Below are 197,955 nucleotides of genomic sequence, written 5' to 3' on the forward strand. Positions count from 1 at the left end.
TATTAAATGTTAAAGATTAGTGTATATAATTATAACTTCCTGGATTTGTGATTGTTCTATATGATTTAACATTAAATCCACCGTTCCAGTTCATTTCAGAAACTGTAAGTGTACCATTACTATTTACCTTTTCAACAACACCTACATGCCCATATCCTCCAGCACCATTAGTACCTGGATTAGATTGGAATACTGCTCCTGCAACTGGAGTATTGTTTACTGTGAAACCTGCATTTCTAGCGCTGGTAGCCCAGTCAGCAGCATTACCCCAAAGGCTACCAATTGGTTTGCCTAATTCAGCACGTCTATTAAATGCATAATAAGTACAATTACCAAATGCATATAAGTTCCCAGAATTACTTATTGAATGTAAACCATTTGAACCTTCATACGATGGTTCTGCTGTATATTGTACTTGAGGTGCTGATACTTGTGGCACATTATTATATTGTGTACTTGCTGATGGAATTGGTTCTTCAGCTTCGAATTGATTAGAGCTATATGATGTATTTTGAACTTGGTTTGCTAATCCTGTTGGCGATACTACAATAATATCTCCAGGGAAAATTAATGGTGTTACTCCAGGATTAAGTTTATACAATTCGTCTAAAGTAATATCATGATCTAAAGCGATTTGATACAACGTATCACCTGATTTGACGATATATTGGCTCGTGCTGTCAGCTTCAACTGCTGCTACATTCTGAGATGCATTAACATTAGATATAGATGTTTGTTCTTGAGCGTCTGCAACATTACTTAATGCAATAAATGCAGCTGCTGATGATAATGATACTAAAAACGTCTTCTTCATTAATATGTCATTCCTTTGTTGTAAATTCTAATTTGATGAATTTAATATACCACAATATTATTTTAAAATGAGTAATGTTAAATTGATGTAATATAATATTTATACACAATAATATAAACTTGCCATATATATTTCATTACAAATTCATTAGTATCAGTCATCCCATTAATTTTTTAGGCTATTTTTACACCTAGTCAAAATATTACTGAGTAATATTACAAACTACTAATTGCATAGAGTTATTTAGTTATAGTCTTTTTCAAATATACGTATTTGCGTTATTAAAATGGATTTCAAAACATTTAACTACTACATACTTAAAAAATTATAAATTAAAAAGGCGCTTATCACGTAAGCACCTTTCAAAATATTATTCCAATTGTTGCCTATTTAACTTATAACTTATTTATCCATTTGCCATCTTAAATACGATTCAATAAATGGACCAATATCTCCATCCATTACAGCATCTACTTTACCAGTTTCTTCATTGGTACGATGATCTTTTACCATTGAATAAGGATGGAATACATATGAACGAATTTGACTTCCCCATCCTATTTCTTTTTGTTCTCCACGAATTTCTGCCATTTCTTGTGCTTGTTCCTCTAATTTAAGTTGATATAATTTTGATTTCAACATTTTCATAGCTGCTTCACGGTTTTTAATTTGTGAACGTTCATTTTGGTTATTAACAACAATACCAGTAGGATGGTGGGTAATTCTAATTGCTGATTCTGTTTTATTAATATGTTGTCCACCTGCACCAGATGCTCTAAATGTATCAACTGTAATGTCATCAGAATTAATTTCGATTTCAATTTCATCGTTATCAAAGTCTGGAATAACGTCACAAGATGCGAATGATGTATGACGTCGACCTGACGAATCAAAAGGTGAAATTCTAACTAACCTATGCACACCTTTTTCAGCTTTTAAATAACCATAAGCGTTATGACCTTTAATTAATAATGTCACACTTTTCACTCCTGCTTCATCACCAGGTAAATAGTCAACTGTTTCTACTTTGAAACCACTCTGTTCACAATAGCGTTGGTACATTCTTAATAACATACTCACCCAATCTTGTGATTCAGTGCCACCTGCGCCAGGATGTAGCTCTAAAATAGCATTATTCGCATCATATGGACCGTCTAACAGTAATTGTAATTCGAAACGATCAATATCTTCTTTAAATGCAACGACGTCATTTTCTAATTCTTGTTTCAAGTCTTCGTCATAATCTTCTTGTAAAAGTTCAACAGTTGCTGACATATCTTCAACAGCTTCGTCTAATTTATAATAACCATTAACGATAGATTTCAAAGCGTTATTTTTATCTATAATATCTTGTGCTTTATTTTGATTGTCCCAAAAATTAGGTTCAGTCATCATTTCTTCATATTCCTGTATATTAGTCTCTTTATTTTCTAAGTCAAAGAGACCCCCTAATTTGACTTAAATTGTCTTGATACGAATCTATATTTCGTTTGATTTCTGATAATTCCATAATGTCTCTCCTATTTCACTTGTAGTTTGATTTATTGTTTTAACATAAATATTATTTTTAATTAATCTTAAATAAACAGATACATCATTTTTATACATTTATATTCTATCATATTCAAGATTAAGTGCAGTGTATGATAAATAAACGTGTCATCAAAGAGATGAATGCTTGCTAACAGCATTTAACTCTTCTTTAAACTCCGTTTTTTTAAATTCTACAAAAAGTGAAAGCCTGAGACAATTATGCCCCAGGCTATCAAATATTATTGTCATTGTTTTACACAAAATTATGCTTGACCATGGCAATTTTTATATTTCTTGCCACTTCCACAAGGACAAGGGTCATTACGACCTATTTCTTCACCTTTAACTATAGGTTTTTGTTTAACTTTTTCTTTACCATCTTCAGCTGATGCATGTTTTGCTTCACCAAAATCAGTTGTTTTATCACGTTCAATGTCATCTTCAACTTGTACTACTGATTTCAAAATAAATTTACATGTATCTTCTTCGATATTTTGCATCATTATATCGAATAATTCATGTCCTTCATTTTGATAATCACGTAATGGATTTTGTTGTGCATATGAACGTAAATGAATACCTTGACGTAATTGATCCATTGTATCAATGTGATCTGTCCAATGACTGTCAATTGAACGTAATAAAATCATTCGTTCGAATTCGTTCATTTGATCGCCAAGTGTTTCTTTTTGTTCAGCATAAGCTTTTTCAATTTTAGCCCATACCACTTCGAAAATATCTTCAGAATCTTTACCTTTAATTTCTGATTCTTTTAATTCGCCTTCTTGTAAGAAAACATCATTTATATAGTTAATAAATGGTTGATAATCTAAGTTTTCTTCTTCTTCGTTAATATGATAGTTAATGCCTCGTTGTAATGTTGAACGTAACATTGCATCTACAACTTGTGAGCTATCTTCGTTATCAATGATATCGTTTCTTTCTTTATAAATAATCTCACGTTGTTTACGTAACACTTCATCATATTCTAGGATACGTTTACGTGCATCAAAGTTATTACCTTCAACACGTTTTTGTGCGGATTCTACAGCTCTTGAAACCATTTTAGATTCAATAGGTGTAGAATCATCCATACCTAGTCGGTTCATCATTTTTTGTAAACGTTCTGAACCAAAACGTACCATTAGTTCATCTTGTAGTGAAAGATAGAATCGGCTATCACCATTATCACCTTGACGACCAGAACGACCACGTAATTGGTCATCAATACGTCGTGATTCATGACGTTCTGTACCTATAACCGCTAAACCACCGATTTCTTCAACGCCGTCACCTAGTTTAATATCCGTACCACGACCTGCCATGTTTGTGGCAATCGTTACAGCGCCTTTTTGACCTGCTCCTGCTACGATTTCTGCTTCACGTTCATGGTTTTTAGCGTTTAAAACGTCGTGTCGAACGCCTCGTTTTTTCAATAAGTTTGAAATATATTCTGACGTTTCAACAGCTACAGTACCTAATAGAACTGGTTGACCTTTTTTGTGTTTTTCAACTACATCTTCTACAACTGCATCAAATTTACCTTTTTGACTAATATAAATTAAGTCTGATTTATCGACACGTTGAACTGGTTTATTAGTAGGAATTTGAGTTACTGTCATATTATATATATTTCTGAACTCTTCTTCTTCTGTTTTAGCTGTACCAGTCATACCAGCTAATTTATTGTACATTCTGAAATAGTTTTGGAATGTGATAGATGCCATTGTCTTAGATTCATTTTGAATTTGAACGCCTTCTTTAGCTTCTATCGCTTGGTGTAAACCTTCAGAGAAACGTCTACCAGGCATTGTACGACCTGTGAATTGGTCTACGATAAGTACTTCTCCATCAACAACCATATAGTCAACGTCACGTTGTAACGTAACATGAGCTCTTAATGCTGTTGTAATGTGACTAATAATATCTACGTTTTGTACATCATATAGATTATCAATTTTGAACATACGTTCAGCTTTGTCGGCACCCTGTTCTGTTAAGTTTACAGATTTAGTTTTTTCATCATATTTATAATCTTCATCCGCTTTAAGCATTTTAGCGAATACATTTGCTTGAGTATATAAAGATGTTGATTTTTCAGCTTCTCCAGAAATAATTAATGGTGTTCTTGCTTCATCAATTAAAATAGAATCGACCTCATCGATGATAGCAAAATGAAGTGGTCGCATTACACGTTCTTCAGCATAATTTACCATGTTATCTCTTAAATAATCAAAGCCTAATTCATTATTAGTACTATATGTGATGTCTTGAGCGTATGCTTCACGTTTTTCTGTCGTTGTTTTACTGTTTAAGTTTAAACCAACTGTTAAACCTAGGAACTCATACAATTCAGCCATTTCTTGACTTTGGAAACTAGATAAGTATTCATTGACAGTGATAACATGCACACCACGACCTGCTAATGCATTTAAATATGTAGGCATTGTTGCAGTTAATGTTTTACCTTCCCCAGTTCTCATTTCGGCAATATCACCATTATGAATCGCAATACCACCCATTACCTGAACCTTGTAAGGAATCATATTAAATACACGTTTTGAACCTTCTCTTACAAGCGCATATGCTTCAGGTAATATTTTATCTAAATAATCATTTTGTTTTTTTACATCTTCAATTTTAGAAAGTTCTTCTTGAAATTCTTTCGTTTTATTACGTATCTCTTCATCAGTTAAAATAGCTGTATCTTCTTCTAATGCGAGTACTTTGTCAGCTAATTTCCCTAGTTTTTTCGTTTCTTTTTTATTGCCGTCAACAATTTTTGATAAAAATCCCATTCTGTTCGCTCCTTTAGCTAAAAAACTGTTTGGCTTTCAACAATTTATCTTACCATTTATACATTTAGAATTATACTTAAATACTCATTCGGATATCTAATTATCCTTTATCAATGACGTAAATATTTTTTGTCTTTAAGGCTTACATACTTTACGCTATTTTCTTCATAAATTCAAACATCTAAATTTTAGTTAGCATGATGCTATGTTTATGTTGAATCTAATGAATTGTCAACAAGTTAATTCTAACATGTTACTATGTATTATTTCTCGTCTCAAATAAATAAACTTCGCATAAATTACGAAATTTATTATACGGTATATGAAATTCGTTATTTTCAATAATGGTTAACGTTGTATGATATGTGAGACTATATATAAATAAGCATTATTTACCCTCTATTAAACCATAAATTTTCATTCATTAATCTATCAAGTAGCTTTAAATATAAAAAGGAAGTGAGAAGGAATTCCTATATGAATCCCTAATCTCACTCCCCCATATCTATCTGTCCATTTAATTATAAAAACAAATTTGCTTATTTCAATTAAGATAAGCTTTATCTAAGTTTTATTGTTCAGATGTTTCGATTAAACCGTATTTTCCATCTTTTCTACGATATACAATACTAGTGCCATCTGTTTCACGATCAGTAAAGATATAGAAATCATGACCTAGTAAGTTCATTTGTAAAACTGCTTCTTCAGAATCCATTGGTTTTAAACTAAATTGTTTAGAACGGATGATTTCAATATCATTGTCTGTACTTTCTTCTGCGCCACTAATTTCTTCAGGTGGTGCTTCTTGAACTTCAGCAACAAATACTTCTTGATCACCACGATCACGGTGCTTACGATTTACACGAGTTTTATATTTTCTAACTTGACGTTCAAGTTTATTCGTAATTAAATCAACACCTGCATATAAATCATCGTGTCTTTCTTCAGCTCTTAAAGTAACATCTTTAAGAGGGATTGTTACTTCAACTTTAGTAGTTGAATTTGAATAAGTTTTAACTTTAACGTGTGCAACTGCATTTGGCACATTATTAAAGTAACGCTCTAACTTACCAATTTTTTCCTCAATATAGTTGCGAATTGCATCTGTGATAGTGAGGTTATCTCCATGAATTTCAAATCTAATCATAGTCAATCTCTCCTTTAACCTCTTATATTGGTAATGCTTAATTATATTTTACCACGTCGCACTTATCTTGCAAACGCAAACACATTGAATTTTCTGACATTTAATTCAGATAATTTACACATTGCATGGTTAATAGTTAATCCTGTTGTATAAATATCATCTATGAGTAATATTGCTTTATTAGTTAAATCAACTTCTTCATTAATATAAAATGGATTACTTTCCTTTATGCGTAATCTTTTATTTAAGTTTGCTTGTTTAGGTCTTAATTTCATTGACAATATATTATCGTAAGTCACATTTTTAGCTTTTAATACTTCTACAACTGGATTAAAAGTTCTCATTATATTACGTTCATGGGGAGATGGTATAGGAATGATATAATCATAATCCACTTTTGGTACGTTAATCATTTCAGCAATGACCTTACTTAAATATTGATCTTTCAAGAATTTATATTGATGTATCATATCTTTCATAATTCCTTCGTATTTATAATCACATATTAATTGGTAATCAATATTAAAATGTTGTTTTAAAAATAAGCAATCCTCACAATTTTGTTCATCTTTATCTAAAGCTTTTAAACAGCGGGTACACCTTTTAAATTCGTCTTTTAAACTTATTCTCTGCCACAATTCAGAACACTTTTCACATATAACACTTGGAGGTTTATAAAAATTAATAATCGTTATAGCTTCGTTGATTGGATTTAAACATTGTAAACATCGTTGCATTTATATATCTAGCCAGCCTTTCCTAATAGCTAATTTATTCATGTCTTTAATATCCTTCTTTGCTAAAATCATTGCCATTGATACACCATTATGCAAATAAATTACTTTTCCTGTTGGCGCTTGTTTCTTTCTTCCTACACGACCTGCTATCTGAATCAATGCCTCCTTTGAAAATTGATCCGCTTCTGTAACGACTACATCTAATTTTTCCATGGTGAACCCTCTTTCGAGAATGGTTGTTGTGAAAACTATTGGATGCTTACCTTCTCTTAGGGAATTAACCTTTTCAAACCGCTCATCATCTTCGCTATGAATATAGATTAAATTTGGAATATGTGATTGATAGTGCTCATAGGCTTCAATCATGCTATTAATATGATTGAAAAATACTAATGTATAACGTTGGCATTGTATTTGTTCTATCAGAATATTTAATAACTTAAATTGAATTTTTCGAGAGTTGAATTTTAAATATTGGAAAATTGGAACTGGTAAAGGTTGTCTATGAAATCTTGCAGGCAGTTTAATTACATTGTCTTTTTCTATGGAAGATAATAGTTTTCTCGGTGGTGTTGCTGTCATGAAAATTTGACATGCTGAATGTTTAGAGGCTGAATGAATCACACTAATTAGATCATCGTCCATAGAAAGCGGAAAAGCATCTACTTCATCAATAATAATGATGTCAAAATGATTTTTAAATCTATATAATTGATGCACGGTTGAAATGATAAAATGTCCATCAAATTGTTGTGGTGAATTTTGGTGTAACACATCTATGTTTTCTTGAGAAAAAGCATCTTTAATACGTTGACTTATTTCTACAACTACATCAACTCGTGGTGATATAATGGCTATGTTATCACCTTTATTTCTAGCTACTTTTATACCTTCGAAAATCATTTCTGTCTTTCCTGCTCCGGTTACTGCATAAAGCAGTATCTTTCTTTTCTCTTTTATAGCATCTACAATTTGTTTTGAAGCATAGTTTTGTTGTTCAGAAAGATTGAAGTCTAATTGATAATTACATTCTGAAACCTTTTGTTTACTCTGCAATATTCTATAATCAGTCTGACTATCCATACGACCTAATTGAATACATTTTCTACAATAAACAATTTCCTTCTCATTATAATCAGAATAGTAACTATGAAAATATATTTGTTTATTCGTTTCACATTGAACACAATGCCATCGATTATTTTTCAATATGACGCCTTTACTTATATTTGCGATCTGTTCATTAGTTATTGTCACATCTGGTTGAATGATTTTTCCATATTGTAATATTTTATTTTCCTCCAAAATAAAAAGACATACTAGATTGTTGATGTACAATCCAATATGTCCTCTATAAATATTAATCAAGTCTTACTTTACGGGCAGTGTAACCTAAACCTAATCCACCTGAACCTAAATGGGCAGCGATTACCGGTCCGAATTCTGAATAAGCAACTTGACTATGTGATGGTGCATTTTCTTTAACAGAGTCTAGTAATGCTTTACCATCTTCAGTCTTATCACCATTAATCACAAATATCGTTACTTCATCAAAGTCCTTAACTTGGTTTAACACTTTTTCTTCTAATGCTTTAAGTGCTCTTTTTTTCGTACGTACCTTCTCTTCAGGAACTATCTTACCGTCATCAAATTTAAGTACTGGTTTCATTTTTAACAATGTCCCAACCCAAGCTTGTGCACCTGTGATTCGTCCGCTTTTTTGTAGATTTTTTAAATCATCTACTATTAAATAAGCGCCTGTATGTTCTCTCATATCTGTTAATTCTGCTATGATATCATTTGGCTTATAACCTTGTTCCACCATTTCAATTGCACGTAATACGTAACAACCTTCCATCATAGCCGCAAGCTTACTATCAAATGCATATACATTAATGCCTTCTACTATTTCACCAGCTTGCTTACCAGATTGATAGCTCCCACTAATTCCACTAGATAAGAATACAACTATTACATCTGTATAGCCTTTATCTCTTAAGTTTTCATATCGTTGAATCCATTCACCTACAGCAGGTTGACTTGTAGTAGGTATTGTCGCAGACGTTGCCATTTTTTCATAAAAACGATCAATATCTACATCTGTACTTTCTGTATAGCTTACACCATCATCAAACGTCACACTTAATGGTGCAACTGGAATATCATATTTATCGATTAAATTTTGAGATAGATAGCTAGTAGAATCAGTCATTACAGCAATCTTCATAGTAGTCCTCCTCAATTATACTCATAGTAATAATACAATATTTTATCAAAAAAAGAAATTGCCATTTAAACATTTTATTTTAAGTATTTACAGAGTGTATAATACTAATATGAAAATTATAGATTTGGAAGTGAAACGATGTCAAAACCAATCATCACTGTAAAAAAAGAACATACATTTGAAAATGTTATTAATAAATCACGTTTTATTGCTCATATTAAACCGGTGACTTCTGAAGAAGAAGCTAAATCATTTATCAATGAAGTTAAAACTCAACATAAAGATGCAACGCATAATTGTTCAGCCTATACAGTAGGTCCTGAAATGAATATTCAAAAAGCAAACGACGACGGTGAACCAAGTGGCACAGCAGGTGTACCGATGTTAGAAATATTAAAAAAACTAGATATTCATGATGCTTGTGTTGTTGTCACTCGTTACTTTGGTGGAATTAAACTCGGTGGTGGCGGACTTATTAGAGCATATAGTGGTGCTGTCCGAGATGTGATTTACGACATTGGCCGTGTAGAATTGAGATCAGCTATATCAGTGACAGTCACTTTAAGTTACGATCAAACTGGCAAATTTGAATACGAATTAGAATCAACTACTTTTATGCTTAGAAATCAAAGCTATACTGACAAAGTAAGTTATGAAATAGATGTAGTTCAAACAGAGTACGATAAGTTTATCGAGTTCTTAAATAAAACAACCGCTGGGAATTATGAAATCCAAACTGAAGATAGCAAAATGCTACCTTTCGATATCTCTACAGACTAAAAAAAGCTATCAAAAAAACGACATGCATTTATTAATAGTAAATGCTCATATGTCATTTTTTGATAGCTTTATCTCGTTTAGTGATCATGTTTTTCTTCGTATTGATGTTGCGGACGATTATCTCTTTTAGTAATGAGTTTTAATATTGGTTTATAATTATCATCAATTAAACCAGTAAATTCAACAATAAGTTCAATAGTTAATAGAATTAAAATAAACATCATTAAAGCACCGAGTGGTTGTGATAGATAAAGTATAATACTTGATAAACTAAATAATATCGCAATTGAATAAATTAATAGTACAGTTTGGCGATGAGTATAACCAAGTTCTAATAATTTATGATGCAAATGGGATTTATCTGCTTGCATAATATGTTGACCTTTTTTCATTCGGCGTATCATAGCAAAAATTGTGTCTATAAACGGTACCGCTAAAATAACGATTGGGAAAAATAAAGCTATAAATGTAATATTTTTAAAACCTAACAATGATACAAATCCAATTATAAATCCTATCATCAGTGCCCCACTGTCACCTAAAAATATTTTAGCTGGGTGAGAATTATAGAATAAGAAACCTAATAATGATCCGATTAATACACAACAAATCATTATAATAAAAACATTCGCCTGTAAAATTGCAATAAATGCTATTGTCATCAAAGCAATCGCTGACACGCCAGATGCTAATCCGTCTAAACCATCGATTAAATTAATCGCATTAGTTATAGCTACAATCCAAATCACTGTTATAGGAATACTTAAAATACCGAAATGAATCGTTGGTCCCATTGGTAGTGAAATAAAATCGACTGTGACTCCATAAAACGCAACAACTAAAGCTGCTATGATTTGGCCAGCTAATTTTAAGTATGGTTTTAAATCATAAATATCATCAATTAATCCAACAACGTACATTAAAATAGCGCCAATGACTAATGGTTTTACTTCTCTTTCAATTGGATGTCCGAGCCACATTCCAACTAAAAATGAAAATAAAATAACCGTACCACCCATTACTGAAATTGGCTTTGTATGTACTTTACGAAAGTTGGGTTTATCTACTAAATTTAATTTTTTAGATATCGCAATAATAATGGGGGTTATTATTAAACTGACTATCATAGTAAATGCAATAAGTAATAATGTATACATCAGTTCACCTTCATCAAATTTAAGTTAGTTTCTATCATTAAAGAAAAATATTAAGAAATCCAACCATTTTACTTCCTTTATTTATTATAAATTAAAATATCCTTCGTATTTCTACATTTTCATTAAACGTTACCTTTTATACTTAAAAGCGCTTATTTCTAATTATATATTATACACGTATTGTTGGAATCAGTATTCCATATAAACAATTCCCTTGTAAAAATAGTTATTAGTCTTACAAAACATCCCATATAATAACAATATTAATACTATGTATTATCTACAATGAAACAAAAAATCTCTTACGACGAAACTCATTTTTTTCATCATATCACTTAAATTTATATTTTAACATTAATCTCTATTATGTATAGGAAAATTTTAGTCTGACTAATGACAAATTGTAAGTTTTCACTTACAATAACTATTGGTCAATAAAGGAGTCGGTAAAACTATGTTTGAAGCAATTATATATAATATTTCAGTCATGGTTGCAGGTATTTATTTATTTCATAGACTGCAATACTCTGAAAATAAAAGAATGGTCTTTTCAAAAGAATATGTCACTGTTTTAATGACGCTTGTAGCACTATTATTAGCTGCTTATCCTATACCATTCCGTTTAGAATACTTAGTACATTTAACATTTGTTCCTTTATTATTTTTAGGGCGTTATACCAATATGATTTATACACTTACTTCTGCTATTATTGTAGCACTAGTAGATGTGCTTATTTTCGATAATTCAATTATCTATGGTATTACTCTAATTGTTATTGCTGGTGTCGTTAGTGCTGTAGGTCCATTTTTGAAACAAAACGACATCGTATCTTTACTTATTTTAAATACGATTAGTATTATCATCTTATTTATTTTAGCTTTATTTAGTCCGATATATGATTTGATTGAGATTGCTATCTTAATTCCTATTTCATTTATCATTACAATTGCCTCTGCAATTACTTTCGTAGACATATGGCATTTCTTCTCATTAGTTAATCGTTATGAAAACGAAGATAAATATGATTATTTAACTGGACTTGGAAATGTTAAAGAATTTGATAGACATTTAAATCAATTATCAAAATATACTGAAGAACATAAAGAAAGTTTAGGTTTATTACTTATTGATATTGATGGTTTTAAAGATGTTAATGATACATATACTCACCAAGCAGGTGACGCTGTATTAAAACAAATGTCTCAATTACTAAAAAATTATGTTCCCAAACAATTTTCAATTTTTAGAAATGGTGGAGAAGAATTTTCAGTTGTCATTAATGATTACACATTAGATCAAAGTGTAAAACTCGCTGAAAACATTAGACAAGGTGTAGAAAAATCGTCATTCCATTTACCTAATAAGGAAGTCATCAAACTTTCAGTCTCTATCGGTGTAGGATATTTAACGAGAGATGATCGTAAATCTCAAAGACGCGTATTTAAAGATGCAGATGACATGGTCCATGTCGCGAAAAGCGAAGGTAGAAATAAGGTAATGTTTAATCCAATTATCAAATTATAATGACCTATTTTTAAACGGTAGTCATAACCTAGGAAATAAATTCCAACATTAGAAGCAAAAAGAAGACAACTAAATTAAGTCTTCTTTTTGCTTTTATTTTTATTCTCCCCTTCTACTTTCTTCATTACATAATCTTTTCAATCTGCCTTCCTCTATTGAAAGTTGTTAGCGCAAGTTGTACACTTCAATTATTCATATCAATAAATTAACTAGGAGGTGGTTGTTCATGTCTGACTCAATCACTATCATTGATGAAAATAAAGTGATTGATGTTGTATTGATTGCTGGAAGAATATTACTTGAAGCGGGTGCTGAAACATACCGAGTTGAAGATACAATGAATAGAATTGCACATAGCTATGGCTTATATGATACATATAGTTTTGTAACTTCTACCGCTATCATTTTTTCATTAAATGATCGAACAAGTACAAGACTGATACGAATCAGAGAGAGAACGACAGATTTGGAAAAAATAGCTTTAACAAATAGCTTATCTCGTAAAATTTCTAACAATCAACTTACAATAGATGAAGCTAAGTCTGAATTAATCCACCTTAGAAGTGCTTCGTTGCAATATTCTTTTTTAATTAATTTATTTGCAGCAGCCATTGCATGCGGATTTTTCTTATTTATGTTTGGTGGTGTCGCATCAGATTGTTGGATAGCTGCGATAGCTGGAGGCGCTGCATTTTTAACCTTTAGTCTAGTTCAACGTTATATCCAAATTAAATTTTTCTCAGAATTTGTTGCTGCTTCAGTCGTTATATCAATAGCAGTTGCAAGTTCTAAAATTGGCTTAGCGACCAATCAAAATATTATTACTATTGCTAGTGTAATGCCTCTTGTGCCTGGTATTCTAATTACCAACGCAATTCGAGATTTGCTTGCAGGAGAACTATTAGCAGGTATGTCTAGAGGTGTTGAAGCAGCGTTAACTGCATTTGCTATTGGTGCCGGTGTTGCAATTGTATTACTAATTTTTTAAGAGAGGCTGTTCATATTGTTATTTTATTTATTTCACTTTACAATCAGTTTCATTTCCACAGTCCTATTCTCCATCATTTTTAATGCGCCTCGTCGACTATTGTTAGCTTGTGGGTTTGTCGGTGCGGTAGCGTGGACTATTTATCAATTCACTGTAGACATGCAATTTGGTAAAGTAGGTGCTTCCTTTTTAGGTAGCTTAATATTAGGATTATTAAGTCATACGATGAGTAGACGTTACAAAAGACCTGTTATCATTTTCATTGTTCCTGGAATTATCCCACTTGTACCTGGTGGCGCAGCTTATGAAGCTACACGTTATTTAGTTTCAAATAATTATACAAATGCAGTAAATACCTTTTTAGAAGTTACACTAATATCTGGTGCGATTTCATTTGGTATTCTTGTTGCAGAAATTATCTATTATATCTACACACGTATCAAACAGTATTATGGTAAGATTAAAGGTAAATCTTATAAGAAATCTTATAATATGAATAACAGAGTTTAAGGGGATGTCTAACATGAAAGAACAAATAATTGATAGATTAACAAGATATGTAAAAATTGATACACAATCAGATCCAAATTCTAATGTTACGCCTTCTACAACTAAACAATGGGATTTACTAAATCTATTGGAGAAAGAATTAAAAGATTTGGGCCTTGAAACAGATATGGATGATCATGGTTATCTGTTTGCTACATTAGAAAGCAACATAGATGCGGACGTACCAACTGTTGGATTTTTAGCACATGTTGATACATCACCCGACTTTAATGCGACTGGTGTTAATCCGCAAATCATTGAAAATTATGATGGAAAACCAATTCAACTAGGACAAACAAACCGAATTTTAGATACTAAAGTCTTCCCTGAACTTAAACATGTCATCGGTGATACGCTAATGATTACTGATGGTACATCATTATTAGGTGCTGACGATAAAGCCGGTGTAGTTGAAATTATGGAAGGTCTAATATACCTTATTGAACATCCCGAAATTAAACATGGTAAAATCCGTGTTGGCTTTACTCCAGATGAAGAAATTGGTCGCGGTCCTCATCAATTTGATGTTGAACGTTTTAATGCTGATTTCGCATATACAATGGATGGTAGTCAACTTGGTGAGCTACAATACGAGAGCTTTAATGCTGCAGCAGCTACTATTACTTGTCATGGTGTGAACGTACATCCTGGTTCTGCCAAAAATGCTATGATTAATGCCATTTCACTTGGACAACAATTTAATAGTTTGTTACCTCCAAACGAAGTTCCTGAACGAACTGAAGGATATCAAGGTTTCTATCATTTAATGAACTTTGAAGGTAACGTTGAAAAAGCAACTTTACAATATATTATTCGAGATCATGATAAAAAGAAATTCGATTTACGTAAAAAACGACTTATGGAAATTCGTGATGATATTAACTCACATTTCGAAAATTATCCTGTTAAAGTTGATGTTGAAGATCAATACTATAATATGGCTGAAAAAATAAAACCACATCAACATATTATTGATATTCCAACTAAAGTATTCAATCAATTAGATATTAAACCAAATACCGATCCAATTCGCGGTGGTACAGATGGTTCACAACTTTCATTTATGGGCTTACCAACACCAAATATTTTTACAGGTTGTGGCAATTTCCATGGTCCTTATGAATATGCTTCTATTAATGTAATGGAAAAAGCTATCCACGTTATGGTAGGTATAGCTGAAGAAGTAGCCAATTCAAATAAATAAATACAATAATAAACACGCCTTGATTGTCTTATACAAAATGACAACCAAGGCGTGTTATTTAGTTTATTTTATTGATTAACATCAAATTGTGTTTTTAATAGTTTTAATGCTTGAACAGTATAATGTCTAATTTGAATACCCATTTTAAAATCAGTGTAAGTTTCAGGCATGTCGATAAATGTATTAAACATTGCCGTCACACCTTTACCTTCGAATAAATCAAATTTATCGTCAGTAGCACAAATAGCAATTGATGTTTTATTATGCTTTTCGGTTAAATCTGCAATACGTAATGTCGTAGTTTCCAACAATTGGTCTCGTTCATTTAACCCTTCACCGAAAATAATTAAATCTGCTTGTTGTACCAAATCTTCTAAATGTGTAATTTGATCTACAAGCTCATGACTAGTTAAAATTTCTGCTTGATATAATCCTTTTAATACCGCAGCAATACCGCCACCAGCACCACCACGCTCGATAGGTCCAATCGTCACTTTTAACTCACTTTTAAATAATTCACTAAAATACCATACTAAATTATCTATTTCTGCTGCTTCATTTTGAGTCATTCCTAGCGTAGAATACATTTGCATAATTTCACTTTGCTTACCATATAATCTACTAGAAAAATCTGACATCACTTGAATATTAGCTTCAGCTAATTTCGGATGAATTTCTGAAAAATCTAAACGTCTAATATATTTAATGACATGGGCACCTTTTGTCACATCAACAATATTTGCTTCATCATCATAGAATTTGGCACCTAAGGCTTGTAACATCCCTGCTCCACCATCGAAACTGCCAATTCCACCTAATGAAATAATAATATGTTTAGCATCGTTGTCTAGTGCTGCGTTTAATATTTCTCCTAAACCATAACTAGTTCTTTGTTGAATTGGTTTTTGACCGTTTAAAAATAAATTACCTTCTATAATTGTCATTCCACTATCAGTTTGACCATATATTGCCTCTACTTCATTCATATCTGCATCGTGAGCGGCAACTCGATATTTACTACCAGACTGCCATAAAAAGACAGAATCCATTAATTCATGGCGGCCATTAAATAATGGCACTTGCACTATATCTGCCTTTTCAATTTGACTAGCAACCGCTTCTTCTACATATCTATTTGCTTGATAACTAGAAATAATACCATTAAATTCATCCATGGCTACTAAAACTTTCATCGCCTTAACCACCTTGTTTTATATATAGTGTTACTTATTAAAATCATTTATATGATGTTTTAAATATAATTTATAGATTCATCGTATAATTAATATTTTACACTAACATATTATACATATGAATGCTGCGTATTTCACAATAAAAGCTATTACAAATTATATTAAAACAATTACATTTTGAATATTGATTTATTATATCTTATTCATCAGCAAACCATAAATGATAAACCATATTTCGTTTTAATAACTAAAAAAGCCATTTCACTACTACATCATAGTAATAAAATGACTTTTATCTTTTAAATGAACATAGAATTAATTTAAATTTACGTTCATTACTCAATTATTTGTTCACTTATCTGAAAAAATTATTCTTCTGCTTGAGCTAATGATGAAACATTGATATCACTATGTGAAGCATTCCATTTCATTTCACCATTGACGAAGTAAAATGCTTGTGGTGATTCATGTTTTACATTTGTTTTTTCAGCAATATAGTCCGATAACTTACGCTCCTGCTGTACTATTAAATAGTAACCATCCATATCGCGTTCATATAAAAATTTATTAAACTGATCATACGCATTTGCAGAAATTGGACAAGTTTCGCTATGTTTTAAAACAAATAAATATTTATTTTCATTTAGCACTTGTTCAAACTGGTCAATTGAACTCAGCTTTATAGCCATTCTATTCACCTCTAAAAGTATTTATCACATTTTCTGAGCATATGCGTGATATTCATATCCCGAAAATAATATCAGTGGGTACAATTATACACATTTTACTTAGCAATGTTAACCTTGGTTATTTAATTTATTTAATTCTAATCAAAATTAATTGTTTTTTTGTTTTACCTTTTTTAATTTCGAATTAAATTCCTTATCTTTCTTATCTATATCTTTACCCTCTTTTGGCAACTTATCGACATCTATTTTAGATATTTTTTCACCAACTTCTATAGTATCAATACGAGTATCATAATAATTCTCTAAACTATAGTACATTTCAATCGCGTTCTTACGGGCATTATCGACATTTGTATCAGAAATATTAGTTTGATTTATATCTTTAATTTGTTTCTCAATTAAAGGAGAAATATGATTTTCAATTGCTTTTTTGGCTGTTTTTGCATCACTTGTAGACGTATCTAAATATTTTTTGGCAGTTTGTTTTAAATCTTTATTATTACTTTCTAATTTTGATGTTAATTGATTTGCATCTTCTTTATTAGAAGCATTATTTATTTTCTTTTCAACTTGAGAGCGGTTCTTCTCAAATAATTTAGTATAATCTAAAATATCTTCATTATCTTTGATTGAATCGTTACACAAGTCTACAAAATCTTTCAAATCATATATTGAACTTTTTTTATCTTTAACAGTTTTAAGATACTCAGATTTTAACTCTTTAACCTCTTTTGTTTCAGCAGGCAATTGTTTTGCAGATTTTTCGTATTCTTTAAATGCAGGTATTAATTGTTGATCAATATCATCTTGAAGTTTAATAAACTCTTTTCTGTTTTTATCAGTAGTGTCTGTTTTACTTAAATGATCTAATTCTTTAAGATTTATTTTTTTCATAACTTTTTTTAATTTATCTTGTTTATGATTCACTTCATCTAATTTGCTTTCAAAATGATTTAAATCTGAATTAGTTTTATTACTACATGCTGTTAACGAGATAATAATGAGGAAAATCACTGGGATAAGTATTATTTTTTTCATATTTGCACCCCTTACCATAGAACATTATACAGAAACGTATTTATTAAGAAAATAAATTATGTTATAGTATCTCAGACTTTATAGCTTACCAATTTATAACAAAGGAGTAAAACCATGTACGGGCATGTTCAACCTCTCATTAAATATCAAACAGATGACCATTACAACCATTTATATCAAGAAACAAGCGCTCTATTGTATAATTTACTAGATTCACCAATTAAATATACACAGCATATTGGTGGAACGAAGCATTTTAATTATGAGACTGAACCCATACTTGATTTGCTTATCGGTGTAGATAATTTACATGATATTACATCATTAGATGAAAAGCGTCTCAATTATGCTGGATTTTATCGATTACATCACGCTTATAAAAAGAAAGTAATGATGGCAAAGTTTAATAATCTTAGAGAATTAAAGCAAGAAATTCGTTTACACATCGTTCAATTAAACACTCAATTATTTGAACAATATCAAACTGTCGATCACATATTAAATAATAATATAGATATCGCAAATGAATTCGCTCAAAAAAAGAAACAATTATTAAACAATGTTGAATCAATAAGAACGTATGAAAACCAAAAGCAATCTATATTTGAAAATATATACAAACAATATGGTCCCTTAAAATAAAGAGAAACATATAATCTACAATCATTATATAAATTTATATTTACGATATTAAAAATCTCATTATAAATGTTCAACATATCATAATTATATAGCATATAAATCAAAATAAAATAATAATGTATTATGCACATCTTAGTCGATTTACTTTGCGTATAATATCTTCTTATTTCGCAAATAGCAAATAAAATTGATATAATAATAATATTAGTATTGAATAAAGAAAGGACGTACGGATAGTGAATAAAAACGATATATTAAAAGGTTTGCAAGAAATTATTCCAAACGACATTATTGAAGTAGATGAACCTTTAAAAAAATACACTTACACTGAAACTGGCGGTAAAGCTGATTTTTATCTTTCACCTACTAAAAATGAGGAAGTACAAGCGATTGTTAAATATGCAAACCAAAATAATATTCCAGTCACTTATTTAGGAAATGGTTCGAATATTATTATCCGAGAAGGCGGCATTAGAGGTATTGTATTGAGCCTATTATCATTAAAGCATATTGATGTATCAGATGATGCAATTATCGCAGGTAGCGGTGCAGCCATTATTGATGTTTCACGTGTAGCAAGAGACTACGCACTAACTGGTTTAGAATTTGCATGCGGCATACCAGGATCAATTGGCGGTGCAGTATTTATGAATGCTGGCGCTTATGGTGGCGAAGTGAAAGATTGTATTGACTATGCACTATGTGTTAATGAAAATGGTGATTTACTTAAATTAACAACTCAAGAATTAGAACTAGACTACAGAAATAGTATCGTACAGAAAAAACATCTCGTAGTTTTAGAAGCTGCATTTACATTAGAACCTGGTAACTTAAAAGAAATTCAAGCCAAAATGGACGACTTAACTGAACGCCGTGAAACTAAACAACCACTCGAATATCCATCATGTGGAAGTGTCTTCCAAAGACCACCAGGCCATTTTGCTGGTAAATTAATTCAAGATTCTAATCTACAAGGTCATCGTATTGGTGGTGTTGAAGTTTCAACTAAACATGCTGGTTTTATGGTTAATGTAGATAAAGGTACGGCGACAGATTATGAAGATTTAATCCATCATGTTCAAAAAACAGTTAAAGATAAATTTGATGTTGAATTAAATACAGAGGTACGTATTATAGGAGAACATCCGGACGCAGATTAATTGGTTATAGGAGGTTTGTTTCTTTGCCGAAAGTTTACGGTTCAATTGTTGATAATGAAACAAGATGCATACATTATCAGTCATTTTTGGATATTATAGCAATTAAATTCAAATGCTGTAATAAATATTATCCTTGTTATCAATGTCACAACGACCATGAGACACATCCTATCAAACGCTGGAGTGAAGATGAATTTAACGAGTATGCCATTATGTGTGGTGTCTGTAAAAATGAAATGACAATCAACGAATACATGATGGTTGAATCTTGTCCGAAATGTCAATCTCACTTTAATCATAGATGTAAATTCCATTACCATCTTTATTTCGAAGTTTAATAATTTAAAATGATAAAAGCGCTAATGGCTCTCACAATGAGGCTATTAGCGCTTATTATTTATTATTTTACAACTTCTTCTAATTCATCAATTTGTTTCATAGTAGTAGTTGTTGAACCAGAAGCAAAATACCATAATTTAGGATCAAGTTCATAAATTTTATGATCTTTAACGGCTTTTACGTTTTTCAATACATCATTATTTAATGTTTTCTTAGCAGACGCATTATTAGAAACAACTTGTCCTCTATCCATTGCTAAAATCACATCTGGATTTTCTTTATTAATATATTCGTTATTAACATTTTGACCATGTGGTCCTTTAGTTACATGTTTATCGACTGGTTTAAATCCAAGTGTATCAAATACTAAACCACCAAAACGAGATCCTGGACCAAATGTAGATAATTCACCTTCATTGACTAATAAATACATTACTTTTTTATCAAATTTAGATGTTTTATCTTTCATTGCATCAACTTTTTTATCTAGTTTCTTAGTTAATGATTTCGCTTTATCTTCTTTATCGTAAATTTTACCTAATTTTTCTGTATTTTCTTTCATAGATTTTAGATAATGTTTATCATCTGTACCCATGTAAACAATTTTAGCTTTAGGTGCTGCTTTTTTAAATTCATCTAAATTTTTCTGATTAGCTGTTCTACCTGAAATAAAAATCACTTCTGGTTTTGCTTCAGCAACTTTATCGAAATTAACTTGTTTTAGGTTACCAGTATTTAAATATTTATCAGATTTAAAATCATCTAAGAAATCTGGTAATGATTTACCGCCTTCACCTTTAGGTAAAGCTTTTACTTTGCTTGAAAGACCCATTTCTTTTAAATCGTTTAAAGCACCGTAATCTAATACGACAGCATTTTTAGGATTTTTAGGTACTTCCACTGTTTCTTTTACCTTTTTAGCATCGCTACCGTCTTTTTCTTTTCCTTGTGCTTCATAATTATTTTCGATTTTAACAGTGTCTTTTGAACCACTTTTTTCAGATTTAGAATCTGAATCATCGTTGTTAGAGTTGTTACCACACGCTGCTAAAACTAATACTAAAGATAATAATAAGACTAAAATAGATTTTTTCATTATGTAATAACTCCTTTTTAATTTTATCGATTGGCTGAGAGGAACGTGTTTGAATAGATTGATTTATCCATATACTATAAGCATCACTCCTTTAAAGGTCTAATAAAACTAGTGTTAATTCAATATCAATTCATCATAATATAGACAAATACGTTGACCATTTACATTTTCAACTTTGACATCCATTTCATATAATTCTCTTAATACATTGCTTTGAATAACAGTTTGATTACTACCAGAACGAACAAGTTCACCATTTTTTAAAGCAATAATATTATCTGAATAACAGGATGCAAAATTAATATCATGTAATACAATAACGATTGTTTTATTTAATGTTTTTGCTAATGTACGCAAAGTTTGCATAATTTGTACTGAATGTTTCATATCTAGATTATTTAGTGGTTCATCTAATAAAATGTATTCAGTATTTTGTGCGATCGTCATCGCTATATAAGCGCGTTGACGTTGTCCTCCTGACAATGTTTTGATATTTCTATCCTTTATTTCATTTAACTGTAATAAATCTAAGGCATATTGTACTTGTTCTTTATCTTCTTGTTTTAAGTGTCCTTTGCAATAAGGAAATCTTCCAAAATTAACTAATTGTTCAACAGTAATATTCATTTCAGTATGATTAGTTTGTTTTAATATTGAAATTTTTTTAGCTAATTCATCTGTTTTGTAATCATCCATATACTTATCTTCAATTTTGACAGTGCCACTATCAATCTGAATCAACTTTGTGATTGTTGATAATAAAGTACTTTTTCCTGCACCGTTTGGACCAATAAGTGATGTGATTTTTCCTTTTTCAATATCAACATTAATATCTTTTAAAATTTTCTTCTTCTGAATGGATTTATTTAAACTTTGAATTTGGATCAATTGGCATTTCTCCCTCTAACTAATAAGTATATAAAGTAACTTCCACCTATAAGGTCAATAATTATACTTACTTCAGTAGTCGCTTCAAAAAGATGTTCAACAACCCATTGCGCTATAAATAAACTTATCCAACTAAAACATAATGTAGCAGGTAGTATATATTTATGCTCATAAGTCTTGATAAATTCATGTGCTAAATTGACAGTTAATAGTCCTAAAAATGTAATTGGACCTACTAAAGCTGTTGAAACAGATACTAAAATAGCAACAACAATGAGAAATAATCTTGTTACTTTTTCATAATTGACGCCTAAATTAATTGCTTGTTCTCTACCGAGCAATAAGACATCTAAATATGGAAGTGAGATAATAGTAATGACGATTAACACGGCTAATACGATAGCTGAAAATCCAACAAGTTTTGAATTAGAAGCGTCAAAGTTAGCAAACATTGTACTTTGAACAGCTAAAAATGATTCTGGATCCATAACTAATTGGATAAAACCTGTAATACTTCTAAAAAATGTTCCAAGTACGACACCAACTAAAAGTATGAAATAAACAGAAAAATGGCCTATTTTAAATAAAACTTGGAATAAGAAAAGCGCAAATAATACCATTGCTAATAATGTAATGACAAAATTAATATAAACATTAGTAACTAATGTGGATTGAGTTCCTAATATAAAAACAGGTAAAATTTTCACAAATAAGTATACGGAATCAAGACCAATGATTGATGGTGTCAGTAACCGATTTGTCGTAATAGCTTGGAAAATAACAACGGAAGTACCTATAGCACCGCCAACTAAAATAATTAATATGAATTTTCTTAAACGACTTTGGATTTGATAATCAAATATTTCAAAATCAATACCTAACAATAAATATAAAACACCTATAATTAGTGTGATTAAGGTTAGTAACAATACTTTCTTATTGTGTTTAGTTAGCATAATTACCCCTACCTTTCATCAATAAGATAAGGAATATAATAGTTCCAAACACACCTATAGTTAAACCGATGTTAATTTCGTATGGGTACACGATTAGTCGACCTATAATGTCTGAAAACAGCACAAAGACAGCACCTAACATCATTGTATGAGGTAAAGCATGTTTTAAATGGTCTCCTCTATAAATTGAAATGATATTAGGAACAATTAACCCTAGAAATGGTAATGTACCAACAGTGACAACAACAAGCGCAGTAATTGTTGCAGTTATAAATAAAGCGATGTTAATTATTTTTTCATAGTTAACTCCTAAGTTATGGCTGAAGTCTTTGCCCATACCCGCAATCGTAAAATGGTTCGCAAATATATATGTAATTATTAAAAACGGAATACTTAAATATAATACTTCGTAACGACCACTAGTAATAATGGCAAAATTACCATTCAACCAATTACCTATGCTTTGAACTGCATTTGTACGTAACGCAATAAATGTCGTAAAACTAGAAACTATGCCACCAAGCATAATACCTAACAACGGAATAAAGATGACATCTTTCACCTTAATAAGTTGAACTAATTTAACAAAGAAATAAGTTCCAACTACACTGCATATAACAGCAAAAATTAATTTGATAAGTATATGTCCTTTAGGAAAGAAAATTAAAGATAATAAAATACCTAATTTTGCCCATTCCATCGTACCTGCTGTCGTTGGACTTACAAATTTATTTTGCATCATTTGTTGCATAATTAAACCAGCGATACCCAATGTACTACCTGATATGAGAATACTAACTGTTCGAGGAATACGACTCGATAAAATAATATTTAATTGGTCGCTATTAAGATGGAAAATATCAGTAATCGATATTTGGCTAACACCAACAAATAAAGAAAGAACCGTAAACGCAACGAGAAAGATGAGTAAAACATATCCCTTAAGTAAAAACTTCATAACACTTTCTCCTTGAATAGAAATTCTTATTATTTCTGACGATAATGATAATCGTTATCATTTAAAATGTTACAGAATTTATTGGTAATATTCAATAGGTTTTCGAAAAATATTGCTGTAAATTTGATTAATTTTAATATTTAAGTTAAAAACATAAAAAAAGTCTTAATTTTAATCTCATAGCGATTAAAATTAAGACTGTTTATTATTTATTTCTCGTCATCGAATATAAAATCTTCATCTCTTAAAGCTTCAACATTTAGAGCCAGTGTATAACCGTCACCTTTTACAGAGAAGAAATCATGATTTTTAGTTGTAGTGTCTAAGGCATTTTCAATAATAGGGTTGAATTCACGTTCTTCAAAATATGGTTCAAAACCAAGATTTGATAATGCTTTATTACCATTATATTTAACGTAATTCAGTACATCTTCTGCTAATCCAATGTCATCATATAATAGATGTGTATATGATACTTCATTATCATATAACTCTTTTAATAATTTATACATTTCTTGATCAGCTCGTTGCTTTTCACTTTCAGAAAGTTCATTTCTTAAGCTTTGTGCATCTAGTCCAGTAAAGACACCATGAATAGATTCATCCAATAATATTTTACGAATAATTTCTCCAGATGTTGTCATCTTTCCTTGACCAGCTAGATATAGTGGATAGTAAAAACCTGAATAGAATAAAAATGTTTCTAAGAAAACACTTGATACTCTAGCAATGTACTGGTCGAAAATGGAAGCTTCTTTACCCCATAATTTATGATAGTTTTCGATGATTTTATCTGATTTATATTTTAAATGAGGTTCTTCAATAACCCACGTATCTAATAAATAGTTTGTTTCACTAGAAGGTAATAATGTAGTGAAAATATGAGAATAACTTTTAGCATGAATTTGTTCCATCATTGCCATAAATGAATATACTGCTTTTTTTCTTAAATCAGTAGTATGAAGCATTATTAATGGCATACCATCGTCTGCTTGGTGTGTGTCTAAACCTGTTAAACCTGCTAACGCTTTTTTAAATGTATTCTTTTCAGCTTCAGATAACGTTTTCCAACTTGCGATATCCTTTGATACTTTAAATTCTGTTTCTACCCACATTTGAGATATATTTTGACGCCAAAACATATTAGTCATATCTTCTTGGGTATTCCAATTGACGGCCTTCATGAATAATAATCCTCCTATCCTTTAATTAAGGTGACAGATAACCACTAACTTTCAATTAAACTACCTAATCCCTTATTAAGGTTATGTATTAACAGAGGTCGGGACAAAAGCGCTTAGGATTTGAGCAGAACCAGACGATGAGCAAAATTGTTTCTCAAATTTTGTCGAATCGTGTGAGTTTGCCCAACTTGCATTACTTGTAGAATTTCTTTGTGAAATTCTCTGTGTTGGGTCCCTTCTGCCGAAAATCCTGCTTTTGGGACGCCGTTAATCAGTTTCCCAGAGCACAAAGACTTTATGTCTCAACCACTTTTCTTTATTCTTTTAGATACTCTAAATCATAAATTCAATTAGATTAAGCTTAATGTTCTATTATATTTGTTTATGATTTTAGATAGCACAACTTGTACATTCTTCTACACTTAATAATTTATTACGAGTATAGTATAGAGATTTCAAACCTTTATGATGCGCATATACATATAATCTAGAAAGTTCTCGAGTAGAAATTTCTGAATTAACATATAGAATTGTTGAAATACCTTGGTCAACATGAGTTTGAATAGTTGATACCAAATCAATTAATTTCATTTGATCAGTGTTAAATGCTGATTTGTAATACCACATTGTTTCTGGTGATAAAAATGGCATTGGATAAAACGTTTCTGCATTACCATAAGTACGTCTTTCAATTTGGTCAACAATAGGCATCACTGAACTTGTAGCATTTTGCACATATGAAATACTTTGAGTTGGTGCAATAGCTAATCGATATGCGTGATATAAACCATATTGTTCAACGTCTTTTTGTAGTGCTTTCCAATCTTCAGCAGTTGGGATATCTAATCCTTCGAATAATTCACGTACCTTTTCAAATTGTGGTTCAAATTCTTGAGATGTGTAGAATTCGAAATATTTTCCATTTGCATAGTCAGATTTCTCAAAATCAAGATATTTTTCTCCACGTTCTTTAGCAATTTGCATAGAACGTTCAATAGAATAATAATTCATCATCATAAAGAAGATATTAGCAAAATCTTTAGCTTCTTCTGATTCATAACCTATTTTATTTTTAGCTAAGTAACCGTGTAAATTCATAACTCCTAGACCAACAGAATGTAACTCACTGTTTGCTTTTTTAACACCAGGTGCGTTTTGAATATTAGCTTCATCACTAACCACAGTCAATGCATCCATACCAGTATGAACTGAGTCTCTGAATTTTCCAGATTCCATTACATTAACAATATTTAATGATCCTAGGTTACATGAAATATCTCTTTTAATGTCATCTTCAGTGCCGTAATCATTTATTACAGATGTTTCTTGTAATTGGAAAATTTCAGTACATAAGTTACTCATTTTAATTTGACCAATATTAGAATTAGCATGTACTTTATTCGCATTATCTTTAAACATTAAATAAGGATAACCTGATTGTAATTGTGTTTGTGCAATCGTATTTAACATTTCACGAGCATCTTTTTTCTTTTTCTCAACGTTTGGATTTGCAACCATGTCGTCATAATATTTATCTAAATCGATGTCATCTAAAGTCACACCATATTCCTGTTTTACAGTATGTGGCGCAAACATATAGAAGTCTTTACCTTCTTTAGCTAAATCAAAGAATTTAGAAGGGACAATTAAACCAGTTGAAATAGTAGATAAGCGTAAATCTTCATCAGCATTTACCTTTTTAGTATCTAAAAATTCTTCAACATCATAATGGAAGATGTTTAAATAAACTGCGCCTGCACCAGGTCTTTGTCCTAATTGGTCAGCATAACTAAATCCACCTTCTAAAGATTTAGCAACAGGTAATACACCTTTAGCTACACCTTTAATACCTTTGATTGCTTCACCACGTGCACGTAATTTTGATAAATTGATAGCAACGCCGCCACCAATTTTACTTAGTTGTTTCGCAGTTGAATCAATAAAGTTAATAGAATTTAAACTATCATCTACTTCTAATAAGAAACATGACACTAATTCTCCACGTCGTGCTCTACCAGCATTTAAAAACGTTGGTGTTGCTGGTTGGTAACGTTGTTCAACCATGGATGAAATAAATTGTTTCGCTTGGTTTTTATCACCATTAGCTAAGTACATTGATACGATAGCAACGTGTTGATTATAATCTTCTAAAAATTGTTGTTTATCATTGGTTTTAAGTGCATAGTCTTTATAAAATTTACTTGCTGACATATAACTTGCGAATTGGAAATTAATTGATTTCGCATATTCTGTAATTTCAATTAAATCTGCCTCATTATATTTTTCAAAGATATTGAAATAAAAGTTATTGTCTACAAGATAATGTAATCTTTCGATTTCGCTATCGAAATAAATTGTTTTATCGTGGATTTCTTCCAAGTATACTTTAAGTGACTCTTGGTCTTTTTCTAAATTAAAAAAACCATTATCTTTTCTTTTTGTAACTTCGTTATTTAATTCAATATGATTGTACTTCTTCTCGTCCATAGTTTTCATTAAAATTACCCACCTTGTTTTTAAATTCGATAACGTCTTTGTTTGTTCCCTGCACTTCAAACTTCATTAACAACGGAATATCATATTTTTCAGATATAGTACGCCCTGCTTTAGCAAAGTTCTGACCCCAGTTTCTATTTCCACTTGCAGCCACGGCCTTAATATTTGAATGATTAACATCTAAAAAAGCCTGAACCTGTTGAGGAACCTCACCAAACCCTATGGTTCCTGTAACTAAAATGTAGGGTTCATTAATAGTTTCTGTACAGTTGTCAGATGTAATTTCCATCGCATTTTCGATTTCAGCACGTTTAATGAATCGACGTACATTGCCTGAAAATGAAAAATATACTACTTTCATTGGATCGCCTTCTTTCACCAATTTAAAAAAATTAAAAAAGAAGTTCTCCTTTATTGTTAAGGAAAGCTTCCTACAAAACATTGTGTTGTAGAATGAAATGAGTCACTAAACGAAACGTTTATAAAAACTATATGACCTTATATTAATATGTGATTTTATTTTTCAAACCACAAGATATAGTGGTTAGTTTCGAATTTAGATCTATATAGTATAATTAAACATTTTGTGCCTAAACACTGTTAATAAGAGTTTTTTCTTAAATTATCAGTGTCATTTTGCATTTATAATAAGATTATTCATTTTATTAGTACCGTTTCAAAACACAATATATTGTGTCTGTTTATTAATATCGGTACTATATTCTGTGTTTCATTATACATAATAGCTATACTTATTTAAAGTTAAAGTTTTATGTCTAATGTTCGTCTTTTCTTTTGAACATGCACCACTACACCATTAGTCTTACCTCAATAAAAATAAAAAAATTTTTCAGTTAAAATCACTTGCTTTTTTAAAGAAAATATACATAACCATCATTCCAATACATTAACGAAAATCCTATCATTACAACGTATACAACCTATAAAGCAATAGAATTGAATTGCAATCGTTTTCAGTTATATACAATTTTTTAGGGATATTAAAAATGTTTAATGCCATCAATCAAAGCAAACTTTACAGAACGTATGTTCGTATTGATATTGTATAATCTTTGTTCCAAAATATCAAGTCTTTTATGCATAACCCTATCATTTATGCTACTATAGTAACGTTAAATTTTTATAAATGAGGCGATAGTATTGAATCCTAAAATTAAAGGTATTATTGCAATCCTAATTTCTGCAGTAGGCTTTAGCTTTATGTCTGTATTTTTCAGATTAGCAGGTGATTTACCTGTTTTTCAAAAGTCTTTAGCCAGAAATTTAGTTGCTATGTTTATACCATTATTCTTCATATATAAATATAAGCAGCCTATGTTCGGAAAGTTAAGTAGTCAACCATTACTTATTTCAAGATCCGCACTTGGATTGATTGGCGTATTGTTCAATATATACGCAATTGACCATATGGTGCTCAGTGATGCTGATACTTTAATGAAGCTCAATCCTTTTTGGACAATCTTATTCAGTTTGATTTTCTTAAATGAAAAAATTCGTAAATATCAAATTACAGCGATGGTTGTAGCAATATTAGGGATGCTATTAATAGTAAAACCTGAATTTTCTTCTTCAATCATACCATCACTTATTGGACTATTCTCAGGTATCTTTGCCGCTTCAGCCTACACTTGTGTACGTGCTTTAAGTACTAGAGAAGCACCTTATACTATTGTTTTTTATTTCTCTTTATTTTCTGTAGTAGTACTTATACCATTTACAATATTTACTTATGAGCCAATGAGTAATTTACAGTTACTATATTTATTTGGAGCTGGATTATCAGCTGCAGTAGGTCAAATTGGTATCACATTAGCTTATAGTTTCGCAGCAGCTAAAGATATTTCTATATTTACTTATGCTTCTATTATATTTACGGCATTGTTCGGATTCATTTTATTCGGAGAATCACCTGATGTATTAGCTACACTTGGATATGTCGTAATTATTGGCGCAAGTTATTATATGTTTGAAAAAGCTAGACGAGAATCAAACGCAACTCAACAACAATCTAAATCTTAATTAAAGGAGTGATTCTTTTGGCACAAGGACGTCAAAAAGATGAATTACAAGATATTACATTACTAGGCAATCAAAATAATACTTACGATTTTGATTATAGACCTGATGTTTTAGAAACTTTTGAGAATAAACACCAAGGCAGAGATTACTTTGTTAAATTTAATTGTCCAGAATTCACATCTCTTTGCCCTATTACTGGTCAACCTGACTTTGCTACAATTTATATTTCATATATTCCTAACATCAAAATGGTAGAATCTAAATCATTAAAATTATATTTATTTAGTTTTAGAAACCACGGAGACTTTCATGAGGATTGTATGAATATTATTATGAATGATTTAATTGATTTGATGGATCCCCATTACATTGAAGTATGGGGTAAATTCACACCTCGTGGCGGTATTTCAATTGATCCATATACAAATTATGGTCGTCCAAATTCAAAATATGAACAAATGGCTGAACATAGAATGATGAACCATGATATGTATCCAGAAAATGTAGACAATCGTTAATACCTTAATTATTTTATTGTTAAAACTTTAGTACTTTGAAATGTCCTCGCAAGATGTTTCATTTAGTGCTAAAGTTTTTTATTTAATTTTCAAAAAACTCTTGCACTTTATTGAGTTAAAGCGTATTTTATATAGTACTAGTACTAAATCTTAAGAAGTTAATGATTAATTACTTTGTATGAATTATACATAAAATAATCACAAGTAAATTGACTGAATTTTCTTTTTTATAATTTTTTGAATATTATTGCAACTTCTTAATTTCAATAGTACAATTTTTAAAAACGACTTAACGTTAGCGTTACGGGAAAAGAAAGGATGGGATAAATATATGAAAGCCAATAATTCCCATGAACAAGCAATACAAGAAATACCACAAACAGGATTCTTCGGGCATCCAAGAGGATTGGGTGTATTATTTTTCGTAGAATTTTGGGAGAGATTTAGTTATTACGGCATGCGTGCAATGCTCTTATTCTATATGTACTACTCAGTTGCTAATCATGGATTAGGAATTGATAGAACGACTGCGATGTCTATTATGTCTGTTTACGGTGCTTTAATTTACATGTCTTGTATTCCAGGTGGTTGGATTGCTGACAGAATTACAGGTACTAGAGGTGCGACACTAATTGGTGCTGTGCTCATTATTATCGGACATATTTGCTTAAGCTTACCATTCTCAATGGTTGGTTTATTCGCATCAATGTTTTTCATCATTATAGGTTCAGGTATGATGAAACCAAATATCTCTAATATAGTTGGTAGATTATATACTAAAGATGACACTCGTATGGATGCTGGATTTGTAATTTTCTATATGTCAGTTAACTTCGGTGCTTTAATTTCACCAATTATCTTGCAACAATTTTTAGATGTTAAAAACTTCCACGGTGGTTTCTTAATTGCAGCTATCGGTATGGCACTTGGGTTAGTATGGTATATATTATTTAATCGTAAAAATTTAGGTCGTGTTGGTATGTCTCCAACAAACCCACTTTCACCTTCAGAAAAGAAAAAATATTCTGCTATTGTAGGTGCTATCGTAGCAATTATCATCATTGTATTAATCGTTACATATATGACTAATACATTATCATTCGATTTAGTAAGTAATACTGTTTTAGTATTAGGTATTGTATTACCAATTTCTTATTTCACAGTTATGATTCGTAGTAAAGATGTCACTGAGGTCGAACGTTCAAGAACTAAAGCATTTATACCATTATTTATTTTAGGTATGGTATTCTGGGCTATCCAAGAGCAAGGATCAAACGTATTAAACATTTATGGTATTGAACATTCAGATATGAAATTGAATCTTTTAGGATGGAAAACAAACTTCGGAGAAACTATTTTCCAATCTATTAATCCATTATTCATCTTATTATTTGCACCAGTCATTTCAATGATTTGGCAAAAATTAGGTAAACGTCAACCAAGTCTACCTATTAAATTTGTCATTGGTGCTGGATTAGCTGGTTTTTCATATATCTTAATGGGATTAATCGGTAACTTATATGGAAGTGCGCATTTCTCAGTAAACTGGGTTATTCTGTCTTACATCATTTGTGTAATCGGTGAATTATGTTTATCACCAACTGGTAACAGTGCGGCAGTTAAGTTAGCACCAAAAGCATTCAATGCTCAAATGATGAGTTTATGGTTATTAACTAATGCTTCTGCTCAAGCATTTAATGGTACTTTGGTAAAACTCATTGATCCATTAGGTCAAACGAACTACTTCATTTTCCTAGGTACTTCAGCTATAGTCATTACTTTAATTATTTTAGCCTTCTCACCAAAAATTGTTAAAGCAATGAGAGGTATTAGATAATTTAAACAATATTTGCTATAAGTCGAAATAATTCGGCTTATAGCTTTTTTAGTTTATAATGAAAAATGCTATAAATTTACCATTATTGCCCATCAATTTAGGGTATTGAAATATATTAATAAGAACTTAAGGAAAGTAGGTATGTATAATGACAAATAAATATAATCATGGTGTGTTATTTTATCATGAACATAGCGGCTTAAAAGATATCTACCAAGGTTTAGGTGAAGTAACAAAGTCTTTAAGTTCTATGTGTAAACATTTTTCAATTCAATTAAGCGAAAATGAAGGTGACATTAAACGTTACTGCCAATCAATTAAAGATGGTCATTATGGAAACCAAATAGATGTACTGTTTATTTTAGGTGGCGATGGTACTGTAAATGAATTAATCAATGGTGTTATGGAAAATGATTTAGATTTACCTATTGGTATCATCCCTGGAGGAACATTCAATGATTTCACTAAAACACTAAATCTTAACCCAAATCATACGCTAGCTAGCCAACAGTTGTTATCTTCACATATTCAAACTTACGATGTTATTAAAGTAAATGATATGTATGCTCTAAATTTTGTTGGTTTAGGCTTAATTGTTCAAAATGCTGAAAATGTTCAAGATGGTTCTAAAGATATCTTCGGAAAACTAAGTTATATTGGTTCAACAGTAAAAACTTTAATGGATCCTAGCAAATTTGATTTTAATTTAAATATAGATGGCAAAGAAAAAACTGGAAATACATCAATGATTTTAGTAGCAAATGGTCCAAATATTGGTGGTAGTAGAATTCCTTTAACTGATCTATCTCCTCAAGATGGCAAACTCAATACATTTATCTTTGATGATCAAAGTTTTAGCATACTTAATGATATTTTCAAAAAACGTGACAGTATGAACTGGAATGAAATTACACAAGGGATCGATCATATTTCAGGTCAGAAAATCAAACTATCAACTGAACCTACTATGAAAATTGATATCGATGGTGAAATTGCCTTAGAAACACCTATTGAACTTGAAGTATTACCTGATGCAATCAAATTACTCACATTCCCTAACCAAAATAATAATCAATAATATGCTTTCTAATATAAAATAAAACAGGAAATGGCTCCCATTCATAAAAAAATGAATATATGCCACTTCCTGTTTTTTATTTTTCATTTAAGAATAAATCTTCTACTTCTTTCCAACCATTTACACGACGGTAATCATCATTATTAACATTGTGAACTGCAGTATACATAATTGATTCACCCTCAAATATAGCAAGTTGTCTAGGATTGTCATCGATTAAATAATCTGCATTTATAATATTTTTACGTCCACAAAATACAAAATGTTGAGGGTCTAAGAATGGAAAATGTTCTAATAACCATTCATATTTATCATGAAATGATGTCGGTACATCCATAGCTGCAGTTGCTATATAAACATCATATTGTTGGTTTAATTTTTCAACTACTTCTTGTGCATTTGGCATCACTTTTAAATGTCGGAAGAATCCTGGTTCTCTAAGTATTTCAGTCACTAAACCATCATGCTCTGGAATAACATGTTTTAATTTTTGACCATTTAAAGATTCTACAGTAATACCTAGATTAGCTCTTTCATTAACTGCATCAATAATCGCACCTAACGTATCAGCCAACACTTCATCCATATCTATTGCAATTTTCTTACGAGACATTAAATCTACTCCTCAAATGTAATGTATTTCTAAAGTATAGCAAATGCATGTTCCAGACAAAAGGTTTTACTGTTATGACATTTCATCTTTTTAGTAATCAAATTGCTGTAAAACTTCAATCATTTTATCATTTTGTTCTGGGAATCCTATCGTAATTCTAACACCGTTAGGAAACAGTCTGGTGATACAACCTACATTTAATAAAGCTTCATATAGTTCTTTACTTTTAGATGTTTTAACAAACACAAAGTTAGTTTGACTCGGTAAAAAATGTTCACTTTGAGGTATTTGATAGAACTTTTGACGTTCAAAGGCATTTTTTTGAGTTATATCTTTTAAATAAGCTTGATCATTTAAAGCCGCTACAGCTGCATATTCAGATAAACGTGTCACATTAAATGGTGGTCTAATTATATTCCATTTTTCAATAGCTTCATTAGTGGCTACTACGTAACCTACGCGTAATCCTGCTAAACCATATGCTTTTGAAAATGTTCTTAATAAAAATGCATTATCAAACGTTTCCTGTAATTTTAGCGTATCAGGAAAATCATCCGTAGTGACAAATTCAAAATAAGCTTCATCAATAAGTACTGGTATATGGCTAGGTACTCTTGTTAAAAAGCTATAAAGTTCATCGTGAGTGAAATATGTACCTGTCGGGTTATTAGGATTACATAGCCATACAAGTGATGTATCATTGTCTACTTCATCTAAAATACCTTCTAAATCAAAGGCGCCATTTTTTAAAGGTACTTGTACTACTGATGCAGCTTCTACAATTGCATTGTGATAGTATTGACCAAATGTTGCTTCACTAGTAACAATTTTATCTCCTGGTGTTAGGATTGCTCTTGAAATCATTAATATCACTTCGTCTAAACCAGCACCAAATAATACTCGTGATTCATCTACACCAAGATGCTTACTAATTGCTTCCCTAAGTAAGGGTGAACCTGTTTCAGGATAATAATGCAATTCATTTAAATGTTTGGTTATAGCATCTTTAACACTCGGAGAAGGACCATATAAACTTTCATTTGAGGCTAATTTAAATAGATCTCCTTTAATTCCATAGGTTTCTTTAAGTGCCCTAGGAGATAAACCTGGTTGGTATGCAGATAGTTGATCAAGTTGTTTTTTCATAATCTCGTTGCCTCCTTAAATTGACTGAAATTTCAAAATCTTATTGTTAATTATATACAAATAGAATGTCATAAATCAAACTATGTACGATTGTTTGCCCTTTTCAATTCAAAAAACGTATCTTGATCATTAATTAAAAAACCTTAACGTCAACATGTATTACATGTTAGCGTTAAGGTTTTACTTAAGTTATGCTTATTTTTTCAAAAGTCCTTCTTTTTCTAAATAATCTTTAGCTACTTGATAAGGATCTTTTTTCTTCACTGTTACTTTATAGTTCATTTCTTGCATATCTTCATCAGAAATTTTTCCAGCTAGTTTGTTAAGTGGTTTTTTCACTTCTGGATGATCTTTTAAGAATTTTTCTTTAAACATTGGTGCACCTTGGTATGGTGGGAATACATGTTTATCATCTTTTAACACGACCATATCATATTGTTTTAATTCGGCATCTGTAGAATATGCATCAATTAAATTGATGTCTCCTTTATTCACTGCTGTATAACGTAGTTTAGGTTCCATTGTTTTCACATTAGATATGTTTAGTCCATAAGATTTTTTAACAGCTTTAAAACCATCTGGTCTATCATTAAATTCTAAAGTAAATCCTGGCTTCAATTGATCTTCTACTTTAGATAAGTCACCAATTGTTTTAATGTTATGTTTCTTAGCAAAATCACGTTTGACTGCTAAGGCATAAGTATTATTATATTTCATTGGTTTCAGCATAGTCATATCAAATTTTTTCTCAAGACTTTGTTTAGCTTGTTGATATACTTGTGGTTCTTTTTTAGATTTTAAATCCTCTTTCGTCAATTCACCTAAAACAGTACCTGTAAATTCTAAATAACCATCGATATCATCTGATTTTAAAGCATTAAATAAGAAGGCTGTCTTGCCCATGCCATCTTTTACTTCAACTGTATCATCCGTATCTTGTTCAATTAAAATTTTATACATGTTTGTAATAACAGAAGGTTCTGAACCTAATTTTCCTGCAAGCGTAATTTTATCGCCTTTTTGAGCAAATAGCGGTGCTATAATTGCAATCATAATAATAACAACCATTGTACCTAAAACAATCATTAGCTTTTTGTACGATAACTTTTCCATAAATCTTAATACAACATCAAATAAAATGGCTAATAATGCTGCCGGAATCGCACCTATTAAAATTAATGACGCATCATTACGGTCTATCCCTAGTAAAATTAAGTCACCTAGGCCACCAGCACCAATTAATGCTGCTAACGTTGCTGTACCGATAATTAATACCATAGCAGTTCTAATCCCTGCCATAATCACTGGCATTGCAATGGGAAGTTCCACCTTCGTTAAGCGTCTTATAGGTTTCATACCAATACCTTTAGCCGCTTCAACTAATGATGGGTCTACTTCATTTATACCAGTATATGTATTACGTAAAATTGGTAGAAGCGCATATACAACAAGTGCGATAATAGCTGGTACTCTTCCTATTCCGAATAATGGAATCATTAAACCTAATAATGCGAGTGAAGGAATAGTTTGCAATACAGCAGCAATATTCATTACTATCTCTGATGTCTTTTTAGTTTTAGTTAATAAAATACCTAATGGTACTGCTATAATAGTAGCAATTAATAATGCAATAAACGAAATTTGAATATGTTCAATAATCGTTGAGAGTAACTGTCCTTTACGTTCACCTAAAGTTTGCCAAAATTCATGCATTATCGTTACCCTCCTTTGTTACAGACAAATACTCAAACACGTCTTCTCTCTTTAACAAGTTTTTTTGTTGTGATTGTTCATCAACAACTATAACAGCTTCATTAGCTATCAATGTTTGATAAATATCCTCTAAATATTGCTGATTACTTATTTCAGGATAATTATTCATTACTGAAACTTCATCTATTGGACGATCAATACTCAATTCTTTTAATTGCACTTTGGATTTATGTCTATTTAAATGGTTACCCATAAATTGTTTTACAAATTCACTTTGTGGTTGTTGCTGAAAACCTAAAGGTGTATCAATTTGTTCAACATGACCATCATTTAGTAAGCAAATACGATCTCCCAATTTCATTGCTTCTTGAATGTCATGTGTTACAAATACAATCGTCTTTTTGATTTTTGTTTGTAGCTCAATTAAGTCATCTTGGAGCTTTTCTCTACTAATTGGATCTAACGCACTAAATGGTTCATCCATAATAATAACCGGTGGATCTGCTGCTAATGCACGTACTACACCAACACGTTGTCGTTGTCCACCTGACAGTTCATCTGGCATTCTATTTTTATAAGTTTCCGGTTCTAATCCAATCATTTTTAATAATTCATCAACTCTTGCATCGATATCTTTATCTTTCCATTTCTTCATTTGAGGTACTTGAGCTATATTCTCTTTAATAGTCATATGTGGAAATAATGCAATCTGTTGTAACACATACCCAATATCCCATCTCATTTCATATACAGGATAATCACTGATGGGTTTATTATTAAAATAAATATATCCTTCACTTAACGGTATTAATCGGTTAATCATTTTTAAAGTCGTCGTTTTCCCACAACCTGAAGGTCCAATTAATACGAAAAATTCTCCTTCTTTTATATTAAAACTCACATCATCTACAGCTACATGATTGCCGTATCGTTTCGTTACGTTCTTAAATTCAATCACAACTTCACCTTCTTTAATCTAACCTAATAGACATTTTCGTTTACTATACCCTTTTTCTATACTTAAACACAATTAAAAATAATTAACTTTTTTGTATTTTGTAAATCAAATAAATCTATAACATAAATTCTTATTTCGTTAGTTTTTTAAATAAATATAAAAACTCGATAAATTTTATGTATATTCCTTAAAATTTATCGAGTGGATTGATTATATTCAATTTTATTCAGTATAGATTCTGTTAAATACTTGTTTTATAAGACTGTATTCTTTCCAAAAATTGAGGACAATAATGTTTTAGTTTATAACTTCCTACTCCATCAATATTAATCATATCTTGTTTTGATTCTGGCTTTCGTTTAGCAAATTCTTCTAATGTATAGTCTGAGAAAATACTTACCGGCGCTATACCTAGTTTATCACTTAATTGCTTTCTAACTTTAACTAATTCACTAAATAATGCTCTATCTACACCCTCTACTGTATTGATATAAACTTTTTCTTTAGATTTTTGTTTAAACGGTGTAGTAAAGACTTTTGTATCATTATTTAATAACTTTTTAACTGATTTATCGCAAATAAGTATTTCATCATTTTCATTTAAAAATCCTTTAAATCTTAATTCATCAATTAAATGACTTAATTCAGATGTTGTGTACGATTTCATGATACCGTGAGTTGTTAATTGATTATAATCATTATATTTAATGTAATCTGTTATTTCCCCACGTAGGACTTGGATAATAACACTATAACTTTCTTGTTGTCGCATACGTGCCACACAACTAATAATCATCTTTGCTTCTCTTGTCATATCATATGTTTTATTTTCTTGAATACAATTACTACATTGTTTGCATTCTTCTAACTTTTCATTAGGTTCAAAATAATGCACAATTGTTGCTTCTAAACATTTTTTCGTTTTGGTATATTGGATCATTTTAGTTAATTTTTCGCCCATTTTTTCTTTATAATCATCATCTGCTTGAGATACTGTTATAAAGTATTCATGTAGCCCTCTATCGCGTTCACTGAATAATAAAATACATTCACTTTTCAATCCATCACGTCCAGCACGACCTGCTTCTTGATAATATGATTCCAAATCTCCTGGCATATTATAGTGAATGACGAACCTAACGTTAGATTTATCAATACCCATACCAAATGCATTTGTAGCAATAACAACATTTACACGATCGTATAGAAAGTCATTTTGTGCCGCTTCTCTCTCCTTATTCGTTAAACCAGCATGATAAATAGTACATTTTACTTTATGACTATCAAGCACCTCTTGTAATTCTTCTACTTGTTTTCGTGTTGAACAATAAATAATACCCGCTTCTTCATCGTGATCTGTTACATAATCTACGACAAATTTTTGGCGTTGATAAGTTGGATTAACTTTGAAAATTAAATTACGACGTTTCGTACTTGTTTTGACTTCATCTTGACTGTTAATGTTTAACTTTTCCATGATGTCTTGTTGTACTTCTGCTGTTGCTGTAGCTGTTAATGCAACAATTGCAAAATCTTGAGGGAGAGTGAACACTTTCTGAATAACGCTTTGGTAACTAGGTCTAAAATCATGTCCCCACTTAGAGATACAGTGTGCTTCATCAAAAGCTACTAAATGAATATTTACTTTTCGTAATTGACTCAAGAAATATTGATTTTCAAAACGTTCTGGTGCTACATATAAAAATTGAATTTGCCCATTGATTAACTTTTGTTCAATTTCTTTTTGCTGCTTTTGAGTCAAACTACTGTTAATAAATGCTGCATTAATCCCCATTGCTTTTAATTGGTCTACTTGGTCTTTCATTAAAGATATTAATGGACTAATAACAATTGTAGTCCCACCTAACATCAATCCAGGCACTTGATAACATATAGATTTACCACCACCTGTTGGTAATACACCTAATACATTTCTATGATCCATAATTTTCGATATAATTTCTTCTTGTCCGGGTCGAAATGTATCGTAGCCAAAATAATGCGATAAAGTTTCTTGCATGATTAAATTCCCCTTATTGTTCTTTTAATTCTTCGAGTTCACTCCATCTATTGATGTCAACATCATACGTTGTTTCTAATTGTTCTTTTTCTTCGTTTAATTCTTTAATTTTTGCATAATCAGCACTAGCTTCTACCATTTCTTCATCAATTTCAACTAATCTAGTTTCAGTTTGATCAATTCGTTTCAACAGTGCTTCATATTCACGTTGTTCTTTATATGATAGACCTGATTTTTTACGTGTTTGTGGCTTAGTCTTTGATTGATTTGTAGCTTGTTTCTCGATTGCTACTTGTTTATCTTGAGATTTTTTATAGGCTTCGTAATCTTCAAATGAGCCAATAATTTTTTCCATTATTCCATCATGGATATACCAATATTCCTGCGCGACTTTATTAAGGAAATATCTATCATGGCTAACAGTTATAACTGATCCACCAAATTCATCTATATAATCTTCTAATATTGTTAATGTCTCAGTATCTAAATCATTAGTAGGTTCGTCTAATAATAAAACATTAGGCTTATGTACTAGTAATCGTAATAGATAAAGACGCTTTTGTTCTCCACCTGATAATTTATATACTTTTTTACCATGTGTTGAACTAGGGAAAAGAAATCGTTCGAGTAATTGTGTTACCGAAACGGAAGTGCCATCTTTTTCCATTGCAACTTCACTTTCTTCTCGAAGATAATCAATCATTCTAATATCTCTGTCTAAAGTTTCTTCAGTTTGTTTAAAATAGGCAACTTTAACTGTTTGCCCTACCTTTAAAGTACCTTCGAACGATTGTTCTTCAGAAGCTAGAATATTTAATAGTGTCGTTTTACCTGCACCATTAGGTCCTACAATTCCAATTTTCTGCCCATTTTGTATTATTTCAGTAATATCTTTGAATAGCATCTTGCCATTGATAGATTTAGACACATGCTCTAATTCATAAACTTGTTTACCAAGTCTAGAGTAAGCCAAATTTAACTGTGCTTTATCTTGTTTAGTTTGTTGTTTTACTTCAGATTCTAAATCGCTAAATCGATTAATACGAGCTTGTTGTTTCGTTGTTCTTGCTTTAGCCCCTGCTCTCATCCATGCTAACTCTTGTTTATATAGTGCCTTTTGCTTTGCTTGTTGTTTTTGTTCAATTTCTTCATTTTCAGCTCGCATTGCGATGTAATCTTCATAATTACCTGGATAAGTTTTTAATTTACCTCTGTCTAATTCAATAATTCTAGATGATACTTCATTTAAAAAGTATCTATCATGAGTTACGAATAATACTGTATAGGGATATTGTTTCACGTAATTGATAAGCCAATTAATTGATTCAAAATCCAAATGGTTTGTAGGTTCATCTAACAATAATAAATCAGGTTGTTCAATTAAAGTCTTAGCTAATACAACACGTTTTTGTTGACCACCTGATAATTCTTTAACGAGTTTATTCGTCTCATTGATTCCTAGTTTAGATAGGATGGTTTTAATTTCTGCATTATAATCCCATGCATCTTTGTGATCCATCATTTCTTGTGCATTCATCATGACTTGAAATTGTTTGTCAGTTTGATCTTTTGAATATTGATTTACAGCTTGTTCATACTCTTTAATAATTTTTAAAGTTGGTGTATCAGAACTTAGTACTGCTTCAAAAACAGTCATTTCACCATCTAAATCTTGTTTTTGAGATGAATAGCGAATTCGATAATTATTAGGATGAGTGATATCGGCTGTAAAATCTTCGTCTAGATTACCTATAACTTTTAGCAAAGTACTTTTACCTGTACCATTAATCCCAACGAGACCAATCTTTTCATGCTCAGATATTGATAAATTTAAATCATCGAATATCACTTTATCTGCATAGGATTTATTTAAATGTTCAATTTTATATGCTTCCATGCTTATCTTCCTTTTACTATCGAATTTTCAATATAAATTTGTTAAGATTAAATCAGTTCTATATATTATACACCTTTTTAAGCTTAAATGATATAAGGAGACCTAGTTATGGCAGAATTCTTCGAAAATTTGCCTCCTCATTTTCAAGCTTTAATTGCAGGAATCATTACATGGTTATTAACAGCACTTGGTGCAGCTTCTGTTTTTATTTTTAAATCTGTAAATGACAAAGTGTTGAACTCTATGCAAGGGTTCGCCGCAGGTATTATGATTGCTGCGAGTTTTTGGTCTCTACTACAACCCTCAATTGAATTTAGTAAAGATTCAGCCGTACCTTGGCTACCAGCCGCAATTGGTTTCTTATTCGGTGGTTTCTTTATTCGTGGTTTAGATTTTGTCATACCACATATTCACAGAAATGCTAAAGATAAAAATCAACAACAAGAAGGTATTCAAACATCATTGAGTAAAAATGCGCTTCTCGTTTTAGCCATTACATTACACAATATTCCTGAAGGTTTATCAATCGGGGTAGCATTTGGTGGTGTCGTATCAGGTAATGGTACTGCTACATTTTTAGGAGCAATTGGCTTAGCTATTGGAATTGGTATCCAAAACATTCCTGAAGGTGCAGCGCTATCAATGCCAATTAAAGCAGCGGGTTCTTCAAGTTGGCGAGCTTTCAACTATGGACAAGCTTCAGCAATTGTAGAACCAATATTTGCTATGATTGGTGCAGGTGCGGTACTAATTATCACACCAATGCTTCCTTATGCGCTTGCTTTTGCTGCAGGTGCAATGATATTTGTTGTCGTTGAAGAGCTTATTCCTGACTCTCAATCAGGTAATAACACAGATTTAGCTACATTAAGTTTAATGCTTGGATTTGCCATTATGATGATATTAGACGTTGCATTAGGCTAATCATCATTGGTTCTTTTCTAATCATTAAATATGCAATTTCCATATAAAAATTCCTATAAATAGAGTTTTAAAACGAAGGCAAATAGAACAAAAAATCCGAATTGAGCAAATACGCTCAATTCGGATTTTAATTTATATCAATTACTTTTTCTCATTACCTTTAGGTCCTGTTTTATATTCATACTTCGATGGATTTACTTTTTTGAAATCTGGATTTTTATAGAATCTGAATAAATCTCCATTAAGTAAACTATCATTCATTTCTAAGTCTTTTTCAACTTGTTTTTTATTCTTCTCGAAGTCTTTTGGTTTTTTAGTTAATAATTCATTATCCTTATTAGAATATAACTTACCATTTACATATTTGTAGTCTTTAGTAATGAAATCACCATTTCTGAATGGTACTACATCGTTATGTTGTTTAGAGAATAAATCAGTACCAAACATAATATAGTTCTTAGTATCGATACCAGCAAGATGTAAAATTGTTGGCATTACATCTGTTTGACCTGCATATTCTTTATTAATGCCGCCAGATTTACCTGGAATTTTCAACCAGAAACCAGTACGGTTTAAATCAGTAAATTTAGCTGGTGTAATCTTCTCACCTAATAATTTTTCCATAGCATTATTATGATTTTCAGAAATACCATAGTGGTCACCATAAATCATAATTACTGAATCATCATATAGACCTTTTTTCTTCAGATCAGTTACATATTCTTCTAATGCTTGGTCTAAATAGTGTGCTGTTTGAATATAACCATCTACAGTTGAATCACCTGTATTAGGTTTATCAATTGAGGCGTCTTTCTCATCTAATGTAAATGGATAATGGTTAGTCAATGTAATTAGATGTGAATAGAATGGTTTTTTCATTTTAGCTTGATAATTCGCTGAATCATGGAAGAATACTTTATCTTTTAAACCTAAGTTAACAACATTGTCATCTGACATATCATAATATGTTGCATCATAGAACTTATCTATACCAAAATGTTTATAAATTTGATCACGGTTCCAGAATGTTTTGTAGTCACCATGCATAACATTTGAAGTATAACCTTGCTTTTGATCTAAAATAGCAGGTAATGATTGATAAGTATTGTCACCTTTTAATGAATATGCTGAACCTTGTGGTAACCCATATATACTATTATCCATTGTCAACTCTGCGTCAGATGTTTTACCTTGACCAGTTTGATGGAAGAAGTTAGGGAAGTATGTGAAATCTTGTTTACCACTTGATAACTTATTCAAGAATGGTGTTACTTCTTTACCATTTACTTTCTTATTAATTAAGAAAGTTTGGAAACTTTCCAAATGAATTTTGATGATATTTTTCTTTTTAGCTGCACCATAATATTCTTGGTTTGGCTCTGTTCGTTTTTGTTTCGTGTAATTCAACACTTTAGTTAAGTCATCTTCTGATGCTAATGCCTTTTGCTGATTGTTTTCAATCGTTTTGACACCATCGTATACAGTGAAGTTAAATGGTCCTAAATACTTAACTAAGTATTTATGGTCGAATGTACGAGTTAATAGTTCTGGACGATCTGTTTCCGCAAAAGCTAAGTTTAAAAAGAATAGTGCGACTGATACAGCCATAACAACTGGCACAAACTTTTTGCTAAACGCTTTTGTACTTAACCATTGACGTTTAAAAATCAGAATAAATAGGTAAATAATTGTATCAATGAAGTATACAAAGTCATACCATTTAAATGAAGCACCTAATGCACCGCCCATTGATTCAACGTTACCTGCTTGATTCAATGTACTAAATGTTAAAAAGTCAGAGAAAAATCTGAAATATACAACGTTAGCATATAGTAAAAACGTTAATAAGAATCCTCCAACAAAAATGAACCAGAAAGCCTTTTTACCTTTAAAGAATAGGAACACACTTAGTATGAGTGCAACTAAACTGTATGGATTCATCAGTAATATTAAGTTTTGTACTAACCCTTTAACACCTAAAGAAAAATCAACATAATAGGAAAAATACGTCTTCAAGGTGATAGTAAATACCATCATCAGGAAAAACGCAAAAAGACTTATCTTCTTTTTGTGAGAACTCATGTTTGTTTCCTCCGTTAATTGTTAATAAATCATCAATATCAGAAACTCTAAACAATGCCATTTCCAACTTATTTACAAGTTATCTTCAATGATTTAAAACAATCTATAATTTTAAAAATTCACTAAACATTTTATTTTGACGTTAAAAATAGCTAGTAGATTAATTTATTAACTAGCTACTATATAATTGATGTTAATTTTTTATTAAGATTAATATGACGAATGTAATCATATTGTAACAAAATACATAGCTCAATATATTAATATAAAGGAAGTCAACCCAAATATCAAGTAAAAACACACTTTTAGAAATGTTTACTCTCATTATCATACTCATCAATTCGTTTATTCATATATTTTAATTATTGATTATATTTATAGACATCAGTCTTAAGCATGAACTTTTTTACTATATAATTTATTTTAGCATTTCCAATTGCATTCGATATTCTATACCATGGAACAGTTGATTTAACCAATTACTGTATTTTATTAAATTTTTCTCTGCTGTTTCAATATCAATAAATTGAAATTTCAGTTTAGAACCTGTTGGTTTCTGTGCTAGTTTTGTTAAATGGTAGCTCGCAATTGTCCCAATTTGAGGATAGCTACCTAATGTATAGTGATCATTTAATAAAATGATTGGTGTTCCATCCCTTTTAACTTGGATTGTTCCTCGTTTAACAGATTGATGCGCTGGCATATCTTCATAATAAGCTTTCACTTTTTGTCCTTCTAATATCATTCCCATTCTATTAGCTTTGCTTGATACTTTGTAATTATTCAAAGTAAAGCGTTGCAATACATTCTCTTTAAAATCTTCTGAACCTTTGTTTCTAATAACATGAAATACATCTGACATATAATTAAAAGATAGCGCGTAACCGTCAACGCCCCAATCTGTTTGTCGTTTGTCTGAGAGATTCTCAAATAGTTTTTGATGACGATCGCTATATTGTCGTTTCATTTCGATTTGATCACCATCTTTTAATTGTCTACCTTCATATCCTCCCATTTTCACATTAAAATCTGTAGAAGTTGAACCTAACCATTCTTCTAAATCAAAACCTCCACCAACAGCTAAATATACACGTGATGTTCGACTCGTTTCTTCAAATCTCAAAACATCATCTTTTTTCATTAAATAAAGCTTATATGGGTAAATTTTCATATTTTTCGTTTCAGCTTTAAAATTTCCACCTGCCAAAGCAATTAAAGTAGGTTCAGTAAATCTTATCTTCGGCATTTTTTGAGTCATTTCTAATGTTGCTTCATTTTTATCATTAGCAACTAAGCGATTAGCGATTTCATGCGATAAACTATCTAGTGCACCACCAGGAATTACTCCATTATGTTCATAGCCGTATCTCCCAAAATCATGAAAACTACTAAAAAGACCACTATTTTCTATTATGATTGACATGTCTTCAAGTCTCCTATATTCAAATCGTTTTTCTCTTTTGCAATAAATTGAACATTGTCGCCTAATTTTAAAAGGGCAAAATCCGTTTTATTAGGGAAGAAAAGTTGTAATGGTGTGTAGCCTATAACTAACCAATCATTGTAGGTATCAGTTGTGACGATGCCACATTTCTTTCCTTCTATAACAACAGAACCTGCTGGGATAAATTTCTTTTTAGTACTAGTATGATTTACATATAATTTTTTATTCATACCCGTTAAATATGGAAATCCTGGTGAGTAGCCCATCATTGATACAAAATATTCACTTCCTGAATGAAGTTGTATAAATTGAGATTTATCGATTTTAAAATGTTTTAATAAAGCGTCTAAATCTGGTCCGTACTCATCTCCGTATACTATAGGGATTTGAATAGGCTCTTTATTTTGATCATTATGTGATATTTCTAATTGAATCGATTCTATTAGTGCTTTCATATATAAGAAAGGTGATTGTATATGGTGATGTTTAATCATATCTCGTGCATCATATATAATCATCATATCCGATTCTGTTGGAATTATTTCTGTGATGAACGGATAGTTTCTTTCATTTAAATATGTTCTCAAGGCTAATAAATCTTCTGTAAGATCCTTAGACACCTTTTTCTCTATAGATACTACGATGGCTTGATCGCCTTGACTATAAATTTTCATACCTTCACCTCAAAAAGTCTTTATTGATGATAAAATACGTTCATACGTTCAATAACAATAGGCATAAGTGATTTAATCAAAAAATAAACTAATATAATGACACATACAGTAGTAATCGTTGCAACAATACGTGCTAATATATATGAATTTTTGTGTATTAATCGATCAATAATCACTTTATTAACAACCGTTACAACTACTAATATTACTATCCATACTAATGCCATTATTTTCTCCGTTTATTATGATTTACTATTCTTAAAATTAATTTTAAAGATAAATTGTTACATCGGCAACCTCTCGAAGGCTATTCAACAAAAATACTTCTATTTCGTTACCTTTTACTTTATTTATAAAATCATCAATATAATAATTTTTCTCTTTCAATTTACCATGGTCAATTAAATACTGACGCATACATCCTAATAAAAAATCTTCATTATATTGCGGTGTATAATAGTTACCATTTTCCTTAATCATTATATTGCCGATATCAAATTCTAAAATCTTTCCATTTTTATCATATATAAGAGCTAAGTCTGTATCTAAACGATACGTTACATGATTACGATTAGATGTCTTATTGATTTTAGTTAAATGAGAACTACCATTATGTTCAGGTACTATTGTTGCAGTAAATTGAGACTTAGAAGATAAAGGGGCTACTACATATTCTAATTCTCCATTTTCTTCTAACATTACTTTTAAGCGATAAATACCTTGATTATATTGATGTTGAATGGTTTGAATCAAGTCATCCCATTTAGATTGATCAAATGGGATATTAAGCATTTTACTAGATCGTTGTATTCTATCTTCATGATATATTAAACGTGAGATTTGGCCTTTTTCCAATTTCATCGTTTCAAACAAATACATTATAATCTCTCCAATATTTTAGTTTTATATTGGAATTCTTGAACTTCTGAATCAGGATTGGAGTTAATTGTAATTCCAGCACCAACACCATAAATAGCTTGTTGATGTCGGTATTCAATTGTACGAATTGGTATATTAAAAATCATTTTGTCATTTGGCATTAACAATCCTATTGTTCCACAGTATATATACCTTGGTCTTTGTTCTAATTCTTTAATAAATCGCATTGTATTAATTTTGGGTGCACCAGTAATAGAGCCACAAGGGAAAATAGCTCCTAATATTGATTTAAGTGTCACATTAGTAGATAACTTTCCAGCTACCATACTCGTCATTTGATATACAGTGTGATAAGTTTCTATAAAAAATAATTTATAAACTATAATAGAACCTGTTTCTGCAATTCGAGATATATCATTCCTTAGTAAATCGACAATCATCACATTTTCCGCTTTATCCTTATCTGATTGTTGTAATTGAAGATAGTTATTATAATCCTCTTTATCATTATCTCCTCTTGGTATAGTCCCTTTCATGGGCTTACTAACAATGATATTATCTTCATTTTTAAAATGACCTTTTTGAAAGAATAATTCCGGAGAAATGGATGCGACACTGACTTCATCCGTATCTAGTAGCACCGTATAATTACCATTTCCTGTTGCTGTTAATTGTTCGTATAACTTTTCAATAGAATAATAAATATTGTCAGTTAAACGTGACGTATAATTAACTTGATATGTATCGCCTTCAACAATAGCTTGTTGGATATGTCGAATTTTCTCTTTCATTTGATGTTTAGATTCTACAAATTGAAAATCATGTTGATTATCGTATGGTGTACTATTGGGTGATTTATATTGTAATTCTTTTGCTGAATTGAAACTATAGGCAACCGCTAATATATCTTTATCTTCTATTTCACATACAGCCATTTGAGGATTAAAATAACGTGCCGCTTCATATGTTAAATATAAAGCCACAAAATAACCTTGTTGCTGTTGTGTTTCAGCAAATTGTACAACTTTGCCAACTTCACTTAACTGAGTAGCAATACATTTCTTGTGATAATCATTTAATTGAATGTGATAGGTTTCATATTTGTCTTCATCTATATAATAGCGATAATTAAATTCTATATTCACTGTTCTCACCTACGATTTCAAGGAAATTTTGAATTTGATTATAACCATGCTCACTTAAAATTGATTCAGGATGATACTGTACTGCAAAGATTGAATACTGTTGATGTTGCAAGCCCATAATAACACCATCTTCGCCTATTGCTGTGACTTTTAATTCATTTGGTAACGTTTCTTTATCTGCCATAAGAGAATGGTACAGCATAACATTGAACGAATGAGGTATACCCTTGAAAATACCTAATTGTTGATGACTGAGTTTTGTAGTATGACCATGTATCGGATTATTGCGATGTACAATCTTACCACCAAAATATTCATAAACAACTTGAAAACCTAGACACACTCCTAATATAGGAACTTGTTGATAAAATGTTTCAATCACCTTATACAATTTGGGGTAATCACTTGGTCTTCCAGGCCCTGGTGAAATAACAATGGCATTGGGGTTAAATGCAACTAACTCTTCTAATATTAAATCATCTATGTCAATGACTTTAATTGGTTCCTTAGTAGCTATTTTAAAATAGTTTATTAAATTATATGTAAATGAATCTTTATTATCTATCACTACTATCATAATTTCGCTCCATTTAATTAATATTATTCAATCATTTCATTAAATCACAGTTAGGTGCATGACTTATTGTAAAAACGTGTCATGCTTGCTATTAAACTACTTATTGTAACTGACTTATATATATCTTTAACACTATTATCACAAAAATTCTCTTGATTTTACATATGAATTAGTTTATTCTATGGTGCGTACAAAATATATTTATCAGAGGTTCCTAGCCGAAACCCTCTATAAAAAACTAGACACTGAATTTAATTTCAAATTATAAATAGACATATCTTTTTAACTTTTTATATTAAAATTATATGTGTATTCATAATCTTTCGTCTATCTTTTTTATAGAGATAGGCTTTTTTTATGCTTAAAATTTCGGATCTAATAACCAAAGATAAACTGGGGGAAATATGAATGGTTCAAGACAAATTAGATAATAACAAAGCTATCGTCGTTTTCAGTGGTGGTCAAGACAGTACGACGTGTTTATTCTACGCAAAAAAACATTTCAAGAAAGTTGTACTTGTTACATTCAATTATGGTCAAAGACATGATACTGAAATTGAAGTGGCTAAAAAAATTGCACAAGAGCAAAATGTAGAACATCACATTTTAGATATGTCACTTTTATCTCAGCTAACACCTAATGCCTTAACACAACATGATTTAAAAATCGAAGAGACAGAAGATGGTATTCCAAACACCTTTGTACCAGCACGTAATTTACTATTCTTATCATTTGCTGGCGCATTAGCTTATCAAATTAAAGCTAAGCATATTATTACCGGAGTTTGTGAAACTGACTTCTCTGGTTATCCTGATTGTCGTGATAGTTTTATTAAATCAATGAATGTGACTTTAAGTTTATCAATGGATCGTGATTTCGTTATTCACACGCCTTTAATGTGGTTAGATAAAGCACAAACATGGGAACTTGCTGATAACCTTGGTGTGTTAGATTACATTCGTGAAAATACATTAACATGTTATAACGGTATTATTGGAGATGGCTGTGGCGAATGTCCTGCCTGTCAACTTAGATCACGAGGGCTTGAACAATATCTTGAACAAAAAGGAGTAAAATAAGTATGCTACAACAAATTTATCCTAGTGTTAGTCACCCATATCAATTCGAACTTAATAAAGATTTTAACTTTTCAGCAGCTCATTATATTCCAAGCGAAGATGCTGGAAAATGTATGCGTACCCATGGTCATACGTATTTTGTAAATATTACTATCGTTGGAGATGAATTAGATCACAATGGCTTTTTAGTGAATTTCAGCGATTTAAAACAATTGATTCATGGACAGTTCGACCATTATTTACTTAATGATTTAGTAGAGTTCAAAGGCAAAAGTCCTTCTACTGAAATTGTCGCTCAAACAATTTATCAAATGGTTCAATCATACCTTAATGAACAAGATAATAATCCTAAGTGCGTTCAAGTATACTTGCGCGAGACGCCTACAAGTTATGTCGTATTTCGTCCTAAGGATGAGCAATAATGGCTAAAATACCTGTATTAGAAGTCTTTGGTCCAACCATTCAAGGAGAGGGTCGTGTTATAGGTAGAAAAACAATGTTTGTACGCACTGCAGGTTGTGATTATCGTTGTAGTTGGTGTGATTCAGCCTTTACTTGGGATGGAAGCGCAAAAGAAGATATTCAATTAATGACTGCTGAAGAAATATATGCCAAATTACGTGAAGTTGGTGGAGATAACTTTAACCATGTAACGATTTCTGGTGGTAATCCCGCTCTTATAAAAGGAATTCAAGAATTGGTTGATCTATTCGAAACACATCATATTCAAACTGCTCTAGAAACTCAAGGTAGTAAATTCCAACCTTGGATGACTCAAATCAATGATTTAACTATCAGCCCTAAACCACCAAGTTCAAAAATGAAACCTAATTTAGATATTTTAGATAGCGTTATTGAGCAATGCGTACCTGAATCATTAAATTTAAAAGTGGTCATCTTTGAGGAAGATGATTTTGATTTTGCTAAAATGATTCATCATCGTTACCCTACTATTCCTTTCTATTTACAAGTAGGCAACCCGTATTTAGATGATAATGTTGATAACCATACTGCCAAATTACTACAACGCTATGAAAGTTTAGTAGACCGTGTAATGACAAGTAGTGATATGAACAATGTTTACGTATTACCTCAATTGCATACTTTATTATGGAGTAATATGAAGGGAGTTTAAAATTTAGTTAATATAACTTTAACATTTTCGAGTGTTATATAATGATTAACTTTATATTAATTGATATAATAATTGAATGAAATATTGCGGATAGGAGCACATCATGATTTTATATTTATTAATTAATATTGCCGTAGTATTGCTCATAGTCGGACTTGATTTATATTTTCACCAATTTAAACAACTTAGATTTAGCTCCATATTAATAGCTATTTCTCTTAATGCCATTATTGATTTGTTTATCGTGTCAAAATATAATTTCATATCAATCTATACGATGATTTTGTTAATTGCATGGGCATTATTACAACTCTATTTAAACAAAAAAATTCATCCTTTTATCATAAAAGATCAAAAATTTATCGCAATGATATTTGCAATTGTAGTGAGTTTATCTCAGTTTATTACAAATATATCAAGTGAACAGTCACTCTACATGTCATTACCATATTTAGCACCTGCAATTTTTCTTATTGGTGCCATTTTATTATTTGTAGGTACGTTCGAATCATCAGAACTTGAATATTTACCATTTTTAAAATCTATTAAATACCCACTTACAATTGGTACAATTATAATTATGATTGCGTTTATTGCTATGATGATACTTACACCATTTTGGTATGTATTTACTATTATATATGTACTATTCATGTTGTTTATCATCTGGCAACATATATTTAAGTAACATTTATCAACTTATAAATGTTACTTTTTTTATTTATTCAATTATAAAATCATTAAAGTCTCAACCACAATATTAAAAACTCACAAGTATAAGTGATATCCCTATACTTGTGAGTTTATTTAATGTACATGCTCTTTATATTTTTCGTTATTTTGTGAAGATTGGTATGACGTTTGTTGTCTATTTAAATCTAATCTTTTAATTTGATTATAGTGATGTGTTTGTTCTTTTTTAGCTTCAGTAGTTTTTAAATTATCATTTGTGTTATGTGCTTCTGATTCTTGATCAGGTTCTATATTCGTAGCTTGAACTATATATTTAGGTCGGCGTTTCACTTCATAGTAGATACGTCCTATATATTCACCAATGACACCAATCGACATCAACTGAATACCACCTAATAGTAAAATCGCTGCAATAGTAGTGAAGTAACCAGGTATATTAACACCAGAAATTATTATATTGATTAGTAAATATACGATATAAAGAACACTTAAAGAAAATGTGAACATTCCAAGATAAATCATCATTCTCAATGGTTTATTATTAAATGAAATTAAACCATCAATTCCGTAGTTAAGTAATTTAGCAAATGACCATTTTGATTCACCTGCTTCACGTTCTACATTTTGATATGTGAACACTTTCGTATTATAACCAATCCATTCAAATAACCCTTTTGAAAAACGATTATATTCATCCATAGATGTAAGTGACTGTACTGCACGTTTACTTAATAGCCTAAAGTCTCCTACACCGTCTTCAAATTGGATATCTTCTACAAAGGCGTTAATTAACTTATAGTACATGCGAGTCATTGATTTTCTCGCAAAATTTTCACCTTTACGATCACGCTTAGCAATTACTTGATCATAACCTTCGTTATATCCTTCAATCATTTGTGGAATAAATTGAGGTGGATGTTGAAGGTCTGCATCTATCATTATAACTGCGTCACAACTATGACTGTGTTGATAACCAGCAATCATAGCAGCTTCCTTACCAAAATTTCTACTAAACGAAATATATTTTACTTGATGATCTTCAAGTGCCAGACTTTGTAGATGATCAATAGTTGAATCTTTACTGCCATCATCTATGAATAGCAAATCGTATTCGTATTGCTTATCCACGCTGTCTTGTTTCATTATTTCAGTCAATTTTTCATATGTCTTTAATACGACTTCTCCTTCGTTAAAACAAGGAATGATGACCCTTATCTTCATTCAACGACATCCTTTTCTACAAAATGGTTTAGTATAAGTTTATCAAGTAGTAAATAAGATAATCTAGTTAAAGCCCTTGTATTTACAAAATCTTAATATCGCCTTAATGTTACTCATACTCTCTTTCTATCATTAAATTTTTACTTAAAACTCAATACATTTATTTTAAATCTCCTATAGCTACTTCATCTGGATCTTTACCTTGTCTAGCATTTTGGTTTAAGCTATCGATTTGAGCTACATCTGTAAGTTCAAGATTAAAATCTAAGATATCATAGTTTTCTTTAATACGACTTGGCGTCTTAGACTTAGGAATAATCATTCGATTATGTGCTAAATGCCAACGAAGCACAATTTGTGCAGGTGTTTTCTTATATCTTTTAGCCATATCTAAAATTACTGGATCATCTAATAAACCTCTATTTCTCATTAATGGCATCCACGCAGTGACTTTAATATCGTGATCATCACAATATTGTTGTAATTCATGTTGGTTAAAATACGGATGTAATTCGATTTGATTAATTTGAGGTGTAATATCAGTTTCCTGCATTAATTTTTCTAAATGATGTTGTTTAAAATTACAAACACCAATTGCTTTGACTTTTCCTTCATGGTATAACGTTTCTAATGCTTTATAAGATTCAATGAACAAGCCATTGTCTTCGCAAGGCCAATGAATTAAAAACAAATCTAAATAATCTAATCCTAGATTTTCTAACGATTTGTTAAAATATTGAATCGTACTGTCATAACCTTGGTAATCATTCCATAATTTAGAGGTAATAAATAAATCTTCTCTGTCAACATCAGTTTGACTAAGTGCATGGCCGAGCGCTTGCTCGTTACCATAGAAATATGCCGTATCAAAAGCACGATAGCCCGCTTCAATTGCTGAATTGACCACTTCATTCATTTCGTCATCAGTTATTTTATACACACCTAATCCAATTGAAGGCATAGGATAACCATTATTTAAGTATTGCGTATCATTAATTGTCATTAATATCCCACTCTTTCTCTTAATCTAGTTGTTCACGTTAGTAAGAATTTGTATACCATAATATATTACACGTAAGTAAAGACGCTTAAACATTGAAGTTTAAGCGTCTTTTGATTATTTATATTATTATTCAGATTGTTCATCTTCTGAATTGATATCGTAAGTTGGACGTTCTTGGTTATATTCATACTTTAAAGTTACCCAAATAATTTGGTGATTTTCAATTTCAGAAATAATCCAACGATCATACTCTGTATCAACAAAGTCATCTTTTTGTAAGTTTGTATTTTCAGATTGTAACCATCCGCCTATAGTATCAATATCTTCAGAGTCTTCGAATTCTATACCAAATTTTTCATTTAGGTCATCTAGTAGTACACGACCATTAATTTGATATTTATTATCCTCTAATTTAACAATATCATTTACTTCATCATCGTCAAATTCATCTCTGATTTCACCGACGATTTCTTCTAAAATATCTTCCATAGTTAAAATACCTGCCGTACCACCATATTCATCAATAATTAAACTAATATGAACATGTTCACGTTGCATTCTTACTAGTGCATCACTGATGCGCGTCGTCTCTGAGATCATAGGTAATTCATGGATATAGTTAGCAATCTTAATCGTTTTACCTGAAGCATATTCAGTTAAAAATTCTTTAACGTTTATAAACCCTTTGACATGGTCTTTATCGCCATCTTCAGTGATAGGGTAACGTGTAAATTGATATTCTTTAATCGTTTCTAAAAGCTCATCTACATTAAATGGTTCGTTCAATGTAATCATTTGAGTTCGGGGTACCATAATATCTTTAGCTTGTCTTTCATCAAAAGAAAAGATATTTTGCATATATGCAAGCTCTGTTTGGTTGATTTCTCCACCATTATAACTGTTATTAATTATAATCTTAATTTCTTCTTCTGACATTGCATCAGTTTGAGCATCAGGATCTACGCCAAACATTCTAATGATAACTCTCGCTGAACCATTCATTAACCAAATTAATGGTTTCATAACATTACCGAAATAATATAATGGTCTAGCATAAAGTAAAGCCATTTTCTCAGTATGCTGAATGGCAAATGACTTAGGCGCAAGTTCACCCAGTACAACGTGTAAATATGTTACTACTATAAACGCAATAACAAATGAAACTGTTGTTGTTAAAGCACTAGGTAAGTGCATTAATTCAAATAATGGATGTAATAATTTATCAAATGTTGGTTCACCTAACCAACCTAATCCTAATGAAGTTACTGTTATACCTAATTGACAAGCAGATAAATAATAATCTAAGTTGCTAATCATCTTTTTAACGACTTTAGCACCACTATTACCTTCCTCTGCCAATTGTTCAATACGCGTCGATCTTACTTTAACTAATGCAAATTCAGATCCGACAAATACTGTAGTTAATGCAATTAAAAGAAAAAATACTATTAAACTAATTATGGTCGTAGTTTCCAATTATTTCCCTATTTCTAGGGATTCACCTCCGTATTATATGTGTCACACATGGTTAACACGTAATTAAAATTTTCGAATTGACTTGAATTATATTTACATGCTAAGGCCTTCCCATTGCGACACCCCCTAAAAAAATGTAATTGATTTAATTCTATCATAGAATTTTTATATATTGTTGATTTATGTTTATAGATTTACAACATAACATTTAAAACTAATATCCCCTTTTAGTCAAGTTATTCATTATGACTAAAATGTATGTGGCTGTCCATTTTTAATTGTTGTCTTTACATTGATATTATCGTCAACGATAACTATATCTGCATCTTTTCCTTCTTTAATACTACCTTTTGTTCGATCTATTCCTAATGCTTTTGCTTGGTTCCAACTTGTTACTCGCCATAAATCTTTGATTGAAGCGCTAGTGTATGACATTATGTTACGTAAACCATCATTCATTTTTAAAATACTACCTGCAAGTGCACCTGTATCTAGTCGTGCTTCACTATTACGTACAATGACGTTTTGACCACCTAAATCGTATTCACCTTCTGGCATACCTTTTGCTCTCATAGCATCTGTAATGAGATATAAATGTTCATTACCTTTATTTTTATATGCCAATGCTACTGCAGCAGGATGAGAATGAATACCATCTACAATAATTTCAGTATTTAAATTTTGATTTAACCAAGCTGCACCAAAAACACCTGGATCTCTATGACCAAAACCAGTTGCAGCATTATATAAATGTGTAATGTGTTTAGCACCATAATCTACAGCATTGTTTGCTTCTTCAAAGGTCGCCACAGTATGTCCCATTGAAAATATAATGTCATTATTGAGCGATTTTAAAGTGTCTATTGCACCTTCAACTTCTGGTGCAAAGGTTATAATTTTAATTAATTGATTTGCAGTTTGTTGAAACTGGTTTATTTTATCAGCCGTTGGTCTTTGAACATATTTGGGATGCTGAGCGCCAACTTTATGTTCAGATATAAATGGTCCTTCAAGATGTATGCCTACGATTTCAGCGGCTTGTTGTACGTCTTGAATTTGATGATAATTAGATATATTTTGTAGTGCTTGTTTAATACTTTCATCTGATTGTGTCATCGTTGTCGCTAAAAATGACGTCGTTCCTTCAGATAATAACTGTTCGGCTAGATGTTTCAAGCCCTCTTGTGACGCATCCATAGCATCTTCACCATATCCACCATGAATGTGTATATCGATAAATCCTGGAATAACATGATGTCCTTTAGCGTCTATTGTTAGGTATTTTCCTTTAAGTTCATTTAATCTCTCTATATTAAAATTCGAACCAATTTCTAATATTTTTCCATCTTTAATATGTATATAACCTTGTTCAATTTTTTGGCTTTCAGTATATATTTGCCCATTCACAATGATATATTCTTCCACTACTAATACCTTCTTTTCTAATTCATTTAATACGATTGTTATTTTACTATAACCTTTAAATTTATTCATATCATACAGTTCAATAAAGTTATTAAAAATAAAATACCCTTGTCGAATTAACGACAAGGGCTTGAATCTATTATTCATCCATAGCTTTTGAAGCTTCAATTTCATTTTCAGTTAATTTTGGTTTTAAGAAACCGTAGATTAGAGCAGAAATGATTGTACCAATCACAATAGCTAATAATGTTTGTAAAATATGACTGAAATCAGTTGTTGCAATAACAAAGATACCACCATGTGGGGCATTAATTCTTGAACCTAAAGCTAATGCTATAGCACCACTTATGCCTGAACCAATCATCATAGATGGAATAACTCGAATTGGGTCAGCTGCTGCAAATGGTATAGCGCCTTCAGTAATGAATGATGCGCCCATTACATAGTTAGGAACAATTGAACCTCTTTGTTCTTTAGTAAATTTCTTTCTAAATAATAGCATAGCAGTTGCAATTGCTAATGGTGGAATCATACCACCTATCATAGCTGCTGTAATCGGTGCTGCATTTCCTTCAGTAAGTGCAGCAGTTGCGAATACATATGCTGCTTTATTGAAAGGTCCACCCATATCGATGGCCATCATTGCACCAATAACTAAACCAAGTAACATAATGTTTGAACCTGAAAGACCATTTAGTCCGTTTAATAATAAATTGTTCAACCATGAAGCTGGTGGATTAAATACATAAATCATTAGCAATCCAGTTACAAGTACAGATAGTAATGGATAAATTAACGTTGGTTTTAAACCTTCTAATGCTTGAGGTAAATTACGTGTAATATATTTAATACCTTGTGTTAAGTAACCTGCTAAGAAACCTGCAATAATACCGCCAATAAAGCCTGAATCACCTGAAATAGCTAACATACCACCGACTAAACCAGCTGCAAATCCTGGCTTATCTGCAATACTACGAGCAATAAAACCTGCTAATACTGGAATAATTAAGGCAAAAGCACTGTTTTTACCAATATTCCATAGTTGTTCTGCAAAAGCATTGTGTTCAGCGCTCTTTGGATCAAATGAGTTAGGTCCAATAATAAACACGATAGCCATGATGATACCACCAGCAATAACTAATGGTAGCATGTTAGAAACACCATTCATTAAGTGTTTATAAAACGCTTTTCCTGGACTTAATTTTTCTTCATTATCATCTTTGTTACTTGATGATCTATCTCCGCGGGCAACAAATGGTTTACGACTAGTATCTAATGCTGTGTTAATTAATTCTTCTGGACGTTTAATACCATCTGCTACTGGTACTTCTACTACATTTTTACCATCGAAACGGTCAGTTTCAACATGTACGTCTGCTGCTACAATAACACCAGAAGCTTTTTCAATATCTTTTTCAGTTAAATGGTTTTTAATACCACTAGAACCATTCGTTTCAACTTTAATTTTTATGCCCATTTTCTCAGCTTGTTTTTTCAATGCGTCACGAGCCATATAAGTATGAGCGATACCTGTTGGACAAGCTGTTACTGCAAGTACATATGGTTCATTATCTTCTGTTGAACCATCAGCTGCTGCAGCCGCTTCAGCTTCATTTTGTTGTGCTTCTGCTTCTTCTTCTTTTGTAGCTTCATCATCAGCATTATCGATAATTTGTAATACTTCTTCTGGTGAAGAGGCATTGATTAATTTTTCACGTACGTTTTCATCCATTAAAATACCAGACAATTTAGCCAAAGCATCTAAATGCGTTTGTGCCCCACCTTCAGGAGCGGCAATCATAAAGAATAGGTGTGCAGGTTGCATATCTAAACTTTGATAATCCACGCCTTCCTTAGATTTACCAAATGCGATTGCTGGCGATTTAACCGCTGCAACTTTCGCATGTGGAATGGCAATCCCTTCACCAATTCCTGTTGTACTTTGAGATTCACGATTATGAATGGCTTCTTTAAATGATGGTACATCACTTAATTTGCCAGCTTTATCTAGTTGATTCACTAACTCATCAATAACAGCATTTTTATCTGATGAAGATAAATCCATTGCTATCGTTTCTTTTGTCAATAATTCTGTTATTCTCATATTATTCACTCCCCATCAAGTACAGAAATCGTAACTTGTGATTTTATATTTTCTATTGCATCTTTTGTAGCTAAATCTGCGTCAAATGCTGTAGCTGTTCCTGAAGCAACGGCTTGTTTAAATGCATCTTCTATTGATAATCCCGTAGCCAAACCTGCTACCATCCCAGCAACAGTACTATCACCTGAACCAACAGTATTAACTACTTTCCCTTGAGGGTTAACTGCTTTAATACTACGTTCGCTATCTACATAAATTGCACCGTCCCCGCCTAGTGAAACAATCACTGACTGTGCACCTTTATCTAAAATTTGTTTACCGTATTTAATGACGTCCTCGTCATTTTTAATTGAAGTATTAAACATAACTTCAAGTTCGTCTTTATTCGGTTTTATAAATAATGGATTATATTCTAAAACCGTTTCAACTAATTCTTTTTCTGCATCTACTACTAATTGAGCACCAGTTTGTTGAGTGATTTTCGCAATTTGTGCGTAGGCGTCACTTGGAATACTTTTCGGTACACTTCCTGCTACGATAACAATATCTTCTTTGTTTGTTTTCTTAATTTGATCTAATAGTGATTGAAATTGAGCATCTGTTACGTTAGGTCCTTGTGCATTTATTTCTGTTTCTTTGCCAGTTTTTAACTTAACGTTAATGCGTGTATCTTCATCTACTTGAACGAAATCAGTTTGGATATCACTATCTTTTAGTATCTGAGCGATAAAGTCACCTGGAAATCCACCTGCAAAACCTAATGCAGTAGAATCAACATCTAAAGTCTTTAATACTCTAGATACATTAATACCTTTGCCACCTGCAAATTTATTTGTATCTTTAGCTCTATTTAATCCATCTATTTGGAAGTCATCTACAAACATGACATAGTCTATCGATGGATTGAATGTAACTGTATATATCATAAAATTCCTCCTAAAAATCGATATTGCTCTCTAAAATCATCATTGACATGGTTTTCAATGCCACGTTTAGACGTAATGATTTGAGTATTGTCACGTGCTGGAACCCTAGCAAAATAAACTTGATTGAACTTAGTTTCATCTACAACAACAAAGCTTTCATTAGAAAGTCGCATCGCAGTTTCTTTTATTAATGCTTCTTGTTCATCAGGTGTCGTTAATCCATATTTCTCATCTATACCATTCATTCCGATGAAAGACTTATCAAAGCAATAACGTCTCAATGTTTCTAAAGCGCTAGATCCAACAGTAGCAAAAGTATTCGCCTTAACTTGACCACCCAACATTAAGGTTTTAAAGCCTTTTTTAAGTAACTGTTCAACGTGTGTTAAACCATTTGTTACAACGATGATTTCTTTTGCATCTATGTAAGGTATCATTTCTAACGTTGTTGAACCTGCATCTAAAAATATACAGTCATTATCACTAATTTGTTGCGCAGCTTGTCTAGCAATTTCTTTTTTCTCTTGTGAGTTTTGCGTTAATTTTTCTTTTAATCTTGGTTCTACTATTCGATTATGACCAATCGTCGCACCACCGTGGATACGTTGTAATTTCCCTTCTTGTTGTAACTTTGATAAATCTCTTCTAATAGTAGAAGAACTACAACCTGTTCTATCCATTAATTCTTGGAGTGTAAGAAAATCTTTATTCTTTAATTCTTGTAAAATTAAGTTGTGTCGTTTCTCAGATATCAAAGTAACCACCCCATTTCACTTATCATTATAATGAGTACGCTTACAAATTTCAATCATAAATTGTCAAAATCAATCAAAAACAATCATATTGTGACAAAAATAACACAGAAATCTATGTAATCGTCAAAATTCAACTTATTACAACATATTTCTGTGTCATTATTATCATTTTATATTTGTTTTTATTAATTTTGGATGATTGGCTCTACTTTTGCATTTGTCATAGAAATTAAGTCTTCCACCCCTATAATCATTTGCATACCTCTTTGTCCACCACTTACGTATACTTTATCGAGTTGTCGTATAGATTGATCTATAACAGTAGGAAATAAATGTTTCATTCCTATAGGTGAACAACCACCTCGAATATATCCAGTAACTTGCTTCAATTGATCTAAAGGCATCAAATTTAACTTTTTCTCGTTTACAACGTGGGCAGCTTGTTTCATGTCTAACGTTTCATTTACTGGTATGACAAATACAAAATGATTATGGTTGGCATTTTCTAATACAAGTGTTTTATATACTTCTTCTACTTTAGCATTAACAAGTTTGGCTATTTGTTCACCTGTTTGGTGTTCTGCAGTCACTTCAAATATATTAGTTTTATAGTTAACTTTCGCTCTATCTAACATTCGCATTGCATTCGTTTTTTTCGTTTTACTCATTATGTCACCTCTAATATTACTTTACTAATCGCATTTCATTTTACCACTAATAAGTTATATTTTGTAAACGCAAAAAATAACACATACTCTTTTTAAAAAAGTACGTGCTATTGTATGTCTGAATGATTTGCCCCTACTTGACCATTACCATTCACTGAGATATTTGTTTGTTGATTTTTCTGTTGATTCACATATAAATACTTTGAATCTTGTTGTTGTTGATTAACTTGTTTTAAATCGTATTGTTCATCTAAATGTTTATTTGCATAATTAATTGCAATAACTTTGCGTTCTCTTGGCGTAAAGTCAGTTTCTGATAATCTATGATTGTCTTTTTTTACATATGTAGTCTTTTGATGTTTTACATCGTTATTATTATTGTCATTTTTTTCAGAAGCTTTGGCTGTTTTAAAGTCAGTTATTTGAGTTGTTTTCTCTATAACAGAAAGTTTATTTGCTTTTGAAAATGTACAAATGGTTTGATGTACTTTAGCTAATGCGTTTTGATTCGTTGCTAAAAATATTAAACCAATTAAACAAATAGTCAAAATAACTGCAAATATACTCAATAATAAGTTTTTCAAATTCATCCCCTTACCCACATTTCTTAATTGATTTTTGTCTATCTTAACATAGTCATATTCAATTTCAGTTATGTAGGTCACAATTTAAATAGATTGTAATATTTGTAACAGTATTATTACTAAAGTTGTTATTTTTGTTACATAAAATCATTAAAAAACGAAATAACTCGATTTGATTCTTTATTTTAATCTATTTTTTACATCAAAATTTATTTCTTTAGTTTCTAATTGTTCGAATACTATATCAAAAATTTAAAAAGTTTTACTATTTTAAAAAGGTGCTATGTTTTCAAAAATACCAATTTATCAAAAAAGCTGTTCACGTACATTAAAAAGTACAATGAACAGCTATCATTTTAAAATTTACTTTTGAGTGATATTTTTTCTAACTACTTTTTCAATAAATATAATGACAATACCACTTAATGATACAGCTATTGCCATATATAAAGGAAATTCTATGTTCACATCAAATAAGGCACCAGCTACTAATGGTCCCATAAAATTCCCCATACTTGTAAATGTTGAATTGAGTCCGCCTGCAAATCCTTGACGATTACCTGCTATATTTGAAAAATAATTTGTAATAGCCGGTCTAATCATGTCAAATCCTATAAAAACAATGAAACTAATTAGCATTATAGTCCAATAACCTTGTGCAACAATAAGCATCACTAGAACGATTGCTGAATATAATAATGACCAAGCTATAAAGTTTAACTCACTAGTATACTTCATGAATTTATCAAAGAAGAAAACTTGGAATAGTGCGCCAAAGATACCGCCACCTGTGATTGCAATTGAAATATCTTTTGGTGTGTAACCTATTTTGTCTGATGTATAAAGTGAAAATAGTGTTTCAAATGCTGATAATCCGAATGCAAGCACTAACGTTAGAATTACTGGTGTTAAGAAAACTTTCCAATTAATTTTAGTTAATAATTCTGGATCATATTGTGGGAAACCAGCAGTTGTAACTTTTTTCGGATTGTGAATAACAATCAATGACATAATAAATGCGATAATACCTAGACCACCTGCAAAGTAGAAAGGTAATCTATGTGAAATCTCTGCTAAAAAGCCCCCAAAACCAGGTCCTAAGATAAAACCGGAATTAATAATCGCAGACATATAACCAAAGTTTTTTGCTTTATCTTGCGATGGTGAAATATCGGCAATAAGACCAGTAACACCCGGCATAACCATACCAGCACTTAGTCCACCTAAAACACGTGAAATAATTAGGATTGAAAATGAATGACCCATCGCAAACATAAATTCAGAAATTGAAAATAAGACTAGACCTATACATATAATTAATTTTTTTCCTAATTTATCTGCTAATCCACCACCAAAAGGTGAAATAATCATTTGCGCTAATGCAAACACAGCAACTAGTATACCTAAATCGCTACCTTTTAGCCCTAAATCTTTAAGATAAACAGGTAGTACTGGAATAACCAGTCCAATTCCTAAGAATATTAGAAATATATTAAAGTAGAGTGTAAATAATTGTTTTCTCATAATGGTGTCCTCCTCTCTAACAATGCATAAATTACTTAATATGACATGATTCGTTTAAATAAATTCTTATTATACATGAAAGATATGTTTTAAAAGTCCGTTCATTGTAATACATTTTCAAAAAAATTAACAGTAAGGCGTTTTAATAATGTAATCATTTAATTCCAATCTTATTTTACTATAATAAATATTTAACTTTCATCCTCTTTTAGTTGATTACTGTTGCTCATAGCGATATTATTAAAACTCAAATATTTTTTACGCTTTAAAAGAAAAAAATATTAAATCAAATTTCAAAAACGATGTTATGAAAGTAGTGTTTATCATGCAACCTCGATATATAGCAAGAATCTATTTTATCATTCTATTTACTATATCCTTGTTCGAAACAAAAATATTCAACTTTATGACTTTAAATTTATTTTTAGCATATATTCCATTTGAATTGTGTTTATTATTAAAGCTATTTAAACCTATGAAAAAATTTGAATGGCCATTATTTGTCATATTTGGAATGATCTTTTTATTACTTGTTCCAAATACCTTTTACATGATTACTGATTTAATTCATTTAAACCAATTTCAATTCAACTTCTTAATTGGATTAAACTTAAAAGAATGGATTTTCTTTACTTATTTAATGCTAGGTGTCTTTTTAGCAATGTATGTTATGATATTGATTTTCATGGAAATCTTACATTTTACAACACATATTTGGTTGAACCGAGCATTAGTTATTATTCTTATGTTTTTAAATGGTTTAGGCATTTACATGGGTCGTTTTTTAAGAATTCATACTGTTTATTTAATCAATGAACCCCTTAAAATATTTTACGAAGTTATAAGTGTGTTTAATCTTAAAACATTTATATTTGTATTATTAATGGTCATCATGCAATCAGCAATCATTTTATTTGTAAAAGGAGTTCGACTACAAAAATGATTTTTAACTTACTTATCTTATTAGCAATTATTGTAATTATACAGCTCATTATCGGACATTTTATTCACGATATTGGGTTTAGCTATGCTAAAAGTATTATTTTAATGTTTTTACCTCTCGGAATAGGATTGTTTATTTTACAAGTTTTTTATTATGAACGACGTTTCCCTAATTGGAATGTTCCATTAGGCGTTAAATTACGGTTAAAATATATGTATATTTTAACGTTTTTCGAATATGTAGCAGTGTACGTTTGCTTATTTTGGCTTAAATAAAATCTTATGGTTGTTAATAGTAATGACGTTTTGAATATTACACTTCAAAATATTACTATTAACAACTTTTTTTATGACAATGACTTGAATAATGACATTACTCGCTCGCGGCTATCGTTATGATTCACCATTTGTTTAGGGTAATTTTGACCTAATTCAATCCCTTGCTGCTTCAATTTCTTTTGATTTTTCTTGGTATCATGCAATAACTTTGCATCGACATCATTAAAAACGGGTAACCATCTTTTTATATATAATGCTTTAGAATCAAAACGTTCACTCTGTCTCATCGGATTAAACATTCTGAAATATGGCACGGCATCTGTACCAGTTGATGCAGACCATTGCCATCCATGAACATTAGACGCACTATCATAATCAATCAGTTTATCTTTAAAATATGCTTCTCCCCATGTCCAATCTATTAATAAATCTTTAGTTAAAAATTGAGAGGTTACCATTCTCATTCTATTATGCATATAACCAGTTTGATTGAGTTCTTCCATTGCAGCATCAATAATTGGAAAACCTGTTTCTCCATTTTTCCATTTTGTAAATTGATGTTCATTATTTACCCAATCAATGTGTTGGTATTTTTCTTTAAATGCTACATTTGCAGTTTCTGGATATTGCGTCATTAATACATAATAAAACTCTCTAAAAATTAACTCTCTTATAAAAGCTTCATAATTTGATTCATCTATGTCATAACCTTGTAGTAAATCATTAAATACTTTAATAATATCAATAAGACCATATGCCAAAGCAATGCTAAGTTGACTGGTCAATACTTCAGGAAGATATTCTCTATTTGAGTCATAATTTTGAATATCATGTTCTAAAAAACTTTGCCATTGTTGCTGAACGTCTTTTTCTGATAATCCTCTATCTTCAACATCCAATTTCAATTTCTTTTCAGACGTTGATGTTTTATTGGCTATATCTTTTAATTTGTATTGATCTATTTTTCTTTGCATGACGTATGGGCGCCATCTTTTATAAAAACTTGTAAACACTTTATATGGTTCGCCTTGATTATTAAATGTTTTCTTCGGATTAAAATAATGTTGTACTCTTATGGGTTGGACTTCAATTGAAGCTTTATTGAAATGTTGTTTTTGATGAGGATAGTCATATTCTTCTTTATGATAACTCATAATATCACTAGCCATAACAACCTTATCCAACTCTTGTGACTCACAAAATTCAATTAATTGATCGTAATCAATCATATTTACTGAAATATGATTGTTATGTAATTCATTTAAAAATTTCTTTAACGTACCTTTATAAAATGTCTCTTTTAATTGTGAATGATCTCCAAATTGCTCTACAGGAATGATAAACACACATGATTCAATATCATCTAAGCGCTGATAAACATACGCTAATAATGGATTATGATTTATTCTAAAAACTCGATTTAATACAACACCTATTTTCATTCTATTGTTACCACCTATTATTTTTTATAGTTTGTTTAATACCCTACTATGAGTTTAATTAATACATTTAAAAATAATAAATATATGCTGCAATCAATAATAATGAAGTAAATAAAAATCCAAATATTAAAATAAGCTTGAGAACAATAGTTGCTCTCAAGCTCTTATAAATCATAGCTCTGATATTTTCCAAGAAATAAAACAAAACCTATAGCTATATTTTTATACTAAACCTAACCATTTCCAGTAAGTTAAACTGAAAATAATAACAAGAATGTATCCAACAATAGTTAATGGAATACCTGATTTCAAGAAATCTTTAACAGTAAATGTGTCAGTTCCGTATGCAAGCATGTTTTGAGGTGCACTTACTGGTAATAAGAATCCAAAACTAATAACAAATTGTTGTATTAATACAAATCCAATAGATTGATCTCCTAAATGTAAAGTAGATGTTAGTGAAATAAAGACAGGAATCAATGCAGAAGATAAACTAGTAGCACTCGCAAATCCTAAGTGTATTAAAATATTAAATAATGTAATGAGTGCTATTGTCGCAATAATTGGTAATCCTTTAAGTCCCATCAACCCGAATGTTTGGTCACTTAACCATTGTGCGGCACCTGTTTTTAACAATACATTACCTAATGAAATACCAACACCAAATACAATAATTGTGCCCCAAGGTATTTTCTTTTCTACGCCTTTCCAAGTAATTACACCAACTTTAGGCATCAACATAATACCTAATGCTATTAATGTAATTGAAGCAGAATCAATAGGATGTAATACCTTTTCAGTTGACCAAAATAGTAATAGTAAAACTGAAATAATAATTAAACGCCATTCACGAGGTTTAACAGGACCTAATTGATTTAATTCTTCTTTAATTAGCGCTTTCCCACCCTCAATAGATTCTCGTTCTGGCGGCATGACTTTTATCATAATAAAATAAAGGGCAATAGACATTAGTATTGACCATGGTGCAGCATATAAGAACCATTCGCCCCATGAAACGTCATGGCCTAAATTTTGGTTAATAAAATTAATTGCAACAATATTTTGTGCTGCAGCTGTTTTAATACCTATATTCCAAATCGAAACAGCTTGAACAGATGTAATAATTAAAAGTGAAGCAAGTTTACTTTCTTTTGATACTTTAAATGCTGCGATCATACCTAATAATATAGGTACTACAGCTCCTGCTCTTGCAGTTGCAGAAGGAACAAAAAATGCTAGTACTATGGAAACAAGAATAGCACCAATAACAATGTTCTTTGTTTTATTTCCAACAATAGATAATACTAATAATGCTAAACGTTTGTGTAAGTTCGTTTCTTGCATAGCAGCTGCTAAAAATAATGCTGCTGCAACTAAGGCTACTGCAGATGTAGAGAAACCACTAAACGCTTGTGTTAAAGCATTATTAGTCCCTAACATCTCACTACCTTTTATAATAGCATCACCATTTTTGGGATTACCTAATTGTTCTGATAAGTTTTGAACTGGACTAAACCCTAGTAACAGTATGATTAAGCCTAAAATCAAGGTCGCTGAAACAGGGTAAGACACCGCTTCTGTCACCCACATAATTACTGCAAATGCTAAAATGGCTAAAGCCATTTTAGCCATAATAGGCAACCCAGCTGGTGTAGGTAAAAGTATAATGGCAATTAATATAACAAAGCTTACAATTATCCATATAGGCTTATAGCCTTTTTTCTCTTTCTTACCTGGTTGGTTATGAACATTCTGGGAGGATTGTTTTGCTTTAGACATGTGCACCTACTCCTTATTATCATTATCTTGTTACTATAAATTATATCAAGAAAACGCTTTATCCAATATAACCAATTACAAAAGACACACAATACTCAATTTTCAAAATAAATATTATACAACTAACTAAACTACACTCAATTAAATGTTTTAATCTATGTTAAATTTAATTGGAAATGAATTATTTTACTTTGTATTTAAGTGTTTCTTTAACTTTTTCCACTGATAATGCTGATTTATCCAATTGTTCACGTTCAGAATCACTTAAATTCAACTCAACGATATTTTCCACACCATTTCTTCCTAATTTCACAGGTAATCCTAAACAAATATCGTCATATCCATATTTACCTTGAGCATACGTAATTGCTGCTAATATACGATGCTTATCTTTCAATATTGTTTCAACCATTTCATAAACCGCTGCAGCAGGAGCATAATAAGCTGAACCATTTCCTAACAATTGAACTATTTCAGCACCGCCTTTGCGTGTTCTATCAACAATCTGTTCTATTATATTTTGTTCTAATAATTCAGCTATTGGAATGCCATTGACTTGAGTAGAATTGATTAATGGCACCATTGTATCGCCATGTCCACCTAATACTAAGCCTTGTACGTCTTCAACAGAAACATCAAGTTCTTTGGCAATGAATGTTTGATAACGCGCACTATCTAATACACCGGATTGTCCTAATACTTTATTTTTAGAAAATCCAGAAGCAACTAATGCAGAGTATGTCATAGCATCTACAGGATTAGTTAATACTATGATAATGGCATTCGGTGAATATTTAGCTATTTGTTGTGCACTAAGGTGAACAATATCTTCATTAGTTTGTATTAAATCATCTCTACTCATTCCTGGTTTTCTAGCAATTCCTGCAGTTATGACTACAACATCTGAATCTTGTATTTCAGAATAATCAGCAGTTCCTTTAATATCTACATTAAAATTAAATATTGGAGCACTTTCTAGTATATCTAACGCTTTACCTTTAACCACATTTTCAGACTGTGGTCTATCAACAACAACTATGTCAGCGCTTTCATTTTGAGCCAAAATAAAAGCCAATGTAGAGCCAGTTTGCCCTGCACCAATAATCGAAACCTTATTTCGTTTATTCATCCTGCACACTCCCCAATCATTAAATATTAAAAAATAAAACTCTGATATTTCAATATTATTATAACATTGAAATATCAGAGTTTTTTAGTTGTATGTGTAATTTATTTTTTAATTTGACCAAAAATTTCATGATTTATACCAAAAACATATAACAGCGTAAAGAATGCTGCTCCGCTTAATATAGTTAACACAAGCGTTAATATGAGTGTACGTTTAAAGTGACGTATAAATGCAATAAAAAGTAGTCCTAAATTATACGCAAATAACAATCCGAATAAGGTCATTGTCACTAATATCTCGGGATAAAAAATATTGCATAATAGTACAATGACTGCAAATATTAAATAAGGAATCATAATTAAATTACGTTCAAATTTAAGTTGTTTCTGTCGTTTATCTTCATTATTCATTCTTTATAAATCCTTCCTAACATTTAATTATAAAATATCTCGACCTAATGCCGCAGTGTATATATCAAACCACTCTTGATCAGTTAATTCAACATTTAATCCAGCAGTAGCTGCATCAATTTTTTCAATAGATCGTGTTCCTAATATTGGCATCACCTCATTAGGATGTCTAATTAACCAAGCTATCATAATAGCAGAAACGTTCACTTGATATTTATTTGCTAAAGGTTCAATGACTGACATGAGGCGTCTACTTTTATCGTCAGAAGTATCAAACAGCTTACCTCCCGCAAAAGGACTCCAAGCCATCACTTTAACTTGATTTTGATACATTTTATCCATTACACCATTATGTAGTATATCTGTTTGATATGGTGATAATTCAAGTTGATTGATACTAATGTGCAACTTATCATGATTAAGACTTTGTTTTAATAAATCATATTGCGTTTCATTAAAGTTAGAAACTCCAAATGATTTAATTTTACCTTCATTAACCAATTCTTTTAGAGCATCTGTAATTTCATCGGGATTCATTAATGGTGACGGTCTATGAATCAATAAACTATCTAAATAATCTACATTTAATCGTTCTAATGAATGATTTACTGACTTAATAATGTGTTGGTGGCTATGATCATATCGGTGTCCATCTGTAAATGTTTGAGTTTCAGATGGTAAAACAATACCGCATTTTGAAACAATTTGTATTTGTTCACGCAATTGTGGTGATAATTTTAATGCTTTACCAAAAAGCGTTTCATTTTGATAATCGCCATAAATATCTGCATGATCCATAGTTGTAATACCACGTTCTACAAGTTGATTAATAAAACGATTTAATGCTTGATCTGATAGTTGCCATTCATTAGCCCGCCAAAATCCTTGCACAATTTTTGAAAAATGAACATATTGGTTAATTTGTGTTCTTTCCATTATAATCACGACCCTTATTTTTTATAATGTATTCACTTCAGTTAGGAACAGTTGAAATTTAAATTAAGTAAATTGTAACATATCCAATTTATTTCTGAGTCGATTTACATCTATATGTTCCCCTATAATCACTATCGTTAATGGCATTTCTTTAGCTATAGCCCCAAAGTCTGGCAAACCATATGAATATTGAAACTCAATTGTTTCATTAGGATTGTCTCTAAATTTTATATAACCTTTTAATCTCAATACATTTTTCGGTAATTGCATAATAAATTGGTAAAATAATTGACGGTCAATAGGACTAGTAAACGTATATTTCATACTAATAATACCGTGATGATGGTGATGTTGATGATGTTTTGTTGTTTTATCTTTTTGGTTTCGAAGTTGACTGATGTCAAACTTTCCATAAGTAGTCAAAATATGCGGTGCACTCGGATTAATTTTATTTATTTCGTTCTCTATTTTATTTATTTCTTCAGAATCAACGCAATCCATTTTGTTAATGACTAATAAATCACTCATTTCAAGTTGCTCTTCCATTAACGCTTGTGTGGAACTAGTGTAATCATTCCTATTTAAAAATCTTTCAACATCCACTACACTTATAATTTGTGGCATGTCTATATTATCAACTATGGTTGGATCTTGACATGCAGCAAAGATTTCGATAGGGTTAGCGACTCCTGTTGCTTCTATAATAATATGATTACAATCATCTTTTTGAATTAAAGATTGAATTTGGTTAATTAAATCAGTTTTTAAGTCACAACACACACAACCATTAATGATTGATCGTACTTCTATATTTGAATCTAAATTTTGACTATCTACATCAAATGAGCCAAATTCATTCATAATCACTTTAATTTTCTCATCAATTTTTAATAATTCACTAATATAATGTGTCAGTAACGTAGTTTTACCACTACCTAAAAAACCGCTTATGATAGAAATTGATATTTTTCTAGATTTATTATTTTTCATTGTAAAATTCCTTTTCTATTACAAGTATTTTTAAAAATGATAACATAAATATTTAATTATCTTTTTGCTTGATTTAACGATAGATATCTTCTAAACTTTAAACATACTTTAATTTTAGCATGACATTGAATCACAGTGTGTTGTGAATTATATTCCGCACAACATAGACGGATTCCAATCCGAATAGAGAGAAAAACGGATAGAATGTCTGGAGGAGAACTTTAATGTCTGATCAACATAATTTAAAAGAGCAACTATGCTTTAGTTTGTACAATGCACAAAGACAAGTAAATCGCTACTATTCAAACAAAGTCTTTAAAAAGTACAATTTAACTTACCCACAATTCCTTGTATTAACAATTTTATGGGATGAATCTCCCGTAAATGTTAAAAAGGTTGTGACTGAACTAGCACTTGATACTGGTACAGTATCCCCACTATTAAAACGAATGGAACAAGTTGATTTAATCAAACGTGAACGTTCCGAAGTCGATCAACGTGAAGTATTTATTCACTTGACTGATAAAAGCGAAAAAATTAGACCCGAACTTAGCAATGCTTCTGAAAAAGTTGCAACTGCTTCATCATTATCACTTGAAGAAGTGGATGAACTTAACCGTCTTTTAGGTAAAGTCATTGATGCATTTAATGAAGCTAAAGATAATTAATTAAGCTTTTGTCATGGTAATTTAAAGTTAAAGGTTAGAATCAAACACTTTCAAAGTATAAAAATGCTCTAAAGTACATCTCAGTGCTTTAGAGCATTTTTATTTTTCTAGAAACTATCAATCACATTTTTACTCATTGGTTCAATTGAGTTATTTTATATAAATATCCTTTATTTTGGATAAGTGAATGATAACTACCTGCTTCTTTGATTTCACCGTCTATCATAATTAAAATTTTATCAAAATATGGTAATAAACGTAAATCATGCGTAGCAACAATTAATGTTTTAGCTTGTTTATCAATTAATGTCATCAATTGATCCGTATGATCAGTATCTAGACCAGTAGTTGGCTCATCTAAAATCCAAATATTAGTTTGATTTCTTAATAATAAACGTGCCATGCTTAATCGTTGAATTTCTCCGCCTGATAAAGTATCTCCATCCATTGTTATTTCCTGATTTAAAGCTAAATGGCTCAAATTTAACGCTTTTAACGTATGCCGCATATCATCTTCATCACAATCTGTCAGTAAATTATCTTTGATGGTTCCGTCGAATAATTGTTGTGATTGTAGTAATGCATTGATTTGATGATATTTTTCTTCCTCTTTAATTTGAAATACCTCTGTTTGATTTAACATTACCTGTCCGCTGCTTACTTGATATAATCCTAACAAAACATGTAATAGCGTACTCTTACCGCTACCAGATGGACCGATAATAGCGACACGTTCACCTTCTTTAATATGAAATGAAACATGATTCAATACTGATAGTTCTTGATTGTCATATTTAAACGTTACATCTTTTACTTCATATAAATCATGTTCATTAGTTTTGTCTGAATCTGTATATAGATGTTCTTTGGATATATCATCGTTTTGAATAACTTCATTAATTTCTGATAACGATTGATCTGTATCTGCTTTATAAAAAGCTACATTACTCATTGGTACAGCTTGTTCAAACAAAGTTAATATCATTAATACAATACTGGTTAAATATACAACATCTAAAGAGTGTGTATGGACTTGAATAGCGCCCAAAACTAATGTAGCAAAAATTGATATCATAGCAATGATATTTAGTAAATAATCATAAACAGTTAAAAATCCCTGTTCTTTACTTTGCAATGCATCATATTGTTGTAAATGTTGTAATACATCATTCTTATAATCTTCGTCCTTATTAAAGCGTTGTAATTCTTGAAATCCTTCACGATAATCAAAAAATCTTGTTAAAAATTGTCTTTGTTGGTGTGATACTACTGTCTTCAATTTACGTGCCCTTTTAGCACTTAAAAATGGAACAAGCCATAATGTCAATATCATACTCGCTGCAATTAATATTGCATGTGCTGGTGAGATGAATAAATATACTGCTATCGTTATTAATGCAGTTATTCCTATGACAATAGGCGGATAATAAACTCTTAAGTATATGTTTTGTAATGCTTCTACTCTACTTACCATACGTGAAATTAAATCGCTAGAATTATATTTTCGATAAACATCTGGTACTACTCTAACTAGTCCTTTAAAGAATTGTGTTCTTACATTTCTTAACATAGTAAAGGTCGTACGGTGAGAATATAATCTTTCATAGTATCGAGATATCGCTCTTAAAAAACCAAATAGTTTAACCGAAACAACTAACACCATTAAAGCATATAATGGAGCTCCTAACGCACTTTCAGTAACCATATATCCACTTAGAAAGAACATCGCTAAAGCAACTAAACTCCCCACGACACCTATAGCTATTGCTATTACTAAATCTTTATCGATTTTAAATTGAATTCGTGACTTCATGATTCATCACCATTTTCTTTAACATTAACTGAAATATTTTTATCATCTTTAATAATCTCACCATCATGTATATATAAACGTCGTGTTGCTTGTCTAATTGTGGAGTCTCTATGAGCAATTATAAGTTGCGTCGTTGCTTTAAATTGATGATGCATCACGCTTTGAATCACTTGTTCCGTTTCTATATCTAAACCAGTTGCTGGTTCATCAAGTATGACTAAGTCTGGTTTCATTACAAGTAAACGACACAATTCAATTCTTCTCATCTGCCCACCAGATAACATTTCTCCACCATCACCAATTAGTGTATGGATTCCATTTTTTAATGATTGTACCTTTTCTTTTAATTGCACTTGCTCTAATGCTTCTAAAATAATGTCATCACTAACGTCATTAAACATTGAAATATTATCTTTAATTGTGGCAGTAAAAATGTATGGACGTTGACTTAAAATACCTATTTGCATTTGATCATATTTATATGAGACATGACCTTCTGTAGGTTTAAGAGATTGACTTATTAATTTAGCAAAGGTAGTTTTACCTGCCCCACTTGGTCCAACTAATGCGATGTGTTCATGTTCATTAATATCGAGAGTGACATGTTTAATTGAGAAGTCATTCCCCTTTTCATTACTATATTTAAACATGACATTGCTTAAGCTTATAAGTGGGGATTGGTTTGTATGATAATAATTTATAGGTACACTATTTTCTGATGTACTTTCTAAATATTCAAATACAACATCACTTGCACCTTCACTTTGTTTGCCCGTATGAAACGCTTGTCCTAAATCCTTAATGGCATTATAAAATTCTGGAGCTAAAATAATAGCGATTGCTGCTGTTTTAAAATCAATCGTATGAAAAACAACGAGACTCAGTGCTGCTTCTAATGCTACAAGTCCAATTCCTAATAAGCTGATAAACTCTAACATTAAACTTGATAAAAATGCACTTCTCAAAATTTTCATTGTTAAATCTCTAAAATGTGTACTATCTTCATAGATTTTATTTTCCGTTTGTTTTGTTCGGTTAAATAATTTCAAAGTGATTAACCCTTGTGTCATATTGAGAAATCGTTGTCCAAATTGATTTAAATAAGTCATTTGATCCTTAGATTCATCACGAGTTTTCAATCCAAATATAATATAAAATAATGGAATGAACGGTGCAGTTATGATCATTATCAATGCTGTGTTTAAATGAACAAAGCACATCGCAATCATAATAGCTAAAGGAATCATCATTGACTTAAATACTTGCGGCAAGTAACTTTGATAAAATGGCGCAATACCATTTATTGTCTCTGTTAAAAGTGTCATTTCCTCACCAACTGATTGTGTTGATTGGTGGTGAATCACTCGTTGACGCAAGTCATGTTTAACTTTAATAGATAAACGGTTACCTAATAATTGATTACAAAAATTCAAAGTTGCACGTATCATCAATACTACAAAAATAAAACTGAGTATAATCATTGGCGATTGTTTTACTTTAAATAACATTATATTTAAAAAGTCTGCTATTGCTATATTCTGTAAAACTACAAATAATGCTAACAATATACATACTATTAGCATTAATGCAGGATAAATTTTATACTTAAATACTAATTGCATTAATTTTTTCACTAGATATTCACCTGATTTTTATTATAATCTCTATATTAAAGATTGAAAGATTAATGTACAACGATAGTGCTTTTGACAATTATATGACGACAAATCTTTCTCATACTTTGGTCTAGTGTTATTACTATTTGTAGCGTGCTTTGAAATGAGTATGCTATTATTATATGGTGAATTTGAAATAGTCAAAAAAACATTTAATATATGAAAGTAGGTACATTATGTTATTACTTGAATTAATCAAGGGGCTTATTTTAGGTATCGTAGAAGGTCTAACTGAATTTGCTCCTGTTTCCTCTACAGGACATATGATTCTTGTTGATGATATGTGGTTAAAGTCCACTAAATTTTTAGGTGAGCAATCAGCTTTCACTTTTAAAGTTGTTATTCAATTAGGTTCTGTATTTGCGGCAGCATGGGTGTTCAGAGAACGTTTCTTTGAAATATTACATATTGGGAAACATCAACCTGAGCAACAAGCGACTACTGGACGTCGTTCAAAACCAAAAAGATTGAATTTGATGCATGTTTTAGTAGGTATGATTCCAGCTGGTATTTTAGGTTTCTTATTTGATGATGTCATTGAAAAATATTTATTTAGTGTATCAACAGTTATGATTGGTCTTTTCCTAGGCGCAATCTACATGATTATCGCTGATAAGTATTCTGAAAAAGTAACTCATCCACAAACTGTAGATCAAATTAATTATTTCCAAGCATTCGTTATTGGTATTTCTCAAGCCATTGCTATGTGGCCAGGGTTCAGTCGTTCTGGTTCAACGATTTCAACTGGTGTCTTAATGAAAATGAACCATAAAGCGGCATCTGACTTCACATTTATCATGTCAGTACCAATCATGCTTGCAGCAAGCGGATTATCTTTATTAAAACATTATGAATATATTCATTTAGCGCATATTCCATTTTATTTATTAGGTTTCTTAGCTGCATTTATTGTAGGTTTAATAGCAATTAAAACATTCTTACATCTTATTAATAAAATCAAATTAGTACCGTTTGCAATTTATCGAATTATATTAGTAGTTGTCATAGCTATCCTATATTTCGGTTTTGGTATAGGTAAAGGTATCTAATTAAACATTTTTAAGACTAATTACCGTTGAGAACAAGTTACTTTTCTCAACGGTTTTTTCTTACTTAACATTAATAAATAATACAATGTTAATTTTAAATCACGCCCTTTAACAAAATTATCTTTCAAACCAAATTTCGTACATTATTGTTACCAACAGTAGTTTATTTTCATGTATCATAGGGTATGGATAAAAATAGTAAAAATTAATGGAGGCAACGAGTATGGACAAAAAGAAACTCATAAAAACAGCAATTAATGTTTTACCTATCATCATCGTTCCGTTAGTCGTAGAACGTAAAAAAATAAAAGATCATCCTGATGTTAAAAAAGCGACTGATGCTACATCTAGAGCAGCATCTAAAACAACATCTGCTATTTCTAACAAGACTTCTGACGTTAAGACATACGTTGGTGACAAGAAACAAGAATTTGATAATAAACGTGAATTGAAAAAAATCGCTAAAGAAAATGACCCAGCTTATATTGAGAAAAAAGGCGAAAAATTAGCGAAGCAAAATCGCAAAGAAGCAGACAAAATGGATAAAAAGCTTCAAAAAAATATTGAAAAACGTCACAAAGAAGAAGATAAACAACGTGAAGAAAACGAAAAACAACGTATTAAAGATATGAAGAAAACTCAAAAATACGAAGAAAAAGTAGGATTAACACCAGGTAAGCTTGATGAAAAAACTGAGAAAAAAGGCGAAAAGTTAGAAAAAGAAAATCGTAAAGAAGCTAAAAAGATGGAGAAAAAGCTTCAAAAACAAATCGAAAAACGCCATAAAGAAGAAGATAAACTACGTGAAGAAGCCGACAAATCTAGAAAAAAAGAATTTAAAAAATATAAAGATTACACAGCTAAAAGTGTAGTTAAACAAAATAAAGAAAATAATAATGAGGCTTAATCTTTCATGACACGCATTATTATTGACGGAGATGCTTGTCCAGTTGTTAATTCAGTGATTGATTTAACACAAGGGACAGGCATTTTTGTTACAATTATACGTAGTTTTAGTCACTTCTCAAATCAAATTGAACCTAAACATGTAAATACTGTCTATGTGGATGATGGTCCTGAATCGGTAGACTATAAAATTGTCCAATTATCATCTTCAGAAGATATCGTTATTACACAAGATTATGGTCTAGCTAGTCTATTACTCAACAAAGTAAAGTATGTCATGCACCATAAAGGATTTATATTTAATAATGATAATATTCAACAATTGCTAGACCAACGTTATATTAATGCTCAAATTCGTAAGCAAGGAGGCAGACATAAAGGACCTCCCCCATTTACGAAACAGGATAAACAACACTTTGAACAACAATTTAATAAGCTTTTACATCAACTTTAATGGAGGTACATAATGAAGAAAATTGCAGTTTATTGTGGCGCAAGCAAAGGAAAAGATGACACATACGTTAAAGAAGCATATGAACTAGGTAAATATATGGCTGAAAAAGGTTACGAATTAGTTTTCGGAGCTGGATCTGTGGGTATTATGGGCGCTATTCAAGATGGCGTTTTAGACCATGGTGGTAAAGCGATTGGTGTAATGCCAAAAATGCTTGATGAAAAAGAAATTACAAGCCAAAAAGTAAGTGAACTTATTTTAGTAGATTCAATGCATGAAAGAAAAAATAAAATGACTGAACTTGCTGATGCTTTTGTTATGGCTCCGGGTGGTGCCGGCTCACTAGAAGAATTCTTTGAAATGTATAGTTGGGCTCAAATTGGTATTCATCAAAAACCAATTGGTGTATACAATATCAATGGTTTCTTTGAACCATTACAAGGGTTAATCGATCATATGATTAAAGAAGGATTTATTGATGAAAAATATCGTCAACTCGCTCCACTCTTCGATACTAAAGAAGCGTTACTTGAAGGTTTACTCAATTATAAACCTTTAGGCGTTCGTACTTATGATTAAGTAAATTCTGTTAAAACCAAAATACCCCACTCGAATTTATTCAAAAAATAATTTCGAGTGGGGTTATTTCAATTATTTATCTAAATCAATCACATATCTAACATGTCTTTTCAAAGGATGATACTTACTCAAGTTAGGGAATTCAAAATGATCATAAAATGACATTCCTATTTTTTCCATGACTTTTCTTGAAGGTAGGTTTGTTTCAGCAGTAAAACTATAGACTTTAGAAATGTCTTTTTCTTTAGCAAATTTAAGTACCGCTTCTGCACCCTCAGTGGCAATACCGTTTCCCCAAACTTCAGGAATCAAACGCCACCCTATTTCATAAAGTGGTAATTCTTTAAATGGATACTCACTATCTTTAGGAATATAATTTAATCCTATAAAGCCAAGCCATTCATTCGTTTCTTTCAGCTCTACTGAGAATAGACCAATACCATAATCTTTAATAATTTGGTCCATTTTTTTCATATCTAATTCAGAACGACGATAACTCAATAAACTTGGGAAATATCTTCTGACTTGTGGGTTAGCATTCATTTTTTGAAAAGGTAATAAGTCTTTTTCTTCCCAATCTCGTAATTTCAAGCGCTCAGTTTCAATATAAACAACCATTTTTTACACTCCATTACTACGTAAATACATCATTATATACATTTTATAATAAAATTAACGCGCTATGAAACAGTAAGATTCACATCGCGCTATAATTCGTTTATTAAAATTTTGATTTAGCTTTTAGTTATATAACTAATAAGTTCAATATTAACTGGAATTTCTTTTAAATGATCACGTTGATTTTTTGGTGCTGTAAATGTAGCATCAATAAAATCATTCTGATGATCTAAGTGATATGTTGCAACAAATGTATCTGTATCTGATTCAAAATTAGGCAAGTGCGCAATCACACGTTTAATTTCACCTGTAGAATCAACAACATGTCTACCTGTAATATTTTCTAATTCTCTACCTAATTCTGGTAGCGTTAGCGCTTTTCCCTCTAAAATACTAAAATCTTGTTCATGCATGGCTCTTCTCTCCTCTTCACATTTTTGAAAATGATGACAATAATCATATTAATCTTTATAGTTTATTTTTATTATATATATTTATCCATTACGATACCCATTTTTTTCGTATATCAAACTTTACGTTCAAGACGATATTAAGTTGATATTTTAATCATATCATATTCTATTCTGTTGAAGATGATGCTTTTGATTAGATTTATTGCTGGTTCTGTTCTGATTTAAAATTTGTTGCTTCTTTAATTTTGTTCTTAATTAGAAGATGTTTTATTCTTCTCGCTTTTATTAGTATCCTTATCATCACTATTATCAGAACTAGTTGATTGACTTGAAGCAGAGTTATCAACTTCTTTTTGTAATTTATCTTGTTTATCTTTTAAATCGTCTTTTTGTTTATTTAACTTTTTCTTTTGTGATTTTAATGATTTGTTTTCTTTTTCTAATTTATCTACACTCTTTTCTAATGTCGCTTTCTCCTGACTTTTGCCACATGCGGATAACATTAGCGTTGCAGATAAAAATAATACAATCCACTTTTTCATGTTAAACTCCTTTAAAAACAGTTATAAATATAATTCATTTTATCATGAAATAATAATTTAATCATTTTTCTACTTTAAATCTTTCTTCAATTTAATATGTGTATCTTCATAGCCTATTTGGTGATTCAAGTTTAACATAGCTTGATTTTTCGTATTTATTGTACTTTGTATTGTTTGGGCTCCTTCTTTCATGGCCCAATCTTCTAGTGCTAACTTTAATTGTCGTGCAAAACCTTGACGCCGATATTTAGGATATACAAACAATAATTCAATTGTCACAACCTTAGTTTGTTTTTCAAAATGCCCCCATATTAATGCTTGTAGTTCTTGATTATCTTCAATGATTAATATCATATCTTGGCAATGCCGTAATCTAGCATTAATCATTTCAATTCTTAATGCAATCGATGTACTTGTTGCTTTATAATTTGCTTCTTGAGATTCTAATAATTTTTCGTGTATCGTTGCTACCTCGTTAATTAACTTTTGATTACTCAAATTCAACTGTCTCATCATTTACTCCTGTATTTCATATTATAATCATTGTATTTCTATGGTATGATTAAGCATAATAAAATTATCAATTTAATGTATTGGTAAGTCTTACTTAAAATTATTTTTAAAGGAGCGCTTATGCACTCATGAAGTCTACAGCTCAATTAGCTAAAGAGAATAATGTGAAGTCTTTACGTTTAAATAATACGGATAGAGAAATTTTTGAAAACTACATGATATATATTCGTTCTGATTTAAGTGTAAACCCACATGATTCAGAAGTGATGTTGAATCGCATATTAAAACACTTAATCAGTGCAGAAGGTAAAGGTATGTTAGCTATGGAATTCTTTAACCATAATCCTAAAATGCATGCCAAAAAGCAATTAAAAGAACTTCCAAATGAAACAGTAAAGAATATCTTTAAATATATTTATCAACATTTCGTATTACTAATTGGTATTTTCTGTTTCTTAAAAGGGTTTATAGGTTTCTTTATTGGTGGAGATAGTAACTATCTTTATCTATATACATTTCCTATTACAGTGATAGTTGGCTTATTTATCATTTTCTTATTTATATGGATGATATTTAAAACGATTCAGTTACAATGCTTTAATAATTCAAATTGGGTATGGTTATTAACTTATGCCGTAATTGCGCTATTAATTGTCGCATTGTTTTATGTATTTTTTATACCTCAATCCTTTTTAGCATTTGGTCCTTATATCAATGTTAGTAATTGGTCATTTATTATTATTTCCGCCATTATCACACCTATTTCATTTTATATTGATCATCACTATTTTAATAAAAATTCAAATACGATTATGTAATGTTCACGAATTGATGGCCACATTTTCTAATTGAATTTAACATCTTTGAAATAAATAAGAAGGCAATTTCTACTAATAATTATAGAAATTGCCTTCTTATTTATTCTCACTAATTTAATATAAAAACATCTACAATAAACCATATCACCATAATAAACATCACAATAGCTTGAGCAATTGTACTGGCTAAAAACGCAATAATCGATCCAAAACTTACTTTAATCGCTTTTTTCAAATCATACCCTTGTATTAACTCGATAATAAGTACTAATACAAACGGTACAATGATAATACCAAATGGCGGAACTACAAAGCATCCAATGATCACGCCAATAATAGCACCATATTTTCCAACAAAGTATTTATTCATTAGAAAATCAGCTAAGAATATCATAATGGTAAAAATAACCATTGCGATATAGAACATCCAAGATAACCTTCCGTTGTGAAATCCAAATTGATAAATAAGAAAACCTACCCATAAGACTAAAACTGAAGGAATGACCGGTTTAACTAAACCGACAAAAGCTAATATAAATGCAATTGTAATTAAACTCCATAATAATACCGTCATTAATAACTACTCCACATCTGTTATAGTAATTTTTTGATCTTTCGTTAAAAAGATTAATATAATACCTAAGAACAATGATCCTGCTGACACATAGAAAACATTTTCCAAGCCAACCCATCCACTCATCATACCACCTAATAAGTTACCACATAACTGCCCAATAACCATTGCGTTGGCAAATAATGTTGAAGCATAACCTGGGAAATCCGGTAAAATATCTTGGAAGTAGCTTATGCCAATTCCTAATAATATAGCTAAGAAAAAAGCTAAAAATAATTGACCAATCAACATCATATAGAAATTTTTAAATAAACTAATACTAAAATAGAAAGCCCCGCCGAATATACCACCATAAATAAGTAACGTACGTGTCGGGAGCTTTGTAGATAATACGCCTAAAACGACCATAAAAGGTACTTCTAAACCAGCACATAAACTTGCTAAATAACCAACGTAGCCTTCCTTTTCGTGAAGATAATCAGTTACGAATAAAGGCATGTTCATTGTATACATCCATTGTCCAATATGTAATAAAATAAAAGCTAAAAACGGGATCAATAGTGTCTTATCTTTGAACATATTAGGCGCTACCTTCTCAACGTGTTGTTGTTGAGTAATAGGTTGTTTGATGTTTAAATTTTTATAGAAGAACACTTGTAAAATTAATGTAAATAAAATAATAGAAACTGTTCCGCCAAATAAACCTGAGTAACCATTCAATTCAATTAGTTGCGCGCCAATAAATGGACCAAATAAGAAGCCTAGTGAGAAAATTGAACGTAATACTGTATTAGCAAATTTAGCATTTTTACGCGAACTTGAAACGTTAATAGATTCTCTCGCAGATGCATAAAGTTGTGGCATTGCCGGAGCGAATAAACCTTGGAATAAAGCATAAAGGATTATAAATAATAAGATATCTTTTACAAAGAAATAAATGGAAAAGCTAATTGCTCCCATCATTAATGCTGTAATTATAAGATATTTTCTATTTATGTTATGAGTATCTGAAAATCTTGCAATAATCGAATTAACTGTAAATTGGCTTATAGCTGCTAATGCTAGTAACACACCATACTGTTTGGTGGTCATACCTAAATCCTTTGTCGCAAACAAAACAAGGTAGGGTACTGTTACAGCGATACCCATACCTAATAACAACATGTTCAAAACAAACAACTTATAATTCTTTATATATAGTAATTCTTTAAACATATGACTAACCTCTATTCATTATATGAATCAACTCATCTTATTTAACGTATAAAGTTCAACATTAAATTAACAAATGAATCTACTTGTGGTAACTGTAACATGCTTTGATCATAACTCATATAAGTCGAACGAATAAGTGGATCATTATCAATCGTCACTTTTTCAAATCCAAACATATTTTTATCAATATTTTTCATCATTATTTCAGGTAATATAGTTACACCCACACCACTAATTAGCATTTCTTTACAAGTGGCAACTTGGTCAACGGTAATGGTCGCATGATAGTCTTGTTCTAAATTATCGTTATACCATTGTTTAATTTGATTTATATAAATTGGGTCAGCTTGAAATTCTATAAAAGGCAACTTTCCAACCTCTTCACGTCTATCTTTAGGATAGATAAAATAATGATCGTCATTAAATAAGTGTGTGTTGGATAAATTCATGACTTTGTTTCCTCTAGTAATCATGACGTGATAGTCTCTATGATTTGCCTTAATTTGTTCAGTAGACCCAACTTGTACCTGAATTTCAACATTAGGAAATTGAGTATTATATAAGCTTAATACTTCTGGTAATAGTGTTTGACCTATTAAAGAAGAACAACCAATAGAGATCGTTCCGTTAACTTCCCCAATATGCGCCTGCATTTTATCAAAGAATAAACGCTCTCTCTTTAACATATCGCGTGCATGTTCAATAATCATTGCACCTTCAGTTGTTGTTATGAGTTGCTTTTTCGTTCTAATAAAAACGTCTACACCAAATGAACTTTCAATTGCTTTTAACCGTTGTGTGACAGCTGGCTGTGAAATATATAATATTTCTGCTGCTTTACGTAATGTTTTTGTTTCGTCTAATGTTATTAATAAACGATAATCATCAATTTTCATAGTGTCCCCCTAAAATATACCGTTTCCGTAAAATCCTATAATCAATGATGTTTGTTATATTTATTTTGTTTGAGAAAATCATTCTTATTTTTTATCGTGTTGTTTAACTCGCTGTGGCTTTTTATTTTTAAATGGATGATTGTGTTTATTTTTCTTATATTTTTGATTTATTTTGTGATAACATTTCATAACTTTACTTTGAACATCATCAAAGTTTTCAACTATTTCAATCATTAATTGATGTGCAATAATATATGCTTCATGATATTGTTTTTGGCTAATTTGCCCATTTTGTAATGCAAATAATAAATCATCTTCATCAACTAACTCGTATGAACCATCAGGTAATACCAATACATCTAAGCATAAATCTAGAGTACGTGCATTTCCTTTTTGAGTAATATTTTTAATATTGATATCAAAATAGTATTCTAATGGATTCCCCTTATCATCAAACATAACGGTTAAACTATATCTCTTTTTTTCCGGTAATATTTGTAACCATTTATAATTATCATCTGCGACTATTATATTTTGACCAACTACCGTCACCTCTAAAGGTTCACGTACTTTCTTCATCGTGACCAAGCCTATAATACCTTTAAATCTATTATTATTAACTTTAACCTCTGTATATTCTCTCTCGATCAGGCGACGCCAGTGACGTTTGTCTATATATTTTACTTTCACAGTCACCAACTCCTTGTTTTCATTATATAAAAATGGTTCTATTATGTCATCATATGCTAAATTAGGTCATATTTTCGTGAATTCATTTAACTATATTCTACTACATATCGAGAAAATTTACTTTAAAACGACTAAATTACTATGATTTAATTTAATATGAATCCTAATATATATAATGATTACACATAAATATCAATTTTACATTATTCATATTTACAATATTTTGTTAATTAAAAGCATAAAAAAAGATACCTATGTGAACTAATCTATTTCACATAGGTATGCTGAATGCAATTATTTAATTATTTATGTTTTAATGCATATTTATCTATTACAGTTTGATGTTCAGGATACATTTGATTTAATTCATTTCTTTCAAACAACTCAAATTGTTCATATTCAAATGCCGGCTGACACATACAACCTACTAAACAAAATCCTTCATCATGTTCAAGTGAAGATGCGAATATTGTTCTTTTTGGAACTGTATATTGCATTACCTCACCATCTTCTATATTAGGTCCTAACTGCACAGATTCATATTTACCATCAGGTGTAATCATATGAATCGTTAATGATTGACCATCATGATAATACCAAACCTCATCTGCATCTATACGATGGAAATGTGAAATATCACTGGGTGTTAACAAAAAGTATATACTGCTAAATGCAGCTCTATTTGTCTCTGTTGATGGTTGACGTATACTTTCTTTGAAATAACCACCTTCTGGATGAGGGGTTAAATTCAACGAATCAATCCAATACTGTGCGTTTTTCATTATTTTAAATCCACATTATGGAATACATTTTGAACATCTTCCAAGTCTTCCAATGCATCTACAAGTTTTTCAAAAGTTTCTTGGTCTTCTGGTGATAATTCAATATCTGTTTGAGGTAACATTTCAAACTCAGCAACTTTGAAATCTTCAACACCAGATTGACGTAATGCATCTTGAACTTGAGCAAATTGATCTGGTTCCGCATAAACAATTGTTAAACCATCATCATCAATGACATCTCTAACATCAACATCTTGTTCCATTAATTCTTCTAATACTTCGTCTGCTGATTTACCTTCAATACCGAAAGTAGCAGTATGGTCAAACATATATGCTACTGATCCAGATACACCCATATTACCGCCATTTTTACCAAAAGCAGCTCGTACGTCTGAAGCAGTTCTATTCACATTATTTGTAAGCGCATCAACAATAATCATTGAACCACTAGGACCAAAACCTTCATATCTTAACTGATCATAGTTTTCTTCTCCAGCACCTTTAGCTTTATCTATTGCTTTATCAATGATGTGATTAGGTACTGAATATGTTTTAGCACGTTCTAATACTAAACGTAAGGCTTGGTTAGATTCAGGATTGGGTTCACCTGATTTAGCTGCCACATATATTTCTTTACCGAATTTGGCATATATTCTACTTGTATTTTTATCTTTTTGAGCCTTTTTTTCTTTAATATTATTCCACTTACGTCCCATTATGGTCATCTCGCTTTCATTCTCTATAATTAACATTCTATATTATACATGATTTTTAGTCGTTAATATACCTCTTACATTGTATCAATATATCATTAAGAATAAACCTCACCGTTCATAAAGTACAAAGTAAAATAAAGCATAAAAAAATTAGCTCCTATCAATTAGGAACTAACTTATATGTAGAATTCTAAATATTTAAATATTCTTCAACATCATCGAATAAAGCATTAAATTCTTTCATGTTGTCTTGGTTCATATATAAATATATTTTTCTTTCATCTTCTGTCGATCTGACTTTATTTAACTTACCTTTTTCAATCAGTTTACGAATTGATACTAATAATTTAGTTCTACTCAATTCTAATTCTGAAATAGCAATTTTTAAAAATGTTTGCATTAACATTTGATCTTTTTGACAATTTTTTTCTGCCAAGTCTAGTACTGCTAAATCATTAAGAGTCAATTTATATTTTTGATCTATATATTCAGACAATGCTTTATATTGTTTATAAAATTCAAATAACTTTTCTAACTTTTCTTTATTCAAAAGACTTGCACCCCCAAATATAAACAGACAACATATAACAACATTATCCTAAATATCTAAAAATCTGTCTTTCCTATTTGTTTTTAATCTGTTGTCAAAATTACCGATAAATTTAAATTGAGTTGTGCAATGTCTTTTTCACTATATATTCTTCCTTGAAAATTGTAATCATATAAAATGAATTATAGCCTAAGTTAATTTCTAGTGAACATTGGGTAAAATCATGTTCAATAATTTCAATTTTAGGTTTAAAGTAGTAATCAACTGTATCTAAAAATTGACTCGTCCATTCATACTTATTTCTTAAATCTTTTGAAATTAAATGATTAAGATTGCCGCTATAACTATTTATCTTTCCTATGAAAATTAAATGGTTTTTATATGTTGGCATTTCATTGAAACTGATATATACATTGCTATCTCCGTACTCTTCGTCAGCAGATTCATTTTCGATGACTCTCCAATCATATAAATACAATACATATCGATCTTCTAACTCTACTTTCTTATAGTAGCTAGCATCCACAAAATCTCGATTAAACAAAATAGATATTTCATTAAATATTAATCCAAATGTCGTCTTAAAACCTTTTGCATCAAATAAATGCAATGCATTAAAATGATTGGGATTATGAAATAGATTGAAACCTAAACCTGTAAAAGATTCTGTTAAGGAAGATATTGTTTCAATGATTAAAGGAGCACTATTACTTAAATCATTATGCTTATCATTAATTAACTGATGATTTTCTACATTTAATAAAAATATCTTCTCTTTCACAAAATCAACTTCATTTATTATTGCCTTTAGATTTTTTATTTGAATTTCATTTTTTAATAATAATCTTTCATTTCCCTCTGTTAAGTAAGAGGTAGTTAGTTTCGCATTATCAATAAATAGATATTCAAATTTTAGTCTTTTAATTTGAGATTCTATTGCTTTAAGCATCACTGGATCATCTATTAAACATGATATATCTAAACCGATGACATGATTAATATTTAAATCCTGAAACTTAATAATATCTTTATAGATTTCACGAATTTCTTTATCATCCAAATTAAAGACTGAAATAACTTCGTATAGATAAGGTATGTCCTGCTTACTATTCTTAAGTTTGAGTAGCGCATCGCTAAAACAAACACCTATACTATCGATAACTTTATAACTATCAATATTAAAAGCGACTCTCAACCCTTTTTTGATAATAATTTCTACAATATTTCGTTTATCTTCATACGTCATTTCATTACAGATTTCTGAAAGTGTAGGAACGATATAAAAAATAACTTCTGTTCTTGAAAATTCAAATTTATCTAACTTGTTATAAAGGAAGGTATATTTTAATTCTTCTATCGTTTGAATTTGAATCACGCTTTGAAACGATGTAGCTTTCTTTATCTTTCCTTCATCTAATTGTATATCTTCATATTTTTCGATCTTATGTTGTTCTACTAATTTTTCAATATAAGGTTTTAAAGATTCCGAATCTTCATCAGTATCTATATTTATCTTAAACATAATATTCTTATCATATTTTGAAAGTTTTCGATAATCGTTAGGTGTCAAACCTAAGTACCCTTTGAACATTTTTGAAAATGTTGACATACTACTAAATCCTAAAATGTCACTAATATGACTAATCGTTTTATTAGTTGTTAGTAATAACTCAATTGATTTGTTAATTTTCAGAGTATCAACATATCTTTTGAAGCCCATACCTATTAATTGATGAAACTGGGAAGAAATATTTGATTTTGATGTGAAAAGTTCAGTAGAAATATCTTTTAATGTCAGTCTTTGTTCAATATGGTTATCTATATATTCTAATTCTTCTTTCAAATCATTATAATACGTATAATTATATTGATCGATTGCTATACTCTTATCAACTTTTGCTTCTGTACCTATAATCTGAACTATTTTAGTCGTTAATTCGTCAAGTACCTCTCGATAGTCTTCATTAATATTTCTAAGTACTAACTGTAAAACTAAGTCTTTAAGTTTATTAGAAGATTTAATCAAATTGGCTGTATATTGAAAATCAAAAAATGAAAAATTTTGTTCAGCGAACCAATCACTGGTTAAATAAAGCATAATCACTTTGCCATTAGTATTTAAACTAAATACATCAGCATTGTTAATAATATAGATCTCGTTATTAATCGTCTTTTGTTTACGAAATTTTTGAATATGCATATCACCTTCTATTGGCCAAAATAAAATAATACCATCCTGGCACCTTGTCGTTGGATATTCGACATTAGAAAGTATACGCAAGTAAGAATTTGGCATAACTCTCCCTCTCTTTTCTAGTAAAACCAATACATCTTCTAAACTTAATTATTATTCTAAATTCTTAATCTAAACAATTTAACGCAATTATAACATGCAGACAAAAAATATACTTGTTTATATATCTATAAATAATTAAGTAATAAAGCAATATAAATATATTTAATAAAAAAAGATGTGACGTTTATTTCCTTATAACTCATATTAAAGAATAAAAAGGAATAATTTTGAATCAAAACAATGAGTATCACGTCAACATCTTTGTCTTAAATGGTATTTTTTTATCGAAATCGATTTGCCAATCTTAATATATCTTTAATGATATTTAATAAGTTAATAAACAAATTGAAACCCATTTCCCTTGGAGAAAATTGTCCTCGTTTCATTCTATTAAAATCATAAAGTGTATATAGTAGAAATAATAATAAGCTTACTACTGTAATAACTGTGTGAAAAATTGGATTATGAATGAATATTCCGATAATACTTGCAATAATAAGCGCTAATAATGTGACAAATAAATAACGTCCCATACTAGAAGCATCATTAATTAGAAAGAAACCAACAATACCAAAGGCAATAAATGCACCAATTGCTAATATAATATTCTTATAAAATACGTCTGGACCAAGGTTTTGTAAATAACTTGTGAACATGGCATATGATAAAAGACCTAATATAACAGCATATATATGAGAAATGACAATGCCATACTTACGTGCACGTTGGAATACTAAAGTGATTAACACTAAGACCATTAAGGCTAAAGATAAAGGTCTTCTCCATTCCATTGGTAAGTATTGTCCGAAATAACATCCTATTCCGAAGATAATCCAATAATACATAAAGAATAGCCATACTTTTGCATATGCATGTGACCGTTGTTTATCTTTTGTTTTACTTGTGTGCTGTGTAGTTTGTGACATATGGTTTTGCTCCTTCATGTAATGTTTAAATTAATGCGTTGATTTTACATTTATAAATTATCTTTAAAACGCGACAATAACTAAATCGATAGAATTAGTCACATTCTATACTAATTATACACTTTGTTACAATTTATCAAACTTCTATATTAAAATTTTCATTTAAAAATCGTCTTCAAAACTGTCGTATCAGCATTTATTGTTTAAAAATAATTCAATTTCTAATTGTTAATAATATTACAAGATAATAACAAACCACACAAAGCCCTATATTTTTGTTAGTATGGGTAGCGTAGTAAAAAACGAAAAAGCAATTATACATAGTAATCATTCATTTCTATGCTAATAATTAAAGCAAATTTAAGGAGGAGTCACTTTGAAAAAGTTAGCCTTTGCAGTAACAGCCGCTTCAGGCGCAGCAGCAGCACTTTCTCATCACGATGCCGAAGCTTCTACTCAACATAAAGTTCAGTCAGGAGAATCATTATGGACTATTGCTCAGAAATATAATACTTCTGTTGATAGCATAAAACAAAATAACAATTTAGATAATAATATGGTATTCCCTGGACAAGTCATATCAGTAGGTGGAAGTGCTTCTCAAAGCTCTAATTCAAACACTTCTTCACAATCTGGTTCACCTTCAACACATACAGTAAAATCTGGCGAATCATTAAACATTATTGCTAATAAATATGGCGTATCAGTAAATGAATTAATGTCAGCGAATAACTTAAATGGTTATTTAATTACACCAAACCAAACGTTAAAAATTCCTAATGGTGGTTCAGGTGCAGGTGGCGCTGGTGCTCGATCTGGTGGTGCTACTGCTACTACAGGCAATACAAGCACACAATCACCTTCTTTCAATCACCAAAACTTATATACTGAAGGACAATGTACTTGGTACGTCTTCGATCGTCGTTCTCAAGCCGGTAAACCTATCAGCACATACTGGTCAGATGCTAAAAACTGGGCTACTAATGCAGCTAATGATGGTTATCAAGTAGACCATTCACCTGAAGTAGGCGCTATTATGCAAAGTGTTCCTGGCGTTTATGGTCATGTTGCGTATGTTGAACGTGTTAATGGTGACGGTAGTATCTTAATTTCAGAAATGAATTATACTAATGGACCATACAATACAGATTACCGTACAATTCCAGCTTCAGAAGTATCAAGCTATTCATTTATTCATTAATTAAATACTTAAATATTGATATATGTTTATAAAACTACCAACAAAGTTTAATTTTTGTTGGTAGTTTTTTTGTCTTATCTTAATAGATATACAATTATTATGAAGTTGATACATAAAGTTCTAATGCTTTGGAAATCAAATTAACGTTTTCCAAAAGCAGTAGTTTCCTTAGAAGAGACCTAACATAGAGTATTCTAAAGAGAAATGCTGCAAGCAACGCAAGTTGAGCATACTTCTCAATTCGACAATATTTAAGAAACATCACAAATATCCACGTTGAATAAATCATTTTGTAAGAACTACTACCCCATAGTATAAATATTAGTTCTTAATCATCATTCATTTCTTCTCTAAATCTAATACCATTTGTCCTAACCTCTTAAAAATTATAAGTATCTATTCAACTATTTTAATTCAATAGGTAGTTTTCAAGTATACAAAAAAGAAGGTTGGAAATATTTTAATGATTATCCCAACCTTCTGATTAATATCGCTATGTTATATATTATTTTAAGAAGAAATGCATAATAAAGTATACAATCGCAGCTAATATAGCTGAAATTGGTAATGTTATTACCCAAGTAATTATCATACGTTGCGCTGTGCTCCATCTAACACCTTTTGCACGGTTTGAAGCACCAACACCTAAGATTGATGAAGAAACAACGTGTGTTGTTGAAAGTGGGAAATGTAATGATGATGCTACGAAAATAGTTAAGGCAGATGATAAGTCAGCTGCTGCACCATTAGCTGGTCTAATTTTCATAATGTTACCACCAACAGTTTTGATGATTTTCCAACCACCTATTGCAGTACCAAGACCCATTGCTGTAGCACATGCCATTTTAACCCATAATGCTGGTTCAACATTAGAACCATTTTGGATATTAGCAACGATTAAAGCTAACGTAATAATACCCATTGATTTCTGAGCGTCATTTGTACCATGTGAAAATGATTGTAACGCTGCTGTAAATATTTGAAGAAATCTAAAGTTACGATTAGTACGTGTTAAGTTAGCGTTTTTAAATACTACTTTAACAATTGAGTACATAATAAAACCAACACAAAATGCAATAACTGGAGACACAATTAATACAATAATAATTTTAGTAAATCCTTGATAATGTAATACTCCAAATGATCCTTCAGATGCAATCGCTGCACCTGCAATTGAACCGATTAATGCGTGTGATGATGAACTTGGAATACCATATAACCAAGTAATTAAGTTCCATGCAATTGCTGCGATAATAGCTGCTAAAACAACGACTAACCCATGTTGTAATTTAAATGGGTCAACGATATCTTTAGTGATTGTACCAGCAACCCCAGTAAATGTTAACGCACCAATAAAGTTCATGACTGCCGCTAATAAAATGGCTGTTCTTGGAGTTAATGCTCTGGTAGATACGGCAGTAGCTACAGCATTGGCTGTATCATGGAAACCATTGATAAAGTCAAATATTAATGAAAATATAACTATAGCTATCGTGACGATTAAAATATATTCCATAAGTGAGGACTCCCTTAGCTATTTTTCATGATTATAGTTTCAAAATTATTCGCGACTGTTTGGCATTTATCTGCAATTTCTTCCATGCTTTGATAAATATCTTTTATTTTAATTAATGTGATTGGATCTGTCTCACTATTGAAGATATGTTTTATAGACTGTCTTAAGATACCGTCACAGTTCGTTTCAAACTCTTTAATATTAATTGAGTGAATACGCATGTGAGATAATTTTTTATCTACTAATAAACCTACAGCAAGTTTCATTTCTGCTACTGCTTTTTGAATATTATCAACAAATTCAGCCATGAATTCATCTGTATATTCAATTGAATACATTTCAAACATTCCTGAAGTTTCTTCCATAGCATCTAATACATCATCAATTGCGTTACATAAAGATAAAATATCTTCACGTTCAATTGGCGTGATAAAAGTCTGGTTTAAATCAGTAATCACTTGATGCATTAATTCGTCACCATGAGATTCGTAAGTTTTGATATTGTCAGAATATGCTTTTAAATCTAAGTGTGTGTTGAAATCCATTTTTCCAAACTCGATTGCAGCACGGTCAAGATTGAAAACCATTTCTTCTAACTGAACCATGAACTTATCTTTTTTCTTACTAAACATTCAAAATCCTCCATTTGAGCGATTGTTACCAATCACATTCATAAATTTTTACTCCATAAGATATGTGGAACACATTTACAATTTTCAGAAAAAAGGAGATTCACTTTTTCATTATGTAAATATTTTGTAAATCATAGTTATAAGCAATGATGTTTGCGTTCAAATAAATTGCGTTTTGTTCCTACTTGAAAATATCACAAAATTTACATAACTACAATTCAATTTACAAATTCTTAACAAATACGCAATTAAAATTTTACATACCTTCTTCATTATGCCCAAAACGGGTATAATGACAATTCCACTTTATAATTTAACGTTTTATATAATGACTTTCAATTATTTTCCATGAACTAATTATGGATCATAAATTTTGCTATTATATCCCTACCATTTTATAATAACAATACTTAACCAAAGGAGACTATAATGGAATTTACATTAAAAGCGATTCAAGATGCACATAGTAAATATACTGGACCAGATTTTCCAAAGCTATTTAAAGCTTTTAAAGATATGGGGATGACAACAAATATCGTTAACATTCAACAAGGTACATCAACATATATTAATACCGAGAAACAAACGATTACTACAAATGGTGTTAAAGCGACACATGATGTGGCAACGTCTTCTCATTCTAGTAGCGTCAAAGATATACTTAAACGTCACCAAAATGGGGATATAGACTTCCCTACTTTTTGTGAAGAAATGGCACAAGCTGGTATATATAAATGGGATATTGATATTAATGCAGGTACTTGTTCATACATTGATTTAAATGAACAAACGATTGTAAGTGAACAAATACCTCAATAGCAATATTAATTATTATATAAAAAGGATTTCATACAGCGTCTTATAAACGGTGTTAATGAAATCCTTTTTTATATTCTATATTGAATGCCTGATTGTTCTTTTTGAATGGTTATATGCTGCCAATGCAAATATAGCATAAATAGCTGTATATACTGCCATGACAATAAAAATTGGTGTTTGGTTTGTAGAACCTAATAATGTCATAAATGCTAGAGAAGCAAAGTAAGCATGTAATAATGCAATCACTAAAGGTAAAGCAAAGTTGAAGAATACTTTAAGTTTTAAACCTTTTGCCATATCTTGATAAGTAAAACCTAATTTCCGTAATATCGAATAATTTTCTATTTCATCTTCAGTTTCATCTATTTGTTTAATATAGATAATACATCCGGCAGCAATTAAAAAAGTAACCCCTAAAAATGATGTAACAAATAATAATACTCCTGTTAAGCTTGAAATTTCACTTGCAGCTTCACTTCTAGTTTCAATATTCTTATCCACATTTTTAACAGCATTTTGTAATTCCGGCATATCTTTTTTATGCTTAATATCAAAACCGTATTGGGATACAATATCTTTTGCTTCAGTATGATTTCTTAAATACTGGTAGTCTTTATCATTCAAAACTAAAGTTGGTCCACCTAAGTCTACATCACTCATGAAATATATTTGATTAATTTCTTTGTATAATTTAACTTTTATCGAGTGTTGTTTTGTACCTAACTTGGTTACACCATGTTTTTTGTATTTCATCATATCGCTGACTTTACCTTCAGGTGCAATAATATCAGTATATCCTTTAGATACTTCAACATTAGGTATATATTTATCACTCGTTACTGCTACTTCATAAGGTTTAGCAATCCCTTTTTCGAACAATTTGTCTTTAAATAATTTGCTGTATACAACTTCCTTATAGTTGTAAAAATGTTTAATATTTTTATTATTTAACTCATAAGCTAACTCATTAGCCTTATCTTTATCTTTTAACGTAACATCATGTGGAGAATTTAGTAATACTTCATTCGTTAACGTACCTCTACTGATAGCTGCAAAACACAATACAGATACTGTTATTGCAGAAATAATAGTCATAACTGTAAGAGAAAATGCATTTTTCTTAATACGATACATAATTGGAGCAGTAAACATAACATCATGAATACTTACAGTATCTTGTCTTATCTTTTTAATTGCTTTAAAAATTAACGAAACTGTACTTCTATAGAAGAAATATGCACCAATGACGGTACAAATTAGAATAACAAATGGTTGAATTAAGCCATTAAAATGTTCTACAACTCTGGTAGATAGATAATAACCAAACAAAATCATAATGATACCTAGTATCCCTAAAATTAAATCACCAATAGTAAACTGATTGTGATTAATTTCTCGCTTTGTCATATTTGAAGCTAATTCTGTAATGGAATGTCTTCTTATATAAAGATAACTTTGACTAACAGTCAATATGTACGCAACTAAAATTAATAGAAGTGCTTGTATTATAGCCGATACACTAAAGATAATTGAAACGGTGATATTAATTCCAAGTAATCTTAATACAATCATTAACAATATTTTTGATCCAAAGATTCCTATAATAATACCTAAAATAGAAGTAGTTATAAATATAAGCAACTGTTCTATCATAATCATTTGCATAATATTAAATCTAGAAAGACCAATCGTTTGAAACAATGCAAATTCACGTCCACGTCGCTTTAAAAACAATAGATTCGCATATAAAATAAATACGATAATCAGTACAAAAAGAAAATAACTACCTATTTGCGATCCTTCTTTAATAATTGGATAATTTTGTTTTCCATATAAATGATGTGCATATTTTAAAGTGATAAAACTAAAATAAAGGACTACGCTAATTACTAATGAAAATAAATAAATCGCATAATGTGAAAATTTTTGTTGGAAATTTTTAAAAACAATTTCTTTAAAGGTCATAATTCACTCCACCAAGCACACTTTGTGTTCTAATAATCTCATTATAAAATGTCTGTTTATTATCTTCACCTTGGAATATTTCTGTGAATATCCTTCCATCTTTTAACATCACTACACGATTCGAATAACTTGCGGCTACAGGATCATGTGTAACCATAATAATTGTTGTATTAAATAATTCATTCATCTTAGTTAATCTTTTTAATAAGTCTTGCGTACTTTTTGAATCTAACGCTCCTGTTGGCTCATCAGCAAATATAATGGAGGGATTTGTAATAAACGCTCTTGCTGCAGAAGTTCTTTGAATTTGACCGCCTGAAAGTTCAGAAGGATATTTATCACTAATATCCTTAATATTTAAAGCTTCTACAACTTTTTCATACCGTTCCTTCATTTCTTGTTTGGGTATTTTCTTAACAGATAGCGGTAGCATAATATTCTCTTTTACTGTTAATGTATGTAAGATATTATAATCTTGGAAAATAAAACCTATTTCCTTTTTACGTATATTAGATAAATCTTTATTAGATAATTTATCCAACGCTTGACCATTTAATTTTATTGATCCTTGTGTAGCATAATCTATAGAGCTAAGTACATTCAATAGCGTTGTCTTGCCAGAGCCTGAAGGACCCATAATCGATATAAATTCGCCCTTATCAACTGACAAATTAATATCATGTAGTATTTCTTGAGAAGAATGTTGATTTCCATATATTTTAGTTAATTGATTTACTTCTAATATTGTCACGTTAACACTCCTAATAATCACTGCTCAATCACATTGCAATGAGGTTGAAACATAAAGTTCTTGTGCTCTGGGAAACTTGATTAACGACGACCCAAAAGCAGGATTTTGCCCCGACCTCTTTTATATTTTCACTTTTATATTATAACGATTCCTTATTACAAATGTACTAATAATGAATAACAAAACGCATGCTTAAAATGACAATGTTGTCACTTCAGACATGCGTTCAATGACTTCATTTTGTTGTGGGAATATGAGACTAAATGTAGTTCCTTTACCTACAACAGAATCTACTTTAATTTCAATACCTAATTGTGATTTAACACTATCCACTAAATATAGCCCCATGCCTGATGACGTCGTCTCATTTCTATTAGCCGTGGACGTATAACCTCTATCAAAGATACGAGGCAAATCTTTTTGGCTAATGCCACGTCCATGATCTTTAATTTCTAGTGTAATATGGTTATCAGTTAATTTACCGCTTATTTCAATCATATTATTTTCACTATATTTCAGTGAATTAGATAAGATTTGTCTTATCATCATTCGACACCATTTCAAATCTGTATAAACGTTAAAATCATCAGTAAAATTCAATTCAAAACCTATACCTTTTATCTGGCTAATATGTCGTGTTAGTTGAATTTCGTCAATAACCATTCTTTTTAAAGAAACGTAGTCAAAATACATATCTTTATTTTGTGTTTCTAAACGTGTTAAATATAATTGTTTATCTAACATTTCATTGATACGCGACCATTCATATAATAATGCTTGTTTACGTTGAGCATCTTGTTCTTGGTCGATGATTAATTTCAATGCTGTAACAGGTGTTTTAATATCATGAACAAATTCAGTTATACTTTGTTCGTGATTATTGATTTGTACTTGTTGTTCTAAAACCTTATCCTTTTGAGTAGTAATATTACGATATAAATAATCTACTATTTGTTGTTGGAATGGTGTTTCAGCCAAGTCTTTATGTTTAATTTCTTCAATTTCTTTGTTCTTTTCAAAATGCTTCGTCAATCTCGATTCTTTAAAGAAAGTAATGATAATAAATATGATACTCATACCTAAATTAAGCACCACAATATACCATACACTATCAGCAGAAATATCATAATCGATATATGAAATGCCTAGCATAACAAGATTGATAAATACAATCCATATAATCCAATTTATACGTGATTTAAAAAACAACCAAAACCATTTAAAGTTATTCATGAGCCATATACCCTTTACCTACTTTGGTTTCAATAGCACTATCCATCCCTATTTCTGATAGCTTCTTTCTTAATCTATTTACATTAACAGTTAATGTGTTATCACTAACAAAGGCTTCATCGTCCCATAAAGCAGTAATCAATGTATCTCGTGAGACAATTTGATTTCTTTTGTTAACTAACATTTCTAAGATAATCATTTCAGTTTTAGATAAGAAAATGACTTTATCCCCTTTTTGAATACTATCCTTCGATAAATCAACGGTAGCATCTTGCCAGTTTAAAGTACGTTTTTCTTCAACCCCAAATTCATACACTCTGCGATAAACAGCTTGTAATTTAGCAATCAGCACATTAGTATAAAATGGTTTTTGGATATAATCATCTGCACCTAATTCCATACTCATGACTTGATCCATTGGATTATCACGAGATGATAAAAATAAAATGGGTACATTAGATACTTGTCTCATTTTTCTACACCAATAAAAACCATCATATTTCGGTAATTGTACGTCTAATATTACTATCTCAGGATTAAATGCTTCAAAAGTATCCATAACATTGCTGAAATCATCTATCCCTACAACATTAAAATCCCATTGTTCTAATTCTTTTTTCAATTCTTGAAACAGTGTGTTATCATCTTCAACTAATAAAATTTGCATACGAATCACCTAATTATTTTGTATATTTGATTTTTTCTCCTGATTGAATACGTCCTTGGAAATGTTTGATACGACAATCTACTTCAAATCCACGCATCATCATTCCTTGTAATGGTGCTTGTACAAAATAATACACAGGCCAAAACATTTTCGGAATGTAATCAAATAGATGTACTAAAACAATTGCATTACCTTTTAATAGACGGAACTCTAATTTCCCTTGTTTCTTCGCATTCGATTTAACTAATCTTCCACCAACTAATTGCAATGTAATTAAATCTTTTTCAGTAATCATTCTTTTTAATATAGCTAAAGGCTTATTTTTATTTTTAACATAAATATAATAATAATCATTACTTTTATAAGTCTTTACAATTGTACCTCTCGTTTTATCAAGCCAATTAAAAAAGTATTCTACAACTTGATTGAGCGTCCATTTTTTAGGAAGCACTATTTTCGTCGCAGTTCTGACATCATCATACTTTGAAACTTGTAACTCAACATTAATATGTGGACGTTTTATTTCTAATTGTGTACGTTCAACAGGCACACCATATGCACCCAAACGTTCAATCGTTTGATTATCATTACGACTTCCTGGTATATATACTAGCTTTTTAACTTGATTTACTGCAGCTGCCCTTCCAAAATTGTCAGCAGCAATTAAATTCAAATCTCGCGCCGTCGCTTGTGTCAATTTTGCAGAGTTTTTAGTTGGATCTAAATAAAAAATAGCTATATCAATATTTTTCATAGATTCAACCACATCTTGATAATTAAAAATATCACTTTGTAGCCAAGTCATATTTGTCGTAGCTTCATGTTCTGGTTTAGGATACTTGGACAATACATATAATTCAGCATCTTCTTCAATAACTGAACTTAAATGTTTCCCAATATATCCTGTTCCGCCTGCTAAAAGTACTTTTGGTTTCATATTTTAACTCCCTTGTGTATAATCTACACTCCAACTGTATTATTGCACGATTTAAAGCAATCTTAACTTATTTATATTATAATATAGAAGTAATCGAAACTTAAATGAATATAGGAGTGTTTTCATGCCTCACGCTATTCGTGAAATTAGTATAAAAGACGTAGACAATTTTATTGAATTACTTACCAAAATTTATGATGAATCTGAATTTACTTTCTACAACCCTGGTGAATACGCACCTACTACTTCTGAAGTTATTAAAAGATTAGAAGATTATATTACTTCTTCATCTAAAGCCATTTATGTTGCTGAAAGTGATGAACAACTTGTTGGCTATGCATTTGTAGGAACAGAAACATATGAACGAACACGCCATGAAGCTATCATCTATTTAGGTGTTAAAAAACTTTATCAACAACATGGTGTTGGACAAGCTTTAATTAATGCAATTGAAGCTTGGTCACTCAACCACAATATCCGCCGTATCGAAGCTACTGTTGTGACAGAAAACGATAGTGCAGTCAATTTGTTTAAAAGTACTGGGTTCCAAATTGAAGGCGAATTAAAGGATAAGTTATTTATTAATAATAAATATTACAATGAATATGTGATGGCCAAAATTTTAAATTAATTCTAATCTTCGTATATTAAATATTATCATAAAACATATTTAAACAACGTAAAGTAAAATTCCATCATGTATAGAAAATACCGTTAAAACACATATTTTAAGTGTTTTAACGGTATTTTCATTATAATAACTATTCACTAAATGGATCTAATTGAACATCTTGGTTTATATTATTGTTTCCATTTGTGTTTGATTCATTGTTACGTTCAACACCTGAAGAAGAAGTATTTCTACTTAAAAATAATAAGACGCGCTTAATATTTTCTTTTGACTCAGGTTTTTCTAAATGAAATTGGTATTGATGATGTAAATGGTGAGACCCATTATAAAATAATGTATCTACTGGTACATCTTTTTCTTTAAGTTTTTTATAAAAATCAATATTTTGACTATAAAAAGGATCTGCATCTCCTACAGATAAGAAAGTTGGTGGATATTTATTAGTCACTTGATTTATTGTGGACATTTGAGATAAATTTTTAAAATTACTTTCCCAATTTGTCATACCAGTATAACTTCTCATAAATAATTGTATTCTCGGAAATTCTGTCGCTTTTACAGTTTTCATATCATAGAAACCACCAAAGAATATCGCTGCTTTAATTTGTGAAGGTTTGAATTCTGGTTCAAATTTCATTTCATCTCTTAATGATTTGTTTGTTTGCATTGCAACATATTGACTAGTTAATTGTGCACCAGCTGAATCACCGCCAATAATCACTTGATCAAAATCAATTGGTAAATCATGTTCATTAGTTTTGATAAATTTAACAGCCTTATTCATTTGTTCAATTGGTGTTGGATATTTATATTGTGGTGCTAAAGCGTAATTGACGTTGACAACAATATAACCTTGTTCAGCAATTTTAGATAATAAAGGATTTTTATATTGTTTATCTCCTGCAATAAAGCCACCACCGTGCATCCAAAAAATAACAGGTAATTTACTATCTTTACTCATGTCTGATGGCATAATAATATCCAATTTACTATTTGGAACACCTTGGCCGTATGAAATATTTTGCAATAATTTAACATTTTTATTATTTATTTGGACTTTTTCTTTATTTTGGTGATTATGTTCTTGATCATAATGTTTTTTTAATAGTAGTCCTATACAAACACTAACGATTAAAATAACACATATCGTAATAAACAACCATTTATGTTTTGCCTTCATGATTGATTGTCCCCTCATAAAACTTTACTTATATTATAAATTAAAATCTTAACTTTATTTAAAAAAAGCAATTCATCTTTAATTGAATAAGATGAATTGCTTTTAAGGTTAAATCAATCATATTCAATTGTAAAGTGCATTTACTTTTTTATAATTAAGCAATATGATCTTTATCATCACTTTTACGTTTATAATATTTTACAAGCACTGCAACAACTATAAATAAACCAACAATTCCCATGATGTTGTATAAATAATTAATTAAGTCTGCAAATCCTACGAAACTTAAAATATAAGCAGCAATCATCATGATAATAATAAATAGATGATATTTCTTACTATATGGTTCTGTGAATCGTGCAGCAAATGAATAACATAAACCTAAGATTGTATTGTACATTACAGCTAGCATAATAATAGTTAATACTAAACCAATCCAAGGATTAATTGCATTCGCTAAGTTTAATGTAGGTATCGCAGCATCTTTAATTTTTGGATATTCTGCTTGTAATGCAAAATTAATCAATGCAAGTAAGATTGTGTATACAATACCACCGAATAATGCTCCAGCACCTGATACTTTTCGTTTAGATGCATCACCGCCAATAGCAACAACTGTACTAAATCCTACCGCGAAGGCGAGTCCTCCATATTGGATACCTTTTAAAATACCAAATATAACACTTGGTTTATCTACTGTTTGATTAACATCACTTAATGGCACTGAACCATTAAATAAATAATACACTGCTACTAATACTACTATTATAATTAAAAATGGAGTAACAATTCCTAGAGCTCTTACAATTTTATCGAAATCAAGTAATAGTGTGCCGTAAATGACAACTGTCATTATCAAAGCACCTAGCCAAACAGGAATATGAAAGCTTTCCTGGAATGTTGAACCTGAACCAGCAATCATTGTAACGGCAATTCCAAATAAAAAGAACACAAGAATGTAATCAAATATTTTACTGAATTTTTCACCGAATACATATTGTAGCGTTGATTCATGGTTTGTAGCTTCAAAAGCCGTACCTATTTTAGCTACTTGTCTACCTATAAAACCTAAAATTAAACCTGATAATAATACACCAATATATGACCATAAGCCATACGGTGTGAAGAATTGCATTACTTCTTGACCGGTTGAAAATCCTGCGCCGACTACTATGCCGACATAGGCGAAACCAATTTTGACAGCTTCTTTATTCAGCCCCATGAAAAAATAACCTCCTTCATTTTACACACGTTGAATTATAACGTACTGCTTTTTAATTGCAACCCAATCCATGTAGCTAAAAATAGCTTAAATTCCCAATTTAGACTTTGATATCAAGCATTTTCGGATATTCCCTAAATTCAAATTTTAAATTTTCTAAACATTCAAACAATTTATTTACTATTAAAAAAACCACTGAATTGATTTTACACAATTCAATGGTATTTACAAAAATAAGTCTAAATATTAGATTTTTAACGAGCATCGCGGTGTTGATTTAACTCATTAATATCAACTACTACGTTGTCCATGCGTTTCGCTGTATCTTTTAATACATTACGAGCCACATTATTGTTTGGATCTAATTTAAGAATTCGTTTAGCTATATCAAAAGCCTTTTTATCAGAAATAACAGGCTCTGGAATTGCATGTAGTAACAGCATTTGTAATAAGCTTTTAACTTCATTTCCGTCAGTAAGTTTTATGGATGAATCTGCATGATAATAAGCAGAGTGTAAAGCACCTTCATAGTCACTAAGTGGATAAACAAGAAGTAAAAATGCTAAATCGTGCATTTCAGGTGTTTCTTCCACTTTCATCATATCTAAAATACAAGTATAGAACATCATACTTTCTACTTCATGTGCACTTGAAATATATGCTTCTTCAAATTCCATAAAATCTGTTTCGGACATTAATTGTCTTACTAAATCAAACTCGCCATTCAATACATGTTTTTTTATAAGATGTTGCATGGCAATGTCCTCCTATTAGCCAGATTTTATCGTACATTTAATATTAATCATATCACATATAATCTTAACTTTCATTTCAAAAAATAAAATTCAACTTAATAAATGATAATTTCATTTAAAATGATGTTTGTTTTACTTCATCAAGAGCATCAGACATACTTCCACCTATTGATAATTTAACTGCTGCTGTAAAACTTCCTTCTACTATTGGCGCGTCTACTTTAACAATTTTATATGGCCCATCATACATATCTATAGCCATATCAATATTCATTTCTGATGATCCAATATCATAAAAGCATAATGCATCTTCTTCTAGTCCATTAATTAATTGCTGTACTGTATCAAAAGATGTACCAATATCTCCATTTACACCACCATTAGCTACTACATTAACATCTGATGCCATTTGTTGTAATAATGCTTTAGTGCCATTAGCTATAGCTTCACTATGACTAATGATTACAATTGTCGTCATTATCTTTCATCTCCTATTAATGCATTTAAAACATAAACCATACTTTGTGCGCCCGGATCCATATATCCTTTAGAAGCCTCTTTATAATATGAAGCACGTCCCTTTGTTGCAACCATATCAATAGTCTCGTCTGCAAAACTTTGTAGTCGCTCTAAATTAACTTTTTCGTCTGCTTTAACCGCTTCGAATGTTCGTGCTACAACATCATACATTGTCTTTTCGTTTAGTTCAACCTTGCCACGTTTAGCGATAGCTTCGGTAAATGTTTCAAGTAAAGTTACTAAGTTATCGTGGTCAATATCATCACTAACGACTTCTGCCATTTTAACAAAACTAAACCCGTATAAGGGCCCTGAGGCACCGCCAATATTGGACATTAGTGTCATGCCAGTAGATTTAAATAAATTTTTCATTGAACTGTCGTCTACTTTATCTTTTAAATTTTCGAATCCTCTTAACATATTTACACCATGGTCTCCATCACCAATAGCTCTATCAAGTTCTGTTAATGTATCTTCTTGTTCTTTAAACGTATTTTCTAATTCTAATAAGTGTTGTTTCGTTGTATTAATATTCATTATTAGCCCTCCTTGTTATTTTTTATTGATTAAGCGTTAAAATATCGACTAGTCGTTGGTGCAAGTAATGCTTCTAGGAGTTTTTCAGAATAAGGTACGATTGTGATTGAAAATCCTTGCATATCTAATGATGTCATATAATCTCCCACATACCAATGTTTCACATTTACATTTTGAGCCTCAAAGTATTTTTTTATATATGACGTTGTAATGTTCAGTTCAGACAATGGTGTGCCACCCATACCATTGACCATTACGATAACATTCTCAGTCTCAACTTCTTTTAACAATGCATCACCTAAATGCTTCACAATGTCATCAATAGACTCCATTTTTTGACGATGTAGTCCTTTTTCACCATGAATACCAATACCAATTTCAATATCATTTTCATTTATATCAAATCCATATTTACCAGTTGTTGGTACCATTGGTGGTGTTAATGCCATTCCAATACTTTTAATAGTAGGTAATATATTTTCAACTTTAGATTTAATATCCGCTAACGACTCGCCATTCTCTGATAAATAACCCGCATATTTATGAATGAAGACTGTACCAGCAACTCCACGACGCTGTTCTACATCAGATACAGCAATATCATCCTTAACAACAACCATATCTACATTAATATCTTCCATTTCGGCCATTTCTTGAGCCATTTCAAAATTCATTACATCTCCAGCATAATTTTTAACAATTAATAATACGCCATCACCAGTATCAACATATTTAATAGCTTCTAAAATTTTATCTGGCGTTGGAGAAGTAAATACCTCACCACATACCGCAGCATCAAGCATACCTTGTGCAACATATCCAGCATGTGCAGGTTCATGACCGCTCCCTCCACCTGAAACGAGTGCTACACCTGATGTCTTTTTATCTTTTTTAACAATGATTGTATCTTCAATAATATCTAGCTCAGGATGTGCAATTAAAAATCCATCAAGCATATCACTTAAAAAGTCTTGTTTATCTTTAATTAGTTTCTTCATTGTTAGCCCTCCTTTGTCATTCATGTCTATTATAAATCAACCCTTTTAGAAAACGTTAACAATATACATAACAAAAGAGCGAAGCCTCCTAAAGACTTCACTCTTTTTCACACAATTTATACACTTTTAGTTTTATACATAAGATATAAGAAATAAGGTGCTCCAATAATAGCGACTATAATACCCGCTGGTACGCCAGTTGGTTCTAAAATAACTTTACCAAAAGTATCTGAGAATACTAATAGGAATGCGCCAACTAGTACTGCTATTGGTAAAAATAATTGATGACGTGGACCAACGATTCGTTTAGCTATGTGTGGTCCCATTAATCCAATAAATGATATAGAACCAGCCACTGCAACAGCTACTGAGGAAAGTACGACTGCAACAAAGAATAACACCATACGTTCTTTGCCCACTTTAACGCCTAATCCTTTAGCTACATGTTCGTGTGTATTAATAATATTAAGTTCATTAGATTTATAAAATAAATAAGGTAATATCACAATAATCCATGGTAAAAAGGCAGCGACGAATATCCATTCATCTCCCCATATATTACCTGCAAACCATGTAGCAATAAATTCAGATTGATCTTCATCAAATTTTGACATTAAAGTGATTGAACCACCATATAATGCGGTTTGCATACCTACACCAATTAATACCATACTTGAAGGTGTGACACCATTTCGCTGATTAATACTAAACATAAATATAACTAACGCAGTTGCTACACCACCTATGACACTAATAAGGGGTAATACATAGACAAAATTGTCAGGTTTTATTTGTCCTATCGTAATAAATAAGGCAATAGCAAAACCACCACCAGCATTAATACCTAAGATACCTGGTTCAGCTATTGGATTTTTCGTGACACTTTGAACAATTGCGCCACTCATACTTAAAGCAGCTCCTGCTAAAATAGTAATCAACATTCGGGGCAGTCTAAAATCCACCAAAATGAGTGTATCTGTATAGTCGCCCTGACCAGTCAATATTTTAAAGAATTTACTTACTGGTATATTATATTCACCGGAGGCTACGCTCCACGTACAAGCTAAAAAGACTAATATTACAAACGTAATAAACGTGATGATTTGTTTGCGTCTTAACTTACTGTCTATCATATAGAACGTCCCCCTCTTTTAACTAAATATAAGAAGTAAGGAACGCCAATAAATGAAATAATTGCACCTACAGGCGCGCCACCTAAATATCTTGCTAACATATCAGCTACTAACATTAAAATACCACCTAATAAAGCAGTCAAAGGTAACACTTTAGCATAATCTGTTCCAATTAAAAATCTAACAATATGTGGCACCATTAAACCTACAAATGCAATTTGTCCTACCATTGAAACAGCAACACCAGCAAGTATCATTGATAAAACTAATATCACAACACGAATTACTGTTACATTTTGTCCTAAACCTTTAGCTAAAGATTCTCCCAAGTTTAATATCGTTAATTGTTTACTCATCGTAAGAATAATAAGTAACGCAATTATAATGATAGGCGCAGTCCATATAATTTGAGACCATGTTGTACCTGATACACCACCGGCACTCCAAAATGTAAGAGATTGGTTTAATCTAAATATGAGTGCTACACCTTGACTTAACGCAGTTAACATAGCACTTACAGCTGCACCAGCTAAAATAATACGCATAGGATTAAATCCGTCTTTTCTTGAACGGCCAATCATTAATACAATTGTTCCACCTAATAATGCACCAAGAAATCCTGCAATCATTAGTAATGTAAAAGGTGCTTCTGGATAAAAGGCATATGTAAGTGCTAATCCGAATGAAGCGCCAGAGTTTAATCCAATTAAACTTGGATCTGCCAAACTATTTTTCGTTACGCCTTGAATAACTGCACCTGCAACGGACAAAGACATACCTACTAATATAGCACCTAAATCTCTAGGTATTCTAATTTCACTTATTACATTGTGTTGTTGGTTTTTTGGATTATAGTTGAAAATTGCATCTATTATAGTTGGAATATTAATTTTGGCATCACCATATAAAATAGATAAAAATAGCGCTATTGCTAGCACTATTATTCCACCTATTAAATAAGAGATAAATTTAACATTGCCCTTTTTGCTTGGATTTGACATTATATTCATACCTTTTCTATATGATTTATATTTATCTATTACTTTTTATGATGAGTATGATTTATTACATAAGTCATAAGTAACTAATAGTGGTTTACCTGTTCTAGGATCTTCACTTAATACAACATCAATGTTAAACACTTGCTCTAAAATGTCTTTAGTTAGTATTTCATTAGTTTCCCCATTAGCTATAATTTCTCCTTTTTTCATAGCAATAAGATGGTCTGAGAAACGGATAGCTTGGTTAATATCATGTAACACCATAATAATGGTACAACCTTGTTCTTCATTTAATTTTTGAACCAATTCTAATATTTCTAATTGATGAGAGATATCTAAATAAGTTGTTGGCTCATCTAAGAAGATAATATCAGTACGTTGTGCTAAAGCCATTGCAATCCACACACGCTGTCTTTGACCACCACTTAAGTCATTGATTGAACGATGTCTAAATTCTGATGTTCCAGTAACATCCAATGCCCAATTAATTTCTTTTTTATCTTCTTCAGATAAACGACCAAAGCCTTTTTGATGTGGAAATCGGCCATATGAAACCAATTCGCCTACTGTTAAACCATCAGCAACTTCTGGTGATTGTGGTAAAATCGCTATTTTTTTAGCGATTTCTTTCGTAGATTGGGAATGAATACTTTCTCCATCTAAATTAATTGATCCATCTTTTACGGATAGTAAACGAGAGAGTGCTTTTAATAAAGTAGACTTTCCACAACCATTTGGTCCTATAATTGATGTCACTTTACCATCAGGAATCTCAACATCTAGATTATTTATAATAGTCGTATCGCCATAACCAATTGTTACTTGTTCACCATTTAAACGACTCATAATTCCCCTACTTTCTAAAAAATTACTTTATATTCAGAAAAGATAACTGTACTTTTATATTTTTAATATCAATGTAATTGATAATCATTATCATAATGGTTATTATAACATTTCCACTATTTTTTGACTAATAAATTCATGATTTATTATAAATTGTCAATTAAAAAAACCACTTTAAGTTAACTAGAATGACTTAAAGCGGTCTTATAAATACTTTTTTATTCGTCTATCAAGAATCCATTTCCATACACATCTCTCACATCATGAATAACAAGGAATGCTTGCTGATCAATATTTCTAATGATTTTTTTAGCACGTGATACTTGTGTCTTAGTAATAACTACATAAAGTACATCTTTCTCTTCTCGAGTATAATATCCATGTCCATTTAAAATAGTTAATCCACGACCAACTTGTTCGTCAATCGCTTTAGCCACTTCTTCTGGCTTACTTGAAATAATCGTCATCGCTTTCTTAGTATTTAAACCTTCTATTACATATTCCATGACCTTAGTACCTATATAAAGTGAAATAACTGTAACTAGTGCACGATCTATTGAAATAACAGTTAAAGAAATCACTACTACAATTAAATCGAAAAATAATAAAGCATAAGGTGTACTCACATCTAAATATTTATGTGCAATTCTAGCTAAAATTGTTGTTCCAGCCGTAGTTCCTCCAGCTAAAACAATTACTCCAATACCTAAACCAACACATGAGCCACCAAAAACTGCATTGACAATGACATTGCCTGTTTCAATATGCCAAGAATCAGTTAAACTTAGGAATACAGAAATTAGGACAGTTGCTACAATGGTCAAATACATACTACGTTTACTTAAAAACTTATATCCTACAACAATTAAAACTGCATTAACTACAAAGTTAACTATGGCTGGAGATAAATGGAAAGCATAATATAAAACAATAGCTAAACCAGTAACGCCACCTTCACCTAAATTACCAGAAATGATAAATGCATTGACGCCTGCTGAAAAAATAAATGATCCAATTATAACTAAGATTAAATCTCTTACTAATCTCTTCAAGCAACCACATCCCTATTATTATTTTTTTATATGATTAACAAAATGTTAGCACACGCACATATCCTCCTACAACACCGCTTCTTTAAATAATTCGTATTTTGAGTATTTTATGTTTAAAACCATAATTTTTAAAAGTAAGAAACTTCATTTTAATTACTGAGATGAGTGTGTTAACTAAATTTTAAATTTTCAGAATTTTTAATTTACTTTTCACTATTTCTTTGTTATACTTACATTAACTTCTTTAGTAAAGAAGTTATCTCCTTTGTGTTGTTTATAGTAACAAAACAAATTTTGCTCGAAGTACTGTAACAGTACCTAGTCCTTACCGTTACAAGTACATTAATATTCATTTCCCATAAAAGCCAAGTATAAGAAGTGTGTCCTCACTTACTATACTTGGCTTTTATCATGATTCCTTATTTTATTTGATATAAAATACACCTCCCATTTTGGAAAGTCATCCCAAAATAGGAGGTGTTATCAATTTATCTTACCAAGCAAATAAACCTACGAATGCAGCTGTTAATAATGAAACTAAAATACCTGCTAATAACATCATAGGAACATATTTTGATACAAAATCTGACGTTTTCTTGTCTACGATACCTTTTAACGTACCGATAATCATACCAATTGTGGAGAAGTTAGCAAATGAAACTAAAAATGTTGAAATGACTGCTTTATGATGTGGTGAAAGTGTGTTAATCGTTTTAGACACTTCACCCATAACTACAAATTCGTTTGTAACGATTTTTTTCGCCATTTGTTGTGCAACTAACCAAGCTTCATCAAAAGGAAGTCCAAGTAATAATGCAAATGGATACATAAATACACCTAGAATTTGGTTTAAACCAAAGCTACCTTTTAATCCCATTAAATGACCAATACCACCAGTAATTAAATTAATAAGACGATCGGCTAAATCAGCTAATGCTACGAAACTAATGACAAAAGCAATGATAATTAATACTAACTTTCCTGCTGCTAATACAGAATCACCTAGGAAAGAAAAGAAAGGTTGTTTTTCAATTTCATCATTTTTAATACTGTAAATAATATCTTCTTTTTCATCCACAGTAACTGGATTAAGAATTGATGCAACGATAATTGCATTCACAATGTTTAAAGGAATAGCAGTCAATACTAATTCACCAGGAATCATTTGAACATATGCACCAACAATCGCACCTGAGACTGAACTCATTGACATCATAGCTACAGTTAAGACACGCACTTCATTCATACGTTTCAATTGTTCATTAGACACAGCTAATGCTTCAGTATTACCTAAAAACATCATCTCAATTCCAAAGAATGATTCGAATTTAGGTTGACGTGTAATTTTAGCGAGTAACCAACCAATTGCACCGATTAATTTTGGAAGGATATTAAAATACATTAATATATCGAACAGCGGTACAATTAAAAGAATCGGGAATAAAGCACTTACTGCCATATCCATTTGTTTATTAGAAACAAAACTATTAAATGCAAATCCTGTGCCTTCATTTGCTGATTGTATAACCCAGGAAATTCCATTTGCTGCTGCTTTAATTCCAGTTTTCCCCCATGGGAAGTATATAAAGAACCAAGCTAGGAATAAGTTCAATACGACTAAAATAATAATTGATTTCCATTGTATATTTTTTCGTGATCTTGAAAATAATACTGCTATACCAAGGAAAACAATTAACCCAATGATATTAATCAATAAAAACATCTGACACCCACCTATTTATTTAATTTTCCAAAAACGTTTTTTGCTAAAGTAACAACTTATTAAATATGTATAACTCTATGACAAAGTGAATTGTCACTCCCAAAACAGAGTATAGATTATTGAATTTATTATACCATTTGTAAAATTGACTTAAAATAAGTATTTTCATTATCAACTTGAATTTTATTAACACATCGTGACATATTATTTGTAGGAATAAGAACTGAAGTTTCCAATAGTAGTGTAAGTTGAGTCATATAAAAATTTTTATACATACGGAATTTCTTTAATTTAGTTTAATGATGTTTATTAAATTACACGAAAGGTCCTTATTTTTTCAAGGTGTTTTCCAATGTATAAATACGTAGTATATATGGCGAGACTCTTGAGGGAACAGGACAAGCTGAAGACTACAGGCTGAAGCTGTCCCCTATGAAAGCGAGCCGATAATACGAAGTATTATAAATAAAGAAGCCAGTAAATGAGTTTTTTGGATAAACTCATTTACTGGCTATTTTTCTAGGATTTATGTCCCAGCCTCATTAATCTTAATCAGCAAGCTTCTGAGATGTGACAAAGTGTTTATATTTTTCATGTGATGTCATTAATTCACTATGTGTACCTTTACCTGTCACTTGACCTTTATCAATAAAGATAATTTGGCCCGCTTTTTTAATTGTAGAAAGTCTATGTGCAATAACAATTGTTGTACGACCTTCCATCAATGTTTCTAAAGCTTCTTGAATTTTCAACTCGCTCTCACTATCTAAATTAGCTGTAGCCTCATCAAGCAAGAGAATATCTGGATTTTTAACAAAACTACGTGCAATATCAATACGTTGTCTTTGACCACCAGATAGCTTAAGTCCTCGTTCACCAACCAACGTATCATATCCTTCATCAAACTGCATAATAAATTCATGACAGTTCGCTAATTTGGCGTATTTTGTAAGTTCCTCATCAGTTACAGTGCGATTCACACCATATAAAATATTGTCTCTTATAGTACCACTCATCATAGAATTAGATTGCATAACATAACCAATTTTTGTACGCCATTTAGATAATGGAATATCAAAAATACTAGTTCCATTATAAGTAATATCACCACTTTCTATGTCATACATGCGTTCAATTAAATTAAAAATGGTACTCTTACCAGAACCTGAAGGCCCTACAAATGCACTTACCTGCCCTTGAGGAATATTAAATGAAACGTTGTCTAAGATAGGTTTTACATCATATTTGAAATTGACATTATCAAACGAAATTTCGCCATCATGGATTTCAATATCTTTTGATTCTTCTAGAGCTTCAGTTGGTTCGATAGGTTCTTGCATAATTTCATAAATACGATGACTTGCTCCGACAGCTTTTTTATAATCTGTAATTAATGTTGATAGATTGATTAGAGGCATAGATAATTGTATTACGTAAAAAATCATCGCAATTAAAGTTCCGGCAGTAATAGCGCCTGTCGCGATTTCTAATGCACCAAAGCCAAGAATAATAGCGATTGTTAACAACATCACTACACCAGAAATAGGTTGTACAACAGCAGAAATTTTAGCTTGTTTTAAACCTAATCGATAAATTTCATTTAAATTAGTATGAGCGTTGTCTAATTCGAGCCTTTCCGTATTAGACACTTTAACTAATCTCATTTCAGTTAATACACGACCAAGTAAACCACTAAAGTTAGCAATTTCAGTTTGTGTATTAGTTGAAATTCTCTGCATTACTTTACCTAAAGGAATCATAATAAGTACAAAAATCGGAATTGTAATAAATGTTAATAACGTCATTTTCCAATCCATGATAAATAACATAACTAATGATCCTAATAAAGTTAATACAGAAGGTAATAAATTAGGTAGCTTTTGAGATATAAATTCATTTATCACCTTTGTGTCGTCTGTTAAACGACTCATCAGTTGACCACTTTCGTTCTTATCAAAAAATGGCATTTTTAATTGAATGATATGTTCCCATAATAATGAACGGATATCATAAATCATCTTTTCACCAATTTTACTTAGTAAATATAATCCTACACCACTTAAAATAGCGTTAAGTAAGAAAATACCACCAAAAATGGCTACGAGATTCCAGTTCATAGTGCTTACTGAGAATTTATCTACTAATCTCCCAGTAAATAGAGGAACTAATAATCCGCTCAAACTTCCTAATGAAGTAATAATAACTGCCGCTATGATTAACCCAATTGGCCAAGTGAGCCGTTTAAATAAAAAGAATAAAGGGTTAGTTTGTTTCATAATAATACCTCTTCTATTAAAATTCATATTTCAAATTTTGCTCAATCTTACTAAAACATTCTGACATCCCAAATAATCAGTCTTTATCAATTATAATCAAATATCAAAAATTTTAAATCATACATATACCTCTTAAATAATGTGTATGATAAAATATGTTAGTCGAAAATAACAGATAAAGGAAAGAAATCATGAAAAAAATCTTTATACTCATTATAACTATGTTCTTCGCAATACACATTATAACACCTTTTGCTAATGCAGAGAATAATGATATTACTCCAGTTCAAGCTGCAAACGAAGGTGGATACAATGTAACCGAAGTATATCAACCTGAAAGTGCTATTAATGTTAGTCAAAATGGACAAATTTTATATGAATATAATAAAGACAAAAAATGGTATCCCGCTTCTATGACTAAATTGATGACGATGTATCTCACTTTAGAAGCGGTAAAAGATAAAAAACTATCACTAAATGATGAAGTAAAAATGACTAATCGCGAATATCAAATGTCTACACTTCCAGAATTAAGTAATACCAAACTTTATCCAGGTCAGAAATGGACTATTGCAGATTTACTTCAAATTACTGTATCCAATTCAAGTAATGCGGCTGCTTTAATTTTAGGTGAACAAGTATCAGGAAATGTAAATGATTTTACTGATTTAATGAATAAAAAAGCCAAAGAACTTGGAATGAATGACACCCATTATGTTAATCCAACAGGAGCTGAGAATTCACGTTTAAAAAGTTTTGCACCTTCCAAATATAAAGATACTGAGAATAATACAACAACTGCTCGTGATTATGCTATTTTAGATCAACATGTTATTAAAGATACACCTAAAATATTACATTTCACAAAACAACTATCACCAACGACACACGGTGTGACGTACTATACATTTAATCATTCATTAGATGGTGCTGATATGAGCTTACCAGGAACAGATGGTTTAAAAACGGGTTCAAGTGATACAGCAGATTACAACCATACAATTACTACCAATCGCCATGGTTTTAGAATTAATCAAGTCATTTTAGGTGCTGGGGACTATAAACATGTAGGCGGAGAAAAACAACGAAATATGATGGGTAACGCACTTATGGAGCGTTCATATAATCAATACAAATATGAAAAAATATTATCAAAAGGAAAACAAAAAATTAACGGTAAAACATATTATGTAGAAAAAGATCTTTATGATGTATTACCAAAAGACTTTTCTAAAAAAGATTATAAATTAGTAATCAAAAATGGAAAAGTACATGCTGACTATGACCGTCAATTCATAACAAAACAAGATGGTCCACCTTCAGTATCAGTGCATAAACCGATTGTACATGAAGCGACAACAGTTGCTAAAAGTACATGGAAGACACACCCTATCATTGCAATACTTTTTGGTTTAGGTATAGTTATTGTCCTAGCCATCGTAATTCACCTTATTCTTCAAGCTATTCGTAAAAAATAAAAAGAAGGACGACGTCTTGGCTAAATGCCATGACAATCGTCCTTTTTATTATATAGGAAATTATTTAGCGTCTTTTCCATATAATTCTTGTTTGATTTTTGTTGTAGAAATACCTTCTGTACGGTTAAGATAAATCACTTCACATTTATCTTTTAAGAAATCAAATTCACCTTCCCAGTCGTGTCCCATAACGAAAACATCGACATCGAAACGTTCAACATCAATTTCTTTTTGACCCCAACCATCTTCTGGTATAACTAGGTCTACATAACGGATTGATTCTAACATCATTTTACGTTGGTTATAGTCATAATATGATTTTTTATTTTTCACTTGGTTGAATTCATCAGTAGATAAAGCCACGATAAGATAATCTCCCATTTCACGTGCTCTTCTTAATAATTCAATGTGTCCATAATGTAATAAATCATATGTACCATAAGTAATTACTCGTTTCATGATACGTGATTCTCCTTAACTAAATATTTAATGAAAATTTATATTCTTAATGTAGCATAAATTATTAACGCTTACCATTAATTAAACAAAAAGTAATTCTTTATTTAAAAATTAAATAATCTTTTCTTATGATTTATTTAGTATTTGTTTTAATTTTTGTTTACTTGAAAATGCTGATTTTTTTGGAAATATTTGAGCCAAAAATCGAATATATCCGGGTCTACCAATTCCCACCTCTAATAGAGCACGTCTCCATTGATGATATAGAGGCTTAGTCCAATGTGTCGCACCTTGTTCTACCGCTTCTACTATTCTAAACATGGCATCTCCAGAATAATGTGTCTCTTGCATCAATTTAATATACTGCGTCACACTTTCGATAAATGATGATGTAATAGCGCTATTTTTTAATAAATGCGCTTGAATTAAATAACTTACGATTAAATTATCCATTCGATAACTATAGTATGTTTTCTCATTCATTAGTAATAACAATTCCATTACACGTTGACGTACTTTCATTGCATCTTCCATATAAGGTAAAAATGTATCTGCACGACGATCTGTAACTGAACCTTCTCGCTCATTATAACCATATGCAATAATAGACATGAGATTAATATCACGTGCTTTTGAATATGCTCTCACCATAAAAGTATGTTCTTCGCAAAATACAACATCTTCATCAAATCTTAGTGAAGCAAAGCGAGCACTGAATAGTTTCCCGCCTGGTCCAATCGATTGTAGAATTTCAGGATTACGTTCTAATGTAACCACTTCATCTCTTTTAATTTCCTCATGTGTTGGAAATACTTTCCATTCACCATGAACATCTCGTCCAATTTGACCAATTACTATATCCGTTTCACTGTGATTCTCAAATGTTTTTATCATGACATCAATACGACTCGGTAAATACTCATCATCCGCATCTAAAAACATAAATGCATCTGTATCATTATCCATTGCTTCTAAGCCTATGTTACGACTTCTAGCAGCACCTTGATTATCTTGATGTATTACCTTAATATTTGGATATTCCTTTTGCAATTCAGTTAATACTTGTTTTGTGTTATCTGTAGAGCCATCATTGACACAAATAATTTCAAATTCAGCTTCTGTATCAATAGAGGTAATAGCCCTTCTAATTGTATCCTGTCCATTATATACAGGTATAATAATAGCTAATTTCATTCTTTCACCAACTTATCTATATAATTTATAACTTGATTCAATGTTTCTTTAGTATTATATTTATGCCAATTTTTAAATAACGGCTTTAATTGATTATCTTGTTGTTGAATTTTAGTAATTAATTCTTCCTCTGTTGCCACTTTATATTCATTAGGAATATCATAATAAAATTGATTAAGCCCTCTAACACGTTCATATTCTGTTTCGTCATAGACGTAAAATAGTGTTGGTTTATTAAGTAAACTTGCTTCTATCGGAATAGAGCTATAATCACTAATAATGATATCAGCCATAATAAGCAATGATGTAGTATCAATGTCTTGTGTTGTTCCATGGTTAGAAATTGATGGATGTAAATGACTTATTAATGTATATTCAGGCAATTGACTATTGAAATGTTCCTTATTAATTTGGCGATTTTCTTGATGATTTTCTCTATAAGTCGGCAAGTATACTGCTAATTTACCTTGAATACCATACTGATCTTTCAATCTTTTTTGAGCTTTGTTTATATCTGTTTTTAAATATTTATATAATCTTGGAAGACCAAAACGTAACATCTGAGAAGGTTGCGCATCAAATGATTCATTAAAACAATGCCCCATTTCATCGGCACCAATCAAATAATAATCTGTTGCATTATACACACGTTTATATTGGTTTACTACACTAGGATTATTTAAATCAACTTGATGATCGGTTAATCCAAAATCTTTTAATGCTCCAGAAGCATGCCAAGTCTGAATCACTGTTTGATTTTGCTTTTTATGGTAGGCGCCCATCATTAAATAATACGTATCAATTAGAATCACTTTTGCTGTACTTAAAGCCTTAATGTGTGCAATAACATTCTTATTACCTGCCTTGATATATGTGACATTAGGTAAATTTTGAATATGGTGACGGTGCTTATCAGTAGTAATCACTGTTAAACGATAACCTTTAGCACATAATCTCTCTATAATCGGCAACATATCATTAGGAAAAGTCATCATTACAACTATGCTTTTCTGTTTAACCTTGAATCCTCTAAACAGCAAATTAAATATAGCAATAACGCACATATATATTTTTTTAATTAAAACTCTCATCTTTTCACCGTCTTTATACTGATTTATTGTTATTTATAAATTATAAACGATTCCTACTTTGATAGAAAATAATTATCCTTTCTTTACATTTAACATAAAAAAACAGACCAACCTTTAAAGTCAGTCTGCTTTACTCTTCAAATTACGATATTCCCTTATAAGAAATCTGCAAAGTGATCTCTATATTTCTTATGAAGGATAGAACCTAAAACAAAGAATACCAAAATAACCACGACGTTATATAGTGCCATTTTCCAATGATCAATGAAGTACCATTGATGGAATAAAATAGCTGCACGATATGATTCAGCGATAAAATACACTGGATTGAACATCATAATTTTATGAACAATACCACTCACACCGTGATCTTTAGGTATCCATAAAATTGGAGACATATAAAATAGTATTCTCATTAATGCTTGCATAGCCATTTGAGTATCTCTAACTAAAATACCTAACGTTGATGTAAATAATGCAACAGAAGCAGTTAATAAAAACGCAAATGGTACATAAAGGAATAACTGAATAATATGAATAGATGGGTAAATACCTCTAAACATACACGCTATAATAATGATTAAAAGCAAGCCAATATGTCCATAGAATCTACTCGTTACTATATAAGTAGGAATGATAGACATAGGAAAATTCATCTTAGCGACTTGATTAAATTTTTGTGATATAGATTTGGTACCCTCGAGTACACCTTGGTTAATAAAGAACCACATACTAATACCTACAAGTAACCAAAATACAAATGGTATACCATGTACAGGTGAATTACTTCTAATTCCCAATCCGAAAACTAACCAATACACCATTATTTGTAAGGCTGGGTTTAAAAGTTCCCAAGCAATCCCTAAATAGTTACTATGGTTAGATATTTTAATTTGGAATTGAGCAAGTCTTTGGATTAAATAAAAGTTTTTGATGTGTTCTTTAAATACAGTTACAACTGCTGACATTGAATTAAACCACACTTTCAAACATTTAATATATTTATATACAATTGATAAATGAGATAAAATGAATCAGACAATTCTTAAAGTAATCTCAAATTAAAAGAATGCTTATACTAATTAACATAAAATATGTAAAGTACGCGCTTAAGAATTAATGATGTTATATCTCAAACTCATTGTTTTTAATATGGAATTTTGTTTTATTCGAATGAAGCATTATAAACAAATTTATTTCAGTGTAAGAAATTAGTTTATTATATCTTCATCTTATTATACAATCATTTAAGTTATAAAACACAATTAAGCATTTTACAAGATTATTGTTTGATGTTTATTAAGCCATTTTATTATAAGACATAACTCCTATAGACATTTACAAAATATTAAACAAAATCTTCTGTTCACTTTACACTAGGTTAATAAATTTAACAACTGATGTGTTGTATATTATAATCTATATAAATGCAATTAAGGAAGGACTAATTATGAGCGTATCGGTAAATATAGAACATGTAACTAAAGAATATCGTATATATAGAAATAATAAAGACCGTATTAAAGATTCCCTAATTCCGAAAAATAAAAATAAAACATTTTTCGCACTAGATGATGTTTCTCTTCAAGCACATGAAGGTGATGTTATCGGCCTTGTTGGTATAAACGGTTCAGGAAAATCCACATTAAGTAACATGATTGGTGGTTCGTTATCTCCTACTTCTGGTAATATTGATCGTAAAGGTGATGTTAGCGTTATAGCTATCAACGCTGGTTTAAATGGTCAATTAACTGGTGTAGAAAATATTGAATTCAAAATGTTATGTATGGGGTTCAGACGTAAAGAAATTAAAGAATTAATGCCACAAGTTATTGATTTTAGTGAATTAGGTGAGTTTATTTATCAACCTGTTAAAAAATATTCTAGTGGTATGCGCGCTAAACTCGGGTTTTCAATCAACATCACTGTAAATCCTGATATTTTAGTAATCGACGAAGCATTATCTGTAGGTGATCAGACTTTCACACAGAAATGTTTAGATAAAATTTATGAATTTAAAGAAGCTAATAAAACTATATTCTTTGTTAGTCACAACATACGCCAAGTTAAAGAATTTTGTACAAAAATCGCGTGGATTGAAGGCGGCAAACTTAAAGAATTTGGTGAATTAGATGATGTTTTACCACAATATGAAAAATTCCTAAAAGAATTCAAGAAAAAATCAAAAGATGATCAAAAAGCATTTAGAAGAGACCTAGACGCTTCTCGCTTTGTCGTAAAATAATTTACCCATTAGATTTATATCGCTATTTTTAAAGGCAACCAATGAGTGTTCGAACTAACACATTGGTTGCCTTTATTGTATTTCATATATAACAAATAATTATTAATGTTTTCTCTTTTGTTTAGCAATTTTTATCATGAATTTGGGAATACTTTTTAATCTGCCAAGACGTTTCCAATCAATTAATAAACGATATATCCATTCAATATTGAATTTTCTAAAGAATTTAGGCGCACGCTTTTTAGCTCCACTAAATACTTCAAAAGAACCGCCTACTCCCATCATAACAGTGTGTTGGAATTGTTTGCTATGTCGAGCAATCCATTTTTCTTGTTTTGGATACCCCATACCCACAAAAATATAATCAGGATCAAAAGTATCTATCCTTTTAATAACTGTTTCATCTTTTAAATTAATATAACCATGATGATGCGCAAAAGTTACTCTTGGATATTTAGCCTTTAATTGTTGTTCTGCTTTTTCAATAATTTCATTTTTCGAACCTAAGATAAATACTTTTTGTTGATTTGCATTGGCTATTTTTAAACATTCTTCTAATAACTCTATTCCTGGAATTCTGTGCGGTAATGGTTGCTTTAATCGATGAGATGCTTTTACTATACCTGTACCATCAGCTATAACATAGTCCGCACTATTAATAAGCTGTTGATAATCTTGGTGTTCTGATGCATAGTCTACAATTTCAGGATTTGCAGTAACTATAAACAAATTATGAGATGTTGGTGTTGTGAAAAATGTTTTAATATTTTCAACCATTTCTGACATTGTTACATGGTCAAAATATACACCTAAGATATTAACCTTTTTACTATTCTGCTGACCCTTAAATGTCATAAAAGAAATCTCCTATCCTACTTGGTCAATAACCCTATATAATGTTGCCAAGTATTATCCTATATATCAAAATTGTTTTAATTCTAACTAAAATGTACGATTATTTTAACACATCCCTCAACATTCTAGAAAATTTTATTTAAACACCTATATATTCTTCTAATTTAAGTCTTAAGTCTAAAAGCCAATTTCTAAACAATAGATTATAATGAATATTAAAGTATCAAATACTTATAGATTTACTCAAACAAGTTATTATCTATAAATGGAGCGTTAATATGTCAAAAATCGAATCATTTTTAACTACACACATTCAATTAAATATATTTATCATTTTTATTATTAGTATTATCTATATCATCGTCCACCAAAATCGTTACAAACACTACTATCGTTATTTTGCTATTGTACTTAATTACATTCCTGTACTCACACACGAGTTTGGTCATGTACTCTTCAATAAACTCTCTGGTGGTCGCGCTAAAGATTTAGTTATCGTTACGCTTCCTTCTGAAAGAGAAACGACATTACAACAAGGATACGCTATTACGCAATCGAAAGGTTATTTAGGACAATGGATTACCACATTAGGCGGTTATATTATGCCCCCGTTAATGTTATGGTTAGGTGTTTTAACTGCATATTATAATCATCCTAGCTTTTTTATTATGTTTTATTTAGCTATATTTATTTATTTCCTAATTCTAACTTCTCGTAAGCTGTCACCTATTCTTATTATTATAGTCATGTCACTATTATTATATATACTTTTCCAATACGATGATTTAATGATTACTCACCAAATAGTGGTTTATAGTTATCACTTTATTTTAGGAGTACTGTTAGGTGAAGTACTACAATCATCGTGGACTATTTTTAAATTAACATTCCAAAAACCTAAACCTAGTTGGGATGGTAGTACACTAACACAAATCAGTAAAATCCCAACAGTATTTTATAGTCTAATTTGGATTTTCATTAATTTATATGCTGTTTATTTATTAATCAAATTATCATTTTTCTAAAAACATAATACAAATTTTAGTTACATCAATATATAAAAAAACTTGAGTCTTACTTTTACATCTAATTTTCAGTGTATAACACCAAAATAATGTACTAGACTCAAGTTTTTTATATTATTTTTCAGCAAAAATATTCATTGCATTTTCGTAACTTAAAATAGTTATAACTTCATTTCGTTTAATAATAATCACTTTATTCGTATCATCTTTCGAAACGACTTCAACTTCATTTCCAATAGAAATATCTTTACTTGAAAGGTATACCAACAATTCAGTTTTATCTCTGACACGCTTAATAGTTAACATATCACCTGGCTGAAATTCGAGTATTGTCTTCGTGTATTTCTCTTTATAATGGTGATCTCTAGGTATAACACCACCATGCGGGCAAGTCTCAGGGTAGTCTAAAATTTTGTCTAAACGTTCTACGAATAAATCTGAGATTCTATGTTCAAGAATTTCTGCTTCTTGATGCACTTCTTCCCAATTGTATTTTAAAATCTCTATCAAAAATAACTCGAGTAATCGATGTCTTTTAATAATATCTAAAGTGAGATTTAACCCTTCTTCTGTTAATTTAACACCCTTATATGGTTTCGTTTCTATATAACCAGATTTTTCTAGTCTACTTACCATTTCACTTACTGAAGGTGGCTTTATATTTAAAAATTGAGATAATTTTTTATTTGATACGAAAGATACATCGCCGTCATTCGTCAATATAGCTTTGAGATAATCCTCTTTTTCTTCAGTTAACATCATTTCACCTCACATATATTCACTTTATTGTATCACGAATCTACTTGACATGTTAAAACTTCTCAGTTTATTATAAAATAAATTAGGTTAACCTAAACTTTTAATTAGGAGGTGTTAATATTTGCTAGAAGTTAAGAATTTAAATCTATTTCTAGGTAATAAACATGTTTTAAAAGACATCAATTTTAAAATTCCTATCATCGGAGAAATTATAGGAATTATGGGACCTAATGGCGCAGGTAAATCTTCTATGCTCAAATCATTAACAGGAGATTTTCATGCATCTGGTACCCAGTTATTATATGAGCGTCCAATACATAACCAATTGAAACGTATGACTTACATACCTCAAAAATCAAATATCGACTTAGATTTCCCCATTAATGTTGAAAAAGTTATCTTATCCGGATGCTATGGAGAGATAGGTTGGTTTAATCGACCGGGACATGATACTAAAGTTCAACTCAAACATTTATTAGAGGATTTAGACTTAACGTCATTAAGACATAAACAAATTTCAGCATTAAGTGGTGGACAACTTCAGCGAGTACTAGTCGCAAGAGCACTTATGTCTAAAAGTATGCTTTATTTATTCGATGAGCCTTTTATTGGAATAGATTTTAAAAGTGAACGCTTAATTATAAATAAAATTAGACAACTTAAAGCTCAAGGTAAATTAATTCTTATCGTACACCATGATTTATCTAAAGCATCACATTATTTTGATCGAATCATGTTACTTAACCAAACTTTAAAATACTTTGGTAGTACTGAGGATGTACTCAATAACGACACCCTTTTAAATGATACATTTTTGTCACAATCACCTCGTCAAAGTTTAGAACGAAAGGAAGTGACCCAGTCGTGAATGACTTTTTAGCTCATATATTAAATTATCAATTTTTAAATAGGGCTTTAATTACATCGATGATTGTTGGCGTAGTATGTGGAACTGTCGGGAGCCTTATTGTTTTAAGAGGTTTGTCATTAATGGGTGATGCAATGAGCCATGCAGTATTACCTGGGGTGGCATTATCTTTCCTTTTTGGAATACCTATGTTTATTGGCGCATTAGTGACAGGAATGGTTGCCAGTATTTTAATTGGTTTTATTACTTCTAAAAGTAAGACCAAACCTGATGCAGCAATTGGTATAAGTTTCACCGCATTTCTCGCATTAGGTGTTATATTAATTAGTTTAATTAACAGTACAACAGATTTGTATCATATTTTATTTGGTAATTTACTAGCAATAACACATACAACATTCTGGACAACGATTATGATTGGTCTATTTGTTTTATGTCTTATTGTAATATTTTATCGACCTTTAATGATTTCTACTTTCGATAATACCTTTAGTAGAATGAATGGCTTAAACACGACAGCTATACATTATTTTGTCATGTTGTTACTTGCTCTAGTAACTGTAGCGAGTATACAAACAGTAGGCATTATTTTAGTAGTTGCGTTATTAGTAACACCCGCTTCTACTGCATTCTTAATATGTAAACATTTATATAGCATGATGGCAGTAGCAAGTTTTATAGGTGTTATTAGTTCAATTATTGGACTTTATTTCAGTTACATATACAACGTACCTAGTGGTGCCGCTATCGTTCTTTGTACTTTTGCTATTTATGTCATCACCTTAGGTATTACAACACTTAAAAATAAACAGAAAAGAGGCGTTGTTTAAATGAAAAAATTAATACCTTTATTACTAGCATTCTTTATTATCTTAGCTGGATGTGGCCAGTCGCAAGATGACAAACAGGATGCCGATAATCATAAATTAAAAGTAGTTACAACAAATTCAATTTTATATGACATGGTTAAAAATGTTGGCGGAAAACATGTTGACGTCCATAGTATCGTACCTGTAGGACAAGATCCTCATGAATATGAAGTCAAACCTAAAGATATTAAAAAGCTAACCGATGCAGACGTTATATTTTATAATGGATTAAATTTAGAATCTGGAAATGGTTGGTTTAAAAAAGCATTAAATCAAGCTGGAAAATCTATCGACGACAAAAAAGTCATTGCTGTATCTAAAGATGTTAAACCGATTTACCTCAACGGTGAAGAAGGCAATAAAGATAAATTAGATCCACACGCTTGGTTAAGTATTGAAAATGGTATTAAATATGTTAAAACAATTCAAAATAGTTTAATCAAGCATGATAACACTAATCAACAATATTACAAAGATCAAGGCCATCAATATCTTTCTAAACTAGAAAAATTAAACAAAGACAGCAAAGATAAGTTTAATGACATCCCTAAAGAGCGACGTGCCATGATTACTAGTGAAGGTGCTTTCAAATATTTCGCAAAACAATATGATATTAAACCAGGATATATTTGGGAAATTAATACTGAAAAACAAGGTACTCCATCACAAATGAAACAAGCTATTCAATTTGTTAAAGATAACCATATTAAACACCTTTTAATAGAAACTAGTGTAGATAAAAAAGCAATGCAAAGCTTGTCTGAAGAAACACATAAAGATATTTATGGCGACGTATTTACTGATTCTATCGGTAAAAAAGGTTCAAAGGGTGATTCATATTACAAAATGATGAAATCAAATATAGATACGATTCATGGTAGTATGAAATAATATTTTAAATTCACTTGTTCAATATATACAACGACTTAATATAGTAGATGGCTGGGATAGAATGATTATGTTATTTAAATACCCAGCCACCCTATTAAGTCATATCTTGATAACTAATAGTCTCATATCGTGCGTGAATTTTATATTATCCTCCTAAAATATAAAATAGTTCTCTCACGCACGATATGGTGGTGTTAGTCTATCTCATCTCATTTATGTAGTGGGCTTAAACATTATTTAATCTCCCATGCGGTAAAGGTAATATTTCATCCCCCTTTACCAGTAGTTTTAATAAGACAGTTTATGTAAAATAGGTTCGTTTTTTCCCGAAAATTTTCAATCCTAGTATACTGACTGTCAATGTTATAAAGTCATCCCTAGTACACATAGGAAAAAAGCTCGTGAGGTTCATCCTCACGAGCTTCCCTATTTTTATAATGATTCTATGACATACTATCAACGATGACCATTTCATCGTAATTAATAGATTCTCTAAGTTTTAATGCAGTGCCTTCAGTAACTTCTTCGTCTTCTATTAATTCTCTAAGTATACGTCTTTGTTCACGCAATGCATTGAGTTTTATACGTGTTAACGTATTTTCGCTTGCAGAATTAAAGAAATTGTTTGGTGTTAAGTTATCTATACGCATTAAATAACCATCACAAATCATACCTACTTCTAATTTGTTATCATTAGTAGCTTCTTGTCCTAATCGTTTAACCACATTATAGTGAACCATCTTGTTAATTTTAACAAGTTCTAATAAGTTATCTGTAACGCTTAATGAAGATGCTGAATTGATTGTTGTTTTCACACGACGTTTCAAAAGCATACCTCTAAATAATACAATGAGTCGACGTATTAATGAAGCTTGTCGATATACTTGTGTACGTTCAGCATAACGCATATAGTTTTCCAAAATACTATTAGTGATATCTCCGTCATCAACTAATTGTTCCAATGTTTTCGTTTCTACATTAAATGCAATTTTTTGAAGTCTTTCAAGTTCTTTAGAGTTTTCATCATCTTTCTCTACTGATTTTAAGAATGTTAATTTATCATGATATTCCTTAATCACGTTACCATATCGATAACTTGTTTCAAAAGTTGATCTTTGATTTAGGTAGTCTATAACGTGTTCTAAAATGTAAATTCTTGCCTCTTTGAAATTCATACTACCTACTTTTACTTCAGGCGCATTAGCTGTTACAAATGGTAATAATAGTTGAGCAGCAACTAAACTTATAATAACCATTCCTGAAGCAATAAATAACAAATCGTTGCGATAAGAAAAATCTTGATGATTAGCTAAATAATACGGTAGTGTCAACGCAATGGCCAGTGAAATTGTTCCGTGAACACCACATAAAGTCATAATCAAAGCATATAAACTTCGCTTAGGTGGCTTTTCTGTTGTGTTATTGCCATCATCGTCTTGACTAATCATTTTTTGGAATGGACTGACTGATAAATAAAAATAAGGATATAATACATAAACCCATAAAAATCTAAACAGATAAACAGCCAATGCTACGAGAACAGTTATGACAATTAAAAAGATCAAATTGTGTGGTTCTGTTTTAATAATATTAATCACAACTTCAGGAACTAAAAATCCTAATATTGAAAATACAAAACCGTTTAAGACATATCCCAAAATATTCCATGTATGGTTATAACTCATTTGTAATCTTGTACGCGTTTGTGCAATTCTATCACGTTCAAAGCCGTGAACTAAGCCTGCTAACACTGCGGCGATAATACCAGAAGCATGGAATAATTCTGCCACTAAATATGTAACGAATGGTGTTAATAATTGAATAAACGTAAACATATTAATGTTTTCTATTCCACGGCGCATTAACGTCAATCTAAAACGAACTAATGCCATTCCAATAAGCAATCCTACAATTGCACCGCCTATAGAAGCAACTAGAAATTGCTCAATAGATTCCATTATTGAGAACGTTCCAGTTACAAGTACTCCAACTGCAATTTTAAATGAAATGATACCGGCAGCATCATTTAATAATGATTCACCTTCTAATATCGTCATTGCACCTTTAGGTAACACTTTCCCATTTGTAATTGCTTGCACGGCAACTGCATCAGTAGGACATAAAATTGCTGCTATGGCAAAAGCTGCACCCGTTGGTAATTCTGGCCATATCCAATGAATGAAAAATCCTACGCCCACTACAGTAGTAATAACAAGACCTAACGCCATCATCATAACTGGTTTTATATATTTTCTTAAATGGACCCTTGAGACATTAACGCCTTCTACAAATAGTAGCGGTGCGATAAGTGCGACCATAAATAATTCCGAATCAAAATTAAACTCAACAGGAATTGGAGTGATAAATAATAGCATACCTAAAGCAATTTGAATGAATGCTAATGGTACTTTCGGCATAAATGTATGAACAAATGAACTAATAATAACAACGCCGACAAATATAAGTAATGTTTCAAATATTTCCAAACTTTCACCTCTTTAATAAATTATTTTTGGGATGAAAATTAAGTAAAAAATAATGGAATTGATGTACTTCAGGGGTTAAATAAAGTAGAAGCGATTATTAAATAAAAAGCAAAACGTATATAACGGCATAATTGAATCCATTTGATAATTAAGCAGTAAGAATTCAATTAAGTTATCACAAATTGGTTTTATCAATACATCAATAATATAAATATTAATTGAAAAGTAAACACATAGAGTCTAAACGAATTTTATGATTTTGGAATGTTAAAGTACTGCACTGGTTAACAATAACGTCCAATATCAAAAGCCCAAACGTCACACTTTAAAGTTCCAAACTCATAAAACATTTTTATCACTTTCCAATAAATAACTACTTAAATTCACAATTTTCCTTGTTCAATATTTTATCATTATTTTACATAATACTTAAATAAATCGCACCTTTATTTCTCATATTTTTCTGACAAATATAAAAGCAATTAAACACTTATTTTTTAAAGTGTCCAATTGCTTTATTTCTTTTCCACAAATTATTTATAGAGCTTCTTCTTATCTTTATAATATAATTTTTCTCTTCTTTCTTCTCTCAATTTTGCTCGTGTTTTTAATTCTTCAGGCGAATTGAATTCATTTTGGCTGAGTAAAATCGAAGACTGTCTTGGCACATCATCTTTTCTATACATATAGGCGCCATTTCGATAAGCAGCACGCGCTACCAAATGCATTCCAACTGGAGATGTTAAATTAATAAAAACAAGTGATAATAATAATCTAACACTGAAAAATCCAGCGTTCATAGTAAAGTAGATTAATACACCAATGATAGTCAATAATACAGATAAAGTAGAACTTTTCGTTGATGCATGACTACGTAAGAAGACATCTTGGAATTTCACAATACCTATCGCACTAATCAATGCGATAATACTACCTAGAAAAATTAAAATAGCAGAGATGAGGCTAACGATTTCTTTTATTGTTTCCATTGAAAACGCTACCTCCTCCAATAAATCTAGAAATGGATACTGAACTAACAAATGAAATAATCGCTATTAACATAATTGAATCTAGAAACGATACAGTATCCATAATGACACTCATGACACCAACGATCGACATCACAACTGCACTTGTCGCATCGAATGAAACAACTCTATCAGCAGTGGTTGGTCCTTTAATTAACCTAAGCAGACATATTAATAATGCAATACCAAATATAACCAGAGCTGAAATAATAAAAAATTGAGTCAAAGCCTGTATCATCGTGTCACCTCCAAGATTAAATCTTCATATTGTTTAATATTACGTAATAAATTCTTCTTATCTTTATCTGTCACATCAATACTATGAATTAAAAACTTATTTGTGCCTTTCGATATACGTATCACTGTCGAACCTGGCGTGATAATAATCAATATAGTTAAAAATGTAATTGCCCAGTCGTTTTTCAAATTCGTTTCGTACGTTAATAAACCTGGGTTCATATCTTTAGTTTTAAATAAAATATAATTAATTGTACTAATACTAGCTGTAATCAATTGATATAAATAAACCATTAAAAATTTAAAAGCAACCCATATTTTTCTTAAATAAAATTCTTGTCCGAAAAAACGATGTAAAATATAAATCACGATAATACCAATGAGATAGCCTGAGAAGAAGGTTGTAAACTTGAATTCATCCTCGTCTTGGAATAATACCCACAAAAATGCAATAACAATATTTAGTACGACTTGATTCATCTAGTTACTTCCCTCCTTCAAATGTGTATTAACGTTTTGATGGAATTTATGTTCATCCATATTTAGTGATGTAGCATTTTCAGTCACTTGTAATACAAGCGGTGCCGCAATACCCATTAATAAAACGACTGCAACGAGTATACCTAGAATACCTGTACGATGTTTAGGTATCTTCTTGAAGTCTACTTCTTCACCATCTTGATCGCCAAAATACATCACAAATAATATTCTAAACAAGCTATACATAGCGATTAAACTTGTCACGATCATTAAACCTAGTCCAATGTAGTTACCATTTTCAATTGCACCTTTAAAAATAAGTACTTTCCCTGGGAATCCACTAAATGGAGGTACACCGCCAATAGCTAAAATCATAACGACAAATGCTATTCCAAAAAATGGCTCACGTTTGGCAAGTCCACTCAAGTAGTGATATTGACGATAGCCTGAAATGTAAACTAGGCTACCTACAATGAAAAATAATAACGTTTTAACGATAATATCATTTGCTAGATAGAAAATAGCGCCATTCACACCTGAAAAAGTGTTTGAACCTAAACCAAGAATGACAAATCCAATTGATAAAATAACTTGGTAGGCAGCGATTTTCTTAATATCTTTATAAGCTAATACACCAAAAGCGCCTATAATCATCGTTAAACATGACATAAAAATAAGTAATGGATGCGTCACATTTTCATGATGATGGAAGATTAATGTAAAGAAACGTATTAATGCATAGGCACCTACTTTAGTCATTAATGCTGCAAATAGTGCTGCTAGTTCTGTATTTAATACTGCATATGCTTTAGGTAACCACATGAATATGACAAGTGCTGCTTTAGAACTGAATGCAACAAGAAATATGAGTGAAATCATTGTCACAGTTTGATTATCTTGCATATGACTCAATCTTAATGCAACATGTGAAAAATTAAGTGTCCCTACTGTCTTATATAATAAGCCAATTGCGAAAAGTAAGAACCATGATCCAATAATATTTAATACGACATAAATAATGGCAGCACGTAATTGTTCTACAGATTGACCTAGCGTAACAAGTACAAAAGATGCAAGTAACATAATTTCAAACATCACATATAAATTAAATAAATCAGAAGTTAAGAATGCACCTATGACACCTACAGTTAAAAACAGAATAAATGATGGTAAATGAAATCGATTGACACGTTGTTCACCACGACCAAATCCATATGCCATGATTAAAGTAACGACAAAAGATGTTATGGTTACCATTAATAAACTTAATGAATCACCTAAAAACTGTATTCCAAATGGCGCTTTCCAACCCCCAAAGTCTAATGTGATGGGATGATGATTCATTACATAAATTAGTAATAATAATGAGATAATCGTATTCACTATCATTGTATTGATACAAAGAAATTTCGATACTTTATTTTTATCTTTGATAAATACTAGTATTAAAGCGCAAAGAAATGGGAGTAACATTGGCAATATTAATAAATTACTCATTATCTTCTTCACCCCTTAATACATTGATTTCATCTTCTTTTGTTACACGATATGTTCTATAAATTAATACAAGTAAAAATGCCGTCATACCAAATCCAATAACAATCGCTGTTAATACAATTGCTTGTAGTAGTGGATCCACAAAATGTTGATGACCGCCCTTAATAAGTGCTTCAGACATTCCAGGACCATATTGACCCATACTCATAATAATCAGATTACCGGCATGCGTATATATGGAAATACCAATAACAATTCTAATTAAATTAACCGATAGAATCATATACGTACCAATAAATACTAAAAATCCTATTACTAATAATAAAATGAGATTCATGATTTACCCCCACTTATTGATAGCATCACCGTTACAATAACACCAACAACGGTTAGTAATATGCCTAGTTCAAATAAAGTCACAGTAGTCGCATGAACGTGACCTATTAGAGGTAAAGCAATATCCGCTTCAGTTTGGTATAAAAATGGCTTCCCGAAAAATGTTGGTACAATAGCAGTCATTACTGATACTAAAGAACCTATAATCATTAACTTTTTAAAATCAATTGGCAAACTAATCAGTACCTGTTTAACATCAAACGCAAGGAACATAAGAATAAATGCCGAACTGAAAATCAAGCCACCAATAAATCCACCACCTGGATTATTGTGTCCCGCAAAGAACACATAGAATCCAAATGTTAATAAGATAAACACAACAATCTTAGTTACCGTTCGTAGCACTACATCATTCTCTTTCATCTTGTCCCCTCCGATCTTTATAAGTTAATAATGTATAAATCCCAAGTCCTGCGATAATCAATACTAGACCTTCAAATAAAGTATCTAGTGCTCTGAAATCTCCTAGGATAGCGTTAACTATATTTTTACCACCAGTTAATTTATCTGCATTTTCATAGAATTTAGATATTGTTGGCATACCGTCAGTTTGCTGAGTAATGAATATGAGTGAAACAACAGTAACCGCAGTAATCAATGACACAATGATTTTGATTGTTTCTTTTTTAATATTCGCTTTTGCTCTCGGAACGTTAGGTAATCTAGAAAAACTAACGATAAATAGTATAGTCGTTATTGTTTCAACTACTAGTTGTGTCAATGCTAAATCAGGTGCTTTCATCGCAATGAAGAATAATGTCACAGCGAATCCTATAACACCATTCAACACAACCATTGTCAGACGTTGTCTAATAAATATAAGTACAATTCCAATAATCAATGTAACAATTGATAAAATCACTTCTAATGGTCCAAAAGTAGATACATGCAACTCATGTACATGTGGAAAGCCTACACGAATATAGCCATACATAATTATGGCAACAAAGATAAGCAATGTAATGATAATGTAGTGGTTAAGTTTGTTTTTCATCAACATTCTTATACTATACCCAGAATAAGCTTCAAACTTTCTATAAATAGCCATGTAAGTATCTGTTATAGAAGCATGTTTGATTAATTTATGTGTTAAAGATTTCCAATCTACCATTAAAGCTAAAGCTATACCTACAACGATGACAATAATACTTAAAATAAGTGGTAAATTAATGCCGTGCCATTGTGAAATATGTGGTGCGATGTTATCCACTTGTGTACCTTTAGCTGTAACTGATCTTAAGGCTGGTAAAATGATGTGCTGACCAAAAAGATTTGGAATAACGAATATAATTGGTATTAATATCATTAATACTAATGCGGGCAAACTAAACGCTACAGGCTCATGAATATTTTTCTTAGTAAAATAATCTTTATTAAATTTGCCCCAAAATGTTTCTTTAATCATGTAAAGTGCATAGGTAAAGGTAAAGATACTAGCTATTACACCTATAGCAACAACAATAATCGTTAATGTAATATCAAATTGGTCTAAATGTATAGCCTTTACTAATGAATCAAAAAACATTTCTTTACTTAAAAATCCGTTTAAAAATGGCACTCCTGCCATAGATAATGCTGCTAGTAACATTGTGATATGCATTTTAGGGAACAGTTTACGCATTCCATTTAAATAACGTATGTCTCTCGTTCCAGCTTCATGATCGATTATACCTACACCCATGAATAACGCACATTTAAAAATAGCGTGATTCATTAAATGAAATAATCCGGCAAATAACACTAAAACATAATACTCTGATAATGAATCTGAAGGATGTTGTGCATAACCGCCGCCAATACCTACCATCGACATCATCATGCCTAATTGACTAATAGTTGAATACGCTAAAATCCCTTTTAAATCGTATTGTCTTAAAGCTGTAATAGAACCAAATAACATAGTTATTAAACCTACAAATGTCACAATATAAATATAGACATCACTTAATCCTAATACTGGAGTAAAACGGAATAATAAGAAAATACCCGCTTTTACCATAGTAGCTGAATGAAGATAGGCACTAACTGGGGTTGGTGCAGCCATTGCTTTAGGTAGCCATACATGAAATGGAAATTGTGCAGATTTGGTAAAGGCACCTAATAATATCATTAACATCATTGGCATAAATAAAGGATGATTAATAATATGATGACGTTGTGCAATAATCTCTGTAATCGTATTTGTTCCAGTCATCAAATACAACATAATAAATCCTGTCAATAATGCTAATCCACCAAATACAGTTATCATGAAGGACTGTATAGCTCCCAACTGACTATTACCATTATCATACCAATAGGATATAAGTAAAAATGATGAAACACTTGTTAACTCCCAAAAGATATACATCAAAATGGTATTATTTGAAAGCACAATTCCTAACATACTAAACATAAATAATAATAAATAAAAGAAGAATCTAGGTAGGTTATCCGTATGAGGCGATAAATATTGAGTAGCATAGAAAAATACCGCTACACCTATAAGTGAAATAATTAAAGCAAACATTAAACTGAGTCCATCTAGCCTCAAGTCAAAGTTAATATCTAGCGAAGTCATCCATGGAATATGCAACGTAATCATATGTTGCTGAACAATCTGTGGTATCTTCGCAATAAAATAGATTGATGAAATAATAGGGGCACATAGTGCTATATAACCTGCCAACGCATTCATTTTACGATGTAACATGGACAATAGCACTAGACCCATAATGGCTACTAATATCACCATTAGGTTTAACAAGCCCATCAAAAGCCTCCTTTTTAATTTATAAATTCAACGCAATAACAGTATTATTATGAGTTTTATCTTTAATACCAATAAACTTCATCGTTTCATGCGTTGTTTGGTGTCCTAAATATTTTTGAATAATAGAAATGGAAATACCTGATTGATAAGCGTGATAGGCAAATGTCTTTCTAAGTGTAGTTAACCCAACATGCGGTATATTAGATTCTTCAGCTGCCTTATGAATAATGCGATATGCTTGTTGCCTAGATAATCCCTTACCGGTTCTTAATGATTGGAATATAAGTTTATCTTCCTGAATTTGATAATGATTAATATAATCTTGTAACTCATTTCTTAAATCTGGGGGCAATAAAATTTGTATAGAGGGGTCAACATTGTCAATCCAAGTTGATTTGATATTTCCACTTTCAACTGACTTTAGTCTATGGACTTTCATATTTAATAATTCACATAACTTAACACCTGTATGTATCGCAAATTTAAATAATAAATAATCTCTTTGTGAACGAGATCGCAATATAGTGTACATTTTTTGTATGTCTTCTGTATTTCTAATAGGTTCTACTTGATTCATACGTCCTCCTGAAAAAAGTTTCTTATTCAATGATAAATCATATTTATGTAACATTAAAGCAGTTTGCTTAAAAATAAATTAATAAATAGTGTCCCTTTTAAAATTTACTTTCGATATATAAAGTGAAAGGAGGTCATTACAATGAATGAAGTTAACCAACTTGTAGTTGTTTTAACACGTGTCACTTATGATTCAGAAGGTAAAGCAACTCAACACAAACGTCGTTTTTCAAATTTAAAGCCCACTGCTACAGATGAACAAATCAAAACGTTTTCTTCTATTATTGAACGATTAACTGGAGAATCATTCGATAAAGTTGAAGCAATTAGAACTCAAGCATTAGTATAGGAGGACTAACATGAAGACTACATTAGATCTTATATTCAAAAATCAATTAGACAAACCTGTTAAGTTACAAATACCCGAAAATGACAGCTCTATAACTGAACAAATTGCAAAAGAATGTATGAAACAGTTATTAAAGTTAGATATTTTAAAATCAACTGAAGGCCCAATTAATAAAATCTATGCAGCGTATATCGTAACTAAAAATACTCAAATTCTTTTTGAAAACAAATAGATAGTGCCAATTTGATATTTAAACCGCTTCTCACTGAACAATGATTCAGTAAGAAGCGTTTTTTTATTATCATAGAATATGAATATTATGACCTCATATTTCTCTATATGATTTAACGCCATCTATTTTATATAACCCTTATTTCCGTTATAATTAATTCACTATATAAGAAATGAGTGACACACAATATGGCTTTTCTATACTTTTTAGGTATTTTTGTAGGTATGTTAATCCCAATACAGACTTCAGTGAATTCAAGACTTAGTCAATATACGAAGTCTTCTTTTTATGCTTCAACAATTTCTTTCGGTGTTGGCACAGTATGTTTAATTATTCTTAATTTAATCATTAATCCTCAAATGTTGGCGCCAAGCTTCCTTACTCATCAAGACATCAATTATCATTGGTTTATCGGTGGTTTATTAGGTGTATGTTTCTTAACAGGAAATTTATTATTATTACCTAGACTTGGTGCTGCGCTTACAGTAGTCATTACTGTGGCTGGTCAGATTATCATGGGTGTCACAATTGATACGTTAGGTTTGTTTGGTGCAAATGAACAATCATTCACCCTTTTTAAATCCGTTGGAATTATATTATTACTCATCGGTATATTATTAATGAATCAAATACCTAAAGACAAATTAATGGGGAAATCTAATTCTCGTTTATATATATGGTTAATTGTAGGATTTATTTTTGGTTGCGCACCTCCTATACAAACTACAATTAATAGTGCGTTAGCTAAAGAAGTTGATTCTTCTTTCTTTGCTTCCCTCGTCTCGTTCACTATAGGTACTATCGCCTTATTGATTTTGACTCTTATATTCCATAAAAGTTTAAAAGTACATCGTTCACATGAAAAATTAGGTCAAATTAAACCTGTTTATTTTGTCGGTGGTGTATTAGGTATGGCATTTGTCACTTCAAACATCGTATTAATGCCTTTTCTAGGTGCCGCTCTGACAACTATTGTAGGTATGCTAGGTCAAATGTTAATGGGTGTCATTATCGACCACTTTGGTTTACTAGGTACGCCTAAAAATAAGATCACTCTTCGTAAATGCATAGGATTAGTCTGTATCGCAATTGGCATTATACTATTACGTTTATTCTAATCGAGTTCTATTTATGAACTCGATTTTTATTTATTTTATTCATATTAACAATAAATTTATACAAAATTAAAATCTAATTTAATTTCAATATACCTCAATATAATATTGTATTGTATAATATATCCATCTATTTCCACGAGGTGAACTTATTGAATTTAAAAAAACTAACTATTTTTATTTTATCCATTCTATTGTTAATTATTTCTCTCTACTTTGGATTTTACTTCTATCATTCTTCTCAACAACAATCTCAATCCAATCAATTCAAAACTATAAAGGTTAAGCATAAGCTTTTATTATCTACAATAGGCACTCAAGAAGCAGTCAAAAGTTTTAACATTTACTATAATGATCAACTTGGTTACATCAACCAATTCTTAGTTAAAAATCAATCAAGTATCAAAAAAGATACACCCCTATTCGAATATTTTAACCCCTCTAAACAAAAACAACTTGAGCAACAACAACATTTAACCCTTTCCCAAATTCAAAAAGCATTTCCCAAGTTATCGATTCAACAACAACAACAATTACTTGAAAGAACTTTAATGACATCACAATTTGTTAAAGATAAATCTGAAACCCGTACAACCATTTATTCTCCAACTTCTGGAAAGGTACACTTATTTACTCAATCACCTTCAAAAAGTAACAACAAAATAATGCAAATTAATAGCCATGAACGCATCATCCGTGCTAATATATCAGAATCCGAAAAAGATAAATTAAGAATTAATCAAGATATTTCAATCTATTCTAATGATAAAAAAAGTTTTATAGGAAAAATAAAATATATCTCAGATATTCCACAACAAATTAAAAGTAACCAATCCACGTACCAAATTGAAATATCAACTCAACAACATTTCGCTATTGGTACACACTTTAAAATCAAACTTTTCTCAAATGATATTCTCGTCCCTAAAACAGCATTAATTGATAATAAATATGTACTTGTACAATTAGGTCATCGTTTAGTTAAACGACAAGTTACATATCAATTAACAGACCAAAAAAATATGATTAATGTTACACAAGGGTTAATGTTAAATGAAAAGGTCGTTGAAGCACCTTCAAAGTCACTACAAAGTTCTTATAAATAATTTATTTGTAATAATTATTGCAAAAACTTTACTTTTCAGTTGTTTTTTTATTAAATTACAGAAAATTTGAATTTGTTATGATAAATTTGTAATTGAAAAATGCTATATATATGAAAAAATGTTATACCATAATCAATAATTAGTTTTATAAACACTTATTTGTTTACTTCTTAAATTTATTTAGTTATAATTAACTAAATAATATAGCATTAAATATATTTCTTTAAATAAATTTAATACTAAATTATGGCAGACACTTCATATTTTTCAAAAAAGAGATATAAATATATAAAATCGGGTAAAGACACTTATAAAGGTATATGTAAGTGTATATAAATAGGGAGGTTTCAGTAATGGCTATTTCAAAAATAAATGATTGCTTCGAGTTACTAGCAATGGTCACTTATGCTGACAAATTAAAAAGTATTATCAAAAAAGAATTTTCAATTAGCTTTGAAGAATTCGCAGTTTTAACTTATATTAGTGAACACAAAGAAGAGGAATATTACCTTAAAGATATTATTAACCATTTAAACTATAAACAACCACAAGTTGTTAAAGCGGTTAAAAACTTATCACAAGAAGATTATTTCGATAAAAAACGTAACGAACATGATGAAAGAACTGTATTAATCTTAGTTAATACTAAACAACGTAAAAAAATTGATGAATTATTAAAACGTGTTAATAATCGTATTACAGAAGCAAACGACGAAAACGAAGTATAAGTCTCGTATTGAAGTATAGCTTTGTTAAAAGATACGCATATTTTAGCTACCAACTTAATATACTTTAATGTACGTATCTATTTTGCTTACCTATCTTGATAAAGATAGGTATTTTTTAATGATGAATTGTTTGGAAGATGATTAAAATGTGTCTGACATTAAAAAGGTTACTTATCATGATTTAGCATGATAAGTAACCTTTTTTGCTTATCTAAATAAACTATTTAGATATCCAATGTTCAATTGAACTTATAAAATCTAAGTATACATTTATAAATTTTTCTGGCTCTTCAATATGTGGTGCATGTCCTGACTCATTGAATATCATTTTAGTAATATTTTCAAAATGATCATCAACACAATAATTGATTTTATCTTTAATTAACGGATCATAGAAACCATTTATAATTAATGTTGGTACGTTAACCAACTGTGTAGCTTCTTGTTCTTCTGCATTAGAAGATATTAGAGCTCTAATCGCTATAGCACTTTCTTCTGCTGAAGGTCTGCTATACATTCTTTGATCTTGAAACCATTTCATTGTATTATCTTGTTCTTTAAATAGAAATGGAAATAATAATAACAACGCTTCGGATTTATTAAAACCAGCAACTAAATCTTGATGATCCACCATCAATTGTGTGAAACCATGAGCAATATCCTCCCTTTTAGAAGAAATCGCAGTTAACGAAATGGATTTAAAAGGATATTTTTCGGTGAAACGTTTTCCAATTAATCCGCCCATATCATGTCCTAAAATATGTGCCGAGCTTATGTCTAATTGATCCATTAACATATATAAGTCTTCAATGTGATCTTCTAAATCATACACTTCACATCGTGACGATTTCCCATGACCACGTACATCATAAGTTATGACTCTATAGCGGTCACTTAATTGTTCAGATAATTGTTTAAATGCTGCTAAGTTGCCATCTAATCCATGAATTAATACGATGGGAATGCCTTGCCCTACATCACGATAAGCAATTTCAATTTCATTGCTTAATTGAACTTTATCCATAGTGGCACCTCCCTTTAGTAATTACTATACCCATTTGAAAATATCTTTACGCCAATATTTAGAAGTTCTTAACAATTTATTGTTTAGAACTTCTTATGCATGAGCTTTAGCTCAGGCGTTCCTCTGCAACTTAGTAATTTTATTACTTAGAACTTCTTAGGGCGCTACTCTGAAATCTCTGATTTCTTAGTGTTGCCCCCGCAATGATGATTAGATAGTATTCAACTTACTTTAACCTTATAAATTTCTTGTTACATTTTTTCATTTAAATGTACGAACCTGGGACATAAAACAATGTCTCAGGCTACATTTAGTGTTCAAATAAAATAAAGAAAAGCCTTCATAAGACTTTTTCTTAATGAAGGCTTTAATATAGATTTATTAACTTTTTGTACGTTCTGATAATTTAATAGTGCAGTAAATAATTAATATCACTAATAAAATCCAAATGACTAATGAAAATATTTGTGCAACATCTGGATTTGAAACCATAGCATCAATCGTTTTTTGACAAACTAGCAATCCCAAACCAGTAAATTCTAATTTTCTAAAATAAATTCCGATTATAGCTAAAACAATTCCGACAAAGAAAACAAATTGATGACCATATATTGATATTGGAATAATCGACCAATTAAAATGGAAACCTTGCATCGTAATGAGTATAATCGCAATTGCTGCTATAATAAATCCAAATATCATTTCAAACCGGTTACTGTAGAGATAGTTCTTTTTATTAATTCTGACATAAATCCAAATTGATATTGGAAAAATAACTAAACAATAAAATAGACTGATACCAGTAATCGCCTGAAATTGAACATACTGTTTATCATATAAATAAGAAATCAGAATAAAATTAATGATAAAAAAGATAATAGGATTAAGTTCAAGAGCAAATAAATTACGTTGAATAATCAATATAATTTGTGCTGGAGATTTACCTCTATATTCTATATAATCTTGGTCTTTGGCTTCTGACTTTTGGATATCTACACGAAACTTTTCTTTTATATCATCAATTAGATTAGGCGACATACCTTTATGACTGAAATAGTCATTGATATTTTCAAGTAAAACTTTATCATTTACCCTCATATTAAGCTCCTTTAATAACACTTTCTTGATGTTCATTTTATTCGATAAACTACTTAAGAAGAAAACTTAAGCATACTATTTTCACTCTATACATAAATTTTAAAATATTAAACACGCTTTAATTACTATCAATATAGCATTGTAACATAATATTTTCGTGATTTCTTTACACTTAAATTTAATTTTATACTAATGGTTAAGTTTATCCTAGATAAAATAAACTAATTTTATTTATTCAAAACACAAAATAACCGACAAACATATATTCAAAATATTGATGTACACCTTTAAAGTTGAACTAAGTTCCTAACTTTATGACATGTATATCATTTATGAATATGTTTATCGGTTATTAGCTATTTTAAACGCTATTTTATTTACCTAAATCCACTCTATAAAGTTTTACATTTTTATCTTTAGGTGAATTTGAGCTAAATTGATAGCTTGCATTTTTATCTTGGATATAACCAAAGTTACCAGTTACTTTATTATAATGTACACGGCTTACAGCACTAGGGCTTACATTTTGTTTAACTGATTTATATGTTGGTCCGTCAGCTTTATTATAAGTCATAGATACACGTGTCACGTGACCTTTATCTTTTTTGCCATCTGCTGTAACTAATAGAACGCCTTTATGTGTTCTAAATTCATAATAGTGTTCTGACCCATTTTCATTATAAGAATAAATTGGATGACTATATTTATTTAAAACACTTTGAATAGACTCGCCTATTTTAACATTTTCTAATGATTGATCGCCTTGAGTGATTTGTTGAACGGTTTGAAGTGAATTTCCAGTTGCTGCTTCAACGTGATTAACGTTTACTCCTGTGACAACTAGACCTGAAACAAGTAATGATGCCATTAGCTTTTTCATAAGCACACGCTCCTTTTTATCAATATCTCTTTCTTGTGCTTACTGTTAGTATACTATAAATATTACTAAAATGACAATAATATTACAAAAATATTACAAATTTCATTCTAAAGTCTTACATAAACCCTTCATTAAACCAATGTTTACATTGTTTATCAACGTATGTGTTGCTTGATAAATGTGGATACATCATCAATAAACTTATGTTCTTCTTCTACAAATGGATATAAACTAGAAGCACTATACACTAAAAATTCTCCGTGTACTATTAAATCTAATACTTCTTTCGCTTCTAATGTTGTTGTTCTTTCTCCATATTCTCCAGCAATAATTAGCGTCGGTGCCTCTACTTCTGAAAATACTTCAGCAATACCCTTAGATTTAAATACCTCTTCGATAGCTTGTATTTCCTCTTTTGTTGAAATAGCATTCGTATCTTCTACATGTTTTAAAAATTTATTCATTTTACGTGGTTTGTAATATTTTTTATTATTTAAAAATTTAGACTGTTCCTCATCATTCCAATTACGTATTTTATGAGCATATTTTCTAAATAATCGTTCTTCAGGTAATTCTCCCTCAACAGATGTAGGATTAACTAAAGTTAATGAAGAAACATAGTCAGGATATCTTACAGCCAAATCAGATATAATCATAGTAGCTAGTTCATGGCCAATAAATGCAGCTTGGTCTATGTATATGTAATCTAATAATGCGATAATGTCATCTGAAAACTCTTTAAATATTATGTTTCTAGGCTTATCAGAGTATCCATGCCCTCTTAAATCGATCAACACCACTTGAAATGATTTAGCAAGCTTTTTAGCCAAATTATTAAAAACAGAATAATTATCGTATGCTGTATGAACAAGCACTACAGGATAACCCTCGCCTAACGTATTGTAGTGTAATGTTGTTCCATCATTTCTAGTAAATAAATCCATTAGATTGTTCTCCTTCTAAGTTAAAGTTTTTCGGTAATATATCTAATAATTCTTCGATTGTTGTAATTGTAAAATCTACTTCTTCTTTAAGAGGCTCTATTTCAGCATATTCTTGTTTATACCATACACTTACCATTCCCATGGCACGTGCAGGTGCGACATCATTTAAAGCATCGTCTCCGACATACATAATCTCCTCTGCTTTAACATCAAGTTGATCAATCATATCTTCAAATATTTTTGGATGGGGTTTTCGATAACCTACTGTTTCAGAAGTAGATAAGTAATTAATCACATGCATAATACCTAAAGAATGTAATCTGAATTGCTTTATTTTTGATTTTCCATTAGCTATAACACCAATAAGATAGTCAGCATTAGACAATCTCTCCAAAGTGTATAACGTGTCATAATAAGGAAAGACATAACGATAGAAATGCATCTCAAAATCATTAAATAAATCTTTCCAAGTTAATCTATCAATATGAAATTGTTTTATAATTTCTTTATACAAATCAGGTTTATCATTGTCTTCATCATCATCTAACTCGATAAATTTATTTTTAAAATCAGCAAGCTGTACATGGACAAAATAATCATGAAATCTTTCATATTGTTCTTCTATAAATTTCTCACGTGATTTTACTCGATCTAGCAATGTTCCTTCTAAATCAAAGACAATTGCTTTTATATGACTCAAATCCATCTTAGTAACCTCTTCATAGTTTATTAATTCCTATTTTAGCAAATGAATAGGATTAGCGTAATACTTTATATTGAGATAATAATATATAACATAATACTGGTATACCTAGTAATGCCATGACTATACTGGCTGGTATTTGTATTGGATGAATAACCGTACTTCCTATGAAATCTGCCATTATCATAACAGTAGCCCCAATGATTGTATTCAAAATCATCTGTGTTCCTAACTCAAAACGCCAATAATAACGACGGACTAATTGTGGCACAATCATACCTATAAAGCCGATAATGCCCACATAGGCTACGACAACTGCCGTTATAATTGAAGCTATAGTAAGTACTATAAATGCAATACGTTGAACATTTAAACCTAAAGACTGTCCCTTCAATTCACCCAGTTGCAATAATTTAATAGAATGGATTAATAAGGATAAACATACAATAGCTACAACTAATACGGTAGCTATCACTATATTATTTTCAATTTCAGCAGAGGCAAATCCTCCAAATAAATAGTTGGCTACTGAATTTAGTTTTTGTGGCTTAATTAAAATCAAAATATATAATAAAGCATTAAATAAGGCACCTATCATCAAACCAATGAGTACTAAAACTCGCACAGGATACCCCTGAGATAATGCCATAGTTAGTCCTAACACTATTACAAGTGTAATAAGACTAAAGCCAATAGAGAAAAAAGGAATCCATAAGAAACTTAAACCAAGAAAAAGTGCTAAACCTGAACCAAATGTTGCTCCACTTGCTAACCCCAACGTAAAACTATCAGCTAATGGATTATTAAGTACAGTCTGAAACATTTGACCTGCTAAAGTTAAAGTTGCTCCCGTAAGTACAGCTTCCATCACTCTTGGTAATCTAACTTTCAATAAAATAGTTTGATTAAATGGATCTGATAAATCACCAATTTGCCATACCAAACTTATTAAAGTAATCACTATTAATAATAATGTCCATATTAAAATTGTTTTCAACTTTTTCATTTTATTCTCTTTCCTATTTACAATATAGATATCGTGCTCATCATAACAAATTTTAAATAAAAAAAGTACTAGCCATTCAAGTTACCTACCTATCTAAAAACTTTACTTATAGGCCTGACATGTTTCTGCTAGTACTTTTAAATTTATATTATTTTTTATAAATAGCGTCTCTTAATTCTTTTAATCCATCATCAATTCTAGGTCCTGGTCGTGATATTTCGTCACCATTTACCGTTTCAATGCGATTGTGTTTTACCCCATTCGTTTTATCGAATCCACCACGTTTTTCGATAATTTTTTTATAATCAGATTGAGACATTCCTTCAGTTGAAATAAATATATCTGGATTGTGCTTTATAATGCTTTCTTTGCTTACAGATTTCCAACCTTCAATATCATTAAAGCTGTTTTTAGCTTGAAGTTTGTTTAACATATCATTAAAGAAAGTATGCTGACCTGCTGTGTAAATATCTGGTTTTGATGATACTTCAATAAATACATTTTGTTTTTTATGATGCTTTGGAATAGATTGCACTACTTTATTTACATTGTCTTTCGTTTCTTTGACTAATTGATTCGCTTGTTTTTCTTTATGCGTTAACTTTCCTATAGATTTAAATGTATCGTATGTTTCATCAATTGATTGAGCATCTTTCACATAGACGACCTTAATCCCGTCTTTTTTTAGTGAATCTAATACTTTTCCAGATGATGATTTTTGTGATTCGTGCGCAAGTATTAAATCAGGTTTTGCTTTTAATAACGCTTCTTTATTTAAGTTCATTGAATCAAATTGCTTTTTCCCTTTTTTAACATTTTTAGGGTAATCATCTACTGTAGATACACCTACTACATTGTCTCCTAAACCAAGTTCATATAGAATTTCTGTGTTGCTTGGCATTAGCGAAACGATTCGATGATATGGTGATTTTCCATCAGAAGCTTGTTTATCTTTATTATTAGATGATTTAGAATCATTACCTTGACTGCAACCTGCTAGAATTAAAATTGTAGCTATCATGACTATCCACAAATGACGTTTCATATATTCTCATTCCATTCAGTTTAATTTTTATATGTATAATCTTTCTTTTAATCATATCAAATTCTATACAAATTTCATTAGGTTTTTCATTTTTTCAAAATATAATTTATTTTTACATTGATTTTAAACAAAAATGAGGTTGAGACATAAAGTTTTTGTGCTCTGGGAAACCGATTAACGGCGTCCCAAAAGCAGGATTTTCGGCAGAAGCTCTCACGATTCGACAAAATTTGAGAAACAATTTTGCTCATCGTTCGGTTCTGCTCAAATCCTAAGCGCTTTTGTCCCGACCTCTTTGTTTTAATCTATTACTTATTATCTTCAGTGATGACTTTTTGATCCCATTTTCCAAATTGATAATATGAGACTGCAAAGATACTACTTATAATAAAACCAATTCCCATACCTATAGCAATACCATTTTGACCAAACATTTTTGAAAAAAGCTCAGTTAATGGAAATCTTAGTATCCAGAATGAGATGATATTTAAAATTAACACTTGATACATGGCTCCTGATGCTCTCACAATACCATTAAACACAAAATTTAAGCCTAAGAATGGATAACAAAGCGCTACAATTCTCAAGTAATGACTACCAAAATTAACGGCTTCAGGATCTTGAATAAAGAATCTAATTGCAACATCTGCAACTAAAATAACAATTAATGCAATCGTAGTCATAATCATGAAATTATATAATGCAGATACTTTGGCAATTTGTCTAACTCTTTTCCAATCACCAACACCAATATTTTGACCTGCCATACTATTTACCGCCGTTCCAAGTGCCATTGCCGGTAACATGATTAAACTATCTAATCTTTGAGATGCACTAAAACCAGCTACAGTATCTCCACCAAATTGAGTCACTACACTTAAAATAGCTGCATTACCGCCTTGAATAACAGCCATTTGTAGACCGGCTGGTATCCCTAATTTTAATATTAATAACACTTGCTCTATAGATGGTACTTTAGGAATGGTGAAAGGAACTAATTCGTGTTTCATTGAATGATATAAACTATAAATAAACGCTAGACCTTGAGATACAACTGTTGAAAGTGCCGCACCCGCTATGCCTAACTGAAATCCACCTATAAATAATGGCGCTAAAAAAGCATTGAGTACAACAGCTAGAAAAACGATACGCATCGGTGTTTTACTATCTCCAAGCGCACGTGACACTGTATTTACAAAATTATATCCGAATAAGAATAAAATACCTAAAAAGCTTATTTGTAAATAGGTATTAGCTTGTCCTAATAAAGACTCCGGTGTTCCCATCAATAATAATAATTGCTTTGAAAAGATAAATCCAAGGGCACCAAAAATAATTGCCATCGTTGTCATAACAACAACAAAGGCATTCAAATATTGTTTTAAACCTTGATAATCTTTTTTACCGAAAAATTGAGACAATATCGTTAATACTGCGTTATTGAGACCAATAATAAAAGAAAGCATTGTAAGTAAAATCGTCGTTGAAATTGCAACTGCACCTAAAGCATGTGCACCTAATAAATTACCTACCCATAAACTCGCAATAATCTGAAACGAAGATTGAAGAAGGTTTGTAAGCATGATTGGTCCTGAGAAAAAGAATAAAGATTTAAATATATTACCATGTGTAAAATCTCTTTGATTACTTGGCATGAAACCACCCTCATTCATAGTAATTAAACAAGCGACTCATATTATCATTTGATTATAACTTTTTTATCTTACTTATTCACTAGGATAATGTCAATTTGTTAAATATAAGTCCCCTTTTTTAAGAACTAATTTATAGTTGCTGATGAGTTTATACAAAATAAAACTGTATTATAAGCTACAAAGCTCGTAACACAGTTTTAAAAAATTAGTATTTGATTTAAGATTGAGTTGTCTCACCTTTAGGATTAGGTCCATATTGGTTTGTTCCTTTTTCACTGTCTTGTATGCAATAGATTAAAGACATAATTGAAATGACAATAGCTAGTATTACAAACGCAAAAGAAATCACACCTAAAATACCAATTAAAATATGGTTATCTTGGTTTATTTGGTAATTAAAATTAAATAAGTTGATAATATTATTACACAATGAAAGAATTGTTAAAATTAGAAAGATAACTGGAATAGTCTTTCCTTTACCTATATCATGAAATCTTCTTACTGATAGTGTAAAAATAACAAAATAAATTAATAAAGCAATCACATTAAATAAAATACCGATTACTATTGTCAAACTACCTGTAATATTAGTTAAGGAACTAAGAATTGCTTCTAGTATAATTAATAAAATAAAATTACCCAACAAGGCCCACCAGAAATCTTTTCTTCGAGTTCGTCCTTCTAATATCAAGGCGTTTTGCCAAGATTTTTTGAATGCATTAATCATAATTAATCTCCTTTATTTTTAACTTTTTTAGGGTTGGGACCATACTGATTCGTTCCTTCTTCACTATCCTTAACACAGTAAACTAGAGCCATAATTGAAATGACAATAGATGCTATTGCAAGAATTATTGAGACAATAGCTATAATTATTAATAATGCTACATTTGAATCAGAAATTTGAGAAATCCATTTATAATCCTCACTAATCTGATATATAGGGGATAGTAATGTTAAAACCAAATAGATGATTGGTATTGTTTTTCCTTTACCTATATCATGAAATCGTCTCACTGATATCGAAAACATAGGTATTGCCAGCACAACATAAAATATATAAAACACAATATCGTATAAAACTTTACCATTTTCCATATGTGCAAAAACTAATGCAGCAATAATCGCCATGATTATTAAACAAATAATATTTAATAAAGCACCTAACCAAAAATCTTTGCGTCGTGTCCGTCCTTCACACGTAAAAGCATATTGCCAAAACTTTTTATATGCATTAATCATAATCATTTCTCCTATTTTTTCTTATCTCCTATTATATAATTTATATATTGTTTTTCAAACGTTTTCAAAATAATAGTAATTTATAGTTATGATTAATTTTAAAATGATTATTATATGATTAAAGTTCACAAAATCAAAGAATACCAATACTTATCATAATTCTTTATATACAATATTTTATTCAAAATACGGATCTAAAAAGGTATAATGTGTGCCATTTTTAATATTGAAGTAGTTCTTTCCAAAGTTATCTAACAAAGCATGAAATTCATTAGCATCTTGATTCGTAAAAGTACTTGGTAATTGAATTTCTTTTTTAAACTTATCATAACTATCAGTATTAGAATATCCTAATTTGGCATACAAACGTCTCGTATAACTATCTGGAATAAATTCTATTCCACCAAAAATGTAAACTATTAATACGTCAGCCGTTTCACTGCCGACGCCTCTAATTTTTAATAATTCCTTTCTCAAATCGTCTCCAAATTTTGAAACAATAGCCTCATAATTAAATTGATAATCATTTAACCATGATAATAAAGCATGTATAGCCTTCCCTTTATTTTTATAGAATCCACTCGATTTAATGATTTGTTGTAAGTCTTCTAGTGGTATATCTAAAATATGTTGTGGGTTAAAATTTGTCTCATGTTTTAAAGATGTTAAGGCTAAGTCCGCATTTTTCCAATTTGTATTTTGGACGAGTATTGCTCCTAACATCATTTCTATTTCACTGGCGGCAGGCCACCAATGTTGAGGCCCCATATTTTGATATAGAATGTCATATAACTCTTGTGTGTGTAACAATTTTTCACCACTTTCTAGTTCTTTATATTAAAAATACCCCTATAACCGCAGCTATAAGGGTATTTGAGACAATTTGTTTTATACTATTTACTACATTGTTTCTGGAGCTGACACACCAACTAATGCTAAAGCATTATTTAATGTTATTCTTACCGCTTCTATTAATGCAACATGTGCTTTTGTTTTTTCAATGTCATCTGTAAGTACTTTTTCAGCATTATAGAATTTATGGAAATGAGAAGCTAAATCTTGAATGTAATTAGTCATACGATGTGGTGCTCTTGATTCTGCAGCACTTTCAATCGTAGTTTCAAATTCAGCTACTTTTTTCAATAATTCAATTGCTTTGTCATTAGTAATTTTTGAAAAATCAACATCAGTACTAACCTCAATACTTTGATCTTTAGCTTGTTTCAAGATAGAACAAATACGAGCATGCGCATATTGTGCATAATACACTGGATTGTCTTGAGATTGTTCTTTTGCTAATTCCATATCAAAATCAAAGTGTGTATCTGGGCTACGCATAGTTAAGAAGTAACGCGCAGCATCCACACCAACTTCATCCATAATTTCGCGTAAAGTAATCGCGTTGCCTGTACGTTTACTCATTTTAACTTCTTCACCATTTTGCATTAAACGTACCATTTGCATGATTTGAATTTCTAATCGGTCACTGTCTACACCAAAAGTTTCAAGTGATGCTTTCAAACGATTAATATAACCGTGATGATCAGCACCCATTAAATCGATTAAAATATCATTTCCACGTTGAACTTTATCAAAATGATAGGCAATGTCAGGTAAGAAATAAGTGTAATTGCCATCTTTTTTAATTAAAACTCTATCTTTGTCATCTTTAAAGTCAGATGTACGTAACCAAGTCGCACCATCTGCTTCATAGGTATAGCCTAATTCATTCATTTTAGCTAATACTTCTTTAATTTCTCCTTTTTCATAAAGAGATGTTTCGCTAAACCAACTATCAAAATGAGTATGGAAATCTGATAAATCTTTTTTCAATTTAGACATTTCATAATCGACACCTAGCTGTCTAAATGTCTTCAAACGTTCTTCATCGCTATAATCTTTAATTTCTGGTTGTTTATCAGCTAAATCTTTACCAATTTCAATAATATCTTTGCCGTTATATCCATCTTCAGGCATTTCATGACTGTTATCACCTAACGCCTCAAAGAAACGTGTTTCGATAGAGCGCGCAAGATTAGAAATTTGATTACCAGCATCATTAATATAATATTCACGAGTTACATTATATCCAGCAGCAATTAAAATATTAGCTAGCGTGTCACCAACAGCCGCATTTCGTGCATGACCGATATGTAAATCACCAGTTGGGTTGGCTGATACATATTCAAGTAAAATATTTTTGTTTTTAGATGTTTCTGCATTCCCAAATTGATGTCCTTTTTGGATTGCTTCTGGAATGATGTCAGTTAAGTATTGATTGTCTAGATAGAAATTAATAAATCCGGGTCCTGCAATATCAATTTGTTTAACATGTGCTTTACTAGCATCTAAGTTGTCGACAATCGCTTGAGCAATGTCTCTTGGATTACGTTTAGCAATTTTAGTTAATACCATTGCGATATTTGTTGAATAATCTCCATTCTTTACATCTTTAGGTATTTCAATTTTAATTTCTGGAATATCTTCTGCTAATTCAGCTTTTTTAATACTTGCTTCTATTTCTTGAATAAGCGTCTGCTTTACTTGATCGATAATATTCATTAGCCTAACTCCTTATAATTTATTTCATATTGGTATGAACCCATTTTTTCTTCATTTTGATATAGTTCGTAATGTACTTTCAGTTTACCACCATCTGGTGTTACAAAATGTAGAATACTTAACGTTTTAACATTTAATGGAATACGTCCAGCTGGTATATCGTAAAGGGTCGTTGTTTCCGCACCTTCTACAAAATGAAAGTTCATATTAATGTCGCCTTTACGGATCAATTTTACGCCGTCGTCCTCTATCTTAATCGTTACATTCACTTTGGCATCATCTATATTTTCGTTATATCTAATGATGTGAGACTGACGCTTGTGCCATGATCCCTCAGTAGTAAAATCAAACTTCTCTTTATCGCCGTTCTGTTTAATAATTTGTTTCGTTTGAATTTTTACATTATTTTCCAATTTACTACTCCCTTATTCTACACAATAATACATGATATTATAGCATAATTGCCCTATTGCTTGTAGTATTGGCCTATTTAAAATATTTAAAAAACAAAAAAATGAGCAAACTATAATTAGTTCACCCACTTAAAGTAAAACAAGTATACTTAAATCAAATCTTCTACTGATTCAATATCAACAATATCACTTTGATACTTATATTTTTCCATTTGATATTTATAGAAATATACGATGCCGAAACTCAATGTTGTAATGAATATTAATTTATTCATGTCTATACCTCATATTCTATAATATTAATTATTTAATTTTTATATTATCATTTTTATATGTATGTGTAAATATACCCTATACTGAAATGATAACTATTGGAACGCTCCTTCTTTATAAATCACTTTTTCTTTATTTCCATCTATAAACTTGTCATAGTTTTCTTTTTGAAAGTCACTTAGCAACACTTTAGATGTGCCATATTTTAATACACCCGCTTCAGTTACAATTCGCATTTTTCTAAATAACATACCATCTTTAAGTCTTATCTCTATAACAGGTGCATAATCTAAAATATCAGCATCTTTAATTTCAAAAGTTTTAAATGCAATAGTGACACACGCAAACGTATCTTCTCCTAAATAATACACATGTAAGTCTTCTTGCTTATGTTGTCCTACTAAAAATCTACCTTTAACAAAATTTAACTCAGGATATTTTAGTTCTAAATAATCTATTAGTTCATCTTCTTTTAATTTAAATTGCATGGTCTCATCCCCTATATCAATTTTAATTCATTAAAAATCATTAAACTTTCCTATAATAATAGCCATTCATTCTTTTTCAAAATGAATGGCTGAATTTATAGCTGTATTTTATTTTCTTACTAAATTTAATAATTCTACTTACATATGATTTTTCTTAAAAGCAATTGGTAAAATTATGCACCTGCATTTGATGCAATAATATATCCTAAAGTGAACCCTAAAATAGCAAATACTATTGCAGCGACGATAATGATAATACCGTGTGTCTTTTTACCTTTACTAATTGTTAAAGCACCAAACACAATTCCTGCTGGGCCAAAAATAATTGGTAATACTATTAGTGATAGCGCAGAAAATACCCATCCAAGGATTATAAAAACTAATGCATTATTATCTTTTTGTTGTTCAGGCATATTTTACCCTCCTTATGTTTATCTAAATTAAATATACATTTTTTTGATGAATTTGTTAATACTATTTAATCTTTTTTTACAATATAAATATAGAAAACAAAATATTAATTCATAAATTTACATTTACATATAAAAGAACAATTCAATGGTGGTAATAATTATATACTTTCATAAATTAAAATATTGCAATACCTATGATATAATTTAACTATAATAATCAAACAATTCAGAACAAAAACAAGAAGAGATTTCAATGCTTCTACAACGGAGGGGAATATTTTGTTAACAAAAGTATTATATGGGAAATCCGAAATAGATGTTGAAGTTCCTGACGATAGCACAGTCATAGAACCCTTAAATATTGATCCAGTGGAAAACGTAGAGGGAACGATTAAAGATGTATTACAACATCCTACCAACTCGAAACCTTTAAAAGACATGGTTAAAAGTAGTGATACAGTTTCTATTGTCATTAGTGATATTACACGACCTACACCTAACCATATATTGGTACCGTTATTAATGGAAGAGTTAAGTCATGTACCTCGAGAAAACTTTGTGATTATCAATGGCACTGGCACACATAGAGATCAAACACGAGAAGAATTAATAAGTATGTTAGGCGAAGACATTGTTGACACTGTTAAAATTGTTCACAATCATTGTAATGAAGAAGAAAGCTTAACAAAAGTTGGCCATAGTCAATATGGTTGTGATGTTTATTTAAATAAAGACTATGTAGAATCTGATTTTAAAATTGTGACTGGTTTTATTGAGCCTCACTTTTTTGCAGGTTTTTCTGGTGGTCCTAAAGGTATTATGCCAGGTATTGCTGGAATTGAAACCATTCAAACTTTCCATAATGCCCAAATGATTGGCGACCCTCGTTCAACTTGGGGAAATTTAGATGATAATCCTGTCCAAAATATGGCTCGTGAAGTAAATAAAATGTGTAAGCCACACTTTATGTTAAACGTTGCATTAAACAAAGATAAAGAGATTACTGCAGCTTTCGGCGGAGAAGTTTTTGAAGCACACAAACAAGGTTGTGCCTATGTTAAAGAACATGCCATGTTTAAATGTGATCAACGATTCGATGTCGTTATTGCCTCTAACTCAGGTTATCCACTTGACCAAAACCTTTATCAAACTGTTAAAGGTATGAGTGCTGCAAGTAAAGTGGTTAAAGAAGGCGGTAATATTATTATGGTTTCTGAATGTGCAGATGGTTTCCCAGATCATGGTAAATTCGCTGAAATTTTCAAAATGGCAGATACGCCTCAAGGTATTTTAGATTTAATACATGATCCTAACTTTTCTGAAGTTGACCAATGGCAAGTACAAAAACAAGCAAGTATTCAAACATTTGCCAATGTATATGTATATTCAGAGTTAACTGACCAACAACTTAAAGACTCAATGCTTAATCCTACATCAGATATCGAAAAAACATTACAAGAATTAGAAGAATCGTATGGTCGTCCATTAACGATTGGTGTCATGCCTCAAGGTCCATTAACAATTCCATACGTAGAAAATGAATAATTTAAATTACTTATAGGAGGAATTCAACATGACTAATATAAACAATAAAGAAGAAAAATTAGATCAATTATTAAACAATATGGGAAGTGTAGTTATCGCCTTTTCTGGTGGTGTAGATAGTAGTCTCGTTCTAAAAAAAGCAATCGACAATTTAGGAACTGAAAATGTAATGCCTGTTGTAGTCAAATCTGAACTTTTCCGTAATGAAGAATTTGACCAAGCTATCGAACTTGGTAATAGCTTAGGTATTCATGTAGTAGAAGCTGAAATGTCTGAATTGAATGATGAAAATATTATTAAAAACACACCAGAAAGCTGGTATTATAGCAAACGTTTGATGTATAGCAATTTAGAAGATATCAGAAAACAAGTCGGATTTAACTATGTTATCGACGGAATGATTATGGATGACTTAGAAGATTTCCGTCCTGGATTAAAAGCTAGAGAAGAATTTAATGTTCGAAGTGTACTTCAAGAAGCTGAGCTATACAAATCTGAAGTACGTGATTTAAGTCAACAACATCATTTACCAGTTTGGAATAAACCAGCATTATGTAGTTTAGCTTCAAGAATTCCATATGGTGAACCTTTAAGCTTTTCAAAAGTAAATAAAGTTAATGAAGCAGAAAAATATATTCTAAGTCTAGGCGTTAATAATGTTCGTGTACGTTATCATCAAAATATAGCACGTATTGAAGTAGAAGATGATGCGTTATCTACAGTTATTCAAAATAAAACAAATATTACATTAAGACTTAAAGAGCTAGGATTTGACTACGTAACTATCGATTTAGAAGGTTATCGTACAGGTAGTATGAACGAAGTTATAAACACTAAGTCATCTGAATTTTAAGTATTAATTCTAATAATTATAAGGATGTCAAAATATGAAAGATAACAACGAACAACTAGAACAAATTCTAAATAAGGTTCACGACAATCAAATATCTGTAGAAGAAGCGAAAGCCCAACTCCGTCATTACGACGAATTGGGCTTTGCTAAAATCGATTTACATCGTGCACAAAGACAAGGTTTCCCTGAAGTCATCTTTGGACAAGGTAAAACTAAAGAACAAATTGATCAAATTATCGAAAGTTTACTTAATACCAATCAAACTATTCTCGTAACTCGAGTGAATAATGACAAAGCACAATATATTATCAATAAGCATCCACAATTACAATATCACGATTTAGCGCAAATTATATCTAGTCCAATTGGCGCCATACCAAAATCTAATGCGTATATATCAGTATTATGTGCTGGTACTTCTGACTTACCTATCGCTGAAGAAGCAGCTTTAACAGCAGAAGTCATGGGCACAAATGTTCAAAGATTTTATGATGTAGGTGTTTCAGGTATTCACCGCCTTTTTGAACATATCCAAGATATACGTAAAGGTCATGTTTCAATTGTTATAGCAGGTATGGAGGGTGCATTAGCTAGCGTTGTTGGAGGATTAGTGGATCATCCTGTTTATGCAGTGCCTACTAGTGTAGGTTACGGCGCTAATTTAAATGGGATAACAACATTATTATCAATGATAAATTCATGTGCGCCTGGAACAAGTGTACTTAATATAGATAATGGTTTTGGTGCTGGTTATAATGCTTCGATGATTATAAATATGTTGGAAAATAAATAGAAATGGAGACACTAATATGAGTAATGCATTGTATTTAGATTGTCATGCCGGTATTGCTGGTGACATGCTATTATCCGCACTTGTAGATATAGGTGCTAACCCTCAGGAAATTGAAAATGAATTAAAAAAATTACCCATCGATACGTTTTCATTACATTTTAATAAAGTAATGAAACAAGGTATACAAGCCACGTCACTGAAAATTGATTTTGAAGAATCACATCATCATCGTAAAGCTTCTGATATTTATAACATTATAGATAATAGTACTTTAAATGATAGAGTTAAAACGCGTAGCAAAGCTATTTTCAATGTTATTGCACATGCTGAAGCTAAAATACATGGTATGTCAGTAGGCGAAGTTCATTTTCATGAAGTAGGCGCTATGGATTCAATCATTGATATCATTGGAGGCTGTATTGCTCTAGAACTTTTAGACATAGATACCCTTTATTGTTCACCTATTCCAACAGGAAATGGTCGAATAAAAATCGCACATGGTATTTATCCAATTCCAGCACCAGCTACTGCAGAAATATTAAAAGGAATCCCTTTAGCTCAGTTTAATGTATCTAGTGAATTAACTACACCTACTGGGGCAGCTTTTGCTAAAAGTCTTGTAACTTCGTTTGGTACATTTCCTGCAAATACAATGAAGAACATTGGTTATGGAGCCGGAACCAAAGATTTCGACTTTCCAAATGTGTTAAGAGTCATTCAATTTGAAGTACTAGACCAACAAAATGAAGCTGACCAGGTACAGGTCATAGAATGTCAAATTGATGATATGACCGCTGAAATGTTAGGTGATTTAATGGAAAATACTTTAAATCAAAAGGTATTGGACATATTCTACACACCAATTATTATGAAAAAACAACGCCCAGCTACTCAACTTACAGTTATTTGTAAACCAGATGATAAATCAACTATCGAAGATTTCATACTTACACATACATCAACATTAGGTGTTAGAAGCTATACAGTTAACCGTCGTATTCTAAGTCGTCAATATCATGATATTGAAACACCTTATGGCAATGTGTCAGTTAAATTAGCTTATAAAAATGATGAATTAATCAAAGCCAAACCAGAATTTGATCAAATCAAAGAAATCGCCAAAAAGTATAATCAAAATATCCAAACTATTTACCAACAAATAACTAAATGTATGGTTGAACAACTCAATTTATAATATAAAAATAAACCAACAACTACACATCATCAAAGGATGATTTTGAAAGTTGTTGGTTTATTAATTATTTATTCAAATGCGTCAAATAATTCTTTGCTTGAGTTATTCCACATATCTTCATTATGATTTTGTAAAAAGTCTTTAAGTACTTTTTTATTCTCTTTACCAATATGATCGATAATAATTTGATGTTTCATAGATTTATCCATCATGTTCACATGTTCAGGCATACTTTTATACCCACGACGAATGCTTTTATTTACTAATAAATAGCATCCCGTTACACCAGCGTAATATGGGCCATGTTCTCCTCTTTCAGTAGTAACCCAACAAAGCCAGTATTCTTTTGCTTCTTCGCCTTCTACTTCTGATTTGTCGGTAATCCATTTAACACCTTTTTCAACTTTAGCACGTGCATGCATGCCACCAATATCAATAAAAGCTTCTTGATTTGCAACATCTATAAATACTGGCGCAATATTATCTAAAGTAATTGAACCAATATTGGTACCTTTATGTCCATCTAAGGGATCATTTTTAATAATATTAAAATTAAAACCTTTCTTTTCTGACACGTAGGCCACCTCCTCTGACAATTTCCAACTGAATTCTATATTAAATGAGCAAACAATTTCTATCAATCGATTGATTAATTTAATTCATTTAAAAGATTAATAATAGAACCTTTTATCTCTTCATCCTTAATATTTAAAATCAATTCTTTTGGATAATATAATTTATAATCTTCTCTATTAATTCCTGTAATACTATTAATGACTAATGATTGATTACTAATCTCTCTAATTGAACCATCTCTTCTTAGTAAGTGAATGGGTTTACGATTAGAACCTGGTCGATCATAATCGTAAGGTAAATCTGAAAACGACTCGCTCACAAAGTAATAATTAGGATTAATTCCTCCCGCTTCAAATAACTCTTGAAGTTCTGAAATTGTTATTATTGAGCCGTCAAACGGAATATATTTAAATAAATCACGATTAATAAAACGACGTGATAAATCACTTAAAATCTTATCATCTTCATCAACCCATTTTTTCAAATAATAGATAACAACTGCTTCGTCTAAATCAACATATTGTTGAATTGTCATTGTCCCTTCGAAAAATGGTATAAAATCTTCAGGTGATTTCTTAAATTGATACCCTTCATTATATAGTTGTTTAGCTCTTTTCAGACAGTTATTTAATAATACCTCTCCGCCTCTGCTGACAGGATGGAAATATATTTGCCAATACATTTGATAACGACTCATGATGAAATTTTCAACTGCATGCATACCACTTTCTTTAATTAAAACTTCATCTTTAGAAGGTCTCATCAAACGTAAAATACGTTCCATATCAAAAGCACCATATGATACTCCAGTAAAGTAAGCGTCACGTTGTAGATAATCCATTCGGTCTGCATCAATTTGTGATGAAATCATAGATATGACTAACTTATTATCGTGAGTCTTATTAATTACATCAGCTACTTGTTGTGGAAATGTAGCTGAAACACGACTCAATACTTCATTTACTTCTGTATTTCCAGTAATAATTTCCTGAGTAAATGCCTCATGATCTGTATTAAAAATCTTTTCAAAGCTATGTGAAAACGGTCCATGACCTAAATCATGTAACAACGCAGCACACAAGGCAAGAGGACGGTCTTCATTATTCCATGCATCGCGACCTTCAAACGTCTCATCTATCATACGACGCACTATTTCATAAACACCTAGAGAATGCCCGAATCGACTATGTTCAGCTGTATGAAAGGAAAGATATAATGTGCCAAGTTGCTTAATTCTACGTAATCTTTGAAATTCCCTTGTCTTCACTAAATCCCAAATCAATTGATCTTTAACATGTATATACCTATGTATAGGGTCTTTGAATACCTTTTCCTCTGCAAGTTTCGTCGTTGCATACGATGATTGTGTCATGAAATACCTCCTTTTAAAGGGAGACATATATTTTTATGTCCCCTAACATTTACTCTATAAACTCTATTAAATTTAGTTAGTAGTCATAATCATTGATAGCATATATTCATTGTAATTTTCTTTAAAATAAAAATGATTGTGATCTAAAAGACTTTCTTCATTAATGCTAAATTCATGACTTCACCATACATTTCTGGTTGATAAGATCTTATAATTTCAAACCCTTGTTCTTTATAGAAATGAATACCTTCATCATTTTGATTATCAACTTCTAAGAAAACCGTGTCATACTTCCCTTTAAATGACTCTAAACCTTTTTCTAATAACAACGTACCATAGCCTTTATGTTGAGACTCAGGATGTACATAATGCGCTGATAAATATAATTCTTCACCATAAATAAAATTGGCAAAACCTACAATTTCTTCATCTTCTTCTGCAACTAAAAATAATTGTTCTTGCATTCTTTTCTTTAAATGTTCTTCGTTATATGACGCTGCTAATAATTCATTGATTGTGCTAGCAGCATAAATATTTAAATACGTATTATACCAAGCTTTTGTTGCTACATCTCTAATCGCTATCGCATCTGTACTTGTTGCTTCTCTGACTCTATGCATTTTTGTCTCCCCTAACAATTACAAGTTATTAATAAATGCATTATATCATATATGTATCGTATTCATTTAACGCAGCGTATTTAATTTTATATACTTATATATTTTTTAAAATTATCTATGAAAACAACTCATAAAAATTCATATTTTGTATTCTTCGTATTGTAAGAAGTACTATAAACATAACAAAGCCCTTCACTAATACATAAGCGAAGGGTCTTATATTGTACTACAAGTTATTTACATTAATTCTATTGTTTGAATAAATGATTCCATTCTCTCGCTTTTTCTAATGCGTAATTGTCTTTCATGATATCGCCAGGTCTTTCAGCTGTACCAATAATGTAACCAGCGAGTTCTCCGCCAATAAATTCTAATGTATATTTCATTTGATCAACACAAGGTTTAGACTTCACTTTCGGACAGTCTCCACCTACTAATATTAATCTAAAGTCTTTTTTAGACATTATTTCTTTAAAATCTGAATATCTTTCATCTACCATTGTTTCTGACCAATGATCAATAAACGCTTTTAATGATGCTGATAAACTATACCAATAAATTGGCGACGCAAAAATGACAACATCACTTTCTAGCACAGTTTTGATTAATTGTTCATAATCATCTGGATATGAATCTATCTTCTTATCATTATGACGTACATCTCTTACTGGATTTAATTGATATTGTGTAACGTCTATCCATTGGTGTTCAACATTTTCTAATGCGTATTGCGTTAATTGCGCTGTGTTTCCTTCTGGACGACTGCCACCGAATAAAACTGTAATCATTACCCTTTCCTCCTTATCTATTATTCTTTAAGTAAGTTGCTCAACTATTCAATATGTTTTTTTACCCGTTAAAGTTAAAAATATGTATCAGAGAATGAAAAAATTTTAACTATTATATCTAATCAATTGGAATTATATAAATTTAAAATATCCCGTAAATCGCCAATATTTAGCTTATTTACGGGATTAATTTTAAAAAAGGTTGGTTTATTTATTTGTTAATTGGAAATAGAGAATCGATTTTATCAATTTCGTCTTGTGATAATTTTACGTTAGCCGCTTCAATATTTTCTACCACTTGTTCAGCACGTTTCGCACCTGGAATTACAACATCTAACGCTGGACGAGTAAGATAAAATGCTAACACTACATTAGCTATAGTTGTATCATGAGCTTCAGCAATATCTGTAAGCTGTTTTACTCGACGTACATTATCTTTAAATACCTCAGGTTTAAAGTCTCTTCTTGTCGCACGATGATCTTCAAATGTTGTATCTTCATCATATTTACCCGCTAGAATTCCAGACGCTAATGGGAAATATGGCACGAATGTAATTTGATTATCAGCAGCGTATGCCATCACTTCTTCATTTTCTCTATGCAATAAATTATATTCTAATTGAACAACATCTACTAAACCATCTTTATTTGCTTCTTTTAATTGATCTAATGTGAAGTTAGATACACCGATTGCTTTAATTTTTCCTTCTTCTTTTAATTCTTGTAATGCTGCAACTGCTTTATCTTTTGGCGTATTATCATCTGGAAAATGAATATAAAATAAATCAATATAATCTGTTTGAAGACGTTTTAAACTGTTTTCAACTTGTTGTTTAATAAACTCTGGATCATTATTTTGATGTACATCATTGTTTTCATCGAAATAATGAGAGCCTTTCGTAGCAATTTTGACTTGTTCTCTTGGATATTCTTTCACAACTTCTCCAACTAATTCTTCAGAACGTTCTGGACCATAAATAAATGCTGTATCTAGTAATGTAATTCCATTATTAATCGCTTGTCTAACAACTTCTTTACCTTGTTCTTCATCTAAATTTGGATAAAGATTATGTCCACCTACAGCATTAGTACCTAGTGCGATTGGAAATACTTTAACATCTGATTTACCTAATGTTACTTCTTGAGCCATTCTATTCATCTCTCCTTCAGCGAATTGTATTTTAATGCTTTATGTTTACCCTAAAATTAAACGTATCATTCATATAGTAATATTTGATATTATAAAGTAACTATGAGAAGGAGTTGATTAAATGAGAATTAATGTTTTACAACATACACCAAATGAAGGTGTAGGAGCTATTGGTGATTGGGCAAAAGAAAATAACCATGACTTATATATCTATCATCCCTATTTTTATAACGGTGTATTACCAACTGCAGACGAAACAGATTTACTTATTATCTTAGGTGGGCCTATGAGTCCTAATGATACAGATGAATGGATTTATAAAGAAAGAGAACTTATAAGAGACTTATTAAAAGTGAATAAGCCAATGTTTGGAGCTTGTTATGGTGCACAACAAATTACAAAAGCGATTGGCTACACAGTAAGTAAATCACCAGTGAAAGAAGTTGGTTGGGATAAAGTTTACCTAGAAACTGATACTATTCCATACTTACCAAAAGAATTAATGGCTTTACATTGGCATGAAGAAATGTTTCAAATACCTAAAAATGCCGAGCTATTATTTTCAAGTGAGCATTTAAACAATCAAGTCTTTCTACTAAATCAAAATGTAATTGGATTACAATTCCATTTTGAACCAGGGCCTTACGACGTTAAAGAAATCGTTATTAATGACTATACTTATGCAGTTGATTCAGTATTAAATCAAACGCCTCAAGAGATTATTAACTATGATGTACCTGAGGAAAATAAAGAAGTCATGTTTAAATTATTAGATTTCATAACGCAATCATAAGATTAATTAAAAATCGTACTTTTAATCTCTTCAAATTTATACTCCTTGACTATTAATTAATTTTTTTATTTAATGTAACTATAACAGTTACATTTTGGAGGATGTTATGAACTTAGAGTTTAATATTGCGATTCATGTGCTCGCTTTCTTAACAAAACATAATCATCAAAGATATCACAGTACAGCATTAGCAGAACTTACTTGCATTAACCCTGTTCAATTACGACGAGTTGCAACGCTTCTTACCTATCACGATTATATTGTCACCATTCGTGGAAAAAGTGGTGGCTACCAGGCTAATGATATGACAAAACATGTTAAACTGTCTGACTTATATCAATACTTTGTGTTAGATAAACAACCTAATCAAAAACGTATTTTTACAGGGAAGCAATCAAGTCATTGCATCATAGCAAGACATATTGCCGATACAATGACATACCATCAAAACCAAGAAGCAAATCATATATTAAACTACTATAGTTCTATAACTATCCAAGATATAGTTCATCAAATACAACAGGAGGACAACATCAATGAACAAATATGATCTAATTATTATTGGATTTGGTAAAGCCGGGAAGACATTAGCAAAATTCGCAGCAGCACAAGGACAACAAGTCGCAATGATAGAGCAATCATCTGCTATGTATGGCGGTACTTGTATTAATATAGGGTGTATCCCATCAAAAGTACTTGTTCATGACGGAATTACAGGTACAAAATTTGAGGATGCATTTTCAAGAAAAAAAGAAGTTGTACAAGCATTAAATCAAAAAAACTATCAACTTTTAGCAAACGACGAAAATATAAGCGTATTGAATTATAAAGCGCAATTTAAATCAAATACTGAAGTTCATTTATTAGATAAAAACAACGACATCATTAACACTATTACAGCCCCACGTATCATTATTAATACTGGAGCTAAAGCAAATATTCCTAATATTAAAGGTATCAATAATGCTAAACATCTATTTGATTCCACTGGTTTATTAAATATATCTTATCAACCTAAACATTTAGTAATCATTGGTGGGGGTTATATCGCTTTAGAATTTGCCTCTATGTTTGCTAATTTAAATACTAAAGTAACCATCTTAGAACATGGTTCAAAATTAATGCCTAGAGAAGACAGTGACATCGTTAATGCAATTATTAATGACTTAGAGAATAAGGATGTTACTATTTTAACTAATGTTAATACGACTGAATTGATTGATGATGTCGACAAAACCATTATTAAAACCACTCAAGGAGACTTTGAATCTGATGCTGTATTACTTGCGACAGGACGTAGACCAAATGTCGATTTAGGATTGGAAAATACTGATATCCAATTAACTAAAGATGGTTCAATAGCAGTGAACGAACATCTACAAACATCAGTAGCACATATTTATGCAGCTGGTGATGTTAAAGGTGGCATGCAATTTACTTATATATCATTAGATGATTATCGTATTATACAATCTCATCTTTATGGAGGTGGAAATCGTACAACAGAAAATAGAGGTTTCATACCTTATACTATGTTTATAGATCCACCATTATCTCGAGTTGGAATGACTAGCGATCAAGCTAAATTAGCAAATTATAATTATATAGACAAGCTACTTCCCGTCAATCAAATTCCTAGACATAAAATTAATAATGACAGTCGAGGATTATTTAAAGTAGTCATTAATAAAGAAAATCATCAAATTTTAGGTGCATCATTATATGGTAAAGAATCAGAAGAAATGATCAACCTAATTAAGTTAGCAATGGATCAAAACATTCCATATCAAGTTTTAAGAGATAATATCTACACACATCCAACAATGTCAGAATCATTCAACGATTTGTTTAACATATAAAGAAAGAAGCCATCATTCGTTAATATGATGGCTTCTCTACTATTATTTCAATGCTTTTTTCTTTTCAAGTTTTTCTTTTAATTTTCTATCTTGTTCTTCTTTACGTCTTTTACGTTCTTCATTACGTTTTCTTAAACGTTCTTCTTCTTCAGGATCTCGAGGTTTTTTCAGTTGTTTAGTAACCTTTTCAATTAATTCCTCTTCAGTTAAAGCAGCTAGTGGACGATTATTTACGAATGCAAAAGTCTTACGTCTACCCGGACCACAATATGACTGACAACCTATTTCTATTTCAGCTTCAGGGTCTAACTTTTCTAATTTCTTTTGCAACGTTTTTATATTAACTGCCTGACATTCATCGCATATTAAAAATTTAATTTTCATATTGTCATCGCCCACCTTTCTATATTTATGTATTATTACTTTTTAATAGTTATCTATTTTTATAATTGTGCTTCCTAATCTATATATAACTTTAATTATTTTACTCTTTTTACCAAAAAATTCAAGTTACTTTTGAACTATGTAACGTTTTGTTCATAAAAAAGCCTTCTAAAATAGATTAGATATTTATCTTCAAGTTATTTGTTATAACGACGATAAAATTAATCATTTTAAAAGGTTCATATCATTATTGCCCATGATATATTTTAAATAATAATGGTTTAATACCATTAGAGGTCCATTCTTCATATATCTTTTGTTTGTCAGCATTTTGGTGAATAATGGCAATACCACAATCTCCACCGCCAGCTCCTGAAGTTTTAGCAGCACCGCCATGTTGCTCAGCGATGTCACACAAATGCTTTAATTTCTCTGTTTCAATATCTACTGATGCTTGATCATCCATTTGACGAATGATAAGACGATTTTGACGAATCATCTTTTGTACACCTTTAATATTGTTAGTTTTAAATGCATGGATTAAATTTTCAACACATTGATGTGAACTATCTAAAAATTCGCCATAAAAAGCGGGATCAGATTTAAGTCTTTTAACTTCGCTAACTAGGTGTGGTGAAGATGCTGGTGAACCAGTCCATCCTATTAATACTTCCATATTTTCTGGCGCTTGTAATGGTTCGATATGAAGACCAGGCCAATTCTTGTCTAATACCGTATTTACTGAAGTCGTTTCGATTTGCTGCTTAACCCAGTCATGGTCGAATGTACTATATGCTAACCAACCACTATAAACACTTACGGCAATGTCGCCACAAGAACTTAAACTTTGTAATTTCATATTCGAAATAACTGCTAATTTATAAATATAAAGATTAGATAATTCTAATTCATAAAACTCGTTAAGTACTTTAACAACTGACACTAACACAGCGGCACTTGAACCAAGACCATACTTATTACCATTAGCATCATCTAAGTTACTATCAATTGTTAAATGAAAATGTTTTAAAGGGATGTCACAACTCTTAGCATACTGTTCAAACACTTCTATGGCTGTAACAACATAATTTAATTGTTTAGCCGCCTGTGGATCAGAAATGACAATGCTATCTTCATCTCTATAAAATGTTACAGGTTCGTGATGTAATGTTTTTGAATGAATTGTACCTTCAACTTGATTTGAAGGTTCGATTGTTGCTGTAACAAAGCGATTTAATGCAATTAACACAGATTTATATCCTGGTTCTGTAACTGCATATTCACCAGCTATATAAAGTTTACCGGGTGCTTTGACCTGAATCATTCTATCAATTCCTTACTTAATTATTTCAACGCCTGTAGCGATAATATCACTTGCAATTATTTTTGAATCATCAAATTGTTTTTTAAATTGTTCAATCACTGCTTGTTTATTTTTCTTTTCAACAAGGACTTTCACATTTGGACCAGCATCCATTGTAAAATAACAAGGTAATCCCATTTCCCTACATTTGTGAACAATAGCCATTGCATCATAGCTTTCTTGTACTAAATATGTAAATGGCGGTTGAGCACCAAGGTTTGTAGCATGCATACGTAAACCATTTGCCTCAATCACTTCTCCAAGATGTTTAAAGTCTTTAGATGACATCGCGCGCTTAACTTCAGCTATATCCTCATCTACGTGATCTAACCAATATTGATAAAAGCGAGATGTATCACGTGTCAATGACATACCTGAACGACTGGATACTTTTTTAGATTGATTATTGATAACGACAAATATCATAGACAAATCATCTTCCCAATGATTTGCATCGACTGGATGAGCATATGATGTTTCGTCATCATGACCCTTTTCCCATTCAGCAAAACCACCGAAAATGCTTCGAGATGCCGAACCAGACCCACGACGTGCTAAACGAGATAAATCTTTATCTGTTAATCGAAGTTGTAAAGCTTCATTACAAGCTGCTGCGAGCGCTGCGTATGCACTTGCAGATGATGCTAAACCAGCAGCTGTCGGCACAAAATTATGACTATCAATACGAGCATGTAAATTTGTACCTGCTACTTCTCTAACAATATCCATATAAGATTGAATTTTTTTAGTTTCTTTTTCATTGGCTTCTTCACCATTTAAAATAAATTGATCATTTTGATAGTCACTGTCAAACGTTACTTCAGTTTCGGTATAAAACTTTTCCAATGATACAGATAGACTATTATTCATAGGGATAATTAACTTTTCGTCAGCTTTTCCCCAATATTTAATCAATGCAATATTTGTATGTGCACGCGCTTTGCCACTTTTTGCCAATGGGTTAACCTCCTAAATACTCAATCCATGTATGTGCAGCTCCTGCTTTTTCAACTGCCGCTACAATTTTTTCTGCAGTATGTAAATCTTCAGCTAGTAACAACATGCTTCCGCCACGTCCACCACCAGTCAATTTACCTGCAATTGCACCATGGGATTTTCCTATTTCTAACAACTCTTCTATTTTATCATGACTTACTGTTAAATTTCTTAAATCTTGCTGACATTCATTAAAAATATTGGCTAATTGTTTGAAATTATGATATTCGATTGCCTGACTTGCTTGGTATACTAAGTCCCCAATATTTTCAATATGTTTCATGTATTCTTGTGATTCACATAAATTGTGAACATCTTCAACTGCTTGTTTTGTTGAACCTTTTACGCCAGTGTCAATAACAACCATATAGCCGTTTAATTGAAGTGTTTTTAAAGTTTCAGCATGACCATTTTGAAACCATACTGGTTTATTAGAAACAATCGTTTGTGTATCAATACCACTTGGTTTACCGTGAGCAATTTTTTCTGCCCAGTTAGCCTCTTCAATTAATTCTTTATCACTTAAAGTTTCTCCTAGAAAATCATAACTTGCTCTAGTAAAAGCAACAGCTATTGCTGCACTTGATCCTAACCCTCTTGAAGGTGGTAAATTAGTTTGAATTTTAATTAATAATGGCTCTTCTACACCCGTTTTGTCGATAAAACGTGTCACGATTGATTTTAAATGCTCTGGCGCATCATAAAGAAGACCATCATAAACATCACTTTCGATGGCTGAATAATTTCCCTTTTCAAGGCTTTCTATTAACACTTTAATTTTACCGGCGTTAAATGGAATAGCTATAGCAGGTTGGCCAAAAGTTACTGCGTGCTCGCCTATCAAAATAATTTTACCGGTAGACTCCCCGTATCCTTTTTTTGTCATGTTATTATCACCTTTTATTATACCTTCACTAATCTGATTCTTCATTGTCTTTACGTGTTTATGTTTGTATATATAGTTTTTTACAGAGTAATATTTTAACGAGTATCATATGTAATGATATTATTACGATTTTAAATAACAAACTATATATTTTATACCTCTATACAAAATCTTGAATATATTTACCTTTAACTAAGGTTTTGTAAACATTTTTACATTTTATAAACTTAAATCTGCTCTTTTTATATAAATTTTTCCACCTAAACTATAATACTACAAATAATTCTTGGAATACACAGATTTATATATAATATAAGAAATTTAATGTACTCAATACATCATTTTTATAGTTTATTAAACTACGTTATCACTGCAAAAACTATAAAAAACCGTCTTATTTTAAAGACATTAAACCTCAATATCGATTATATTGTGGTACTAAGTCATATTAAATAAGACGGCTAATTATTTTAAATTGTCATTGTTATCTAATTTATACTACTTTTCGTTCATTTTAGTTATCATTTTTGCATTACGGTCTATCATTTTATCAAAATAACCTTCATAGCGTTGCCACTCATCGTCAGTGATTGGGTCCATATTTAAGCGTCCACCTAAATCTTTGATGGCATATAGTAATAAAAACATGGTGTCTTGTACAGTAATCTTTTTATTTAAAAGCGTTTCAAGGGATGCCATGCATTGTGGTTCAATATCAGGATAAATAAACTTAGTTGTTTCACCTTTTAAAGCACGGTCATAAAAATGTTTCATCATTAATGCACGTTCTGAACCCGAACCTTCAACACATAGATAGACTTGAACTGCAATACCGCCTCTTACACGTCTTTGTGAAATGCCTGCAAATTTCTTACCATTAATACTTAAATCGAATTTTCCTGGGCAATAAGAATGTGTAATTTCAAGAGTATCTATCTCTACATCTTCGTCTTCGAACATTTTGGCAACAAGCAAATACATAACAGTAAATGCTTCATCAATTGTCGTTTCTGACTGCCCTTTGAACATTAATGAAATATTTAATATTCCTTGATCTAAGACAACCCCAAGACCTCCCGAATTACGTACAATCGCGTTATAGCCCATTTCATCTGTTAGATAGGCAATACCATCCTTTAAGAATGGTAATCGAGAGTCATGAATACCAAGAATAACAGTATGTTGATGAATCCAAGTTCTCACTACGTTAGGTGATAAATCTTTACCTACACTTTCGCTAAACGTGTCATCAAAAGCAAATGATTGCATAGGTTCCAAACCACTGGAATGGTCAATGTATCGCCATTCTATGTCATTAAAATATTTATTTGCTAAGTCCATTATTGTAATGATTGTGCAGCAGTAATAATTGATAAGTTATAGACATCTTCAATTGAACATCCACGAGATAAGTCATTTACAGGAGAATTCAAGCCTTGTAAAACTGGACCAACTGCATCATATCCACCTAATCTTTGAGCTATTTTGTAACCAATATTACCTGCTTCTAAACTAGGGAAAATGAAAACATTTGCATCTCCTTGAATTTTAGCACCTGGCGCTTTTTTCTCAGCTACACTTGGTACGATTGCTGCATCAAATTGGAATTCCCCATCAATAACAACATTGTCTAATTGTTCTTCAGCTACTTTATCTTGCGCTAATTTCAATGCATCTTGAACTTTAGTCACGTCATCTGATTTAGCAGATCCTTTAGTTGAAAAGCTTAACATAGCCACTTTAGGTTCCATACCAAAACTTTGTGCAGATTTAGCACTTTCAACAGCAATTTCAGCAAGACCTTGTGCATCTAATTCAGGGTTAATTGCACAATCGCCAAAGATATATTGTTCTTCGCCTTTCATCATAAAGAAGATACCAGATGTTTTAGATACGCCAGGTTTAGTCTTGATAACTTGTAATGCTGGACGAACAGTATCACCAGTTGAATGCGCTGCTCCACTTACTAAGCCTGCTGCTTTACCAGTGTATACAAGCATTGTTCCAAAGTAATTAACGTTTTCTAATAATTCTTCAGCTTGTTCTTGTGTTGCTTTGCCTTTACGGCGTTCAACAAATGCGTCTACTAATTCTGATTTCAATTCACTTGTTGAAGGATCGATGACTTCTATATTAGCAATATCCAAACCTTTGTCTTCTGCTAAGGATTGAATTTTTTCTTTATTACCTAAAACGATTGGTGTTACATAATCTGTAGTTTGTAATTGTGTAGCCGCAGTTAACACACGTTCGTCTTCCCCTTCAGGTAACACGATATTTACATTTTTTCCTGATAATTTGTTTTCTAATACATTTAATAGATTAGTCATAATGTCCTCCTTGAATTTCTTTTTCATAATAACGTTTACAAAACTAATTATACGTTATTTTAAAATAGAATTCCATTTCACTTTTTTGTAATCATTTACTTAGGAGCTGACTATTTATTTATGATAAAATTTAATGTGAATTGATATTATAGAATTAAAGGAGCGATAAATATGAGTGAAGCAGCCGAAACATTGGATGGTTGGTATAGTTTACATTTATTTTATGCAGTTGATTGGGCTACTTTTAGATTAGTCCCTCAAGAAGAACGCGAATCAATGATTGCTGAATTCGAAAGTTTCGTGAACGATAAATCTGAAGCTAGAAGCTCTCATACAGGAGATCAAGCTATTTATAATATTACAGGACAAAAAGCCGATTTATTATTATGGTTCTTACGTCCTGAAATGAAAGACCTTAATTTAATTGAAAATGAACTTAACAAATTACGTATAGCTGATTTCTTTATTCCGACATACTCTTATGTGTCAGTCATTGAATTAAGTAATTACTTAGCAGGTAAATCTGATGAGGATCCATATGAAAACCCTCATGTAAAAGCTAGATTATATCCTGAACTACCACATTCTGATTATATTTGTTTCTATCCTATGGATAAACGTAGAAATGAAACATATAACTGGTATATGTTACCAATGGAAGAAAGAAAATCATTAATGTATAACCACGGAATGATTGGACGTAAATATGCTGGTAAAATCAAACAATTTATCACTGGTTCTGTCGGCTTTGATGACTTTGAATGGGGTGTTACTTTATTCTCAGATGACGTCTTACAATTCAAAAAAATTGTTTATGAAATGCGTTTTGATGAAACTACTGCACGTTATGGAGACTTCGGAAGTTTCTATATAGGTCATATTTTAAACACTGAAAACTTCAATCAATTTTTCAAAATTTAACAATATGTTGTGTAAAGAATTCCTATTCTAATACGAATAGGAATTCTATTTTTTACGTCTAAACTTCAATTAAAAAAGTACACTTTGCAAGCAAAGTGTACTTCTGACATGTAGTATCCTTGGGAGAACTTTAATCACTACTACGTATAAGTTAACTAAATTAAATATATTGTCGCTACCCAATATATTTTGTAATAGTTAACTAATATTAATTTAACCTTTTTGAAATATTTGAAACATTATTTTAGTGTTGAGTTATATATAAAATGCAATAAGTTTATATAAGTATCAATTTATACATTTTCCTTTTATTTTTCTAAATTTTATCGAAAAATCATGAATTAAATTGCTTATCAATTTTGTCATTCACTTCTTTTTTCTATATAGTTATTAAAACTGAAATGTTTTACAGCTTTTCTTTATCGCTATATAATGGTTTTTTCTCTTTTCATACTCTATAATTAATATATCTAAATTTAAAAATTTTAAAAACTGGTGATTAAATGACAAAAGTAGTAAATGAAAACGAGCATGAACGTCTCATCAAAGATGTGGTTATGTTAGCCGCACGTGTTTTACTTGAATCTGGTGCTGAAGGTACACGGGTAGAAGATACAATGAATCGCATCGCTAAAAAATTAGGTTATCAAGAAAGTAATAGCTTCGTTACAAATACCGTTATTCAATTTCATTTACATAATGAAGCAACCCCACGTATGTTTAGAATAAAAACAAGAGACACTAATTTAATTAAGATTTCACAAGCAAATGAAATTTCTCGTTTAATTACTAAAGGGACGATGGGTCTTGAAGAAGCTAAAGAAAAATTAGAAAAAATTTATGTCGCTAAAAGAGATAGCAGCCTTCCTTTTAAAGGATTTGCCGCAGCAATCATTGCAGTTAGTTTTTTATATTTACAAGGTGGTTCCCTAGTAGATATTATTACTGCTCTACTTGCAGGTAGTTTAGGTTATCTGGTTGTTGAAATACTAGATAGAAAGTTACATGCTCAGTTCATACCTGAATTTATAGGCTCTGTTGTTATAGCTTTGATTGCTGTAACTGGTCATACTTTAGTACCTCAAGGTAATCTTGCGACCATTATTATCGCTTCAGTCATGCCTATTGTTCCTGGTGTATTGATAACAAATGCGATTCAAGATTTATTTGGTGGCCATATGCTTATGTTTACAACGAAATCTTTAGAAGCACTTGTCACTTCATTTGGTATAGGTGCAGGTGTAAGTTCAATATTAATATTAATCTAGGAGAGTTGTTATATGTTTTGGATATTAAATTTTATATTTAGTTTTTTAGCATCTCTGTTCTTTTGTGTCATATTCGATGCTCCTAGAAAATTATATCTATCTTGTGGATTTGTTGGGGCTTGTGGTTGGATGGTTTACACACTGTTCTATAATGGATTAGAAGCTCATACAATATATTCCAGCTTCTTCGGTAGTCTTGCATTAGGTCTATTAAGTCACTATATGGCTAGATATAAAAAAGAACCCGCTATTATTTTTATGGTAACTGGAATTATACCTTTAGTTCCTGGTGGTCTTGCTTACGATGCTACTAAAAGCTTAGTTTTATTACACTTTAATAAAGCAATCAACACCATGCTTGAAGTGACATTAATTGCAGGCGCTATTGCTTTAGGTTTACTGTTTGCAGATCAAATTTCAAAAATCATTATTTCTGGGTTCGCTATAACTAGAAAAAAACTATAAATATAAAAAAGTCATGATGAGTATTTAAGAGGTTATCTCTTTTCTCATCATGACTTTTTAATTATTATTTATTTTTGACTGGTTCATCAACCATGTTTTCTACTTCATCTTCACTTCTATTTAAAATTAATCTACTTAATTCATCGTTATCAATTTTTTTCAATTTAGGATAGCGAATGACAAAGAAAATCAATCCTAATACTAACCATACACCTAATGCAATATAAGATGGTAATGAAAGTGATGCTGGTGTACCAGGAATTAATAATAAACATAAGAAAATGAATGATACGACTGAACCAATAATACCGAATGTTTTATAAATTGGTGCATACGTATTACTTTGTTTATTGTAACTGAATAACTTAGTAGCAGATAAACAAGTCACAAAGTATGCTACAGAAACACCTGTTGAAGACATATCAACAATCCATGTTAACGCAGTACGTCCTAACCATGGTGCTATTAAAGATACCGCAACTAAGAAAATAATTGCTACATAAGGTGTCTTGTATTTACTATGAATGCGGCTAAATACTCTTGGCATAATTCCTGAACGTCCCATAGAGAATAGTAGTCTGCTGGCACTCATCAAGAATCCATTTAATCCAGTAAAGATACCCATCATAATAGCAATAGCTAATACAGCTAAACCAATATAACCAAATGCTGTTTGTGTTTCTGCACCTGTTAACCATAACTGGCCATTTAAACTTTTTTGATCTGTACTTAACCATCCTGTATATAAAATCATTACAACATATGTCATAGATGCTGCAAGTAAACTATACACAATTAATTTAAATGTTTTGTTTGGTGCAAAGTTAAATTCTTCGGCTGTTTGTGGTATATTATCGAATCCTACATAAGCCCATGGCGCAATTGCTACTATAGTGATAATAGACATGAACCAACCTTCATGTGGATTTGATAATGGTTTTAAGTTATCTAAGGCAAAGTTATTACCAAAGAATGAACCAAAGAACATTAATAATACTACAATAACCATAGCTACACAGAAATAATATTGTAATGACCCAGATACACTTGCGCCTCTAATAGCTATAAACATAAAGACAAGTAATAATACTGTTGCAATAATAATTTCAGTTATGTAGACATCCCAACCTGCAACTGAATACATTTTTCCGTTATTGAGTACACTTGGTAATAAAAATTTAATCAATAAACTAAAAGCGGTGGCATTCAATGCTACAACACAGACATAACCAAAGGTTAAGAACCATGAAGAGAAGAAACTTACATATCTACCAAAACTTAAGAAACTAAATGCAAATGCCCCACCAGAAACGGGGAATTTTTCTACTAAAGCACCATAACTTACTGCGATTAAAATCATAAGTATAGCGCCAATGACAATACCAATGGACGCAGCTACAGGACCTGCTTGCCCAATCCAATCCCCTGGTAGTATAAATGCGCCCCAACCAATACATGAACCATATGCAATCGCCCAAACAAACTTTTCTGATAAGTTCTTTTTGAGGTCGCCTCTATCTACCTTTTTATTTTCGTTATTTTCCATAATTAAAAACTCACCTCGATGTATGTGTATACCCGAAAAGGTGAGTCATGTAACTTAAATATCGAATTATTATTAATTTTATTTCAAAAACTGAACTAACGGTTTTATTAACCTGAAAACTTAAACGTTGCAATAATTAACATTAACCAGCCGACAATAAATAATACGCCACCAATTGGTGTAATAGCACCTAATATTCGCACTTGTGTTAAAGCTAATACATATAATGAACCACTAAAGAATACAATACCAAAGAATATTAACCATCCAGCCCAATTAATGTTGATTGATGTTGTTCCGCCAATCACACCAATAATTAATAATGCTAGTCCATGGTACATTTGATACATTGTCGCTTTTTCCCAAACAGACATGTACTTTTCTGATAGCTTACCTTCTAAACCATGTGCACCGAATGCACCAGTTCCAACAGCCATCATTGTATTTAAGGCTCCTAATATAATAAATAATTTCATCATAATTTATGTTCTCCTTTATGTTTAAAAATCAAATATAGACTCACCGTTGCCTATTTCATCATCAGTCGTCATTAAATTAGAATTAGAGATTGAATTCGTATTGGTTGGTTGAGATTTTGCACTTTCCGTATTAGAAACTTTTCCACCCATTGCTCTAATTTCTTCAACTGTCACATTATCATAGCCAGATTTACTATAATTATCACTCATTGGTTTATTCGCTGTACTTACCTCTGTATGCGTAAAATCATTACCTTTAGATTTTCCCATACTCATTTTGTCTGTAGCCGAAGATGTATAAAGTGCTGTAATGGTATGTATCGCATACATATGTTTCTCAAAATCTTGTTGTGAAGTTGATTCGTCAGCTTGAACGAGTTCTCGTTCTATTAATTGAATCACTTTGTCTTTATCCATGACTATTATCCTCTCTTTCACACCAATGAATAGGCGTTTTACCTTTAGATTCTAAAAATGAATTTGCTTTGGAATAAGGTTTAGAGCCGAAGAACCCTCTATACGCCGATAATGGACTTGGATGTGGTGACTTTATTATATGATGCTTAGATGTATCGATTAATTTTATTTTTTGTTGGGCGGGTTTTCCCCATAAAATAAACACAATATCTTCTCTTTCTTCTGAAATGGTACGAATCACTTCATCTGTAAATATTTCCCAGCCGATATCTTTATGTGAGTGGGCCTCACCTTGTCTTACAGTTAATACTGTATTAAGAAGTAATACGCCTTCTCTTGCCCAATCCTGTAAATGTGGTGACTGACGTCTACAACCTATGTCTTCTTCTAATTCTTGGTACATATTTCTTAATGAAGGTGGAAACTTAGCATTAGGTTGAACTGAAAAAGCTAATCCGTGCGCTTGATTAGGTCCATGATAAGGATCTTGCCCTAATATGACAACTTTAATGTCTTCAAACGGTGTTAAATCAAAGGCTTGATAAATATTTTCTCTATCTGGATAAACAATTTGTGTTGTATATTCTTTTTCAAGAAAGTCATGCATTGCCTTGAAATCATGTTTAGACGTAATATTATGAAAAACTTCAGACCACTCCATCCTTTTTCACCTCAAAGATATTTTAACATATCTCTACCTTCAAATTATAATTAGGTTTAATGTAAACTTTTATTTAAAATAAGTTTACAAATTATCTTGAATTATATATAGTTCATAATAAGATGAATTAAAAGTTTGGAGAGACGTATATGTGTACAGGATTTTCATTTTACACAAAACAGCAACATCATTATTTAGCTAGAACTATGGACTTTGCTTTTGAATTTAACGGCATACCAACTGTAGTACCTAGAAATTTTGATTATCAATTTGATTTAGAACCATCTATGAAACTCACTTACGGTTTTGTCGGCACTAATTTAAAGGTAGGTCGATATCGTTTTGGAGATGGTGTTAATGAATGCGGCATCGCTATTTCAAATCATTATTTTACTGGCGAAGCATCTTATAGCAAACATAAACGTTATGGTTATTTTAATTTAGCTCCTGAAGAATTTATCATATGGGTGCTTGGCTTCACTAAAAATATTCAAGACTTAAAGCAAAAAGTCAAAAAGGTCAATATTATGCATGAGAAGAATGAAACGTTGAACATTGTACCACCGCTTCACTTCATTATAACTGACCGTGAAGGTCATACTGTGTCAGTAGAACCACATAATGGTTTGCTTATTGTTAAAGACAATCATATAAATGTGCTTACTAATTCACCCAATTTAGAATGGCACATACAAAATTTAAGAAATTATGCTTTTTTATCGCCTGAAAAGTCTACTAATCATTTAGTAGGCAAATTATTAGTAAAATCTATGGGTGCTGAATCAGGTACAAATGGATTACCAGGTGGATATACTTCTCCTGAACGTTTCGTAAGAGCAAGTTATTTAAGACATCAAATACCACAATCAAACGATGAAGAACAAAATTTGATTAATTGTTTTAAAATATTAGATTCTGTAAGCATTCCTCAAGGTGCCGTCATTGATGCTGGGGAAACACACTACACGCAATATCAATTAGTAATGGATAGTAAAAATAGGACTTATTTTTTAAAACCTTATTTCACAAACCAGATATTCAAAATTCAATTAAATGAAGATTTACTTTCGAAAAATGATATGACATTTATCGATATTGATCATCAGTTAAAAATAACTCATCTTAACTAATTAGATAACATGACAAATAAACTTTATAATATGACACTATTTTATTTTGCTACTATGTGAATCGTGATATGATGGTAACAGTATTAGAAAACATTGGGAGTGAATTCAAATGGCATTAAAAAAAGTATTAACAATTGCTGGTTCAGATACTAGTGCAGGTGCTGGTATGCAAGCTGATTTAAAAACTTTTCAAGAATTAGACGTATACGGTATGGTAGCTTTAACTTCTATCGTAACTATGGATAAAGAAACATGGTCTCATGATGTAACACCATTACCTATGGATGTATTTGAAAAACAACTTGAAACTGCTATTTCTATTGGTCCAGATGCTATTAAAACTGGTATGCTAGGTACAGAAGAAATCATTAAACGTGCTGGTGAAGTTTATGAACAATCTGGCGCTAACTATTTCGTTGTCGATCCTGTTATGGTTTGTAAAGGTGAAGATGAAGTACTTAACCCGGGAAATACTGATGCAATGATTCAATATTTATTACCTAAAGCAACAGTGGTTACCCCTAATTTATTCGAAGCTGGTCAATTATCAGGATTAGGTAAACTAACTTCTATTGATGAAATGAAAAAAGCAGCTCAAATCATTTATGACAAAGGTGCTCAACACGTTATTATTAAAGGCGGTAAAGCTTTAGATCAAGATAAATCATATGACTTGTACTTTGATGGTAAAACATTCTATCAATTAACTACAGATATGTTCCAACAAAGCTACAATCATGGTGCTGGATGCACATTTGCAGCTGCGACAACAGCTTATCTTGCAAATGGTAAATCACCTAAAGAAGCAGTCATTGCAGCAAAAGCATTCGTTGCTTCAGCTATTAAAAATGGTTGGAAAATGAACGACTTTGTTGGCCCTGTTGACCATGGTGCTAACCGTCGTATAGAACAAATTGACGTTCAAGTAACTGAAGTTTAAATATAATCATAGATTTTATTAAATAGACTAGGCTTACACTATCGCATGTTTTGTATAGTGTAAGCCTTTTTCATTCTATTAATCACCTAACTTCTACCTACATATATAGTCGTAGTTGATTATCCAATGATAGACTGAGTTAAAGTTGATACCAAAGCCTCATGTCTAATGGTTGATGAACGTGTATGATATAAAGTGTAGAGAGATAAAGGAGGTATAACAACATGATTATTCATAAACAAGATATCCAAGACGGTATTCCTAAATACGAAATCATTACTAAAAAATTCAAATCAATCACTGTTAAGTTTGATGAAACCTTTAATAAAAATGATATCTATCGATTACTCTCTCTACTTGAAAATGACGTCGACAGAATGCATTTCAGTCACGCATGATTGTTATTTTCAGCATCAAGAATCTACAGATTTAAAGTTTAAAAGGTAAAAGATCCATGTTTCAAACGTTCAAACAATGGTTTTAAAGTTTCTTGTCCCCTAACTACAGACACTTTAAATGCCATCATCCCTAAAATACTCATCTTAATAACGATAAAAAGTGCTAATGTTAACCAAAGTTGTCCCCTTTGGTGGTTCAGAGAGAAACTTTGAACCTTCTTAACATTAGCACTTTTCTATTAAAAAAAGAGTCTTATGACAATTGTATTTAACAATTACCACAAGACTCACATATTAATTAAAAGTCTTCTTTTTCTTGTCGTTCTTTTACCCACCATAATGCTTTTTCAGGGTGAGCTTCATAATAAGCTTTATCTTTTTCATTATCTACGTTAGGGTAAGAACCTTTAAGTGACTTACCTGCTGTAGCTGCATGTAATAATGTAATAACTAAGAATCCAATAACACTAATTGCTGTTAAGTAATAAGCTGGTGCTAATACATTACCTGTAGCTTCAACTAACCATGAAGCAATTAATGGTGTTGTACCACCAAATAATGATACAGATACGTTAAATGTTACTGATAATGTACGATATCTAATATGTGTATAGAATATCGTTGGAAGTGATCCTGGCATTGTTGCTTCATAAGTTGATAAGAAGAATCCTAGAATTAAGACACCAATGATAATGAACGGTAATGATTTTGTTGCTAATAATGAAAATGCAACAATACTTAATAACGTTAATCCACCAGTACCGATTAAGAATACTTTCTTTTCACCTATTTTATCTGCCAATTTACCGAATCCTAAAGCTAATGGAATCATAATTGCCATGATACAAGTAATGATGACACTAGTTGTCGTTTGATCTACTTTTGCAACTTGACCTAAATATGTAGGTAAGTATGCTGTCACCATATAGTTCGTAACGTTAAAGAATACTACTGCTACGAAACAAACGATGATATCTTTGTAGTAATAACGAATGATACCAAAGAAATTAATCGTATCTCTTTTCGGAGTTTCTGCAACATCATTTTCAAATACAGGTGATTCTTCCAATTTTCTACGTAAGTATAATCCAAATAAACCTAAGAATAAACCTAAAATAAATGGAATTCTCCAACCCCATGCTTGCATTTGATCATGAGTTAAGAAGAAACTTAATAATGCAATCATAATTGAAGCTGCAATATAACCAGATAATGTACCAATTTCTAATCCACTACCTAAGCTATTACGCTTTTTATCTGGTGAAGACTCTGCAACATATGTCATTGCACCTGCATATTCCCCACCAGTAGAGAAACCTTGTAAAATACGCGCTAATAACAAGAGAATAGGTGCCCATATACCAATCGTGTCATAATTTGGTAGTAAACCAATTGTTAATGTAGACAGTGCCATTAATATAATTGTTGTAGTTAATACAACTTTACGACCGTATTTGTCTCCCACAATACCAAATACGATACCACCTATAGGTCTAAGTAAGAATGCAATCGCTAATGCAGCAAATGTAAATATTTGCTGAATTTGAGGATTGTCGACTGGAGAGAAAAAGTTCGCTCCTATGTAAGCTGTCGTATAAGCATAAACACCAAAGTCAAACCATTCCATGGCATTACCAATACCGGTTGCGACAACGGTTTTTTTCGCTTTTTGAGCGTCGACCATGTTAATATTTTCTTTTTCGAAATCCATGTAATTTAACACTCCTTTGTATGTTACATAATTATACTATGATAGTTAATGTTGTCAAATTGATTTAATTTTATTTAAATTCAAAAATACAAATTTATTCATTTTACAGAAAATTAGTTAAAATAAAAAAATCTATTCAATCAAATCATCCATTAAGAAAAATTATTTAAAACAAATTCTATTTTATCTAATTTTTACAACAATTAACTTTACCCCATCTTCTTTATTCCAAACCGTTATCGTATCCTTATTTTTCATTGAATAATCAATATCTTCATTAATACCAATGGTTCTAAAGTATTTTATTTTATAAGAAGACCACGTTATATCGAGTTTATTCATCACAATATCACAAACTAATTGTCCTGGAACAATATCATCATGGATTTCATTTTTATCGTTTACACATGCCAAATAGTGTTTTATTAGTTGCTCATTTATCTTCATATCTGATTTACCTTTATAAATATTTGTTCTATATAAATACAATTATTATTATCTTTATTAATTTTCAAAGTGTAGGTGTATTTGATGAAATTTTTGATTTTAAGTACCTCTTTTTTGCGTAATTCTGCTTTATAATTTGTACATGTAACTAATTTATTGGTTTGGTATACTTTTGTTTCTTTCAAATAGATTTTTTCATTTATAAATTCCTGGAACAATGTGAATTCTGGCCATAACTTGGCACAAAATAATTCAGGAACATAACCCTTATATTCCACACCAATAATTTGACAATATCTCATTACCTCCTCTTCATTAAATCGAATTTCTCTTATTTCACTTTGTGTCCCATCGTTCGAATAAAGCTGCATTACCGAGGCCACCTCCTATACCCATAGTCGCTATTGTTCTAAAATTATCTTTCATATAAAACAATCGTGTCACTAAGGCTGCACCACTTGCTCCATATGGATGTCCAGACGCTAAAGCACCACCCCATTGATTTAATTTATAATCTGGTATATTTAATAATTTTTGTGAGGCTAAAACTTGTGCGCTAAATGCCTCATTCAGTTCTATTGCATCAATATCATGAATGGTTAATTCATAACAATTAAGTAAATTCTGTACAGCAGGTACCGGACCAATCCCCAGTATGTTAGGGTCTACACCTTTTGTCATGGCACCCTTAAAATATAGACCATTGTTAAATCCATAATATTTCGCTGTTTCAAGTTCCATAATTAAAACCAATACAGCTCCATCATTCTTCATACAACTATTTCCTACTGTCACTGTACCATTAGGTAATTGTGGCTTAAATCGCGATAATGTTTTTAAATTTAAATTAGGTTTTATACTTTCATCGTCTTCAAATTTTTCACCTTTTACTATTAAAGGGACTATTTCTTGGTTTATATTTCCATTTTCATAATTCAATCTTGTGCGCTGATGACTTTGATATGCAAATTGATCTTGGTCTTCCCGTGATACGTTGTATTTTCTAGCAACGTTTTCAGCTGCTTCAATCATAGTTGGATCCTGTCCCTTTGGTGCAAATGAAGCTTTCTCATAAAATTGAGGGAAATGTTGTTCATATACAGATTGAGGTCGTAGTATTTTCCATGGTGCTCGACTTGTACTTTCTACTCCTCCAGCAAGATAAATTTTTCCAGCTTCACTTTGTATCATTCGACAAGCATAAATTATACTTTCTAACCCCGAACCACATTGTCTATCTATCGTTAATCCTGGTATCGCATCATCAATGCCAGCCTCTAATAAAGATTTCCGTGCAATATTGCCACCATTTCCTACTGTATTTCCTAAAATAACTTCATCTAAATTAGCAATCACTTCTGAATAATTATCTTGATAATAGTTAAATAATGATTTTAATAATTCCTCTGGTTCTAGATGTTTTAATTTACCTCCATATTTGCCAAATGCTGTCCTTTTAGCTGCAACAATAACGGGTTGTTTCATTATTTTAGTTCTCCTGTATTCCATCTTTTTTCCATTTCAAATCGAGATATTTTGCCGCTTCGTGTATACGACATTTTAGTTACCTTCTTTATCTTAGAAGGAATTTCGTACCTATCTATTTTATTCATTAAATACGTTTTCAATTGTCTATAATCTAATTCAATATCGCCTGTATATAGTAAAACAGCAATTTCTCCAAATTTATCATGTTGCTGTCCTATAACAATAGCTTCATTAATTCCATGGATTTTAGTAACTTCGCTTTCTATTTTAGCTGGATAAACGTTTTTACCGCCTATAATCAATCTTGACCCAACTCTTCCTCTTAAATACAAACATTGCTTCTCATCAATATGTGCATAATCACCTGTACTAATCCATTGATAATCATGTAATTCGTTCTCATCATTCACATAACCACTAAACGTCATATTACTTCTGACATATAATCGACCTATACCTTCTTCATCTTTGTTCTTTATTTGGTAATCAACATTTGAAAATAATTTACCAACTGATGATTCGGGTGCGCTTTGGTTTAAGTTATAACTTATAAAACTAGCTTCCGATGTCCCAAAAAATTCTATTAAATTTACATGAGATAACTGTTCTTTTAATTTATAGAACATATGCTTATTTAATTTAGCACCACTACTAAAAATACTAGACAAACATGTTGGCATATCATGATTGGACAATAGTTGATGTAACATGGTTGGCACTAAAAACATCGCAGTAGGAAGTTGAATGGTGTTCAATTTGTCAATGAGTTGTATCGAATTAAAATGATTTTGTCCAATAAACGTGCGACCAGTATAAAGAGCGTATATACAAGCATATAGTGACAAAGAGTGTGATAAAGGGCCAGGTGCTACAAATATTTTTTCTTGTCTTTGCATAAGCATTTCATTTTGTTCGAACGAAACAATCCATGACGGTTCGTTACGATAGTAAGCTTTAGGTAAACCAGTTGTACCTGAAGTAAAACCAATATGTAAGATATTAGTTGGATTATCTTTTATTGATGTCAGTTTAACTGCTGAGACTTTCGATATTTCATTTTCCATATTATGAAATGGTATATGATAAGTATTCATAAGTTCTCTAATCATTTTCAAACTCCATTTGCTATCCAATAAACACGGTACACAATCTAAAGACAATAAAGTCAAATAGTCGATAATATTTTTTAATGCATTATGATGGCATAATGCTACCCTGACGCCTTTTGGGATAGAAGTCATTGTTTTTTTGTTTTGGTTTATCAATAAACATATTTCATGGTACGTAACTGTTTCATCATCAATAATCACAGCTGGTTGATCTGATTTTGTTATAGCATATTGTTGTAATTGTCGAAGTAATTCTGACATATTCCCACCTACAAATGTTAACTTATTTGTATATTATATTAACATTTAATTTGTTTCATTGATAAATAAAAAAGTTAGAGCATTTTTAACTGTCATTTTAATGACTTAATACTCTAACTTTAATTGATATATTATTTATTTATCATGTTTGTAAGTTATAAAACTCTAATTATCTCGTCCACTTCACTTAATACATAATCTGGATTTTCACTGATTAAATCTTTTGATGAATGTGAACCCCAAGTTACTGCACAAGATTTAATTCCAGCTGCTTTAGCCATTTGAATATCAAATATAGCATCCCCGATATATATACTATTCGCTGGATTAAGGTTATGATTTTGAAGAATGTACTGTAATCCGTCTGGGTCGGGTTTATAATGTTTCACTTTATCAGAACCAATAGCTTCTTTAATAAATCGACTCAAACCTAAATGTTCTAAATTCCTTTGTAATACATTCGTTTTTTTACTAGATACAACAAACATTTGCTTATTTTGTCTACTTAATTGATCTAGTGTTTCTGCTATTCCAGAATAAGAACATAAATATCTCGCCTCGAATTGTTGATACTGTTCTCTAAAAAGTTGTATCAGTTGATCTAACGCTTCTTCAGATAAAAAACGATCACTCATCTCCATAAATGACTTTTCAATTGGTATTCCCATATAATGAATAATTTCTGAATCACTTGGCTCTGTTAATCCAAATTGTGCAAAGGCTTCTTTAGTCGCCTCAATTGAACATTGCTTTGAATCTGCTAATGTCCCGTCAAAATCAAAAATATAATTATCAAAATTCAAATTATTCACCTCTAAAATATCAAATTAAGGTTTATCTTTTTATTATATAACAAAATTAACATATATTATGCCATAATAAAAGCTGAGACATCTTTCTATGTCCCAGCCTAAATTGATTATTTATTCTAAGTTTGCATGATTATTTTGCATTGTCGTTTCGTCAACATTAAGTTGGTTCATTAAACCAATCACAATACTATCTAAAAAGATTTGAGACGATTGTTCGAATAAACTACCTAATGGTTGATTTGAACCTTCAGCATCATGTTTAGTACCTGCTGGCAATTCAACAACCGTGTCTGCAATTTCACCAATTGCAGAATCAAGTTTAGTAGTTAATAGTACAACTTCTGCTTCCACTGATTTTGTTTTATCAGCTAATAAGCGTAAATGTTCTGTAGAACCTGAACCAGAAATGACAATGAATAAATCGCCTTTTTGTATAGATGGCGTCGTTGACTCACCAATGACAAATGCTTGCTTGCCTAATTGATTCAATCTCATTGCAAAGCTATTTGCAACAAATCCAGAACGACCCTTACCTGCAACGAAGATTCGTGAAGCTTCTGTTACTTCAGAAGCAAATCCGTCGAATTCTTCATCCTTTACGTGAGATAAAGTTCCTTTTAACTCATCTAAAATGAGTTGATAATTATTAAATTTAGTCATAATTACTTACCTTCAATAGCGTCACGACATTGTTTAGCAGCTTCTACAGGATCGTCAGCGTTAGCAATACCGCCACCAACAATAACTAAGTCAGGATCTTCTGCAACAATATCTTTAATAGTATCTGGTTTAATACCGCCAGCTACAGCTACTTTAGAATTTTTAATTACTGATTTAACTTTACGTAAGCTATCTAATGGAGATTGTCCTTCTGCTTGTAAATCATAACCAGTATGGACTGCAATGTAGTCAGCACCCATTTCGTCTAATTCTTTTGCGCGTTTTTCTAAATCTTGCACTGCAATCATATCTACTAATAATTGTTTATCATTTTTGTGTGCTTCTTCTACTGCCGCTTTAATTGAAGCATCTTCAGCTACACCTAAAATTGTTACAACATCTGCACCAAATTTAACTGCTTGGCTAACTTCATAGTCCGCTGCGTCCATGATTTTTAAGTCAGCTAAAACTTTTGCATTGTTAATATTTTCATTTAAATGTTGTACTGCAGGTAAACCTTCATTAATTACGATTGGAGTACCAATTTCAACAATATCAACATATTCTTCTACTTTTTTCGCTAATTCTGCTGCTTCTTCTTTATTTAATAAGTCAATTGCTAATTGTAATTCCATTATAATTCATCCTTTCAGTTTAAACTGTTTTTTCTCTCACATTGAATGAATTACCCTTTAAACTTTTACTTTAAACGAAGCGTATATTTATAAGCTAATCGACATCCGGTGCAGCTGCATCATCTACATATATTTCTACATTAGCATGTGTTTTTAAAATGGTAGATGGAATATCTTCTGATATAGGTTGAGTTAATAAATTGTTTATGGCTTGTCTTTTTTTCTCGCCAAATGCCAATAATATAATTCTTTCAGCTTTAATGATGGATTGAAGTCCCATAGATACTGCCTGTTTAGGCACTTCAGACTCATGATTAAAGTATCTACTATTCGCTTTAATCGTACTTTCAGTTAAATCAACTACGTGAGTTTCACTATCAAAATCTGTTCCAGGCTCGTTAAATCCTATATGCCCATTTTCTCCAATACCTAGCAATTGAACGTCGATAGGCCCCTCAGATTCAATGATTTGATTATACCGTTTCACTTCTTCATCTAAGTTGGAGACATCTCCATTTGGTATATGAATATTTTGACGATTGAAATACGGATACTGATTAAATAAAATTTGATTCATATAATAATGATAACTTTGATTGTGTTCAGGCTCTAAACCAACATATTCATCTAAATTAAATGTTGTTATCTTTGATACATCTAATTGATTTTTCTTTAATAACGAAACTAAATGTTCATAAACATTTGTCATAGTTCCACCAGTCGCTAAACCTAAATTACTATTTGGATATTCATCCATTTGTTTAAATAATTCGCAAGCAACATAAAATGATGCTAATTCTTTAGTGCCTAAATTAATAATTTTCATAATAAATCACCTCAAATAATTACTACCAAACAATATAATAACCAACCCCTTAATTACATTTTGGATTATAACACGACACAACATTTTTCCGTAATAAAGTGATATCCCTTCATGAAAATGTTAATATATGGAAATAATTACAAAATTAATTAAATAAATTGAGCAGAGATGTACATTTATTGAGTTGTTTTTAGTAAAATAGACTGATAAACACATTGAATGGTGTAAGGAGTGAACGTGTTGGAACCTATTAAATATGAAGAAGTAATGGATTTATTAACTTCTTATGAAAACAAACCCGTTTACCTACATGTTGAAACAACAAATGGTGCTTATGCTAACCATTTTGATGAACGTGTATTTAATGCTGGTACTTTTTTGAGAAATATACAAGTAACATTTGAACATGCACAACTTAAAGGTGGAGATAAAGATCCATACCGTATCGGATTAAAACTTCGCGACGGAGGTTGGGTTTATGTTCAGGGACTAACACATTATGAAGTTAACCAAAATAATGAATGTCTCATAGCTGGATTTAATTATGAAGGACAATTGGCTGCTACATTAGAAATTAGCGATAAGCCATTTACAATATAGAGGAGGTAAGATTCATGACAGATGAAAGACATGTACTCGTTATATTCCCTCATCCAGATGATGAAGCCTTCTCATCTGCGGGAACAATCGCAAGTTATATCGAGGCAGGCGTTCCGGTAACATATGCTTGTTTAACTTTAGGCCAAATGGGCAGGAATTTGGGTAATCCTCCATTTGCTACTAGAGAATCATTACCAGATATTCGTGAAAAAGAATTGGAAAATGCCGCTAAAGCGATTGGCATTACTGATTTAAGAAAAATGGGACTCAGAGATAAAACTGTTGAATTCGAACCACATGATCAAATGGATGATATGGTTAAAAATTTGATTGATGAAACTAATCCTTCATTAATTATTTCTTTTTATCCGAAATTTGCAGTTCATCCAGACCACGAAGCAACTGGTGAAGCAGTAGTAAGAACTGTTGGTCGTATGCCAGAGAATGAACGTCCAAGATTAACATTAGTTGCGTTTAGTAATGATGCACCCGATATATTAGGTGAACCTGACATCCAAAATGATATTTCTAAATATAAGGATATTAAAATTAAAGCCTTTGAAGCACATGCTTCACAAACTGGACCATTTTTAAAAGAATTAGCAAGTCCACAAGTTGGTGGAGAAGTTCATAGCTTTTTAGAAATTGAACCATTCTGGACTTATCATTTCGAATCTTAATGGAGGTTAACAATGACAGAATTTGATTTATCTACACGTGAAGGCCGATGGAAACATTTTGGTTCTGTTGACCCTATCGAAGGTACGAAACCCACAACTAAAAATGAAATGACTGATTTGCAAAGTACGCACAAAAACTTCTTATTTGAAATCGAAGAAGTTGGTATTAAAAACTTAACTTATCCTGTATTAATTGATCAATTTCAAACAGCAGGTACATTTAGTTTTTCAACAAGTTTAAATAAAGATGAAAAAGGCATAAATATGAGCCGCATTTTAGAAAGTGTTGAAAAACATTACAATAATGGTATTGAATTGGAATTTAATACGTTATACCATGTTTTACGAACATTGCAAGAAAAAATGAACCAAAATGCTGCCGGTGTTGATGTTAGTGGTAAATGGTTCTTTGATCGTTTTAGCCCTGTAACTAATATCAAAGCGATTGGAAATGCTGATGTCACTTATGGTATTGCAATTGAAGGTACTAAAGTTACGCGTAAAGAAGTAACTATTCAAGCAGCTGTTACTACTTTATGTCCTTGCTCTAAAGAAATCAGCGAATACTCTGCGCATAACCAACGTGGGATTGTTACAGTTAAAGCATATCTAAACAAAGATGACATAGTTATAGATGATTACAAAGATAAAATTTTAGATGCTATGGAAGCTAACGCTAGTTCAATATTATATCCTATATTGAAACGCCCAGACGAAAAAAGTGTTACAGAACGTGCCTATGAAAATCCACGTTTTGTTGAAGACTTAATTCGTTTGATTGCTGCAGATTTAGTTGAATTCGATTGGATTGAGGGATTTGACATTGAATGCAGAAATGAAGAATCAATACACCAACATGATGCATTTGCTCGCTTAAAATATAGAAAATAAAAAAACAGTCCATCCGATATTTCTATAACGGATGGACTGCCAATATATTATTTATTTGTTAACCTGAGACTTGTAATTAAGTCTCAGGTTATTTTTATTTTGAAATATGCATTTTCTTTTCACCTGGTTTAACAAAGCACATTGCAACAATACTAATCAATGATGCTACTACTGCAGAAACGAACATTGAAGAATAACCATATGATGCTACTAAGTAACCTGTTAATGTTGGTGCAATAACTGTCGCTGTATTAACAAAGAAATGTGTGATACCACCAAATGTACCAGTATTATTTGGTGTAGTATCAATGATAACTGCCCAATAAACTGCGTTTGGTAAGAAGATAAAGGCATTTCCTATCATCATCAATATCATCACTGCGACAATACTATGCGTAAATGGAATAATCACGAAACATGTTCCTGCACAAATCATACCAGCTATTGATAAACCTGATCGTGCAATTCTTAAACTTCCCGTTTTCTTTCTAAGCCAATCTGAAAGTTGACCACCAAAGTATGCTGTGAACACCGCACCTATCCAAGGAATCATACCTAAATACCATAAAGAGTGTATTTCAAAGTGATATTCATCTTGTAAGTATTTAGGAGTCCAAGTTAATATCAAGAAGTTCACATATTGGAAACCAAAATAACCTAACATATTACAAATAAGTGTTGTACTTGTGAAAAAGTGATACCATTTTTCTTTAGATTGTTCAGTATCAACTGTCTTTTCAACATTTAAACTATCCTCTGTAGAACGTATTGATTTAAGTTCTTCTTCAGAAATTCTTTTATTATCTTCAGGGTAATCTGTAAATACCTTCGCCCAAATAACTACCCAAACAAGACCTAATAAACCTAGTAAAATAAATAATAGACGCCAATTTGAAATAGTTAAAAAGCCTGAAACTATTGGAGCTGTAATTACTGCGCCTAGAGGGACTCCAATTAATCCTAAGGCAGAAAGTAAGCCTCTTTCTTTTGGTGCTGCCCAGTTCGCATTTGTTTTACTGATTGTTGAAAATATTGGACCTTCAGCTATACCAAACATAACGCGTAGCATACCAAAACCAGCTAAAGCTGAACCACCAAACACTGCTATACCTAGTTCCCCAGCAAATGCCATTCCAATTTCAACTAATGACCAAGCTGTTCCTGCTACAATCCAAACAAATTTTGGCCCTTTTTTATCCGCTGTAATTCCACCTAATAGGGAACCAAACATATAACCATAACCGAAATAGCCAAGAATAGTTCCCCAAGCAATCGTGTCAAATCCAAATTCTTTAATAATATCTTCTTGCGCGTATGAAATGGCCCCCCTGTCAATGTAATTAATCATTGTCATAAGCACAATCATAGTAATAATAAAATAACGATAACGTTTCATTAAGCCCCACCCCTTCATGAACATTTACACTTGTATGTAGTTTATCACACATTTATTTGTAAGCGCTACCACAAATAGTTAGAATTTTAAAATGATTTAGAAAACAGATGAATATTGCATGCGTTTATATATTTATATGTAATATTCATGTTATAATAAATGAAAAATATGTTAAGTATGGGGTAGTTTTATGAATTATTTTGTAGGCTTTAATTTAGGAAGTACTATAACAGGTATTGAGAAAGCTTTAATCAATCGTCTTTATCTATTTAAAAAGGCAGACTTACCTGCTAAATGCGTTTTTATTAAATGGAACCGTTATTTATCTAAACAACATAACGACTTCATCGATAGAGAAGATTTTATTAATATGTACGATTATTTCCAAGAAATAGATGATGTCACTGAGTCATATCATTTCGATTGGATAACATATTGGGAAAGTGAATGTCATTTTAATATTGAATACATTCCTAACACTAACGACATTAGAGTTTATGATGGCAAAACATTCATTATGTATGCCCACTTTTTAAATCGTAGTTATAAACATATTGATTACATTAATTACTTTGATAAAAATAGAAGAAAAGTTAAAAGAGAACTTTTTGATATTAGAGGTTTTTTAAGTTGTACAAAAATTTTAACAGGGCGTCAAGAAACTGTGTATGAATCTTATCATAACGAAAATGGTGAAATATTGATTGAAAAATATTACCACACTGTTTCTGGTGAATCTCAATTGGATTTAATCGTCTTAAATCATCACCAAAAGCACTATTTCTTTAATAGTGAAGAAGAACTTGTAGCTTATTTCATTGAAGATTTATATCAAGAAGGAGATTTATTCTTTAGTGATAAAAACAGAAATACATCTCCTGCATTTAATTTGACTGATTCAAAAATCCCTGTAGTAGCTGTTTTACATAGTACTCATGTGAAAAATTCGCAAGAAATTAATAGTTCTAATTATAAAAATATTTATAAACCAGTTTTTAATAATTTAAACAGATACAAAGCAATCATTACTTCAACTAATGAACAAAAAAAAGACGTTTCAAATCGCATACAAAATAAAATACCTATATTTAATTTACCTGTAGGTTTCTCATCATCAACTAAAAGCGAACTTAAAAAAATTCCAGTTAAAAAATTGATATCTATTGCTAGATATTCACCTGAAAAACAATTAGATCATCAAATTAGATTAATCGAAAAATTAAAAGCAGATTATCCTGAAATACAATTACATATGTATGGTTCAGGTATAGAAAAAGCAAAATTAGAAACTCTAATTAAAGAAAAACAATTAGAAAATAGTGTCTTATTACGTGGTTTCTTACCTGACTTAGAAAATGAATTTAAAGATGCTTATCTTTCTATTATAACTAGTAATATGGAAGGGTTCTCTTTGTCACTTCTTGAATCACTTTCTCACGGTGTACCAGTAATCAGTTACGATATCAAATATGGTCCAGCCGAAATGATTAATAATGGAGAGAATGGTTATTTAATTCAGAAAGACGATGAAAATGCCTTATATGAAAAAGTGAAATATCTATTAGACCATCCAGAATTACAACATGAATTTTCTGTTAATAGCGTCAAAGTAGCAAATCAATTTTCTGAAGACAATTTAATTGATCAATGGAAAACATTCTTGAAAACACTATAATCTTCATTAAAAAATTCCCGAGACATATGATTTCTCGGGAATTTCGTTTAATTTTTAAATGCTTTTTGGTATTGGACATAGACTGAAAGAAAATGCTCTATATTAGCAATTCTCACTCTATATCCCTGGTCTTTAACAAAGAATGAAACTAGTACTCTTTGTGGATTTTTAAAACACATAGCCAATTCAGGATAAAAATACCCTACTCTTTGGTAATCAGCTCTTAAATGTATAGTATCTATAAATTTATCTTCATCTATATTCTCGTCAACTAGATTTTGCTTACCAATAGACTTAGCTTTTTGAATTAAACGATAAGAAGCCATTAACATTTCTAAAAATGTAGCAAATGCTAACTTATTTCTTCTAATGAACGCAAGATTTTCACTCACATTTTTAATACCAAAAATAATATATTTATCTTCTGGTGAAATTTGTACTAGTTCATTCGTACAATAACCTAACCAATGATCGTGATATTGCCAGTATTCGTCTTTAATAAAGAACTCAAATAGATTTTTTACTGTTTCAACCAGACTTCATTTTGATTGTGTTGATATATTCTCAATAATGCAAGTGCTGCTTCTCCATCATAGTATAGATTCTAAATTGTTCTTTAACTGATAAATCAGGATAATTTGATACATGAGTAGTTTCAAAGGTATTTTCATTGATCATGGCCAATATACCTTGGCTACCTTTTGAGTCGTATTTAAATAACGTTTATTTTTATTCTTTTTAAGATATTCACAGACTGCAAATATAAATGAAGCATTTTGACCTAAGTTAATTTCATTACTGTTCTCTGTATTATCAAAAACATATCCTCTGCCATCTTGTTCATAAATATAATTATCAATTATATAATCTATGGCTTTTTCAACTGGTTCAATTGATTGGTTCAAATAATTTAAATCTTCAATTAATGCATAGGTAGATGAAGAATGTCGTAATATATTATAGAAATTTATTTTTTTATCAAAATGTGGGAAATAACCATAATTATACTTACCGTTTTTAGTTATCATATTTTTCAAATAAGGGACACTAGTATTAATCATTTTGTCTATTTCTTGATGTAAATTATTTACTTTACGCAATCCCTTTCTATTTCCATCAGAAAATAATTCAAATACTTCATCACCATCTAACATATAGCTTTAAGTTGAAAACTTTATGACATTTTTATCATTGTAAAACTCGTTTGTAAATTCTTTTTTGTGGCTAGTATATTTTCTTAAATAGTTATTAATATTATCTTCAGCTAATTCTAATTCACCAGTCGCTTTATCAGGTTTAAAAATGCATTAACATTGATTTCTTCCGGTAAAAAGGCTAAATTCCAGTATTGGTCAAATGCAACACCAAAGTGTACATAATTACGTCGTGTCTGTTCAAGTTCTTCTTTAACTTCATTAAAAGTAATATTTTCTTGATCTGTCACAAAATCAAGTTTTATCCACTCCGGATATTCACCAGATTGTTTTTTAAATTTAAGACATTGTTTATTAATATCTCTCTAAGTAGTTTATCTTTTTATACAATTTAACAGTTGCTTTTACGTTAGGTTTCCCCAAACTAACAAATGCATTCGAATCCTTGAACTTTTCAATGTTAATTTCACTGAGTAACTTACTAACTCTATCTTCTATTCTCATGATTCCTTCCATGTTTAATACAAGTATTTCTTTAATTTTATCATTAATTTTAATGCATGTATTTTATATAGAATAAAAACCAGGCCTATTAGACCTGGTTTTTCAATAATGACTATTTATTAAATAATCGAATATTATTTGTTATCTGCATCTTTTTTACGGCGTCTACCGAATAAGAATAATGATCCTAATCCAGCAAATAATGATCCGAATAATGTTGCATTATTTGAATTTGATTCTTCACCAGTTTCTGGTAATGCTTTATCATCTGAATGACCTTTGTCATCGTCATGATTGCTATCTGAATCAGTATCAATACCTAAATCGCTATCTAAGTCTAAGTCGCTGTCTGAATCTGAGTCGCTGTCTGAATCTGAGTCGCTATCTGAGTCTGAATCGCTATCTGAGTCTGAGTCGCTATCTGAGTCTGAATCGCTATCTGAATCTGAGTCGCTGTCTGAATCTGAGTCGCTGTCTGAATCTGAGTCGCTATCTGAGTCGGAATCGCTATCTGAGTCGGAGTCGCTGTCTGAATCTGAGTCGCTATCTGAGTCTGAATCGCTATCTGAATCTGAGTCGCTGTCTGAATCTGAGTCGCTATCTGAGTCTGAATCGCTATCTGAGTCGGAATCGCTATCTGAATCTGAGTCGCTGTCTGAATCTGAGTCGCTGTCTGAATCTGAGTCGCTATCTGAGTCTGAATCGCTATCTGAATCTGAGTCGCTATCTGAATCTGAGTCGCTATCTGAGTCTGAATCGCTATCTGAGTCTGAGTCGCTATCTGAATCAGAATCGCTATCTGAGTCGGAGTCGCTGTCTGAATCTGAGTCGCTATCTGAGTCTGAATCGCTATCTGAGTCTGAATCGCTATCTGAGTCTGAATCGCTATCTGAGTCGGAGTCGCTGTCTGATTCTGAGTCGCTATCTGAGTCTGAATCGCTATCTGAGTCGGAGTCGCTGTCTGAATCTGAGTCGCTATCTGAGTCTGAATCGCTGTCTGAGTCTGAATCGCTGTCTGAATCTGAATCGCTATCTGAATCGCTGTCTGAATCTGAGTCGCTATCTGAATCTGAATCGCTATCTGAGTCTGAATCGCTGTCTGAATCTGAGTCGCTATCTGAATCAGAATCGCTGTCTGAATCAGTATCTTCTTTATAGAAACCACTATCTAAAGTCATATCGTCATGACCATCAATAGTTACTGTTACAGAACTACCGTTTGAATCCAATGATCCGTCTCCAACTTTAACTTGTGTTGGCGTGTAGCCTTCAGGCGTTTCAAATGTAACTGTATATGTTTCTCCATCATGTAAATTATCAAATTCATAATGACCATTTTCGTCTGTTCTTACAGATTTAGTTGTGCCATCTGGATATTCTAATGTAACTAAGACACCTGGGATTGGTTTTTCATTAGAATCTGTACCTTGTACACCATCTTTGTCAGTATCTTCCCATACATAGTCTCCAATTTTATATAATTTTTCAGGTGCTTCAGTACCATTACCGCCACCTGAGTCACTAGTAGAATTAACTGTATTTGTATACTGAGAATATTGAGGATAGCCATTACTATTTGTTGTTGTCATACGTGCTGCCTGTTGTATAGATAAACTATCTTCAGCACCAGGTGTAAATTTACTTACAACTTTAACAATATACGCTGAATCAATATTACCAAAGTCTATATTTGCTGAGTTAGCATTAGCATTTTTATCAATAGTAAATTGATCTGTTACATCTTCATATTGGCTATAATCATAAATTTTATTACTTTGTGGTAATTCTTGGTTGTCACCAACTTTGTAAATTTTAATGTCAGTATTATTGTCAATAATAGTACTTCCATAGCCATTATATGGTTGACCGTCGTCATCAAAGCCACCACTTCTAATCCATACACTTGAATTATTAGCATTGTATTTCTTAGGATTCACATAAATTGTTTGTTCAACTTCATCTTTATCTAAATCTAAGTTACTAAAGATCGATTGAATGTTAGATGATCCTTGTACAATTGGTCTTTGATATTCAACATCTACATTTTTAGAAACTGTTTTACCTGCAGTACCATAAGTTAAATCAAGATTTTCTTCATTTGGTACATCTTTTTTATCAATATATGAGAACGTATCAAGATTAGCAGTTACATCTTCATATTTATCAACATAATTCGTAAATGTATATGTTGATGTTTTAGTTGCTTCATCAAAAGTACCAGTAGCAATCACTTCACCTGATGGATCTGTTATATCAACTGGAGTATAATCTTTTGTTAAATCTGAAGGTATCATACGTGGATCATATTGAATAGTCATAGTATCGCCAGATTTAACTTTATTATCAATTTTGAATTGAGATTGATATTCGACTGGTTCACCTTGGTGAGCTTCTATAACGCCATCTTCACTATTACCTTCTGTAATAGATTGACTAACAACTGTAATTAAATCATTTACATTTGTACCTTGTTCTGCAGCCAATTTTCTTACAGCAAATTTCTTCACTGGTTTAGCAGTTGATTCAGAGGCACGAGCAGTTGCATATGTTGCTGTAGATTCTTTTTTATTTGAATAATCTTTAGCTAATGCACTTAATAATGTATTTTCATCAAGATTATTATAGTCTAAATTTAAGTCTTTAACTTGAGCTTTAGCATCTTCTTTGCTTGTGTTATTAGTATCAGCAATGTAATTAGTTAATGCATCTTGTTTATCTTGTGTTGTTGTAGCATTTTGAACATCGTTAACTACAGTATCAACATCTTGTGTATTATTTGTTTTTTGTGAATTTTGAGATTGAGTTGTTGTTTGAGGTGTTTCTTCTGAAGTAGTTTCTTTTGAATCAGTTTGAGTTGATTCAGGAGTTTGTTCTGTAGTAGTCTCAGCTTTTGATGCTTCTTCAGTTGATTGTTCTTTAGTAGTGTTTGCTTTTGAATCTTCTGTTGTTGTTTGTGCTTCAGTTGTTTCTGCTTTTGGTGCTTCTTTTGTTGGTTCTTCTTTAGTAGTACTTGCTTTTGAATCTTCTGTTGTTGTTTGTGCTTCAGTTGTTTCTGCTTTTGATGACTCTTTAGTTGGTTCTTCTTTAGTTGTATCTGCTTTTGAGTCTTCTTGTGTTGATGACTCTTCAGTTGTTTCTGCTTTTGGAGCCTCTTTTGTTGGTTCTTCTTTAGTTGTATCTACTTTTGAGTCTTCTTGTGTTGATGACTCTTCAGAATTATTTGCTTTCGAATCTTCTTGAGTAGTTTGTTCTTCTGATGCATTATTGTCGTTTGTTACATCAGTTTGTTCAGGAATATCACTATTGTTTTTAGTTTGTTCACTTGTTTGAACATCGCCTTTTTGTTTAACAGCATCATCTTGTGAAGATGTATCTTCACTTGCTTGTGTTGATGTCTCTTCTGTATTATTTTCCGCTGCTTTAGCTTCTTGATTTCCAAGACCGAATAATAGAGTAGCCCCTACTAATATTGATGCAGTCCCTACTGTAAATCTTCTGATAGAATATTTGTTCAATTTGTTAGGTAAAAAATCCATTCTTTTTTTCATATATTTCCTCCTAGTTACTTCTTAATAACTGTATGTAACAACCACTTAAAAATTAGTAGCTGTCGCTTTAAATAATAATATAAACAATCAAATTTTACAACATTTAATATCCACAAAATACTATAATAAATAATTAAATTAAAGAATGTAAGGTCAAAACTTCTCTTTTAAAACAGAAAATTCCATACCATTTATTGTTTTTACATAAAAAATAAATACTTATAATGTATAAAAAAAATAATCCTCTTTATTATAGGTGTTATTTTTATTTAGAAATGACATAAATATATGGGTAACCGATCTGCCTTATATTTATCTGTTCTAAATATAACATTCAAAAGGATTATCTAGATTTATATAGTTGTTATTTGAGATATTTAATTATTTTATACTCTTTAATCAATTGACAAAATACTTCACATAATTTCTTTCACCAATTAACCTCAATCGTTTGCATTTAAAATTATATAACCTTTTTAAATGTTAGTCAACGTTAAATATTAAGTTAAACTTAATATTTTTACACTTTATTAAAACATTTTTGTATTTCATTAAAAATTCAAAAACATATTCATTTTAAAACTAATATAAGTTGTATCACAATTATTTTTATCGCTTTATCTTAATAATAATAAATATGAAAATGCTACTAATTACCTCCCTATGGCAACTAGTAGCACTTTTAAAATGAGTTTCTTATTTATCTTCTTTTTTACGTCGTCTACCCAATAAGAATAGTGAGCCTAAGCCAGCAAATAAAGATCCGAATAATGTTGCATTATTTGAATTTGATTCTTCACCAGTTTCTGGTAATGCTTTATCATCTGAATGATCTTTGTCTGCATCTGAATCTGAGTCACTATCTGAATCTGAGTCGCTATCTGAATCTGAGTCGCTATCTGAGTCGGAATCGCTATCTGAATCTGAGTCGCTGTC

Annotated in this window: 195 protein-coding genes and 2 pseudogenes; 56 read left to right on the forward strand and 141 right to left on the reverse strand. The window is 30.9% G+C overall.

From position 1 onward, the window contains the following. Positions 1–16: 16 nt before the first annotated feature. The 7 genes from Q4528_RS02680 to fakB1 all read right to left on the reverse strand — a co-directional run bounded on the left by Q4528_RS02680 (position 17) and on the right by fakB1 (position 9,256). Positions 17–814 carry a COG3942 and LysM peptidoglycan-binding domain-containing protein gene (locus tag Q4528_RS02680; protein WP_070452471.1) on the reverse strand — a complete coding sequence of 266 codons (798 nt, stop codon included), beginning with the start codon at positions 812–814 and terminating at the stop codon, positions 17–19. 402 nt (positions 815–1,216) lie between these two features. Then, a protein-coding gene (gene prfB, locus Q4528_RS02685) for a peptide chain release factor 2 (RefSeq protein ID WP_096807838.1) occupies positions 1,217–2,324 on the reverse strand; the annotation gives its coding sequence in 2 pieces (ribosomal slippage) (positions 1,217–2,251 and positions 2,253–2,324; 1,107 coding nt in all). Between the two features lie 286 nt (positions 2,325–2,610). Continuing rightward, positions 2,611–5,145, reverse strand: a complete 2,535-nt coding sequence (secA, locus tag Q4528_RS02690) for a preprotein translocase subunit SecA (RefSeq protein WP_029056486.1) — start codon at positions 5,143–5,145, stop codon at positions 2,611–2,613. A gap of 571 nt (positions 5,146–5,716) precedes the next feature. Continuing rightward, positions 5,717–6,292, reverse strand: a complete 576-nt coding sequence (hpf, locus tag Q4528_RS02695) for a ribosome hibernation-promoting factor, HPF/YfiA family (protein WP_017638181.1) — start codon at positions 6,290–6,292, stop codon at positions 5,717–5,719. A 62-nt stretch (positions 6,293–6,354) separates the two neighbouring features. Continuing rightward, the gene (locus Q4528_RS02700; protein WP_017638182.1) at positions 6,355–7,029 is read right to left on the reverse strand and encodes a ComF family protein; all 675 of its coding nucleotides are present in this window, start codon (positions 7,027–7,029) and stop codon (positions 6,355–6,357) included. Next, a complete protein-coding gene (locus tag Q4528_RS02705; RefSeq protein ID WP_026083526.1) occupies positions 7,030–8,334 on the reverse strand; it encodes a DEAD/DEAH box helicase family protein in 1,305 nt (434 codons plus the stop codon). A 55-nt stretch (positions 8,335–8,389) separates the two neighbouring features. Beyond that, positions 8,390–9,256 (reverse strand): fatty acid kinase binding subunit FakB1, encoded by an 867-nt coding sequence (gene fakB1, locus Q4528_RS02710; RefSeq protein ID WP_017638184.1) that lies wholly within the window; start codon positions 9,254–9,256, stop codon positions 8,390–8,392. 138 nt (positions 9,257–9,394) lie between these two features. Between fakB1 and Q4528_RS02715 the strand changes: the two genes are divergently transcribed. Then, a complete protein-coding gene (locus Q4528_RS02715; RefSeq protein ID WP_096807839.1) occupies positions 9,395–10,036 on the forward strand; it encodes a YigZ family protein in 642 nt (213 codons plus the stop codon). A 77-nt stretch (positions 10,037–10,113) separates the two neighbouring features. Here Q4528_RS02715 and Q4528_RS02720 read toward each other — a convergent pair whose 3' ends face one another. Further along, positions 10,114–11,193, reverse strand: a complete 1,080-nt coding sequence (locus Q4528_RS02720; protein ID WP_017638186.1) for a glycosyltransferase family 4 protein — start codon at positions 11,191–11,193, stop codon at positions 10,114–10,116. Positions 11,194–11,647: 454 nt separating this feature from the next. On the opposite strand from Q4528_RS02720, the gene gdpS reads away from it, so the two are divergent. The 4 genes from gdpS to pepT all read left to right on the forward strand — a co-directional run bounded on the left by gdpS (position 11,648) and on the right by pepT (position 15,459). Beyond that, positions 11,648–12,718 carry a GGDEF domain-containing protein GdpS gene (gene gdpS, locus Q4528_RS02725; protein WP_029056481.1) on the forward strand — a complete coding sequence of 357 codons (1,071 nt, stop codon included), beginning with the start codon at positions 11,648–11,650 and terminating at the stop codon, positions 12,716–12,718. A gap of 226 nt (positions 12,719–12,944) precedes the next feature. Continuing rightward, positions 12,945–13,706: a threonine/serine exporter family protein gene (locus Q4528_RS02730; protein WP_017636809.1), complete on the forward strand. Its 762-nt coding sequence runs from the start codon at positions 12,945–12,947 to the stop codon at positions 13,704–13,706. A gap of 15 nt (positions 13,707–13,721) precedes the next feature. Continuing rightward, positions 13,722–14,216 (forward strand): threonine/serine exporter family protein, encoded by a 495-nt coding sequence (locus Q4528_RS02735; protein ID WP_017636808.1) that lies wholly within the window; start codon positions 13,722–13,724, stop codon positions 14,214–14,216. Positions 14,217–14,229: 13 nt separating this feature from the next. Then, positions 14,230–15,459: a peptidase T gene (gene pepT, locus Q4528_RS02740; RefSeq protein WP_046466461.1), complete on the forward strand. Its 1,230-nt coding sequence runs from the start codon at positions 14,230–14,232 to the stop codon at positions 15,457–15,459. 68 nt (positions 15,460–15,527) lie between these two features. Here pepT and Q4528_RS02745 read toward each other — a convergent pair whose 3' ends face one another. From Q4528_RS02745 to Q4528_RS02755, 3 genes are all read right to left on the reverse strand, one after another. Next, a complete protein-coding gene (locus Q4528_RS02745; RefSeq protein WP_213406029.1) occupies positions 15,528–16,652 on the reverse strand; it encodes a glycerate kinase in 1,125 nt (374 codons plus the stop codon). A gap of 368 nt (positions 16,653–17,020) precedes the next feature. Continuing rightward, a complete protein-coding gene (gene ytxJ / locus Q4528_RS02750; RefSeq protein WP_017636805.1) occupies positions 17,021–17,341 on the reverse strand; it encodes a bacillithiol system redox-active protein YtxJ in 321 nt (106 codons plus the stop codon). Positions 17,342–17,488: 147 nt separating this feature from the next. Next, the gene (locus tag Q4528_RS02755) at positions 17,489–18,379 is read right to left on the reverse strand and encodes an EMYY motif lipoprotein (RefSeq protein ID WP_046466459.1); all 891 of its coding nucleotides are present in this window, start codon (positions 18,377–18,379) and stop codon (positions 17,489–17,491) included. Positions 18,380–18,493: 114 nt separating this feature from the next. Between Q4528_RS02755 and Q4528_RS02760 the strand changes: the two genes are divergently transcribed. The 3 genes from Q4528_RS02760 (at position 18,494) to Q4528_RS02770 (ending at position 20,519) form a co-directional block, all read left to right on the forward strand. Continuing rightward, positions 18,494–19,021 (forward strand): GrpB family protein, encoded by a 528-nt coding sequence (locus Q4528_RS02760; protein ID WP_029056477.1) that lies wholly within the window; start codon positions 18,494–18,496, stop codon positions 19,019–19,021. Between the two features lie 233 nt (positions 19,022–19,254). After that, positions 19,255–20,181, forward strand: a complete 927-nt coding sequence (murB, locus tag Q4528_RS02765) for a UDP-N-acetylmuramate dehydrogenase (RefSeq protein WP_026083472.1) — start codon at positions 19,255–19,257, stop codon at positions 20,179–20,181. A 23-nt stretch (positions 20,182–20,204) separates the two neighbouring features. Further along, positions 20,205–20,519 (forward strand): CHY zinc finger protein, encoded by a 315-nt coding sequence (locus Q4528_RS02770; protein WP_017637108.1) that lies wholly within the window; start codon positions 20,205–20,207, stop codon positions 20,517–20,519. A 62-nt stretch (positions 20,520–20,581) separates the two neighbouring features. On the opposite strand, the gene Q4528_RS02775 is transcribed toward Q4528_RS02770, so the two are convergent. The 7 genes from Q4528_RS02775 to nrdI form a co-directional block, all read right to left on the reverse strand. Continuing rightward, the gene (locus Q4528_RS02775; protein ID WP_046466458.1) at positions 20,582–21,616 is read right to left on the reverse strand and encodes a ferrated catecholamine ABC transporter substrate-binding lipoprotein SstD; all 1,035 of its coding nucleotides are present in this window, start codon (positions 21,614–21,616) and stop codon (positions 20,582–20,584) included. A 114-nt stretch (positions 21,617–21,730) separates the two neighbouring features. Then, positions 21,731–22,504 carry an iron ABC transporter ATP-binding protein gene (locus Q4528_RS02780; protein WP_046466457.1) on the reverse strand — a complete coding sequence of 258 codons (774 nt, stop codon included), beginning with the start codon at positions 22,502–22,504 and terminating at the stop codon, positions 21,731–21,733. Then, positions 22,501–23,460 carry an iron chelate uptake ABC transporter family permease subunit gene (locus tag Q4528_RS02785; protein WP_017637111.1) on the reverse strand — a complete coding sequence of 320 codons (960 nt, stop codon included), beginning with the start codon at positions 23,458–23,460 and terminating at the stop codon, positions 22,501–22,503. The genes Q4528_RS02780 and Q4528_RS02785 overlap by 4 nt, the downstream gene beginning before the upstream one ends. Beyond that, positions 23,450–24,418, reverse strand: a complete 969-nt coding sequence (locus tag Q4528_RS02790; protein WP_017637112.1) for an ABC transporter permease — start codon at positions 24,416–24,418, stop codon at positions 23,450–23,452. The genes Q4528_RS02785 and Q4528_RS02790 overlap by 11 nt, the downstream gene beginning before the upstream one ends. A 209-nt stretch (positions 24,419–24,627) precedes the next feature. Next, a complete protein-coding gene (gene nrdF / locus Q4528_RS02795) occupies positions 24,628–25,602 on the reverse strand; it encodes a class 1b ribonucleoside-diphosphate reductase subunit beta (RefSeq protein ID WP_002450939.1) in 975 nt (324 codons plus the stop codon). 390 nt (positions 25,603–25,992) lie between these two features. Continuing rightward, positions 25,993–28,098, reverse strand: coding sequence for a class 1b ribonucleoside-diphosphate reductase subunit alpha (gene nrdE, locus Q4528_RS02800; protein ID WP_303520452.1), 2,106 nt, complete (start codon positions 28,096–28,098; stop codon positions 25,993–25,995). Further along, a complete protein-coding gene (gene nrdI, locus Q4528_RS02805) occupies positions 28,061–28,459 on the reverse strand; it encodes a class Ib ribonucleoside-diphosphate reductase assembly flavoprotein NrdI (protein ID WP_026083473.1) in 399 nt (132 codons plus the stop codon). Before nrdI ends, nrdE begins: the two co-directional genes overlap by 38 nt. 800 nt (positions 28,460–29,259) lie before the next feature. Here nrdI and Q4528_RS02810 point away from each other — a divergent pair. The 4 genes from Q4528_RS02810 to Q4528_RS02825 all read left to right on the forward strand — a co-directional run bounded on the left by Q4528_RS02810 (position 29,260) and on the right by Q4528_RS02825 (position 33,571). After that, positions 29,260–30,138, forward strand: a complete 879-nt coding sequence (locus Q4528_RS02810; protein WP_046466454.1) for a DMT family transporter — start codon at positions 29,260–29,262, stop codon at positions 30,136–30,138. A 17-nt stretch (positions 30,139–30,155) separates the two neighbouring features. Beyond that, positions 30,156–30,656 carry a preQ(1) synthase gene (gene queF / locus Q4528_RS02815; protein WP_017636674.1) on the forward strand — a complete coding sequence of 167 codons (501 nt, stop codon included), beginning with the start codon at positions 30,156–30,158 and terminating at the stop codon, positions 30,654–30,656. A 331-nt stretch (positions 30,657–30,987) separates the two neighbouring features. Beyond that, positions 30,988–32,493, forward strand: a complete 1,506-nt coding sequence (locus Q4528_RS02820; RefSeq protein ID WP_017636673.1) for a peptide MFS transporter — start codon at positions 30,988–30,990, stop codon at positions 32,491–32,493. A gap of 148 nt (positions 32,494–32,641) precedes the next feature. Continuing rightward, a complete protein-coding gene (locus Q4528_RS02825) occupies positions 32,642–33,571 on the forward strand; it encodes a diacylglycerol/lipid kinase family protein (RefSeq protein WP_017636672.1) in 930 nt (309 codons plus the stop codon). A 76-nt stretch (positions 33,572–33,647) separates the two neighbouring features. On the opposite strand, the gene Q4528_RS02830 is transcribed toward Q4528_RS02825, so the two are convergent. The 6 genes from Q4528_RS02830 to Q4528_RS02855 form a co-directional block, all read right to left on the reverse strand. After that, positions 33,648–34,184, reverse strand: a complete 537-nt coding sequence (locus Q4528_RS02830) for a 5' nucleotidase, NT5C type (RefSeq protein ID WP_029056470.1) — start codon at positions 34,182–34,184, stop codon at positions 33,648–33,650. A 90-nt stretch (positions 34,185–34,274) separates the two neighbouring features. Next, complete coding sequence (gene hisC / locus Q4528_RS02835; RefSeq protein WP_303520458.1) at positions 34,275–35,330, reverse strand: histidinol-phosphate transaminase; 1,056 nt, start codon at positions 35,328–35,330, stop codon at positions 34,275–34,277. A gap of 195 nt (positions 35,331–35,525) precedes the next feature. Further along, on the reverse strand, positions 35,526–37,043 hold the full coding sequence (locus Q4528_RS02840; RefSeq protein ID WP_017636669.1) for an ABC transporter permease/substrate-binding protein: 1,518 nt from the start codon (positions 37,041–37,043) through the stop codon (positions 35,526–35,528). After that, positions 37,036–38,001 (reverse strand): ABC transporter ATP-binding protein, encoded by a 966-nt coding sequence (locus Q4528_RS02845; protein WP_303520460.1) that lies wholly within the window; start codon positions 37,999–38,001, stop codon positions 37,036–37,038. The genes Q4528_RS02840 and Q4528_RS02845 overlap by 8 nt, the downstream gene beginning before the upstream one ends. Positions 38,002–38,242: 241 nt before the next feature. Beyond that, positions 38,243–40,024 carry a DNA helicase RecQ gene (gene recQ, locus Q4528_RS02850; protein ID WP_029056466.1) on the reverse strand — a complete coding sequence of 594 codons (1,782 nt, stop codon included), beginning with the start codon at positions 40,022–40,024 and terminating at the stop codon, positions 38,243–38,245. A gap of 10 nt (positions 40,025–40,034) precedes the next feature. Next, positions 40,035–41,924 carry an ABC-F family ATP-binding cassette domain-containing protein gene (locus Q4528_RS02855; RefSeq protein ID WP_303520564.1) on the reverse strand — a complete coding sequence of 630 codons (1,890 nt, stop codon included), beginning with the start codon at positions 41,922–41,924 and terminating at the stop codon, positions 40,035–40,037. Positions 41,925–42,026: 102 nt separating this feature from the next. Between Q4528_RS02855 and Q4528_RS02860 the strand changes: the two genes are divergently transcribed. Further along, positions 42,027–42,842, forward strand: coding sequence for a ZIP family metal transporter (locus tag Q4528_RS02860; RefSeq protein ID WP_017637518.1), 816 nt, complete (start codon positions 42,027–42,029; stop codon positions 42,840–42,842). 141 nt (positions 42,843–42,983) lie between these two features. Here Q4528_RS02860 and ltaS read toward each other — a convergent pair whose 3' ends face one another. The 7 genes from ltaS to Q4528_RS02895 all read right to left on the reverse strand — a co-directional run bounded on the left by ltaS (position 42,984) and on the right by Q4528_RS02895 (position 49,643). Continuing rightward, complete coding sequence (gene ltaS, locus Q4528_RS02865) at positions 42,984–44,924, reverse strand: polyglycerol-phosphate lipoteichoic acid synthase LtaS (RefSeq protein ID WP_029056464.1); 1,941 nt, start codon at positions 44,922–44,924, stop codon at positions 42,984–42,986. A gap of 418 nt (positions 44,925–45,342) precedes the next feature. After that, a complete protein-coding gene (locus tag Q4528_RS02870) occupies positions 45,343–46,347 on the reverse strand; it encodes a 5-oxoprolinase subunit C family protein (RefSeq protein WP_046466449.1) in 1,005 nt (334 codons plus the stop codon). Next, positions 46,335–47,042 (reverse strand): 5-oxoprolinase subunit PxpB, encoded by a 708-nt coding sequence (gene pxpB, locus Q4528_RS02875; RefSeq protein ID WP_046466448.1) that lies wholly within the window; start codon positions 47,040–47,042, stop codon positions 46,335–46,337. The genes Q4528_RS02870 and pxpB overlap by 13 nt, the downstream gene beginning before the upstream one ends. A gap of 20 nt (positions 47,043–47,062) precedes the next feature. Continuing rightward, positions 47,063–47,269, reverse strand: a complete 207-nt coding sequence (locus Q4528_RS02880) for a hypothetical protein (protein ID WP_046466447.1) — start codon at positions 47,267–47,269, stop codon at positions 47,063–47,065. Between the two features lie 43 nt (positions 47,270–47,312). Continuing rightward, positions 47,313–47,921 carry an aminotransferase class IV gene (locus Q4528_RS02885; RefSeq protein WP_046466446.1) on the reverse strand — a complete coding sequence of 203 codons (609 nt, stop codon included), beginning with the start codon at positions 47,919–47,921 and terminating at the stop codon, positions 47,313–47,315. Then, a complete protein-coding gene (locus Q4528_RS02890) occupies positions 47,921–49,066 on the reverse strand; it encodes a chorismate-binding protein (RefSeq protein WP_046466445.1) in 1,146 nt (381 codons plus the stop codon). Before Q4528_RS02890 ends, Q4528_RS02885 begins: the two co-directional genes overlap by 1 nt. Beyond that, positions 49,050–49,643 carry an anthranilate synthase component II gene (locus Q4528_RS02895; protein ID WP_046466444.1) on the reverse strand — a complete coding sequence of 198 codons (594 nt, stop codon included), beginning with the start codon at positions 49,641–49,643 and terminating at the stop codon, positions 49,050–49,052. The genes Q4528_RS02890 and Q4528_RS02895 overlap by 17 nt, the downstream gene beginning before the upstream one ends. 408 nt (positions 49,644–50,051) lie before the next feature. Between Q4528_RS02895 and queC the strand changes: the two genes are divergently transcribed. The 4 genes from queC to Q4528_RS02915 all read left to right on the forward strand — a co-directional run bounded on the left by queC (position 50,052) and on the right by Q4528_RS02915 (position 52,546). Further along, positions 50,052–50,723 (forward strand): 7-cyano-7-deazaguanine synthase QueC, encoded by a 672-nt coding sequence (gene queC, locus Q4528_RS02900; protein ID WP_208969778.1) that lies wholly within the window; start codon positions 50,052–50,054, stop codon positions 50,721–50,723. A 2-nt stretch (positions 50,724–50,725) separates the two neighbouring features. Continuing rightward, positions 50,726–51,145: a 6-carboxytetrahydropterin synthase QueD gene (queD, locus tag Q4528_RS02905; protein ID WP_029056459.1), complete on the forward strand. Its 420-nt coding sequence runs from the start codon at positions 50,726–50,728 to the stop codon at positions 51,143–51,145. After that, complete coding sequence (queE, locus tag Q4528_RS02910) at positions 51,145–51,858, forward strand: 7-carboxy-7-deazaguanine synthase QueE (protein WP_017637528.1); 714 nt, start codon at positions 51,145–51,147, stop codon at positions 51,856–51,858. Before queD ends, queE begins: the two co-directional genes overlap by 1 nt. A 103-nt stretch (positions 51,859–51,961) precedes the next feature. After that, complete coding sequence (locus Q4528_RS02915) at positions 51,962–52,546, forward strand: hypothetical protein (protein WP_029056457.1); 585 nt, start codon at positions 51,962–51,964, stop codon at positions 52,544–52,546. Between the two features lie 119 nt (positions 52,547–52,665). On the opposite strand, the gene Q4528_RS02920 is transcribed toward Q4528_RS02915, so the two are convergent. The 10 genes from Q4528_RS02920 to norA all read right to left on the reverse strand — a co-directional run bounded on the left by Q4528_RS02920 (position 52,666) and on the right by norA (position 64,237). Next, positions 52,666–53,772: a glycosyltransferase family 2 protein gene (locus Q4528_RS02920; RefSeq protein ID WP_046466442.1), complete on the reverse strand. Its 1,107-nt coding sequence runs from the start codon at positions 53,770–53,772 to the stop codon at positions 52,666–52,668. Positions 53,773–53,932: 160 nt separating this feature from the next. After that, entirely contained in the window at positions 53,933–54,775 is an 843-nt protein-coding gene (locus Q4528_RS02925; protein ID WP_046466441.1) for an aldo/keto reductase, read from the reverse strand. A gap of 126 nt (positions 54,776–54,901) precedes the next feature. Beyond that, complete coding sequence (locus Q4528_RS02930; protein ID WP_017637338.1) at positions 54,902–56,251, reverse strand: hemolysin family protein; 1,350 nt, start codon at positions 56,249–56,251, stop codon at positions 54,902–54,904. Positions 56,252–56,500: 249 nt separating this feature from the next. After that, on the reverse strand, positions 56,501–57,676 hold the full coding sequence (gene nagA, locus Q4528_RS02935) for an N-acetylglucosamine-6-phosphate deacetylase (protein WP_046466855.1): 1,176 nt from the start codon (positions 57,674–57,676) through the stop codon (positions 56,501–56,503). A 139-nt stretch (positions 57,677–57,815) separates the two neighbouring features. Beyond that, the gene (locus tag Q4528_RS02940) at positions 57,816–59,780 is read right to left on the reverse strand and encodes a PTS fructose transporter subunit IIABC (RefSeq protein ID WP_303520471.1); all 1,965 of its coding nucleotides are present in this window, start codon (positions 59,778–59,780) and stop codon (positions 57,816–57,818) included. 5 nt (positions 59,781–59,785) lie between these two features. After that, positions 59,786–60,706: a 1-phosphofructokinase gene (gene pfkB, locus Q4528_RS02945; protein WP_046466439.1), complete on the reverse strand. Its 921-nt coding sequence runs from the start codon at positions 60,704–60,706 to the stop codon at positions 59,786–59,788. Continuing rightward, positions 60,703–61,461 (reverse strand): DeoR/GlpR family DNA-binding transcription regulator, encoded by a 759-nt coding sequence (locus Q4528_RS02950; protein ID WP_046466438.1) that lies wholly within the window; start codon positions 61,459–61,461, stop codon positions 60,703–60,705. Before Q4528_RS02950 ends, pfkB begins: the two co-directional genes overlap by 4 nt. A gap of 185 nt (positions 61,462–61,646) precedes the next feature. Further along, positions 61,647–62,129, reverse strand: coding sequence for a Cys-tRNA(Pro) deacylase (gene ybaK, locus Q4528_RS02955; protein WP_017637343.1), 483 nt, complete (start codon positions 62,127–62,129; stop codon positions 61,647–61,649). 107 nt (positions 62,130–62,236) lie between these two features. Then, positions 62,237–62,719, reverse strand: coding sequence for a hypothetical protein (locus Q4528_RS02960; RefSeq protein WP_029056450.1), 483 nt, complete (start codon positions 62,717–62,719; stop codon positions 62,237–62,239). A gap of 357 nt (positions 62,720–63,076) precedes the next feature. Beyond that, a complete protein-coding gene (gene norA / locus Q4528_RS02965; protein ID WP_017637345.1) occupies positions 63,077–64,237 on the reverse strand; it encodes a multidrug efflux MFS transporter NorA in 1,161 nt (386 codons plus the stop codon). 325 nt (positions 64,238–64,562) lie between these two features. Here norA and Q4528_RS02970 point away from each other — a divergent pair, with 325 nt between their 5' ends. Together Q4528_RS02970 and Q4528_RS02975 are read left to right on the forward strand one after the other, a co-directional pair. Continuing rightward, on the forward strand, positions 64,563–65,180 hold the full coding sequence (locus Q4528_RS02970; protein ID WP_029056448.1) for a DUF1361 domain-containing protein: 618 nt from the start codon (positions 64,563–64,565) through the stop codon (positions 65,178–65,180). After that, positions 65,177–65,455, forward strand: a complete 279-nt coding sequence (locus Q4528_RS02975; RefSeq protein WP_017638393.1) for a hypothetical protein — start codon at positions 65,177–65,179, stop codon at positions 65,453–65,455. The genes Q4528_RS02970 and Q4528_RS02975 overlap by 4 nt, the downstream gene beginning before the upstream one ends. Before the next feature lie 71 nt (positions 65,456–65,526). Here Q4528_RS02975 and Q4528_RS02980 read toward each other — a convergent pair whose 3' ends face one another. From Q4528_RS02980 to Q4528_RS03005, 6 genes are all read right to left on the reverse strand, one after another. Then, positions 65,527–66,900, reverse strand: a complete 1,374-nt coding sequence (locus tag Q4528_RS02980; RefSeq protein WP_046466437.1) for a cryptochrome/photolyase family protein — start codon at positions 66,898–66,900, stop codon at positions 65,527–65,529. A 222-nt stretch (positions 66,901–67,122) separates the two neighbouring features. Further along, on the reverse strand, positions 67,123–68,679 hold the full coding sequence (locus Q4528_RS02985) for an SLC13 family permease (protein ID WP_017638395.1): 1,557 nt from the start codon (positions 68,677–68,679) through the stop codon (positions 67,123–67,125). A 181-nt stretch (positions 68,680–68,860) separates the two neighbouring features. After that, positions 68,861–69,808, reverse strand: a complete 948-nt coding sequence (mdh, locus tag Q4528_RS02990; protein WP_096807846.1) for a malate dehydrogenase — start codon at positions 69,806–69,808, stop codon at positions 68,861–68,863. A gap of 101 nt (positions 69,809–69,909) precedes the next feature. Beyond that, positions 69,910–70,218 carry a hypothetical protein gene (locus tag Q4528_RS02995; RefSeq protein WP_017638397.1) on the reverse strand — a complete coding sequence of 103 codons (309 nt, stop codon included), beginning with the start codon at positions 70,216–70,218 and terminating at the stop codon, positions 69,910–69,912. Positions 70,219–70,245: 27 nt separating this feature from the next. Continuing rightward, positions 70,246–71,154, reverse strand: coding sequence for an aldo/keto reductase (locus Q4528_RS03000; RefSeq protein WP_017638398.1), 909 nt, complete (start codon positions 71,152–71,154; stop codon positions 70,246–70,248). Positions 71,155–71,217: 63 nt separating this feature from the next. Beyond that, positions 71,218–72,144: a CobW family GTP-binding protein gene (locus Q4528_RS03005; RefSeq protein WP_046466435.1), complete on the reverse strand. Its 927-nt coding sequence runs from the start codon at positions 72,142–72,144 to the stop codon at positions 71,218–71,220. Between the two features lie 224 nt (positions 72,145–72,368). Here Q4528_RS03005 and mgrA point away from each other — a divergent pair, with 224 nt between their 5' ends. Then, the gene (gene mgrA / locus Q4528_RS03010) at positions 72,369–72,812 is read left to right on the forward strand and encodes a global transcriptional regulator MgrA (RefSeq protein WP_017638400.1); all 444 of its coding nucleotides are present in this window, start codon (positions 72,369–72,371) and stop codon (positions 72,810–72,812) included. A 133-nt stretch (positions 72,813–72,945) separates the two neighbouring features. On the opposite strand, the gene cydC is transcribed toward mgrA, so the two are convergent. Both cydC and Q4528_RS03020 read right to left on the reverse strand, forming a co-directional pair. After that, positions 72,946–74,625: a thiol reductant ABC exporter subunit CydC gene (cydC, locus tag Q4528_RS03015; RefSeq protein ID WP_046466434.1), complete on the reverse strand. Its 1,680-nt coding sequence runs from the start codon at positions 74,623–74,625 to the stop codon at positions 72,946–72,948. Further along, positions 74,622–76,259 (reverse strand): ABC transporter ATP-binding protein/permease, encoded by a 1,638-nt coding sequence (locus Q4528_RS03020; RefSeq protein ID WP_046466433.1) that lies wholly within the window; start codon positions 76,257–76,259, stop codon positions 74,622–74,624. The genes cydC and Q4528_RS03020 overlap by 4 nt, the downstream gene beginning before the upstream one ends. A gap of 218 nt (positions 76,260–76,477) precedes the next feature. Here Q4528_RS03020 and Q4528_RS03025 point away from each other — a divergent pair, with 218 nt between their 5' ends. From Q4528_RS03025 to Q4528_RS03040, 4 genes are all read left to right on the forward strand, one after another. After that, the gene (locus tag Q4528_RS03025) at positions 76,478–77,350 is read left to right on the forward strand and encodes an undecaprenyl-diphosphate phosphatase (RefSeq protein WP_303520480.1); all 873 of its coding nucleotides are present in this window, start codon (positions 76,478–76,480) and stop codon (positions 77,348–77,350) included. Positions 77,351–77,573: 223 nt separating this feature from the next. Further along, on the forward strand, positions 77,574–78,257 hold the full coding sequence (locus Q4528_RS03030) for a hypothetical protein (RefSeq protein WP_017638404.1): 684 nt from the start codon (positions 77,574–77,576) through the stop codon (positions 78,255–78,257). A gap of 6 nt (positions 78,258–78,263) precedes the next feature. Beyond that, positions 78,264–78,710: a YaiI/YqxD family protein gene (locus tag Q4528_RS03035; protein WP_046466432.1), complete on the forward strand. Its 447-nt coding sequence runs from the start codon at positions 78,264–78,266 to the stop codon at positions 78,708–78,710. A 12-nt stretch (positions 78,711–78,722) separates the two neighbouring features. Further along, positions 78,723–79,289, forward strand: a complete 567-nt coding sequence (locus Q4528_RS03040; RefSeq protein ID WP_017638406.1) for an LOG family protein — start codon at positions 78,723–78,725, stop codon at positions 79,287–79,289. A 72-nt stretch (positions 79,290–79,361) separates the two neighbouring features. Here Q4528_RS03040 and Q4528_RS03045 read toward each other — a convergent pair whose 3' ends face one another. The 4 genes from Q4528_RS03045 to Q4528_RS03060 all read right to left on the reverse strand — a co-directional run bounded on the left by Q4528_RS03045 (position 79,362) and on the right by Q4528_RS03060 (position 81,375). After that, positions 79,362–79,907, reverse strand: a complete 546-nt coding sequence (locus Q4528_RS03045) for a GNAT family N-acetyltransferase (RefSeq protein ID WP_017638407.1) — start codon at positions 79,905–79,907, stop codon at positions 79,362–79,364. 116 nt (positions 79,908–80,023) lie between these two features. After that, positions 80,024–80,320: a hypothetical protein gene (locus Q4528_RS03050; RefSeq protein WP_017638408.1), complete on the reverse strand. Its 297-nt coding sequence runs from the start codon at positions 80,318–80,320 to the stop codon at positions 80,024–80,026. A gap of 251 nt (positions 80,321–80,571) precedes the next feature. Further along, positions 80,572–80,862, reverse strand: coding sequence for an SA0632 family lipoprotein (locus tag Q4528_RS03055; protein WP_017638409.1), 291 nt, complete (start codon positions 80,860–80,862; stop codon positions 80,572–80,574). Positions 80,863–80,931: 69 nt separating this feature from the next. Beyond that, positions 80,932–81,375, reverse strand: a complete 444-nt coding sequence (locus Q4528_RS03060; protein ID WP_303520488.1) for a GNAT family N-acetyltransferase — start codon at positions 81,373–81,375, stop codon at positions 80,932–80,934. 128 nt (positions 81,376–81,503) lie between these two features. Here Q4528_RS03060 and Q4528_RS03065 point away from each other — a divergent pair, with 128 nt between their 5' ends. After that, a complete protein-coding gene (locus tag Q4528_RS03065) occupies positions 81,504–82,193 on the forward strand; it encodes a DUF1129 family protein (protein WP_017638411.1) in 690 nt (229 codons plus the stop codon). Between the two features lie 109 nt (positions 82,194–82,302). Here the strand turns inward: Q4528_RS03065 and Q4528_RS03070 are convergent, their stop codons facing one another. The 9 genes from Q4528_RS03070 to Q4528_RS03110 all read right to left on the reverse strand — a co-directional run bounded on the left by Q4528_RS03070 (position 82,303) and on the right by Q4528_RS03110 (position 90,838). Then, positions 82,303–82,767 (reverse strand): DUF456 domain-containing protein, encoded by a 465-nt coding sequence (locus Q4528_RS03070; protein WP_303520490.1) that lies wholly within the window; start codon positions 82,765–82,767, stop codon positions 82,303–82,305. Between the two features lie 6 nt (positions 82,768–82,773). Further along, a complete protein-coding gene (locus Q4528_RS03075; RefSeq protein WP_046466430.1) occupies positions 82,774–83,982 on the reverse strand; it encodes a sugar efflux transporter in 1,209 nt (402 codons plus the stop codon). Positions 83,983–84,023: 41 nt separating this feature from the next. Further along, positions 84,024–84,878: a LysR family transcriptional regulator gene (locus Q4528_RS03080; RefSeq protein ID WP_017638414.1), complete on the reverse strand. Its 855-nt coding sequence runs from the start codon at positions 84,876–84,878 to the stop codon at positions 84,024–84,026. 84 nt (positions 84,879–84,962) lie between these two features. Then, positions 84,963–85,568, reverse strand: a complete 606-nt coding sequence (locus tag Q4528_RS03085) for a ribonuclease FAU-1 family protein (protein ID WP_017638415.1) — start codon at positions 85,566–85,568, stop codon at positions 84,963–84,965. 302 nt (positions 85,569–85,870) lie between these two features. Next, on the reverse strand, positions 85,871–86,350 hold the full coding sequence (locus Q4528_RS03090; RefSeq protein WP_046466429.1) for a cupin domain-containing protein: 480 nt from the start codon (positions 86,348–86,350) through the stop codon (positions 85,871–85,873). Beyond that, positions 86,350–87,066, reverse strand: coding sequence for a YebC/PmpR family DNA-binding transcriptional regulator (locus Q4528_RS03095; protein ID WP_026083539.1), 717 nt, complete (start codon positions 87,064–87,066; stop codon positions 86,350–86,352). Before Q4528_RS03095 ends, Q4528_RS03090 begins: the two co-directional genes overlap by 1 nt. Before the next feature lie 190 nt (positions 87,067–87,256). Then, complete coding sequence (locus Q4528_RS03100; RefSeq protein ID WP_046466428.1) at positions 87,257–87,616, reverse strand: transcriptional regulator, SarA/Rot family; 360 nt, start codon at positions 87,614–87,616, stop codon at positions 87,257–87,259. A gap of 112 nt (positions 87,617–87,728) precedes the next feature. After that, a complete protein-coding gene (locus tag Q4528_RS03105) occupies positions 87,729–89,912 on the reverse strand; it encodes a helix-turn-helix domain-containing protein (RefSeq protein WP_303520495.1) in 2,184 nt (727 codons plus the stop codon). 281 nt (positions 89,913–90,193) lie between these two features. After that, positions 90,194–90,838, reverse strand: a complete 645-nt coding sequence (locus Q4528_RS03110; protein WP_017637229.1) for a Bax inhibitor-1/YccA family protein — start codon at positions 90,836–90,838, stop codon at positions 90,194–90,196. A gap of 376 nt (positions 90,839–91,214) precedes the next feature. On the opposite strand from Q4528_RS03110, the gene Q4528_RS03115 reads away from it, so the two are divergent. After that, positions 91,215–92,039 carry a LysM peptidoglycan-binding domain-containing protein gene (locus Q4528_RS03115; RefSeq protein WP_046466426.1) on the forward strand — a complete coding sequence of 275 codons (825 nt, stop codon included), beginning with the start codon at positions 91,215–91,217 and terminating at the stop codon, positions 92,037–92,039. A gap of 505 nt (positions 92,040–92,544) precedes the next feature. Here Q4528_RS03115 and Q4528_RS03120 read toward each other — a convergent pair. Beyond that, positions 92,545–93,555, reverse strand: a complete 1,011-nt coding sequence (locus Q4528_RS03120) for an inorganic phosphate transporter (RefSeq protein ID WP_017637227.1) — start codon at positions 93,553–93,555, stop codon at positions 92,545–92,547. A 14-nt stretch (positions 93,556–93,569) separates the two neighbouring features. Then, on the reverse strand, positions 93,570–94,187 hold the full coding sequence (locus Q4528_RS03125) for a DUF47 domain-containing protein (protein ID WP_017637226.1): 618 nt from the start codon (positions 94,185–94,187) through the stop codon (positions 93,570–93,572). A 429-nt stretch (positions 94,188–94,616) separates the two neighbouring features. Between Q4528_RS03125 and Q4528_RS03130 the strand changes: the two genes are divergently transcribed. Further along, entirely contained in the window at positions 94,617–95,006 is a 390-nt protein-coding gene (locus Q4528_RS03130) for a DUF1398 domain-containing protein (RefSeq protein WP_303520499.1), read from the forward strand. Positions 95,007–95,081: 75 nt separating this feature from the next. On the opposite strand, the gene Q4528_RS03135 is transcribed toward Q4528_RS03130, so the two are convergent. The 5 genes from Q4528_RS03135 to Q4528_RS03155 all read right to left on the reverse strand — a co-directional run bounded on the left by Q4528_RS03135 (position 95,082) and on the right by Q4528_RS03155 (position 100,559). After that, entirely contained in the window at positions 95,082–96,971 is a 1,890-nt protein-coding gene (locus tag Q4528_RS03135; protein WP_046466424.1) for an FtsX-like permease family protein, read from the reverse strand. Further along, a complete protein-coding gene (locus Q4528_RS03140) occupies positions 96,961–97,722 on the reverse strand; it encodes an ABC transporter ATP-binding protein (protein WP_126567689.1) in 762 nt (253 codons plus the stop codon). The genes Q4528_RS03135 and Q4528_RS03140 overlap by 11 nt, the downstream gene beginning before the upstream one ends. 192 nt (positions 97,723–97,914) lie before the next feature. Next, positions 97,915–98,955 carry a sensor histidine kinase gene (locus Q4528_RS03145; RefSeq protein ID WP_017637222.1) on the reverse strand — a complete coding sequence of 347 codons (1,041 nt, stop codon included), beginning with the start codon at positions 98,953–98,955 and terminating at the stop codon, positions 97,915–97,917. Then, on the reverse strand, positions 98,948–99,622 hold the full coding sequence (gene graR / locus Q4528_RS03150; RefSeq protein WP_017637221.1) for a response regulator transcription factor GraR/ApsR: 675 nt from the start codon (positions 99,620–99,622) through the stop codon (positions 98,948–98,950). The genes Q4528_RS03145 and graR overlap by 8 nt, the downstream gene beginning before the upstream one ends. 13 nt (positions 99,623–99,635) lie before the next feature. After that, complete coding sequence (locus Q4528_RS03155) at positions 99,636–100,559, reverse strand: NAD-dependent epimerase/dehydratase family protein (RefSeq protein ID WP_017637220.1); 924 nt, start codon at positions 100,557–100,559, stop codon at positions 99,636–99,638. A gap of 124 nt (positions 100,560–100,683) precedes the next feature. Between Q4528_RS03155 and Q4528_RS03160 the strand changes: the two genes are divergently transcribed. After that, a complete protein-coding gene (locus tag Q4528_RS03160) occupies positions 100,684–101,190 on the forward strand; it encodes a GNAT family N-acetyltransferase (RefSeq protein WP_046466422.1) in 507 nt (168 codons plus the stop codon). Between the two features lie 130 nt (positions 101,191–101,320). Here the strand turns inward: Q4528_RS03160 and Q4528_RS03165 are convergent, their stop codons facing one another. From Q4528_RS03165 to Q4528_RS03220, 13 genes and pseudogenes are all read right to left on the reverse strand, one after another. Then, positions 101,321–102,370, reverse strand: coding sequence for an alpha/beta hydrolase (locus tag Q4528_RS03165; RefSeq protein ID WP_017637218.1), 1,050 nt, complete (start codon positions 102,368–102,370; stop codon positions 101,321–101,323). A 154-nt stretch (positions 102,371–102,524) separates the two neighbouring features. After that, positions 102,525–103,592 (reverse strand): YkvI family membrane protein, encoded by a 1,068-nt coding sequence (locus Q4528_RS03170; protein WP_017637217.1) that lies wholly within the window; start codon positions 103,590–103,592, stop codon positions 102,525–102,527. A 254-nt stretch (positions 103,593–103,846) separates the two neighbouring features. Beyond that, the gene (locus Q4528_RS03175) at positions 103,847–104,347 is read right to left on the reverse strand and encodes a hypothetical protein (RefSeq protein ID WP_017637216.1); all 501 of its coding nucleotides are present in this window, start codon (positions 104,345–104,347) and stop codon (positions 103,847–103,849) included. A gap of 115 nt (positions 104,348–104,462) precedes the next feature. Next, complete coding sequence (gene dhaM / locus Q4528_RS03180) at positions 104,463–104,825, reverse strand: dihydroxyacetone kinase phosphoryl donor subunit DhaM (RefSeq protein ID WP_017637215.1); 363 nt, start codon at positions 104,823–104,825, stop codon at positions 104,463–104,465. Beyond that, on the reverse strand, positions 104,825–105,403 hold the full coding sequence (gene dhaL / locus Q4528_RS03185) for a dihydroxyacetone kinase subunit DhaL (protein ID WP_046466420.1): 579 nt from the start codon (positions 105,401–105,403) through the stop codon (positions 104,825–104,827). The genes dhaM and dhaL overlap by 1 nt, the downstream gene beginning before the upstream one ends. Before the next feature lie 29 nt (positions 105,404–105,432). Further along, entirely contained in the window at positions 105,433–106,401 is a 969-nt protein-coding gene (gene dhaK / locus Q4528_RS03190) for a dihydroxyacetone kinase subunit DhaK (RefSeq protein ID WP_017637213.1), read from the reverse strand. A 116-nt stretch (positions 106,402–106,517) separates the two neighbouring features. Next, on the reverse strand, positions 106,518–107,534 hold the full coding sequence (locus Q4528_RS03195; protein ID WP_070452581.1) for a FecCD family ABC transporter permease: 1,017 nt from the start codon (positions 107,532–107,534) through the stop codon (positions 106,518–106,520). Further along, complete coding sequence (locus tag Q4528_RS03200) at positions 107,531–108,535, reverse strand: FecCD family ABC transporter permease (RefSeq protein WP_046466418.1); 1,005 nt, start codon at positions 108,533–108,535, stop codon at positions 107,531–107,533. The genes Q4528_RS03195 and Q4528_RS03200 overlap by 4 nt, the downstream gene beginning before the upstream one ends. A gap of 45 nt (positions 108,536–108,580) precedes the next feature. After that, a complete protein-coding gene (locus Q4528_RS03205) occupies positions 108,581–109,381 on the reverse strand; it encodes an ABC transporter ATP-binding protein (RefSeq protein ID WP_017637210.1) in 801 nt (266 codons plus the stop codon). A gap of 218 nt (positions 109,382–109,599) precedes the next feature. After that, positions 109,600–110,433: a YitT family protein gene (locus tag Q4528_RS03210; RefSeq protein WP_046466417.1), complete on the reverse strand. Its 834-nt coding sequence runs from the start codon at positions 110,431–110,433 to the stop codon at positions 109,600–109,602. Between the two features lie 493 nt (positions 110,434–110,926). After that, a complete protein-coding gene (locus tag Q4528_RS03215) occupies positions 110,927–112,156 on the reverse strand; it encodes a NupC/NupG family nucleoside CNT transporter (protein WP_029056420.1) in 1,230 nt (409 codons plus the stop codon). Between the two features lie 309 nt (positions 112,157–112,465). Then, positions 112,466–112,660: pseudogene (locus Q4528_RS16805) on the reverse strand (hypothetical protein). 44 nt (positions 112,661–112,704) lie between these two features. Continuing rightward, a complete protein-coding gene (locus Q4528_RS03220; RefSeq protein ID WP_017637207.1) occupies positions 112,705–114,432 on the reverse strand; it encodes an ABC transporter ATP-binding protein in 1,728 nt (575 codons plus the stop codon). A 191-nt stretch (positions 114,433–114,623) separates the two neighbouring features. Here Q4528_RS03220 and pbp4 point away from each other — a divergent pair, with 191 nt between their 5' ends. Then, a complete protein-coding gene (pbp4, locus tag Q4528_RS03225) occupies positions 114,624–115,910 on the forward strand; it encodes a penicillin-binding protein PBP4 (RefSeq protein WP_017637206.1) in 1,287 nt (428 codons plus the stop codon). Between the two features lie 60 nt (positions 115,911–115,970). On the opposite strand, the gene tagD is transcribed toward pbp4, so the two are convergent. The 4 genes from tagD to Q4528_RS03245 all read right to left on the reverse strand — a co-directional run bounded on the left by tagD (position 115,971) and on the right by Q4528_RS03245 (position 119,622). Further along, entirely contained in the window at positions 115,971–116,369 is a 399-nt protein-coding gene (tagD, locus tag Q4528_RS03230) for a glycerol-3-phosphate cytidylyltransferase (RefSeq protein WP_002451030.1), read from the reverse strand. Positions 116,370–116,495: 126 nt separating this feature from the next. Then, a complete protein-coding gene (locus tag Q4528_RS03235) occupies positions 116,496–117,563 on the reverse strand; it encodes a glycosyltransferase family 2 protein (RefSeq protein ID WP_046466416.1) in 1,068 nt (355 codons plus the stop codon). After that, positions 117,560–118,654, reverse strand: a complete 1,095-nt coding sequence (gene tarB / locus Q4528_RS03240; RefSeq protein WP_046466415.1) for a teichoic acid glycerol-phosphate primase TarB — start codon at positions 118,652–118,654, stop codon at positions 117,560–117,562. The genes Q4528_RS03235 and tarB overlap by 4 nt, the downstream gene beginning before the upstream one ends. A gap of 155 nt (positions 118,655–118,809) precedes the next feature. Further along, positions 118,810–119,622 (reverse strand): ABC transporter permease, encoded by an 813-nt coding sequence (locus Q4528_RS03245; RefSeq protein WP_029056417.1) that lies wholly within the window; start codon positions 119,620–119,622, stop codon positions 118,810–118,812. Between the two features lie 482 nt (positions 119,623–120,104). On the opposite strand from Q4528_RS03245, the gene tagH reads away from it, so the two are divergent. Next, a complete protein-coding gene (tagH, locus tag Q4528_RS03250) occupies positions 120,105–120,899 on the forward strand; it encodes a teichoic acids export ABC transporter ATP-binding subunit TagH (protein WP_017637202.1) in 795 nt (264 codons plus the stop codon). 102 nt (positions 120,900–121,001) lie between these two features. Here tagH and tarA read toward each other — a convergent pair whose 3' ends face one another. Next, positions 121,002–121,754, reverse strand: a complete 753-nt coding sequence (tarA, locus tag Q4528_RS03255) for an N-acetylglucosaminyldiphosphoundecaprenol N-acetyl-beta-D-mannosaminyltransferase TarA (RefSeq protein WP_017637201.1) — start codon at positions 121,752–121,754, stop codon at positions 121,002–121,004. 278 nt (positions 121,755–122,032) lie between these two features. On the opposite strand from tarA, the gene Q4528_RS03260 reads away from it, so the two are divergent. Next, positions 122,033–122,779, forward strand: a complete 747-nt coding sequence (locus Q4528_RS03260; RefSeq protein ID WP_046466414.1) for a M50 family metallopeptidase — start codon at positions 122,033–122,035, stop codon at positions 122,777–122,779. A gap of 114 nt (positions 122,780–122,893) precedes the next feature. On the opposite strand, the gene Q4528_RS03265 is transcribed toward Q4528_RS03260, so the two are convergent. Next, positions 122,894–123,538, reverse strand: a complete 645-nt coding sequence (locus Q4528_RS03265; RefSeq protein WP_303520517.1) for a metal-dependent transcriptional regulator — start codon at positions 123,536–123,538, stop codon at positions 122,894–122,896. Positions 123,539–123,659: 121 nt separating this feature from the next. Between Q4528_RS03265 and Q4528_RS03270 the strand changes: the two genes are divergently transcribed. The 3 genes from Q4528_RS03270 to mntC are packed head-to-tail and all read left to right on the forward strand — an operon-like array spanning position 123,660 to position 126,166. Continuing rightward, on the forward strand, positions 123,660–124,406 hold the full coding sequence (locus tag Q4528_RS03270) for a metal ABC transporter ATP-binding protein (protein ID WP_303520519.1): 747 nt from the start codon (positions 123,660–123,662) through the stop codon (positions 124,404–124,406). After that, positions 124,403–125,236, forward strand: coding sequence for a metal ABC transporter permease (locus tag Q4528_RS03275; RefSeq protein WP_046466412.1), 834 nt, complete (start codon positions 124,403–124,405; stop codon positions 125,234–125,236). Before Q4528_RS03270 ends, Q4528_RS03275 begins: the two co-directional genes overlap by 4 nt. Continuing rightward, the gene (gene mntC / locus Q4528_RS03280; protein WP_017637196.1) at positions 125,237–126,166 is read left to right on the forward strand and encodes a manganese ABC transporter substrate-binding lipoprotein MntC; all 930 of its coding nucleotides are present in this window, start codon (positions 125,237–125,239) and stop codon (positions 126,164–126,166) included. It begins immediately after the preceding gene. A gap of 443 nt (positions 126,167–126,609) precedes the next feature. On the opposite strand, the gene Q4528_RS03285 is transcribed toward mntC, so the two are convergent. The 9 genes from Q4528_RS03285 to Q4528_RS03325 all read right to left on the reverse strand — a co-directional run bounded on the left by Q4528_RS03285 (position 126,610) and on the right by Q4528_RS03325 (position 135,619). Next, a complete protein-coding gene (locus tag Q4528_RS03285) occupies positions 126,610–128,652 on the reverse strand; it encodes a cation:proton antiporter (RefSeq protein ID WP_017637195.1) in 2,043 nt (680 codons plus the stop codon). A gap of 533 nt (positions 128,653–129,185) precedes the next feature. Then, entirely contained in the window at positions 129,186–129,641 is a 456-nt protein-coding gene (mnhG2, locus tag Q4528_RS03290) for a Na+/H+ antiporter Mnh2 subunit G (protein WP_017637194.1), read from the reverse strand. Next, positions 129,616–129,918, reverse strand: coding sequence for a Na+/H+ antiporter Mnh2 subunit F (gene mnhF2 / locus Q4528_RS03295; RefSeq protein WP_303520524.1), 303 nt, complete (start codon positions 129,916–129,918; stop codon positions 129,616–129,618). Before mnhF2 ends, mnhG2 begins: the two co-directional genes overlap by 26 nt. Then, on the reverse strand, positions 129,915–130,397 hold the full coding sequence (gene mnhE2 / locus Q4528_RS03300; RefSeq protein WP_029056408.1) for a Na+/H+ antiporter Mnh2 subunit E: 483 nt from the start codon (positions 130,395–130,397) through the stop codon (positions 129,915–129,917). The genes mnhF2 and mnhE2 overlap by 4 nt, the downstream gene beginning before the upstream one ends. Then, positions 130,398–131,897: a Na+/H+ antiporter Mnh2 subunit D gene (gene mnhD2, locus Q4528_RS03305; RefSeq protein ID WP_096807880.1), complete on the reverse strand. Its 1,500-nt coding sequence runs from the start codon at positions 131,895–131,897 to the stop codon at positions 130,398–130,400. It abuts the gene before it with no gap. Continuing rightward, on the reverse strand, positions 131,887–132,231 hold the full coding sequence (mnhC2, locus tag Q4528_RS03310) for a Na+/H+ antiporter Mnh2 subunit C (RefSeq protein WP_017637190.1): 345 nt from the start codon (positions 132,229–132,231) through the stop codon (positions 131,887–131,889). The genes mnhD2 and mnhC2 overlap by 11 nt, the downstream gene beginning before the upstream one ends. After that, positions 132,228–132,653, reverse strand: coding sequence for a Na+/H+ antiporter Mnh2 subunit B (mnhB2, locus tag Q4528_RS03315; protein ID WP_017637189.1), 426 nt, complete (start codon positions 132,651–132,653; stop codon positions 132,228–132,230). The genes mnhC2 and mnhB2 overlap by 4 nt, the downstream gene beginning before the upstream one ends. Next, on the reverse strand, positions 132,640–135,042 hold the full coding sequence (mnhA2, locus tag Q4528_RS03320) for a Na+/H+ antiporter Mnh2 subunit A (protein WP_017637188.1): 2,403 nt from the start codon (positions 135,040–135,042) through the stop codon (positions 132,640–132,642). The genes mnhB2 and mnhA2 overlap by 14 nt, the downstream gene beginning before the upstream one ends. Before the next feature lie 19 nt (positions 135,043–135,061). Continuing rightward, positions 135,062–135,619 (reverse strand): tyrosine-type recombinase/integrase, encoded by a 558-nt coding sequence (locus tag Q4528_RS03325; RefSeq protein WP_017637187.1) that lies wholly within the window; start codon positions 135,617–135,619, stop codon positions 135,062–135,064. A 141-nt stretch (positions 135,620–135,760) separates the two neighbouring features. On the opposite strand from Q4528_RS03325, the gene sroA reads away from it, so the two are divergent. The 5 genes from sroA (at position 135,761) to sarA (ending at position 139,148) form a co-directional block, all read left to right on the forward strand. Then, positions 135,761–135,967: a sigS mRNA-stabilizing protein SroA gene (sroA, locus tag Q4528_RS03330; RefSeq protein WP_017637186.1), complete on the forward strand. Its 207-nt coding sequence runs from the start codon at positions 135,761–135,763 to the stop codon at positions 135,965–135,967. Positions 135,968–135,977: 10 nt separating this feature from the next. Next, positions 135,978–136,199 carry a DUF2922 domain-containing protein gene (locus Q4528_RS03335; RefSeq protein ID WP_046466410.1) on the forward strand — a complete coding sequence of 74 codons (222 nt, stop codon included), beginning with the start codon at positions 135,978–135,980 and terminating at the stop codon, positions 136,197–136,199. A 188-nt stretch (positions 136,200–136,387) separates the two neighbouring features. Then, positions 136,388–137,317: a DMT family transporter gene (locus Q4528_RS03340; RefSeq protein ID WP_303520529.1), complete on the forward strand. Its 930-nt coding sequence runs from the start codon at positions 136,388–136,390 to the stop codon at positions 137,315–137,317. 140 nt (positions 137,318–137,457) lie between these two features. Beyond that, on the forward strand, positions 137,458–138,420 hold the full coding sequence (locus tag Q4528_RS03345) for an efflux RND transporter periplasmic adaptor subunit (protein ID WP_232515333.1): 963 nt from the start codon (positions 137,458–137,460) through the stop codon (positions 138,418–138,420). Between the two features lie 353 nt (positions 138,421–138,773). Then, the gene (gene sarA, locus Q4528_RS03350; RefSeq protein ID WP_029056403.1) at positions 138,774–139,148 is read left to right on the forward strand and encodes a global transcriptional regulator SarA; all 375 of its coding nucleotides are present in this window, start codon (positions 138,774–138,776) and stop codon (positions 139,146–139,148) included. A gap of 220 nt (positions 139,149–139,368) precedes the next feature. Here sarA and Q4528_RS03355 read toward each other — a convergent pair whose 3' ends face one another. The 16 genes from Q4528_RS03355 to Q4528_RS03430 all read right to left on the reverse strand — a co-directional run bounded on the left by Q4528_RS03355 (position 139,369) and on the right by Q4528_RS03430 (position 152,894). Further along, positions 139,369–140,172, reverse strand: coding sequence for an alpha/beta fold hydrolase (locus Q4528_RS03355; RefSeq protein ID WP_303520531.1), 804 nt, complete (start codon positions 140,170–140,172; stop codon positions 139,369–139,371). Between the two features lie 381 nt (positions 140,173–140,553). Continuing rightward, positions 140,554–141,270, reverse strand: coding sequence for a hypothetical protein (locus Q4528_RS03360; RefSeq protein WP_070452627.1), 717 nt, complete (start codon positions 141,268–141,270; stop codon positions 140,554–140,556). 373 nt (positions 141,271–141,643) lie between these two features. Next, positions 141,644–142,150, reverse strand: a complete 507-nt coding sequence (locus Q4528_RS03365) for an SA0570 family protein (RefSeq protein WP_017636350.1) — start codon at positions 142,148–142,150, stop codon at positions 141,644–141,646. Positions 142,151–142,305: 155 nt separating this feature from the next. After that, the gene (locus tag Q4528_RS03370) at positions 142,306–143,094 is read right to left on the reverse strand and encodes an alpha/beta fold hydrolase (protein ID WP_072291860.1); all 789 of its coding nucleotides are present in this window, start codon (positions 143,092–143,094) and stop codon (positions 142,306–142,308) included. Beyond that, the gene (locus tag Q4528_RS03375; RefSeq protein ID WP_029056399.1) at positions 143,078–143,800 is read right to left on the reverse strand and encodes an HAD family hydrolase; all 723 of its coding nucleotides are present in this window, start codon (positions 143,798–143,800) and stop codon (positions 143,078–143,080) included. The genes Q4528_RS03370 and Q4528_RS03375 overlap by 17 nt, the downstream gene beginning before the upstream one ends. Positions 143,801–143,852: 52 nt before the next feature. Next, complete coding sequence (locus tag Q4528_RS03380; protein ID WP_046466404.1) at positions 143,853–144,803, reverse strand: FecCD family ABC transporter permease; 951 nt, start codon at positions 144,801–144,803, stop codon at positions 143,853–143,855. A 148-nt stretch (positions 144,804–144,951) separates the two neighbouring features. Further along, entirely contained in the window at positions 144,952–145,848 is an 897-nt protein-coding gene (locus tag Q4528_RS03385; protein ID WP_029056397.1) for an ABC transporter substrate-binding protein, read from the reverse strand. A gap of 308 nt (positions 145,849–146,156) precedes the next feature. Beyond that, positions 146,157–147,503: an MATE family efflux transporter gene (locus Q4528_RS03390; RefSeq protein ID WP_046466403.1), complete on the reverse strand. Its 1,347-nt coding sequence runs from the start codon at positions 147,501–147,503 to the stop codon at positions 146,157–146,159. 217 nt (positions 147,504–147,720) lie between these two features. Next, on the reverse strand, positions 147,721–148,230 hold the full coding sequence (locus Q4528_RS03395; protein ID WP_029056396.1) for a DUF805 domain-containing protein: 510 nt from the start codon (positions 148,228–148,230) through the stop codon (positions 147,721–147,723). Positions 148,231–148,232: 2 nt separating this feature from the next. Further along, the gene (locus Q4528_RS03400; RefSeq protein WP_017636357.1) at positions 148,233–148,745 is read right to left on the reverse strand and encodes a DUF805 domain-containing protein; all 513 of its coding nucleotides are present in this window, start codon (positions 148,743–148,745) and stop codon (positions 148,233–148,235) included. 177 nt (positions 148,746–148,922) lie between these two features. Next, on the reverse strand, positions 148,923–149,555 hold the full coding sequence (locus Q4528_RS03405; RefSeq protein WP_017636358.1) for an endonuclease III domain-containing protein: 633 nt from the start codon (positions 149,553–149,555) through the stop codon (positions 148,923–148,925). Between the two features lie 90 nt (positions 149,556–149,645). Further along, on the reverse strand, positions 149,646–151,307 hold the full coding sequence (gene argS, locus Q4528_RS03410; RefSeq protein ID WP_017636359.1) for an arginine--tRNA ligase: 1,662 nt from the start codon (positions 151,305–151,307) through the stop codon (positions 149,646–149,648). Beyond that, on the reverse strand, positions 151,307–151,720 hold the full coding sequence (locus tag Q4528_RS03415) for a YwiB family protein (RefSeq protein ID WP_017636360.1): 414 nt from the start codon (positions 151,718–151,720) through the stop codon (positions 151,307–151,309). The genes argS and Q4528_RS03415 overlap by 1 nt, the downstream gene beginning before the upstream one ends. A 149-nt stretch (positions 151,721–151,869) precedes the next feature. Beyond that, on the reverse strand, positions 151,870–151,995 hold the full coding sequence (locus tag Q4528_RS03420; protein WP_017636361.1) for a hypothetical protein: 126 nt from the start codon (positions 151,993–151,995) through the stop codon (positions 151,870–151,872). A 93-nt stretch (positions 151,996–152,088) separates the two neighbouring features. Beyond that, entirely contained in the window at positions 152,089–152,481 is a 393-nt protein-coding gene (locus Q4528_RS03425) for a hypothetical protein (RefSeq protein ID WP_017636362.1), read from the reverse strand. A 173-nt stretch (positions 152,482–152,654) separates the two neighbouring features. Next, the gene (locus Q4528_RS03430) at positions 152,655–152,894 is read right to left on the reverse strand and encodes a hypothetical protein (protein ID WP_017636363.1); all 240 of its coding nucleotides are present in this window, start codon (positions 152,892–152,894) and stop codon (positions 152,655–152,657) included. Between the two features lie 279 nt (positions 152,895–153,173). Between Q4528_RS03430 and larA the strand changes: the two genes are divergently transcribed. From larA to larC, 4 genes are read left to right on the forward strand one after another with little or no spacing between them, the layout of a single operon-like run. Further along, the gene (gene larA / locus Q4528_RS03435) at positions 153,174–154,439 is read left to right on the forward strand and encodes a nickel-dependent lactate racemase (protein WP_046466402.1); all 1,266 of its coding nucleotides are present in this window, start codon (positions 153,174–153,176) and stop codon (positions 154,437–154,439) included. Positions 154,440–154,467: 28 nt separating this feature from the next. Further along, entirely contained in the window at positions 154,468–155,292 is an 825-nt protein-coding gene (gene larE, locus Q4528_RS03440) for an ATP-dependent sacrificial sulfur transferase LarE (RefSeq protein ID WP_029056390.1), read from the forward strand. A 34-nt stretch (positions 155,293–155,326) separates the two neighbouring features. Beyond that, positions 155,327–156,085 carry a nickel pincer cofactor biosynthesis protein LarB gene (gene larB, locus Q4528_RS03445; protein ID WP_029056389.1) on the forward strand — a complete coding sequence of 253 codons (759 nt, stop codon included), beginning with the start codon at positions 155,327–155,329 and terminating at the stop codon, positions 156,083–156,085. Between the two features lie 16 nt (positions 156,086–156,101). Then, entirely contained in the window at positions 156,102–157,280 is a 1,179-nt protein-coding gene (gene larC, locus Q4528_RS03450; protein ID WP_046466401.1) for a nickel pincer cofactor biosynthesis protein LarC, read from the forward strand. Between the two features lie 68 nt (positions 157,281–157,348). Here larC and Q4528_RS03455 read toward each other — a convergent pair whose 3' ends face one another. From Q4528_RS03455 to Q4528_RS03475, 5 genes are all read right to left on the reverse strand, one after another. Beyond that, complete coding sequence (locus Q4528_RS03455) at positions 157,349–157,855, reverse strand: YwhD family protein (RefSeq protein ID WP_017636367.1); 507 nt, start codon at positions 157,853–157,855, stop codon at positions 157,349–157,351. A gap of 74 nt (positions 157,856–157,929) precedes the next feature. Then, the gene (locus tag Q4528_RS03460) at positions 157,930–159,228 is read right to left on the reverse strand and encodes an HD domain-containing protein (protein ID WP_046466400.1); all 1,299 of its coding nucleotides are present in this window, start codon (positions 159,226–159,228) and stop codon (positions 157,930–157,932) included. Between the two features lie 143 nt (positions 159,229–159,371). Beyond that, positions 159,372–159,848 (reverse strand): GNAT family N-acetyltransferase, encoded by a 477-nt coding sequence (locus Q4528_RS03465; protein ID WP_017636369.1) that lies wholly within the window; start codon positions 159,846–159,848, stop codon positions 159,372–159,374. A 248-nt stretch (positions 159,849–160,096) separates the two neighbouring features. Then, complete coding sequence (locus Q4528_RS03470) at positions 160,097–160,636, reverse strand: flavodoxin family protein (protein WP_303520537.1); 540 nt, start codon at positions 160,634–160,636, stop codon at positions 160,097–160,099. A gap of 211 nt (positions 160,637–160,847) precedes the next feature. Further along, the gene (locus Q4528_RS03475; protein ID WP_017636371.1) at positions 160,848–161,786 is read right to left on the reverse strand and encodes an aldo/keto reductase; all 939 of its coding nucleotides are present in this window, start codon (positions 161,784–161,786) and stop codon (positions 160,848–160,850) included. 121 nt (positions 161,787–161,907) lie between these two features. Here Q4528_RS03475 and Q4528_RS03480 point away from each other — a divergent pair, with 121 nt between their 5' ends. The 3 genes from Q4528_RS03480 (at position 161,908) to merA (ending at position 164,438) form a co-directional block, all read left to right on the forward strand. Then, entirely contained in the window at positions 161,908–162,579 is a 672-nt protein-coding gene (locus Q4528_RS03480; RefSeq protein ID WP_046466399.1) for a type 1 glutamine amidotransferase, read from the forward strand. A 106-nt stretch (positions 162,580–162,685) separates the two neighbouring features. After that, on the forward strand, positions 162,686–163,129 hold the full coding sequence (gene hypR, locus Q4528_RS03485) for a redox-sensitive transcriptional regulator HypR (protein ID WP_017636373.1): 444 nt from the start codon (positions 162,686–162,688) through the stop codon (positions 163,127–163,129). Continuing rightward, the gene (gene merA / locus Q4528_RS03490; protein WP_303520538.1) at positions 163,116–164,438 is read left to right on the forward strand and encodes a hypothiocyanous acid reductase MerA; all 1,323 of its coding nucleotides are present in this window, start codon (positions 163,116–163,118) and stop codon (positions 164,436–164,438) included. Before hypR ends, merA begins: the two co-directional genes overlap by 14 nt. A gap of 42 nt (positions 164,439–164,480) precedes the next feature. On the opposite strand, the gene Q4528_RS03495 is transcribed toward merA, so the two are convergent. The 6 genes from Q4528_RS03495 to pta form a co-directional block, all read right to left on the reverse strand. After that, the gene (locus tag Q4528_RS03495) at positions 164,481–164,822 is read right to left on the reverse strand and encodes a YuzB family protein (RefSeq protein ID WP_046466396.1); all 342 of its coding nucleotides are present in this window, start codon (positions 164,820–164,822) and stop codon (positions 164,481–164,483) included. A 247-nt stretch (positions 164,823–165,069) separates the two neighbouring features. Beyond that, complete coding sequence (locus Q4528_RS03500) at positions 165,070–166,146, reverse strand: phosphomevalonate kinase (protein ID WP_046466395.1); 1,077 nt, start codon at positions 166,144–166,146, stop codon at positions 165,070–165,072. 12 nt (positions 166,147–166,158) lie between these two features. Further along, positions 166,159–167,142 carry a diphosphomevalonate decarboxylase gene (gene mvaD, locus Q4528_RS03505; RefSeq protein ID WP_017636377.1) on the reverse strand — a complete coding sequence of 328 codons (984 nt, stop codon included), beginning with the start codon at positions 167,140–167,142 and terminating at the stop codon, positions 166,159–166,161. 4 nt (positions 167,143–167,146) lie between these two features. After that, complete coding sequence (gene mvk / locus Q4528_RS03510; protein ID WP_017636378.1) at positions 167,147–168,067, reverse strand: mevalonate kinase; 921 nt, start codon at positions 168,065–168,067, stop codon at positions 167,147–167,149. 498 nt (positions 168,068–168,565) lie between these two features. Then, the gene (locus tag Q4528_RS03515; RefSeq protein ID WP_026083429.1) at positions 168,566–169,408 is read right to left on the reverse strand and encodes a lipoate--protein ligase family protein; all 843 of its coding nucleotides are present in this window, start codon (positions 169,406–169,408) and stop codon (positions 168,566–168,568) included. After that, positions 169,408–170,397: a phosphate acetyltransferase gene (pta, locus tag Q4528_RS03520; RefSeq protein ID WP_046466392.1), complete on the reverse strand. Its 990-nt coding sequence runs from the start codon at positions 170,395–170,397 to the stop codon at positions 169,408–169,410. Before pta ends, Q4528_RS03515 begins: the two co-directional genes overlap by 1 nt. A gap of 171 nt (positions 170,398–170,568) precedes the next feature. On the opposite strand from pta, the gene hemQ reads away from it, so the two are divergent. The 3 genes from hemQ to Q4528_RS03535 all read left to right on the forward strand — a co-directional run bounded on the left by hemQ (position 170,569) and on the right by Q4528_RS03535 (position 173,051). Next, positions 170,569–171,318, forward strand: coding sequence for a hydrogen peroxide-dependent heme synthase (gene hemQ / locus Q4528_RS03525; protein ID WP_029056380.1), 750 nt, complete (start codon positions 170,569–170,571; stop codon positions 171,316–171,318). A gap of 503 nt (positions 171,319–171,821) precedes the next feature. Beyond that, a complete protein-coding gene (locus Q4528_RS03530; RefSeq protein WP_017636382.1) occupies positions 171,822–172,586 on the forward strand; it encodes a threonine/serine exporter family protein in 765 nt (254 codons plus the stop codon). Between the two features lie 12 nt (positions 172,587–172,598). Beyond that, complete coding sequence (locus Q4528_RS03535; protein WP_017636383.1) at positions 172,599–173,051, forward strand: threonine/serine exporter family protein; 453 nt, start codon at positions 172,599–172,601, stop codon at positions 173,049–173,051. 64 nt (positions 173,052–173,115) lie between these two features. Here Q4528_RS03535 and Q4528_RS03540 read toward each other — a convergent pair whose 3' ends face one another. The 4 genes from Q4528_RS03540 to Q4528_RS03555 all read right to left on the reverse strand — a co-directional run bounded on the left by Q4528_RS03540 (position 173,116) and on the right by Q4528_RS03555 (position 176,154). Next, complete coding sequence (locus tag Q4528_RS03540) at positions 173,116–174,597, reverse strand: APC family permease (protein ID WP_017636384.1); 1,482 nt, start codon at positions 174,595–174,597, stop codon at positions 173,116–173,118. A gap of 107 nt (positions 174,598–174,704) precedes the next feature. Then, positions 174,705–175,073, reverse strand: coding sequence for a DUF423 domain-containing protein (locus Q4528_RS03545; RefSeq protein ID WP_096807881.1), 369 nt, complete (start codon positions 175,071–175,073; stop codon positions 174,705–174,707). Between the two features lie 24 nt (positions 175,074–175,097). Further along, on the reverse strand, positions 175,098–175,493 hold the full coding sequence (locus Q4528_RS03550; protein WP_017636386.1) for a DUF5327 family protein: 396 nt from the start codon (positions 175,491–175,493) through the stop codon (positions 175,098–175,100). Beyond that, on the reverse strand, positions 175,486–176,154 hold the full coding sequence (locus Q4528_RS03555; RefSeq protein WP_303520542.1) for a uracil-DNA glycosylase: 669 nt from the start codon (positions 176,152–176,154) through the stop codon (positions 175,486–175,488). The genes Q4528_RS03550 and Q4528_RS03555 overlap by 8 nt, the downstream gene beginning before the upstream one ends. Positions 176,155–176,303: 149 nt before the next feature. Here Q4528_RS03555 and Q4528_RS03560 point away from each other — a divergent pair, with 149 nt between their 5' ends. From Q4528_RS03560 to vraX, 3 genes are all read left to right on the forward strand, one after another. Then, entirely contained in the window at positions 176,304–177,284 is a 981-nt protein-coding gene (locus Q4528_RS03560; protein WP_046466391.1) for a choloylglycine hydrolase family protein, read from the forward strand. 109 nt (positions 177,285–177,393) lie between these two features. Next, a complete protein-coding gene (gene thiD, locus Q4528_RS03565) occupies positions 177,394–178,224 on the forward strand; it encodes a bifunctional hydroxymethylpyrimidine kinase/phosphomethylpyrimidine kinase (RefSeq protein ID WP_017636389.1) in 831 nt (276 codons plus the stop codon). Between the two features lie 224 nt (positions 178,225–178,448). Beyond that, positions 178,449–178,622 (forward strand): C1q-binding complement inhibitor VraX, encoded by a 174-nt coding sequence (vraX, locus tag Q4528_RS03570; RefSeq protein WP_017636390.1) that lies wholly within the window; start codon positions 178,449–178,451, stop codon positions 178,620–178,622. Positions 178,623–178,920: 298 nt separating this feature from the next. Here vraX and Q4528_RS03575 read toward each other — a convergent pair whose 3' ends face one another. The 9 genes from Q4528_RS03575 to nagB form a co-directional block, all read right to left on the reverse strand. Continuing rightward, entirely contained in the window at positions 178,921–180,333 is a 1,413-nt protein-coding gene (locus Q4528_RS03575) for an MFS transporter (RefSeq protein ID WP_017636391.1), read from the reverse strand. 183 nt (positions 180,334–180,516) lie between these two features. Further along, positions 180,517–180,780: a hypothetical protein gene (locus tag Q4528_RS03580; RefSeq protein WP_029056373.1), complete on the reverse strand. Its 264-nt coding sequence runs from the start codon at positions 180,778–180,780 to the stop codon at positions 180,517–180,519. Then, positions 180,777–181,151: a VraC family protein gene (locus tag Q4528_RS03585; protein ID WP_029056372.1), complete on the reverse strand. Its 375-nt coding sequence runs from the start codon at positions 181,149–181,151 to the stop codon at positions 180,777–180,779. The genes Q4528_RS03580 and Q4528_RS03585 overlap by 4 nt, the downstream gene beginning before the upstream one ends. Then, positions 181,117–182,265 carry a thiolase family protein gene (locus Q4528_RS03590; protein ID WP_017636394.1) on the reverse strand — a complete coding sequence of 383 codons (1,149 nt, stop codon included), beginning with the start codon at positions 182,263–182,265 and terminating at the stop codon, positions 181,117–181,119. The genes Q4528_RS03585 and Q4528_RS03590 overlap by 35 nt, the downstream gene beginning before the upstream one ends. Further along, the gene (locus Q4528_RS03595) at positions 182,265–183,638 is read right to left on the reverse strand and encodes an AMP-binding protein (protein ID WP_046466389.1); all 1,374 of its coding nucleotides are present in this window, start codon (positions 183,636–183,638) and stop codon (positions 182,265–182,267) included. The genes Q4528_RS03590 and Q4528_RS03595 overlap by 1 nt, the downstream gene beginning before the upstream one ends. Positions 183,639–183,793: 155 nt before the next feature. Then, positions 183,794–184,441 (reverse strand): HAD family hydrolase, encoded by a 648-nt coding sequence (locus Q4528_RS03600; protein WP_017636396.1) that lies wholly within the window; start codon positions 184,439–184,441, stop codon positions 183,794–183,796. Between the two features lie 120 nt (positions 184,442–184,561). Then, positions 184,562–185,110 carry a 6-phospho-3-hexuloisomerase gene (gene hxlB / locus Q4528_RS03605; RefSeq protein WP_046466388.1) on the reverse strand — a complete coding sequence of 183 codons (549 nt, stop codon included), beginning with the start codon at positions 185,108–185,110 and terminating at the stop codon, positions 184,562–184,564. Between the two features lie 2 nt (positions 185,111–185,112). Then, a complete protein-coding gene (gene hxlA, locus Q4528_RS03610) occupies positions 185,113–185,745 on the reverse strand; it encodes a 3-hexulose-6-phosphate synthase (protein ID WP_029056369.1) in 633 nt (210 codons plus the stop codon). 94 nt (positions 185,746–185,839) lie between these two features. Beyond that, positions 185,840–186,571: a glucosamine-6-phosphate deaminase gene (gene nagB, locus Q4528_RS03615; protein WP_017636399.1), complete on the reverse strand. Its 732-nt coding sequence runs from the start codon at positions 186,569–186,571 to the stop codon at positions 185,840–185,842. Between the two features lie 237 nt (positions 186,572–186,808). On the opposite strand from nagB, the gene Q4528_RS03620 reads away from it, so the two are divergent. The 3 genes from Q4528_RS03620 to folE2 are packed head-to-tail and all read left to right on the forward strand — an operon-like array spanning position 186,809 to position 188,742. Beyond that, positions 186,809–187,171: a YojF family protein gene (locus Q4528_RS03620; RefSeq protein WP_176745285.1), complete on the forward strand. Its 363-nt coding sequence runs from the start codon at positions 186,809–186,811 to the stop codon at positions 187,169–187,171. A 14-nt stretch (positions 187,172–187,185) separates the two neighbouring features. After that, positions 187,186–187,851, forward strand: coding sequence for a bacillithiol biosynthesis deacetylase BshB2 (gene bshB2 / locus Q4528_RS03625; protein ID WP_017636401.1), 666 nt, complete (start codon positions 187,186–187,188; stop codon positions 187,849–187,851). A 12-nt stretch (positions 187,852–187,863) separates the two neighbouring features. After that, the gene (gene folE2 / locus Q4528_RS03630; RefSeq protein ID WP_017636402.1) at positions 187,864–188,742 is read left to right on the forward strand and encodes a GTP cyclohydrolase FolE2; all 879 of its coding nucleotides are present in this window, start codon (positions 187,864–187,866) and stop codon (positions 188,740–188,742) included. Between the two features lie 94 nt (positions 188,743–188,836). Here folE2 and Q4528_RS03635 read toward each other — a convergent pair whose 3' ends face one another. Then, on the reverse strand, positions 188,837–190,138 hold the full coding sequence (locus Q4528_RS03635; protein ID WP_046466387.1) for an MFS transporter: 1,302 nt from the start codon (positions 190,136–190,138) through the stop codon (positions 188,837–188,839). Between the two features lie 190 nt (positions 190,139–190,328). Between Q4528_RS03635 and Q4528_RS03640 the strand changes: the two genes are divergently transcribed. Then, complete coding sequence (locus tag Q4528_RS03640) at positions 190,329–191,813, forward strand: glycosyltransferase family 4 protein (protein ID WP_046466386.1); 1,485 nt, start codon at positions 190,329–190,331, stop codon at positions 191,811–191,813. Positions 191,814–191,860: 47 nt separating this feature from the next. Here the strand turns inward: Q4528_RS03640 and Q4528_RS03645 are convergent. From Q4528_RS03645 to Q4528_RS03655, 3 genes and pseudogenes are all read right to left on the reverse strand, one after another. Next, positions 191,861–193,471 (reverse strand): annotated as a pseudogene (locus Q4528_RS03645) (poly(glycerol-phosphate) alpha-glucosyltransferase). 134 nt (positions 193,472–193,605) lie between these two features. Continuing rightward, on the reverse strand, positions 193,606–197,019 hold the full coding sequence (locus Q4528_RS03650) for a fibrinogen-binding adhesin SdrG C-terminal domain-containing protein (protein ID WP_303520551.1): 3,414 nt from the start codon (positions 197,017–197,019) through the stop codon (positions 193,606–193,608). 696 nt (positions 197,020–197,715) lie between these two features. Continuing rightward, a partial coding sequence (locus Q4528_RS03655) for an LPXTG cell wall anchor domain-containing protein (RefSeq protein ID WP_303520552.1) occupies positions 197,716–197,955 on the reverse strand: 240 nt, incomplete at its 5' end.

Source organism: Staphylococcus pasteuri, from assembly GCF_030547725.1.
Classification (GTDB): domain Bacteria; phylum Bacillota; class Bacilli; order Staphylococcales; family Staphylococcaceae; genus Staphylococcus; species Staphylococcus pasteuri.

What these genes read in the sequence shown, in the direction of transcription:
- tarA (WP_017637201.1), bottom strand. Translation starts at nt 121,754, where the DNA reads ATGACATTTAAGGGTCAGCAGAATAGTAAAAAGGTTAATATCTTAGGT.
- Q4528_RS02820 (WP_017636673.1), top strand. Translation starts at nt 30,988, where the DNA reads ATGAAAGCCAATAATTCCCATGAACAAGCAATACAAGAAATACCACAA.
- Q4528_RS03385 (WP_029056397.1), bottom strand. Translation starts at nt 145,848, where the DNA reads ATGAAACGTCATTTGTGGATAGTCATGATAGCTACAATTTTAATTCTA.
- Q4528_RS03065 (WP_017638411.1), top strand. Translation starts at nt 81,504, where the DNA reads ATGAAGTCTACAGCTCAATTAGCTAAAGAGAATAATGTGAAGTCTTTA.
- Q4528_RS02925 (WP_046466441.1), bottom strand. Translation starts at nt 54,775, where the DNA reads ATGACAATTAATGATACGCAATACTTAAATAATGGTTATCCTATGCCT.
- larC (WP_046466401.1), top strand. Translation starts at nt 156,102, where the DNA reads ATGAGTAATGCATTGTATTTAGATTGTCATGCCGGTATTGCTGGTGAC.
- Q4528_RS03355 (WP_303520531.1), bottom strand. Translation starts at nt 140,172, where the DNA reads ATGGATAAAGTTCAATTAAGCAATGAAATTGAAATTGCTTATCGTGAT.
- Q4528_RS03075 (WP_046466430.1), bottom strand. Translation starts at nt 83,982, where the DNA reads ATGTTTAAAGAATTACTATATATAAAGAATTATAAGTTGTTTGTTTTG.
- Q4528_RS03155 (WP_017637220.1), bottom strand. Translation starts at nt 100,559, where the DNA reads ATGAAACCAAAAGTACTTTTAGCAGGCGGAACAGGATATATTGGGAAA.
- Q4528_RS03540 (WP_017636384.1), bottom strand. Translation starts at nt 174,597, where the DNA reads ATGGAAAATAACGAAAATAAAAAGGTAGATAGAGGCGACCTCAAAAAG.
- nrdE (WP_303520452.1), bottom strand. Translation starts at nt 28,098, where the DNA reads ATGAAAACTATGGACGAGAAGAAGTACAATCATATTGAATTAAATAAC.
- Q4528_RS03425 (WP_017636362.1), bottom strand. Translation starts at nt 152,481, where the DNA reads ATGCAATTTAAATTAAAAGAAGATGAACTAATAGATTATTTAGAACTA.
- sarA (WP_029056403.1), top strand. Translation starts at nt 138,774, where the DNA reads ATGGCTATTTCAAAAATAAATGATTGCTTCGAGTTACTAGCAATGGTC.
- Q4528_RS03335 (WP_046466410.1), top strand. Translation starts at nt 135,978, where the DNA reads ATGAAGACTACATTAGATCTTATATTCAAAAATCAATTAGACAAACCT.
- Q4528_RS03035 (WP_046466432.1), top strand. Translation starts at nt 78,264, where the DNA reads ATGACACGCATTATTATTGACGGAGATGCTTGTCCAGTTGTTAATTCA.
- Q4528_RS02880 (WP_046466447.1), bottom strand. Translation starts at nt 47,269, where the DNA reads ATGGCATTAGTATGGATAGTAATATTAGTAGTTGTAACGGTTGTTAAT.
- mnhA2 (WP_017637188.1), bottom strand. Translation starts at nt 135,042, where the DNA reads ATGGGCTTGTTAAACCTAATGGTGATATTAGTAGCCATTATGGGTCTA.
- Q4528_RS03135 (WP_046466424.1), bottom strand. Translation starts at nt 96,971, where the DNA reads ATGACCTTTAAAGAAATTGTTTTTAAAAATTTCCAACAAAAATTTTCA.
- Q4528_RS02775 (WP_046466458.1), bottom strand. Translation starts at nt 21,616, where the DNA reads ATGAAAAAATCTATTTTAGTCTTATTATTATCTTTAGTATTAGTTTTA.
- dhaL (WP_046466420.1), bottom strand. Translation starts at nt 105,403, where the DNA reads ATGAATATTAATACAACGAAACAACACTTATTAGAATTAGAAAATACG.
- Q4528_RS03340 (WP_303520529.1), top strand. Translation starts at nt 136,388, where the DNA reads ATGGCTTTTCTATACTTTTTAGGTATTTTTGTAGGTATGTTAATCCCA.
- larB (WP_029056389.1), top strand. Translation starts at nt 155,327, where the DNA reads ATGAAAGATAACAACGAACAACTAGAACAAATTCTAAATAAGGTTCAC.
- Q4528_RS03380 (WP_046466404.1), bottom strand. Translation starts at nt 144,803, where the DNA reads ATGAAAAAGTTGAAAACAATTTTAATATGGACATTATTATTAATAGTG.
- Q4528_RS02730 (WP_017636809.1), top strand. Translation starts at nt 12,945, where the DNA reads ATGTCTGACTCAATCACTATCATTGATGAAAATAAAGTGATTGATGTT.
- pxpB (WP_046466448.1), bottom strand. Translation starts at nt 47,042, where the DNA reads ATGAAAATTTATAGTCAAGGCGATCAAGCCATCGTAGTATCTATAGAG.
- vraX (WP_017636390.1), top strand. Translation starts at nt 178,449, where the DNA reads ATGATTATTCATAAACAAGATATCCAAGACGGTATTCCTAAATACGAA.
- Q4528_RS03375 (WP_029056399.1), bottom strand. Translation starts at nt 143,800, where the DNA reads ATGGATTTGAGTCATATAAAAGCAATTGTCTTTGATTTAGAAGGAACA.
- nrdI (WP_026083473.1), bottom strand. Translation starts at nt 28,459, where the DNA reads ATGAAAGTAGTATATTTTTCATTTTCAGGCAATGTACGTCGATTCATT.
- Q4528_RS03635 (WP_046466387.1), bottom strand. Translation starts at nt 190,138, where the DNA reads ATGAAACGTTATCGTTATTTTATTATTACTATGATTGTGCTTATGACA.
- Q4528_RS03390 (WP_046466403.1), bottom strand. Translation starts at nt 147,503, where the DNA reads ATGCCAAGTAATCAAAGAGATTTTACACATGGTAATATATTTAAATCT.
- queC (WP_208969778.1), top strand. Translation starts at nt 50,052, where the DNA reads ATGGTTCAAGACAAATTAGATAATAACAAAGCTATCGTCGTTTTCAGT.
- Q4528_RS03595 (WP_046466389.1), bottom strand. Translation starts at nt 183,638, where the DNA reads ATGTCAGAATTACTTCGACAATTACAACAATATGCTATAACAAAATCA.
- pepT (WP_046466461.1), top strand. Translation starts at nt 14,230, where the DNA reads ATGAAAGAACAAATAATTGATAGATTAACAAGATATGTAAAAATTGAT.
- Q4528_RS03480 (WP_046466399.1), top strand. Translation starts at nt 161,908, where the DNA reads ATGAGAATTAATGTTTTACAACATACACCAAATGAAGGTGTAGGAGCT.
- Q4528_RS03080 (WP_017638414.1), bottom strand. Translation starts at nt 84,878, where the DNA reads ATGAAAATTGATGATTATCGTTTATTAATAACATTAGACGAAACAAAA.
- folE2 (WP_017636402.1), top strand. Translation starts at nt 187,864, where the DNA reads ATGACAGAATTTGATTTATCTACACGTGAAGGCCGATGGAAACATTTT.
- Q4528_RS03530 (WP_017636382.1), top strand. Translation starts at nt 171,822, where the DNA reads ATGACAAAAGTAGTAAATGAAAACGAGCATGAACGTCTCATCAAAGAT.
- Q4528_RS03400 (WP_017636357.1), bottom strand. Translation starts at nt 148,745, where the DNA reads ATGATTAATGCATATAAAAAGTTTTGGCAATATGCTTTTACGTGTGAA.
- Q4528_RS03545 (WP_096807881.1), bottom strand. Translation starts at nt 175,073, where the DNA reads ATGAAATTATTTATTATATTAGGAGCCTTAAATACAATGATGGCTGTT.
- Q4528_RS03495 (WP_046466396.1), bottom strand. Translation starts at nt 164,822, where the DNA reads ATGAAAATTAAATTTTTAATATGCGATGAATGTCAGGCAGTTAATATA.
- Q4528_RS03145 (WP_017637222.1), bottom strand. Translation starts at nt 98,955, where the DNA reads ATGAATAACTTTAAATGGTTTTGGTTGTTTTTTAAATCACGTATAAAT.
- Q4528_RS03555 (WP_303520542.1), bottom strand. Translation starts at nt 176,154, where the DNA reads ATGGAGTGGTCTGAAGTTTTTCATAATATTACGTCTAAACATGATTTC.
- pbp4 (WP_017637206.1), top strand. Translation starts at nt 114,624, where the DNA reads ATGAAAAAAATCTTTATACTCATTATAACTATGTTCTTCGCAATACAC.
- ybaK (WP_017637343.1), bottom strand. Translation starts at nt 62,129, where the DNA reads ATGAGTAAAACGAAAAAAACGAATGCAATGCGAATGTTAGATAGAGCG.
- Q4528_RS03090 (WP_046466429.1), bottom strand. Translation starts at nt 86,350, where the DNA reads ATGAAAAACGCACAGTATTGGATTGATTCGTTGAATTTAACCCCTCAT.
- pta (WP_046466392.1), bottom strand. Translation starts at nt 170,397, where the DNA reads ATGACTAATCTATTAAATGTATTAGAAAACAAATTATCAGGAAAAAAT.
- Q4528_RS03025 (WP_303520480.1), top strand. Translation starts at nt 76,478, where the DNA reads ATGTTATTACTTGAATTAATCAAGGGGCTTATTTTAGGTATCGTAGAA.
- Q4528_RS03175 (WP_017637216.1), bottom strand. Translation starts at nt 104,347, where the DNA reads ATGCAACATCTTATAAAAAAACATGTATTGAATGGCGAGTTTGATTTA.
- Q4528_RS03055 (WP_017638409.1), bottom strand. Translation starts at nt 80,862, where the DNA reads ATGAAAAAGTGGATTGTATTATTTTTATCTGCAACGCTAATGTTATCC.
- Q4528_RS03260 (WP_046466414.1), top strand. Translation starts at nt 122,033, where the DNA reads ATGTCAAAAATCGAATCATTTTTAACTACACACATTCAATTAAATATA.
- Q4528_RS03215 (WP_029056420.1), bottom strand. Translation starts at nt 112,156, where the DNA reads ATGTTTTTATTGATTAATATCATTGGGTTAATTGTTTTCCTTGGTATA.
- Q4528_RS02970 (WP_029056448.1), top strand. Translation starts at nt 64,563, where the DNA reads ATGCAACCTCGATATATAGCAAGAATCTATTTTATCATTCTATTTACT.
- secA (WP_029056486.1), bottom strand. Translation starts at nt 5,145, where the DNA reads ATGGGATTTTTATCAAAAATTGTTGACGGCAATAAAAAAGAAACGAAA.
- argS (WP_017636359.1), bottom strand. Translation starts at nt 151,307, where the DNA reads ATGAATATTATCGATCAAGTAAAGCAGACGCTTATTCAAGAAATAGAA.
- Q4528_RS02720 (WP_017638186.1), bottom strand. Translation starts at nt 11,193, where the DNA reads ATGTATACATTATTACTTATTGCATTTACTATGATAGTCAGTTTAATA.
- Q4528_RS03120 (WP_017637227.1), bottom strand. Translation starts at nt 93,555, where the DNA reads ATGGAATATATTTTAATCGTCACGATAGCTATAGTTATATTTTCATTA.
- tagH (WP_017637202.1), top strand. Translation starts at nt 120,105, where the DNA reads ATGAGCGTATCGGTAAATATAGAACATGTAACTAAAGAATATCGTATA.
- Q4528_RS02980 (WP_046466437.1), bottom strand. Translation starts at nt 66,900, where the DNA reads ATGAAAATAGGTGTTGTATTAAATCGAGTTTTTAGAATAAATCATAAT.
- Q4528_RS03235 (WP_046466416.1), bottom strand. Translation starts at nt 117,563, where the DNA reads ATGAAATTAGCTATTATTATACCTGTATATAATGGACAGGATACAATT.
- Q4528_RS02975 (WP_017638393.1), top strand. Translation starts at nt 65,177, where the DNA reads ATGATTTTTAACTTACTTATCTTATTAGCAATTATTGTAATTATACAG.
- Q4528_RS02715 (WP_096807839.1), top strand. Translation starts at nt 9,395, where the DNA reads ATGTCAAAACCAATCATCACTGTAAAAAAAGAACATACATTTGAAAAT.
- mnhC2 (WP_017637190.1), bottom strand. Translation starts at nt 132,231, where the DNA reads ATGAATCTCATTTTATTATTAGTAATAGGATTTTTAGTATTTATTGGT.
- Q4528_RS03535 (WP_017636383.1), top strand. Translation starts at nt 172,599, where the DNA reads ATGTTTTGGATATTAAATTTTATATTTAGTTTTTTAGCATCTCTGTTC.
- mnhF2 (WP_303520524.1), bottom strand. Translation starts at nt 129,918, where the DNA reads ATGATACAGGCTTTGACTCAATTTTTTATTATTTCAGCTCTGGTTATA.
- Q4528_RS03500 (WP_046466395.1), bottom strand. Translation starts at nt 166,146, where the DNA reads ATGATTCAGGTCAAAGCACCCGGTAAACTTTATATAGCTGGTGAATAT.
- Q4528_RS03160 (WP_046466422.1), top strand. Translation starts at nt 100,684, where the DNA reads ATGCCTCACGCTATTCGTGAAATTAGTATAAAAGACGTAGACAATTTT.
- Q4528_RS02895 (WP_046466444.1), bottom strand. Translation starts at nt 49,643, where the DNA reads ATGATAGTAGTGATAGATAATAAAGATTCATTTACATATAATTTAATA.
- Q4528_RS02995 (WP_017638397.1), bottom strand. Translation starts at nt 70,218, where the DNA reads ATGAATAATGAAGATAAACGACAGAAACAACTTAAATTTGAACGTAAT.
- Q4528_RS03360 (WP_070452627.1), bottom strand. Translation starts at nt 141,270, where the DNA reads ATGAGGGTAAATGATAAAGTTTTACTTGAAAATATCAATGACTATTTC.
- Q4528_RS03580 (WP_029056373.1), bottom strand. Translation starts at nt 180,780, where the DNA reads ATGAAGATAAATGAGCAACTAATAAAACACTATTTGGCATGTGTAAAC.
- Q4528_RS03470 (WP_303520537.1), bottom strand. Translation starts at nt 160,636, where the DNA reads ATGATTACAGTTTTATTCGGTGGCAGTCGTCCAGAAGGAAACACAGCG.
- mnhB2 (WP_017637189.1), bottom strand. Translation starts at nt 132,653, where the DNA reads ATGAAAGAGAATGATGTAGTGCTACGAACGGTAACTAAGATTGTTGTG.
- ytxJ (WP_017636805.1), bottom strand. Translation starts at nt 17,341, where the DNA reads ATGGCTATAAAGCTGAGTTCAATTGACCAGTTTGAACAAGTGCTAAAT.
- Q4528_RS02920 (WP_046466442.1), bottom strand. Translation starts at nt 53,772, where the DNA reads ATGAAGATAAGGGTCATCATTCCTTGTTTTAACGAAGGAGAAGTCGTA.
- Q4528_RS02840 (WP_017636669.1), bottom strand. Translation starts at nt 37,043, where the DNA reads ATGCATGAATTTTGGCAAACTTTAGGTGAACGTAAAGGACAGTTACTC.
- Q4528_RS03640 (WP_046466386.1), top strand. Translation starts at nt 190,329, where the DNA reads ATGAATTATTTTGTAGGCTTTAATTTAGGAAGTACTATAACAGGTATT.
- Q4528_RS03200 (WP_046466418.1), bottom strand. Translation starts at nt 108,535, where the DNA reads ATGTCAAATCCAAGCAAAAAGGGCAATGTTAAATTTATCTCTTATTTA.
- Q4528_RS03095 (WP_026083539.1), bottom strand. Translation starts at nt 87,066, where the DNA reads ATGGGACGTAAGTGGAATAATATTAAAGAAAAAAAGGCTCAAAAAGAT.
- Q4528_RS02860 (WP_017637518.1), top strand. Translation starts at nt 42,027, where the DNA reads ATGGCAGAATTCTTCGAAAATTTGCCTCCTCATTTTCAAGCTTTAATT.
- Q4528_RS03465 (WP_017636369.1), bottom strand. Translation starts at nt 159,848, where the DNA reads ATGCATAGAGTCAGAGAAGCAACAAGTACAGATGCGATAGCGATTAGA.
- bshB2 (WP_017636401.1), top strand. Translation starts at nt 187,186, where the DNA reads ATGACAGATGAAAGACATGTACTCGTTATATTCCCTCATCCAGATGAT.
- Q4528_RS03550 (WP_017636386.1), bottom strand. Translation starts at nt 175,493, where the DNA reads ATGGATAAAGACAAAGTGATTCAATTAATAGAACGAGAACTCGTTCAA.
- norA (WP_017637345.1), bottom strand. Translation starts at nt 64,237, where the DNA reads ATGAGAAAACAATTATTTACACTCTACTTTAATATATTTCTAATATTC.
- sroA (WP_017637186.1), top strand. Translation starts at nt 135,761, where the DNA reads ATGAATGAAGTTAACCAACTTGTAGTTGTTTTAACACGTGTCACTTAT.
- Q4528_RS03105 (WP_303520495.1), bottom strand. Translation starts at nt 89,912, where the DNA reads ATGCCAAATTCTTACTTGCGTATACTTTCTAATGTCGAATATCCAACG.
- thiD (WP_017636389.1), top strand. Translation starts at nt 177,394, where the DNA reads ATGGCATTAAAAAAAGTATTAACAATTGCTGGTTCAGATACTAGTGCA.
- hpf (WP_017638181.1), bottom strand. Translation starts at nt 6,292, where the DNA reads ATGATTAGATTTGAAATTCATGGAGATAACCTCACTATCACAGATGCA.
- Q4528_RS03045 (WP_017638407.1), bottom strand. Translation starts at nt 79,907, where the DNA reads ATGGTTGTTTATATTGAAACTGAGCGCTTGAAATTACGAGATTGGGAA.
- hemQ (WP_029056380.1), top strand. Translation starts at nt 170,569, where the DNA reads ATGAGTGAAGCAGCCGAAACATTGGATGGTTGGTATAGTTTACATTTA.
- Q4528_RS02870 (WP_046466449.1), bottom strand. Translation starts at nt 46,347, where the DNA reads ATGTCAATCATAATAGAAAATAGTGGTCTTTTTAGTAGTTTTCATGAT.
- mnhE2 (WP_029056408.1), bottom strand. Translation starts at nt 130,397, where the DNA reads ATGAATCAAGTCGTACTAAATATTGTTATTGCATTTTTGTGGGTATTA.
- queE (WP_017637528.1), top strand. Translation starts at nt 51,145, where the DNA reads ATGGCTAAAATACCTGTATTAGAAGTCTTTGGTCCAACCATTCAAGGA.
- larE (WP_029056390.1), top strand. Translation starts at nt 154,468, where the DNA reads ATGACTAATATAAACAATAAAGAAGAAAAATTAGATCAATTATTAAAC.
- Q4528_RS03430 (WP_017636363.1), bottom strand. Translation starts at nt 152,894, where the DNA reads ATGCCTGAACAACAAAAAGATAATAATGCATTAGTTTTTATAATCCTT.
- queD (WP_029056459.1), top strand. Translation starts at nt 50,726, where the DNA reads ATGCTACAACAAATTTATCCTAGTGTTAGTCACCCATATCAATTCGAA.
- ltaS (WP_029056464.1), bottom strand. Translation starts at nt 44,924, where the DNA reads ATGAGTTCTCACAAAAAGAAGATAAGTCTTTTTGCGTTTTTCCTGATG.
- mgrA (WP_017638400.1), top strand. Translation starts at nt 72,369, where the DNA reads ATGTCTGATCAACATAATTTAAAAGAGCAACTATGCTTTAGTTTGTAC.
- Q4528_RS02790 (WP_017637112.1), bottom strand. Translation starts at nt 24,418, where the DNA reads ATGAAGTTTTTACTTAAGGGATATGTTTTACTCATCTTTCTCGTTGCG.
- Q4528_RS03125 (WP_017637226.1), bottom strand. Translation starts at nt 94,187, where the DNA reads ATGTTTAGTAAGAAAAAAGATAAGTTCATGGTTCAGTTAGAAGAAATG.
- graR (WP_017637221.1), bottom strand. Translation starts at nt 99,622, where the DNA reads ATGCAAATTTTATTAGTTGAAGATGATAACACACTGTTTCAAGAATTG.
- Q4528_RS02985 (WP_017638395.1), bottom strand. Translation starts at nt 68,679, where the DNA reads ATGTCTAAAGCAAAACAATCCTCCCAGAATGTTCATAACCAACCAGGT.
- Q4528_RS03205 (WP_017637210.1), bottom strand. Translation starts at nt 109,381, where the DNA reads ATGAGTCGTTTAAATGGTGAACAAGTAACAATTGGTTATGGCGATACG.
- Q4528_RS03170 (WP_017637217.1), bottom strand. Translation starts at nt 103,592, where the DNA reads ATGGGGCTGAATAAAGAAGCTGTCAAAATTGGTTTCGCCTATGTCGGC.
- Q4528_RS03165 (WP_017637218.1), bottom strand. Translation starts at nt 102,370, where the DNA reads ATGAAGGCAAAACATAAATGGTTGTTTATTACGATATGTGTTATTTTA.
- tarB (WP_046466415.1), bottom strand. Translation starts at nt 118,654, where the DNA reads ATGAGAGTTTTAATTAAAAAAATATATATGTGCGTTATTGCTATATTT.
- Q4528_RS03370 (WP_072291860.1), bottom strand. Translation starts at nt 143,094, where the DNA reads ATGGATTTATTTACTAGAAATGATGGAACAACATTACACTACAATACG.
- Q4528_RS03460 (WP_046466400.1), bottom strand. Translation starts at nt 159,228, where the DNA reads ATGACACAATCATCGTATGCAACGACGAAACTTGCAGAGGAAAAGGTA.
- Q4528_RS02700 (WP_017638182.1), bottom strand. Translation starts at nt 7,029, where the DNA reads ATGCAACGATGTTTACAATGTTTAAATCCAATCAACGAAGCTATAACG.
- Q4528_RS03220 (WP_017637207.1), bottom strand. Translation starts at nt 114,432, where the DNA reads ATGAAACAAACTAACCCTTTATTCTTTTTATTTAAACGGCTCACTTGG.
- Q4528_RS03560 (WP_046466391.1), top strand. Translation starts at nt 176,304, where the DNA reads ATGTGTACAGGATTTTCATTTTACACAAAACAGCAACATCATTATTTA.
- Q4528_RS03265 (WP_303520517.1), bottom strand. Translation starts at nt 123,538, where the DNA reads ATGTTAACTGAAGAAAAAGAGGATTATCTCAAAGCTATATTGACGAAT.
- dhaM (WP_017637215.1), bottom strand. Translation starts at nt 104,825, where the DNA reads ATGACGACAATTGTAATCATTAGTCATAGTGAAGCTATAGCTAATGGC.
- Q4528_RS02760 (WP_029056477.1), top strand. Translation starts at nt 18,494, where the DNA reads ATGTACGGGCATGTTCAACCTCTCATTAAATATCAAACAGATGACCAT.
- gdpS (WP_029056481.1), top strand. Translation starts at nt 11,648, where the DNA reads ATGTTTGAAGCAATTATATATAATATTTCAGTCATGGTTGCAGGTATT.
- Q4528_RS03110 (WP_017637229.1), bottom strand. Translation starts at nt 90,838, where the DNA reads ATGTCACAAACTACACAGCACACAAGTAAAACAAAAGATAAACAACGG.
- nrdF (WP_002450939.1), bottom strand. Translation starts at nt 25,602, where the DNA reads ATGAAGGCCGTCAATTGGAATACCCAAGAAGATATGACTAATATGTTT.
- Q4528_RS03585 (WP_029056372.1), bottom strand. Translation starts at nt 181,151, where the DNA reads ATGCAGCTTTATTCGAACGATGGGACACAAAGTGAAATAAGAGAAATT.
- Q4528_RS03050 (WP_017638408.1), bottom strand. Translation starts at nt 80,320, where the DNA reads ATGCATGAACAAGATTTTAGTATTTTAGAGGGAAAAGCGCTAACGCTA.
- Q4528_RS02885 (WP_046466446.1), bottom strand. Translation starts at nt 47,921, where the DNA reads ATGTATTTGTTTGAAACGATGAAATTGGAAAAAGGCCAAATCTCACGT.
- Q4528_RS02785 (WP_017637111.1), bottom strand. Translation starts at nt 23,460, where the DNA reads ATGCTAACTAAACACAATAAGAAAGTATTGTTACTAACCTTAATCACA.
- Q4528_RS03575 (WP_017636391.1), bottom strand. Translation starts at nt 180,333, where the DNA reads ATGGATTTCGAAAAAGAAAATATTAACATGGTCGACGCTCAAAAAGCG.
- Q4528_RS02915 (WP_029056457.1), top strand. Translation starts at nt 51,962, where the DNA reads ATGATTTTATATTTATTAATTAATATTGCCGTAGTATTGCTCATAGTC.
- mdh (WP_096807846.1), bottom strand. Translation starts at nt 69,808, where the DNA reads ATGAATAAACGAAATAAGGTTTCGATTATTGGTGCAGGGCAAACTGGC.
- Q4528_RS02940 (WP_303520471.1), bottom strand. Translation starts at nt 59,780, where the DNA reads ATGAGAATAACAGAATTATTGACAAAAGAAACGATAGCAATGGATTTA.
- fakB1 (WP_017638184.1), bottom strand. Translation starts at nt 9,256, where the DNA reads ATGAAGATTGCTGTAATGACTGATTCTACTAGCTATCTATCTCAAAAT.
- hisC (WP_303520458.1), bottom strand. Translation starts at nt 35,330, where the DNA reads ATGAAAAAACAACTTGATCAACTATCTGCATACCAACCAGGTTTATCT.
- Q4528_RS02960 (WP_029056450.1), bottom strand. Translation starts at nt 62,719, where the DNA reads ATGAATTTGAAAAACTTATTATTGAGTATATTTGCAGTTATTTTGACT.
- Q4528_RS03590 (WP_017636394.1), bottom strand. Translation starts at nt 182,265, where the DNA reads ATGAAACAACCCGTTATTGTTGCAGCTAAAAGGACAGCATTTGGCAAA.
- mvk (WP_017636378.1), bottom strand. Translation starts at nt 168,067, where the DNA reads ATGACAAAAAAAGGATACGGGGAGTCTACCGGTAAAATTATTTTGATA.
- hypR (WP_017636373.1), top strand. Translation starts at nt 162,686, where the DNA reads ATGAACTTAGAGTTTAATATTGCGATTCATGTGCTCGCTTTCTTAACA.
- hxlB (WP_046466388.1), bottom strand. Translation starts at nt 185,110, where the DNA reads ATGACTAAATTTAATAATTATCAACTCATTTTAGATGAGTTAAAAGGA.
- Q4528_RS03245 (WP_029056417.1), bottom strand. Translation starts at nt 119,622, where the DNA reads ATGTCAGCAGTTGTAACTGTATTTAAAGAACACATCAAAAACTTTTAT.
- Q4528_RS03030 (WP_017638404.1), top strand. Translation starts at nt 77,574, where the DNA reads ATGGACAAAAAGAAACTCATAAAAACAGCAATTAATGTTTTACCTATC.
- Q4528_RS02680 (WP_070452471.1), bottom strand. Translation starts at nt 814, where the DNA reads ATGAAGAAGACGTTTTTAGTATCATTATCATCAGCAGCTGCATTTATT.
- Q4528_RS03005 (WP_046466435.1), bottom strand. Translation starts at nt 72,144, where the DNA reads ATGAAAAATAATAAATCTAGAAAAATATCAATTTCTATCATAAGCGGT.
- Q4528_RS03130 (WP_303520499.1), top strand. Translation starts at nt 94,617, where the DNA reads ATGGAATTTACATTAAAAGCGATTCAAGATGCACATAGTAAATATACT.
- Q4528_RS03420 (WP_017636361.1), bottom strand. Translation starts at nt 151,995, where the DNA reads ATGAATAAATTAATATTCATTACAACATTGAGTTTCGGCATCGTATAT.
- Q4528_RS03650 (WP_303520551.1), bottom strand. Translation starts at nt 197,019, where the DNA reads ATGAAAAAAAGAATGGATTTTTTACCTAACAAATTGAACAAATATTCT.
- cydC (WP_046466434.1), bottom strand. Translation starts at nt 74,625, where the DNA reads ATGAAGTCACGAATTCAATTTAAAATCGATAAAGATTTAGTAATAGCA.
- Q4528_RS02830 (WP_029056470.1), bottom strand. Translation starts at nt 34,184, where the DNA reads ATGTCTCGTAAGAAAATTGCAATAGATATGGATGAAGTGTTGGCTGAT.
- Q4528_RS03000 (WP_017638398.1), bottom strand. Translation starts at nt 71,154, where the DNA reads ATGGAAAGAACACAAATTAACCAATATGTTCATTTTTCAAAAATTGTG.
- Q4528_RS02825 (WP_017636672.1), top strand. Translation starts at nt 32,642, where the DNA reads ATGACAAATAAATATAATCATGGTGTGTTATTTTATCATGAACATAGC.
- Q4528_RS03395 (WP_029056396.1), bottom strand. Translation starts at nt 148,230, where the DNA reads ATGATTAATGCATTCAAAAAATCTTGGCAAAACGCCTTGATATTAGAA.
- tagD (WP_002451030.1), bottom strand. Translation starts at nt 116,369, where the DNA reads ATGAAACGAGTAATTACTTATGGTACATATGATTTATTACATTATGGA.
- Q4528_RS03365 (WP_017636350.1), bottom strand. Translation starts at nt 142,150, where the DNA reads ATGAAAAAGCTAATGGCATCATTACTTGTTTCAGGTCTAGTTGTCACA.
- Q4528_RS03325 (WP_017637187.1), bottom strand. Translation starts at nt 135,619, where the DNA reads ATGAATCAAGTAGAACCTATTAGAAATACAGAAGACATACAAAAAATG.
- hxlA (WP_029056369.1), bottom strand. Translation starts at nt 185,745, where the DNA reads ATGGAATTACAATTAGCAATTGACTTATTAAATAAAGAAGAAGCAGCA.
- Q4528_RS03070 (WP_303520490.1), bottom strand. Translation starts at nt 82,767, where the DNA reads ATGACGGTATTATTATGGAGTTTAATTACAATTGCATTTATATTAGCT.
- merA (WP_303520538.1), top strand. Translation starts at nt 163,116, where the DNA reads ATGAACAAATATGATCTAATTATTATTGGATTTGGTAAAGCCGGGAAG.
- nagB (WP_017636399.1), bottom strand. Translation starts at nt 186,571, where the DNA reads ATGAAAATTATTAATTTAGGCACTAAAGAATTAGCATCATTTTATGTT.
- Q4528_RS03040 (WP_017638406.1), top strand. Translation starts at nt 78,723, where the DNA reads ATGAAGAAAATTGCAGTTTATTGTGGCGCAAGCAAAGGAAAAGATGAC.
- Q4528_RS03060 (WP_303520488.1), bottom strand. Translation starts at nt 81,375, where the DNA reads ATGAGACAGTTGAATTTGAGTAATCAAAAGTTAATTAACGAGGTAGCA.
- dhaK (WP_017637213.1), bottom strand. Translation starts at nt 106,401, where the DNA reads ATGAAGAAACTAATTAAAGATAAACAAGACTTTTTAAGTGATATGCTT.
- mntC (WP_017637196.1), top strand. Translation starts at nt 125,237, where the DNA reads ATGAAAAAATTAATACCTTTATTACTAGCATTCTTTATTATCTTAGCT.
- Q4528_RS03515 (WP_026083429.1), bottom strand. Translation starts at nt 169,408, where the DNA reads ATGGACTTAGCAAATAAATATTTTAATGACATAGAATGGCGATACATT.
- Q4528_RS02745 (WP_213406029.1), bottom strand. Translation starts at nt 16,652, where the DNA reads ATGAAAGTTTTAGTAGCCATGGATGAATTTAATGGTATTATTTCTAGT.
- pfkB (WP_046466439.1), bottom strand. Translation starts at nt 60,706, where the DNA reads ATGATATATACAGTTACATTCAATCCATCGATAGACTATGTCATGTTT.
- Q4528_RS03195 (WP_070452581.1), bottom strand. Translation starts at nt 107,534, where the DNA reads ATGATAGACAGTAAGTTAAGACGCAAACAAATCATCACGTTTATTACG.
- mnhG2 (WP_017637194.1), bottom strand. Translation starts at nt 129,641, where the DNA reads ATGGAAACAATAAAAGAAATCGTTAGCCTCATCTCTGCTATTTTAATT.
- Q4528_RS02755 (WP_046466459.1), bottom strand. Translation starts at nt 18,379, where the DNA reads ATGAAAAAAATAATACTTATCCCAGTGATTTTCCTCATTATTATCTCG.
- Q4528_RS03475 (WP_017636371.1), bottom strand. Translation starts at nt 161,786, where the DNA reads ATGGCTCAAGAAGTAACATTAGGTAAATCAGATGTTAAAGTATTTCCA.